Source organism: Streptomyces sp. NPDC090032 (assembly GCF_044748025.1).
Classification (GTDB): domain Bacteria; phylum Actinomycetota; class Actinomycetes; order Streptomycetales; family Streptomycetaceae; genus Streptomyces.
This window is the reverse complement of record NZ_JBIVFF010000015.1, coordinates 1-227,897: the sequence shown is the minus strand read 5'-3', so window position 1 is coordinate 227,897 and position 227,897 is coordinate 1. Positions and strand designations below refer to the sequence as shown.

Annotated in this window: 201 protein-coding genes and 6 pseudogenes (1 of these 207 running past the window's edge); 108 read left to right on the top strand and 99 right to left on the bottom strand. The window is 69.7% G+C overall.

Annotated features, from left to right (window positions below; genetic code table 11):
• The 3 genes from ACIPWY_RS33100 to ACIPWY_RS33090 all read left to right on the top strand — a co-directional run.
• Positions 1-71, top strand: the end of a protein-coding gene (locus tag ACIPWY_RS33100) for a family 16 glycoside hydrolase (protein ID WP_401536237.1). Its footprint begins 2,962 nt before the window's first position; 71 of the gene's 3,033 nt are visible here — the last part of the coding sequence; the start codon falls outside the window, past its left edge; the stop codon is at positions 69-71.
• 511 nt (positions 72-582) lie between these two features.
• Complete coding sequence (locus tag ACIPWY_RS33095) at positions 583-2,409, top strand: glycoside hydrolase family 15 protein (protein WP_362907362.1); 1,827 nt, start codon at positions 583-585, stop codon at positions 2,407-2,409.
• Between the two features lie 353 nt (positions 2,410-2,762).
• Complete coding sequence (locus tag ACIPWY_RS33090; protein ID WP_393702051.1) at positions 2,763-3,281, top strand: hypothetical protein; 519 nt, start codon at positions 2,763-2,765, stop codon at positions 3,279-3,281.
• 58 nt (positions 3,282-3,339) lie between these two features.
• Here the strand turns inward: ACIPWY_RS33090 and ACIPWY_RS33085 are convergent, their stop codons facing one another.
• Positions 3,340-4,257: an aminoglycoside phosphotransferase family protein gene (locus tag ACIPWY_RS33085; RefSeq protein WP_362907307.1), complete on the bottom strand. Its 918-nt coding sequence runs from the start codon at positions 4,255-4,257 to the stop codon at positions 3,340-3,342.
• 81 nt (positions 4,258-4,338) lie between these two features.
• Positions 4,339-4,743 (bottom strand): hypothetical protein, encoded by a 405-nt coding sequence (locus ACIPWY_RS33080; RefSeq protein ID WP_362907305.1) that lies wholly within the window; start codon positions 4,741-4,743, stop codon positions 4,339-4,341.
• 101 nt (positions 4,744-4,844) lie between these two features.
• Between ACIPWY_RS33080 and sigJ the strand changes: the two genes are divergently transcribed.
• Together sigJ and ACIPWY_RS33070 are read left to right on the top strand one after the other, a co-directional pair.
• Positions 4,845-5,762, top strand: a complete 918-nt coding sequence (gene sigJ, locus ACIPWY_RS33075; protein ID WP_393702054.1) for an RNA polymerase sigma factor SigJ — start codon at positions 4,845-4,847, stop codon at positions 5,760-5,762.
• Between the two features lie 263 nt (positions 5,763-6,025).
• Positions 6,026-6,850, top strand: coding sequence for a class I SAM-dependent methyltransferase (locus tag ACIPWY_RS33070; RefSeq protein ID WP_393702056.1), 825 nt, complete (start codon positions 6,026-6,028; stop codon positions 6,848-6,850).
• 29 nt (positions 6,851-6,879) lie between these two features.
• On the opposite strand, the gene ACIPWY_RS33065 is transcribed toward ACIPWY_RS33070, so the two are convergent.
• The 5 genes and pseudogenes from ACIPWY_RS33065 to ACIPWY_RS33045 form a co-directional block, all read right to left on the bottom strand.
• Positions 6,880-7,332, bottom strand: coding sequence for a hypothetical protein (locus ACIPWY_RS33065; RefSeq protein ID WP_362907299.1), 453 nt, complete (start codon positions 7,330-7,332; stop codon positions 6,880-6,882).
• Positions 7,333-7,541: 209 nt separating this feature from the next.
• On the bottom strand, positions 7,542-8,612 hold the full coding sequence (locus tag ACIPWY_RS33060; protein ID WP_362907298.1) for a low specificity L-threonine aldolase: 1,071 nt from the start codon (positions 8,610-8,612) through the stop codon (positions 7,542-7,544).
• 109 nt (positions 8,613-8,721) lie between these two features.
• Complete coding sequence (locus ACIPWY_RS33055; protein WP_362907296.1) at positions 8,722-9,267, bottom strand: XRE family transcriptional regulator; 546 nt, start codon at positions 9,265-9,267, stop codon at positions 8,722-8,724.
• A gap of 29 nt (positions 9,268-9,296) precedes the next feature.
• Positions 9,297-10,019 (bottom strand): metal-dependent hydrolase, encoded by a 723-nt coding sequence (locus ACIPWY_RS33050; protein ID WP_362907294.1) that lies wholly within the window; start codon positions 10,017-10,019, stop codon positions 9,297-9,299.
• A gap of 264 nt (positions 10,020-10,283) precedes the next feature.
• A pseudogene (locus tag ACIPWY_RS33045) lies at positions 10,284-10,701 on the bottom strand (hypothetical protein).
• Between the two features lie 320 nt (positions 10,702-11,021).
• Between ACIPWY_RS33045 and ACIPWY_RS33040 the strand changes: the two are divergent.
• Entirely contained in the window at positions 11,022-11,828 is an 807-nt protein-coding gene (locus tag ACIPWY_RS33040; protein WP_362907290.1) for an alpha/beta hydrolase, read from the top strand.
• A 395-nt stretch (positions 11,829-12,223) separates the two neighbouring features.
• Here the strand turns inward: ACIPWY_RS33040 and manD are convergent, their stop codons facing one another.
• From manD to ACIPWY_RS33020, 4 genes are all read right to left on the bottom strand, one after another.
• On the bottom strand, positions 12,224-13,438 hold the full coding sequence (manD, locus tag ACIPWY_RS33035; RefSeq protein ID WP_393702059.1) for a D-mannonate dehydratase ManD: 1,215 nt from the start codon (positions 13,436-13,438) through the stop codon (positions 12,224-12,226).
• A 148-nt stretch (positions 13,439-13,586) separates the two neighbouring features.
• On the bottom strand, positions 13,587-15,089 hold the full coding sequence (locus ACIPWY_RS33030) for a mannitol dehydrogenase family protein (RefSeq protein WP_393702061.1): 1,503 nt from the start codon (positions 15,087-15,089) through the stop codon (positions 13,587-13,589).
• 2 nt (positions 15,090-15,091) lie between these two features.
• Complete coding sequence (locus tag ACIPWY_RS33025; RefSeq protein ID WP_393702063.1) at positions 15,092-16,144, bottom strand: NAD(P)-dependent alcohol dehydrogenase; 1,053 nt, start codon at positions 16,142-16,144, stop codon at positions 15,092-15,094.
• Between the two features lie 40 nt (positions 16,145-16,184).
• Positions 16,185-17,537, bottom strand: a complete 1,353-nt coding sequence (locus tag ACIPWY_RS33020; protein ID WP_393702065.1) for an MFS transporter — start codon at positions 17,535-17,537, stop codon at positions 16,185-16,187.
• A gap of 229 nt (positions 17,538-17,766) precedes the next feature.
• Between ACIPWY_RS33020 and ACIPWY_RS33015 the strand changes: the two genes are divergently transcribed.
• The gene (locus tag ACIPWY_RS33015) at positions 17,767-18,540 is read left to right on the top strand and encodes a GntR family transcriptional regulator (protein ID WP_393702067.1); all 774 of its coding nucleotides are present in this window, start codon (positions 17,767-17,769) and stop codon (positions 18,538-18,540) included.
• A gap of 143 nt (positions 18,541-18,683) precedes the next feature.
• A pseudogene (locus ACIPWY_RS33010) lies at positions 18,684-19,465 on the top strand (acyl-CoA dehydrogenase family protein); the annotation flags it as partial.
• A gap of 41 nt (positions 19,466-19,506) precedes the next feature.
• On the opposite strand, the gene ACIPWY_RS33005 reads toward ACIPWY_RS33010, so the two are convergent.
• Positions 19,507-20,196 (bottom strand): FCD domain-containing protein, encoded by a 690-nt coding sequence (locus ACIPWY_RS33005; protein WP_362907278.1) that lies wholly within the window; start codon positions 20,194-20,196, stop codon positions 19,507-19,509.
• A 201-nt stretch (positions 20,197-20,397) separates the two neighbouring features.
• On the opposite strand from ACIPWY_RS33005, the gene ACIPWY_RS33000 reads away from it, so the two are divergent.
• Both ACIPWY_RS33000 and ACIPWY_RS32995 read left to right on the top strand, forming a co-directional pair.
• Complete coding sequence (locus tag ACIPWY_RS33000) at positions 20,398-21,564, top strand: aminotransferase class V-fold PLP-dependent enzyme (RefSeq protein ID WP_393702070.1); 1,167 nt, start codon at positions 20,398-20,400, stop codon at positions 21,562-21,564.
• Between the two features lie 52 nt (positions 21,565-21,616).
• Positions 21,617-23,116: an APC family permease gene (locus ACIPWY_RS32995; protein ID WP_393702072.1), complete on the top strand. Its 1,500-nt coding sequence runs from the start codon at positions 21,617-21,619 to the stop codon at positions 23,114-23,116.
• Between the two features lie 505 nt (positions 23,117-23,621).
• On the opposite strand, the gene ACIPWY_RS32990 is transcribed toward ACIPWY_RS32995, so the two are convergent.
• From ACIPWY_RS32990 to ACIPWY_RS32970, 5 genes are all read right to left on the bottom strand, one after another.
• A complete protein-coding gene (locus ACIPWY_RS32990; RefSeq protein WP_393702074.1) occupies positions 23,622-25,334 on the bottom strand; it encodes an aldehyde dehydrogenase family protein in 1,713 nt (570 codons plus the stop codon).
• Positions 25,335-25,381: 47 nt separating this feature from the next.
• The gene (locus ACIPWY_RS32985; protein ID WP_393702076.1) at positions 25,382-26,686 is read right to left on the bottom strand and encodes an MFS transporter; all 1,305 of its coding nucleotides are present in this window, start codon (positions 26,684-26,686) and stop codon (positions 25,382-25,384) included.
• Positions 26,687-26,790: 104 nt separating this feature from the next.
• Positions 26,791-27,726 (bottom strand): TauD/TfdA family dioxygenase, encoded by a 936-nt coding sequence (locus ACIPWY_RS32980; protein ID WP_362907270.1) that lies wholly within the window; start codon positions 27,724-27,726, stop codon positions 26,791-26,793.
• Positions 27,727-27,920: 194 nt separating this feature from the next.
• Entirely contained in the window at positions 27,921-28,523 is a 603-nt protein-coding gene (locus ACIPWY_RS32975) for a TetR/AcrR family transcriptional regulator (RefSeq protein ID WP_362907268.1), read from the bottom strand.
• Between the two features lie 58 nt (positions 28,524-28,581).
• Positions 28,582-30,123, bottom strand: a complete 1,542-nt coding sequence (locus tag ACIPWY_RS32970; RefSeq protein ID WP_362907266.1) for an AMP-binding protein — start codon at positions 30,121-30,123, stop codon at positions 28,582-28,584.
• A 284-nt stretch (positions 30,124-30,407) separates the two neighbouring features.
• Here ACIPWY_RS32970 and ACIPWY_RS32965 point away from each other — a divergent pair, with 284 nt between their 5' ends.
• On the top strand, positions 30,408-30,929 hold the full coding sequence (locus ACIPWY_RS32965; RefSeq protein ID WP_362907360.1) for a GNAT family N-acetyltransferase: 522 nt from the start codon (positions 30,408-30,410) through the stop codon (positions 30,927-30,929).
• Between the two features lie 112 nt (positions 30,930-31,041).
• Here the strand turns inward: ACIPWY_RS32965 and ACIPWY_RS32960 are convergent, their stop codons facing one another.
• From ACIPWY_RS32960 to ACIPWY_RS32950, 3 genes are all read right to left on the bottom strand, one after another.
• Complete coding sequence (locus ACIPWY_RS32960) at positions 31,042-32,013, bottom strand: SDR family NAD(P)-dependent oxidoreductase (protein ID WP_393702079.1); 972 nt, start codon at positions 32,011-32,013, stop codon at positions 31,042-31,044.
• Positions 32,014-32,700: 687 nt separating this feature from the next.
• Positions 32,701-33,138 carry a hypothetical protein gene (locus tag ACIPWY_RS32955; RefSeq protein WP_401536228.1) on the bottom strand — a complete coding sequence of 146 codons (438 nt, stop codon included), beginning with the start codon at positions 33,136-33,138 and terminating at the stop codon, positions 32,701-32,703.
• A gap of 680 nt (positions 33,139-33,818) precedes the next feature.
• The gene (locus ACIPWY_RS32950) at positions 33,819-34,448 is read right to left on the bottom strand and encodes an XRE family transcriptional regulator (RefSeq protein ID WP_362907260.1); all 630 of its coding nucleotides are present in this window, start codon (positions 34,446-34,448) and stop codon (positions 33,819-33,821) included.
• Between the two features lie 90 nt (positions 34,449-34,538).
• Here ACIPWY_RS32950 and ACIPWY_RS32945 point away from each other — a divergent pair, with 90 nt between their 5' ends.
• Both ACIPWY_RS32945 and ACIPWY_RS32940 read left to right on the top strand, forming a co-directional pair.
• Entirely contained in the window at positions 34,539-35,555 is a 1,017-nt protein-coding gene (locus tag ACIPWY_RS32945) for an NAD(P)/FAD-dependent oxidoreductase (protein WP_393702083.1), read from the top strand.
• A gap of 18 nt (positions 35,556-35,573) precedes the next feature.
• Positions 35,574-36,552 (top strand): annotated as a pseudogene (locus ACIPWY_RS32940) (MFS transporter); the annotation flags it as partial.
• Positions 36,553-36,723: 171 nt separating this feature from the next.
• On the opposite strand, the gene ACIPWY_RS32935 reads toward ACIPWY_RS32940, so the two are convergent.
• Entirely contained in the window at positions 36,724-37,653 is a 930-nt protein-coding gene (locus ACIPWY_RS32935; RefSeq protein ID WP_393702500.1) for an NADP-dependent oxidoreductase, read from the bottom strand.
• A 391-nt stretch (positions 37,654-38,044) separates the two neighbouring features.
• Here ACIPWY_RS32935 and ACIPWY_RS32930 point away from each other — a divergent pair, with 391 nt between their 5' ends.
• Both ACIPWY_RS32930 and ACIPWY_RS32925 read left to right on the top strand, forming a co-directional pair.
• Positions 38,045-38,452, top strand: coding sequence for a YciI family protein (locus ACIPWY_RS32930; protein ID WP_393702085.1), 408 nt, complete (start codon positions 38,045-38,047; stop codon positions 38,450-38,452).
• Positions 38,453-38,469: 17 nt separating this feature from the next.
• Positions 38,470-39,615 (top strand): DUF6596 domain-containing protein, encoded by a 1,146-nt coding sequence (locus ACIPWY_RS32925; RefSeq protein WP_362907254.1) that lies wholly within the window; start codon positions 38,470-38,472, stop codon positions 39,613-39,615.
• A gap of 212 nt (positions 39,616-39,827) precedes the next feature.
• Here ACIPWY_RS32925 and ACIPWY_RS32920 read toward each other — a convergent pair whose 3' ends face one another.
• From ACIPWY_RS32920 to ACIPWY_RS32845, 16 genes are all read right to left on the bottom strand, one after another.
• On the bottom strand, positions 39,828-41,063 hold the full coding sequence (locus ACIPWY_RS32920) for a MalY/PatB family protein (protein WP_393702087.1): 1,236 nt from the start codon (positions 41,061-41,063) through the stop codon (positions 39,828-39,830).
• Positions 41,064-41,336: 273 nt separating this feature from the next.
• Positions 41,337-42,410: a hydrogenase expression/formation protein HypE gene (gene hypE / locus ACIPWY_RS32915; protein ID WP_362907251.1), complete on the bottom strand. Its 1,074-nt coding sequence runs from the start codon at positions 42,408-42,410 to the stop codon at positions 41,337-41,339.
• Complete coding sequence (gene hypD / locus ACIPWY_RS32910; RefSeq protein ID WP_362907249.1) at positions 42,403-43,527, bottom strand: hydrogenase formation protein HypD; 1,125 nt, start codon at positions 43,525-43,527, stop codon at positions 42,403-42,405. The genes hypE and hypD overlap by 8 nt, the downstream gene beginning before the upstream one ends.
• Positions 43,524-43,844: a HypC/HybG/HupF family hydrogenase formation chaperone gene (locus ACIPWY_RS32905; RefSeq protein WP_362907248.1), complete on the bottom strand. Its 321-nt coding sequence runs from the start codon at positions 43,842-43,844 to the stop codon at positions 43,524-43,526. The genes hypD and ACIPWY_RS32905 overlap by 4 nt, the downstream gene beginning before the upstream one ends.
• A 50-nt stretch (positions 43,845-43,894) precedes the next feature.
• The gene (gene hypF / locus ACIPWY_RS32900) at positions 43,895-46,249 is read right to left on the bottom strand and encodes a carbamoyltransferase HypF (RefSeq protein WP_393702090.1); all 2,355 of its coding nucleotides are present in this window, start codon (positions 46,247-46,249) and stop codon (positions 43,895-43,897) included.
• Complete coding sequence (gene hypB / locus ACIPWY_RS32895) at positions 46,246-46,989, bottom strand: hydrogenase nickel incorporation protein HypB (RefSeq protein ID WP_393702092.1); 744 nt, start codon at positions 46,987-46,989, stop codon at positions 46,246-46,248. The genes hypF and hypB overlap by 4 nt, the downstream gene beginning before the upstream one ends.
• Positions 46,990-46,992: 3 nt before the next feature.
• Positions 46,993-47,388: a hydrogenase maturation nickel metallochaperone HypA gene (locus ACIPWY_RS32890; protein WP_393702094.1), complete on the bottom strand. Its 396-nt coding sequence runs from the start codon at positions 47,386-47,388 to the stop codon at positions 46,993-46,995.
• A 132-nt stretch (positions 47,389-47,520) separates the two neighbouring features.
• A complete protein-coding gene (locus tag ACIPWY_RS32885; protein WP_393702096.1) occupies positions 47,521-47,628 on the bottom strand; it encodes a DUF6893 family small protein in 108 nt (35 codons plus the stop codon).
• A 10-nt stretch (positions 47,629-47,638) separates the two neighbouring features.
• A complete protein-coding gene (locus ACIPWY_RS32880; RefSeq protein WP_393702098.1) occupies positions 47,639-48,184 on the bottom strand; it encodes a hydrogenase maturation protease in 546 nt (181 codons plus the stop codon).
• Entirely contained in the window at positions 48,181-49,617 is a 1,437-nt protein-coding gene (locus tag ACIPWY_RS32875) for a hypothetical protein (protein WP_393702100.1), read from the bottom strand. Before ACIPWY_RS32875 ends, ACIPWY_RS32880 begins: the two co-directional genes overlap by 4 nt.
• A complete protein-coding gene (locus ACIPWY_RS32870) occupies positions 49,614-50,279 on the bottom strand; it encodes a DUF6084 family protein (protein ID WP_362907236.1) in 666 nt (221 codons plus the stop codon). The genes ACIPWY_RS32875 and ACIPWY_RS32870 overlap by 4 nt, the downstream gene beginning before the upstream one ends.
• A complete protein-coding gene (locus tag ACIPWY_RS32865) occupies positions 50,276-50,932 on the bottom strand; it encodes a DUF5947 family protein (protein WP_362907234.1) in 657 nt (218 codons plus the stop codon). The genes ACIPWY_RS32870 and ACIPWY_RS32865 overlap by 4 nt, the downstream gene beginning before the upstream one ends.
• On the bottom strand, positions 50,929-51,525 hold the full coding sequence (locus tag ACIPWY_RS32860) for a hypothetical protein (RefSeq protein WP_362907232.1): 597 nt from the start codon (positions 51,523-51,525) through the stop codon (positions 50,929-50,931). Before ACIPWY_RS32860 ends, ACIPWY_RS32865 begins: the two co-directional genes overlap by 4 nt.
• Positions 51,522-53,300, bottom strand: a complete 1,779-nt coding sequence (locus ACIPWY_RS32855) for a nickel-dependent hydrogenase large subunit (protein ID WP_393702103.1) — start codon at positions 53,298-53,300, stop codon at positions 51,522-51,524. The genes ACIPWY_RS32860 and ACIPWY_RS32855 overlap by 4 nt, the downstream gene beginning before the upstream one ends.
• A gap of 88 nt (positions 53,301-53,388) precedes the next feature.
• Positions 53,389-54,483: a hydrogenase expression protein HypE gene (locus ACIPWY_RS32850; protein ID WP_362907229.1), complete on the bottom strand. Its 1,095-nt coding sequence runs from the start codon at positions 54,481-54,483 to the stop codon at positions 53,389-53,391.
• 75 nt (positions 54,484-54,558) lie between these two features.
• Positions 54,559-56,256, bottom strand: coding sequence for a hydrogenase maturation protein (locus ACIPWY_RS32845; RefSeq protein ID WP_393702105.1), 1,698 nt, complete (start codon positions 56,254-56,256; stop codon positions 54,559-54,561).
• Between the two features lie 278 nt (positions 56,257-56,534).
• On the opposite strand from ACIPWY_RS32845, the pseudogene ACIPWY_RS32840 reads away from it, so the two are divergent.
• The 4 genes and pseudogenes from ACIPWY_RS32840 to ACIPWY_RS32825 form a co-directional block, all read left to right on the top strand.
• A pseudogene (locus tag ACIPWY_RS32840) lies at positions 56,535-57,236 on the top strand (mandelate racemase/muconate lactonizing enzyme family protein); the annotation flags it as partial.
• 73 nt (positions 57,237-57,309) lie between these two features.
• Positions 57,310-57,531 carry a hypothetical protein gene (locus ACIPWY_RS32835; RefSeq protein WP_393702528.1) on the top strand — a complete coding sequence of 74 codons (222 nt, stop codon included), beginning with the start codon at positions 57,310-57,312 and terminating at the stop codon, positions 57,529-57,531.
• Between the two features lie 624 nt (positions 57,532-58,155).
• Positions 58,156-60,057, top strand: coding sequence for a multicopper oxidase family protein (locus ACIPWY_RS32830; protein ID WP_393702107.1), 1,902 nt, complete (start codon positions 58,156-58,158; stop codon positions 60,055-60,057).
• Positions 60,058-60,215: 158 nt separating this feature from the next.
• A complete protein-coding gene (locus tag ACIPWY_RS32825) occupies positions 60,216-61,031 on the top strand; it encodes a DUF899 domain-containing protein (RefSeq protein WP_362907219.1) in 816 nt (271 codons plus the stop codon).
• 39 nt (positions 61,032-61,070) lie between these two features.
• Here the strand turns inward: ACIPWY_RS32825 and ACIPWY_RS32820 are convergent, their stop codons facing one another.
• The 3 genes from ACIPWY_RS32820 to ACIPWY_RS32810 form a co-directional block, all read right to left on the bottom strand.
• Positions 61,071-62,411, bottom strand: coding sequence for an MFS transporter (locus ACIPWY_RS32820; RefSeq protein WP_362907218.1), 1,341 nt, complete (start codon positions 62,409-62,411; stop codon positions 61,071-61,073).
• A 42-nt stretch (positions 62,412-62,453) separates the two neighbouring features.
• Positions 62,454-63,959, bottom strand: coding sequence for an NAD-dependent succinate-semialdehyde dehydrogenase (locus ACIPWY_RS32815; RefSeq protein WP_362907216.1), 1,506 nt, complete (start codon positions 63,957-63,959; stop codon positions 62,454-62,456).
• A gap of 262 nt (positions 63,960-64,221) precedes the next feature.
• Positions 64,222-64,995: an IclR family transcriptional regulator gene (locus ACIPWY_RS32810; RefSeq protein WP_362907214.1), complete on the bottom strand. Its 774-nt coding sequence runs from the start codon at positions 64,993-64,995 to the stop codon at positions 64,222-64,224.
• A 383-nt stretch (positions 64,996-65,378) separates the two neighbouring features.
• Between ACIPWY_RS32810 and fae the strand changes: the two genes are divergently transcribed.
• Together fae and ACIPWY_RS32800 are read left to right on the top strand one after the other, a co-directional pair.
• Positions 65,379-65,927, top strand: coding sequence for a formaldehyde-activating enzyme (fae, locus tag ACIPWY_RS32805; protein ID WP_362907212.1), 549 nt, complete (start codon positions 65,379-65,381; stop codon positions 65,925-65,927).
• Positions 65,928-66,010: 83 nt separating this feature from the next.
• Positions 66,011-66,946: an NAD(P)-dependent oxidoreductase gene (locus ACIPWY_RS32800; protein WP_362907210.1), complete on the top strand. Its 936-nt coding sequence runs from the start codon at positions 66,011-66,013 to the stop codon at positions 66,944-66,946.
• A gap of 65 nt (positions 66,947-67,011) precedes the next feature.
• On the opposite strand, the gene ACIPWY_RS32795 is transcribed toward ACIPWY_RS32800, so the two are convergent.
• On the bottom strand, positions 67,012-68,520 hold the full coding sequence (locus tag ACIPWY_RS32795) for a carotenoid oxygenase family protein (protein WP_393702111.1): 1,509 nt from the start codon (positions 68,518-68,520) through the stop codon (positions 67,012-67,014).
• Between the two features lie 197 nt (positions 68,521-68,717).
• Entirely contained in the window at positions 68,718-69,887 is a 1,170-nt protein-coding gene (locus ACIPWY_RS32790; RefSeq protein ID WP_401536215.1) for a hypothetical protein, read from the bottom strand.
• A 352-nt stretch (positions 69,888-70,239) separates the two neighbouring features.
• Between ACIPWY_RS32790 and ACIPWY_RS32785 the strand changes: the two genes are divergently transcribed.
• Positions 70,240-70,767, top strand: coding sequence for a hypothetical protein (locus ACIPWY_RS32785; RefSeq protein ID WP_362907205.1), 528 nt, complete (start codon positions 70,240-70,242; stop codon positions 70,765-70,767).
• A 191-nt stretch (positions 70,768-70,958) separates the two neighbouring features.
• Here ACIPWY_RS32785 and ACIPWY_RS32780 read toward each other — a convergent pair whose 3' ends face one another.
• The 3 genes from ACIPWY_RS32780 to ACIPWY_RS32770 form a co-directional block, all read right to left on the bottom strand.
• Positions 70,959-71,342, bottom strand: coding sequence for an SgcJ/EcaC family oxidoreductase (locus tag ACIPWY_RS32780; RefSeq protein ID WP_362907203.1), 384 nt, complete (start codon positions 71,340-71,342; stop codon positions 70,959-70,961).
• Positions 71,343-71,395: 53 nt separating this feature from the next.
• Positions 71,396-72,109 carry an SDR family NAD(P)-dependent oxidoreductase gene (locus ACIPWY_RS32775; RefSeq protein WP_393702116.1) on the bottom strand — a complete coding sequence of 238 codons (714 nt, stop codon included), beginning with the start codon at positions 72,107-72,109 and terminating at the stop codon, positions 71,396-71,398.
• Positions 72,110-72,273: 164 nt separating this feature from the next.
• Complete coding sequence (locus ACIPWY_RS32770; protein WP_393702118.1) at positions 72,274-73,194, bottom strand: LysR family transcriptional regulator; 921 nt, start codon at positions 73,192-73,194, stop codon at positions 72,274-72,276.
• Positions 73,195-73,333: 139 nt separating this feature from the next.
• Between ACIPWY_RS32770 and ACIPWY_RS32765 the strand changes: the two genes are divergently transcribed.
• A complete protein-coding gene (locus ACIPWY_RS32765; RefSeq protein WP_393702120.1) occupies positions 73,334-73,621 on the top strand; it encodes a muconolactone Delta-isomerase family protein in 288 nt (95 codons plus the stop codon).
• Here ACIPWY_RS32765 and ACIPWY_RS32760 read toward each other — a convergent pair whose 3' ends face one another.
• Together ACIPWY_RS32760 and ACIPWY_RS32755 are read right to left on the bottom strand one after the other, a co-directional pair.
• Entirely contained in the window at positions 73,622-74,221 is a 600-nt protein-coding gene (locus ACIPWY_RS32760; RefSeq protein WP_362907195.1) for a TetR/AcrR family transcriptional regulator, read from the bottom strand.
• A gap of 394 nt (positions 74,222-74,615) precedes the next feature.
• On the bottom strand, positions 74,616-75,497 hold the full coding sequence (locus ACIPWY_RS32755; RefSeq protein ID WP_362907193.1) for an alpha/beta hydrolase: 882 nt from the start codon (positions 75,495-75,497) through the stop codon (positions 74,616-74,618).
• A 388-nt stretch (positions 75,498-75,885) separates the two neighbouring features.
• Here ACIPWY_RS32755 and ACIPWY_RS32750 point away from each other — a divergent pair.
• Positions 75,886-76,031 (top strand): annotated as a pseudogene (locus tag ACIPWY_RS32750) (IS5/IS1182 family transposase); the annotation flags it as partial.
• 82 nt (positions 76,032-76,113) lie between these two features.
• Here the strand turns inward: ACIPWY_RS32750 and ACIPWY_RS32745 are convergent.
• Complete coding sequence (locus tag ACIPWY_RS32745; protein WP_393702123.1) at positions 76,114-76,926, bottom strand: SDR family oxidoreductase; 813 nt, start codon at positions 76,924-76,926, stop codon at positions 76,114-76,116.
• A 138-nt stretch (positions 76,927-77,064) separates the two neighbouring features.
• The gene (locus ACIPWY_RS32740; RefSeq protein WP_393702125.1) at positions 77,065-78,573 is read right to left on the bottom strand and encodes a long-chain fatty acid--CoA ligase; all 1,509 of its coding nucleotides are present in this window, start codon (positions 78,571-78,573) and stop codon (positions 77,065-77,067) included.
• Positions 78,574-78,763: 190 nt separating this feature from the next.
• On the opposite strand from ACIPWY_RS32740, the gene ACIPWY_RS32735 reads away from it, so the two are divergent.
• Positions 78,764-79,714, top strand: a complete 951-nt coding sequence (locus tag ACIPWY_RS32735; protein WP_393702127.1) for an alpha/beta fold hydrolase — start codon at positions 78,764-78,766, stop codon at positions 79,712-79,714.
• Between the two features lie 55 nt (positions 79,715-79,769).
• Positions 79,770-80,426, top strand: coding sequence for a TetR/AcrR family transcriptional regulator (locus tag ACIPWY_RS32730; protein WP_393702129.1), 657 nt, complete (start codon positions 79,770-79,772; stop codon positions 80,424-80,426).
• Between the two features lie 34 nt (positions 80,427-80,460).
• Here ACIPWY_RS32730 and ACIPWY_RS32725 read toward each other — a convergent pair whose 3' ends face one another.
• Complete coding sequence (locus ACIPWY_RS32725; RefSeq protein ID WP_393702131.1) at positions 80,461-81,666, bottom strand: cysteine desulfurase-like protein; 1,206 nt, start codon at positions 81,664-81,666, stop codon at positions 80,461-80,463.
• A gap of 93 nt (positions 81,667-81,759) precedes the next feature.
• Here ACIPWY_RS32725 and ACIPWY_RS32720 point away from each other — a divergent pair, with 93 nt between their 5' ends.
• From ACIPWY_RS32720 to ACIPWY_RS32710, 3 genes are read left to right on the top strand one after another with little or no spacing between them, the layout of a single operon-like run.
• Positions 81,760-82,275 (top strand): MarR family winged helix-turn-helix transcriptional regulator, encoded by a 516-nt coding sequence (locus ACIPWY_RS32720; RefSeq protein WP_393702133.1) that lies wholly within the window; start codon positions 81,760-81,762, stop codon positions 82,273-82,275.
• Entirely contained in the window at positions 82,272-83,108 is an 837-nt protein-coding gene (locus ACIPWY_RS32715; protein ID WP_389543922.1) for an ABC transporter ATP-binding protein, read from the top strand. Before ACIPWY_RS32720 ends, ACIPWY_RS32715 begins: the two co-directional genes overlap by 4 nt.
• Complete coding sequence (locus ACIPWY_RS32710) at positions 83,068-83,919, top strand: ABC transporter permease (RefSeq protein ID WP_362907179.1); 852 nt, start codon at positions 83,068-83,070, stop codon at positions 83,917-83,919. The genes ACIPWY_RS32715 and ACIPWY_RS32710 overlap by 41 nt, the downstream gene beginning before the upstream one ends.
• A gap of 30 nt (positions 83,920-83,949) precedes the next feature.
• Here the strand turns inward: ACIPWY_RS32710 and ACIPWY_RS32705 are convergent, their stop codons facing one another.
• Positions 83,950-85,194 (bottom strand): erythromycin esterase family protein, encoded by a 1,245-nt coding sequence (locus ACIPWY_RS32705; protein WP_393702136.1) that lies wholly within the window; start codon positions 85,192-85,194, stop codon positions 83,950-83,952.
• A gap of 68 nt (positions 85,195-85,262) precedes the next feature.
• Between ACIPWY_RS32705 and ACIPWY_RS32700 the strand changes: the two genes are divergently transcribed.
• From ACIPWY_RS32700 to ACIPWY_RS32680, 5 genes are all read left to right on the top strand, one after another.
• Positions 85,263-86,039 (top strand): TioE family transcriptional regulator, encoded by a 777-nt coding sequence (locus ACIPWY_RS32700; protein WP_362907175.1) that lies wholly within the window; start codon positions 85,263-85,265, stop codon positions 86,037-86,039.
• 81 nt (positions 86,040-86,120) lie between these two features.
• Positions 86,121-86,342, top strand: a complete 222-nt coding sequence (locus ACIPWY_RS32695; protein ID WP_362907173.1) for a hypothetical protein — start codon at positions 86,121-86,123, stop codon at positions 86,340-86,342.
• Positions 86,343-86,469: 127 nt separating this feature from the next.
• A complete protein-coding gene (locus tag ACIPWY_RS32690) occupies positions 86,470-87,387 on the top strand; it encodes an LLM class F420-dependent oxidoreductase (protein WP_393702139.1) in 918 nt (305 codons plus the stop codon).
• The gene (locus tag ACIPWY_RS32685; protein WP_362907169.1) at positions 87,384-87,716 is read left to right on the top strand and encodes a hypothetical protein; all 333 of its coding nucleotides are present in this window, start codon (positions 87,384-87,386) and stop codon (positions 87,714-87,716) included. The genes ACIPWY_RS32690 and ACIPWY_RS32685 overlap by 4 nt, the downstream gene beginning before the upstream one ends.
• On the top strand, positions 87,713-88,309 hold the full coding sequence (locus ACIPWY_RS32680) for a Dabb family protein (protein ID WP_393702141.1): 597 nt from the start codon (positions 87,713-87,715) through the stop codon (positions 88,307-88,309). Before ACIPWY_RS32685 ends, ACIPWY_RS32680 begins: the two co-directional genes overlap by 4 nt.
• Positions 88,310-88,353: 44 nt before the next feature.
• On the opposite strand, the gene ACIPWY_RS32675 is transcribed toward ACIPWY_RS32680, so the two are convergent.
• Entirely contained in the window at positions 88,354-90,159 is a 1,806-nt protein-coding gene (locus ACIPWY_RS32675) for a pectate lyase (RefSeq protein ID WP_393702143.1), read from the bottom strand.
• Positions 90,160-90,577: 418 nt separating this feature from the next.
• On the opposite strand from ACIPWY_RS32675, the gene ACIPWY_RS32670 reads away from it, so the two are divergent.
• The 6 genes from ACIPWY_RS32670 (at position 90,578) to yicI (ending at position 98,624) form a co-directional block, all read left to right on the top strand.
• Complete coding sequence (locus tag ACIPWY_RS32670) at positions 90,578-91,624, top strand: LacI family DNA-binding transcriptional regulator (RefSeq protein ID WP_393702145.1); 1,047 nt, start codon at positions 90,578-90,580, stop codon at positions 91,622-91,624.
• A 209-nt stretch (positions 91,625-91,833) separates the two neighbouring features.
• Complete coding sequence (locus ACIPWY_RS32665; protein WP_362907162.1) at positions 91,834-93,012, top strand: sugar ABC transporter substrate-binding protein; 1,179 nt, start codon at positions 91,834-91,836, stop codon at positions 93,010-93,012.
• A 10-nt stretch (positions 93,013-93,022) separates the two neighbouring features.
• Positions 93,023-93,988: a carbohydrate ABC transporter permease gene (locus ACIPWY_RS32660; protein WP_390019159.1), complete on the top strand. Its 966-nt coding sequence runs from the start codon at positions 93,023-93,025 to the stop codon at positions 93,986-93,988.
• A gap of 6 nt (positions 93,989-93,994) precedes the next feature.
• Entirely contained in the window at positions 93,995-94,822 is an 828-nt protein-coding gene (locus ACIPWY_RS32655; RefSeq protein WP_393702148.1) for a carbohydrate ABC transporter permease, read from the top strand.
• A 32-nt stretch (positions 94,823-94,854) separates the two neighbouring features.
• Positions 94,855-96,285 (top strand): GH1 family beta-glucosidase, encoded by a 1,431-nt coding sequence (locus ACIPWY_RS32650; RefSeq protein WP_393702150.1) that lies wholly within the window; start codon positions 94,855-94,857, stop codon positions 96,283-96,285.
• Complete coding sequence (gene yicI / locus ACIPWY_RS32645) at positions 96,282-98,624, top strand: alpha-xylosidase (protein ID WP_393702152.1); 2,343 nt, start codon at positions 96,282-96,284, stop codon at positions 98,622-98,624. Before ACIPWY_RS32650 ends, yicI begins: the two co-directional genes overlap by 4 nt.
• Positions 98,625-98,692: 68 nt before the next feature.
• On the opposite strand, the gene ACIPWY_RS32640 is transcribed toward yicI, so the two are convergent.
• A complete protein-coding gene (locus ACIPWY_RS32640) occupies positions 98,693-99,889 on the bottom strand; it encodes an aromatic ring-hydroxylating dioxygenase subunit alpha (RefSeq protein ID WP_362907155.1) in 1,197 nt (398 codons plus the stop codon).
• A gap of 351 nt (positions 99,890-100,240) precedes the next feature.
• Here ACIPWY_RS32640 and ACIPWY_RS32635 point away from each other — a divergent pair, with 351 nt between their 5' ends.
• The 6 genes from ACIPWY_RS32635 to ACIPWY_RS32610 all read left to right on the top strand — a co-directional run bounded on the left by ACIPWY_RS32635 (position 100,241) and on the right by ACIPWY_RS32610 (position 104,903).
• Positions 100,241-101,047, top strand: coding sequence for a ferritin-like protein (locus tag ACIPWY_RS32635; RefSeq protein ID WP_362907154.1), 807 nt, complete (start codon positions 100,241-100,243; stop codon positions 101,045-101,047).
• Positions 101,044-101,613, top strand: coding sequence for a hypothetical protein (locus ACIPWY_RS32630; RefSeq protein ID WP_362907152.1), 570 nt, complete (start codon positions 101,044-101,046; stop codon positions 101,611-101,613). Before ACIPWY_RS32635 ends, ACIPWY_RS32630 begins: the two co-directional genes overlap by 4 nt.
• A 108-nt stretch (positions 101,614-101,721) precedes the next feature.
• Positions 101,722-102,975 carry a sensor histidine kinase gene (locus ACIPWY_RS32625; RefSeq protein ID WP_393702155.1) on the top strand — a complete coding sequence of 418 codons (1,254 nt, stop codon included), beginning with the start codon at positions 101,722-101,724 and terminating at the stop codon, positions 102,973-102,975.
• Positions 102,972-103,661, top strand: a complete 690-nt coding sequence (locus ACIPWY_RS32620; protein ID WP_362907148.1) for a response regulator transcription factor — start codon at positions 102,972-102,974, stop codon at positions 103,659-103,661. The genes ACIPWY_RS32625 and ACIPWY_RS32620 overlap by 4 nt, the downstream gene beginning before the upstream one ends.
• Positions 103,662-103,918: 257 nt before the next feature.
• Positions 103,919-104,212: a zf-HC2 domain-containing protein gene (locus tag ACIPWY_RS32615; protein ID WP_362907146.1), complete on the top strand. Its 294-nt coding sequence runs from the start codon at positions 103,919-103,921 to the stop codon at positions 104,210-104,212.
• 241 nt (positions 104,213-104,453) lie between these two features.
• The gene (locus ACIPWY_RS32610) at positions 104,454-104,903 is read left to right on the top strand and encodes a spore-associated protein (protein WP_362907145.1); all 450 of its coding nucleotides are present in this window, start codon (positions 104,454-104,456) and stop codon (positions 104,901-104,903) included.
• A gap of 133 nt (positions 104,904-105,036) precedes the next feature.
• Here the strand turns inward: ACIPWY_RS32610 and ACIPWY_RS32605 are convergent, their stop codons facing one another.
• The 4 genes from ACIPWY_RS32605 to ACIPWY_RS32590 form a co-directional block, all read right to left on the bottom strand.
• Positions 105,037-105,927: an MBL fold metallo-hydrolase gene (locus ACIPWY_RS32605; RefSeq protein ID WP_393702158.1), complete on the bottom strand. Its 891-nt coding sequence runs from the start codon at positions 105,925-105,927 to the stop codon at positions 105,037-105,039.
• Between the two features lie 81 nt (positions 105,928-106,008).
• Complete coding sequence (locus ACIPWY_RS32600; protein ID WP_393702160.1) at positions 106,009-107,487, bottom strand: FGGY-family carbohydrate kinase; 1,479 nt, start codon at positions 107,485-107,487, stop codon at positions 106,009-106,011.
• A 114-nt stretch (positions 107,488-107,601) separates the two neighbouring features.
• Complete coding sequence (locus tag ACIPWY_RS32595; RefSeq protein ID WP_362907139.1) at positions 107,602-108,255, bottom strand: cyclase family protein; 654 nt, start codon at positions 108,253-108,255, stop codon at positions 107,602-107,604.
• Entirely contained in the window at positions 108,252-109,787 is a 1,536-nt protein-coding gene (locus ACIPWY_RS32590) for a purine-cytosine permease family protein (RefSeq protein WP_393702162.1), read from the bottom strand. Before ACIPWY_RS32590 ends, ACIPWY_RS32595 begins: the two co-directional genes overlap by 4 nt.
• Before the next feature lie 159 nt (positions 109,788-109,946).
• Between ACIPWY_RS32590 and ACIPWY_RS32585 the strand changes: the two genes are divergently transcribed.
• The 7 genes from ACIPWY_RS32585 (at position 109,947) to ACIPWY_RS32555 (ending at position 118,987) form a co-directional block, all read left to right on the top strand.
• Entirely contained in the window at positions 109,947-111,431 is a 1,485-nt protein-coding gene (locus tag ACIPWY_RS32585; protein ID WP_393702164.1) for a PucR family transcriptional regulator, read from the top strand.
• A 180-nt stretch (positions 111,432-111,611) separates the two neighbouring features.
• Positions 111,612-112,778, top strand: a complete 1,167-nt coding sequence (locus ACIPWY_RS32580; protein WP_393702166.1) for a substrate-binding domain-containing protein — start codon at positions 111,612-111,614, stop codon at positions 112,776-112,778.
• Between the two features lie 103 nt (positions 112,779-112,881).
• Positions 112,882-114,225: a sugar ABC transporter substrate-binding protein gene (locus ACIPWY_RS32575; protein ID WP_362907132.1), complete on the top strand. Its 1,344-nt coding sequence runs from the start codon at positions 112,882-112,884 to the stop codon at positions 114,223-114,225.
• Positions 114,226-114,256: 31 nt separating this feature from the next.
• Positions 114,257-115,240 (top strand): carbohydrate ABC transporter permease, encoded by a 984-nt coding sequence (locus ACIPWY_RS32570; RefSeq protein WP_401536198.1) that lies wholly within the window; start codon positions 114,257-114,259, stop codon positions 115,238-115,240.
• The gene (locus ACIPWY_RS32565; RefSeq protein ID WP_362907128.1) at positions 115,237-116,109 is read left to right on the top strand and encodes a carbohydrate ABC transporter permease; all 873 of its coding nucleotides are present in this window, start codon (positions 115,237-115,239) and stop codon (positions 116,107-116,109) included. The genes ACIPWY_RS32570 and ACIPWY_RS32565 overlap by 4 nt, the downstream gene beginning before the upstream one ends.
• Before the next feature lie 23 nt (positions 116,110-116,132).
• Entirely contained in the window at positions 116,133-117,113 is a 981-nt protein-coding gene (locus tag ACIPWY_RS32560) for a hydroxyacid dehydrogenase (RefSeq protein WP_362907354.1), read from the top strand.
• The gene (locus tag ACIPWY_RS32555) at positions 117,110-118,987 is read left to right on the top strand and encodes a DUF2264 domain-containing protein (RefSeq protein WP_362907127.1); all 1,878 of its coding nucleotides are present in this window, start codon (positions 117,110-117,112) and stop codon (positions 118,985-118,987) included. The genes ACIPWY_RS32560 and ACIPWY_RS32555 overlap by 4 nt, the downstream gene beginning before the upstream one ends.
• Positions 118,988-119,114: 127 nt before the next feature.
• Here the strand turns inward: ACIPWY_RS32555 and ACIPWY_RS32550 are convergent, their stop codons facing one another.
• Positions 119,115-120,161 carry a LacI family DNA-binding transcriptional regulator gene (locus ACIPWY_RS32550; protein WP_393702169.1) on the bottom strand — a complete coding sequence of 349 codons (1,047 nt, stop codon included), beginning with the start codon at positions 120,159-120,161 and terminating at the stop codon, positions 119,115-119,117.
• A 180-nt stretch (positions 120,162-120,341) separates the two neighbouring features.
• On the opposite strand from ACIPWY_RS32550, the gene ACIPWY_RS32545 reads away from it, so the two are divergent.
• The 11 genes from ACIPWY_RS32545 (at position 120,342) to ACIPWY_RS32495 (ending at position 134,525) form a co-directional block, all read left to right on the top strand.
• A complete protein-coding gene (locus ACIPWY_RS32545; protein ID WP_362907123.1) occupies positions 120,342-121,490 on the top strand; it encodes a Gfo/Idh/MocA family oxidoreductase in 1,149 nt (382 codons plus the stop codon).
• Positions 121,487-122,410, top strand: coding sequence for a PmoA family protein (locus tag ACIPWY_RS32540; protein WP_393702171.1), 924 nt, complete (start codon positions 121,487-121,489; stop codon positions 122,408-122,410). The genes ACIPWY_RS32545 and ACIPWY_RS32540 overlap by 4 nt, the downstream gene beginning before the upstream one ends.
• Positions 122,407-123,132: a cupin domain-containing protein gene (locus ACIPWY_RS32535; protein WP_393702173.1), complete on the top strand. Its 726-nt coding sequence runs from the start codon at positions 122,407-122,409 to the stop codon at positions 123,130-123,132. The genes ACIPWY_RS32540 and ACIPWY_RS32535 overlap by 4 nt, the downstream gene beginning before the upstream one ends.
• 86 nt (positions 123,133-123,218) lie before the next feature.
• Positions 123,219-124,553: an ABC transporter substrate-binding protein gene (locus tag ACIPWY_RS32530; protein WP_362907117.1), complete on the top strand. Its 1,335-nt coding sequence runs from the start codon at positions 123,219-123,221 to the stop codon at positions 124,551-124,553.
• Positions 124,550-125,518 (top strand): sugar ABC transporter permease, encoded by a 969-nt coding sequence (locus ACIPWY_RS32525; protein WP_362907115.1) that lies wholly within the window; start codon positions 124,550-124,552, stop codon positions 125,516-125,518. Before ACIPWY_RS32530 ends, ACIPWY_RS32525 begins: the two co-directional genes overlap by 4 nt.
• Positions 125,515-126,351, top strand: coding sequence for a carbohydrate ABC transporter permease (locus tag ACIPWY_RS32520; protein WP_393702176.1), 837 nt, complete (start codon positions 125,515-125,517; stop codon positions 126,349-126,351). The genes ACIPWY_RS32525 and ACIPWY_RS32520 overlap by 4 nt, the downstream gene beginning before the upstream one ends.
• Before the next feature lie 6 nt (positions 126,352-126,357).
• Complete coding sequence (locus ACIPWY_RS32515) at positions 126,358-126,975, top strand: hypothetical protein (RefSeq protein ID WP_362907111.1); 618 nt, start codon at positions 126,358-126,360, stop codon at positions 126,973-126,975.
• Between the two features lie 56 nt (positions 126,976-127,031).
• Complete coding sequence (locus ACIPWY_RS32510) at positions 127,032-128,846, top strand: sugar-binding domain-containing protein (RefSeq protein ID WP_393702178.1); 1,815 nt, start codon at positions 127,032-127,034, stop codon at positions 128,844-128,846.
• Between the two features lie 113 nt (positions 128,847-128,959).
• On the top strand, positions 128,960-129,874 hold the full coding sequence (locus tag ACIPWY_RS32505; protein WP_393702180.1) for a LysR family transcriptional regulator: 915 nt from the start codon (positions 128,960-128,962) through the stop codon (positions 129,872-129,874).
• Between the two features lie 164 nt (positions 129,875-130,038).
• A complete protein-coding gene (locus tag ACIPWY_RS32500; protein ID WP_393702182.1) occupies positions 130,039-133,140 on the top strand; it encodes a DUF3604 domain-containing protein in 3,102 nt (1,033 codons plus the stop codon).
• 131 nt (positions 133,141-133,271) lie between these two features.
• On the top strand, positions 133,272-134,525 hold the full coding sequence (locus ACIPWY_RS32495; protein WP_393702184.1) for an amidohydrolase: 1,254 nt from the start codon (positions 133,272-133,274) through the stop codon (positions 134,523-134,525).
• 19 nt (positions 134,526-134,544) lie between these two features.
• Here the strand turns inward: ACIPWY_RS32495 and ACIPWY_RS32490 are convergent, their stop codons facing one another.
• From ACIPWY_RS32490 to ACIPWY_RS32480, 3 genes are all read right to left on the bottom strand, one after another.
• Positions 134,545-135,120: a TetR family transcriptional regulator gene (locus ACIPWY_RS32490; RefSeq protein WP_362907102.1), complete on the bottom strand. Its 576-nt coding sequence runs from the start codon at positions 135,118-135,120 to the stop codon at positions 134,545-134,547.
• Positions 135,117-136,547 (bottom strand): MFS transporter, encoded by a 1,431-nt coding sequence (locus ACIPWY_RS32485; protein ID WP_393702187.1) that lies wholly within the window; start codon positions 136,545-136,547, stop codon positions 135,117-135,119. The genes ACIPWY_RS32490 and ACIPWY_RS32485 overlap by 4 nt, the downstream gene beginning before the upstream one ends.
• 184 nt (positions 136,548-136,731) lie before the next feature.
• A complete protein-coding gene (locus ACIPWY_RS32480) occupies positions 136,732-137,718 on the bottom strand; it encodes an alpha/beta hydrolase (RefSeq protein WP_393702189.1) in 987 nt (328 codons plus the stop codon).
• A gap of 352 nt (positions 137,719-138,070) precedes the next feature.
• Between ACIPWY_RS32480 and ACIPWY_RS32475 the strand changes: the two genes are divergently transcribed.
• From ACIPWY_RS32475 to ACIPWY_RS32465, 3 genes are all read left to right on the top strand, one after another.
• The gene (locus tag ACIPWY_RS32475; protein ID WP_393702192.1) at positions 138,071-138,901 is read left to right on the top strand and encodes an ABC transporter substrate-binding protein; all 831 of its coding nucleotides are present in this window, start codon (positions 138,071-138,073) and stop codon (positions 138,899-138,901) included.
• Positions 138,902-138,987: 86 nt separating this feature from the next.
• Positions 138,988-139,752, top strand: coding sequence for an amino acid ABC transporter permease (locus ACIPWY_RS32470; protein ID WP_390016846.1), 765 nt, complete (start codon positions 138,988-138,990; stop codon positions 139,750-139,752).
• Positions 139,753-139,806: 54 nt separating this feature from the next.
• Positions 139,807-140,607, top strand: coding sequence for an amino acid ABC transporter ATP-binding protein (locus ACIPWY_RS32465; RefSeq protein ID WP_393702194.1), 801 nt, complete (start codon positions 139,807-139,809; stop codon positions 140,605-140,607).
• An 82-nt stretch (positions 140,608-140,689) separates the two neighbouring features.
• On the opposite strand, the gene ACIPWY_RS32460 is transcribed toward ACIPWY_RS32465, so the two are convergent.
• Positions 140,690-141,277 (bottom strand): TetR/AcrR family transcriptional regulator, encoded by a 588-nt coding sequence (locus ACIPWY_RS32460; protein ID WP_393702196.1) that lies wholly within the window; start codon positions 141,275-141,277, stop codon positions 140,690-140,692.
• Positions 141,278-141,419: 142 nt separating this feature from the next.
• Between ACIPWY_RS32460 and ACIPWY_RS32455 the strand changes: the two genes are divergently transcribed.
• Entirely contained in the window at positions 141,420-142,202 is a 783-nt protein-coding gene (locus ACIPWY_RS32455; protein WP_393702198.1) for an SDR family NAD(P)-dependent oxidoreductase, read from the top strand.
• A 146-nt stretch (positions 142,203-142,348) separates the two neighbouring features.
• On the top strand, positions 142,349-143,212 hold the full coding sequence (locus ACIPWY_RS32450; RefSeq protein WP_362907089.1) for an LLM class flavin-dependent oxidoreductase: 864 nt from the start codon (positions 142,349-142,351) through the stop codon (positions 143,210-143,212).
• Positions 143,213-143,232: 20 nt separating this feature from the next.
• On the opposite strand, the gene ACIPWY_RS32445 is transcribed toward ACIPWY_RS32450, so the two are convergent.
• Positions 143,233-143,700 (bottom strand): SAM-dependent methyltransferase, encoded by a 468-nt coding sequence (locus ACIPWY_RS32445; protein WP_362907087.1) that lies wholly within the window; start codon positions 143,698-143,700, stop codon positions 143,233-143,235.
• A gap of 183 nt (positions 143,701-143,883) precedes the next feature.
• Here ACIPWY_RS32445 and ACIPWY_RS32440 point away from each other — a divergent pair, with 183 nt between their 5' ends.
• The 4 genes from ACIPWY_RS32440 to ACIPWY_RS32425 all read left to right on the top strand — a co-directional run bounded on the left by ACIPWY_RS32440 (position 143,884) and on the right by ACIPWY_RS32425 (position 149,726).
• Positions 143,884-147,051 carry a discoidin domain-containing protein gene (locus ACIPWY_RS32440; protein WP_393702201.1) on the top strand — a complete coding sequence of 1,056 codons (3,168 nt, stop codon included), beginning with the start codon at positions 143,884-143,886 and terminating at the stop codon, positions 147,049-147,051.
• 439 nt (positions 147,052-147,490) lie between these two features.
• Positions 147,491-148,072 (top strand): TMEM165/GDT1 family protein, encoded by a 582-nt coding sequence (locus tag ACIPWY_RS32435; RefSeq protein WP_362907083.1) that lies wholly within the window; start codon positions 147,491-147,493, stop codon positions 148,070-148,072.
• A gap of 138 nt (positions 148,073-148,210) precedes the next feature.
• Complete coding sequence (locus ACIPWY_RS32430; protein ID WP_362907081.1) at positions 148,211-148,663, top strand: MerR family transcriptional regulator; 453 nt, start codon at positions 148,211-148,213, stop codon at positions 148,661-148,663.
• A 25-nt stretch (positions 148,664-148,688) separates the two neighbouring features.
• Positions 148,689-149,726 carry an SDR family oxidoreductase gene (locus ACIPWY_RS32425; protein WP_393702204.1) on the top strand — a complete coding sequence of 346 codons (1,038 nt, stop codon included), beginning with the start codon at positions 148,689-148,691 and terminating at the stop codon, positions 149,724-149,726.
• A gap of 446 nt (positions 149,727-150,172) precedes the next feature.
• Here ACIPWY_RS32425 and ACIPWY_RS32420 read toward each other — a convergent pair whose 3' ends face one another.
• The 4 genes from ACIPWY_RS32420 to ACIPWY_RS32405 all read right to left on the bottom strand — a co-directional run bounded on the left by ACIPWY_RS32420 (position 150,173) and on the right by ACIPWY_RS32405 (position 155,654).
• Positions 150,173-150,685 (bottom strand): DUF3592 domain-containing protein, encoded by a 513-nt coding sequence (locus ACIPWY_RS32420; RefSeq protein ID WP_393702207.1) that lies wholly within the window; start codon positions 150,683-150,685, stop codon positions 150,173-150,175.
• Positions 150,686-151,609: 924 nt separating this feature from the next.
• A complete protein-coding gene (locus ACIPWY_RS32415; RefSeq protein ID WP_362907074.1) occupies positions 151,610-152,302 on the bottom strand; it encodes a DUF899 family protein in 693 nt (230 codons plus the stop codon).
• Between the two features lie 236 nt (positions 152,303-152,538).
• On the bottom strand, positions 152,539-153,690 hold the full coding sequence (locus ACIPWY_RS32410; protein ID WP_393702209.1) for a hypothetical protein: 1,152 nt from the start codon (positions 153,688-153,690) through the stop codon (positions 152,539-152,541).
• 110 nt (positions 153,691-153,800) lie between these two features.
• Positions 153,801-155,654 (bottom strand): SpoIIE family protein phosphatase, encoded by a 1,854-nt coding sequence (locus ACIPWY_RS32405; protein WP_393702211.1) that lies wholly within the window; start codon positions 155,652-155,654, stop codon positions 153,801-153,803.
• 154 nt (positions 155,655-155,808) lie between these two features.
• On the opposite strand from ACIPWY_RS32405, the gene ACIPWY_RS32400 reads away from it, so the two are divergent.
• Both ACIPWY_RS32400 and ACIPWY_RS32395 read left to right on the top strand, forming a co-directional pair.
• Entirely contained in the window at positions 155,809-160,071 is a 4,263-nt protein-coding gene (locus ACIPWY_RS32400) for a HAMP domain-containing protein (protein ID WP_393702213.1), read from the top strand.
• Positions 160,068-160,706 (top strand): two-component system response regulator, encoded by a 639-nt coding sequence (locus tag ACIPWY_RS32395; protein ID WP_393702215.1) that lies wholly within the window; start codon positions 160,068-160,070, stop codon positions 160,704-160,706. Before ACIPWY_RS32400 ends, ACIPWY_RS32395 begins: the two co-directional genes overlap by 4 nt.
• 44 nt (positions 160,707-160,750) lie before the next feature.
• On the opposite strand, the gene ACIPWY_RS32390 is transcribed toward ACIPWY_RS32395, so the two are convergent.
• From ACIPWY_RS32390 to ACIPWY_RS32380, 3 genes are all read right to left on the bottom strand, one after another.
• Positions 160,751-162,436: a sel1 repeat family protein gene (locus tag ACIPWY_RS32390; protein WP_393702217.1), complete on the bottom strand. Its 1,686-nt coding sequence runs from the start codon at positions 162,434-162,436 to the stop codon at positions 160,751-160,753.
• Positions 162,437-162,558: 122 nt separating this feature from the next.
• Complete coding sequence (locus ACIPWY_RS32385; protein WP_362909481.1) at positions 162,559-163,005, bottom strand: PaaI family thioesterase; 447 nt, start codon at positions 163,003-163,005, stop codon at positions 162,559-162,561.
• Between the two features lie 129 nt (positions 163,006-163,134).
• Positions 163,135-163,764, bottom strand: coding sequence for a dihydrofolate reductase family protein (locus ACIPWY_RS32380; RefSeq protein ID WP_362909480.1), 630 nt, complete (start codon positions 163,762-163,764; stop codon positions 163,135-163,137).
• A gap of 150 nt (positions 163,765-163,914) precedes the next feature.
• Between ACIPWY_RS32380 and ACIPWY_RS32375 the strand changes: the two genes are divergently transcribed.
• On the top strand, positions 163,915-164,355 hold the full coding sequence (locus ACIPWY_RS32375) for a GNAT family N-acetyltransferase (protein WP_393702220.1): 441 nt from the start codon (positions 163,915-163,917) through the stop codon (positions 164,353-164,355).
• A gap of 90 nt (positions 164,356-164,445) precedes the next feature.
• On the opposite strand, the gene ACIPWY_RS32370 is transcribed toward ACIPWY_RS32375, so the two are convergent.
• The 3 genes from ACIPWY_RS32370 to ACIPWY_RS32360 all read right to left on the bottom strand — a co-directional run bounded on the left by ACIPWY_RS32370 (position 164,446) and on the right by ACIPWY_RS32360 (position 167,337).
• Positions 164,446-165,111 (bottom strand): helix-turn-helix domain-containing protein, encoded by a 666-nt coding sequence (locus tag ACIPWY_RS32370; RefSeq protein WP_362909476.1) that lies wholly within the window; start codon positions 165,109-165,111, stop codon positions 164,446-164,448.
• Complete coding sequence (locus tag ACIPWY_RS32365) at positions 165,108-165,779, bottom strand: DUF998 domain-containing protein (RefSeq protein WP_401536183.1); 672 nt, start codon at positions 165,777-165,779, stop codon at positions 165,108-165,110. The genes ACIPWY_RS32370 and ACIPWY_RS32365 overlap by 4 nt, the downstream gene beginning before the upstream one ends.
• Before the next feature lie 184 nt (positions 165,780-165,963).
• The gene (locus ACIPWY_RS32360) at positions 165,964-167,337 is read right to left on the bottom strand and encodes a cryptochrome/photolyase family protein (RefSeq protein ID WP_393702225.1); all 1,374 of its coding nucleotides are present in this window, start codon (positions 167,335-167,337) and stop codon (positions 165,964-165,966) included.
• 330 nt (positions 167,338-167,667) lie between these two features.
• Between ACIPWY_RS32360 and ACIPWY_RS32355 the strand changes: the two genes are divergently transcribed.
• A complete protein-coding gene (locus tag ACIPWY_RS32355) occupies positions 167,668-168,711 on the top strand; it encodes a PP2C family protein-serine/threonine phosphatase (RefSeq protein WP_393702227.1) in 1,044 nt (347 codons plus the stop codon).
• Between the two features lie 22 nt (positions 168,712-168,733).
• Here the strand turns inward: ACIPWY_RS32355 and ACIPWY_RS32350 are convergent, their stop codons facing one another.
• Together ACIPWY_RS32350 and ACIPWY_RS32345 are read right to left on the bottom strand one after the other, a co-directional pair.
• The gene (locus ACIPWY_RS32350; RefSeq protein WP_393702229.1) at positions 168,734-169,207 is read right to left on the bottom strand and encodes a MarR family winged helix-turn-helix transcriptional regulator; all 474 of its coding nucleotides are present in this window, start codon (positions 169,205-169,207) and stop codon (positions 168,734-168,736) included.
• Positions 169,204-171,060, bottom strand: a complete 1,857-nt coding sequence (locus tag ACIPWY_RS32345; RefSeq protein WP_393702231.1) for an MFS transporter — start codon at positions 171,058-171,060, stop codon at positions 169,204-169,206. Before ACIPWY_RS32345 ends, ACIPWY_RS32350 begins: the two co-directional genes overlap by 4 nt.
• Positions 171,061-171,301: 241 nt before the next feature.
• Between ACIPWY_RS32345 and ACIPWY_RS32340 the strand changes: the two genes are divergently transcribed.
• The gene (locus ACIPWY_RS32340) at positions 171,302-171,778 is read left to right on the top strand and encodes a nuclear transport factor 2 family protein (RefSeq protein WP_393702233.1); all 477 of its coding nucleotides are present in this window, start codon (positions 171,302-171,304) and stop codon (positions 171,776-171,778) included.
• A gap of 48 nt (positions 171,779-171,826) precedes the next feature.
• Here the strand turns inward: ACIPWY_RS32340 and ACIPWY_RS32335 are convergent, their stop codons facing one another.
• Both ACIPWY_RS32335 and ACIPWY_RS32330 read right to left on the bottom strand, forming a co-directional pair.
• Positions 171,827-173,146, bottom strand: a complete 1,320-nt coding sequence (locus ACIPWY_RS32335) for an MFS transporter (protein ID WP_401536179.1) — start codon at positions 173,144-173,146, stop codon at positions 171,827-171,829.
• Positions 173,147-173,360: 214 nt separating this feature from the next.
• A complete protein-coding gene (locus ACIPWY_RS32330) occupies positions 173,361-173,960 on the bottom strand; it encodes an isochorismatase family cysteine hydrolase (protein ID WP_362909464.1) in 600 nt (199 codons plus the stop codon).
• A 210-nt stretch (positions 173,961-174,170) separates the two neighbouring features.
• Here ACIPWY_RS32330 and ACIPWY_RS32325 point away from each other — a divergent pair, with 210 nt between their 5' ends.
• Positions 174,171-174,608, top strand: coding sequence for a MarR family winged helix-turn-helix transcriptional regulator (locus ACIPWY_RS32325; RefSeq protein WP_389543994.1), 438 nt, complete (start codon positions 174,171-174,173; stop codon positions 174,606-174,608).
• Positions 174,609-174,654: 46 nt separating this feature from the next.
• Here the strand turns inward: ACIPWY_RS32325 and ACIPWY_RS32320 are convergent, their stop codons facing one another.
• Positions 174,655-176,238 (bottom strand): APC family permease, encoded by a 1,584-nt coding sequence (locus ACIPWY_RS32320; protein WP_362909460.1) that lies wholly within the window; start codon positions 176,236-176,238, stop codon positions 174,655-174,657.
• A gap of 110 nt (positions 176,239-176,348) precedes the next feature.
• On the bottom strand, positions 176,349-176,588 hold the full coding sequence (locus tag ACIPWY_RS32315) for a DUF5302 domain-containing protein (protein ID WP_362909458.1): 240 nt from the start codon (positions 176,586-176,588) through the stop codon (positions 176,349-176,351).
• 388 nt (positions 176,589-176,976) lie between these two features.
• Between ACIPWY_RS32315 and ACIPWY_RS32310 the strand changes: the two genes are divergently transcribed.
• The 3 genes from ACIPWY_RS32310 to ACIPWY_RS32300 are packed head-to-tail and all read left to right on the top strand — an operon-like array spanning position 176,977 to position 182,039.
• Complete coding sequence (locus ACIPWY_RS32310) at positions 176,977-177,918, top strand: ABC transporter ATP-binding protein (RefSeq protein WP_393702239.1); 942 nt, start codon at positions 176,977-176,979, stop codon at positions 177,916-177,918.
• Positions 177,915-179,273: an ABC transporter permease gene (locus tag ACIPWY_RS32305; protein ID WP_393702241.1), complete on the top strand. Its 1,359-nt coding sequence runs from the start codon at positions 177,915-177,917 to the stop codon at positions 179,271-179,273. Before ACIPWY_RS32310 ends, ACIPWY_RS32305 begins: the two co-directional genes overlap by 4 nt.
• Before the next feature lie 3 nt (positions 179,274-179,276).
• A complete protein-coding gene (locus ACIPWY_RS32300) occupies positions 179,277-182,039 on the top strand; it encodes an alkaline phosphatase family protein (protein ID WP_393702243.1) in 2,763 nt (920 codons plus the stop codon).
• Between the two features lie 134 nt (positions 182,040-182,173).
• On the opposite strand, the gene ACIPWY_RS32295 is transcribed toward ACIPWY_RS32300, so the two are convergent.
• Positions 182,174-183,628 carry a cytosine permease gene (locus tag ACIPWY_RS32295; protein WP_362909450.1) on the bottom strand — a complete coding sequence of 485 codons (1,455 nt, stop codon included), beginning with the start codon at positions 183,626-183,628 and terminating at the stop codon, positions 182,174-182,176.
• Positions 183,629-183,678: 50 nt separating this feature from the next.
• On the opposite strand from ACIPWY_RS32295, the gene ACIPWY_RS32290 reads away from it, so the two are divergent.
• Together ACIPWY_RS32290 and ACIPWY_RS32285 are read left to right on the top strand one after the other, a co-directional pair.
• Positions 183,679-184,065, top strand: coding sequence for a TetR family transcriptional regulator (locus ACIPWY_RS32290; RefSeq protein WP_401536252.1), 387 nt, complete (start codon positions 183,679-183,681; stop codon positions 184,063-184,065).
• Between the two features lie 203 nt (positions 184,066-184,268).
• Positions 184,269-184,679 (top strand): VOC family protein, encoded by a 411-nt coding sequence (locus ACIPWY_RS32285; RefSeq protein ID WP_362909448.1) that lies wholly within the window; start codon positions 184,269-184,271, stop codon positions 184,677-184,679.
• A 160-nt stretch (positions 184,680-184,839) separates the two neighbouring features.
• On the opposite strand, the gene ACIPWY_RS32280 is transcribed toward ACIPWY_RS32285, so the two are convergent.
• On the bottom strand, positions 184,840-185,358 hold the full coding sequence (locus ACIPWY_RS32280) for a lamin tail domain-containing protein (protein ID WP_393702246.1): 519 nt from the start codon (positions 185,356-185,358) through the stop codon (positions 184,840-184,842).
• 418 nt (positions 185,359-185,776) lie between these two features.
• Here ACIPWY_RS32280 and ACIPWY_RS32275 point away from each other — a divergent pair, with 418 nt between their 5' ends.
• Positions 185,777-186,571 (top strand): SDR family oxidoreductase, encoded by a 795-nt coding sequence (locus tag ACIPWY_RS32275; protein ID WP_362909444.1) that lies wholly within the window; start codon positions 185,777-185,779, stop codon positions 186,569-186,571.
• A 95-nt stretch (positions 186,572-186,666) separates the two neighbouring features.
• Here ACIPWY_RS32275 and ACIPWY_RS32270 read toward each other — a convergent pair whose 3' ends face one another.
• Both ACIPWY_RS32270 and ACIPWY_RS32265 read right to left on the bottom strand, forming a co-directional pair.
• Complete coding sequence (locus tag ACIPWY_RS32270) at positions 186,667-187,644, bottom strand: cytochrome P450 (protein ID WP_401536173.1); 978 nt, start codon at positions 187,642-187,644, stop codon at positions 186,667-186,669.
• A 181-nt stretch (positions 187,645-187,825) separates the two neighbouring features.
• Positions 187,826-187,906 (bottom strand): tryptorubin family RiPP precursor, encoded by an 81-nt coding sequence (locus ACIPWY_RS32265; RefSeq protein WP_353963518.1) that lies wholly within the window; start codon positions 187,904-187,906, stop codon positions 187,826-187,828.
• Between the two features lie 472 nt (positions 187,907-188,378).
• Between ACIPWY_RS32265 and ACIPWY_RS32260 the strand changes: the two genes are divergently transcribed.
• Entirely contained in the window at positions 188,379-189,332 is a 954-nt protein-coding gene (locus tag ACIPWY_RS32260; protein WP_401536171.1) for a DUF5996 family protein, read from the top strand.
• Between the two features lie 73 nt (positions 189,333-189,405).
• Here ACIPWY_RS32260 and ACIPWY_RS32255 read toward each other — a convergent pair whose 3' ends face one another.
• Positions 189,406-189,948, bottom strand: a complete 543-nt coding sequence (locus ACIPWY_RS32255; RefSeq protein WP_401536169.1) for a DUF1707 domain-containing protein — start codon at positions 189,946-189,948, stop codon at positions 189,406-189,408.
• Positions 189,949-190,100: 152 nt separating this feature from the next.
• Here ACIPWY_RS32255 and ACIPWY_RS32250 point away from each other — a divergent pair, with 152 nt between their 5' ends.
• On the top strand, positions 190,101-190,517 hold the full coding sequence (locus ACIPWY_RS32250) for a VOC family protein (RefSeq protein WP_401536167.1): 417 nt from the start codon (positions 190,101-190,103) through the stop codon (positions 190,515-190,517).
• On the opposite strand, the gene ACIPWY_RS32245 is transcribed toward ACIPWY_RS32250, so the two are convergent.
• Entirely contained in the window at positions 190,498-191,337 is an 840-nt protein-coding gene (locus ACIPWY_RS32245; protein WP_401536164.1) for an ABC transporter permease, read from the bottom strand. The two genes, ACIPWY_RS32250 and ACIPWY_RS32245, sit on opposite strands and share 20 nt — an antisense overlap.
• 483 nt (positions 191,338-191,820) lie before the next feature.
• On the opposite strand from ACIPWY_RS32245, the gene ACIPWY_RS32240 reads away from it, so the two are divergent.
• The 3 genes from ACIPWY_RS32240 (at position 191,821) to ACIPWY_RS32230 (ending at position 195,607) form a co-directional block, all read left to right on the top strand.
• Entirely contained in the window at positions 191,821-192,735 is a 915-nt protein-coding gene (locus ACIPWY_RS32240; protein WP_362909491.1) for an alpha/beta fold hydrolase, read from the top strand.
• 154 nt (positions 192,736-192,889) lie between these two features.
• Positions 192,890-194,176 (top strand): glycosyltransferase, encoded by a 1,287-nt coding sequence (locus ACIPWY_RS32235; protein ID WP_362909433.1) that lies wholly within the window; start codon positions 192,890-192,892, stop codon positions 194,174-194,176.
• A 90-nt stretch (positions 194,177-194,266) separates the two neighbouring features.
• Positions 194,267-195,607, top strand: coding sequence for a wax ester/triacylglycerol synthase domain-containing protein (locus ACIPWY_RS32230; protein WP_393702261.1), 1,341 nt, complete (start codon positions 194,267-194,269; stop codon positions 195,605-195,607).
• A gap of 41 nt (positions 195,608-195,648) precedes the next feature.
• Here the strand turns inward: ACIPWY_RS32230 and ACIPWY_RS32225 are convergent, their stop codons facing one another.
• On the bottom strand, positions 195,649-196,572 hold the full coding sequence (locus tag ACIPWY_RS32225) for an SDR family oxidoreductase (RefSeq protein ID WP_393702263.1): 924 nt from the start codon (positions 196,570-196,572) through the stop codon (positions 195,649-195,651).
• Positions 196,573-196,677: 105 nt separating this feature from the next.
• Here ACIPWY_RS32225 and ACIPWY_RS32220 point away from each other — a divergent pair, with 105 nt between their 5' ends.
• A complete protein-coding gene (locus tag ACIPWY_RS32220; protein WP_393702265.1) occupies positions 196,678-197,250 on the top strand; it encodes a TetR family transcriptional regulator in 573 nt (190 codons plus the stop codon).
• A gap of 69 nt (positions 197,251-197,319) precedes the next feature.
• Here ACIPWY_RS32220 and ACIPWY_RS32215 read toward each other — a convergent pair whose 3' ends face one another.
• Positions 197,320-198,576: an aromatic acid exporter family protein gene (locus ACIPWY_RS32215; RefSeq protein WP_362909425.1), complete on the bottom strand. Its 1,257-nt coding sequence runs from the start codon at positions 198,574-198,576 to the stop codon at positions 197,320-197,322.
• Positions 198,577-198,807: 231 nt separating this feature from the next.
• Here ACIPWY_RS32215 and ACIPWY_RS32210 point away from each other — a divergent pair, with 231 nt between their 5' ends.
• Positions 198,808-199,080, top strand: a complete 273-nt coding sequence (locus tag ACIPWY_RS32210) for an HPr family phosphocarrier protein (protein ID WP_393702268.1) — start codon at positions 198,808-198,810, stop codon at positions 199,078-199,080.
• A 69-nt stretch (positions 199,081-199,149) separates the two neighbouring features.
• On the opposite strand, the gene ACIPWY_RS32205 is transcribed toward ACIPWY_RS32210, so the two are convergent.
• Positions 199,150-199,776, bottom strand: coding sequence for a TetR/AcrR family transcriptional regulator (locus ACIPWY_RS32205; RefSeq protein WP_393702270.1), 627 nt, complete (start codon positions 199,774-199,776; stop codon positions 199,150-199,152).
• Between ACIPWY_RS32205 and ACIPWY_RS32200 the strand changes: the two are divergent.
• A pseudogene (locus tag ACIPWY_RS32200) lies at positions 199,700-200,151 on the top strand (FAD-dependent oxidoreductase); the annotation flags it as partial. The gene ACIPWY_RS32205 and the pseudogene ACIPWY_RS32200 overlap by 77 nt on opposite strands.
• A 21-nt stretch (positions 200,152-200,172) precedes the next feature.
• Here ACIPWY_RS32200 and ACIPWY_RS32195 read toward each other — a convergent pair.
• On the bottom strand, positions 200,173-200,742 hold the full coding sequence (locus tag ACIPWY_RS32195) for a carbonic anhydrase (RefSeq protein WP_362909419.1): 570 nt from the start codon (positions 200,740-200,742) through the stop codon (positions 200,173-200,175).
• A gap of 337 nt (positions 200,743-201,079) precedes the next feature.
• Complete coding sequence (locus ACIPWY_RS32190; protein WP_401536160.1) at positions 201,080-201,829, bottom strand: TetR/AcrR family transcriptional regulator; 750 nt, start codon at positions 201,827-201,829, stop codon at positions 201,080-201,082.
• Between the two features lie 89 nt (positions 201,830-201,918).
• On the opposite strand from ACIPWY_RS32190, the gene ACIPWY_RS32185 reads away from it, so the two are divergent.
• Complete coding sequence (locus tag ACIPWY_RS32185) at positions 201,919-202,800, top strand: NAD(P)H-binding protein (RefSeq protein ID WP_362909415.1); 882 nt, start codon at positions 201,919-201,921, stop codon at positions 202,798-202,800.
• 81 nt (positions 202,801-202,881) lie between these two features.
• On the opposite strand, the gene ACIPWY_RS32180 is transcribed toward ACIPWY_RS32185, so the two are convergent.
• Positions 202,882-203,487, bottom strand: coding sequence for a TetR/AcrR family transcriptional regulator (locus tag ACIPWY_RS32180; protein ID WP_393702273.1), 606 nt, complete (start codon positions 203,485-203,487; stop codon positions 202,882-202,884).
• Between the two features lie 157 nt (positions 203,488-203,644).
• Between ACIPWY_RS32180 and ACIPWY_RS32175 the strand changes: the two genes are divergently transcribed.
• The gene (locus ACIPWY_RS32175; RefSeq protein WP_393702507.1) at positions 203,645-204,058 is read left to right on the top strand and encodes an HGxxPAAW family protein; all 414 of its coding nucleotides are present in this window, start codon (positions 203,645-203,647) and stop codon (positions 204,056-204,058) included.
• A 128-nt stretch (positions 204,059-204,186) separates the two neighbouring features.
• On the top strand, positions 204,187-204,975 hold the full coding sequence (locus ACIPWY_RS32170) for an ArsR/SmtB family transcription factor (protein WP_393702509.1): 789 nt from the start codon (positions 204,187-204,189) through the stop codon (positions 204,973-204,975).
• 93 nt (positions 204,976-205,068) lie between these two features.
• Here ACIPWY_RS32170 and ACIPWY_RS32165 read toward each other — a convergent pair whose 3' ends face one another.
• Both ACIPWY_RS32165 and ACIPWY_RS32160 read right to left on the bottom strand, forming a co-directional pair.
• Positions 205,069-205,794, bottom strand: coding sequence for an aspartate/glutamate racemase family protein (locus ACIPWY_RS32165; RefSeq protein ID WP_393702275.1), 726 nt, complete (start codon positions 205,792-205,794; stop codon positions 205,069-205,071).
• A gap of 91 nt (positions 205,795-205,885) precedes the next feature.
• On the bottom strand, positions 205,886-207,376 hold the full coding sequence (locus tag ACIPWY_RS32160) for an NCS1 family nucleobase:cation symporter-1 (RefSeq protein ID WP_362909375.1): 1,491 nt from the start codon (positions 207,374-207,376) through the stop codon (positions 205,886-205,888).
• Between the two features lie 337 nt (positions 207,377-207,713).
• Between ACIPWY_RS32160 and ACIPWY_RS32155 the strand changes: the two genes are divergently transcribed.
• Positions 207,714-209,222 carry an MFS transporter gene (locus ACIPWY_RS32155; RefSeq protein ID WP_393702277.1) on the top strand — a complete coding sequence of 503 codons (1,509 nt, stop codon included), beginning with the start codon at positions 207,714-207,716 and terminating at the stop codon, positions 209,220-209,222.
• A 44-nt stretch (positions 209,223-209,266) separates the two neighbouring features.
• On the opposite strand, the gene ACIPWY_RS32150 is transcribed toward ACIPWY_RS32155, so the two are convergent.
• Entirely contained in the window at positions 209,267-210,196 is a 930-nt protein-coding gene (locus tag ACIPWY_RS32150) for a carbamate kinase (protein ID WP_393702279.1), read from the bottom strand.
• 113 nt (positions 210,197-210,309) lie between these two features.
• Between ACIPWY_RS32150 and ACIPWY_RS32145 the strand changes: the two genes are divergently transcribed.
• From ACIPWY_RS32145 to ACIPWY_RS32130, 4 genes are read left to right on the top strand one after another with little or no spacing between them, the layout of a single operon-like run.
• On the top strand, positions 210,310-211,248 hold the full coding sequence (locus tag ACIPWY_RS32145) for a DUF2877 domain-containing protein (protein WP_393702281.1): 939 nt from the start codon (positions 210,310-210,312) through the stop codon (positions 211,246-211,248).
• Positions 211,245-212,804, top strand: coding sequence for an acyl-CoA synthetase FdrA (gene fdrA / locus ACIPWY_RS32140; protein ID WP_362909367.1), 1,560 nt, complete (start codon positions 211,245-211,247; stop codon positions 212,802-212,804). Before ACIPWY_RS32145 ends, fdrA begins: the two co-directional genes overlap by 4 nt.
• Positions 212,801-214,228 (top strand): DUF1116 domain-containing protein, encoded by a 1,428-nt coding sequence (locus tag ACIPWY_RS32135; protein WP_393702284.1) that lies wholly within the window; start codon positions 212,801-212,803, stop codon positions 214,226-214,228. The genes fdrA and ACIPWY_RS32135 overlap by 4 nt, the downstream gene beginning before the upstream one ends.
• 30 nt (positions 214,229-214,258) lie before the next feature.
• The gene (locus tag ACIPWY_RS32130; RefSeq protein ID WP_393702286.1) at positions 214,259-215,575 is read left to right on the top strand and encodes a cytosine permease; all 1,317 of its coding nucleotides are present in this window, start codon (positions 214,259-214,261) and stop codon (positions 215,573-215,575) included.
• Between the two features lie 19 nt (positions 215,576-215,594).
• Here the strand turns inward: ACIPWY_RS32130 and ACIPWY_RS32125 are convergent, their stop codons facing one another.
• The 3 genes from ACIPWY_RS32125 to ACIPWY_RS32115 form a co-directional block, all read right to left on the bottom strand.
• Positions 215,595-216,248, bottom strand: coding sequence for a GntR family transcriptional regulator (locus tag ACIPWY_RS32125; RefSeq protein WP_362909361.1), 654 nt, complete (start codon positions 216,246-216,248; stop codon positions 215,595-215,597).
• Positions 216,249-216,356: 108 nt separating this feature from the next.
• Complete coding sequence (locus ACIPWY_RS32120) at positions 216,357-218,099, bottom strand: adenine deaminase C-terminal domain-containing protein (protein ID WP_401536154.1); 1,743 nt, start codon at positions 218,097-218,099, stop codon at positions 216,357-216,359.
• On the bottom strand, positions 218,096-219,460 hold the full coding sequence (locus ACIPWY_RS32115) for an NCS2 family permease (protein WP_393702292.1): 1,365 nt from the start codon (positions 219,458-219,460) through the stop codon (positions 218,096-218,098). Before ACIPWY_RS32115 ends, ACIPWY_RS32120 begins: the two co-directional genes overlap by 4 nt.
• A 224-nt stretch (positions 219,461-219,684) precedes the next feature.
• Here ACIPWY_RS32115 and ACIPWY_RS32110 point away from each other — a divergent pair, with 224 nt between their 5' ends.
• Positions 219,685-220,671: a LacI family DNA-binding transcriptional regulator gene (locus tag ACIPWY_RS32110; RefSeq protein WP_362909355.1), complete on the top strand. Its 987-nt coding sequence runs from the start codon at positions 219,685-219,687 to the stop codon at positions 220,669-220,671.
• A gap of 13 nt (positions 220,672-220,684) precedes the next feature.
• Here ACIPWY_RS32110 and ACIPWY_RS32105 read toward each other — a convergent pair whose 3' ends face one another.
• On the bottom strand, positions 220,685-221,275 hold the full coding sequence (locus ACIPWY_RS32105) for a TetR/AcrR family transcriptional regulator (RefSeq protein WP_362909354.1): 591 nt from the start codon (positions 221,273-221,275) through the stop codon (positions 220,685-220,687).
• 48 nt (positions 221,276-221,323) lie between these two features.
• Here ACIPWY_RS32105 and ACIPWY_RS32100 point away from each other — a divergent pair, with 48 nt between their 5' ends.
• From ACIPWY_RS32100 to ACIPWY_RS32080, 5 genes are all read left to right on the top strand, one after another.
• A complete protein-coding gene (locus ACIPWY_RS32100; protein WP_393702295.1) occupies positions 221,324-221,869 on the top strand; it encodes a GNAT family N-acetyltransferase in 546 nt (181 codons plus the stop codon).
• A 285-nt stretch (positions 221,870-222,154) separates the two neighbouring features.
• On the top strand, positions 222,155-223,600 hold the full coding sequence (locus tag ACIPWY_RS32095) for a family 2B encapsulin nanocompartment shell protein (protein ID WP_401536151.1): 1,446 nt from the start codon (positions 222,155-222,157) through the stop codon (positions 223,598-223,600).
• A gap of 25 nt (positions 223,601-223,625) precedes the next feature.
• Positions 223,626-224,675, top strand: coding sequence for a family 2 encapsulin nanocompartment cargo protein terpene cyclase (locus ACIPWY_RS32090; RefSeq protein ID WP_393702297.1), 1,050 nt, complete (start codon positions 223,626-223,628; stop codon positions 224,673-224,675).
• A gap of 89 nt (positions 224,676-224,764) precedes the next feature.
• On the top strand, positions 224,765-225,640 hold the full coding sequence (locus ACIPWY_RS32085; protein ID WP_362909346.1) for a geranyl diphosphate 2-C-methyltransferase: 876 nt from the start codon (positions 224,765-224,767) through the stop codon (positions 225,638-225,640).
• A gap of 124 nt (positions 225,641-225,764) precedes the next feature.
• Positions 225,765-226,154, top strand: coding sequence for an NUDIX domain-containing protein (locus tag ACIPWY_RS32080; protein WP_393702300.1), 390 nt, complete (start codon positions 225,765-225,767; stop codon positions 226,152-226,154).
• Between the two features lie 28 nt (positions 226,155-226,182).
• On the opposite strand, the gene ACIPWY_RS32075 is transcribed toward ACIPWY_RS32080, so the two are convergent.
• The gene (locus ACIPWY_RS32075; RefSeq protein WP_362909342.1) at positions 226,183-226,362 is read right to left on the bottom strand and encodes a hypothetical protein; all 180 of its coding nucleotides are present in this window, start codon (positions 226,360-226,362) and stop codon (positions 226,183-226,185) included.
• A gap of 210 nt (positions 226,363-226,572) precedes the next feature.
• Between ACIPWY_RS32075 and ACIPWY_RS32070 the strand changes: the two genes are divergently transcribed.
• A complete protein-coding gene (locus tag ACIPWY_RS32070; RefSeq protein WP_362909341.1) occupies positions 226,573-227,754 on the top strand; it encodes a hypothetical protein in 1,182 nt (393 codons plus the stop codon).
• The last annotated feature ends 143 nt before the right edge of the window (positions 227,755-227,897 follow it).

The window sequence follows — 227,897 nt, the reverse complement described above, 5'->3', positions numbered from 1 at the left end:
GGGCGATCCGGCTCCAGGACCACGGGAACAAGGTGCGATTCCGGGACGTGTGGGTGGAGCCGCTGTCCTGACACGGTTGCTTCCGCAGGGCACCCTGGCGACGGTCCGGTGACCGGCCGTCGGCAGGGTGAAGCCCACCGGCGCACTGGACGGGCTCAGCCAGTCGGAACGTTCACACCGCAGTCCGCCGGCGCGGGACTCCCAGCCACGCTCGACGAGTCCCGCGCGGTGGACTTCTCCCACCCAGCTCACGGCACTACGGGACAACTACGGCGACCCGAACGACGGGGCTGACGGGGTGTGTCACCCACCGGCCGACGTCGGGCCGGGCCCAGGCCTGCCTGCCGACCGGCAGGTCCCGGCCCTCCGACATCCGCACGCCGTTCGCGGCGCAAGGCCGAATTCTGCAGAGGACGAGGAAGGAGGGGCGCGACTCCCCTGCGCACGGGTTCCGCGGTCCGGGTTCCTCGCCCGGTCGGCCCATCCGCGTGGCCGTGGGGTACCAGGGAGGGTTGCGTGGGACGGGACGACGGGCAGGTGCCGGACGCCCGCGCCTGCAGCGCACGAGAGACGAGGCCACGCATGGGCGGCTACCCCCCGATCGCCGACCATGGACTGATCGGCGACCTGCAGACCGCCGCGCTGGTCTCCGGCACGGGCGCGATCGACTGGTTCTGCGCTCCCCGCTTCGACTCGCCGAGCATTTTCGCCTCCCTCCTCGACGACGAGCGCGGCGGCCACTTCACCCTCGCCCCCGAAAACACCGGCGACGTGACGGTACGGCAGCTCTACCTGGCCGACACGGCCGTCCTCGTCACCAGGTTCCTGACCCCGAACGGCGTCGGCGAAGTCATCGACTTCATGCCGGTGGACCCGCGGCCGGATGTTCCCAGCGACCGGCACCGTCTGGTGCGCGGCCTGCGCGTCGTGCGGGGAACAGTCACCTTCAACCTCGAGTGCAGGCCGCGCTTCGACTACGGCCGCGCCCCGCACACCCTGACCCTGGACGGCCACAGTGCGGCCTTTCGCGGACCCGGGATCGACGTGCACCTGCGCAGCACCTTCCCTCTGGCCGCCGACGGTGACGACGTCCGCGCCTCCGTCACCCTCCGAGCGGGAGACCTCGCCGGAGTCGTCCTGGACACCCGCGCCGCCGGCAGCGCCGGCCCGGGACCCGTCGATACGGAGGGGCTCCAGGCGGACTTCGACGCCACCCGTCTCTTCTGGCACGAGTGGATCCGCCACTGCCGCTATCGAGGCCGCTGGCAGCAGATGGTCAACCGCTCGCTGATCACCCTCAAGCTGCTCATCTACGCGCCGACCGGCGCCCCGATCGCCGCCGCCACCATGGGGCTGCCCGAACAGATCGGCGGAGAGCGCAACTGGGACTACCGGTACACCTGGATCCGCGACGCCTCCCTGACCATGAGGGTCCTGCTCGACCTCGGCTACGTCGACGAGGCCGACGCGTTCCGCCAGTGGCTGGGCGCGCGCCTGCAGGCGCCCCGCCCACCCGGGGCCGAGCCCCTCCAGATCATGTACCGGATCGACGGCGACCCTCATCTGCCGGAGGAGCTCCTGGAACACCTCGCCGGCTATCGCGGTTCCTCTCCCGTACGGGCCGGAAACGCAGCCGCCGACCAACTCCAGCTCGACATCTACGGCGAGTTCGCCTACGCGATGACCCACTCCCCGGACCTGGCCGAAGTAGCCGGCTTCAACGGGTGGAAGGCGATCTCGGGGCTCCTCGACTGGCTCGCCGACACGTGGGACCGGCCCGACGAGGGCATCTGGGAGACCCGGGGCGGCCGCAAGGACTTCACCTACAGCCGGCTCATGTGCTGGGTCGCCCTCGACCGGGGCATCCGCCTCGCCACGCAGTACGCGCGGCCCGCCGACCTGCCCCGCTGGACCGCCGAACGTGACGCCATCCTCAACCAGGTGCTGGAACGCGGCTGGAACGCCGAACGCAAGGCATTCGTCCAGCACTACGGCAGCGAGGTCCTCGACGCGTCGCTGCTCCTCATGCCACTGGTCGGCTTCCTCTCACCGAAGGCATCGCACTGGCTGTCCACGCTGGACGCGATGGACCGCGAACTGGTCACCGACAGCCTCGTCTACCGCTACAACCCCGAGGCGTCACCGGACGGCCTGCGCGGTAGCGAAGGCACCTTCTCGCTCTGCAGCTTCCTCTACGTGGACGCGCTCGCGCGGGCGGGCCGCCTCGAACAGGCCCGCTACGCGATGGACAAAATGCTCACCTACGCCAACCACGTAGGGCTCTTCGCCGAGGAGATCGGCCCGACCGGCGAACAGCTGGGCAACTTCCCCCAGGCGTTCACCCACCTCGCCCTGATCACCGCCGCGATGGCGCTCGACGAGGAGCTCGACAAGGCCGATCTGCGCTGATCAACACGGTCAACACGGTCAACAGTGGTCAATGTCGAAGGGTCGACGCTGAAAGCGTCGACCCTGACGTCGTTCGGGTGGTCGCCGACCAGGCCGGCCCGCTCCGCTGAACATCGATCCTGCTGAGATGGACGAATCCCGCCGCCCCGAGTCGTAGACCTGCATGTTCGCGGTGCCCACACCGACATCAGCGCCACGATGACGCCATTCGCAACACGGGCGGCGCCATATTGAACTTCACATGGTGCCATGCGTGTGCCATTATGGCGCCAAGGGCAATGCGTCGTGCGCCCTCCGGCCCACAGGCCGAAGGGCGCACGCTTCGCGAAGTGGGCGACCAAGGGGGACGGATCATGGAGACAGCGCAGAGGGAGCAACGGGCCGGATCCGGCGCCTTCAGCGCCTTCGTCCGCTTCGTGCTCTGCGGCGGCGGGGTGGGACTCGCCTCCAGCTTCGCCGTGGCAGCCCTCGCCTCCTGGATTCCCTGGAGCCTGGCCAACGCCCTGATCACCGTGGCGTCCACGCTCCTCGCCACCGAGCTGCACGCCCGCATCACCTTCGGCGCGGGCCGGCGCGCGACCCGGCGCCAGCATGCGCAGTCGGCCGGATCGGCGGCAGCGGCGTACGCGGTGACCTGCGCGGCGATGTTGGTCCTGCAACAACTGGTGGCGGAGCCCGGTGCCGCACTCGAACAGGCCGTCTACCTGTCCGCCTCCGCACTCACCGGCGTCGCACGGTTCGCAATGCTGCGCCTCGTCGTCTTCGCACGGAACCGCTCGACGGTCGCAGCCACCACGCGCGCCGCACACCCGCCCCTGGCCCGCAGCACCACGACCCCCGCCCGCGCGGGCGCACTCTGCCGCGCGGCCTGACCGCCTCAGCCGGAAAGCGCACCAGGCGGGGCGGGCGGCCGGGCAGCGAGGTGCTTGCTCAGCGGCCTACCGATGCGGTCAGGCGTTGCAGTGCGGCGTGGGCGGGTGGGCCCCAGGTGGGCTTGCCTCCGGGGCGGCCGTGGACGCCGGCGTCTCCGATGTGGATCCCGCCGAGGGCGCGCAGCACCGCCCAGCCGCGGGCGCGGCGCAGGGTCGCGGCGTCCGGGCTTGGCCGGTAGGTCTCGTGGAAGAGGTCGGCGGCGCCGTCGGGCAGCAGGATCCAGGCGGCGGCCAGGTCGCAGGCGGGGTCGCCGGCGAACAGGTCGCCGAAGTCGATCACACCGGAGAAAGTTCCGTTCGTGGTCAGGATGTTGGCTGGATGCAGATCGCCGTGGAGCCAGAGACTCGGGCCTGCCCACTCGGGCGCGGCGGCGGCGTCTTCCCAGACTGCACGGACGGCGTCCGGGTCGCGAATGAGCCCCCGTTCGGCTGCCGAGGCGAGCCCGTGAGCGAAGGACTCGGCACGGTCGGCCAGCGGGCCACCGCGGTCTCGGCCTGTGGGCGCCTCGTCGGGGGCGGGTCGGTGAAGGGCCGTCAGGAAGCCGGCCAGGGCGACGGCCGCATCCGCCGCGCGCGTCGCGGGGGCAAGGTCGGCAGGCTCTCCCGGAACCCAGGTGGTGACGAGCCAGGTCCGCGGAAACCGCTCCGAGGGCTCACCGAGGCGCTGGGGGACGGGAATCTGCAGAGGAAGGTGCGGGGCGAGGGCTGGTAGCCAGGTGTGTTCCTTGCGCAGCAGCGCGTCCGCAGACTGCGTCGCCCAGGGCAACCGGACGGCGAGGTCGTCGCCGAGCCGCCACACTTGGTTGTCCCAGCCCAGCGCTGCGAGCTTCACGGGGCGATCCGCCAAGTCGGGGTGCTGCTCGCGCAGCAGACCCCGGATCAAGTCCTCCGTGATGTCCGTCTCGGTGGCTGTCATGCGGAGCAACCATAGTTGAGTAGCGGCCTGCCTGGGCTCCCGGCGGGTCCGAGTCCAGTTGCGGAACGTGGCCAACAGGCCTCAGCGCCGGGCCAGTGCCAGCACACTCAGACCGAACATCAAGACACCCAGGGGGACATGGACCGACGGGACGTGCGCGATGCCGAGCACGACCTGGACCGAGGCGAGTACGAGGAATCCCGACGCTTGCCAGACGGGCCGGAGCGAGCCGCCGCCCGGCTTCCACGCCAGCACCGCCGCAAGCACGTACAGCATCGACGCGCCGTACATCACGCGGGCTCCGACGCTGTGCAGTGTCTCTCCGTAGGACGCGGTCAGCAGCAGTCCGGCGGAGACCGCCTGAAGGAAGATCGTCAGGGTCTGCAAGGCGATCGCGCCCTTCAGGAACGAGGAGCTGCGCCGTGCTTTCGCCGTCGCCGCTTTCGCCGTCGCCGCTGTCGCCGTCGCCGTCACTTGAGTAGCCATGTCGCAGTCCCCTTTTCCGCCCTCGGGCAGCAGATCGATAAGGTCTCACCAGCCCGACGACGCGGGCCTGCGAAAGGTAAGGCGAGGGGGCGGCCGGAAGCATGGGGACTGTCGGTACCAGCACAGATGAGATAGCCGGCGAGCGACGCCAACTGATCAATGTCGCCTACCGGTTGCTCGGTTCGGTGACCGAGGCCGAGGACGCCGTACAGGATGCCTACGCACGCTGGTACGGGCTGACTCGAAGCCGGCAGGAGGAGATCATGTCCCCCGGCGCCTGGCTGACGACGGTGACCAGCCGCATCTGCCTGGACCTGCTCGGATCGGCGCGGGCCCGACGTGAACGCTATGTCGGCGCGTGGCTGCCCGAGCCGCTGCCCGACCACACCGAATGGAACCGCGCGGGCGGCGCCGACCCAACTGGCGCCGCAGACCCCGCCGACCAGATCGTCCTGGACGAGTCGGTGACCATGGCCTTCCTCGTCGTCCTGGAGTCGATGACGCCCGCCGAGCGGGTGGCGTTCGTCCTGCACGACGTCTTCCGGTACCCGTTCGCCGATATCGCCGACGTTCTCGGCCGGACCCCTGCGGCCTGCAAGCAGCTGGCGGCGTCCGCCCGGCGGCGGGTGAGCGTCGCGGGCCCTGCGGTGACGCCGGCCGGCCGGGCCGACGTGGTGAGGCACGTCAAAGAGGCATGGGAGACCAAGGACATCGCGGCCCTCGTCGGCCTCCTCAACCCGGCCGCCGTGATGACCGCCGACGGCGGCGGCATGGTCGGCACCGTCCTGCGCCCGCTCGAGGGCGGCGCGCGCATCGCCCAGTACATGGTCGCGATTGCCGACAGGGCTCCGGGGCTCGAGCTCCTGGAACGGTCGGTCAACGGTGCGCCTGGCCTGGTGGCCCAGCGTGGCGGCGTCGTCATGACCGTGGCCTCGTTCGACGTCTCCGACGGGCGCGTCACCCGGATCTGGGCGGTCCGCAATCCGGAGAAGCTACGGCCGTGGGTGCGGGAGGGCTGACCGGCCTGCGTTCTCAGCCTCTTCGCCTCCTGCGCCCCTTGGGCCGGTTGGCTCAGGCGGCACGGCGCGCCTCGGCCGCGTGGGCGGCCGCCGGTGGAGGATCCGTGGGGCGGCGACCCCGGGACGGGGCGCCCGGCACCGCCCCACCGACGAAGAGGTCAGGCCATGAAACCGTTCGACGACCCGCTGTTCCGCTCCTTCGCCGACCGGGCACCGGAACTCATCGAGGACGAGACCCCCGGCGCCTCCCCCACGGCCGCGACGTGAGCGCCGCTCCGCGCGGGGACGTGCCGGGCGGGGGTCGGTACGGCGAGGCCGTCTTCCGTCCCGAGCAGGCGGGCGAGGGCGAGCGCATCGACTTCGGCGCCCTCGCCTACGACGACATCACCATGACGCGGCTGCGGGCACTCGGGGCCGGCCCGGAGTGGCGCTGCCTCGACGTGGGCGCCGGCACGGGCACGGTGTCCCGCCGGCTGCTGGACGAGGCCGGGGTGGCCAGTGTGCTTGCCGTGGACCGTGACGTACGTTTCCTCAGCGCTCGGCATGTGCCCGGGCTCGACGTGCTGGAAGCCGACGTCACCGCAACGGATTTCGCCCCAGGCCAGTACCGGCTCGTCCACGCGCGCTTCGTTCTCATGCACCTGCCGGAGCGCGACCGCGTGATCACGTCCTTGGCCGAACTTGTCGCGCCCGGTGGGGTGTTGGTGCTCAGCGACGCGGTCGACCTGACGAGCGACCTGACGCCCGCCACCCCGTACGACGTGGTGATGCGGGCCATGTGGCAGGGTCTGCGGGCCACCATCGGCACCGATGTCTCCTGGGTTCCGTCGTACCCGCAGCTGCTGCACGAGGCGGGGCTCGTGCCCGTCGGCGCCGAGGTGCATGTGCCGCCGCTGCTTCCGGGGAGCCCCATCAGCCGCTTCTGGGCGGACACTTGGGAACGCAGCAGGACCGCGATGCTGGCCACCGGTCTGGTCGATGACGCGGCTGTCGATGACGCGGTCCGGTACCTGGGCTCCGACGACTGCGCCGCGCTGTCAGCCGGCATGCTCACCGCCTGGGGATGGAAACCCGAAGCCCCGCGATGAGCGTCCCGACACCGGGCGAGGTGCCGCACTCACTCTGAGACCACCACGCGGCAATGTTCCGGTCCAGCATGCCGGGAGCGGCAACGGACCGCGGACTGATGCACCGTCACCTGAAGTTTGCGGTCGTTCGCGGCCAGGCTCGTCTGGCGTCCAGCCGTATCGATCAGCCGCTCACCCTCAAGGCGGGCGATGTCGCATTCTGAACAACCAGGCCTGGCTGGAGGTGCAGGGAGGCCCCGCGGATCAGGTCCCGTACGAGATCGACGTGGCGAGCGCACGGTCCCCTTGATGAAGACGAAGGTGCCGACCTGCTCCTTGGCGGTCACATCGCCACCCTCAATGCAATCGGCGAAGCCCTGCTCCTGCAGAGGCGGATCGGCCCGTTCGAGGTCCTGGGACGGCTCGGCGCCGGCGGCATGGGGCTCCCGCCCGTTGGGCATGTCCGGGCTGCGACCACAACCGTCCCCCTGCGCCCACGACATGGTCACCTCCTCGACGAAGTGACCGACGAACGGCTGCGCCCAGCCGTGACCCTCATGCACGCCGAACCGGGCGCCACCTGGCGGCTGGAGACTCTGGAAGGCGCTGCGGCCATGTCTCGCCTGAGCTCACCAGCCCCAAGCAACCCTGCCGCGGGCCGGCACGTGCCGGCCCGCGAGCCCCCGCACGCCGTGTTTCCCCCGGACGTCGGTCAGGGGGTGTGGCGGCGGACCGCGTCGAGGAGCTGGTCGATGTCTTCGGCACTGTGGGAGAAGGCGGTGACGAACCGGACGATTCCCGGTTCCCAGCGGTCGTGGTAGAAGGCGTAGCCCTCGGCGAGGAGTCCTTCGGTGACCTGCTGAGGCAGGCGGCAGAAGAGGATGTTGGCCTGTGGCGTGGCCAGCAGGCCAGTGCCGGGGATGGCCTTGAGGCCGTCGCCGAGCCGGGTGGCCATCGCATTGGCGTGGCGGGCGTTGTGCAGCCACAGGCCGTCAGTGAGGTACGCGTCGATCTGAGCCGTGTGGAAACGCATCTTTGAGGCGAGCTGGCCGGCACGCTTCGCGCGGAAGGCCAGCTCAGTGGCCAGGGCGGGGTCGAAGGAGACGATGGCGTCGGCGGTCATCGCACCGTTCTTGGTGGCGCCGAAGGACAGGACGTCGACGCCGGCCTTCCAGGTCATCTCGGCCGGGGTGGCACCGAGATGATCCAGGGCGTTGGCGAAGCGCGCGCCGTCCATGTGGACGCGCAGTCCTGCGTCCTTGGCGATGGCGGACAGGCGGCGGATCTCCCGCAGCGTGTACACGCTGCCGCTCTCGGTGGCCTGGCTGATGCTCACCACGGACGGCTGCACGCTGTGCACGTCACCGGCCCTGCGCCGCACCGCCGCCTGTAGTGCTTCGGGATCGATCTTGCTGTCGGGACCTGGGACACCGACGAGCTTGGCGCCGCCCGTGAAGAACTCCGGAGCGCCGCACTCGTCGTGGTTGATGTGGCTGTCGGGGTGAGAGAGCACGCTGCCCCACGGCGGGGTGAGGGCGGCCAGGCTCAGGCCATTGGCGGCGGACCCGGTGGAGACCGGGAAGACATCGACGTCCCGCTCGAAGATCTCGCCGAGCCTGCGGCGAGCGCTGTCGCTGAAGGGGTCGTTGCCGTACGGCAGGACCTGCCCGGTGGCCGCGTCGGCGACGGCCTGGGCTATCTGTGGTGACGCTCCGGCCATGTTGTCGCTGATGAAGGCGCGGCTGGAGGGGGTGGCGGCGATGGCGGAGATGGTGGTGCTCATGAGGGGATCTGTCTTCCTTCTTCCTTGGTCTCGCGTGCTGAGGTCACGGGTGCGGCGGTCTCATGTGGGACGGCGGTCCCAAGCGCCGAGGCTCCCGAGCGCTCAGGTCTCAGGTGCTGATAGGGGAGGCGAAGACGACGGTGATGTCCACTTCCTCGGCGGCGGTGCGGTAGAAGTGCGGGGCGTCCCCGGCGAAGGCGAGCATGTCGCCGGGGCCCAGGTCCTGCGGGGCGTCGACGGGGCCGGCGGTGACGTGACCGGTGGCGATGAGCAGGTGCTCGATCGTGCCGGTGGCGTGCGGGACCCCGGGCAGCTCCGTGTCGGGCGGAATGCGCAGCCGCCAGATCTCCAGGCTGTTGCCGCTGCTGATGCGGCGTAGGAGTTCCCGGGAGACTTCGCCGGGCTCGATGTCCGTGCCTGGCCGGAAGACCGGCCCGGTGTCGGCGTCACGCGCCAACAGGTCGGCGATCGGGATGCGCAGGGCGATCGCGATCGCATCCAGGGTGTCGATCGTCGGATTGCCGTTGCCCGCCTCCAGTTGCGAAAGCGTGGCCTTGCTCAGCCCGGCGCGCCGGGCCATCTCCGCGGCGCTCATGCCGCGCTGCTGTCGGCGCAGGCGGATCTTCGCGCCGACCGCCGCTGCGGTACTGCTCACGGGCTGGCGACCGGACGGCGGGGGCGTCATCAACGACTCCTATGCGTTGCGGTGTACGACACGCGGATGCGGCCCTTCTTGACTCTCAACGTCGGCAGCACCACTTCGGCCAGGTCACCGAGGCTGCGCACGTGCGTGCCCCCGCACGGCGCAGCGTGCAGCGCGTCCAGGTGCACGACGCGCCGCCCGTCGGCGAGGAACCGTGCTGAGACGGGGAGATCATCGGCGACCGCGGCTGCCACCGCGGAGCGCAGCACGTCAGTCACCTCCTCCCGGCCTTCCGGATCGGCCAGCCGCGCGTCGGTTCCGGGCGCCTGGAATTCGATGCGTGCCTGACCCGGGAAGTGGTTGCTGCCGGCCATCTCCCACCCCTGCATGCGACCGACTGCTTCGACAAGGTGTCCAGCCGTATGCAACGCGGCGTGAGCCGTCCGGGTCTGAAGGTCGATCCTGGCTCGCACCTTCTGCCCCTCGACAAGGGGCGGAAGTCTGCCGCTCTCGGGCGCCGTCGCCACAACCAGTCCCGACTCGCGGTCCCGGACCGGGATGACCTCCGTGCCCTCGAGCCACGCACGGTCGGCGGGCTGGCCCCCGCCCTGCGGGTGGAACAGGCAGTGCTCGACGGCCGCCCATGGCGTCCCGTCCCTCTCGCCGACCGCGATCACCCGCGTATCGACCTGCTCCAGGTAGGTGTCATCAAGGTAGACGCTGCTCTGTGCGCCTACTCGAAGGGCCTCGATCGACTGAACCATGCGTTCACTATACCGAACGATTGCAGTTAGTGAACCCAGCGTTCGTTTTACTGAACGCACACCGGTGATCGTGATCGAGGGGGAGGCGATCACGCCCCACGTGGAAGCAGACGTCGTCGCGGATCCCCTAGGGAACGCGTAGCCGACGCGGCGGACGCCACCTGGGCAGTTTCGTCTGGATCACTCGAAGACCGCGACCATCTACCCGGCCGGACTCCACATCGCAGGCATCTTCCTCTGTGCCCACCACTGATCCGACTGAGACTAGGTCGCGGCGATCTCTCGCCGGAGCTGATTGCGTGAAACGGCGAAGGAGGTCCACCGTCTGCTGGTGTTCGGCCCTGCGGTCATCCCTGCCCTCGCTGGGTCGGGACTTCCAGACCCGACGGGCAAGAGCGTCGGCGAGTTCGACGGTGTCGTCGGCACACAGCAGGTAGAGGGCTGACCGGGCTTCTTGCACCCGGTCCGCCAGCTCGTTGCCCCCAGCACCGTCGTCACTCAGTTGTGTTTCCCGGAGGTAGTCGATCAGCAGAACCACGGCAGTGGTGAAGCCTGCCCCAGCTTTGAGTTTCTGCTCGCGAAGCCACATACGGTCTTGTCGGCGCGCAGCGAACCAAGAGCCGAACACGACCCCTATGAGGCCGATCCCGGCGCCCATGGCAACGGACAGGATGTTCTCCACGGTCAGCTCAGCTCCCCCTGGCACACGATCCAGGCCAGGCCACAGAAGCCGCCGAAGGTGCCCAACCTATGAACACACACCAAGGATTCAGTGATCCGGACGAGCCGGCCCAGGCGACCCGCGAGCGGGAACACTCCAGAGCCGCACCGCCTGGGCCGGCGAGCGCGAAGCCTGCCTCGCGACAACTCCGGACGCCGCCACTACAGCGTCGGGCAACGCAGTGCAATCGAAATGGATCTGAATGGATCTGCCAGGTCAGCAGCACCAGTAGTCGTCGATCTGTCGGTGAGATGCCGTCCGGCAGGTACAGACTTGGGCGCATGACCGAGCTGCTCGCATCATCTGGTGACGACCACCCCATCATCGCTCTCGACGACGGATCCGGGCCGAACCTGCTGGTAGCCCACCCGGGCGGAGGAGACGCTACAGCGTGGGACAGCGTCACCCGCTGCCTCACCGGCGACTTTCGCGTCGTCAGGATGCACCGACGGATCTACGCTCCCGGAGCAGACATCGCACTGCCCCACTCGATGGCCGTCGAAGCGGCCGACATCGTCGCCGTCGCGGAGCTCCTCGACTCCCCCGTGCTACTCGTGGGGCACTCCTCGGGCGCGGTCGCCGCCCTGGAGGCCGCACTGCTCGAACCCTCGGTGTTCGCCGGACTGATTCTGTACGAACCTCCCATGCCCACCAGGGAGTTGGTTGCCGGAGCAGCAGGCGTTCGCGCCCGCGCCGCGCTCGACACGGGCGACCCGGTCGAGGCGATGCGGATCCATATGCGCGACATCGTCCGGATGCCCGCGAGTACGGTCGACGCGATGTTCGCCGACCAGCATGTGCGAGCGGCGCTCGCCGCCTACGCGACGGCGCAGACAGCGGACAACGAGGCGATCGACGCACTCGGCACAGACATTGACCGCTTCGCCGAGCTCGAAACGGCGACCACTCTCATCGAGGGAGACCTCAGCCCCGCCCACCTACGCGAGCGCCTGGCTGACCTGGGTGCAACGCTGCCGAACGCACGGATCGTCACCCTCCCCGGCCAGGGGCACATCGCCCACCTCACCGCGCCTGACCTCTTGGCCAACGCCATCCGGGACGCGGCGGCCCACGTCCTTCACGCATGAAGCATCAGCTGTGCAGAGTTGGGCGCGATCTTGGCGAATGGCAGATCCAGGCTGCCGGTGATGCGGGCGCCGGTGAGGCGGAGTGCCGGGCGGCCCTCGGGGCGGGCTCCGCGCCGGCGCCCAGCAACAGCGCCTCGATGACCTGCGCCCGTACCACGCATACAGCCGAGGATGGCATGCCGTCGCGGACATTGACGGCGGTGCCCTGTGGGAAGGAGTTCCACAACTGCCGTTCAAAAGGCCCAAGTTGATCGAGAGCGCGATCGACGATCATCCCGGTGTGGGCCTGCCCAAGGCAAGACCTGGCAGCAGATCCCGGCGCTCGCCGGCGGGTACTCCCCCGGTCGTCCTCAGCTGAACGTGACGCTCAGGTCGGTGACCGGATGACCCGCTGCTCACCAGTCGTGGACAGCCCCGTCCCGCAGTCGGTTGACCGGCAGGTACTTGCGCTCGTACGGGAACTTCGCGGCGGCCTGTTCGTCGAACTCGACGCCGATACCGGGCTTGTCGCCGGGGTGCATGAGGCCGTCCTCGAACGTCCAGGACGTGTGGAACACCTCCTCGTAGCCGGGCAGATGGGCCATGTACTCCTGCATCCCGAAGTTCGGCACGGACAGGTCGACGTGGAGTGCGGCGGCGAGCGAGGCCGGGGAGAGGTCGCCCGCGCCGTGCGAGCCGGAGCGCACCCCGTACAGCTCGGCGAGGGAGAAGATCTTGCGGAGGTGGGTGATGCCGCCCGCGTGGGAGACGGAGGTGCGGACGTAGTCGATCAGCCGGTTGGTGATCAGATACTGGCAGTCCCAGATGGAGTTGAAGATCTCGCCGACCGCGAGCGGTGTCGTGGTGTGCTGGCGGATCAGGCGGAACGCCTCCTGGTCCTCGGCCGGGGTCGGGTCCTCGATCCAGAACAGTCGGTACGGTTCCAGGGACTTGCCGAGCCGGCCCGCCTCGATCGGGGTGAGCCGGTGGTGCACGTCGTGCAGGAGCTGGAAGCCGAAGCCGAACTCCTCACGGACAGCGGCCATGTACGTCGGTACGAAGTCCAAGTAGGCGCCGGTGTCCCAGACCTCCTCGGTGGGGAGATTGCCGTCGGCCGGCTCGTACGTCGCGCCGTCACCCTTGCGCATGCCGTAGACCCGCTCCAGGCCCGGCACCGCCGCCTGCGCACGTACCGCGCGGAAGCCCTTGTCGAGGAAGCGCCGTACGTCGTTGAGGAGTTCGGGGATCGTGTTGCCGCTCGCGTGCCCGTAGACGGTGACGCCGTCCCGAGCCGCACCGCCGAGCAGCTGGTACACGGGCAGGCCGGCGACCTTGCCCTTGATGTCCCACAGGGCGACGTCGACGGCGGCGATGGCGGTCATGGTGACCGGTCCGCGCCGCCAGTAGGCGCCCTTGTACAGGTACTGCCACAGGTGCTCGATACGCGCGGGGTCCTTGCCGACGAGGGTCGGGCAGACGTGGTCACGCAGGTAGGAGGCGACGGAGAGTTCACGGCCGTTGAGGGTGGCGTCGCCGATGCCGGTTACGCCGTCGGAGGTGGTGATCTTCAGGGTGACGTAGTTGCGGCCGGGGCAGGTGACAAAGACCTCGGCGGAGGTGATCGTGGCCATGGGGTGCCGTTCTCTTCGTAGGACGGGATGGAAAGTGGTCGCTTCGCGGGACAGAATTCAGCCGGGCACAAAGCGCAGGACGGAAGGTGCGGGGGCAGAAGTGCGGACGGTGTCTACCGCCGCACGGGATCGGCGGCAGGCGCCGGGTTCACGTGCGAGCCCAGCGCAGTGCGGCTTCTGCTCCGTGGGTGTGAAGCGTCCGCGCGGCCTCGGCGACGGCGCTCGCGAACGCCTCGTGCTGCGCTGCTTGTTGGGGCAGCAGTCCGCTCTCGGTGAGGATCAGTCCGGCCGCCTCGCCGGGTTCCCGTGTTCGCCGGGCCAGTTCGGTGAGGCGGGGACGTGCGGCGTCGTGGACGATGCCGAGCGCCTGCTCGTCGTAGGCGTCGGCTCCACCGGTGACGACGCGCACGTAAGCGGCGATCCCGAGGGCGAGCAGGCGCGGTACGCGCCCCGCGGCCAGGGACTCCTCGATGACGCCCGCCCAGCGGACCGGGATCTTCAGGGAGCCGTCGGAGGCGACCTGGGCGGTGCGGTGGCCGAGCGCCGGGTTGGCGAAGCGGTCAAGTAGTTCGGCGATGTACGCCTTGCCCGGCATGGCGTCCGGTGCGGTGACGGTCGGCAGGATCTCGTCGCGCATGGCCGCCTCGACGGCTGCGCCGAGCAGGTCGTCGGTGACGGCCTGGTCGATGGAGCGGTGACCGCGCAGCAGGCCCAGGTAGGCGAGGAGTGAGTGCGCGCCGTTGAGCAGGCGCAGTTTCATCAGTTCGTACGGGGCGACGTCGCGTGTGAACACCGCTCCCGCGGCCTCCCAGGCGGGCCGTCCGGCGCGGAAGTCGTCCTGAAGGACCCACAGTTTGTACGGCTCGGCTGGTACGGGCACGGCGTCGCGGACGCCGAACGCACGGGCGACCAGTGAGCGGTGTTCGTCGGTGGTGGCGGGTGCGATCCGGTCGACCATGGTGCTCGGCGTGGACACGGCTGTGTCGAGGTACGTCTGGAGGTCGTCCCGTTCGGCGGCGGGCAGCGCGGCGATGAACTCGCCGAGCAGTCGGCGCAGTTGACGCCCGTTGTCCATGAGGTTGTCGCAGCACAGGACGGTGACGGGGACGGCGCCCGTGCGCAGCCGCTGCTGCAGTCCGCGCACGGTGAGGCCGAGGGCGGTGCGGGGTGTGCCGCCTTTCAGGTCGGCGCGGACCAGCGGGTCGTCGAGGTCGAGATGTCCGTCGGCGCCGAAGGTGTAGCCCTTCTCCGTCACGGTGAGGGAGACGATGCGGGTCGTGGCGCTGCCGATCGCGGCGACGACGTCGGCGCCCTGTCCGTCGGCGGCGAGTGGGGCATGGTGCACCCCGGGGACGGTGGCCGCGACGGCGCGGTCGCGGTGCAACGTCAGCACCGTGTACAGGCAGTCCTGTTCCGCCATGCCGGTGAGCACCGGGCGGGGTCCCCGGCCGGGGCTCGTGGACACTCCGGTGATGCCCCAGGGTCCATCGGTGCGGCGCAGCGCGTTCGCGGTGTAGACGGCCTGGTGGGCGCGGTGGAAGTTGCCGAGGCCGAGGTGGACGATGCCGGGTTCGGGTGTGCTGGGGGGACGTTGGAGACCGGGGACGGGGAGGATCGCCCGGGAGAGGCGGGGCAGGGTGTGTGTGTTCATCGTCAGGCCTCCCCGCCCGGCTCGATGAGGACCTTCAGCTGTGTGCGGTCGGTGAGCGCGGTGTCGAGGGCTTCGGCGGCCCGCTCCAGCGGGAAGGCGGCGGTGACCAGTTCGGCCAGCAGGATCCGGCCGGACGCGGCGAGCCGGATCGCCGCCGGGAAGTCCCCGGCGGCGTACCGGAAGGAGGTGACCAAGGACAGCTCCTGGCGCTGCATCCAGGCCAGGGGAAGGTCGGTGAGCGGGCGGCTCGGGTTGCCCACGACGACGGCGGTGCCGCCTGGGCGCAGGGCACGGATGCCTGACACCAGGGCGGGTCCGACGCCGGAGCAGTCCAGGACGATGTCGTATCCGTCCGGGTCGGCGGGAGCGTGTGCCCGTTCCGGGTCGGGGGTGAGGTCGGCGGCATCCACGGTCGCGGCGCCGTACCGCGCGGCGATCTCCCGCCGGGCGGCGGCCACATCGGACACGGTCACGGATCCGGCTCCGGTGGCGGCCGCGACCTGCGCGACCAGTACGCCGATCGGGCCGGCCCCGGTGACGAGGACCCGCGCGCCCGGTTCGAGACCGCTGCGTCGCACGGCGTGCACGGCCACGGCGAGCGGTTCGACGAGTGCGCCGAGCCGTACGTCCATGGTCTGGGGTAGCGGGTGTACGAAGTCCCGCGGGACGCACAGGTACTCGGTGAGCGCTCCGTCGGTGGGCGGGGAGCCGAAGCAGGTGCCTTGGGGGCAGAGGTTGTAGCGCCCGGCGCGGCACAGGGTGCAACGGCCGCACGGGTGGGCGGGCTCGATGGCGACGGGTGTGCCGTGCGGCAGGTCGTCGGCGCCGTGGCCGACGACGAGTCCCGCCGGTTCGTGGCCGAGCACAGTCGGCTGCCGAAGTACGTTGGGGCCGTTCTCACCGTGGGCGTAGTAGTGCAGGTCGGAACCGCACAGTCCCACGGCGCGCACGGCGATGAGGACCTCACCCTCCACAGGCTCGGGCAGCGGCCGGTCTTCGATGCGCAGGTCCTTGGGCCCGTGCAGGACGGCGGCGCGATGCGTGATCTTGGCCACGGGGCGGCCCTTTCTGTCGTACGAGGGGTGGGCGGCCGGTCTAGCGGGCCGGCAACGGTTCGACGCGCTTGATCACGAACGCGTAGGTCAGGGCGCCCACGATGGAGAGTGCGCCGGAGACGAGCAGCGGCACGAGGTACGAGCCGCCGAACGACGCGAGCAGGAAGCCTGTGACGATCGGGCCGAGGGCGCCAGCCACGTTCGAGGCGAAGTTCTGAATGCCGGCGAGGGAGGCGACGTGTCCGGCGGTGGGCGCGACGTCGGCGGGCAGCGAGGCGACGGACGCGGTGGAGAAGGTCAGCGACGCGTAGCTGAGGGAGAGCAGCGCGAGGGCGCCCGACGCGGTCGGGACGACCACCGTGAGCGCGATGACGGACGAGCACAGGGTGCCGGAGACCAGGCAGGTCTTGCGGACCTTGGTGGTGGACCAGCCCTTGCGCAGGAGCCGGTCGGCCGTGAAGCCGCCGAGCAGCGATCCGACGATGGCGACCAGGCCCGGGACCGTACCGAAGAAGCCGAGCTTGAGCAGGTCGAAGCCGCGCTCGTCCACGAGGTAGCTGGGGAACCAGGTGATGAAGAAGTAGACGACGTAGTTGAGGCAGAAGAAGCCGAGCATCATGCCCCAGACCGTCCGGTACCGGAACAGGTCACGCCAGCGCACCTCGGGGCCTTCATCGCCCTGCGCGGGGGTCTCTTCGACACGTGCGCCGCCCGCCTCTATGTAGGCGCGCTCCTGCGCGGTCAGCTTCGGGTGGTCGGCGGGCTCGTGGTACAGCCGCCACCAGCCGATGATCCACAGGAAGCCGAGCAGACCGCAGGCGATGAAGGCGACGCGCCAGTGGAAGGCGGAGACCAGCATCGTGACGAGCGGCAGCGCGATGGCGGTGCCGACGCGGGCGCCGTTGTCCCAGACCCTGTTGGCGAGGGTCCGCTCGTGGCGCGGGAACCAGCGGGAGACCGCTTTGGCGGGTGCAGGATAGCCGGCGGCTTCGCCGGCGCCGAGGACCAGGCGCGCTCCGACGAGGCTGCCGACGCCGCGCACCAGGCCCATGCCGACGGTGGCGAGGGACCACCAGATGGCACCGATCATGAAGACCTTTTTGACGCCGAACTTGTCGAGCAGCGCTCCGGCGGGCAGTTGGCACAGGGCGTATGTGATGAAGAACGCGCTGAGGATGAAGCCCTGGGTCTCGGGGCCTATGTGCAGGTCCTTCGACATCGTGGGCAGCGCCACGCTGAGTGTGGAGCGGTCCAGGTAGTTGACTGCGAGGCCGCCGAAGCAGAGCACGGCGATGCCCCATCGGACGTTCTTGCCCCGGCCACGGGGGCGGGCGTGAGCGGCGCCTGGTGAGGCCTGCGCAGCCTCGGTTTCGGTGACGGAGTGCGTCGTCATCGGGGTCCTCCGGTCGTCTTTGGCCGGTCGGAGGCGTCGTGAACTTCGTGCACGGCGGCTCCTTCGTGCGGGGACGGGATGCGTGGGGTGCGGCTGGGCGGATGGCGGCTCGCGAGACCGGAGGGATGCGTTGGTGCTCGCTTCCCGCGACATTTTCTACCCTCTCACCGGCTTACATACAAGCCTTGTATGTAAGAATCTCCGCAGCTGAAGGTGAGAAGGTGACGTCATGGCAGCCCCGCAACGACACACGAGACCGACCCCGCGGCACGCCCCCGCGGCGCCCGCACCCAAGGAGTCGGTCCGCACCCGCGTGCACGCGCTGCTGCGGTCCCGGATCACGTCCCTGGAGCTGCCGCCCGGAGCGCCGCTGTCCGAGAACGAGCTCGCCGCCGAGCTCGACGTCAGCCGCACCCCGGTGCGCGAGGCGCTGATCCTGCTCGGCGAGGAGGCCCTGGTCGACGTCTTCCCCAAGCTCGGCACGTTCGTCTCCCGGATCAGCGTCGACGCCGTCCTTGAGGCCCAGTTCATGCGCGAGGCCCTCGAACTTGCCGCGCTGCGCAAGGCGGTCGAGCACGCGAGGGCCGAGGACATCGTGGCGCTGCGGGCGATTCTCGACGCACAGCGCTCGGCGCTGGCGGCGGCGGATGCGGACTCCTTCTTCGAGCAGGACGAGGCGTTCCACCGCCGCCTGATGGAGTCCAGCGGCCACCGCACGCTGTGGCGCACGGTCACCACTGCCAAGGCCCACCTCGACCGCGCCCGCAGACTGAGCCTGCCACTGCCCCACCGCATCGAGGACCTCATCGCGGAGCACACGGCGGTGGTCGACGCGCTGGAGCGGCGCGACGCCGCGAGCGCTGAGACGGCGCTACGCGGACACCTTCAGGGAGTCTTCGACGACATCGGGACCATCCAGGCGGACCGCCCGGAGCTCTTCACCGAGCCGTACGACGAGACGGTGCCCGCCCGCCCCCGGGTCCATCCGGGGCTGCGGGCCTGACGGCGAGGACCTTGGCGTCGGCGGCACCGGTACCGCCGACGCCAAGGTCCGGCCGACACGCCGGCCTCGCCGGCGCCCGCGTCGAGCACGCATGGCTCGCATGGCTGATCCCGGAGGTCGGACGCGCCACCTCAGGACAGTGCATCGCCATGACGGAACCCGGCACCGGGTCCGACCTCGCGGGCGTCACCACCAAGGCCGTACGCGTCGGCGACCACTGCGTACTCACAGGCGCCAAGACGTTCATCACCGGAGGCATCAATGCCGACCTCGTCATCGTCGTCGCCCGCACCTCGGCGGCCGATCCCGGGAACCGGCGGTCCGGACTCTCGCTGCTCGCCGTGGAGTCCGGCATGTACGGGTTCAGCCGTGGCCGCAAGCTCGACAAGATGGGGCTCAAGGCGCAGGACACCGCGGAGTTGATGTTCGACGATGTGCAGGTGCCCGCCGCCCACCTGCTCGGCGCGGAGGGGGACGCCTTCGCGATGCTCACCGCGAACCTTCCGCAGGAACGCCTCACCATCGCCGTCAACGCCCAGGCGACAGAGACCGCGGCGGTGTCGCCGGCCGTCGACTACGTCAAGGAGCGCAAGGTGTTCGGCCGCCCGTCGCCGACTTCCAGAACACGAAGTTCGTGCTGGCCGGGTGCGCCACCGAGATCGAAGCGGGGCAGGCCCTCGTCGACCGAGCCCTGGGTGCCCTCGACGAGGGCACCCTCACCGCCGCCGATGCGGCCGAGACCAAGCTGTTCTGCACCGAGATGCAGAACCGCCTGATCGACCGGTGCCTCCAACTCCACGGCGGATACGGCTACATGCGCGAGAACGCCATCTCTCGCCTCTACGTCGACGCACGGGTGTCCCGCATCTTCGGCGGCACCAGCGACGTCATGAAGAGCGTCGTGTCGAAGTCACTGGGCCTGTGACGGCTCCGGTCGGCAGCGACGTTTCGGTACCCCGCGACGGGTCACCCCGGGTCCGGTGACGGTCTCAGGCGTCGCAGCCACGCCTCGGTCTGTGAGAGATGGGCGGAGGCCGCGGCCGCCGCGGCCGTGGGGTCGCCGGCCGCAAGGGCGGTGATGAGCGCCTCGTGGCCGAGGTCGCTGGCCAGACGCACGGTCGCCGCTTCCCTGGTGCCGTAGACGCTGTAGTGGGCTCCGCGGGCACGCAACAGGCCGGCGAGCGCGGCGAGCGTCTCGTTGCCCGCGGCCGCGCAGACCGTGGCGTGGAACTCGTGGTCCAGCAAGTGGAGTTGCTCCTGGTCCTGCTCGCGGGACAGGCGCTCCTGCAGGTCGCGCAGGTGCGCCACGACCGTCTCGTCCGCGCGCGCCGCGGCGAGCGCGGCGGCGTGTGACTCGATGGCGCGGCGCACGTCGAAGAGTTCGAGGAGACCGTCCAGCGGGAGGACGTCGACGGTCGCACTGAAACCGGCCAGCATGTGCGCCGGGTTGAGTGCGGAGACGAACGTGCCCGCGCCGTGCCGGGACTCCAGCATGCCGAGGGCCGCGAGCGACCGGACCGCCTCGCGCAGTGAACCGCGGGAGACGCCGAGGCGGGCGCACAGGTCGGGTTCGGGCGGGAGCCTGCTGCCCGGCCCCAGCTCGCCGCTCGCGATCATTGCGCGCAGGCCCGCAGCCGCGGTCTCGGTGGCCGCCATCCTCGTACCCCCTCCGGTTGCCGCGGGACGTCCCCGCCGACGTGTCCGCAACGATGTCATGGCGCGGCCGCCCCCGAGTCATCTAATGACTGGGCTTGCGGCTGGAGGTGAAGATTCTCTTCGCACCCCTGTTCATCGGGAAGGTTACCGCCTACGGTCCTCCGGGAGAGCGATAGTCATCGGATGACTCAGAGAGCTGATATGCCTTCGCACCCCCTGGACCACTGGGCACTCGACCCGGACGTACGCCACCTCAACCACGGCTCGTTCGGTGCCGTGCCGCGCACTGTCATCGAGGAGCTGCACGCCCTGCGCGCCGAGATGGAGACCAATCCGGACCGCTGGTTCCGCGGGCTCCCCGAGCGGGTGACGCACGCCCGCACCGAGATCGCCGGCTACCTGCGCACCTCCGCGCAGACCCTCGCCCTCGTACCGAACGCGAGCGCCGGGGTCAGCACTGTCCTCGCCTCGCTCGCGCTCCCGCGCGGCAGCGAGGTGGTGATCACCGACCACGCCTACGGTGCCGTAGCCATGGGCGTGGCCCGCGCCGCCGCACGTGCGGGGGCACGCGTACGGACGGTCCACGTGCCGCTCGACGCGACGCCCGAGCAGGTCACCGCCCGATTCGCCGAGGCCCTCACCGATCCGCGGGCCCCCACCTCGCTCGTCGTCGTCGACCAGGTCACCTCGGCGACGGCCCGCCTCTTCCCCGTGGCCGACATCACCCGGCACGCCCATGCGGCCGGCGCGCTCGTCCTCGTCGACGGCGCCCACGCGCCGGGCATGCTCGCCGACCCTCTCGCACAGGCCGGCGATGCCGACTTCTGGGTCGGCAACCTGCACAAGTGGCCCTGCACACCGCGGGGTACGGCCGCCCTGGTGGCACGCGGAGACCGGGCGCAGGAGCTGTACCCACTGACCGACTCATGGGGCGCACCCGACCCGTTCCCGCTCCGTTTCGACCAGCAGGGCACGGTGGACCTCACACCGTGGCTCGCGGCGCCGCGCTCCCTGGACTTCGTGGAGAAGCAGTTCGGCTGGGAGGCCGCTCGGGGTCGCATCACCGAACTGGCGGGCGAGGCACAGCGGATGCTCGCCGACGCACTCGGCACGGACACCGACGCGGTCGGCGGCAGCGAGGCCCCGGCGATGCGCCTGGTACCGCTGCCGGACGGCACGGCCACCGACCAGGCGGCCGCACATGCCCTGCAACACCATCTCTCCGTCGCGATCGGCTGCGAGACGGCCGTGACCACCTGGCACGGGCGCGGCTACCTGAGGCTGTCCGCGCACCTTTACAACGACCGAGCCGACTACGCGCACCTGGCCGAGCACCTTCCCGCGGCCCTGGCCGAGGCGGCCGGGTAGCGGGCACGGTTCGACGGCCTGCCATCCACCGCTCCCAGAAAGGGCAGTAAGCGTGCGCACCAAATCCATCGAGGCGACCCTGCGGGACGCCGAACGCCCCACGACCCGGCTCGCCCGCTCGCTCGGGCCGCTCCAGCTCACGATGATGGGCATCGGCGTCACGATCGGTGGCGGCATCTTCGTCCTCACCGGCACGGCAGCGGCGAATTACGCGGGCCCGGCCATCGCGATCTCTTTCGCGCTCGGTGCGCTCGCCTCGGGCCTGGTGGCCCTGTGCTACATGGAGTTCGCGTCGACGGTGCCGGTCGCGGGCAGCGCGTACACCTTCGCGTACGTCTCGCTCGGCGAACTGGCGGCGTGGCTCATCGGCTGGGACCTGATCCTCGACATGACGATGGGCGCGGGGGCCGTGGCCAGCGGCTGGTCGCAGTACGTGGTCGACTTCCTCGCCACGTTCGGCCTGCACCTGCCCTCCGCCATCGCGGGACCGGACGCCGTGGTGAATGTGCCCGCCGTGCTGGTCATCCTCGTGCTGACGGCTGTCCTGGCCGCGGGCGTCCGTACGACCGCACGCATCAACACGGTCATGACGCTGGTGAAACTCGCGGCCATCGTCCTCTTCCTGTGCGTCGGCGTCTTCCACATCGACCCTGCCAACTGGACCCCGTTCATCCCGGATTCTCGTCCGCCGGGCGGCGACGGCGACGTGTGGCAGCAGCCGCTGCTGGGCTGGGCGGGCATCAGCACCAACGCCACCTTCGGCCTCGCGGGCATCCTCACGGGCGGCGCCATCGTCTTCGGCGCGTTCTCCGGCTTCGACATCATGGCCAGCAACGCCGAGGAGGCCAAGCGCCCCCAACGCACGCTCCCCATCGCCCTGATGGCGACCGTCGTCGCCTGCGCCGTTCTCTACGTCGGCGTGTCACTCGTCATCACCGGAATGCGTCCGTACACACAACTGGACACCGCGGCGCCCGTGACCGGCGCGCTGGCCGCCGTCGGCTCGGACTGGGCCGTACGGATCGTCGGCCTCGGCGCGATCTGCGGGCTCACCACCGTCGTCATGATCATGCTGCTCGGACAGAGCCGCGTCTTCCTCGCCATGAGCCGCGACCGCCTGCTGCCCGAGTGGTTCTCCCACGTCCACCCCGTCACGCGCAGTCCTCGTCGGATCACCTGGACACTGGGCCTCGCGGTGGCGTTCATGACGGCCGTCCTGCCGATCCAGGACCTCGCCGAACTCGGCAACATCGGCATGCTGACCTCATTCGTCGTCGTCTGCGTCGGCGTGATGTACCTGCGCCGCACCCGCCCCGACCTGCCCCGCGGCTTCCGTACACCGTGGGTACCGTTCGTGCCTGTGGTGGCACTGCTCCTGTGCCTGCTCCTGGTCGGCAGCCTGCCGCTGATCACCTGGGTCCGCTTCCTCGTGTGGATGGCGGTCGGTCTGGTGATCTACGCGCTGTGGGGGCGCCGCAACAGCCGCGTCGCCACGGGCGAACTGACCGCCGAGTCACCCGACGCGGAACCGGTACCGTCCGGTCGCTTGTGAGAGGCCCGACCGGGCACCTCGCCGGCCTGCGGGAACCAGGCCACCCCATGTCCTGAGACGGTCGGCATCCGGTCTGCCGGTGCTCGGCGAACCGCACAGCTCGCCGGGCCCGGGAATCGGTTGCACGATGGATGCCTTTCCCGGGTATGACGAGCCGCCGAGACGGAGACCGATGAACGTCCCGCGCCCCAGTCCCCGGCGCCACGGACAAGCCTCGCGGCGATCTCGCCGGCCGTGACGACGTCCACCTCTCGCGCCCGGACGCCGAGGCGCAACAGAGGGTCCTGCCGCGCCCGGAGCACCTGAAGCCGTGCCGCCGCAGTTCTCCTGGTGCTCCTCGGTGCCTTGCTGGGGTGAGTGGTCCCCCGGTGGGAGCGGCACCTTCCCGAGGCCGGATTGAGTTTCGACGCCTCCACCGCGCAGGCGACTCCCGCCGCCATCGCGGGCGGCATGATCACGCCGGCACGGATCCTCAGCTCCTGAGGAACCCGGCCCGGTTCGCGGATCAGCCCCGCAGTGCCGAGACGAAGATGCCGGGCAGCCGGCGCAGCTTCGGATCCGTCGTGTACTCCGTGAGGCGCTCCATCGTCATGTTGCCGGTGCGGTTGGTGACGTAGTACGGCGGCCTGGGCGACAGGGAAGGTGAACCGGTGAACAGGCCGCGCGGCGAGGGTGCGAACGGTGCCCGCAGGACGGTCTTCTCGACGTCCTCCAGCATGAACGCGTTGTGCACGAAGCCGATGCCGCTGCCGATGTCCTGGCGGGTGTGACCGGGGAACGCGCCCCAGGGCGTGTATCCCAGGAGGAACCCGAAGGCCGACCAGCAGTTCACGCCGAGCGTGCCGTAGCGCAGGGCGGCGACGGCGTCGCCGACGGCCTGGCGGTGGGATCGTTCGGTCCTGGGGTGGACGAGGAGCGTGGCGCCGAGCGTGCCGGGCAGCTTGTCGTTGGCGAACTCGGTTGCGGCGCGCAGGAATTGGGGCGCGTCGTCGCCCGGAAGGCGCACCACGCCCAGGGCGCTGGCGAAGACCTCTACGGTGAGCATCGGGTCGTCGGCGTCGGTGATGTCCGGCACGAGGAGACGGCACGCGTCGTCGCCGTGGATCTCGACGGCGGGGTGGTGCTGTGTGACGGCGTCGAGGCGTTCGCCCGCGCCGGGGTAGTAGTCGGTGCGCGGCGGCAATGCGCGCAGTACGTGGCGGATCTCGGCGAGCAGGACTTCGGTGCCGTCCCAGTGGCGGGGCACGAGCAGGATCTGGCTGGCGACGCAGTTGTGGCCGGAGTTGTTCATCTTGCTGGTGACGATGTGCTCGGCCTGGAAGCGGAAGTCCGCCGCACTCCAGGGCCCCGGCGTCACGATGCAGGGGCTGACCCCGCCCAACTCGCTGGTGAACGGCTTGTCGTTGACCGGTGTGTCCGCGCGGCGGCGCTCCTCGGCCTTCTCGCCCGTGCCCCACACGATGGCGTCATGGGTGCGGTCACTGCCCGTGACGTGGATGCTGTCGACGCCTTCGTGCGTGGTGAGATACGCGCCCTCCACGTTGCCGCCGTCGACGAAGCGGACCCAGCCTCGGTCGACGAACTCGGTGAACACCTCCTCGAAGTGCGGCCGGAGGTAGGCGTTGACCGGGTTCATCTTGGCTATGACGACCTGGCCCTCCGCGTACAGCTTGTGCAGGACGTCGAGCGGTGTGATGGCCGGGACGTTCCCGGCGCCGAGCACGAGCGCGACGGCCGGGTCACCCGGCCGGCCCCGGTACTCCCCGGCCGCCCGCTTCAGGACCTGCTCACGGGTCGTACCAGGCCGTGTCCACACCTGTGCCGTGAATCCGTTGAGCAGCAGGCGGTCGGTCGCGGTGGCGGGGAAGACGTCCACGACGGTGCGGCCGTCGCGGTGACGGACGGCCTTGGCGTCGAGCGGATCGCGTCCGGCGGCCATCCGCCGCAGCACATGCAGGTACGCGCTCACGGTCTGGGCCAGGGCCCAGGGCGCGCTGGCCCAGTCCTCGGCGGCCCAGGCCGACGTGGCGGCATAGCCCTTGGCAGCGGCGGCGTCGGCCACCATGGCGGACGCGGCGTCGGCGATGCGCGGGAGCATCCGTTCCAGCAGTGCGACGCGTTCCGCCAAGGGTGTCGCGGACCAGGAGGCTGCGTTGTCGCGCAGGTCGCCGACGGCGCTGTCGAGGGGGGCTGTGTCGAGCGCGGGGGCAACACTCATGGTTCAACTCCAGTAGGCGTAAGACAAATCGGGAAGAGACGAATCGGTCAGCGGCTCAGCCGGGCGATGTCCCGGGCAGGGTCGATGAGCAGGAAGGACGCGGCGGCGCCAACGGCCAGGAGGGCGCCGGAGAGCAGGACTGCGTTCTGGTAGCCGCTGTTGCCCTGGGCGTCGACCATGGCGCCGACGACGGCGGGGGCGGCGAGACCGGCCGCTGTCACCACCGCGTTCATCGTGCCGAGCGCGCCTCCGCTCCTGGCCGGCGGGGCGACCTCGGCAATGGTGGTGGCGGCGATCGTGGCGTACGAGCCGCCGAGGCCGAAGCCGAGAGCGATGAGGACGGTCTTGGCCGTCGAGCCGTCGACGAGCGGCAGGGTCAGACAGCAGGCGGCACCGGCCGCGAGCAGCCAGCCGCCCACCCAGCCGCGGGCGCGTCGGCTGCTGACGCCGCGTCGCATCAGGCGGCCGGTGATCCCGGCCTGGGCCAGCAGCACGACGGCCCCGATCGTCCAGGGAGCGACGACGACGGTGCCGGCCTGGTCGGCCGAGTATCCGAGACCGTTGCGCAGGTACGACGGCAGCCACACCAGCATCAGCGCCACGGACCAGTAGCTGGTGAAGTAGGCGAGGGTGGCGCCGATCCAGGTGCGGCTGGCAAAGATCCTTCGGTACGAGGGGACACTCCGCGCCTCCACCGACGCGGTGGCGGCGCCTTCGGGTGCGGCGGTGCGGTGCCGGCCGTCGGCGCCGAAAACGCCCCAGGCCGCGGCCCACACCAGCCCCGTTGCCGCGAGCACCCACAGCGCGGCCCGCCAGCCATGGTGCTGGACCACCCACGACAGTCCGGGCGCGGACACGATCACTCCCAGCGTGACTCCGAGCGTGATCAGGGCGCCGGGCAGGTTGCGCCGTTGGTTGGGGAACCAGGCCAGCGCGGCCTGCTGGGCGACGGGGAACGCCGGGCCTTCCGCCGCCCCGAGGAAGACCCGCGAGACGACCAGCACGGCGAGTCCGCCGCCGATCGCCGCGGGCACCTGCGCCACGGACCACAGGACGGCCATCATCAGCAGCAGCGCCTTCGGCGACATCCGGTCGGCGGCGAGACCGACGACGACGGCGGCCACCGAGAAGAGCAGGAAGAACGCGCTGTTGGCGAGCCCGAACCGGGTGGCGCTCAGGTGCAGATCGGCACGGATCTCGTCGGCGGCAAGGCCCAGGACGGACTTGTCCGCGAAGTTGACCATCATGAAGACCACGAGCAGCGCGGTCACAGTCCAGGCGCGGACACTGCTGCTGCCGGTGGCCACGGTGGACCCAGCGGGATGCTGAGGCACGGTCGGTGCCGCGGTCATGGGTGCTCCGTAGGTGGTGGGTGGCTCGGGAGGGTCGGAGGAGAGCTCGGAAGGCGCGGCCCGCACCGTGGGCAACGGACGGTGCGGACCGGGCCGGCCGCGGGTCAGGACAGCGGGGTCCCGGTGATGGCGATGCGCTCCATGACGCGGCGCTGCGGGAAGTAGTCGTTGACGGCGTAGTGCTGGACGGCGATGTTGTCCCAGACGGCGATCGAGTCGGGCTCCCAGCGGAAGCGGATCTGGAACTCGGGGATGCGCGCCTGCAGTACGAGGATGTCGAGCAGCTCGCGGCTCTCCGCGTCGGACAGGGCCTTGATGGAGCGGGTGAAGGGCTCGTTGACGTAGAGGGTCTTGCGGCCGCTGCGGGGGTGGCGGACGACGACCGGGTGCTCGACCTGCGGCCAGCTCTTGCGGAAGGCGGCCTTCTGCTCGTCGTTCATCAGCGCACCCCAGCTGGCCTCCCAGTCGTGGACCGCGGTGAGGTTCTCGATGCGCTCTTTGAGGTCGTCGGGCAGGTTGTCGTACGCGGCGGCCATGTCGGCCCACATGGTGTCGCCGCCCGAGGCGGGCACCTCGACGGCGCGCAGCACCGCGCCGAGCGACGGGTTGGCCATGAACGAGTGGTCGCTGTGCCAGATGTTCTTGTTGCCGGCGGCCTTGGCGTCCTTGGCGAGCCGCGAGATGCCGACGGTGTCGGTCCTGGCGAAGAACGGGTTGGGCTCCGGCGGTCCCCAGATGCCGGACAGCGCGAGCTGGTGCTCCGCGGTGAAGCCGGTCTGCCCGCGGAAGAAGATCACCTTCCATTCGAGCAGCGCCTGCCGCAGCTCCTCGGCGAGTTCTTCGCTCAACGGCCGGGTCAGGTCGACCCCGCCGAGTACGGCGCCGAGATGCGGGGTGAGCGGCTCGATGTCGAGCAGCTTGTACGTGGACTGTTCGGCACCCGGCGCGAGCCGGTCCAGCGTGCGGCGCCCGTAGTGCATGAGGGGCTTGTCCAGTACCGGCTTGGGGTTCTCGACGGGGGTCGTCGCGACGTCCTGCATGGGTGTCCTCCCAAGGGTCACTGATTACGTAACCGCGAGTATCGATATTCAGATGCGACGGTGCAAGAGGTCTGAGCAGATTGTTTTCACGGTGGCGCACGGAGCCCCGACACGGGCTGAGGGCATACCGAAGGGCACGTCAGGACCCTGATTCACCTGACGCGCGGGGAATGTGGCGCTGGATCAGCCGTGCTTCACGGCCGCGCGGCGACCGCCCGGCCGATCAGGTCGGCCACGGACTCGACGAGGTGTTCGTCCGGCATCAGCTGCTCGGCGACCAGCCGGAAGACCAGCGACGACGCCACGAGCGTGGCGGCGGCGGACAGATCCGCGTCCGGCCGTACGTCGCCGCGTGCGACCCCGCGTTCCAGCACGTGCCGCGTCTCGCTCATCACTCGCGCCGAGTACGCGCGAAACGCCTCGCGCACCGCGCCCTCCTCCGCCGTCGCGCCGATCACCCCGGCCAGCAGCCGGTCGACGCCGGGCTGCCGGTACGCCTCCATTCGCGCCACGAGGACCGCACGCAGCTCGGCCCGGAAGTCGCCCAGGTCCGGCACGGTCAGTGGCCCGATCCGCGACTCGGCGGCGGCGATGACCAGGTCCTGCTTGGTGGACCAGCGCCGGTACATGGCCGGCTTGCTCACCCCGGCACGGGCCGCGACAGCATCCATGGTCAGCGCGCCCATTCCGCGCTCCACCACCAGGTCGACGACGGCGTCAAGCACGGCCCGGGTGACTCGCTCCTCGCGCGGCCGCCCCGGGCCCCTCCGCTCATGCTGCACCTGTGCATCGGCCATGCACAGAGCGTACGTCGGCCTCGGCCGGCCTCGCCTGCAGGGTGGAGCGCTCCCCGAGTCAGCCGGCCACCACCCCGTCCGGCCCGGAGAGTTCGGTCCGCAGCACATGCTTGGTGATCTTCCCTGACGGGGTACGCGGCAGCTCCGGGCGCAGGACGAGTTCGCGGGGAATCTTGTACCGGGCCATCCGGGTCCCCAGCCACTCCCGCATCCCGGCCAGGTCCAGCTCCGCGCCCTCCCGCGGCACCACCACGGCCACCACGGTCTCGCCCCACTGCGGGTGCGGGCGGCCGACGACGGCGACATCGAGCACATCCGAGTGGCCGCGCAGCGCCCCTTCGACCTCCTGCGAGGCGACGTTCTCGCCGCCGGTGACGATCACGTCCTTCATCCGGTCCACGATGGTGACGAAGCCGTCCTCGTCGACGCGCCCGAGGTCGCCGCTGCGGTACCACTCCCCCGCGAACACCTCGGCGGTGGCGGCCTCGTCGTCGAGGTAGCCGACCATGCGGGTGTCCGAGCGCAGCCAGATCTCGCCGGTCTGTCCGGCCTCGGCGTCGGCGCCGTCCGCCCGTACGACCCTCAGGTCCACGCCGGGCATGCCACCGCGCCCGATGGACCCGGCCTTCTCGACCTGCTCGGCCGGGGAGAGCGACGCTCCCACGGGGCCGGTCTCGCTCATCCCGTACACCTGGTGGAAGGCCTCCGAGCCGTACGCCTTCATCAAACGGCGGGCGGTCTCGGCGTCCAGGGGTCCGGCACCGTAGATCCAGGCGCGTACGGACGTCAGGTCGAACGCGGTGAAGTCCTCGACGGCCTGCACCGGGGCGATGAGCGCGATCGGCGCCGCGAACAGGGCGGTCACGCGCTCCCGTTGGACGGTCTCCAGCATTTCGCGGGGCTCGTACTCGCGCTGGAGCACGATCGTGGCGCCCATCAGGAGGGTGCTCATGGCCCAGTTGTTGAGCGGGGAGGCGTGCCAGATCGGCATGCAGATGAGGAAGCGCTCGTCGCGGTGAAGGGGAATCGTGACCGCCGTGTACGTGGCGGCCAGCGCGACACCCCGATGGGTGTGCACGCAACCCTTCGGGCTCCCCGACGTCCCCGATGTGTACAGGATCTGCGCGATGTCGCTGTCCGGGCCCGCCTCACCCGTCCAGGGCTCGGCGCGCGCCGTCAGCGCCTCGAACGAGTCGGCCGGCAGCGCGTCCGCGGCCGTGTCGGGATGGCTGGTCAGCCAGCGCACATCTGCGTCCGCGGCGGTCGCGCGCTCGCCGATCCCCGCGTCGACGACCGCCAGCCGAGCACCGCAGTGCCGCAGCTGGCGCTCCACCTCGGCCGTCTGCAGTTTGTGGTTGACCGGCACCAGTACGGCACCCGTGTACCAGGCACCGAACGCGGCGAACAGGAAGGCGGGGGTGTTGTACGTCATGACCGCCAGACGGTCGCCGGGTCGCAGTCCGGCCTCCCGCAGCACTGTCGCGGCGCGGCGGGCCGCGTCCGCGAACTCGCCGTAGGTCCATCGCCGCTCGCGGTAGACGACGGCTTCCTTCGTTCCGGCCGAGCGAACAGCGTTGTCCAACAGGGCACTGAGGTGCATCACGTTCTCCTGACGAGCCGTGCCGGCGACGACCGGCCATGGCGGGAACCTCTGAACGATGGTTCACTCTTTGAGTGCCCTACCGCAAGACCCCAGCCGAATTCCGCCGACGCGAAGCCGCCGCAGGCCAACGGGCAAGACCTCGGTCAACGGTGTACGGAACCCCGTCGCCCATCGGACGGCTCAGGCACCAACTCCGGTGCCGTTCCCGTTGGTTGTGAGGCGTCGGCCGACGGCCGGTCCAGGAGGGAGAAATGCCTTGTCGTGCCGTCGCGGCAGTCGGCATGCTCCAAGGTGTGACCATCGAAGACGACTTCACAGACGCCACCGTCATCTTGCCTGTCAGCGTCCGCGATCTGCTCCCTCGGGATCTGCCGACGTGCACCTGGTCCGGCTCGAGCACCCACTTGCGCAGCGTCGAGAGAGAGCTGGCGCGCGCCGCCGTGGGCGAGGTGGACTACCTGGCCGTATGCACACCCATGGATCTGCCGGTGGCGATCGGCGGCATCGACTTCCAGATCTCCGAGGGAGCCGGAACCCTGTGGCAACTCGCCGTGTTCCCGGCGTTGCAGTCCCGCGGCCTGGGAACGCTGCTCGTCCGCACTGCCGAGCAGCGGATCCGGGACCGCGGGTTGTACAGGGCCGAGCTCTCTGTGGAGGAGAGCAACCCCCGGGCGCGAGCCCTGTACGAGCGCCTGGGATATGTCGCCTGCGGCAGCACACCGGACGCCTGGGACGAGGAAGGGCCGGACGGGTCGATCCATCGCCACGAAACGATGTGCGTTCTCATGCGAAAGGGCCTTTGAGCCCCGGTCGGTGACGATGGTGCAACGGGCGCAGCAAGGCGGTTGGTCCAGGTTGCTCGTCCTGGTGATCTCGCCGCCCTGCTGAGCCCTGAGCTGTCCGCGAGCACCTGTCTCAGGCTGCGAACGCGTCCACGCCGGTCAGTTCGGCGGACAGTGCCCACAGGCGGGCCGCCTGCTCCGGGTCCGTGGCCCACTCCTTCACGCCGACCCGGGAGCCGTCAGCCGGAGCGGGCTCCGCGATGTCGCAGTCTTCCAGGTAGACGCCGCCCATGCCGTTCAGCTGGGGGGAGGTCGCCGCCCACACCTGGGTGGCCGCTCCCTGCTGTGGTGTCTTGAACGCCTCCGGGTGGAGCAGTTTGCCGTCCGCGTCGATCCAGCCGCGCTCGACCATCTCCTGCTTCGGCAGATGCCGCTGAAGAGGAGTGAGGATGCCACCGGGGTGCAGCGAGAAGGCCCGCACGCCCCGGTCCCGGCCGAGGCGGTCGAGTTGCAGGGCGAACAACGCGTTCGCCGTCTTGGCCTGGCCGTACGCCTCCCACTTGTCGTAGCCGTGGCGCCAGTGGACGTCGTCCCAGTGGACGGGGGAGGCATGGTGGCCGGTGGAGGAGACCGATACGACGCGGGCACCGCCCGGCTCGATCGCCGGCCACAGGCGGTTGACAAGGGCGAAGTGGCCGAGGTGGTTGGTGGCGAACTGGGCCTCCCAGCCCGGCCCGACCCGGGTCTCGGGACAGGCCATGATCCCCGCGCTGTCGATGACGATGTCCAGAGGCCGCCCCGAGGCGAGAAATCGCGCGGCGAAGTCCCGAACGCTGTCCAGGTCACCGAGGTCCAGTTCATCCACCTCGACACCGTCGATCCCGGCCAGGTTCTCCTGTGCCGCGCCGACCCGGCGGGCCGGGACCACAACCCGGGCGCCGGCCTTCGTCAATGCGCGTGTGGTCTCGAGGCCGATACCCGAGTAACCGCCCGTCACGAGGGCCAGCCGGCCGGTGAGGTCGATGCCGGCGAGAACATCATCGGTGGTGCTCCGGGCACCGAAACCCGAACCGATCTTGTGCTGCGGTGTGCTGCTGTCGCTCATGCCCGCACGGTACGAATTCGAGTGCGCTCGAAGTCAAGCCCGCCCCGCGGCCATGGCCCGGACAGGCCCGAACGAGGAACCAGCCCTGGCCGGACGGGCGAACCGTGCTCTCTACACCCACAAACGATGCGGCTGCACCTAGAACTCGGCGACCGGGCTGCCGTCGGGAAACGTCAGCGTGTGCGGACTGCGGATCTGGGTGTAACAGGCTTCGGCCCACTCCCAGTTCTCCTCGTCGACAGCCCGCTGCAGCTCGGCGAAGAGGTGGCCACGCGCCGGCTTGTTGCGGCCCTACAAGACGAGCCGAGGCCACCTGCACGCCGGTGTGGCGGGCCGGACGCGAACGTCGTCAGCGGCGACGCCTTCGACGTCGCCGCTCGGCTCAAAGGAGCAGTCCGAGGTGCCGTTGCCCCCGCACGGGAGCCTGTCGACGAACCGGGCATACTCGCTGACCAGCGGTATTCCCGTTACCTCGGGCCGGCTGATGGCACCGCCGCCCCGACGTCGTACAACGATGCTTCACCAAGTGCCCGACTCAAAGCCGGGCGAGTCGGCGACCGTCGGCCTGGTGTGGCACATGACGTCTCGGCGCGCACATCTGGTCGGGACTGTTGTCGTGCGAGAAGCACGGTGTGCGGCCCCGGCTACGACCGGGCCCGCACACCGTGCTCTCAACCACTCGGAGCGTCAACGTCCCCCGCCGCCACCGCCGTGACCGCCGCCACCGCCGCCGCCGCCGTAGCCGCCACCGCCACCGCCGTAGCCGCCGCCGCCGTAGCCGCCGCCGCCATAGCCGCCGCCGTGGCCGCCGTAGCCGCCGCCGTAGCCGCCGCCGTGGCCGCCGTAGCCGCCGTAGCCGCCGTAGCCGCCGTAGCCGCGGCCGCCGTAGTCGCCGCGACCGTAGTCGCCGCGGTTGTAGTCACCGTGCCGGTAGTTGTGGTGACCGCGGTAGCCGCAGTCGTTGTTGCTCCACCAGCCGCGATTGTTGTAGCAATCGCTGTAGCCGGAGTCGTGGTGACCGGAGTTGGCCGAGGCCGTCCCCGCTGTGCCGATCGCAGCGCCACCGGCCATCAGAAGTCCAGTGGCAGTCACCGCGAAGAGGCGCTTCACGCGCAGTGCTCGCATGAGATTTTTCTCCCTTCCATCGTCTCTCGCGCACCCGAACGCGAGATGGATGGCCGCACGCACAAGTTGGACAGGGCGCGCAGTCAATCTGTCACCGCTTTGAATATGAGAAACACGCCGTGGCCATCCACCGACCGTTTCGGCCGCGTACGGCTCCACGCGCGAGCCCCGCAGCAGCAGTCACGCTGCCCGCCACGAGAACATCGCCTATGTGGGCGCTTCCCCGGGTAACGGCTCTCAGTGACTAACGCTACTCCGTATCCGCCGCACGTCATCTTGAGAGGACAACATCTCGGCGTCGAACTCGGGCGAACCTGCTCGACCTGCGCCTCACGGCCGGAAAACCGCTGGTGACAAAGCTAGCTGCACACCCACCAGATGTTCCGGCCGCCATGAGCCGCACAGCCGTACGCCAGCGGCGACGTCCAAGGAATGAGCTCCCCGAGCCGTCCATCCCCTTCCGGCGGTACCCGGCTCGCCGCACCGCTTCCCCCCGCAAACCCTGCCGACAGCGATGGCCCAGAGGTGCACGCGCTGCCGGTGAGTCACAGTCACCGGACCTCGTCTCATGCCTCGTCGCCGGCCGTCGCGACGCCGCCTCCGGCCCGGCCCGCGATGGCGGCGAGGTGTTCGGCGAGAACTTCCGCACGTAGAACGCCTGCCGGGGCGGAAGGTCAGGGTCAGGAGCCGCCACCTGGTTCGCGGTCGCCGCCGGCACCCTGGCTGCCGCTGCCGGTGTCGCTGTCCCGCTGGTGGCCGCGGCGGGCGTCACGGTCGAAGATGCCGAGGATCTCGCAGGGGCCGCCATCGGCGCCGATGGCGTGCGGCAGCATGGTCGGGAATTCCGCGGCCTGGTTGGTCTCGACGCGGAAGCGGCGGTGGCCCAGCATGAGGACCGCGGTACCTGACAGGACGACGAGCCATTCCCGGCCGGGGTGGGCTCGCATGCGTGCGGGATTGTCCGGGGGAGGTTCGGTCATGCGCTGGCGCACGACGCTCATGCCCGGGTCGCCTTTTACGGGCCAGCGCATCAGGCCGTGGGCCGCATCGATCGTCGGGCTGGAGATGACGTCGTCGGAGGCGCTCTCCACCAGCTGATCCAGAGTTGTGTCGAGGGCGCGGGCGAGGGTGACCAGCTGATCCAGTGCGAGGCGGCGCTGGCCGTTCTCGATGCGGGAGAGCGTGGACTGGCTGACCTTGGCGCGGGTGGCCAGCTCTTCGAGAGACCAGCCCTGTGCCACGCGCAGTGCGCGGATCCGTTTGCGTACGAGGCTGTCCAGCTCGCCATCATTTTGCGTCATAGGCAACATCGTATGCCTCACGTGCAAGTAGGGGCTACGTTCGCTTGCGAGAGCCCCGGAGAAAGCTGGGGTCACGCCCGAGCGAAAGGGTGCGAGGACATGACCGACACGACGTCCGCGTACGCGACCGACACACTCCCCCACACTGCTGTCGATGCCGTGGTGATCGGCGGCGGTGCCGCGGGGCTGAACGGAGCCCTCATGCTCGCCCGTTCCCGACGATCGGTCGTCGTGATCGACAGCGGCATGCCCCGCAACGCGCCCGCCGAAGCGATGCACGGCTTCATCGTGCTGGACGGCATGCCGCCCGCCGAGCTGCTCGCGCAGGGCCGCGAGCAGGTGCGCCACTACGGCGGGCGGGTTGTCCTCGGCGAGGTGGCCTCCGCCGAGCCTGCCGCCCCCGGTCGCGAGGGTGACCTGCGTTTCGCGGTCACTCTGGCCGACGGCCGCACCCTGACGGCGCGCCGCGTGCTGGTGGCCACCGGTTTGCGGGACGTCCTGCCCGATGTGCCCGGCCTCGCGGAGCACTGGGGGCGTGGTGTGGTGCACTGCCCGTACTGCCACGGCTGGGAGGTGCGTGACGAGCCCATCGGCGTGCTCGCCACCGGCCCCGCCTCCGTCCACCACGCGCTGCTGTTCCGCCAACTGACCGAGGATCTGGTCTATTTCACCCGCGGCACGGAGCTGGGCGAGGACACCCGCGCGCGCTTCGCAGCCCGCAACATCCGCGTCGTCGACACCCCGGTGCTGGACGTCATGAAGAGCGAGGGCGGCGGCATCGCCGGGGTGTGTCTGGCCGACGGCACGTTCACGGCCCGCCGCTTTCTCGCGGTCGCCACCCGGATGCAGGCCCGCGCCGAGGGTCTCGACGGCCTGAAGCTGCCGATGGAGGACCTGCCCGACAACATGGGCCGCCGCTTCGCCTCCGGCACGGCCGGCGCCACGGAGGTGCCGGGCGTGTGGGTGGCCGGCAACGCCACGGACCTGACCGCCCAGGTGGGCGCCTCCGCCGCGGCAGGTGCCCTGTCCGGCGCCCACATCAACGCCCACCTGGCCACCGCCGATACCGACGCGGCCCTCGCCGCAGCACAGGGCGACACCACGATCACCGCCTGATACGCGTCGGCGCACTGGTCCGCCGTCGCTGTGGTCGGGCTCATCCTCGTCCTGCAGGAGGGGCCGGAGCGCGGCTGGACCGCGCCTGTGACACTGATCAGCCTCGCCACCGGGCTCCTCGCATCGACCGGGTTCGTGGCCTGGGAACTGCGCCGACGGGACGCCGCGCTGCTGGACGTGCGCCTGTTCCACGAGCGCGTCCTGGTCGGCGGCGCGGTCACACTGCTGGTGGCCTTCGGTGTGCAGGCGGGTATCGCTCTGGTCCTCTACCCGTTCTTCCAGGCCGTTCTCGGCTGGTCGGGACTGCTGACCACGCCGGTGCTGATGCCCATGGCCGTGATGATGACGGCGACGTCCGGTCTGGCACCCAAACTGGCCGTGCGCACCGGGTCCGCTCGACCATGGCCGTGGGAATCGCGCCGGCCGGCACAGGCCTGGTCCTCATGGCCGTCTTCGTCTCCATCGACGGCGGCTACCTGTCCATCCTGCCCGGCATGCTCGCCATGGGCACCGGCGTGGGCCTGGCCATGACGCCCTCCACCGAAGCCATCATCAGCTCCTGCCGTCCGAGAAGCAGGGCGTGGCCTCCGCCCTCAACGACGTCACCCGCGAACTGGGCACCGCACTGGGCGTCGCCATGCTCGGCGCGCTCCTGTCCGCCGGATACCGACGCTCCATCGACGACGAGCTGGACGGCATCCCCCACAACACCGCGGCCACCGCACGGGAAGGCCTGGCCAACGCCGTCGAAGCAGCGGGAAACGCCGGCTCGCACGCACGGCAAGTGGTCCACGCCGCGCAGCAGTCCTTCATCGACAGCTGGCAGCAGTCCGTGTGGGCAGGCGTCGCCGTGATGGGCGCGCTGTTCGTGCACGTCCTCACCCGCGGCCCGAAGGCGCAAGCCAGGGCCGCCGTTGCAACGGACGAGACAGAAACCACCGGGACGTGTCCTCGCCTGACCACCGCGCCGAAGAACGCGTACGGATACGGCCTATGACAAGGCGTCAGGCACGGTCACCTGTCACCTCGCGGCGTCTGATGCCGACCGGCCGCAATCTGTCCGACACCGGTCTCGCACCCAGGAGCCGCTTCCCCGGCCGAATTCCGGCGGAGGCTGTCGCCCGGGGCCAACAGACTGGTCAGTGCCGAAACCGCCCCCGCCCCGTCCTCATGCATCGACCGCATCTGTATGCGGAGGGCCGACCACCAGCACGAGCTTCCCCCGCACGTGGCCATCCTCACCGACCCGGTGCGCCTCAGCGATCTCGGCGAGCGGGAAGGTCTGTACGGCCGGAAGCGAGTAGCGCCCGGATTCGATCAACTCGCCGATCTCGCCGAGCACATGGAGAGCACGGCCGGAGTCCCCCCGGCTGAACCTCACCCCGTGCTCCTGCGCGCCGGCGAAGTCGGCGATCGTCACGACGTGCTCCGGGCCTCCGGCCAGCTCGATGAGCTCGGGCAAGGCGCCGCTCCCGGCGACGTCGAGCGCGAGGTCGACACCGTCGGGCGCGAGTGCGCGAACCCGGTCGACGAGGCCCTCGCCGTAGGCGACGGGCTCCGCCCCCAGCGATCGAAGGTAGTCGTGGTTTGCCGGACCGGCGGTGCCGATCACGCGTGCGCCGCGCGCCACTGCGAGCTGAACCGCCGCGCTGCCGACGCTTCCTGAGGCGCCGTTGATGAGCAGCGTGCTGCCTTTCGCGACACCGAGCTGGTCGATCGCGCGCATCGCCGTCTCGATCGCGGCGGGCAGCGCGGCAGCCGCTGAGAAGTCGAGCAAGGGAGGGATCGGCGCGTAGTGGGACAACACCGTCAGCTCGGCCTGGGCCGCGCCCTCGGCGGAGAATCCGAACACGAGATCACCGACGGCCACGTCCTGGGCGCCTTCGCCGAGCTCGTCGACGACGCCCGCAGCCTCGTAGCCCAGGGTCTGCGGAAGCTCCTCGTCCATCAGACCCCGGCGCTTCTTCCAGTCGCTCGCGTTGATGCCGGCCGCGCGCACCGCAATCCTGACCTGGCCGGGACCCGGATGCGGATCGGGCAGATCCACGATCTCGAGGACTTCCGGGCCCCCGAACCGGCTGAAACGGACTGCCTTCATCATTCGCTCCGATCTTGGCGCACGGTGTCGCGGTTGCTGCGCGTACGACAGCCTGCCAGCCTCGCGCGCCGGACCCGAACTCAGGGCCGCGTGCCCGCGGCGCGCCCTTCCGCGAAGGTGGACACACACGGCGACGCGAACCTCAGCCCCGGCGTCGTCGTCCAGTACGACCCAGACCCCACCGGCCGGACGGTGCCGCATCCCTGACCGCTTCCGGGTCGCCGGGCGCGAGGACCATCGGGGCCGCGCGGACGGCCAGCAGCGCACGTTTCGAGACTCATCCACGAAAGCCCAAAAAAGATCCGGCTGCGATGTCGAGAACCCGTGGCCGGCTCCGTTCCCTTAGTGAACGCGGCCAGAATGGGTCGCACCAGTGACGAGGAGAAACACGATGGCCAAGTACCTGCTGCTCAAGCACTACCGGGGCGCCCCGGCGGCGGTCAACGACGTGCCCATGGACCAGTGGACACCGGAGGAGATCTCGGCCCACCTCCAGTACATGAACGACTTCGCGGCCCGGCTGGAGAAGACGGGCGAGTTCGTGGACAGCCAGGCGCTCGCCCCCGAGGGGGCGTGGGTCCGCTACGACGGTGAGGGGCGCCCGCCGGTCACCGACGGGCCGTTCGCCGAGACCAAGGACGTCATCGCCGGCTGGATGGTGGTCGACGTCGACAGCTATGAGCGCGCCGTCGAGCTGGCCGGGGAGCTTTCGGCCGCTCCCGGTGCGGGCGGCAAGCCGATCCACGAGTGGCTGGAGCTGCGCCCGTTCTACGGCGTGCAGCCCACCATCACGGAGTGACCTCTCAGGTGACTCGGATGGACGAGGCCCTGCTGAGGAGCCTCACGCCGAGCGTCCTCGCCGTCCTCGTCCGCCGCGGAGCTGACTTCGCGGCGGCCGAGGACGCCGTGCAGGACGCGCTCGTCGAAGCGCTCCGCGTCTGGCCGGCCGACCCTCCGCGGGACGCGAAGGGCTGGCTGGTCACCGTGGCCTGGCGCAAGTTCCTCGACGCGATGCGGGCGGACACCGCCCGCCGCCGGCGTGAGGATCGCGTCGACGAGGAGCCGGTGCCCGGGCCCGCGTCCGCGATGGACGACACGCTCCAGCTCTACTTCCTGTGCGCCCACCCGTCGCTGACGCCGTCGTCCGCGGTCGCGCTCACGCTGCGCGCCGTCGGCGGGCTGACCACACGCCAGATCGCCCAGGCCTACCTCGTACCCGAGGCGACCATGGCGCAGCGCATCAGCCGGGCCAAGCGCACCGTCTCCGACGTGCGATTCGATCAGCCCGGCGACGTGGCCACCGTGTTGCGCGTCCTCTACCTGGTCTTCAACGAGGGCTACTCCGGTGACGTCGACCTCGCCGCCGAGGCCATCCGCCTCACCCGGCAGCTCGCAGCCGCGATCGACCACCCCGAGGTGGCGGGGCTCCTCGCCCTCATGCTGCTCCACCACGCCCGGCGAGCCGCCCGGACCGCACCCGACGGCAGCCTGGTGCCGCTCGCCGAGCAGGACCGCGGCCGGTGGGACACCGAGTTGATCGCCGAGGGCGTAGTGATCCTCCAGGCGGCCCTTGCCCGCGACCGGCTCGGCGAGTTCCAGGCCCAGGCCGCCATCGCGGCACTCCACGCCGACGCGCCGGCCGCCGAGGAGACCGACTGGGTGCAGATCGTCGAGTGGTACGACGAGCTCGCGCGCCTGACCGACAGCCCGGTCGTCCGGCTCAACCGCGCGGTTGCCGTCGGCGAGGCCGACGGACCGCGCGCCGGCCTGGCGGCGCTCGCGGCGCTGGACGAGTCTTTGCCCCGCCACACCGCGGTCGCGGCGTACCTCCACGAGCGCGACGGCGACCTGGCGACGGCGGCACGGCTGTACGCCGAGGCGGCCCAAAAGGCAACCAACCTCGCCGAGCGCGACCACTTGACGCGCCAGGCCGCCCGGCTCAACGCCCGACCAGATCGCTGACGCATCGCTCGGATGCTCCCGCGGCACTTGGCGCGACCCGTGCCGGGGCAAGGCCAAGGGTCACACCTGACTCAGCGATCCGGCGACGGAAGCGAGCCGGGCGAGAGTTCGACGGAGGGGCACGCGCCACGGTGCGCCGTCTCTGACGGTCAGTACGGTCTTCCGGCCGGCGCCGTGGCCGGCCGCCATCCCCTCGCGTGTGTCTCCACTTGTCAGGCGGCTTCGAGGCCGGACACCGCCGCGGCCATCCGGTCCACCGCCTCGCGAAGGATCGTCGATGAGGTGGCGTAGTTGATCCGCACGAATCCGGCGCCCCCGCTGCCGAACGCGTGCCCAGAGCTCAACGCGACCCGCGCCTGGTCGAGGAACAGCTGAGCGGGGCCGGCGATGTCACTGACCACGGGAGCGGTAGCGGCAGCGGTCGCCGACGTCGTATGAAGACCGAGGGAGCGGCAGTCGAGCCAGGCGAGGTACGTCGCCTCCGGCCACATCAGGGCGAGCCCGGGAAGACGCTCGGCCACGCGATCGGCGAGGAGCGCCCTGTTCGTGTCGAGACCGCGCAGCAGCGCGTCCAGCCAGGGCCGTCCCTCCTCGAAGGCGGCAGTGTGGGCGAGGACGCCGACGTGGCTGGGTCCGTGGCTGACCTCCTCCGGAAGCCGGTGCAGATCGTCGACGGCGTTCGGTCCGGCCACCAACAGCGCCGCCTTCAGACCGGCGAGATTCCATGCCTTCGACGCGGAGTGCAGGGCGAACGCGTCCTCGGCTCCGGGGATGGTCAGGTAGGGGACGAACTCCGCTCCGGACAGGACCACGGGTGCGTGGATCTCGTCCGAGACGACTCGCACTCCGAAGGACCTGGCCAGAGCGGCAACCGACACAAGTTCGGCTCTTGTGTGCACCGTTCCCGTGGGGTTGTGGGGATTGGCCAGCAGCAGGACGGTCCGTGCCGAGACGTGCTCGGCCGAGGCGAACGCTGCCCTGAGCGTTTCCATGTCGAGTCGGCCGTCGGGTCCGAGCGGTGCTTCGATCACCTTCCTGTCGGCGTGCGTGACGAAGGCGTAGAACGGCGGGTAGACGGGCGGGCACACCACCACGGCATCACCCGGAGTCGTGATCAGCCGCAGCGCCTCGACAATGCCCATCATCACGTCGGGGACGATCGCGGTCTGCTCAGCCTCGAATTCGCGCCAGCCCCAGCGGTCGGCGGCGAATACCTGAAGGGCGCGGGCGTAGGCCCGGCCGCTGGGGTAGCCGGTGTCCCCGGCGGCGATGGCCTCGTGCACCCTGGCCGCGACCGGCTCGGCGAGGGGCACGTCCATCTCGGCCACCCACAGCGGCAGGACGTCAGCCGGGAAGGTCGTCCACTTCATGCTGGTCCGGGCCCGCAGCTGGTCGATCGTCAACTGCTCCAGCGGATTCTTGATCGACGGATCCATGTCGGATGGCATGCTCGTGATGCTAGCCACGCTCCGAGGCCGGGTCGATGACGGCGCGGCGGCCGCCATAGCCAACGCCACTACCAGGAGCAGCAGTTGAGCCACGATGGGCCGTCTGCGGTCGGCCACGTCGCCCAGCGGTACGTCCCGGTTCATGGGAACCAGAATCCCGGTGCGTGGGAACACACGGCCCAGACCGTTGGATGAGGCGGCGGCGGTGCTCATGCTGGGCATCGCCGCCGTCTGTGTGGTTCATCGCGCTCCGCGTCCGGACCGATCCGACCGTCAGCAGATCCGCGGGAGTTGCTCACCGATGGGGAGGTCGACCACGCGTGTGCCGCCCAGGCCAGTGCGGGCGACCACCATGCCCGGATGCTCGGCGACGGCCTCACCGATGACTCTCGCGTTCACCCCGAGGGGGTGTGCCCGCATCGCGTCGAGAACCGCGTCCGCGTGCTCGCGCGGAACGAACGCCACGAGTTTGCCCTCGTTGGCGACGTAAAGAGGGTCGAGGCCGAGGATGGCGCATGCGTTGGCCACGGCCGGCGGGACAGGGACGTCACCTTCCTTGATGACGACACCGGCGCGGGAGGCGGCCGCGATCTCGTTGAGCGAGGCGGCCAGACCGCCCCGGGTGGGATCGCGCAGCACGTGGATGTCCCGCGTCACCGCGAGCATGGCTTCCACCAGGCCACCCAGAGCCGCGGTGTCGCTCTCGATCTCCACACCGAATTCCAGGCCCTCACGCACACTCATGATCGCCACTCCATGAACGCCGATGTCACCGCTGACGATGACGACGTCGCCGGGGACGACTCGCTGGGGGCGCAGGTCCACACCGTCCGGGATGAGACCGATCCCGGCCGTATTGATGAACACTCCGTCTCCGTGACCGCTTTCGACGACCTTCGTGTCACCGGTCACCACCTCGACCCCGGCGCTTCGCGCGGCCACGCCGAGTGTCTCGGCGACCCGGGCGACGACGGACATCTCGACGCCCTCTTCCAGGATGAAGCCGCAGGACAGGTAGGCGGCCCGCGCGCCGCTCATCGCGAGGTCGTTGACCGTGCCGTTGACCGCGAGGTCGCCGATGCCGCCGCCCGGGAAGAACAGGGGCCTCACCACGTAGGAATCGGTGGAGAACGCCAGCCGGACACCGCCGAGGGAGACGGCCGCGGAGTCGCCGAGTTGCGACAGCGTCGCGCCGCCGAAGGCGGGCGCGAAGATGTGCTGCACCAGTTCGGCCGACAGGGCCCCGCCCCCGCCGTGTCCCATCACGACCCTGGGGTGGTCGCGCAGCGGGGCGGGGCAGGTCCATGCGGTCAGGTCTGGGGCTGTCAGTTCGGTGGTCTCAGGCAACGGGACTCGCCTCCAGCGGCGCGGTGGTGATGTCGAGGCGTCGGTACAGGTAGTAGGCGGCACACGCGCCCTCGCTCGAGACCATCGTGGCTCCGAGTGGGTTGCGCGGCGTGCACGTGGTCCCGAAGGCAGGACACTCGTTCGGCTTCAGCAGCCCCTGCAGAACCTCGCCGCTGCGGCACTCCGCGGGCTCACGGGTGTCGATGTCGCCCACCGAGAAGCGGTGCTCGGCGTCGTACTCCCGATAGCGGGAGGACAGCCGCCAGCCGCTGTCCGGGATGACTCCGATACCGCGCCAGGCCCGGTCGGTGCCCTCGAAGACATCGGCCAGCATGGCCTGGGCCGCGGGGTTCCCCTCGGGCCGGACCGCGCGCGGATAGGCGTTGTCCACGGTGTGCTCGCCCCGCTCCAGTTGCAGCACGGTCCGGCGCACGCCTTCCAGAATGTCCAGCGGTTCGAAGCCGGTGACGACGATCGGGACCTTGTAGCGCTCCGCGAGCTCGGGATACTCGCCGACGCCCATCACGCTGCAGACGTGTCCGGCGGCGAGGAATCCCTGGACCCGGCAGTTCGGGGACTGCATGATCGCCTCGATGGCGGGCGGGACGCGCACGTGGGACACCAGGAGACTGAAGTTCTTGATGCCCAGCTTGCGTGCCTGATGGACCGTCATGGCGTTGGGAGGCGCGGTCGTTTCGAAGCCGATGCCGAAGAACACCACTTCGCGGTCGGGGTTCTGCTGGGCGATGCGCAGGGCGTCCAGCGGCGAGTACACCACTCGGACGTCGCCGCCCTCGCTGCGCACCTGGAAGAGGTCACGGCCGGTGCCGGGCACGCGGAGCATGTCGCCGAAGGAGCAGAAGATCACTCCCGGCCGGGAGGCGATCTCCAGGGCCTTGTCGATGACCTCCAGGGGGGTGACGCACACGGGACACCCGGGCCCGTGGATCAACTCCACCTGATCGGGCAGGAGTTGGTCGATCCCGTGCCGGATGATGGTGTGCGTCTGCCCGCCGCAGACCTCCATGAGGGCCCACGGCCTGGTCACCACGGAATGGATGTCGTCGAGCAGGCGCCGCGCCAGGTCCGGATCCTGGAACTCGTCGAGGTACTTCACTGCTGCGCCTCCTGCGGAACGTCCTCGCTGTCGGCCCACCGGGGTTCGCCCGCCTCGGCCGCAAGCTCCCACGGGTCGCCGAACTCCTCCTGGAGCATGCCGAGATTCGCGAAGAGCTCCAGCGTCTGCTTGGCCGATTCCTCGTCCAGTCTCTGCAGGGCGAACCCCACGTGGACGATGGCGTATTCACCCACCTGAAGGTCCGGCAGGTACTCCAGGCACACCTCCTTGACCACCCCGCCGAAGTCGACAGTGGCCATGCGGGTGCCGTCGCGATCCTCGATTTCCGTCACTCTCCCGGGTACCGCCAGGCACATGGGGCCTCTCCTTACTGTGGTGGTCCATTCGTCTTGCCGACTACGTGTCATCAGGCGGTCGCACGCCCCGCGATCACCAACTGGCCCAGCGACAGCCCTCCGTCGTTCGGCGGGACCTCTCCGGCCCGCAGCACCGTGAATCCGTCCTCCCTCAGCCCGCCTGCGCAACCCGAGGACAGCAGGACGTTGGCGAACACACCGCCGCTCAGGACGACGGTGTCCGTTCCATGGCGGTCGCGCGCCACGGCACAGATCCGCCGCACAAGGTCTGCGACTGCGGTGTGGAAGCGGGCAGCGATGTCCTCCGGCGCCGTGCCCGCGCGAACGTCGTCGACCACGGCCCTCACGACCGGTCCAGGGTCGGCCGTCATCGGCTCCGAGGTGTCGGAACTCAGCGAGAACCGATAGCCGACGACGACCCCTGCGACGACCCCCTTCAGCGCGGCCGCCTCCAGTTCGACGGCGGCCTGTGCCTCGTATCCGGCCAGGTGGCACACGCCTGCCAGTGAGGAGACCGCGTCGAAGAGCCGGCCCATGCTCGACGTCGGCACACAGTTGAGGCCGCGCTCCAACTGCCTTGCCAGTACGCGCCGTTCGTCGGACGGGCACGCGGTCACGCTCGGCAGGTCGTCGGTCCAGGCGATGCCCGCCTCGCGCAGGTGCGAGAGCGCCATCCGGTAGGGGCGGTGCACGGAAGCGTCGCCGCCGGGCAGCGGCACGTACGCCAGATGCCCGAGCCGCCGGTACCCGTCGTAGTCCGCGAGGAGGATCTCGCCGCCCCACACCGCCCCGTCGTCGCCGTATCCCGTGCCGTCGAACGCGATGCCGATCACAGGGCGGCTGCCGTCGAGGCCGTGCTCGGCCATGACCGCGGCGACATGAGCGTGGTGGTGCTGCACGCGCACGACCCGACGGGAGTTCGCGTGGCGTTCGGCCCACTGACCGGATCGGTAGCCGGGGTGCCGGTCGGCCGCCAGCAGTCCGGGCCTCACACCCGTGATCGTTTCCAGCTGCTGTTCCGCGCGCCCGAAGGCTCGCTGGGTCTGCAGGTCGTCCATGTCCCCGACGTGCGCGGACAGCCAGGCCCTCCTGCCGTCGCCGAGGCAGAACGTGTTCTTGAGGTCTCCTCCTACGGCGAGCGAAGGGCTGACGGACACGGGCAGGGAGATCGGCAGCGGGGCATAGCCACGGGCACGGCGTACGGTCATCTGCTCCCCGTCACACACCCGCAGCACGGAGTCGTCGCAAGGTACGTGGATGGGACGGTCGTGGGTGAGCCAGGCGTCGGCGATGTGCGACAGCCTCTCCTGTGCCTCCTCGTCGCCGGTGACGATGGGCTCACCGGCCATGTTGCCGCTGGTCATCACGAGCAGTCGCGGCCCGTCCGGGTCCCCTGGCAGGCCGAGGAGCAGGTGGTGCGCGGGGGTGTACGGAAGCATGACGCCCAGGTCGGGACTGCCCGGTGCCACCGCGTCGGAGATTCGGCACTCTTGTGACGAAGGATCAATTCGGCGCCGCAGAAGGACGATGGGCCGGATGCCACCGGTGAGCAGAGCACGTTCGGCGGGACTGACGTGCACGAGGTGCTCGATGTCGGCGATGCTCTTCGCCATCAGCGCGAACGGCTTGTCGCCACGTCCCTTGCGGCTGCGAAGTGCCGCCACGGCCTGGGAGTTCTCGGCGTCACAGGCGAGGTGGTAGCCGCCGATGCCCTTGACGGCGAGGATGGCCCCGGCGCCCAGGAGCGCGCGCGCCTCGTGGACGGGGTCGACATCCGCAGCGGGTCGGGGCGAGGCGTACACCAGGCTCAGGCGCGGGCCACAGGCAGGGCAGGCGACGGGTTGGGCGTGGAAGCGGCGGTCCCCGGGATCCGTGTACTCGCGTGTGCAGTCGGGGCACATCGGGAAGCCGGCCATGGTGGTGTGTGCCCGGTCGTAAGGGAGTCCGGTGACGATGGTGAAGCGCGGCCCGCAGTGCGTGCACGTGATGAACGGGTGACGGTACCGGCGATCCCCGGGGTCGTTCATTTCGGCGAGGCATGCGGCGCAGGTGGCCGTGTCCGGGGAGACCAATGTGCGTGACGGACCCTGCGTCAGCGAGGCGACGATGGAGAATCCGCTGTCGCCGGCCGGCGGGACCTGCTCGTGTTCCACGGACTCCACCAGGGCCAGTGGCGGCGCCTGTTGAGCGATCCGGTCGCAGAAGGAGGCCACGGCCGAGTGCGCTCCCTCGACCTCGGCGACGACACCGTGTTCGGTGTTCGTCACGTGCCCTGCCAGCTCCAGCGACGTGGCCAGGGTGTACAGGAACGGGCGGAATCCGACGCCTTGGACGACCCCTCGTACGGTGACCCGACGGCGCTGGATCTCCGGGGCGACGGCCGAGCCGGGCTGAACCGTGTTCATGGGCGGGGTCGCGTCATGACGACGTCGTCCGCGTGGTGGTGATGCTCGTGCGGCTGCCCGGCCATGACCGGTACGTGGACGGTCCCGCCGTTCGCGACAGCCAGCGCACGATCGAGCAGAAGGCCCACGCCCGTACCCCGGCGGGCTGAGGTAAGTACCACCTCGACACCTGGATTGACCTGCTCGACGTTCGCACGGAACGCCTCCTGGTCGAACTCGACGGCGTCGGCGATGTCGGCCTTGGTGACCACGACGAGGTTCGCGAGGCCGAAGGCCGTGGGGTACTTCAGCGGCTTGTCCTCGCCCTCGGTGACGGAGGCGAGGACGACTCGCAGGTCCTCTCCGAGGTCGTAGGTGGCCGGGCAGACCAGGTTTCCGACGTTCTCGACGAACAGCAGACGGGTGTCCTCGGGCAGCCAGCCTTCCAGGTGGCGCCCGAGCATCGAGGCTTCGAGGTGACACAGCCCGTCGGTGAGTACCTGCTTGACCGGCACACCTGACCGGGCCAGGCGCCGGGCGTCGTTCTCCGTGGCGAGGTCGGCGGTCAGCGCTGCCACCGACAATCCGCGTTCACGCGAACGCAGGAGTTCGTTCTCCAGGAGAGCGGTCTTCCCGCTTCCGGGGCTGGACAGCAGATTGACCATCGTGGTTCCGCGGCCCGCGAGTTCGGCCCGCAGAGCGTGCGCGGTCGCGTCGTTCTTGGCGAGCACCGCCTGGTGCAGGTCCACGGTTCGGCACATGGCTCAACGCTCCTCGGAGATCGGTTCATGGGTTCGGTCGCGGGCCGGCTCTTCCTCCCACCGCACGCTGACGATCTGCAGTTCTCGGCCCGAGAGCAGTTCGGGCGTCGCCTCCCCGCACCGCGGGCAGCAGAGTTGCGGCGGCATGCCCACGGCCCATTCGTCGGCGCAGGGTGAGCAACGGGCTCGGCCGGGCACGGGAACGGTGACCAGCTCGGCCCCCTCGAGGAGGGTGTCGGCGCAGGCCAGTTCGAAGCAGAACGACAAGGCGTCAGGGACCACCCCGGCCAGCTCGCCCACCTGCAGTCGCACCGAGGTGACCGCGGTGACCCCGCCGTTCCGGTCCGCCGCTTCCTGCACCTGGCCGACGACAGCCATGGCGATGGACATCTCGTGCATCGGTCTCCGTCCCGGCAGGGGCCGATCATGAGGCGCCCGCCGCTCGGCTCCATTACAGGACGCCCATGGCCGTGCGACCGTGGGGCTCGCCGACTCCGGTGTCCACGTGCACCGTTCGGTGCAGCGGGCTCCTTACATGCGCCTCATGCGTAGATAGCGCTGGAAGTCGGGCACGAACTGCCGTGCCAGCGCGGCAACTGCCGCGACGGCGATGGCCGCACCGATGACGCACTTCCTCATGGGTCTCTCCTCACGTTCCAGCCTGATGGGCGGCACTCCCGGCCACGGGCGCCTCGCCCTCCCGCACGATCCCCCGAATCAGACGTACCGCTTCCGGAACCGCGGCGGCCACCGGCCTGCTGAGGCCGATGCCCTCCTCGACGGAAGCGGGCTCGCATCCCACCACCACGGTGCGCCGTGGAGGTGTCCCGCCGGTTCCGGAGCAGAGCGTCTCCAGCAGAGCCAGGACCGCGTCCGGGGACATGTGATGGCCGTCGAGCACGGCCCCTTGAGGCGCGACGTCACCGGGTGAGTCCACTTCGATGACGTACAGCGTTCCAGGATCACCGCCGCGGGCGGTGGCGTCGACGAGGACCAACGTGTCGTATCCGTCGAGCAGTTGGTACGCGAGATGCACGCCCCGTACTCCGAAGTCCACGGCCTCGACGTGTTCGGGCAGCTGGTGTGTGGCGAGTTCGCGCACCGTGTCGACGCCGAATCCGTCGTCGCCGAGGAAGATGTTTCCCACGCCGGCGACGAGCGTTCGAGCGAGCGTCCTGTCGTCGTGCCCCGTCACTCGTCCTCCAGTGGTGCGATCTCGTCGGGCTGGAAGTAGAGGAACCGGCCCTGCTCCCGTCGGATGTCGGCGCCGGGGTCACCTTCAACGGTCACCGCCAGATGCACGCCCCCGTCGACGTCGTGGAGCACGGCCTCGACGAGCGCGCTGCGTCCGTGCAGGAAGAGATCCTGGGCGTCGGTGCGACGCAGTCCCGGGCGCAGCAGCACGCGGCTACCGGCGCTCACGGACCGGCCGTCGACCACGATCTCGTCGCGGCCCGGGTCCAGGCCCGCATCACTCTCCGGATCCCACCAGGGGGTCTCGGGCATGATGACCCGCTGTTCACCCGGTTCGATGGGAAGGTCCGCTTCGAAGGGCGTGGCCGGGGCGGGGTCGGTCACTTCCCGAAGGGCTCGCACCGCGCCGTGCAGGCGCTCCAGCACCTCGGGGGGCATGGTGTCGGCCAGGTCGATCACGGCGGCGGCCTTCGCGTCCGTTCCGCGGGCCTCGCGTTTTTCCTGATCGGTGAGCGCCGCGGTGCGCAGGGCCAGGATCTCGTCGATCTCGGTGGAGTCGTACAGCGCGCCGGGACTTTCGGGGGAGATGGCCGGATGGTCCTCGAGGATGATCGGCGAGGACAGCATCAGGTCCATACGGCCCGGCTCGCCGGCGAGCACGGGCCACGTGTGCAGGTTGCGGCACGAGGCCGCAGCGCCTTTGGCCCACTCCGGCGGGTCGGTCATGGAGAGGAACGAGCCCTCGCTGAGACACAGCAGCAGGTGTGCGGCGACGAGCGCGTGCGGCAACGCGGCGTCCCGGTCGGATCCTGCGTCATCCGGGGTCCAGGTGCTGGTGTTCTCCACCACGGCGGTCAGCCGGAAGACCTGGTAGGGGCCTTCGATCTCGCGTGCTGAGAGACGTACGACGCCGCTGGCCTCCTCACACCGGCGGACCAGCCGTCCCACCACCTGTCCCTCCGCGTCGTGGACCAGCTCGGTCTCCTCGCGGGCGGGGCGGGTGAAGGGGAAGGCGATTCCGTCCCCGGTGAGCTCGGCCACGGAGGCGGTCACTTCGACGCGTTCCTCTGCGCCCTCGTCCCAGGGGACCAGGACACGGTCCGGGAGCGACAGTTCGCTCACGGTCTCGAACGAGCCGTCCTGGCGGGCCTTTTGCACCGTGCGGCGCTGTGGATGCAGAAAGCGCACCTCGACGGACAGCGTGGCGCCCTTCTTGGGCTCCATCAGACACTCGGTGTGCTGGAAGTCGTGCTCGTCGCAGTCGGCGCCCCAGGCGGGCGGGACCAGCACTCCGAACTGCCAGCGCAACTTGTTCTTGGCCGCCGACGCCCGATACGGATAGAGCACGTAGCCCTCGAACAGGACGGCGTCGGCCACCGCTCGGGCGGCGGCGAACCGGGACTCCGTCTCCGGGCTGAACACGGCTGTCGTCACGGCGCCGTCCTCTCGGTGGCCTGCGGCGGTGTGTCCGCGGCAGGCAGTTCAAGGAGAGTGCGCATCGTCGCCTCCCAGGAGGACAGTGCCCGCCGCGAGCGGAACGCCAGCAGGTCGTCGATGATGTCGCGGGGCAGCCGTAGCCACCCGGTTCCAGGGAAGTGCTGGTCGATCATCTCCTGCCACACCTTGACGGGCATGAGGCACGTGGCCTCGCGATCCCAGGGGACGGGCTCGACGTGGAACCCTCCGGCCCCGGTGAACGCGGTGCCGGAGAAGAGCAGGAGGAGCGGCACGTCGCCGCTCGACAAGGCGTGGAAGTAGCGGGTGGAGGCGACGTCCATGTCGTACGTGCAGGGGACCACAAGGTCGGCCTCCGTCTGCCCGGTGAAACTGGGGACCATGAGGGAGACCTGCGCGAACTGCACCGGCTGGAGGGTGTTGCCCCAGCGTGCCCGCCGGCCGAACAGGTCGTTCAGCCCTTCGGCCTCGTCGGCGTCGTAGCCGCGTCTGGCCGGTTCGATGCGCATCTGGCAACGCAGTGCGAGCGCGTGCACCCGCGTCTGCTCGGAAGCTTCGATGCGCAGCCGGAAGACGAGGGTGGGGCCGGCGGCGTACTGGTCGGCGCGCACGCCGACGCAGGTGAACGAGAACTCCGTCACGGACGGCGCGCCTCCTCCGGGGTCCTGGCCCGCTGGGCGACGTGCTCGAAGAACGCGGTCAGATCGGCGCGTGCCTCCGACCCGCCGTCGAAGCCCTGCCACAACAGGCGCATCCGGCCCACGAGTTCGTAGCAGATGTCCACCGGCACGAGATAGCACTCGGTACGGTCCTCGACCCGGCGCAGGAGCAGAGCCTCCACGTCGGGTTCGAGCAGTTCGGCCAGACGGCTGGTCCCGAGCGCGGTCTGCCAGGTGGACGGGTCCAGTTCGCTCTCGGTGGCGCCGGCCGGGCTGGGGTAGAGCGCGACGAGTCTGTCCAGGGAGGCGTTGCGGAAGAAGAACGCGACGCTGACCGGGATCTGGAGGAGCTCCCAGACACCGGGGTCGAGTCGGTGGTCCGGGTCGGCCAGATAGCGGTCCGGGACGGTACGGAACCTCCCGTGCCCCGCGCCCCGCTGCTCGAAGAGCATCGAGCAGGGCGTGCAGGCGCAGGCGAGGGAGCGGTTCTCGGTGTCGACCATGTGCCGGTGGTTGCTGTCGTCGATCGGTGCCCCGCACAGTTCGCACGTCTCGGGCTGGGACGCGCGCGGCGCCGCGAACCGCCGCAAGCCCAGTACCGGCGAACGTCGAGTCCGCTTCGGTGGCGTGCTCATGGTGCCTTCGCCGAGGTCGGGCCGGAGTCGCTCGAAAGGGACGGGGGCCGCGAGATCTGCAGCAGAGGGAGTTCCTGTGAGGAGGCCGCCTGTTGGATGTCGACCGACGTCACTTCGGGGGCGAAGCAGGCGAGGGCGTCTTCCACTGCCTGGCGGGCCTCCCCCGCGGTACTGGCACAGCCGCAGCCCGAGCCCTCCGCGGAGCGCAGGTGCAGCGTGCCGCTGGCGTCGTCGAAGCTCACCAGCTCGACAGGGTGGCGGCGACGCACGCTTGCCAGGGCCCGGTCGATACGTGCGGCGGTGTCCTCGGGATGGAGGTCGTGCAGGACCAGCAGGCTGGTGACCAGTTCGTCGTCGAGCATGGCCGCGAACGGGTCGCCCTCGGCCTCGAGGGCGCCGAGGAGCGCGACCATGCGGGCCAGGCCTGTGCCGTAGAAGTCCATCAGCACGCGCACCAGTTCCTCAGCCGCACGGGCGGCCTCGGAGTCCTCGGAGGTCAGGTGGTCGATGATTTCCTCGACCCGCCGGCCGGCCTCCTCCGCGTTCGCAGCCGTCCCGCCGGACGGCCGGGTCGTGGCGGTGGGCGCGCTCATCCGGCCAGGCCGCTCAGTCCGGTCGGCACGTGCATCTTCTGCACGGTCTTGCCGCCACCGACGTACATGTGGACACCACAGGGCAGACAGGGGTCGAAGCTGCGTACCGCCCGCATGATGTCGATGCCCTTGAAGTTCTCCGGGGTGTTCTCCTCGAAGATCGGCGTGTTCTGCACGGCGTCCTCGTACGGGCCCGGCGTTCCGTAGGTGTCCCGCACGCTGGCGTTCCACGGAGTCGGCGGATAGGGGTGGTAGTTGGCGATCTTGCCGTCGCGGATCACCATGTGGTGGGACAGGACGCCGCGCACCGCCTCGGTGAAGCCGACGCCGAGTCCCTCGTCCGGCACCTCGAACTTCTCCCAGGTCTGGGTGCGTCCGGCGCGGACCTCCGCCAGGCCCTTCTCGGCGCAGTGCAGGGCGATGGCGGCGGCGTACGCCTGGAAGTAGGTGCGGGCCCGGTTGCGCTCCAGCGCGTTGCTCCACTTCGGGATCTTCCACTCGAAGCGGGTCTCGGGCTTGGTCATCGTGCGGGGCAGGGTGATGACGACGCTGTTGCCGGTGGCCTTGACGTAGTCGGTGTCGACGAGTCCCGACAGCGCGGTCGACCAGAGTCGGGCGATGGGACCTCCGCCGGTGTCGAGCGCCAGGTAGTCCTTGCCGTCGAACCAGCGGGGGGACATCACCCAGCTGTAGTTGCCCTGGAAGTCGCGCTTCTGGGGAGCGGGGATCGTGTGCTGGTTCCAGGGGTGGCGAGGGTCGACCGGATTGCCGAGCGGGTCGTGGGTGACGAACTGCTCCTGGCCCTGCCAGTCCTCGTAGTACGAACTGCCGAGCAGGATCCGGATGCCCAGGTTGATCTCGGTGAGGTCGTTCGTGACGAGTTTGCCGTCGACGATGATGCCTGGGGTGACGAACATCTTCCGTCCCCAGTCGGTCATGTTGGCGTATGTGAAGTCGCAGTACTCGGGGTCGTTGAGCGCGCCCCAGCAGCCGAGCAGGACGCGGCGGCGTCCGACCTCCTCGTACCCGGGCAGGGCCTCGTAGAAGAAGTCGAACAGGTCGTCGTGCAGGGGGACGACGCGCTTCATGAACTCCACGTAGCGCATGAGGCGACTCATGTAGTCGGTGAAGAGCTGGACGGACGCGATGGTGCCGACGCCGCCCGGGTAGAGCGTGGAGGGGTGCACATGGCGGCCCTCCATCAGGCAGAACATCTCCCGCGTGTAGCGGCTGACCTGGAGCGCCTCGCGGTAGAACTCGCCCTCGAGCGGGTTGAGCGAGCGCATGATGTCGGCGATCGTTCGGTAGCCGTGCTCCGCGGCGTGCGGCGCCTCGGTGCGCTCGGCGAGTTCCAGTACGCCGGGGTTGGTCTCGCGGACCATCTTTTCGCAGTAGTCGACCCCGACCAGGTTCTCCTGGAAGATGTTGTGGTCGAACATGTACTCGGCGGACTCGCCGAGGTTGATGATCCACTCGGCGAGGTGCGGCGGCTTCACTCCGTACGCCATGTTCTGCGCGTACACCGAGCAGGTGGCGTGGTTGTCGCCGCAGATGCCGCAGATGCGACTGGTGATGAAGTGCGCGTCACGGGGGTCCTTGCCCCGCATGAAGACGCTGTAGCCGCGGAAGACCGACGACGTGCTGTAGCACTCCGCCACGCGCTTCTGCTTGAAGTCGATCTTGGTGTGGATGCCGAGGCTGCCCACGATCCGGGTGATCGGATCCCAGGACATCTCCACCAGGCCGTTGCCATCGGTCTTCGTCGTCGGTGCCATCTTCTGTGCAGCGCCCTTCGTCAAGTCGTCGTACGGGAGGTCGGATCACGTGGGACGGCCACCCCGAAGGCGCCGTGCGGTGACACGTTCACCACGGCGGCCGGTATCCGGTCGTCAGGTCGGCGCCGCGGTGGCGCCACTTCGGCTCCTTGTCCACGGTCTTGGCCGTGATGGAGCGGAGCTTTCGGATCACCGATCCGTACGCGCCGCTCGCCGCGCTGGACACCTTGCCGCCGGGCGGCTCGTCCATGAACGGCATGAACTTGTCGGGGAAGCCGGGCATGGTGCAGGCGATGCAGATGCCGCCGACGTTCGGACAGCCGCCGATGCCGTTCATCCAGCCGCGCTTGGGCACGTTGCACTTGACGACGGGGCCCCAGCAGCCAAGTTTGACCAGGCATTTGGGCGAGTCGTAGGTGCTGGCGAACTGGCCCTGCTCGTAGTAGCCGGCGCGGTCGCAGCCCTCGTGCACGGTGGCCCCGAACAGCCAGGTCGGACGGAGCTTGTCGTCCAGCGGGATCATCGGAGCGGACCCTGCCGCCTGGTAGAGCAGGTAGGTCAGGGTTTCGGCGAAGTTGTCCGGCTGAATGGGGCATCCCGGTACGCACACGATCGGAATGCCCGCCTGGGACTTCCAGTCCCAGCCGAGGTAGTCGGGCACCCCCATGGCACCGGTCGGGTTGCCCGCCATCGCGTGGATGCCCCCGTAGGTGGCACATGTCCCGATGGCCACGACGGCCAGCGCCTTGGGCGCGAGCCGGTCGATCCACTCGCTCGTCGTGATCGGCTGGCCCGTCTCGGGATCGTCACCGAACCCGCACCAGTAACCCTCCGGCTTGATCGACTCGTTGGGGATGGATCCCTCGACGACCAGTACGAAGGGGTCGATCTCACCCCGCTCCCCCTTGAAGAACCACTCGATGAACGTGTCCGCGCCACCTACCGGGCCGCACTCGAAGTCGATCAGCGGCCAGTGGACAGCGATCTTCGGCAGGCCGGGGAGCGCACCGAGCACGATCTCCTCGATGCTCGGCTGCATCGCGGCCGTCAGGGCCACCGAGTCGCCGTCACAGCTCAGTCCAGCGTTGATCCAGAGGATGTGAATCGTCGGGGATTCTTCCTCGGCGGGCGTACCCGTGGCGTCCGCGGAATCGACCACCACGGTCGGCGTTGCTGCATCCATGGGGATGCCTCCTAGGGAGGTATACAACGAAAGGGCACAAATGGGCCCTCGTCTTCCTTGATAGCAGGCACCTCGTCACCGCGCGACGTGACCCTGCCTCAGCGTCACGACGGAGGGCTGTTTGCGGACGAACGCGCGCCGCAAGGCGTGGTAGGGGGCGTCGGGATCCGAAAAGGTGCGGAGCATGACGGCGAGCTCCTCCGTCCGGTGGAGGGACAGTGACTTTGCGGCCTCGTCGCGCTCCCGCGCCTGCTTCTTCGCCGCGATGCGTTCCTGGATCCCTGAGGACTTGGCGAGCCGGACGGCCAGACGGGCCACTTCACTGGGAAAGTCCTGCGGGCAGCACTCGATCAGGCGATCCACCAGACCCAACCGCAGTCCCGCCGACGCGCTCACCGGCAGCGCCTCCTGCGTCAGGCGGTCGGCCACCTCGACGCCCACACGCCGCGGCAGCGTGTAGGTCCAGTACTCGGACCCGTGCAGCCCCATCAGCCGGTAGTGCGGGTTCAGTACCACGCCCGCGCGGCACCACACCTCGTCCGCGGCGAGGGCCAACATGACGCCTCCTGCGGCGGCGTTGCCGCCCAGGGCACTGACCACCAGCCGGTCGGTGGTGGTCAGGATCGCCTCGACCAGGTCGTTCATGGCATTGATGTTGGCCCAGGACTCGGCGCCCGGGTCATCGGCCGTATCGATGACGTTCAGATGGATTCCGTTGGAGAAGAAGTCCCGGGTGCCGCCGAGGACCAGCACGGAGGTGGGGCGCGAGCAGGCGGCCCAGTAGGCATCGAGCAGGCGTCGGCAGTGCGATGTGCTCATGGCGCCGCCCGGAAAGGAGAAGGACAGGAGCCCGACCGCCCCCTCCTCGCGGTAGCGGATGTCGGACCACGTACGCCGGCCGGCGTCCGCGGCCGGCACGAAAGTGCTCTCAGGAAGCGCCGGGAGCCGGTCCGAGAGGGCCTGCACGGCCGGAAGTCTGCACGGCCTGGGCTCCCCCGGTCCGCGCCGGGGCCTGAGTTCGGGAATCCATACGGCGCCGTCCACTGTCGCCCGGCAGATCGCTCCGGCTCTCGTGGCGAGCAGCTCGCCCGGATACCCTTTCAGCTCATCCTCCGGCCAGCCCCCGTGCAAGTACCACTCAGCACCCAGGAGCTCGTCCAGTACCCCGGGGGACGAGTCGGCGGCGCGCAGCTTGCGCACCACGGTCTCGGTGCTGTCCCACTCCCAGTGGATGCGCCGCAGAGCCTGGGGGTAGAGGGGGCGCGTGGCCGCCTTGGCCGTGTGCTGCCCTCCGGCCTGGGGCCGGGGCGAATAGGCGCCCGAGGCGAATCGGTCGACTGCCTGGAGCACCGCGGCCGACGCGGCGTCGGACACCTCGTTCCGGTACAGGTCGCTCTTTCCGACCGGAGGCACCGGGAACACGGCCGATGCCCACACGTCGCCGGCATCCATCTCCCCGTTGGCCTGCAGTACGGTGACGCCCCACCGGTCCACGCCCTCGCTGATCGCCCAGTCGAGTGACGAGGGCCCCCGGTCACCGACAGGGCCGGGATGAACGATCAGGCACGTGTACGCCTGCCAGACGTCCTCGGGGATGGCCCTCTTGAGCATGGGCGCGACGACCAGCTCCGGTTCACAGTCGCGGAGTGCGGCACGCAGCGCGTCATCGCTGGAGGCGAGATGCACGTCCAGGCGGTGACCTCGGTCTCGCAACTCGGCGTGGGCGCGTTGAGTGAGGCTGTTGAAAGCGCTCGCCAACAGCAGAATGTGCATGGCAACCTCCCATGGCCCTGGGGCTGCGGCCGGAGCGGGTCCGGCCACCGGCGATCCTGGGACACAGGGCAGGAGGCACGCCGAAGCCGGGCCGCGTCGTCACTCCAAATGCGCAGCGGCTGACGACCACTCGGCTCACGTGCCGGTCGTCGGCAGCGGCGTCAGGACGGCATGCCGGTCTTCGCTCATGGCTCCCGGCGCGGCACGGTGTCGGCGTCCCGGCGTTTGCCGACCTGGCGAAGGGTCTGGCCGCAGGCGAAGCTGATGCGGGCCCGGTCGTGCGCCGTGGGCAGCGGTTCCATGCCGCCAGGGCCCGTTCGCAGTGCTCGCGGGCCTCGCGGCGGACGAGGCCTTCCCCGCCGGCGACGCTTCCCGGACGTCACCGCCCCCACCCGGGCCGGTGCACAGAATCACAGGGGAACCACGTGACGATCACCGCAGTGGAGGCGATCCCCTTCGCCATCCCCTACCGCAAGCCGCTGAAGTCCGACGGCGGCGAGGTGCACATCGCCGAGCGCGTCCTGCTGCGGGCGCACACCGACGCGGGCCTCACCGGGACGGCCGAGGCGCCGCCCCGCCCCTTCACCTACGGCGAGACGCATGCGTCCATCGTCGCCGTGATCCGGCAGATCTTCGAGCCGCAGCTGCTCGGCATGGCACCCACCCGTCGCGAAGCCGCGCACGCCAAGCTGAACCGGACCGTCGCCGACCCGACGGCGAAGGCCGCGATCGGCATGGCCCTGTGCGACATCGTCGGCCAGGCCGCCGACCGTCCTGTCAGCGAACTCCTCTGCAGACACGGCGAGTTCACGACCGTGCCCCACATGCTCGGCTGCGCTCCCCCGCCGGCCATGGTCGAAGAGGCGCAGCGCGTACGCGACACCTATGGCATCACGACGTTCAAGGTGAAGGTCGGCCGCCGCCCTTACCAGCTCGACGTCGACGTGTGCCGGACGCTGCGCGAGGCGTTCGGAGACAGTGTCGAGCTGTACGTCGACGGCAACCGCGGCTGGACCGCCTCCGAGTCGGCCCGCGTGATGGGCGTCGGTCGAGGTGGCGACGGTCAATCAGATCGACAGCCAGATCGGCTCGTTGTGCTCCGTCGCCTTCGGCTCGGTCTTCGAGGCCACCACGTGCCGCGCGGGCGAGCTCTCCAATTACCTCGCCATGAGCGACGACTTGCTCGCCGAACCCATGGAGATCCGCGACGGGACGCCGCACTTGGCAGGCGCGTGCCGCCCTCGTGCGGCGCGAGGGCATCGGGCCGATCCCTGAGACCGGCCCGGGCCGGTGGTTCGCCGGTCCGGGAACCACCCAAACCCCGCTCGGGCGCGCTCTGCTGGGGGACCTCTCCGGGATCGACCCGGTCGGCTGCGACCTGTGGCCCGACCTGCCCGCATCACCGCTCCCACACTGGTCGTCGGTGGCTCCCTCGACGTCGCCACCCCTCTCGATCACGCCCGGGAACGCGCGGACGGGATCGCCGATGCCACCCTGCAGGCATGCGCCGTCGGGCATCTCGCGATCGAGCAGCCCGAGGCTGTCGGCGCGGCGCTGGGCACGCACCTCCGCGCGGCCGACTCCCGGCATGGGCACTTGGGCCCCGGAACGGCCGAGGTGTCAGGTTCTGCCGGCATTCCAAATGGCCCGCGGTATTGAATTGACGTAATGGGCACAAGTGGTGCAACTGGCTTGTCCCGTACATGCGTTCAGACTGGCGGTAATCATTCGATCCCGATTCCGATACCTTCCGAATTACTGCCGGGATCGGCTCAATGAGTGCCTTTCCCTGACCGGACCGGCGTGCTGTGACAACGGCCGAATCCAGCCCTGTATCTCTTCATCGTCACGCGAGGCGACGAAAGGCTGGAGACGATGGTCGGGCGACGAAGATTCCTCATGGCCGGTGCCATGGGCGGTGCGGCTCTGCTTCCACGGGGCACGGGAGGGCAGGCGTACGCATCGGACGGTCACGGTCACGGGTCGGCGTCCGCGGACACGTCGATTCCGCACACCCCCAAGCTGAAGAAGTTCGTCGACCCGCTGCCCATCCCGCGGACGGCCGTCTCGGATCCCTCCGTCTATCCGGGCGCCGACTTCTACGACATCACGATGCGGCCGGGCTCGTGGCAGTTCCACCGGGACCTCGGACCGGCCACGGTGTGGGGCTACTGGGCCGCTGACCCGCACAACCCTCGCAAGCCGATCGGCATGGGCTACCTGGGGCCGACCCTCAGCGTGACCAAGGACCACCCGACTGTCGTCAAGTACCGCAACCAGCTGCCGACCACCCACCTGTTCCAGTTCGTGATCGACATGATCCGCCAAGGGAACGGCCAGCTCACCCCGACGCCTCCGCCTCCCTACAAGCCCATGCAGCCGTTTCCCGCGAACGTCAACGTGTGGAACGTCGTACACCAGCACGGCGGTTTCACGGCGCCGCAGTCCGACGGCATGCCCATGCAGTCGTACAGCCCGAAGGGCATCCACGCCGAGTCCTACACCACCCTGGACCCGAGTCGGGTCAAGCCCAACGAGGCGATCTGCGCCTATACCAACCACGACCGCTCCTGCATGCTCTGGTATCACGACCACGCGATGGGCATGACCAGCGTCAATGTCTATGCGGGACTTGCCGGTCTCTACTTCGTCCGCGACCCCGCCGACGATCGGCTCGGGCTGCCGCAGGACGAATTCGAGGTCCCCCTCATCCTGCAGGACCGGACCTTCAACCCGGACGGCTCGCTCGCGTACACCATGACCCTGCAGGAAGGCGAGGACACCCCGGTCGTCAACGGGAAGGCGTACCCCTTCCTGGCGGTCGAACAGCGGCGCTACCGGCTGCGCGTCCTCAACGCTTCGAACGAACGCTTCTGGCGGCTGAGGTTCGACGTCCCCCGGGACGTACTGCCTCAGCCCGTCCTGCCGTTCTGGCTGATCGGAACCGACGGCGGCCTCCGCGCCCCGTTGCGCATGCTGAATTTCCTGATCTCGCCGGCCGAGCGCTACGACCTGATCGTCGACTTCAGCCAGATGCCCCTGGGCACGAAGGTCAAGCTGACGAACTACAACGCGCCCGTGCACTTCCCCGACGGCAGCGGACCGGAAATCTCGGAAGTCATGGAGTTCCATGTCACCGAACCGGCGTCCGGAGGCGGAGACAGGACGACGCCGCCCATGGAGCTCGAACTGCCGACAACCGCACCTATCGAGGTGAAGTCGCACACCCGCCGGCGGGAGTGGGTCCTTTACCAGCACGAGCTCTTCGGCACCATGACGTTCAACGCGGTGCCGTTCATGGAGCCGTCCGAGGACTTCATCAAGGCGGGCTCGACCGAGATCTGGGAGTACATCAACCCCAATCACGACGCCCACCCGATGCATGTCCACCTCGTCAATTTCCAGGTGTTGAACAGGCAGCCGATCGACGCGGCCGGCTACCAGGATCAATACGAGAAGTGGATTTCCGGTGGTCGCAAACCGGAGGACAGGCCGGTGTTGGCGAACTATCTCACCGGTCCGCCGAGTCCGCCGGACCCGGACGAAGCGCTGTCCCGCAAGGACACGGTCAAGTCCTATCCGGAGACGGTGACCAGAATCGTCATCAATGAATTCGATCCGCCGACGGAAAGGATCGCGGGGCTGCCGGGAAGCGGCACCGAGTTGCCGGCGACATACGTCCACCACTGCCACATCCTCGAGCACGAGGACGACGACCTGATGCGCCCGTGGACGATCGTCGACCCCGACGACCACAGCGGTGGCGACGACAACAGCGGCGATCACGGCTACGGCGGCTGACGGAACCGATCGACCGCATGTGCCGGTCCGCGCCCAAGGGGCCCGGACCGGCGCCGTCGCCGATGAGTTCCGGCCGGGTCACGAGTCTGACCTGGTGACCGTCCCAGGACGGGGACACCGTACGACGCCGCCCGGCACGAGACACCATGGAGGACCCCATGACGACCTCGCCCAGTGACCCGACCGACACGCTGCCCGGCCGGCCGCCCGTCGTCGACCTGGCCACCTGGCAAGCTGCCCGTGACGAGCTTCTGATCCGCGAGAAGGCTCACACCCGCGAGGGCGACGCCATCGCCGCGGCCCGCCGACGGCTGCCGATGGTGGAGCTCGACGGGACGGTCGAAGTCGTCGGACCCGACGGCCCGGTCCCGTTCCTGGACCTGTTCCAGGGCCGCGACGAGCTCGTGGTGTACAAGCACATGTGGCACGACGGCGCGCCGCCCCAGGGGCAGTGCGAGGGCTGCACCACCACGGCCTGGCACATGCAGGACGCCGTCTACCTCAACGCACGCGGCGTCTCGTTCGCCATCCTGACCACGGGCCCGTGGGACGAAGTGGCCTCCTTCGTCGAGTTCATGGGCTACACCCAGCCCTGGTACTCGGTGCGCGGCGTGGAGGAGCCGGTCGGCGGAGAGATGGGTTACCTCACCTGCTTCGTGCGCGACGGCGACCGCGTCTTCCTCACCTACTCCACGACCGGCCGTGGCAACGAGCGGATCAACGGGTCCCTCGGTCTGCTCGACATGACGCCCTACGGCCGGCGCGAGGGGTGGGAGGACAACCCCGAGGGCTGGCCCGAGGCCGCTGAGGCCGGCGCGCCGGTGGGCGGGCACGGCTCGCCGATCTGCTGGTACTGGCGCTCGGACGCCGACGGCAAGGCCACCTGGGGCCCGACCAGCCGCCCCGTACCGCAGTGGACCCGCCCCGGCGCGACACCGGTGGAGACCCTCGGCCGGCACGGCAGCCACCACTGATCGCGGGGTCCAGGATCCCCCACGAGCGCTCAGAGCCTGTCAGCACCCCGCGCGGGCCGTGTGGGCGAGGTCCATGTCCGTGGTCTCCGGGGCCAGGAAGTGGGAGACCAGGCCGCCGAGCGCGAGCACGGCGGCGCCGACCAGCAGGACGAACCGCGGGCCTACGTGTTCCAGCCCCATCGGCAGCAGGAACGTACCGATCGCGGCGCCCACCCGGCTGATGGCCGCGGCGAATCCGACACCCGTGGTGCGCAGTGCGGTGGGGAAGACCTCCAGCGGATACACCGCCGTCAGCGCGCTGGACGCCGCGTTGAGGAAGATGAAGAACAGGAAGCCGCCCACCACGACGGGCGTGACGTCCGGCCACATCGCCACGAGGGCGAGACAGACCGCGGTGATCCAGAACGGGGGGATCAGGAGTTTGCGGCGGCCGATGCGCTCGACCACGAGGCAGCCGAGCGTCACGCCGGCGACCGCGGTGAACGCGTAGACGAGGAGTGCCGCGACCGCGTTGTCGCCCATGTTCAGGGCCTCGAACACCTCGCTCCAGAAGGCGCCGATCGCGAAGTACGGCAGGACGAGCGCCGCCCAGAACGTGCCGGCGAAGACGGTCGCGCGCAGGTGCTTGCGGCTGAACAGGGCGCGGAATCCCGCCTGTTCACCGGTCTCGGCGAGTTCGGCGTCCGCGTCGAGCTCGATGCCGTACCGCTCGATGAGCGTCTGGGCCTCCTCGGTGCGGCCCCTGCTGAGGAGCCAGCGCGCCGACTCCGGCACGCCCCCGCGCAGTGCCAGACAGACGACGGCGATGACCGCGCCGCTGGACAGGGACCAGCGCCAGCCGCCGTCCACCTCGGCGAACAGGGCGCCGACCACGGTGGCCAGGGCGTATCCCACGTACCAGCTGATCTCCAGGCTGCCGAGCAGCCGGCCGCGGCCCTTGCTGGGGGCGTACTCGGACAGCAGGGGCGCGCCGACCGCGTACTCGCCGCCGATCGCCAGGCCCATCACCAGGCGGATCAGGAAGAGTTGGGTGCCGTCCGCCACGAAGAACTGAGCCACCGAGCTGATCAGGAAGATCAGCATGTCGACCATGAAGACGGGGCGGCGCCCGAACCGGTCGGCGAGCCAGCCGAAGACCGGTCCGCCGAAGAAGATGCCGATCAGCGGGGAGGCTCCGACCAGGCCCTGGGCGACGGCGCCCAGGTGCAGGTCGGCCGTGAGCGCGGTCATCGCCATGCCGATGCCGCCGATGACGTAGCCGTCGAGGCCCTGGCCCAACTGGGTCGCGGTCTTCAGGCGGAAGTGCAGCCGGGCCCGGTCGCGGGGGCTGCCCGCCGCGGGCGCGCCGTGGGGGCGTCGGGAGACAGGCGTCATTGCCATGGGGACTCCGTAGGTTGTGAGGGCGGGGACGGGGTGCGGGCTCTAGAGGGCGGGCCAGTCCAGGGCTACGTACTTGGTCTCCAGGAACGCCTCGATTCCCTCGCGGCCTCCCTCTCGGCCGATGCCGGACTGCTTGACGCCGCCGAAGGGGGCGGCCGGGTCGGAGATCAGGCCGCGGTTGAGGCCGACCATCCCGGCCTCCAGGCGTTCGGCGATCCGCAGGCCGCGGGCCAGGTCGCGGGTGTAGACGTACGAGGCGAGGCCGTACCCGGTGTCGTTGGCGGCGGTGAGCATCTCCTCCTCGTCGGTGAACGTGACGACGGGGGCGACCGGGCCGAAGACCTCGGTGTGCAGGATCTCGGCGTCGGCGGGGACGTCGGCGAGGACGGTGGCCGGGTGGTACCAGCCGCCGTCTGCCGGGACCTCGCCCTGCGCGGCGATCCGGGCGCCGCGGCTCACGGCGTCGGTGACGAGGCCGGTGATCCGTTCCACGGCCGTCGGGTTGATCATCGGGCCGAGGGTGACGCCCTCGGCGAGGCCGGGGCCGGCCTTGACCTCACGCATCGCGGCGCCGAACTTCTCGGTGAACTCCGCGGCGACGTCGGCGTGGACGTAGAAGCGGTTGGCGGCGATGCAGACCTCTCCGCCGCCGCGCATCTTCGCGTCCATCGCCCCGCGTACGGCGGCGTCGACGTCGGCGTCGGCCAGAACCACGAACGGGGCGTTGCCACCGAGTTCCATCGTCATGTTGACGACGTGGTCGGCGCACTGGCGGAGCAGGACGCGGCCGGTGGCGGTGGAGCCGGTGAAGGAGAACTTGCGTACGCGCTCGTCGTCCAGCCAGGCGGCGACGGTCTCGGGGGCGCGGTCGGTCGGCAGTACGTTGAGCAGTCCGTCGGGCAGTCCGGCCTCGGCGAGCAGCGCGGCGACGGCCAGCGCGGTCAGCGGCGTCTCGGGCGCCGGCTTGAGCAGTACCGGGCAGCCGGCGGCGAGGGCCGGGGCTATCTTGCGGGTGGCCATGGCGGCGGGGAAGTTCCACGGGGTGACGAACGCGGTGACGCCCGCCGGCTGCTTGATGACGACGTGCCGGAAGCCGCCGGCCGGTGCCTCGCCGAAGGCCGAGCCGACGCGCACGGCCTCCTCGGCGAACCAGCGGAAGAACTCGGCGGCGTAGCCGACCTCGGCCTTGGCGTCGCGGTACGCCTTGCCGTTCTCCAGGGTGATGAGCCGGGCGAGGGCGTCGCTGTGCTCGTGCATCAGACGGAAAGCGCCGGTGAGGATCTCGGAGCGGCGGCGGGCCGGGGTCCGCCGCCACTCGTCGGCGGCGGCCGACGCCGCGTCGAGGGCGGCAGCCGCGTCGGTGGCCGAGGCGGCGCCGACCTCGCGGACGACCTCGCCGGTGGCCGGGTCGTACACCGGGTACGTCCGGCCGTCGGACGCGGCGCGCCACTGCCCGCCGATCCACAAGTCCCCTTCTCCGTAGGGCGACTTGACGATGCTTGCGAGATCGGCGACGAGGTCGGTGTTGGTGGCGAGGTCGATGTCCATGGACTGCTCCTTGCACCGGGTCGCGGGCGCTCAGGGCGCACGGAACCGGCAGGTGGAAGAAAGTGATGCCAAGCGGACCGGCGGTAAAAGGGCGTGCCGAACGGCAGGCCCGGTGCGGGGCGGGGACGTCTCTGGGGTCTCTGTCCGTCGCGCTGGGGCCGGGATGCGAGGAATTTACGGGCCGTTAACCGCCGGGAACAAGACGTCTGCGGCGATCGAGACGCGAGTTGCGCTCAGCGCAACCGCTCCCCCGTGCTGCCGCTCACTGCCGGGGCTCCCAGCCGAGCTGGGCCGACACCTTCGCCGCGGCGGCCGAGGCGGCCCGTCCCGCGTGGTCGAGGCGCGCCGCGAATCGCTCGGTGGGCGCGGTGACGTTGAGCGCGGCCACCACCCGGCCGCGGAAGTCGCGCACCGCCGCCGAGACGCCGACCAGGCCGGCCTCGAACTCCTCGACCTCCCGGGCGTACCCCTCCGTCTCGGCCCGCCGGATGCGGGACCAGAGGTCGGGCACCGACACCTCTTCGGTGGCTCCGAACCGCACATACAGCTCGTCGGGGCTGGCGCCCTCCAGGAGCACCGGCCCGGCGGACGTGATCCAGGCGGGGCAGCCGCGGCCCTCCCATTCGCGCAGCCGGTAGGAGTGCCCGGACACCGAGAGCAGGGTGCGCACCTCCCTGTCGTGCAGCACGCACAGGTGTGTGGTCTCCTCCAGGTCCGCGGCCAGCCGGTGCATGACCGGCCCCGCCACCCGCACGACCCGGCTCTCCGAGGTCCGCGCGACCAGCGAGAACAGCCGCCAGCCGAGCCGGTACTCCAGGCTGTCGGGGTCCCGCTCGACGATGCCTTCGTCGGCGAGCGCCTTGAGCGCCCGGGACACCTGGCTCTTGTCGCGCCCCACCAGCTGGGCTATGCGTACGACGCCGAGGCCGCCGGTGCGGTGGGCCTCTGGCGAGCCGAGGGCTTCGAGGAGGTCGACGTCGCGGCGCAGGCCATGGCCCTGGCTGCGGACGGACCGGGGGACGTTCGCTTCGTTCACGCCCGCATCGTAAGGGCGTCGGCAGGACGGCGAAGTGCCTGGTCGGAGTGTGGGCACACCGGTGGTCGAGCGGACGGTTGCGCGGGGGATCGTGCGGCTGGGTGTACTGGGATCGCGCTGGGGGTTGCGCTGTGGTTGCGCGCATCGCAACCCCGGTTTCGATTTCCGGTGCGGACTTGCACGCCGGTCGCGCGGCGACCTAGTTTCGCCGAGCAGCCAACCGGAAGCGGGTATGTCCCGCCGGTGCGGCTACATCTCGTGCCGCACATCGGCACAGCCCTCAACTCGTCCGGCGTGCCCGCCTGTTGGGCCCCTCACGCCGCTTGCCTGATCCCGCCCCGACCCGCCTTGTACCGCCCTGATCCTCGTACGGGAGCACCCTCATGTCCTTTGCCTCCACCGCCCTCATCGGTGAAGCCTTCGTCGGCGACGGCGTCAACGCCGCGCACACCAACATCGTCCTCGGCCGCAAGGGTGGTCCGGTGGAGACTGCATGGGCCACCGCCCTGGCCACGCCGAGCGCGGGGCACGTGCCGTTCATGACGGTCGTGCGCCCCTCGGTGCCGGTGAAGCCGCTGACGCTGTTTGTCAACAAGGCAGCCGCCGATGGGGAGTTGCACGAGCGTGCCACCTGGGGCTCGGCCCAGGCGGGCCTCGCGCAGGGGGTCGCCGATGCCGTGCTCGACGGGACCGTCCCGGCCGGCGAGGTGGACGACGTGCTGATCATCGCCGCGATCTGGGTCAACCCGGGCGTCGACGACCTGGACGAGTCCTTCCGCAACCAGCGGGTCGCCGCGCACCAGGCGCTGCGCGCCGCCGTCGAGGGCCGGCCGACGGCCTCGGACGTGCTCGACGCGGCGAAGTCCGGCGTCACCAACCCCTTCTACACGCCGTCGGCACAGCAGCTCGCGGACTCGGCACCCAAGGCCTGACCGTCCGCACAACTCCCCGCCCCCGCACCGTAGTTACGGCACTTCGCCGACACCCTTGCACGCCGCTGCAGTTAGGAAAGATCATGAGGATCGGATTCATCGGTCTGGGCAACATGGGCGGCCACATGGCCCGTCATCTCATCCAGGCGGGGCACCAGGTGACGGTGCACGACACCCGCCCCGAGGCCGCCGCCGAGCACGTGGCGCTCGGTGCCGTCTGGGCGGAGATCGCCGCTCTGAGCGCGAGCGACGCCGAGGTGCTGGTGACGATGCTGCCCAACCCGCGCGTCGTCGAGGACGTGCTGCTACGCGGCGCGGTCGCCGAGGCGCTGCCCGCCGGATCCCTGTGGATCGACATGTCGACGTCCACGCCGGCCGCCGCGGACCGGGTCGCCGCCGAGGTCCTCGACCGCCGTGGGGTGCGCCGTCTCGACGCTCCGGTGAGTGGTATGGCGCACGGCGCGAAGGCCGGGAAGCTGCAGATCTTCGCCGGCGGCTCCGACGCGGACTTCGCGGCGGCGCTTCCCGTGCTGGAGGTGATGGGCGACCCGGAGCGCATCCTCCACGTCGGTCCGCTGGGCGCCGGTTACACGGTCAAGCTCATGATCAACCTGCTCTGGTTCACCCACCTCACCGCGTCCGCCGAGGTCCTGGCCATGGGCGTGAAGGCGGGCGTCGGCCTGGACACCCTGCGCAACGCGCTCCTGGCCAGCCCGGCGGCCTCGAACTTCCTCGAGAACGACATCATGTCCATCCTGAACCACGGGGACTACGACGACTCGTTCGCCATGGCACTCGCGTGCAAGGACCTCGGACTCGCGGTGGACCTCGGCCGCGACATCGGCGTCTCCACCGAACTGTCGGCCCTGGTCGAGCAGATCTACCGCCGCTCCAAGGCCCAGCACGGCGACCTGGCGGGCGAGATGAGCCCGGTGCGTCTGTACGAGTCCCTGGCGGGCCAGGAATTCCGGCTCCCGGCGACGCAGGCACGGGAGGCGGGCACGCCGGCGTCCGTGTGACCTGAAGGGCTGGGCAGCATGAGGGGGAGCTCGGGCCCGGTGCCAGTCATGTCACCGGGCCTGGCTTACGCGTCCGCCACCCAGCTCCCGTGGAAGCCGAGCGGCACCCGACCCGGAAGGTGGATGCGGGCCAGAGGGCGGGCGGTGAAGTCCTGGGCGGAGAGGATCACCAGGTCGCTCGCGCCGCGGTCGGGGTTGTGCACGTAGGACAGGAGGTAGCCGTCGTCCTCGTCCCGCGCCCCGCGGCGTGGTGCGAACACCGGCTCCCCTGCCGCCGCGCCGTCCGGGAATCGGTGCACCTGCCGACTGCCCCGCAGCATGTCGTGCTTGACCAGGCAGTTGGTGAACTTGTCGTCCGGCGGCACCCCGTCGACCGTCTCGTAGGCGCGCCACATCTCCGCGGCGCTCGCCGCGTACGCGAAGCGGTGCCGCCGCGATACCAGGGACTCGTTGACGCGGGGGAACTCCTGCGGCAGGTCGTCGAGCCGGGTGCTGGTCACGCGGCCCGCACGCAGGTCGATGGTCCAGCGGTCGAGGGCGGGTGTACCGGTCGTGGAGGGCCCGCCGTTGCCCCGGCCCGCGGCGTAGAACGGCGCGGGCATGGTGGTGAGTTCCATGACGACGGTGTCGCCCTGGTCGTAGGCGTTGAGCGTGTGCGAGTAGAACACCGGATCGATCTCGAACCAGCGCGTGGCGCCGCCGCCGCGCGGCATCACCCCCACCCGCATCGGGTGCTTCGGGTTCCACACGTAGGGCACGGGTGCCCCCGCTTCGGCGGCTGCCACGTCGAAGGTGATCGGTACGTCGACGATCACCACGTACTTCCCGGTCAGAGCGAAGTCGTGCATCATCGGCGCGTCCGCGACCGGGATCCTGGTGGTCCGTGCCACCCGGCCGGTCCCGTCTATCACGAGGTGCCGCACGTGGTCCCAGGTCGGGTAGTACGTCACCGCGTGCAGTTCGTCCGCCACCGCGTCGTACTTGGTGTGCGCGGTGAACGCACCCTCCAGCGTGGAGCGGAAGTCGTAGGGCCGCACCGTGTTCAGCTCGCCGTCCAGTTCGTACGGCAGCGGCCCGCTCTCCTGGAGGGCGAGGATGTGCCCCTTGTACGGGATGACGTGTGTGTTGCAGGCGAAGTCGTCCGGCGGCACCTGGCCCGGGTACGGCTCGCCCAGTTTCCGTGCCACCTGCGAGGAACGCACCCACCGGTTGCGGTACCACTCGGCGCGTCCGCCGCGCAGCCGCACGCCGTGCACCATGCCGTCCCCGAGCATCCAGTGGTGAGCCCGTGGGTCCTCAACACCCAATGCGTTGGGGCCTGTACGCAGGTAGCGGCCGTCCAGGTCACGCGGTACCCGGCCGGACACTTCGAGGCCGAACGCGGTGAGTTCCTCGGTGACCGGCGCGAACGCGCCCTCCAGGAACGGAGTCGGATCCCCTCCCCCTGCCCCCGCGGCACGGGTCGCGGCCTGCGCCTCGGTGGCGTAGTGGCCGAGGTCGTAGCCTCCGACGACGCTGCCGGCCGCCGCGATTGCCGCTCCCTGGAGGATCCTTCGGCGTGTGTGACCGCTCATCGCTCTTCCCCGTCCTTGGCCGGTGCCCGGCGCCTCTTCGCCGGTGCTGGGAAAAGCCTGCCGCGCGGCCGACCGCCAGTCAGGTGGCCTGAGACCCGGGTTGGGGGTGGTGCCGGCAACACCCCCACCAAGGTCCCTGACGACACATCACTGCAGGGGCGGGCAAGACGTCGCCGCGTGGCGTACAGCGCGTTCTCTCAGCCGGGAACCTCAGCCGTGTCGCGGCCGACGGGCACGTCACCCGTGTCGCGGCCCCCGGCCAGCCGCAGCGTCGCAACGGCTGCCAGCCCCGCCGCGATGCCGAAGGTGAGTGCGGCCGGGCCGGTGCCGAGAGCGGAGAACCGCTGCACAGGCCCGTACACGCCGGCCGTGTCGTCGATCGCCATGTGCAGCACCTGGCTCGCCAGCAGTCCCAGCACGGTTGCGCAGATCCCGCCCACCGCCATCGCCGGCACCGTGGTCCGTGTGAGCAGGCCGGGCAGCAGCCGCAGTGCCCACCACACCACGACCAGCATGAGCACGTCGACGGATCGGTAGAGCAGCCAGTCCCCGAGCCCCGTGGCACCGGGGCCCGCCCAGCCGCCGAGCAGCAGCCACTGGCGCAGCAGGTCTCCGGGCTCGGACAGCATTCCCGCGCCACTGAACGAGGTCTGGATCCAGGCCGCCACCGATTGGTACGAGAGGACCACCAGCGAAAACGCGACCACCGCCGTCCCGACGCTCGCTGCCAGGCGGGCCGCGTGCGGCGGCACGCTTCGCCGGGGCTGCGGGTCCTCACCCTTGGCGGTGACACGCGCCACGAGCACGGTGAGCGCGGCGGTCAACAGCCCTGCGAACACAGTGATCGGGCCGCTCGACGCGATCACACCCGACAGAGCCGGCAGGACCCGGTAGCTGCCGTGTCCCCTGGATGCGATCAGCCACGGCGCGGAGACCGTCACGGCCAGCGTTCCGGCCACCGGGGCCCAGGCCCACAGTGCGAGGAGGGTCGCCGGTGTACGGCCCCGCGTCGGCGGGATCCTGCGGACCAGGAGCAACGCTCCGGCGAGGAAGAACACGAAGACCGCCACGAATCTGATCTGCATCGCGGTGCTGTACAGATCGGCGTAGCTGGTGCTCGCGCTCAAGCCCGCGCTGGCGCTCAACCCGGTGTTCGTGTCCACGGGCCCGCCGGACATCAGCTCCGCCGGGGGATCGTACGACCAGGGTCCGAGCCAGCGTTGGAGTTCACTGACGGACTGGGGGTCGAACACGGTCGTGGTGCCGCGCAGTTGCAGTGCCTGCATGCTCGCCCCCGCCCACCACAGCAACAGCGTGATCACCACGCCTCCGACCAGTGCCGGTATCACCGCGCGCCGATATGTCATGTGCCGTCCCCCGCCTTGGCCCTGCAGCCGTACGTGCTGCGATCAGCGGAAGAATAAGGGGTGGCGATCTCGTCCGGCAGGCGTACCGCCGCACCCTTGCGGTCGGCGAGGTGAGTGAGCACATCGACCATGGCCCAAGCGGTCGGCTCGCCCCGCACATGGTCGAGGCCACGTCGGCATCGGCGGCCTGGTCGAGGTCCTCGGTGCCGAGAGCGGTATCGTCGATGACCGCGTGGGGAGGTGTCCCTCCGCGTCGGGAACTTGCCGTCCTCCTCCGCACGTTGCGGTGGACGACCTGATCGTTTGATGAATGACACGACGGCCGCGCCGTCGTCGGGGGAAGTGAGCAACCATGGCCATGGTGGGGCTGTTCTGGATCGCCGGGGGCGACGTGTACGTGGGCGCGAAGCCGTCCGGTCTGGCTCCGGGGGTGCGCCTGACCCCCGAGGGCGTGGTGGGCCTCGGAGACCGGCAGTCGACCCTCTGCCTGTGGGAGGACGTGACGGCCCTGACGGTGACGGACGTGCCCGTGAAGTCCCTGATGCGGCAGGTCGGCGTGGTCAGGAACCTGGCCCTGAGCGCGGTGACGGAGCTGGCCCTGCCCGTGAGCTCCGGCCGGGTCGACGAGGCCCCGCCGTTGATGACCCTGCATGTCGAATCATCCGGCGGCGACCACGAGTTGGCGGCTTACGTCGCCGCGGCCGTCGGCTACCCCCAGACCGAGGTCGACCTCTCCCGCGCCCTGCTGTCCCGCCTCACGGAGGGGGCCGCGACGATGGAGACGACGCTGGCTGCGATGTCGGAGTGGGGCCGTGCGTGGGAAGGCGAATCGCCCCGGGCCTCGCAGCGGGAGCAGTTGTTGCGGGAGTGGGCGGCCTAGGCAGTTTCGTTTGGATCACTGAGAGCGGTGGGAGCCGCAGATGGCTGCGATGTCGGTCCTGCGGTCTACGGTGCGATCATGTTTGTCCTGCCCGATGGTCTGCCTCCCGGCCGGTTCCTGTCGCGTGATCCCATACCCGTGTGAACAGCGGCCTCGTCCCCTATCGCAGACTCGCCATCTGAAACAACGACTTAGTCCAACCGGGACACCTGGTAGTGGACGATGGACCAGCCGTCCGCCACCCGGCGCACCACAATCGCAAGCTTGACGGCAACCGGGGTCCGGTCGGTGAACGAGAACTCGGCGTCCAGGTAACCGAGTACCAGGTCGTCGGCCAACCGCCGGGTTTCGAGGATTCGGTACTCGGCAGTCATGCCGAGGGGTTGGGAGTCGTAGTACTCGGCGATGCCCCGGTGCCCGACGGTGTACGGGTGCAGGCCCTGGAAGATCGCGTCCTCGGTGTAGAGGGAGGCGACCAGTTGCGGGTCGTGCGCGTCGACGGCCGCCTTCCAGGGGGCGAGGACGCCGCGCAGGATCGCCGCGTCGTCCGTCGTGGTGTTGGTCGTGGTGCTCATCGGGTTTCTCCCGTCGAATGGAGCGGAGCCGAGCCGTCGGACGGAGCCAGGGATCAGTGTCCGGCGCTCATACCGCCGTCGACGTGCAGGATCTCGCCGGTGACGAACGGAGCCGTCTCGAGGTAGACCACGGCGTTGACGATGTCGCTCACTTCGCCCATCCGGCCGACCGGGTGCAGGGCGGCGAGGCCCTGGTGGGTCTCCTCCGGGTGCATCGGGGTCCGGATGGTGCCCGGTGACACGGCGTTGACGCGGATGCCGCGGGTGGCGTACTCGATGGCGAGGGACTTCGTGGCGGACTGCAGGCCGCCCTTGGTCAGCGAGGCCAGGACGGAGGGAACGCGGGAGTCCGCGTTGTCGACCAGGCTGGTGGTGACGTTGACGATGTGGCCGCCGCCCTGGGCCAGCATGTGCGGAACGGCAAGCTGGGAGATCCGGAAGAACCCGGCCAGGTTCACTCCGGTGACGATCGCGTAGTCGTCGGCCGTGTGGTCGGTGAAAGGCTTGGAGAGGAAGACGCCCGCGTTGTTGACCAGGGTGTCGATCCGGCCGAACCGCTCCACTGCGGCGGCGATCACGCGTTCGGCGGTGGCCGGGTCGGCGATGTCGCCCTGGACGGTGAGGATGTCCGCGTCGTCGGCGGGTGCGATGGTGCGTGAGGTGGCGACGACGGCGTAGCCCAGCTTGCGGTAGGCCTCGACGAGGCCGGCTCCGATGCCCTGTGAGGCTCCGGTGACGATCGCGACCTTCTGATTCTGAGAGCTCATGACGACCTTCTCCGAATAGTGGCTGAGGTGCCCCCGGCCGGTACTAGCCGACCGGTCGCCTATTCAGAAAACTAGGCGTCCCACAAAGACGAAGTCAAAGGTCAGAGGGCCTTTCACCAGGACCGGAATCCTCATTGCTGAGAGGCCCGGTCTCCCAGCGCACGTCAGCGGTGCGGGTCCCCTTCGGGCAGCCAGGCGCCCGGGGAGCGGAGTCCGAGGTCGTCGACGCCGGCGCAGAGCGCGTCGACGACGGCGAGCACCGCGGTACTCGTCTCGCCCTCGCGCCACACCAGCGACCAGGTCCAGTGCACCGTCGGCGCGACGACCTCGCGCCGCACCAGATCGGACGGCAGTGCGGTGGTCTGCCCCTTGGGCGAGTTGACGACCGGGCGGCGGCTGCGGCGGACGTGGTCGAAGAAGGCGGGGCCGGTGATGCCGCCGTCGCAGATGCGCACCGCGTGGGCCCCGGTGTCGTGGCACAGCTGCTCGGCGTAGGCGTTCCAGGACGACCAGGAAGTGGTGTCGTCGTCGAGGAGGACGGCGGTGTCCTGGGCGCGCACGTCTGCCGTGTCGGCGCCCGTGGCCACAGCGTAGAGCCGGTCGGCGCCGAGGAGTCGGGCGCGCAGGCCATGCCGTTTCAGCTCCTCGTCGCGTACCCAGCACACGGCGAGGTCCAGGCTGCCGTCGGCGACGCGGGCGGCCTGGGTGTGGGAGGGCGCGATCCAGGCGTCGACGTGCAGCCGGGCGACCCCGGCGGTGCGCGTGGTCAGGTCCGCGGGGAGCCAGTTGACGTAGCCGAGCCGGACCGCTTCCGAGCCCGCCAGCCGGCCGGCCCTGAGCTGAAGGTCGTCGGCCCGCTCCAGCAGCGCCCGGGTGTGCGGGAGCAGGGCGGCGCCGGCCGGGGTGAGGGACACCGAGCGGCGGTCGCGGTCGAAGAGTCGTACGCCGAGGTCGCGTTCGAGGGCCTTGATCTGCTGGGAGAGGGAGGGCCCGGCGATGAGGAGGCGCTCGGCGGCGCGGCCGAAGTTCAGCTCCTCGGCGACCGCGACAAAGTACCTCAACTGGCGTAGTTCCACGCCCGTCATGCTACGCGGGCTGAGAGGCTGAACCTCTCAGCAGGAAGGCAACCTGTCGTGGCGTCCCGCGCCCGTGGCGGACAAGGCTGAGGGCAGGGAAGCCCGGCGCTCCGCCGTCCGGCGGGGCGGGCCCGAACGGAGCGAGAGCATGCAGGAGTTTCTGGTCGAGATCACCACGACCGTCCCCGACGGCACCAGCCAGGACGAGGTCGACCGGCGCCGCGCCGCCGAGGCCGTACGCGCCCGGGAACTGGCCGCCATCGGCCACCTGGCGAGACTGTGGCGCCCGGTGGGCGAGCTGCGCAGCGTCGGCGTCTGGTGCGCCGCCGACGAGGCGGAACTCCACGAGAAGGTGCTCGGCACTCTGCCGCTGAGCCCATGGATGAGCTTTACCGTGACGCCGCTGGAGCCCCACCCGAACGACCCCGGTCGCTGATCAGGCGGCGCGGGCCCCGAGCAGGGCAAGGGAGTTGACCCAAAGGGAGCTCAGCCGCCCGGTGTTGTTGTAGAGCTTCGCGAACATCACCTGGCCCTCCAGCTGGGCGACGACGGACCGCGCCGCCTCCCGGGTGTCGGCGACGGTGACGTCCCCGCGGTCGAGGGCCTCGGTGACGACCGCATCGACCATCTCGACCTGGGCGTCGAAGATCTCCTGCAGTCGCGTGCGGACGACCTCGGTCCGGTTACTCATCTCCAGACTGAGGTTGCCGAACAGACAGCCCGGCACGATGCCGCTGTCCTGCTGTCCGGTACGCAGCCCGGCCTCCGTCTCCGCGAACAACTGCCGCAGCCGCTCCAGCGGTTCGCCGTCGCCGCCCAGGACGCGCGTCCACTCCCGCCGCTGGTCCGCCCAGTGCTCGTCGACAACGGCCAGCGCGAGCGCTTCCTTCGACTCGAAGAAGTAGTAGAAGCTGCCCTTCGGCACGCCGGCCGCCTTGCAGATCTCAGCCACTCCCAGCGCGGAGTAACCACGCGCCTCGAAGAGCGACCGCCCGGCCGCGAGGACCTTCTCCCCGGCGTCACTGATCCTGCCCATACGGCAACTATACGACCGGTCGGCTATCCATTTCCCTGCTGACTGACGCGGTGATCGCCGACGTCGCCGGACGACGGCACCAGGCCCCGCGTACCGGCGTCCTGACAAAGTAGACGCCGCGCAAACACCTCAAAGCGTTCGTGCACCACATGGTCGGTCGACCCGCAGCACGACGCGGCCCCCTCTACTCGGGCAAACGCAGGTTGCGGACGCGGTCGTCGGCAACGCGAGGTTCGAGCCGTACGTGAAGGAGTCCTCGGAGAGGTCGACGGGGGCCGGCGGCGGGGTCACGAGGACATTCACTGCGCCGGTTCCCAAGGAGGCGGCGACGGTGGTGAAAGCCAACGCCGTCCCGCTCGAACTGAACGGGGACACTGCCAGGCAGGGACGGCCGTCAACGCGCCCGGCGCAGAAAATCGACGACCAGGTCTGTCGTCGCCTGCGGCTGCTCTTCTGTGATCCAGTGCCCGCAATCCGGGATGATCGCATCTTCGACGTCATCGGCGACACTTCGCAGCACCTCGCCGATACCGGGGCCGAATGTGGCTTCGCCACCGAAGGCCAAGACAGGCATCTGAAGCTTGCCCTGCGCAAGGAACATCCTGTTGTCGGCCGCATCCTGGCTGAACGCCAGGAACTGGGCAAAGCTCGCTCGCATTGCACCGGGTTGCGCATAGAGCGCCGCATAATGCTGGCGCTTCGCTTCATCAAACCGACTCGGATCCACGGAAAGCTCGTTCCAGAAGCGGTCGAGATAGATACGCTCGCGACCGGCAACCAGGCGCTCCATGTCGTGACCACCGAAGCCGAAGTGCCACATGGCCGGATCCTGGGTGATCCGATCCCAGGGTCCGACGCCGGGCAGCGGCGCATCGATCGCCACCCATCGGCGCACGCGCTCGGGTTGGGTGGCGGCAACAGCGAAGCCGACCATGATGCCGATGTCATGCGTCACCAACTCGACAGTGCGCACTCCCAGGACGTCCAGGACGCCCCACACGTCCGCCGCCTGATTCTTCTTGTCGTAGCCGCCATCAGGTCTCGACGAGAGACCCAATCCACGTAGGTCGGGCACAACAATCATGTGGTCTTCGATGAGTGCGCTCGCCACATGACCCCACATGTCGCCGGTCGTGCCGAAGCCGTGCAGCATGACGATCGCTGGACCATGCCCGCCGACGCGTACGTGGATCTTGGCGCCGTTGGTTTCAATCTCACGCGACCGCATACCGGCCGGGAAGGGGTAAATGCCGTCCTGCCGACTGTCGTTGTTCATCGCTCACTCCAGGTTTGAAGGAACATTGGCTCCGACGACGAGGGCAGCCGGAGAAATAGCTCCGCGTTTGGGAATGGAAGGCCCGACTGGACGGCAGACTCCCCGGCTATAAGTCCTCGTAGCGCATCTCCGCGTCGCCGTGAGGAGCTGGACCAGAAGCCAATCCGCACCACACCAGCGAAACTATCCGACCGGTGAATTACGTTCCACTACATGTCGAATGCCGTCCCCCACGAGGCAGACCCCTGACCTGCGATAGAAGGAAGGGGCTATCAGCAGGGAGGAAGCCGGTCGTGGGATTCTCCCGCCCGGAGCGCGATGTGACCCCATGTGCGCCTGAAGGACGTTCGAGCCGTGAGCAGGCAACGGCTGTTGACGTCCCGTCGGCCAGGCCGACACTGACGGCGACCTCGATTGGGTCGTCGCCGTCGACTCCACCGTCGTCCGCGCTCACCAGCACGCGACCAGGGCCCTCCGAAGGGGGCCCCGGCCGGCGAGCCTGACCACCATGCCCTCGGACGCTCGCGCGGTGGCCGAGAAGAAACGGCCTAGGCCGCGTCCGGGCCAGGCCTCGTGCGCGCCGAGGCGTTGCGCTGCCTCGATGTGCCGCCCCGGGTCATTTCACTGACTCCTGATAGCGCCGCATGCCGCGAAGCCACCGGTCGTAGTCACTGCCCTTGTGGCGGTAGAAGTCGAGTACCTGCGGGTGCGGAAGCACGAGGAACCGTTCGTCGCCGACCGCCTCCGTCACGCGGTCGGCGACATCGAGCGGCCTCAACAGCTCTCCCGAGTCCAACACGGCGCGGGCCGCGGCGCGTTCGGCCGGATCGTCCGACCGGATGCCGGCCATGAGCAGTTCCGTCTCGACCCCCTGAGGACACAGGCAGCTCACCCGCACCCCTCGGTCCCCGTACGTCACCGAGAGCCACTCGGCGAACGCCACCGCGCCGTGCTTGCTGACGGAGTAGGTCGCGGACCCGATCTGTGTGAGCAGGCCGGCGGCCGACGCCGTGCTGAAGAAGTAGCCGGCGCCGCGCTCCAGCCAGCGTGGCACCAGCAGCTTCGCGGCACGTACGTGGGCCATCACATTGACGTCGAGTGCGCGGCCCCATTCCTCCTCGCTCGCGTCGAGTCCCGCGCCGCCGCCGACCCCGGCGTTGGCGAAGTACAGGTCGACCGGTCCGAACCGTTCCTCGGCCGTAAGGACGATCCGCTCCAGGTCCGCCGTCGACGCCGCGTTGCCCGCCACTCCCCCGACCCGCTCGCCGTGCGAACCGGCGAGCTGCTTGACCGTGACCTCGAGGCGACCGGCGTCGAGGTCGGTCAGCAGGACGCCTCGAGCGTCGTGTTCGAGGAGGCGCTGCGCGATGGCAGCGCCGATGCCGCCCGCCGCTCCCGTGACGATCGCGACTTGCCCGTTGATCTGCACGAACTCTCCCGTTCGGTTGCTCGACCGTCTCTCTCGGACCCCGGCACGGTCATTTGATCCGGAGCCGCCTTCAACGACTTGCCGGCTTGTCGACCGGCCGGCCTTCCACCGGGACGACTCGGCCCGCGCAGGGCCCACTCATTCCGCGTCCGTCTTCAGCAGGGCCGGATCGATCGCGCGCTTGAGGATCTTCCCGGTCGCTCCCTTCGGCAGTTCGTCCACGACGGCGACCAGGTGGGGCACCTTGTAGGCGGAGAGGCGTTCCTTGGCCCATGCGCGCAGTTCAGCCACGCCGAGGCAGGCGCCGGGCCGTACCGCGATGACGGCCGCGACCTCTTCGCCGTAGAACGCGTCGGGAACCCCTATGACGGCAGCTTCGACGATGTCAGGGTGTTCGTACAGGACCTCCTCGACCTCGCGCGGGTAGACGTTGTAGCCGCCGCGGATGACGAGATCCTTCTTGCGGTCGACGATGCGCAGGTCTCCGTCGTCGTCCGTGGCGCCGAGGTCGCCGGTGCGCAGCCACCCGTCGCACAGGGCCTCGGCGGTCGCATCGGGGCGGTTCCAGTAACCCTTCATCACGACGGGGCCCTTGATGTGCACCTCGCCGACCTGCCCGGGTGGCAGCTCATGACCGTCGTCGTCCCGTACGGAGATGGCGCAGCCGGGCAGGGCCCGTCCCACCCGGCCCGGCTTCGCCGGTCGCCCCGCGAGATGGCAGGTGGCGGCGCCGGTGGTTTCGGTCAGGCCGTAGCCCTCGACGATGGTGCAGCCGAACCGCTTCTCGAAGGCGCGCATCACCTCCACCGGCAGTGAGGCTCCGCCGGAGGACGCCAGACGCAGGCCGGTGAAGTCGGCGCCGGTGTCGTCGGCCGCGCGCAGAAGGGCGTTCCACATGGTGGGTACGCCCGCGATGAACGTGGGGCGGTCGCGGCGGATCATGGCCAGCATGGTCGTCGGGTGGAAGCGTTCGAGCAGGGTGAGGCTGCCGCCCGCGCGCATCGTGGTGGCCATCACGCACGCCTGGCCGAAAACGTGGAACAGGGGCAGGCCGGTCACGGCACGGTCCTCGGCGGTGATGGCGTGCACGTCGCAGAAGACCGCCGCGCAGGCGTTGAGATTGCCGTGCGTGAGCTGGGCGCCCTTGGGCCGCCCGGTGGTGCCGGAGGTGTAGAGGAGAGCGGCGGTGTCGTCGTCATCGGCGGGGTGCACATCAAGGGTCGTGGAGGTCTCGGTCAGGCCGGTTCCGGTGAGGCCTTGCGTCAACTCCCAGTACGGGAGGGCCAGTTCATCAGCCGCCATCTTCGGTGCCGGAGTGATCGTGTGCCAGCCCAGGACGAGCGACACCGCCGCATCGTCCGCCACGTACGCCAACTCCCTGTGCGGGGCCATGGTGTTGGCCGTGACGGCGATGGCTCCGGCGGCGAGGATCCCGTAGTAGGCGAAGGCGAACTCGGGCACGGAGGGTGCGACGAGCAGGACTCTGTCACCGGGGCGTACGCCCTGCTCCGCGAGGCGGCCCGCGACGGCGGCGGCGCGCTCGCGGAGCCGGCCGTAGGTCCATTCCTCGCCGTCCTCCCCGCGCAGGGCGATGCGGTCGGGTGCGGACGAGGCGTGATTCCAGACTGGTGCGGCAGCGTTGGCCATGCGGGACGACCTTCCGGGCTCGCTTGGGGTCGAGGGGGCGGAATGCGGGCGCGCGGCCCTCCGGACAGCTGTCGCGTGCCCGCCTCATGTATATTTGAACTCAACGTCAAGTTCAACACCTCTGACACGCCCCCTTGTCGGCGTGACTTCCTTGCGCCGCCAGCATGCGAACGACAGGAGTTCCGAGCGCATGACGACCCATTCGACACCCATGCCGATGACCGACTGGGAGCGCGTCGCGGCACGGGATGTCACGACCAACGGCATCACCCTCCGCGTCTTCGAACACGGTGAAGGAGGGCCGGACAGGCCGCCCGTGGTCCTGTGTCACGGCTTTCCCGAGCTGGCCTTCTCCTGGCGGCACCAGGTCCTGCCCCTCGCCGCGGCGGGGTACCGCGTCCTGGTTCCCGACATGCGCGGATACGGCGGCAGCTCGCACCCCGACGACGTCGACTCCTACGACATCCTGACGCTCTGCGCCGACCTGGCAGGGCTCCTCGACGACGTCGGCGCGGACGACGCCGTCTTCGTGGGACACGACTGGGGCGCCTCCGTGGTGTGGAACATGGCCTTGCTCCATCCCGAGCGGGTACGCGCGGTGGCCGGGATGAGCGTGCCGGTGACGCCGCGCGCCCCTGTTCCGCCGCTGCCCATCCTGCGCCAGCGCAACGGCGACGACTTCTACATGGTGTGGTTCCAGGAGCCGGGCGTGGCCGACCGGGCGCTGAGCCAGAACGTGCGCAGGACGCTCGTCACGAGGGAGATCTACTCCGCCGAGTGGGCCGCCAGGCCCGACGAGCAGTTGCCGCCTCCGCATTGGCTGAGCGACGAGGAACTCGCCTACTACGTCAAGACGTTCGAGCAGACCGGCTTCACCGGTGGCCTCAACTACTACCGCAACCTCGATCGCAACTGGGCGCTGACCGAGCACCTGGACGGCCGCCTCATCACACAGCCGTCGCTGTTCGTCACCGGGTCGAAGGACCCCGTGGGGAAGTTCATGCCCGCGCACGGACTCGACCGGGTACTCACCGACCTCCGTGGACACGTCGTCATCGACGGTGCCGGCCACTGGATCCAGCAGGAGCGACCCGAGGAAGTGAACGCCGCTCTCCTGGAGTTCCTCTCCACCCTCGGCTGATAGCATCCGCTGCCACCGGTGATGTACATGATCGAACAAGAGTGGATGGACCGCAGTGGCTGCCCAGACCCCGGCCGCGGACGGCGGCCAGAAACAACCGATCACGCCACGCAGCGCGCGCGGTCTCAGGACCCGTAACGCGCTGATCACCGCGGCCCGCGAGGTTTTCGAACGCGACGGATATCTGGACGCCCGGATCACGGACATCTCCAAGGCGGCCCATGTCGCCTCCGGGTCCTTCTACACGTACTTCAACAGCAAGGAAGAGATCTTCCAGGCGCTCGTCGCGCAGGTGCAGGAGGAGATGCTCCACCCGCACCTGCGCGAGCGCACCGGCATCACCGACACCCGGCAGCTCATCGACGCCTCGAACCGCGAGTACCTGCGCGCGTACAAGAAGAACGCGCGCCTCATGGGGCTGTTCGAACAGGTGGCCCAGGTCGACGAGAAGTTCATGGCACTGCGTATCGAGCGCGGCAACGCCTTCGCACGCCGCAACGCCAAGCTGATCTCGGCGCTGCAGGAGAACGGCGAGGCCGACACGAGCCTAGATCCGCTGATCACGGCACACGCCCTGTCCGTCATGGTGAGCCGCATGGCCTACATGGTGTTCGTGCGGGGCCAGCGCATCCCCTTCGAGCGGCTCGTCACGACGCTCAACAAGATCTGGGAGAACGGCCTCCAGCTCACGCCCGCCGATCCGGAGCGCTGACCGCCGCGGGCAGCCCGCCCTCCGGACAGGCGTGTCAGAGGCCAAGGAAAGACGAAAGACCCTCGAGGAACCTGTCGACGTCATCGGCGGAGTTGTACGGCGCCAAGCCCGCTCTCAGAGCGGGGCTCTCCAGTTTCAGGGTGGCGAAGGTCTCGTAGGCGTAGAACGACCCGGCGGGGGCCACGACGTCGCGTGCGGCCAGATGGACCTGGGCGTCGAGGGCGTCGCGGCCTTCGATGGTCATCAGGAGGGTCGGGGTGCGGTCGGCCGCCTTCGAGTGCAGGGTGACGGCGTCGCCCAGTGCGCGCAGCCCGTCTTCGAGTCTCGTGCGCAGCGCCCGCTCGTGCTCGTGCAGGGAACCCAGCGCATGTGCGAGCCGCTCCCTGCGTGTGGCCCCTGTGCCCGGGTCGATCGCCGCGAGGAAGTCCACGGCGGCCGTGGCGCCCGCCAGGATCTCGTAGGGCAGCGTGCCGAACTCGAAGCGCTCCGGCACGGTGTCGGGGGACGGCTCGAGCTTGTCGGGGTGGATGGTCTCGAGGAGTTCGGGCGCTGCCGCGAGCACGCCGCAGTGCGGTCCGAGGAACTTGTACGGGGAGCAGACGAAGAGGTCCGCGCCCAGCGCGGGCACGTCGACCAGGTGGTGGGCGCTGTAGTGCACCCCGTCCACGTACACGAGGGCGCCGGCCTCGTGCGCCCGGTCGGCGATCCGGCGCAGCGGCGGCTTGGTGCCGAGTACGTTCGAGGCCGCCGTGACCGCGACAAGGCGCGTCCGGGGCGACAGTGCCCGCTCGAACGAATCGAGGTCGAGCTCCGTGCTGTCGCCGTCGATCTCGATCCAGCGGACCGTCACTCCGGCCCGCACGGCAGCCTGGATCCAGGGGCGGACGTTGGAGTCGTGATCGAGGCGGCTGAGGACGATCTCGTCGCCCGCCCTCCAGTCTTTGGCCAGGTGCCGGGAGAAGTCGTACGTCAGCTGGGTGGCGCTGCGCCCGTGGACGACACCTTCGGCGGGTACCTGGAGCAGGTCGGCGTAGGCGGCGCGGAAGTCGGTGACGGCGCGCTCGGCGTTGAGCTCGGAGCGGCTGACAACCCCACGGTTGGACAGCGGGCCGGTCAGCGTCGCGGCTATGGCGTCGGCGACAGGGCGGGGGGTCTGCGTCCCGCCCGGCCCGTCGAAGAAGGCAAGGCCGTCGTCCAGGGCGGGGAAGTGGGCCCGGAGTGCATTCAGGTCGATGGCCATGGCCTCAGCTTTCTGGGGAAACGGATGGCTCCATGCGCCCACCGTAGGCCGTCGGGTCTGTGAATAGCTCGTACACAGAGCTAAACTTGTTTCATGGCCACGGACGAGCTGGCAGATTCCTTCGCCGACGTACTCGCCGCCGTGCAGCGCCTGTCCCGGCGCAGGCTTCGGCACGGTCTGAGCGCGCCGCCCTTGCGCGGCGCCCAGGTAGAGCTCCTCCGCCTGGTGGTCGAGCGGCCCGGCATCGGAGTGTCGGCCTCCGCGCGGGAACTGCGGCTCGCCGGGAACTCCGTGTCCACGCTCGTCAACCAGCTGGTCAAAGCCGGCTTTCTGCGCCGCGAGACCGATCCGTCGGACCGCAGGTCGGCGCTGCTGTACGCGACCCCCGCCGCAGCGGCCCGGTTGCGCGACTGGCAGGTCCGCCGGGGCACGTTGATGCGGGAGCAACTGGTTGCGCTCGGCCCGGCGGACCGGGCCGCGCTCGCCGCCGCGCTGCCGGCTCTGCGCAAGCTCGCGGACAACCTGCACGAGGACCGCACGCCCGCCATCCGCACAGATGACGCAACGCCCCACGCAGTACGGGCAGAGCCGGGAGGCGCACAGGCATGAGCGAGGACCCCGCGGTCTGCTGCCGCGAGCTGGAGTACGCGTTCGGTGAGACCCGGGCCGTGGACGGCCTCGATCTCATGGTCGGGCAGGGCGAGGTCTTCGGACTGCTCGGACCCAACGGCGCCGGCAAGACCACCGCGATCCGCTGCATCACCACTCTTCTGCCGGTGCCGCGCGGCCGCGTATCCGTGTTCGGGCACGACGCGGCGACCGAGCAGATGGCCGTCCGCAGGCTCCTCGGGTACGTGCCGCAACAACTGTCCGCCGACTCCGGCCTGACGGGGCGGGAGAACGTGACACTGTTCGCCCGCGTCTTCGACGTCTCCCGGCGCGAACGGGGCCGCCGGGTGTCCCAGGCGCTCGCCGCCGTCGACCTCACGGACGCCGCGGACCGGCTCGCCAAGACCTACTCGGGCGGCATGGTGCGCCGGCTGGAACTCGCCCAGGCGCTGGTGAGCGCTCCCCGTCTGCTGATCCTCGACGAACCCACCATCGGGCTCGACCCGATCGCGCGGACCAGCGTGTGGGACCACATCAACGCGGTCCGCCGCGCGACCGGCATGACCGTCCTGGTCACGACCCACTACATGGACGAGGCCGACCAGTACTGCGACCGGGTCGCGCTCATGCACCGCGGACGCGTGCACGCTCTCGGCACCCCCGACGGGCTCCGCCGCGACCTGCACGAGCAGCGCGGGAACGCCGGATCCGATGAGCCGTGGCCGACCCTGGAGGACGTCTTCCGGGACGTCGCCGGCCGCGGACTCGACAGCGAAGGTGGTGACTTCCGCGATGTCCGCAGCACCCGCCGCACCGCGTCCAGGCTCGGCTGACCCGGCCGAGTTCGACCTGCTCCTCACCCCGCCCACGGCCCGTACCGGATGGCGCGTGGCACCCGCCCGCGTGATCGCCCTGTGCGCCGTCGAACTCCAAAAGCTCCGGCACGACCGTTCGGAGCTGTACACCCGAGCCGTCCAACCGGCCCTGTGGCTGCTGGTGTTCGGCGAGACATTCACCCGGATCAAGGCGATCCCGACCCACGGCATCCCCTACATCGACTACCTCGCGCCCGGCATCATCGCCCAGTCCGCGATGTTCATCGCCATCTTCTACGGCATCATGATCATCTGGGAGCGGGACGCAGGCATCCTGACGAAGCTCCTGGTCACCCCCACCCCACGCGCGGCACTCATCACGGGCAAGGCCTTCGCCGCCGGAGTCAAAGCGCTGATCCAGGCCGTCGTCGTGATCGTCATCGCGGCGCTCCTCGGCGTCGCCCTGACCTGGAACCCGCTGCGGCTGCTCGGTGTGGCCGTCGCGGTGGTGCTCGGCTCGGCGTTCTTCGCCTGCCTGTCGATGACCATCGCCGGCATCGTCCTCACCCGGGACCGTCTGATGGGCATCGGCCAGGCCATCACCATGCCGCTCTTCTTCGCGTCCAACGCCCTCTACCCGATCGCGCTGATGCCGGGCTGGCTCCAGGCGATCAGCCGTATCAACCCGCTCAGCTACCAGGTCGACGCACTGCGCGGCCTGTTGCTGGGTACACCCGCGCATCTCCCCCTGGACTACGCGGTACTTGCGCTGGCCGCCGCTCTCGGGATCGTCGCCGCGTCCTCGCTGCTGCCCCGACTGGCGAGGTAGGCAGCGCCCCGTGCGGGGCGCGGGTGCCTCCTAGGACCCCTTCGATTTCACGAGTTCCGGGAACACATGGGAAGGGACGTCCTTGACGAACACGATCCCGTCGCTTGCGGCCAGGTGGGCCGGGTCGAAGGGGGCGTAGCCGTAGTAGGGCGACACGCGGGCGGCCGGCTGTGTATCGCCGAGGGCGGCGGCCAGGCGGGGGGCGTCGACGACGCAGCGGTCCTCCGGGAGCGCGTACAGGAGTCCTTCGACGGTGTCCGGCAGTGGCGTCATCACTCCGCGGTGCCGGAGCGTGCCGAGGGCCGTGGCCACGAAGGCGTACCCCTCGCCGAGCCGGGCGCTCACGAGGGCACCGGCGCTCCACCACTGCACCGGCCCCTGCCACATCTGCATCGTGCTCTGCTCCCGCTGGAGATGGGAGTTGTGGGCGTGGATGAGCGCCGGGCCACGATCGGCGACGGCGAGGAGGTTGTGGGCCATCATCAGATCCCGCAGCGCGCACAGCCGCGTCATGCGAGCCGGTGAGGTGTCGGCCATCCCGTGGTGGTAGCGCAGCAGGCCGGTCGCGGTGCGTCCGTACAGGCGTGCCCGGTCGCAGTCGTCGCGCGAGGTCGCCTCCAGCAGGTGCGGTGTCTGCGCATCGAGCAGCGCCACGAGATCGTCGGCAAGCAGCCGCAGTCGGCCGGCCTCGGCCGACTGCCCGACGGACCGGGACGGGTCCGTCATCGCGGCGGGATCGGTCCACCGGTCGTCGGCACCGAGCAGGCGGTCGAGCGTTTCCGCGGTGCAGGGGAGCAGGTCCGCGTCGACCTGGGCCGACAGGTAGCCGTGGAGTGCGATGAGGGCCTGCCTGGGGCTTTCGGCGCCGGTGATCTCCAACGGGCCGTCGAAACCGGCGAAGCGGAGCCGCTCGCACGGAGGCCGGTCTTCGTTGAACGCGCGCATCCAGCGCACGAGTTCGCGGTTGGCCGCGGACGCGCCGAGCCCGAGGTCGGGGTGGCTGAATCCGAGCTCCATGACGTCGTCGAGGGTGCCCGTGCCCGTAGTCACGTAGTCGTCCACGACCAGGCCCATCATGCAGTCGCTCTCGATCGCGATCGTGCGGTAGCCCTCCTGCTCGACAAGCTGCCGGAACAGCTCGTTGCGCAGTTCGAGCAGGGTCTCCTCGCCGTGGGTGGGCTCCCCCAGCGCGAGCAGCCGCGGCCGGTCCGGAAGGAGCCTCATGACGGCAGCCGCCTCGACGGCATGGGTGGTTTCCTTGATGTCAGTAGCCATGCCTTAAACGCTATCGTTGAACCTTCGATTGAAACTTTTCCGCGATATCGGCAGGACTCAGCAGGCTCATGGGATCAAACCTTCAAAGCCGTGTGCGGCTCAGGCCGGTTGATCTGGCACGCGAGCACGGTCTGTCCACCCAGGCGATCAGGAACTACGAGAAGGCCGGCATCCTTCCGACGGCCCGTCGAACACCCCACGGCTACCGCACCTACACCTCGCTGCACGCGGGGGCCCTGCGCGCGTTCCTCGCCCTGTCGCCCGGTCACGGCCACCGGACGGCGACATCGATCATGCGGGCGGTGAACGAGGGCGCGGCCGAGGAGGCGTTCCGCCTCATCGACGAGAGCCACGTCCAGCTCCTCGACGACCGCCGGACCCTCCGGGCCGTGGAGAACGCCCTTGGCGATCTGGAGCCCTCCACGGCGCCGGAGCCCCATGCGGGGTCCGAGCCGGCCGCCATGAACAGGCCCGGCGGCACGTTCATCGGGCCGCTGGCGGACAGGCTCGGCATCCGGCCCGCGACGCTGCGCAAATGGGAGCACGCCGGGTTGGTGACCCCGCGCCGCGACCCGCTGACCGGGTACCGCGTCTACGACGAGGCCGACGTGCGGGACGCACGTCTGGCCCATCAACTCAGGCGGGGCGGCTACCTGTTGGAACAGATCGCCCCGCTGATCGCCCAGGTGCGGGCGGCCGGCGGGCTTGAGCCGCTGGGGGCCGCGCTGTCCGACTGGCGCGGCCGCTTGTCCGCACGCGGGCGGGCGATGCTGGCCGGCGCCGCAGAGCTGGAGGCGTACCTCCGCGAGCGCACTGAGACCGCGGTCGCCCGTCGTGGAGGGTAAGGGTCGCGCCGTGGGGCTCAGGGGAGTCCGTGACCTTGCAGCCGGCGGGCGAGATCGGTGCTATCGCCGTACCGTCGAACCATGTCCGTGAATCTCGTAGTGCTTGGCAAAGAGGGTCAGACCTCGGAGCACCAGGGCGAGGTGCTGCACTTCGTCGACGGCAAGGATGGCCAGTTCTCGTACTCGATCGACGCCGGTGCGCTGCTCGTATGGAAGGCAGATCCCCGTGCCACGACGAGGGTTGAGGTGGCCTACGCCCCCCACGCGTGGATCAAGGCCAGCGGGGCCCGCAAGGACAGTTGACCGGCGGACCGCACCGGTCCGCTGCCAGCCGTAGCGCCGTCAGCTCCCCTTCCCCACTCCTGCTATTCCTGATAGGAACACTTCTAACAGGCATAGCGGTGATGGTGTCGAAGCGAGGGGACCCGGCATGCTCCGACTTGGAATGATGGCGCCGTTCACCGACGGCCTCATCACCTCGGGCGGATTCCTCCGCGACCTCGCGGGCACGCTCGAAGAGTGCGGCGTCGAGTCACTGTGGACGGTCGAGCACGTGGCCGTCGCCGAACGGTACGAACCGCTCTATCCGTACTCCAACGACGGCCGGATACCCGGCAGTTCGGGCGGCGTCCCCATGCCCGACCCGCTGGAGACCATCGCCTTCCTGGCCGGGGCCTCGCGCTCACTGCGGTTCGGTACGGCGATGATCGTCGCCCCTCTGCACAGCCCGGTGGTCCTGGCCAAGCGCGCCGCGACGATCGACCGGCACTCCGACGGGCGGCTGATGCTGGGCCTCGGTATCGGCTGGCAGAAGGAGGAGTACGCCGCCGTCGGCGTGCCCTACCAGGACCGGGGCCGACGGCTCGAGGAGTGTGTCGGCGCGATGCGCGCCCTGTGGGGCAACGGGCCCGCCTCGTACCAGGGGCGGCACGTCTCCTTCGAGGGCCTGCACTCGCTGCCGCGGCCTGTCAGCGGTGCCGTGCCCGTCGTTCTGGGCGGCAACAGCGATCCCGCCGTCCGCCGCGCGGGCCGGATCGGCGACGGCTGGTTCCCCTACACGATCACTCCGGAGGACTTCACCCGCCAGGCCGACCTGCTGCGCGACGCCGCGCGTGCGGCGGGCAGGGCGGAGGACGCCGTGGAGATCACGGTGTGGCCGGGCTCCTGCGACCGTGAGCGCGCCGGGGATCCCGCATGGGTTCGGGGCTTCGTCGACGCGGGCGCGACGCGCCTTGTCGTCGCACCGCACATCCGGGGCGCGGACGGCCTTTCGGGCCCTCGGGGCCTGGACGCGTTGCGTGAACAGCTCGACCGGTACCGGGCCGAGGTACTGGAGAAGCTGTCGTGAGCGGGGTGCAGGTGCTGGACGTCGTCGTGCTCGCGGGCGATGACGCCGAGGAGTGGCTGCGACGCTGGCGCGCCGAGTACCTGCCGGGTGCCGTCGGCCGGGGCATGGCCGAGGAGCGCGTCTGGCGCGCGTGGACCGGCCCGGACACCGTGGCGGTCCGGATTCTGTGGTCGCTGCCGGACAGTGGTGCGTTCTTCGCCGCGCGGGCCGCGGCCGGCGCCGATCCTCGGGTCGCCGCGTTCTGGGCATATACGGATGAGATCGCGCTCGACCGCGATCGTCACGTGCTGGAGCAGGTCGTCGGTGCTCACGAGGAGGTGGCGTCATGACCCGCTGGGTGGCTCTGCTGCCGGCCGACAACACCGAGGCGTACAGCAAGGCGGCCACCGGGCCCGGCGTTGTGAGCGGCTCCGCGGCGGCCGACCTGCCGGGCAGTTTCGGTGGCACCGGCGCCACTTGGGACGTGTCGGCGGAACGGACCCCCGCCGGCATCGCTGCGGCGGCCGGGCTGCCGGAGCCCCTCGACACGGTCGCTCTCGCGCCGGTGCGCGGGCAGTGCGTTCCGCTGCTCGGTCCGCGGGTGAAGCGGACCCTGCTCCTCGCGGTACGCCCCGGCACACCCAGCGCTCTCGTCGGGCGACTGGAAGCGGATCTCGTCGCGATGCCCGACCACATCTCCACCATCCGCTCCTGGTCCCTCAGCAGGGTGGACCAGACACACACGACGTCCCGGTGGACCCACGTCTGGGAGCAGGAGTACGCGGACGTCCAGGGGTTGACCGGCGAGTATCTCGGCCACCCCTTCCACTGGACCTGTGTGGACCGGTGGTTCGACGGCGAGATCCCGACCGCCGGGATCGTGGAGCCGCGCCTGGTCCACGTCTTTCGCTGGAGCCGGAGACCGATCCTGGTCCCCCTCTGAGGACGGCGCGGGCCCCACAGGCGGGACGCTGAGGGGTGGGTGCCTCAGTCGGCGACGTAGGCGATGAGCTTGGCCATGTTGCCGGTGTAGGCGGATGTCGTGATGCCCTCGGCACTGTCGTGCGGCTGGTACGGCGGCTCCGCGGGCGCAGCCGCGGGGTCGTACGGCGAGGTGTCGTACAAGTCGCCCACGTGCTTGCTCATGTAGGCCGTGCCCCCGTACGGCGTGGCCGGCGCCGGGCCGAGGTACGGGTTGGTGGTGGTGCCGATGGGGGTGATCCAGTGGTCCTTGGCGCCGAGGTCGTCCACGAGGGCACCTGCCTGGTCCTCGGTCACCTCGGGCAGGGCCGGGTCGGCGCCTCGGAACAGGTCGGTGAGGTCGAGATCGCGCACACTGAAGTAGCGCGGAAGCTCTTGCAGTCCGCTGGGGGCGAGCGGGGACCGGTCACGCAGATCGGCGACTTCGGAGCGGCTCAGCGCCATCAGCTCGTCGTACGTGGACCTGAGGCCGGTGAGGTCGATGGAGCGGCCGCCGGAGTAGTGGCTGAGTGTATTGCGGTGGTCGTGGTCGTAGTAGTAGGCGCCGTTGCGGATGTTGGAGCCGAAGCGGTGCACGAAGCGGGGCCGGTTGGTGTCCAACTCCACGAAGGTCGGGTGCGTGGAGTTCTTCAGGAGCGGGTTCTCCTCCTTCTGCTCACTGGTGAGCGGGCAGGACTCCAGCCAGGCGATGGCGTCGGGCACGCGGCGCAGGTAGTCGTGGTCGCCGGTGAGTCTGAAGTAATGGAACAGCTGCCGGATGTTGGTCTGCGTGGTGTGTGTGGTCAGGGACCGCGGCTCGTACGAGCGGGCGCTGGCGGGCGCGCCGGCGGGCCGGCCACCCACCGTGTGCGAAAGGTGCTGCAGGCCCCAACCCGCCTGGGGCCCGGGCTGCTGCAACCGGTGCAGGCAGGCCATGGCGCGCAGCACGGGCCGGGTCAGGTCACGCCGCCCCAGCGCCGATATGCACATGAGGAGGAACTTGATGTTCTCGCCGAGGACATCGTCGTTGAAGGTGACGTGGCCGGTGTAGTCGCCGTCCTGCATGCCGTGCTGGACGTCCGACGGCAGCCAGGAGGGCCGCTCTTCGGGCCAGGGCATCTCGCTCACGGCGCCGGAGAACGCGGGGAACCGCTGCGGCCAGCCGCCGTCGGCCGGGCCTCCGCGCAACTGTGCCTTGAGCATGAAGTCGATGACGCGGTTCAGGGACGCCTTGAACTTCGGGTGCCTGCGCTCCACGTAGAGGCGAAGGATCAGTTGCGCGGCAGTGGAGGTGCCGGCGTCGTCGAAGGTGGCGTTGCCGTAGTAGTGCTGGAACTCCTCCAGGCGCCAGCCGTTCGCACCGATGGTCGCGTACCAGTCACGCAGGGAGCGCTCGCCCGCGAAATCGTGGATGTAGTTCCATCCTCCGACGGGGAGTTGGGCTTCGACGAGGGCGAGGCCTGTGCGTTCGGCGGCGCGGTAGAAGGTCTCGTCGCCGGTGGCGTGGTACGCGTCGAGGAGGCTGTGGCCGACGCTGGGCGTGCCGGGCGGCTGGACCCAGCACATGGTCCGCTTCGCCTCCATCTCCCCCCAAGTGGTGGACAGATCGGGGAGATAGCTCCAGACGTACGCGCCGCGGTAGGACACGTGCTCGTCCATGAAGGCCGCCGCTCGGCGCATCGCTCGCGCGGCGTGAGTGCGACCGCTGTCGGTGCGTGAGCCTGCCGGGTGAGCGGCGGGCCGGGACGCAGCCGACGCGATGCCGGGACGCAGCCCGGCCAGCGCTCCGGCGGCGGGCACTGCGGCGAGCAGGGCGAAGGTTCGTCTGGACATGGGAGTACTCAACGGTGTCGCCTCCAGGCATGACGGATGCACGTCGCGGGGTGCGCCGACAGGTACGGCGGCGACCCACAACTCGGGTGTCAGGGAAGGGAAATGTCGTCGGGCACAGACCTATCACCCGTCGTTCAGAACCCTCAAGAGTTCGTACCAGTGAAAATTGTTCATGTACGCGATCGACTTGCCTTGCAGCACAGGCGATCGACATGTTTCGCGCCCAAAATGCCTACCGGGATTCACATATACAAACCACGAACTGCCGCATGGGTATTGCCCTCGCGGTCGGGGCTCTCCTACAGTCACGCACGCCCCGTCAGTCGAATCGATTCGACGATCAGTGCAGAGAGAGCCGCCGGAGCGGCCAGAACCAGAACGACGGAACAACCCAGGACCGGACCGCAAAGGAGCGGGAATGGCCACGATCAAAGACGTCGCCGAACGGGCGGGTGTCGCGCCCAGCACCGTCAGCTATGTCCTCAGCGGCTCCCGCAAGATCTCCGAGGACACCCGGCGCGCGGTGCAGGCCGCCATCGCCGAGCTCGGCTACCACCCGCGGGCCAGCGCCCGCACGCTGCGCAGCGCCCGTAGCGACGTTCTGGCCCTGGCTGTCCCCCGTGTGCCCGGCGAATACCGTGCGGTGGACGGCCGATTCGCCATCGACGTCAGCGACGCCGCCCGCAGTCACGGATACGACCTGCTGCTGATGACCGACGTGGACGGGGTCGGCGGGCTGCGCCGGGTGGCCGGCAGCGGACTGGCGGACGCGGCCGTCCTCATGGCGGTGGAGGAGCAGGACCCCCGCATCGGTGCCATGCGCGAACTGGGCTTCCCCACCGCGCTGCTCGGCCGCGGCGACGACGACTCGGCGCTCCCCTGGGTCGACCTCGACTGGGAGGCCGCCGTCGCCCTCGCGTTGCGCGAGACCGCCGCGGCCGGCCACCGGCACATCGCCTTCCTCGCCTCGGCCGACCACGAGATCGCGGCCCGCCGCGGCTACGCCGCGCGCGGCCTCGACGGCGCCCGGCACACGGCGAAGGAGTCGGGCGCGGACATCCGCGTTCACCACTCGAGCGGCGACCCCGACGTGCTGCGACGCCGGGTGCGCGAGGTGCTGGGCGCGCGGCCCGCCCCGACCGCACTGGTCGTCCAGCACCTGCACCGCCTCCCCCATCTGCTTGCCGAGGTGGCCACTGCCGGGCTACGAGTCCCCGAGGACCTGGCCGTCGTGCCGGTCGGCACCCTCCCCGACGACCTGGGCGGACGGCTCCTGCCGCGTATCGAACTGCCCGTCGCGGAGATGTCTTTGGCAGTCGTCGAACTCGCGGTCAAGGCGATGGCCGGCGCGCCCCCCAGCCACAGGAGCCAGAACCATCCGTCCCCCGGCCTCCCCCCTCACCGTCTGATCACGCCCCAGATGGCGCCCGGGGCCACCATCACGCCGCCGCAAAGGCATCTCTGAACGTCGCCTCCGCGTGCGGCTCCTGGACCGCGCACCCAGAGCACCATTCGCGCGCGACACCCCACAGCCGAGCACCGCTCCGGAATCCCCCGAGCCACCCGTCCGGACCCTCAACTCCCCGAGCCGCAGCCCCGATTGGAGAACCGCTCGTGCACTCCCGCGCAGAGCGCAGACTGCCACCCGCCACAGCCGCAGGTCTGGCGGTAGCCATGACCGCGACGCTGGGTCTCACCGGGTGCGCCGCCACTCCGGCCCCCGACACCGTCACCGTGCTCAACTCGGCGACGGACACCGCCGAGCACACCGCCAACCAGAAGTTCTTCGACCGCTGCGCGGGGCCCCTAGGGCTGAAGGTCGAGCAGATCAGCGTGCCCGCGGACCAGGTCGCCTCCAAAGCGCTCCGGATGGCCTCGTCCAAGTCGCTCACCGACATCCTGGAGCTCGACGGGTCCGAGCTGCCGCAGTTCGCCGGGACCGAGGGCCTGCGCCCGCTGAAGGAAGTCGGCGTCGACACCTCAGGGTTCTCCGGCAGCGCCACCTCCCTCGGCTCGTACGACGGCACCCAGTACGGCATCGCGCGCTCCGTCAACTCCCTGGCCCTGATCTACAACACCGAGCTCCTCAAGGAGGCCGGGGTCGAGCCGCCCACCACCTGGGACGAGCTGAAGACTGCCGCGACGAAGCTCACCCACGGCAGCACCTACGGGATGGCGTTCAGCGCGAGCCCCAACGCCGACGGGGTGTACCAGTTCCTGCCGTTCTTCTGGTCCGGCGGCGGTGACGAGGCGGAGCTCGACAACGGCAAGGGCGAGGCCGCACTCCAGCTGTGGAAGGACCTGGTCTCGGACGGGTCCGCCTCGAAGTCCGTCGTCAACTGGAACCAGCAGGACGTCAACGACCAGTTCGTGGCCGGCCGCGCCGCCATGATGATCAACGGGCCGTGGCAGGTGCCGGTGCTCGACGCCCAGAAGAAGGTGGACTGGGCGGTCGCCCGCATCCCGGTTCCCGAGGCGGGACAGGACGCGATCCCACCGATCGGCGGCACCGTGATGGCCGTGCCGAAGAACGAGGACAGAACCCGCGAGAAGAACGCGGGGAAGATCCTCAACTGCCTCAACTCCCAGAAGAATCAGCTCCAGTGGGGCGAGTCGGTCAACAACGTACCCACCCGGGCCGCCGCCGCGCGGGCCTACGCCGAGCAGAACCCCAAGCTCGCCGCCTTCGCCGACCTGGTCACCACCGCCCGCTCCCGGACCGCCGAGGTCGGCACCCGCTGGCCGGTGGTCGGCGACGCGCTCGCGGGCGCGTTCCAGTCGGTGCTGACCGGCAGGACCAGTCCCGAACAGGCCCTGCACCGCGCCCAGCAACAGGCCTCCACGGGGAAGTGAGGAACCGGACATGAGCACCTTTGCCTCCACCGCCCCGGCCACCAAGGCCTCCGGCTCCTCGGCCGCCCCCGCGAAAGCCGGCTCCGGCACCCGCCGCCACGGGCTGCTCCGGTGGCTCTTCGTCGCCCCCGCGCTCGCCTACATGGCCCTCTTCTTCGGTTACCCGCTCGTCCGCAACATCGTGATGAGCTTCCAGCACTACACGCCCAAGACGTACTTCACGGGCGAGGCACCGTTCAACGGCCTGGAGAACTGGCGGGCCGTCTTCGCCGACGAACTGTTCGCCGGCTCCCTGTGGCACACGGCGCTCTTCACGGCCGGCTCCCTGCTCGGCCAGTTCACCATCGGACTGGCCCTCGCCGTGTTCTTCTCCCGCCGCTTCCGGCTCGCCGGCTTCGTCCGCGCGATCCTGCTGCTGCCCTGGCTGGTGCCCATGGTCGTGTCCGCCGTCGTATGGCGGCGCATCCTCGACCAGGACCACGGGATGCTCAACAGCGCCCTGCACGCCGTCGGCCTGACCGAGGGCGGTGTGCCGTGGCTGAGCAGCCCGGGCGTGGCACTGCTGTCGGCGATCCTGGTCAACATCTGGATCGGCATCCCGTTCAACATGGTGATCCTCTACGGCGGCCTCCAGGAGATTCCGCGCGAGCTGTACGAGGCGGCGTCGCTCGACGGGGCGAGCCCGTGGCGGACCTTCCGCAGCATCACCCTGCCGATGCTGCGCCCGGTGGTCACCGTCGTCCTCGTCCTGGGCTTCATGTCCACGGTGAAGATCCTCGACCTGATCCTGGCACTGACCTCGGGCGGGCCCGCGGACTCCACACAGACCCTGGGCACCGTCACGTACCAACTGTCGTTCCTCCAGCTCGACTTCGGCCAGGGCGCCGTCGTGGGCAACGTCCTCATCCTCATCAGCGCGGTCTTCGCCGTGCTGTACCTGCGGGCCAATCGCGCCGACTTCGGCAAGGGGAAGTGACCGACCGTGAACCCGACCTCGAACCGTCCTCGCCTGCGGGCCGCCTGGAACACGACCGCCGCGCTGCTGATCCTCGCCGTCCTGCTCTTCCCGGTCTACTGGATGCTCAACACCGCGCTCCAGCCTGATTCGAGCGTGGCCGCGACCGAGTGGTTCCCGGCCTCGCCCGGTCTGGAGAACTTCGGCACGGCGTTCTCCAGCCAAGGCGGCTCACTGCTGACCAGTTTCGTCGTCGCCCTCGGCGCCGTCGCCGTGTGCCTCGCGCTGGCCGCGCCCGCCGCATACGGGCTCGCCCAGTTCGGGCTGCGCGGCGGCCAGGGCATCGTCTTCACCACGCTGATCACGCAGATGGTCCCGGGCATCGTCATCGCCAACGCCCTCTACAGCGCGTACGCGGAGCTGGGCCTGGTCAACTCCTATCTGGGGCTGATCCTCGCGGACGCCTCGCTCGGCCTGCCGTTCGCGATCGTGCTACTGCGGGCCTTCATGGTGTCCATTCCGCACGAGGTCATCGAGGCGGCGATGGTCGACGGCGCCAACCGCTTCACCGCGTTCGTCCGCATCGTGCTGCCGATGAGCCGCAACGCCCTCATCACGGCGGGGCTCTTCACCTTTCTGTTCGCCTGGTCGGACTTCATGTTCGCGCTGACCCTCAACACGACCGACGACGTCAAGCCGATCACTCTGGGCATCTACCAGTTCGTCGGCGCGCATGTCAGCGACTGGGGCGCGGTCATGGCCACCGCGGTGCTGTCCGCGGTACCCGCCGCGATCCTGCTGGTCGTCGCCCAGAAGTACATCTCCGCCGGGATCACCGGCGGGTCCATCAAGTAATGGCACCGCGTAGCGATAAGGGCTTCTGCCGCATGAGCACCCCCGAATTCCCGGAATTCCCCGACGGCTTCTTCTTCGGCGCCGCCACCGCGAGCTACCAGATCGAGGGGGCGTACGAGGAGGGCGGCAGAGGACCGTCCATCTGGGACACCTACTGCCGCGAGCCCGGACGCGTGGCCGGCGGCGCCACCGGAGACGTCGCCTGCGACCACTATCACCGCTACCGCGAGGACGTGGCTCTGCTGCACGGCCTTGGCGTCGACAGCTACCGTTTCTCCGTCGCCTGGCCACGGATCCAGCCCGACGGCACAGGACCGGCCAACGCTGCCGGTCTGGACTTCTACGACCGGCTGGTCGACGAGCTGCTGGCGTCCGGGATCTCCCCCGCCTCCACCCTCTACCACTGGGACCTCCCCCAGGCCCTGGAAGACCGGGGCGGCTGGCGGGTACGGGAAACGGCCGAGCGCTTCGCGGACTACGCCGGCCTGGTCGTGGAGCGACTCGGCGACCGGGTGGACCGCTGGATCACCCTCAACGAACCGTTCTGCAGCGCCTTCGTCGGCTACGCGGCGGGCGCCCACGCCCCCGGCGCACGGGAAGGCCGCGGCGCGCTGGCCGCCGCCCACCACCTCCTCGTCGGCCAAGGCCTCGCCGTCCGCGCCCTGCGCGAGGCCGGCGCCCGGGAGGTCGGGATCACGCTCAACCCGGACCGGCTGCTCCCCGCCGCCCCCGGTTCGCCCGCCGACCTGGCCGCCGTGCGCCGGGCCGAGACCCTGCACAACGAGGTGTGGCTGGACCCCCTGTTCGCCGGGCGCTATCCGCAGCACGAGGCCGAGACGTGGGGCGAGCCGTCCGACGGCTCGTACCGGCTCGACACTTCGTACCGTCGCGACGCCGACCTCGAACTCATCGCCGCCCCACTGGACTTCGTGGGCATCAACTACTACCGGCCGATCACCATCGCCGACGCACCGCACCGCGACCCGGACCCGGGGACCCGCACGGCCGTCGACATCCGGGTCACCGAGACCTGGCGCGACGACGTACGGCACACCACCATGGGCTGGCCCGTCGTCCCGCACACCTTCACGGACCTGCTGGTCGACCTGACCGAGCGCTACCCCGAGCTGCCCCCGCTGGTCATCACCGAGAACGGCTCGGCCGAGGCCGACACCGTCACGGACGACCGCCGGGTCCACGACACCGACCGGGTCGAGTACCTCCGTAGCCACCTGGAAGCCCTATCCGCCGCCATCCGCGCCGGCGTCGACGTGCGCGGCTACTACGTGTGGTCGCTGCTCGACAACTTCGAATGGGCCCGCGGCTACGGCCAGCGGTTCGGCATCGTCCGGGTCGACTACGACACCCAGGAGCGCATCCCCAAGGACAGCTACCGCTGGTTCCGGGACCTGATCGCCACCCACCGCGCCCGTACCACCACCGCTGACAAGGACCACCGATGAAGTTCACCGACGGCTACTGGCTGATGCGCGAGGGCATCCAGGCGTCGTACGCCTCCGAGATCGCAGAGGCGCGCGTCGAAGACGGCAGGCTCACCCTGTACGCCCCGGTCCGGCGGGTGGAGGAACGGGGCCACACCCTCAACAGCCCGCTCCTGACCGTCGAATGCTGGTCGCCCGCCGAGGGCGTGATCGGCATCCGCTCCACCCACCACGCGGGCGGCGCCGCACACGGCCCCGACTTCGCCCTGCGCACCGACCCCGACCACACCGCGAAGATCACCCGGGACGGGTCCCTGCTGGAGCTGACCAGCGGAGAGCTGTCACTGCGGGTGGACACCGCCGCACCCTGGTGCCTGGACTTCACCTCCGAGGGCCGCGTCCTCACCTCCGCCGGGTCCCGGGGCACCGGCTTCGCCCTCACGGGCGACGGCCACCACCACTCGCTGGCCCAACTGTCCCTGGGTGTCGGCGAATTGGTCTACGGGCTCGGCGAGCGCTTCACCCCGTTCACCAGGAACGGCCAGACCGTGGACATCTGGCAGGCCGACGGCGGCACCGCCAGCGAGCAGGCGTACAAGAACATCCCCTTCCACCTCACCAACCGGGGCTACGGCGTCTTCGTCAACCACCCCGGCCACGTCTCGTACGAGATCGGGTCCGAGGCAGTGGGGCAGGTGCAGTTCAGCGTCGAGGACCAGGCGCTGGAGTACTACGTCATCCACGGTCCGACGCCCAAGGACATCCTGGACCGCTACACCGCCCTGACCGGCCGCCCGGCACTGCCGCCCGCCTGGTCGTTCGGGCTGTGGCTGTCCACCTCCTTCACCACCTCCTACGACGAGGAGACGGTCCACCGGTTCGTCCGTGGCATGGCGCAGCGCGGCATCCCGCTCGGCGTCTTCCACTTCGACTGCTTCTGGATGCGCGAGTACCAGTGGTGCGACTTCACGTGGGACCCGGACGTCTTCCCGGACCCGGAGGGCATGCTGCGGCGCCTCAAGGACGAGCAGGGCCTGCGCGTCTCGGTGTGGATCAACCCGTACATCGGCCAGAAGTCCCCGCTCTTCACGGAGGCCATGCGCCACGGCTACCTGGTGCGCCGGGCCAACGGCGATGTGTGGCAATGGGACCTGTGGCAGGCGGGCATGGCACTGGTCGACTTCACCGACCCCGAGGCGCGGGAGTGGTACGCGGGCAAGTTGCGCGCCCTGGTCGCGCAGGGCGTGGACTGCTTCAAGACCGACTTCGGCGAGCGCATTCCGACCGACGTGGTGTGGCACGACGGTTCCGACCCGGAGCGCATGCACAACTACTACACCCAGCTCTACAACGAAACCGTCTTCGAGGTGCTGAGCGAGACACGGGGCGCCGGCGAGGCCGTGCTCTTCGCGCGGTCGGCGACCGCGGGCGGGCAGCAGTTCCCGGTGCACTGGGGCGGCGACTGCGAGTCCCACTTCGGGGCGATGGCCGAGTCGCTGCGCGGCGGCCTCTCGCTCGGCCTGTCCGGCTTCGGCTTCTGGAGCCACGACATCGGCGGCTTCGAGGGCACGCCGACGCCCGAAGTCTTCAAGCGGTGGGTGCAGTTCGGCCTGCTGTCCTCGCACAGCAGGCTGCACGGCAGCAGGTCGTACCGCGTGCCGTGGGACTTCGACGAGGAGGCCGTGGCGGTCACCCGCGACTTCACCCGGCTCAAGCACCGACTCATGCCGTATCTCTTCCGGGCGGCCCAGCAGGCGCAGGAGCGGGGCACGCCGGTGATGCGCGCCATGCTGCTCGAGTTCCCCGACGACCCGGCTTGCCACAGTCTCGACCGGCAGTACATGCTCGGCGACGACCTTCTCGTCGCGCCGGTCTTCTCGGCCGACGGGGCCGTCGACTACTACGTGCCCGAGGGGACCTGGACCCATCTGCTGTCGGGCGAGCGGGTCGACGGGCCGGGCTGGCGGCGCGAGCGGTACGGCTTCGACAGTCTGCCGCTGCTGGCCCGCCCCGGCTCGGTGATCCCGTTCGGGGAGAGCGACGACAGCGCCGTGTACGACTGGGCGCACGGGGTGACGCTGCGCGTCCATGCCCCGGCGGACGGCACTGTGACGGTCACTCGCATCCCTGCTGTCGACGGCTCGGCGGGTGCCACGTTCCGCACGCGGCGGGATGGCGACGTCATCGCCGTCGAGTGCGAGCACGTGGGCGGGGGCAGGAGAGCCCAAGCGCCGTGGCAGGTCCTGCTCGTGGGCATCGAAGCCATCGGCGAGCGCTCCGAGCAGACCGCCCTCGGCACACTCCTCACGGCCGCGCCCGGCGTCACGGCCGTCTCGGCGGTTCTCATGGAGCAGGCGTAGGCGTGGGCGTAGCGGCCTGATGGGGGCGCCAGAGGGCTTGATGACCGCCAACTCCTGGCCGTCGTTGCTCAGTTCGCGTGCCCAGGGCCCTTCTCGTCGTGGTCGGCGGCGTCCAGTGAAGAACCCTGCTGGACTCCGTCGTCCACGGGCTCGGAGTCGAGCGGCACGCCGTTGGTCCGGAGCATGTGCCTCACGTCCAGGATCAGCGGGAACACTTCGTGGTTGCGGTCCTCGCCCTGTTCGTCCCAGGCCCGCTGCTCGGCCTCGACCGCCATCCGGTCCTGGGCGAACACCCGTTCAGTGAAACGCCGGATGAGCGGCCACGCCAGGTGCAGCACCCCGGGGACCGGCGGCTTCGCGATCATCAGCAGGCCGTAGGCGTGGTTGACGCGCTGCTCGGCGTCCTCTGGCACGTAGGCCGCCCAGAGGGAGAACGACGGGAGTTCGGCACCGTCCGGGACGGCCTGGAGGGTCTGGTACGGGTACTGGGTGCGGATCGTGATCTCGTCGGGCGTCTGCTGTCCCCCGATCCCCTCGGCCGACAGCAGTCCGGCGCCGCGGTCCTTCTTGCCCCCGGCGGGGACGAAGAGGTAGCGGGCCTCGACGAACTGCGGGCCGGTCTCGTACCCCAGCAGCTCGGGCTGAATTCTGCCCAGCACACTGCGGTGCAGGAACTGGTGGTTCATGTCGAGCAGGTTCTCGTGCATGAACGAGTAGTGGCAGCGCACGGTGCGGGAGAAGGTCATGGTGCGGTGCGTGGCCGCGCCGAACTCCGGCAGCACGGGGAACGGTGCCGACTCGGCCTTCTCGGGGTCGCCGGGGAAGACGAACACCAGGCCGAACGCTTCGCGGACCGGATACGACCGCACACCGCGCGGCGGCCTTTCGCACCCCTTGGGCAGGTACGGGATCTGCGAGATGCGGCCGTTTCCGCGGTAGGCCCAGGCGTGGTAGCAACAGCGCAGGGTGTCCCCCTCCACGACTCCCATGCTCAGCGGCACCTGGCGGTGCGCGCACCGGTCCTCCAGTGCGTACACACTTCCGCTCCGGCCTCGGTACAGGGCGATCCGCCGGCCCGCGAAGACGGCGGCGAAGGTGCGTCCCCTGCGCACAGCCCGTGACCGGGCCACGGGGTACCAGTAGTCCGGCGCGATCCCGATGCGCCGCAGGTCGGCGACGGCCGCTCCACGCTCGTCCAGGGGCCGGCGGGATCCCGCCGGCCCGTCGGCGCTGTACCCGTCCGTTCTGGGCAGGGCCTCGGTCATGTACTGCTCCCTTGCGCTGGAGCCGGGAGGACGCGGCTGGGAGCACCAGGCGCTCCGCCTGCCGCAGCAGGAATCCACTTCCACGGTGGTAGCAGGCGGTCCGAACGGCAACTGCGGCGCCGTGCCATCCCGCGGTCCGCCTGTCCATTCGGGCGCGGACGGTGGGCCCGGGCACGCCGGGATGCGTCCACTGCCGGGGCGGTCGCGCCCAAAAGCCCCGGGACGGCTTCCCGCGCTACTCCATTTGCCTGTTCGGCTCCCCTGGGCGCGGTACTGGGCTTCGCCGTTCCCCGTCGGCGCGTTGACGCCGTGCGATCGTGCAGCGTCAGCGCGACGCGATCAAAGGGACATATGAACGAGACGGTTTCCATTCCCACCAGAGCGGCCGAGGCCGGGAATCACACCTTCGCCGAGGCGACAACGCCGGTGAACAACCGGGCAGAGCTGCACTGGCTCCTCCGTTCAGCTCTCGCCCTCGAACACGCCACCATTCCCCCCTACCTCTGCGCGATGTTCTCCCTCAAGAGCGGAAAGAACCGGGAGGCCGAAGCCATCATCCGCAGCGTCGTCATGCAGGAGATGCTGCACCTGGCGCTGGTCGGAAACATCATGAACGCGGTCGGTGCCACCCCTCGGTTCGACGACCCGGACCTGGTCCCCGTCTACCCGGGGCAGCTGCCCGGCGGGGTGATGCCCGACCTGGAGGTCTCGCTCGGCGCCTGCTCGATCGAACGGGTACGCCAGGTCTTCATGGGCATCGAGCTGCCCGAAGCCCCCCTCGCCCCGGCCGGGCAGAGAGCGCTCAAGGCCATCTCCGGCTACGACCCTCAGCTGGACGAGCACGGGAACATCCAGAACCTCACCGAAGAGGCCCTCGACGCCCCTCGCAAGTTCTTCGCCCTGGCCGACTACGACGACACCACCGTCGGCGGGTTCTACCAGCACATCGCGCAGGTGCTCACCGACCTCGACGAGCGTGAGGAGGATCTGTTCAGCGGCGATCCACGCAGACAGGTCACCTGGCCGCACGCTCCCGGACGGCTGTACCGGGTGACCAATCTGCGGACAGCGCTCTGGGCCATCCTCGAGATCATCGAACAGGGCGAGGGCCACGCCCAGGATCCGACCGTGGGCCCGCTACCGGGAAGGGCGTCATGACCGGCACCGAACAGGACGGGGCCACCGGCGGGCCCGACCGACGTACCGCTCTGCAACTGGCGGCCACTGCCGCCGTCTCGGGGGTGCTCGCCACCGGCGCGGGGATGGCGGCCCCGGCTCCGGCCGTTGCCGAGCCATCGGCCACCGCCGGGCCTCCACCGGCCGTCCAGGCCGGCGGAAGCTCGGACGAGCTGGCGCACTACTACCGGTTCTGGGAGATCGTGCAGGGGCGCCGGCTGGTCAAGACACACGGCTACTGGTCGTTCGACGGGCCGCGGGTCCCCTTCGATCCGCATGGAGTGCACCGCCTGATCGAGAATCCCGACACCCAGAAGCTGGCGGAGGGCTCGGCAGCGCGCAAGGCGTCCGAACAGTGCGACCTCGCGTACACCGAGATGCTCAGGACGCTCAACCGTGTGTTCGACGGCCACCCCGAAGAACTCCGCCGGGCCGAGGAGCAGATGAACGCCCTCGGCAAGCAGGCCCGTGCGCTGATGCGGATCCCGAGCGCCCCCGGGGCGAAGACGGTCCTGGCCCCTGCCTTCCAGCTGGTCGAGGACCGCTGAGGAGGACGTGTCCGCGGTGGTGACCGCGGATCCGTCCGCGGATGTGTCCGCGGTGACGACACCCGCGCTCGCAGTGCCCGGTCCGGTCACCAGCCCTACGTTGGTGACATGGCAGTGATGACCGCTAGACGTCCGGCAACGCAGGCTCGGCCGCGCCTCACGGACGTCTTGTTGGCGGCCCTGGTCTTCGTGCTGGCGATGGTGTCGGTGTCGATCGTTCACGAGCAGCACCGGATCTCCATCCGATGGCAGGCCGTGGTGCTGGTCGGCGCCAGCTGTATCGCGCTGGTGTGGCGGCGCCGCCACCCCTTCGGCGTACTCGTCGTGGCCGTCGGCTGCGCAGTGGTACTTCAAAGGCTCGGGTTCCGGGAGGGCCCGCTGGGGAACAGCCCGGTCATCCTGTCCGTGTACACCGTCGCCGCGTGCACCGACCGGCGTACCACCTGGACAACAGCTTGCGCGTCGGCGACCGTGCTCGTGGGCGCGGCCATGGTGACCGACCCACGGACGTGGCTGTCGCCGGACAACGCGGCGATGCTGGCATGGACGGCTCTGCCGGCGGCGGTCGGAGACGGGGTGCGATCCCGCAGAGCCTATGTGGCGGCCGTGGAAGAACGCGCGGAGCACGCGGAACGTACCCGCGAGCAGGAGGCCCGCCAGCGGGTGGCGGCCGAACGGATGCGGATCGCACGTGAGTTGCACGACGTCGTGGCCCACCACATCGCCCTGATCAATGCCCAGGCGGGCGTCGCCGTCCATCTTGTGGAGCAGCGGCCCGAACACGTACTCACGGCGCTGGAGGGCATCCGCGACGTGAGTCAGTCCGCGCTCGACGAACTGCGGGTGACCGTGAGCCTGCTGCGGCAGCCGGACGAGACAGCCGCGCCGCGCGATCCGACGCCGGGCATGACTCAGGTACCTGATCTTCTGACGTCCTTCGAACGTGCTGGGCTTTCTGTCAAACGGACGTTGACCGGCGACGCCAAGCCGCTGGCGCCGGCGGCCGACCTGGCGGCGTACCGCATCATTCAGGAAGCTCTGACCAACGTGCGCAAGCACTCGGGCGTGGACCAGGCACGACTGGACCTGTCTTACCTCCCGAACTTGCTGACGATCACCGTGGAGGACGACGGCCCGTCGCAGCTCACCCGCTCCGACCCGGGAAACGGGCACGGACTGATCGGGATGCGCGAACGGGCCGGCACCGTGGGAGGCAGGGTGCAAGCGGGACCGCGCGCGGAAGGCGGCTTCACCGTGATTGCCGAGCTGCCGCTGCTTTCCGGCCCGGCCGAAGGCGACTCGGTTTCGATGGAGACCGATGAATGTGTTGCGAGGGGCACCGGCGAGGAGGGACGCGCGTGACGATCCGGGTACTTCTCGCCGATGACCAGGCCCTGCTGCGGGGCACCTTCAAGATGCTCTTCGATTCCGCGGACGACATGGAGACCGTGGGTGAGGCCGCCAACGGCAAGGAGGCCGTGGACCTCGCCGAATCGCTGCATCCCGACGTCGTCCTGATGGACATCCGGATGCCCGAGATGGACGGCCTCGACGCCACGCGCCAGATCAGTGAGTCCGAGGACCTCGCCGGGGTGAAAGTCCTGATCCTCACCACCTTCGAGGACGACGAGCACGTCGCCGAGGCGTTGCGCGCGGGGGCGAGCGGCTTCCTCGGCAAGGGCGTACGGCCGGACGTCCTGCTCGACGCCGTCCGCACGGTGGCCGCGGGTGAGGCCCTGCTCTCCCCCGTGGCGACCCGTGCGCTGATCTCCCGTTTCCTGGCCCAGCCCGAGCTGTATCCGGCGGTCGTGCAGGAGCGCCTGCAGTACCTGACGCCGCGGGAGCGCGATGTGATGTGCCTGGTGGCACTGGGCCTCTCGAACGAAGAGATTGCCGAACGTTTGTTCGTAAGCCCGCTGACGGCCAAGACGCACGTCAACCGGGCCATGACCAAGCTGGCGGCGCGTGACCGGGCCCAGCTCGTGGTCATGGCCTACCAGTGCGGCCTGGTCAGCCCGGTGGCGGAACCAGCGGGCCCACAGGGCTGAGCCCCCCCCCCCGGAGCAGGCGGGACGCCGCCGGACGTAGGCCCGGGCATCGGATACCACGGATGCAGTAGGCGCGAATCGCTTCAGGGGGAGGACGCGCGAACACCCCCGCGTCCGGCACATTGAACGTATGAACGGCAGCAGGTCCTTGAGCCCCAGTGCCCAGCGGCACGACCGGCCCTCGGCGCCTGCCCGCCTCATGGTGCCGTAGCTGCGCGATTCCGCGCCTGTAACGGACGGCCAGGAGAGGACACGAAATGTTCAGCACCCTGCAGGAATGCCACACCATCCGTGAGCGGCTGGCCGACTACACGCTCGATGCGCTCGCCGAGGACGAGGCCCGTGCCGTCACCGCCCACCTGGCGACCTGCACCGCCTGCCGCGACGAGCACTACTGCCTGGCGGCGGTGGCGGCTCACCTGATTCCTCTGCGGAAGGCGCTGGCCGACGAGCCGCGCCGGCGCGTGCTCGACCGGCGCCGCCCGGCCCGGACACGGCAGCTCACGCTCGCCCACTGGGCCAACTGCGGGGTGCTGGCGACAACGCGCTGAGAGCGGTTCACGGACAGCGTCACTCCTCCCCCGGTGGACGCACTCCTCTCGAACCGTCGCCGCGTCCCCTTCAGGGGACGCGGCGAGGCCAACAGGTCGGCGGCGCACAGATGTTGGGCAGCTCTCATCAGGCGCGGCCATCCGGATCCGACTTCTCTTGCGGAGAGGCACAACCATCCGGATGTGTCGCGAGTCACATGATGTAAGAGCAACAAGCTCACAAAGATCACAAGGGGGAAATATGCGATTCAGCCGACCTGTCCTGACTGGTGCCGCCCTGGCAGCCCTGGCGATCGGGGGCACGACCGCGCTGGCGGGACCCGCCTCCGCCGCACCCAACACCACCCCGCAGAAGGTCTGCGGAAGCAGCTACAAGACCGTCAACTCGGCGCCGGTCGGCTCACTGGGCACGGTCTACCTCACGTACAACGCGACGAACGGCAAGAACTGCGTCGCGACCATCCGCAACAACCCCGGCACCCGGCTCGACATGTCCGCCTGGATCTACGTCTCCGACACCGACCAGGGTGACCAGGACTACGGGCAGTACACGTCGTACGCGGGGCCGACCTACGTCTACGGCAAGGCCCACTGTGTCGACTGGGGCGGCAACATCAGCAACGTGTACGTCCAGGTGACCGGGTCCAACTGTGCCGCGCTCAGGGAGCACCGGGTCACCACGACCCGCTGATCCGCTCGCGACGCACAGCTGAGCGACGAAGCAGGGACCGGCCAACGGGGAGCGTTGCACCCTCCGTTGGCCGGTCTCTGTGCGAAGTTCCCGCACACCAGGCTCTGTTGAAGCCGGGCCGTCCGTCCCGGGTCTACATCGCGCGGAATCGCCCCTGTTCCACCTCGGCGACCAGCCCTCCGCTCATCAGCACGTCCAGGTGCTGCACCGCCGTCCTCCTCTCCACCGGCCTGACATGCGGCCCTTCCACGTGGGGTCGATAGACGAGCCTGTGCTCGACGATCTCCTCGACGGACCGCGGCTCGCCTAGGAACGCGAGCAGTGCCGCCTCCCGCTTGGCGACCACGCCGGCGAAGCCGTCGAGCCGGCGCCGGAATTCCTCGGCGCCCTCGATCACGCCTTTCTGGTGGGACGTGCCGTACCAACGCGCGTCGATCTCCCGGCACCGGCGTATCGACGCCTCGAAGTCCACGAGACTGCTGCCGATGTCCCCGTAGTACGGGCCGAACGACGTCAGGTCGATGTCCCCCACGAACAGGAAGCCGTCCGGCTCGATCAGGAAGCCGCTGTGGCCCGCGGTGTGGCCGGGCAGGTGAACGACGGTCACGGTGCGCCCGCCCAGGTCGAACACGGCGCCGTCCTCGAACCCCGTCGCGTCCGGCCGCCCCCGCACGTGGAACTCGTCCCGCATCATCTTGTCGACGGCGTCGACGTCTTCGGCCGGCAGGCCGATCCCGGCGACCAGGGCATCGCGGGAGCGCAGCGCGTCGAGGTCACCTTCGTGGGTGTGGACCGGCACCTCGTAGCTTCCGAGCCCGGCGATGTGGTCCTCGTGCGCATGGCTCACGAGGACCAGGTCCGCGGGTGGCGCGCCCGCGACGAGCGACAGCGAAGGGTCGACGACCAGAGATTCCGCCGCGCCACGCACGAGCAGGGTGTTGCCGTACGGATAGGCACCGCGTCGGGCACCTACGAGCACGCGGACGTCGCCGTATTCTGCCGCTGTGCAACCCGTAGTACGCATGTCAGGACTCTCTCACCACCCAAGCCGGTCACCGGTCGAACGGGCATAGGGAATGCGGAACTCCGGGGTACTTTCTGTCGCTCAGCGTGCCTGGAAGTCGGCCAGTGCGTGGACGACGTGGGACGAGGCCGGGTAGAGCTCGCGGTACAGGGCGTACAGCTCGTCGTAGCGGGACGTCATCTCCGGGCGGGGAGTCACGACTTCCTGGACCGGGTTCCATGTGTCGATGCGGGCCTCGGTGACGAGTTGGGCGGCGAGGAGTGCCCCTCCGTACGAGGCGCCGATGGAGGTCGTGCGTACCTCTTGGGCGCGGCCGGTGACATCGGAGACGATCTGGGTCCAGAGGTGGCCCTGGGTGCCCCCGCCGACGGCGACGACGCGGCGGATGTCACCGCCGGCCGCTTCGATGGCCTCGATGTTGTGCCGTGCTCCGTACGCCGTGCCTTCCAGGGCTGCTCGGTACAGGTCTCCGCGTGTGTGGGAGAGCGTGAGGCCCGCGATGACGCCGCGCGCCCGTGGGTCGTCGATGGGGGTGCGTTCCCCGGCGAAGTAGGGAAGCATCAGCAGGCCGCCCGCCCCGGGGCCCGACTCCTGGGCCAGGCGCAGCAGTTGCTGGTAGTCGCCGCTGCCGAACAGGTCGCGCAGCCAGCCGGTGACGGCGCCCGACGTGGCCATTCCGCCTGCGAGGTTACGGGTGTCGGGGAGGGCGCCGACGGTGCTCCACAGCGAGGGGTCGCGGAGCAGTCCCGGCACGGTGTGGACGAGGAACATCGTCGTGCCGTACATGAGCATGAGGTCGCCGATCCCGTGCGCGCCGACGCTCAGCGCCTCGGCCCAGGCGTCGATGGTCCCCGTGGTGACCGGCACACCTGTCGGCAGGCCGGTGAGGCGGGCGGCCTCGGCCGTCACCGTGCTCGCCGCCTCGCCGGACCAGCGCAGCTCGGGAAGTTCGATGCCGGGGGCGATCCGGTTGACCCACGGGCTGTACCAGTCGCGGGCCAGGGTGTCGTAGAGCGGGGTGCTCTGGCTGGCCGAGTGGTGGTCGAGGACATAGGCGCCGGTCAGTTTGCGTACGAGCCAGGAGCTGGGCATGTAGAGCCTGCGGGCGCGGCGGAAGAGCTCCGGTTCCTGTTCGGCGATCCAGGCCACCTTGGCGCCTGCGGCCTGCGTCGTCAGCCGGGAGCCGCAGCGGTGGGCGATCTCGTCGGCGCCGAGCTCACTTTCGAGCCGCTCGATCTGGGGGACGGAGCGGGTGTCCACGCCGTACAGGATCGCGGGGCGCACCGGTGTGTCGTTCTCGTCGGTGAGCAGCACGCAGGGGCCCATGCCGCTGACACCGACCGCGATGACCTCCCCGTCGTGCGCGGAGGTCAACTCGCGTGCGAGGGAGACGAATTCGTCCCACCAGATGTCCGCGCGCATCTCGACGTGTCCGGGAGCCGGCCGGTCGACGGCGTGTTCACGGACGGCCGTGTGCAGCACGGTGCCGTCGAGGCCGACGAGGACGCCCTTGCTGCTGGACGTTCCGATGTCCACACCGATGACTGCTGACTGAGGCATGCGAGCACCGTTTTCTCGGTTCGTTCCGGTCAGTCCGCACCGTACTGCGTGCTGAAGGACCCGGTGCCCACCTGATCGGCCGTCAGGTCCGCGCCATTGGAGGCGGCAAGTGGTTCAGCCGATGCGGGCGACCGCCCGTACGGGTGCGCCGTCGGCGCCGGGCAGTTTCAGCGGCAGCAGCGAGACCTCGATGGGCTCGCCTGCCGTCTGCGCGTCGAGCAGGGGGCCGAGTCCGGTCAGGTTCTCGGCGATGACGGCGTGTGCCCCGCACAGGACCTGGTGGGCGGGGAAGTCGTCGGCCGGGGTGGGATCCACGCTCAGGGCGTCGATGCCGACGGTACGCACTCCCGCGGCGACCAGGAGTTCGGCCGCGTCCCGGGTCAGGTACGGGTGGGTGAGGTAGTCGTCGGTGCCCCAGTGCGCCGACCAGCCGGTGGCCACGAGGACGATCGCCCCGGCCCGGACCCGGCCCTCGAAGAGGTCCGGCCCGAGCGGTGAACGCGGCTGCGCGCCGCGGGCGTCGACGACGACGGCCTCCCCGACGAAACGGTCCAGTGGGAGCTGGTCGAGGGTGGGCAGCGAGTCGTCGATGTGGAACGGCGCGTCGACGTGCGTACCGGACTGGGACCCCATGTCCAGGTGCAGGACGTTCACGCCGTCCGCCACGACGTTCAGGGCCGGGGTGAGGGTGACGCGCGGGTCGCCGGGGTAGACCGGCATGCCGGTCGCGAGCTCGACGGAGAGGTCCACGAGGCGCACGGCCGTCACGCCCTTTCCGGGGCGACGGGCACGGCGACGTCGTCGATGATGGGTGGGCACGGCATGTCCGAGGCGCGGACCAGGCGCGGTCCCTGGGGCCCGTAGACGTCGCGCGGCTCGGGGAAGAGCCACAGCAGGGCCAGGTAGAGGAGCGCGGCGACGCCGAGGCCCACCAGGAGCGAGAGGTCCACGCCGCCGGCCAGGTCGCCGAGCGGGCCGACGAACTGACCGGGCAGGTTCACGAACGTCAGGGCGAGGGCCGCTGAGGTCATCCATGCGCCCATGCCGCGCCAGTTCCAGCCGTGGGTGAACCAGTAACGGCCGCCCTTCTGGCGCCGGTTGAAGACCTGGAGCGAGTCGGGGTCGTACCAGCCGCGGCGGGTCAGCCAGCCGAGCATCATGATCACCATCCAGGGGGCGGTGCACGTGATGATCAGCGTCGCGAACGTCGAGATGGACTGCGAGAGGTTGGCCGCGAAGCGCCCGACGAAGATGAACCCGATCGACAGCACACCGACGAACAGCGTCGCCTGCACACGGCTGAACCGGGTGAACACACTGGAGAAGTCCAGGCCCGTGCCGTAGAGCGAGGTGGTGCCGGTGGACATGCCGCCGATCAGCGCGAGCAGGCACACCGGCAGGAAGTACCAGCCGGGGGCGATCGCGAGGAGCCCTCCGACGTAGTTCGACGCGCTCGGGTCCATGTACGTGGCCGCCTTCTCCGCGATGATCGAGGCGGTGGCGAGTCCGAAGAAGAAGGGCAGGATCGTGGCGATCTGCGACGCGAACGCGGCCGTGACGACCCGGCGGTTCGAGGCCTGTGCCGGGATGTAGCGGGCCCAGTCGCCGAGGAAGGCACCGAACGACACCGGGTTGGACAGCACGATCAGGGCGGATCCGATGAAGGCGGGCCAGAACCCGGCCGACGAGGCCGACGGGAACGACCCCTGGTAGCCCGGGTCGAAGTCCCCGGCGAAGGCGAAGAAGCCGAGGACGAACAGCGTCGACGCCGCCACCACCGCGATCTTGTTCACGAACAGCATGAACCGGAAGCCGTACACGCACACCGTCAGCACCAGCAGCGCGAACACCCCGTACGCCAGCGCGAACACGCCGTCGTTCTGCGGCACGCCCATCAGCCGGTGCGCGCCACCGACCAGGGCGTCGCCGGAGGACCACACGGAGATCGAGAAGAACGCGACGGCGGTGAGCAGCGAGAGGAAGGAGCCGACGATCCGGCCGTGCACACCCAGGTGGGCCGAGGACGACACGGCGTTGTTGGTGCCGTTGCGCGGGCCGAACACCGCGAGCGGCGCCAGGATCAGCGCACCGGCCACGAGGCCGAGGGCGGTCGCCGCGAGACCCTGCCAGAACGACAGGCCGAACAGGATGGGGAAGGCGCCCAGGACGCAGGTGGCGAAGGTGTTGGCCCCACCGAACGCGACCCGGAACAGGTCCAGCGGCTTGGCCGAGCGGTCCGAGTCAGGGATGCGTTCGACGCCGTACTGCTCCACCTCCGTCAGAGCCGGGGAATCACTCATTCGTCCTCCTTGGGAGCGCGCAGGTTGATCAGGTCGTCGGCGAACGCGGCGGGCAGTTTTCTTGCGCGACAGCGAAACATATGCAGGTGGTCGGGTGAGTGTGCACGGCAAGGGATTGCCACGGCAATCGGTGCAGGCACGAAGAGATAGCCTCACTTTGTGGCTGAGCACAAAGATCACGGCACCGACCGGGCGCACCGGCAGCGGGTGACCGTCGCGGATCTGCTGTCCTACCCCGCGTTGCAGTTGCGCCTGGTCGCGGGCGCGGCAGGCCTGACCCGCCCGGTGTCGTGGGCCCATGTCAGCGAGCTGGACGACCCCACACCATGGCTCCTGGGTGCCGAGATCATCATGACGACGGGTCTCGCGGTGCCCCGCTCTGCCGGCGGGCAGCGGGCCTACGTGGAACGGCTCGACGACGCCGGGGTGGCCGCCCTGGCCGTCTCCGCCCAGCTGCACATGCCTCCGCTGCGCCAGGCGTTCCACGCCGCGGCCGAGGAGCGCGGCATGCCGGTCCTGGAAGTGCCGCTCGCCGTCCCCTTCATCGCGGTCGCGCAGGAAGTCGCGGCCGCTGTCCAGGACGACGCCCGCCACCGGCTCGGCGCCCAGCTCCAGGTCTTCGGCGCGCTGCGCTGGCTCACGTCCGAGAACCTGGACACGGCCGAACTCTTCAGCCGCCTGGAGAACCTCTCCGGATACGCCATCTACCTGTGCACCCGCCAGGGCCGGCCCCTGTTGCCCGGCGTACCCGCACCGGACCCGTCCCTGCTGCCCCGCTCGGCGGACGCCCCGCCGACCATCCCCGGCGGATTCGCACTCCCCGTCCCCTCCCCCGGCGGACCCGCGGGCTTCCTCATCGCCATCGCCCAGGACGGTGCACGCCCCGCAGGCCTCGCCGTCGTGCAGCACATCGCCACCGTGGCCGCGCTCCAACTCGCCATGGTCCGTACCGAACGCGAGACGTTGCGCCGCGAAGGGACCGAGATCCTGGCAGAGCTGTTGCAGGACGCGCTCGATCCAGGTGTCGCGAAACGCCATCTGCTGCGCCACTCCATCAAGGGCGAGGCCTCCTTGGCGGTGGTCCGGGGCGTGACGCAGCAGGCCGTACTGGAAGCCCTCCACGACGAGCCGTGCCTGCTCCTCAACCGGGGCGACGACCGCTACCTCTTCGGCTCGCCCCGCCTCGGTGACACGATCGCGGCCCTCCCGGGGGTCACGGCCGGCATGAGCCGGCCCGTGCGGCCCGGGGCTTCGCTGCGGGTCGCCCAGCGCGAAGCCCTGTGGGCCGCCTCCCACGCGGCGGCATCCGGGCGCCCCCTCGTCCGCTATGGCGACGACGCCACCGGTCGTTGGCTGCCCGACGACCCCGCCGCGCTGACCGCGCTCGTCGACCATGTGCTGGGCGACGCGCTGCGCTACGACGCCGGCCACGGATCCCGGCTGCTCCCGTCGGTGCGTACGTGGATGGAACGCGACCGGCGCACCGACGAGGCGGCGACCGCGCTCCACATCCACCCCAACACCCTCTCGTACCGCCTGCGTCGCTTCAGCGAACTGACGGGCCGCGATCTGTCCGCCACGGTGTCCTTCGCCGAGGTGTGGCTCGCGATCCGGGCCGCCGGACAGCTGGGACTCCTCGACTGACCCACGCGCCATGACCACCGCGGGGGCTGCCACCTATGGCGCCGCGGAGCGCCACCGCATCCCTCGGCCACGTCTCAGCCGTCAAAAGGCTGACCTCTCCCGTCACCCGCTGGTTATGCTGCCGCCGAAGCGTTCACTGAAGCGCTCAAACGAACAGCGGGTGTCGAGGGGGCCATCAACATGCGTGAGCCGGTCGATCTCAGGCGGCAGCGGATTCTCGCCGTGGTGCAGTCGCGCGGGGCGACGCGGGTGAGCGATCTCGCCGCGGAGCTCGCCGTGTCGGTGGTGACGCTGCGCCGCGATGTCGAGGAACTCGCGAGGGAGGGCAAGCTGCGCCGCGGTCATGGCGTCGCCCGTCCGGTGCTGCCCGAGACGGAACGGGCCGCCGCTCCCGCCGAGCCGACGGCCGACGGCGGCCCTGTCGCGGTGGTCGTCCCCGAGCGCCACTCGTATCTGTACGAGGCGCTGCACGGCGCCCGGACCGCCTTCGAGGAGGCGGGCATCCGCATCGCGCTGCACATCGCACCGGCCGTCGCGGGGGCCGAACAGCCCATCGTGGAGCAGGCGTTGGCGGCCGGTGCGCGCGGCCTGCTCATCGCACCGCGCTGGCGCAGCAGAGCGACGGAGGAGGCCGACTACGCATGGCTCGCGCGTCTGCCGGTGCCGGCGGTCGTGATGGAGCGCAGGCCACGGCGCGGCAGCGCGCTGCATGCCGTGGACACGGTCTGTACCGATCACTGGTACGGGATCCATCTCGCCGTCGAGCACCTCACCGGCCTCGGCCACCGGCGCATCGTGCTCGCCGCCCGGGACGACAGCCCTACCGCCCGTGCCCTGCGTGCGGCGTTCGCCGAGATCGCCGCGGACCATCCGGACGTCGACACGTGGGCGGTGGCGCTCAGCTCGCCCGGGGCGGCTCCCGACCCGGCGGCGGAGGCGGCGGAGAAGCCCATTGAACTCCCCGCCCTGCTGGCCGAGTCGGGGGCGACGGCAGCCGTGCTGCACGGTGACGTGGACGCGCTCATGCTGGTGCAGTCGCTGCGCGACAGCGGGGTGCGGGTCCCGCAGGACTGCTCCGTGATCGCGTACGACGACGTGGTCGCGGGCCTCGGCAGTACGCCGCTCTCGGCCGTTTCTCCGCCGAAGGCCGAGGTGGGCCGGGCGGCGGCGGAGTTGCTCCTGCGCCGGCTCGGTGGACAGTCGTCGGCCTCGGGGGCGGGACCGGCGCGACGCCTGGAGCTGCTCCCCACTCTGCAGGTGCGCGGTTCGACTCAGGCCCCGCACACCGTGGAATCGCACGCATCCGACGCCACAGGAACCGGCGGCACAACGGCCGCCTCGCGATGAGCGTTTGACCGTTTCATTTTCTTCTGATCGCTCTATTGACCAGGTCCGGTCAGCCGATCAGGATTCCCGTGACTCGAACACGCAGGAACCGCGGGAGGCGCCCATGCCTGGTCGACAGAGCCGTCGATCGGTGCTCGCCGCGATCACCGCGCTGCCCCTGACGGGTGCCCTGAGCGCCTGCAGCGGGAACGACAGCGCGTCATCCGGGAGCAGCAGCAAGTCCGGTACCAAAGGCAAGACCACCATCACGTTCTGGTCCGCGCTCCGCGGCAGCCAGGAGGTGGTGGATGCGTTCAACAAGACTCACGACACCATCCAGGTCGCTTTCGAGCAGATACCGTCGGGCACCTCCGGCGGATATCTCAAGCTCAGCAACGCGGCTCGCGCGGGCAACGCGCCCGACGTCGCCACCATCGAGTACCCGCAGGTCCCGGGCTACGCGATCGACGGTGTGGCCCGGGACATCACGGACGTGATCAGCGACAAGCTCAAAGCCAAGCTGCTGCCGCAGGCGCTCGGACTGACGACGTTCGAGGGACGCACGTACAGCGTGCCCCTGGACGTCGAGCCGATGGTGCTGCACTACCGCAAGGACCTCTTCGACAAGTACGGCTTCGAGGTCCCCACCACCTGGGACGAGTACACCGACCTGGCCCGCGCCGTGCGCCGTACCGGTGGCAAGCGCAAGGTGACCTTCTTCTCCACGGACATGGGCCAGTTCTCGGGCTGGTGCTGGGGAGCCGGTGCGCACTGGTTCGACACCTCGAAGGGCGCCTGGAACGTGTCGCTCGCCGACGCGCCCACGCGCCGCGTGTCCCAGTACTGGCAGCGGCTCATCGACGAGGACCTTGTCTATGTCAATCCCCCCAACAGCCGCGAGGCCGACGCCCAGGTCGGCAACAGTCTCGTCCTGACCCGGCACAGCGGAGCCTGGGACGCGGGTGCGCAGATGAATGCGCGCCCCCAGCAGAAGGGACTGTGGCGGATCGCCCCGCAGCCCCAGTGGGACCCGGCGAAGCCGGCGCTCGGCACCCAGGGCGGCTCGACGTTCGCGATCACCAAGGACAGCAGGCACCCCGAGGCCGCCATGGAGTTCATCGAGTGGCAGGTCTCCAGCCCCGACGCGATCAAGGCCCGTCTGTCCAGCGGCGCGAGCAGCCAGTACCCGGCCGTGACCGAGCTGATCAAGGAGGGCCGTGCCGCCTTCGACCGCTCGTACTACGGCGGGCAGGACATCTACACGCTGTTCGAGAACGAGGCCCAGAAGATCAGCGACGGCTGGGTCTGGGGGCCCCGGATGACCGCGACCGGGCAGGTCATGTCGGACGCCTTCGCCCGGGCGGCGGCAGGCTCCGGAACGATCGAGTCCTCGATGCGCGCCGCGCAGGACGGAACGATGCCCGACCTCAAGGCGCTCGGCCTCAAGACCACCCAGCACTCCACGTGAGCCCTCGCATCCCGAAAGGCAGGTGAGTCCCATGACCGCGACAACCCATGTCGCCGCTTCGGCGGCGGCTCCCCCACGGGAGGCGGACGGCGCCCGGCGCAAGGCGCAGCGTGCGGCGGGGCGCCGCCGGGGCGGCGCCGCGGGCGTCCTGATGGCCCCGTTCTTCCTCCTCCTCACGCTCGTCTTCCTGATCCCCGTCGCGACCGCGGTGTGGCTGAGCTTCTTCAGCGACGACCAGCCGGGCCTCGGCTTCGGCCCGGAGCGCACGGTCTTCGTCGGCCTGCGCTCGTACGCCGCCGTGCTCACGGACCCGTCGTTCCTGTCCGGCCTCGGCACGGTCGCGCTGTACTGCGTGATCTACATCCCGGTGATGACCATCGGCTCGCTGGCGCTGGCGCTGCTGCTCGACTCAGGTCTCGTACGGCTGCGTTCCTGGGCCCAGTTGGGCCTGTTCCTGCCGCATGCGGTGCCCGGCATCATCGCCGCGCTGATCTGGCTGTACCTCTACACACCCGGCATCAGCCCGATCATCCAGCTGCTCGACAAGGCGGACATCACCGTCAACTTCCTGGGCCTGCACACCGCGATTCCGTCGATCGTGAACATCGCGGTGTGGAGCAACCTCGGCTACAACATGGTCGTCTTCTACGCGGCCCTGCAAGCGGTCCCCAGGGAGGTCCTGGAGGCGTCCGTGGTCGACGGGGCGGGTCCGGTGCGCACCGCCCTCCAGGTGAAGGCACCGCTGGTGCGCTCCTCGATCGTCATGGTCGCGATGTTCACACTGATCTGGGCACTGCAGCTGTTCACGGAACCGATGCTGCTGCGCGCGGGGTCGCAGGTCGTCGATGCCCGGTTCTCCCCGAGCATGTACATCTACGACGCGGCCTTCAGCCGCAACAACTACTCGCTCGCGGCCGCCGCGTCGGTGATCCTCCTCGTCATCACGATCGCCGTCTCCTACGGCGTCACCCGCTGGACCAACCGCGTCAACTCGGCCGAGGGGAACGCCCGATGACCACTGCCGAGCTGAGCAGGTCCACCCTGCTGCGCCCCCGTCTGCTGGGCCGTACGACCGTCAACGTCGTCGTCGCGATCTCCGTCCTGTACACCATCCTGCCGGCGCTGTGGCTGGTGCTCGCCGCCGCCAAGTCCCGGGACGCGCTGTTCAGCAGCAACATCCTCTCGTTCAAGGACTTCTCGTTCGTCCAGAACGTCAAGGACCTGTTCGCGATGGACGGCGGCCTCTACAGCCGCTGGTACGGCAACAGCCTGCTGTACGCGGTGCTCGGCGCCGCGATCGGCGCGATGATCAGCGTCGCCTGTGGCTACGCCTTCGACAAGTACCACTTCCGGCACAAGGAGAAGCTGTTCGGCCTGGTGCTCGCGGCGGTCATGGTGCCGCAGACGGTGCTCGCGCTGCCGCTGTACCTGCTCGCGTCCGCGACCGGCGTCGTGAACACCTTCTGGTCGGTCTTCGTCCCGGTCCTGTTCAACCCCTTCGGCGTGTACCTGGGCCGCATCTTCGCCCAGGGCTACGTGCCGAACGAAGTCCTGGAGGCGGCCCGCGTCGACGGCGCCGGCGAACTGACGACGTACGTCCGTGTCTCCCTGCGGATGCTCGGCCCCGGCCTGATCACGGTCTTCCTCTTCCAGCTCACCGCGATCTGGAACAACTTCTTCCTGCCGATGGTGATGCTGTCCAACCAGAAGCTCTATCCCGTCAGCCTGGGCCTGTTCCAGTGGAACAGCCAGGCGACCGTCTCTCCCGAGTACTACCCGGTGGTGATCATGGGCTCGCTCCTCGCGGTGCTCCCTCTCGTCCTCGCGTTCATCTTCCTCCAGCGGTTCTGGCGGTCCGGCCTGACGGCGGGGGCGGTCAAGTGAGCAAGTCCCGCGTGGCGCTGGCCATGTCCCCCCAGGCCGCGGCGGCCGTCTTCACGCCGCGGTCCGTGGCCGCGCTCGCGGAGGTGTGCGACCTGGCGCCGCTGCCCGTCCTGGACGACCTGACGACCGTACGGGCCAAGGATGTCCTCGCCGATGTCGAGGTGCTGGTCACCGGCTGGGGCTGCCTGCCGCTGGACGCGGACGTACTCGCATCGGCGCCGCACCTGAAGGCCGTGGTGCACGCGGCCGGTTCGGTGCGCGGGCACGTCACCGACGCCTGCTGGGAACGGGGTGTCGAGGTGTCCTCGGCCGCCGCGGCCAACGCGCTGCCGGTCGCGGAGTACACCCTCGCGATGATCCTGCTGGAGGGGAAGGGCGTCCTGGAGCGGGCCCGCGAGTTCCGTCGGGTCCGTGAGCGGGACAACTGGCTGCTGACCACGCAAAAGGTGGGCAACTACCGCCGAACGGTGGGTCTCCTGTCCGCGTCCTTGATCGGCCGCCGGGTGATCGAGCTGCTGCGGCCCTTCGACTTCGAGGTGCTGCTGCACGACCCGTACGTCACCGAGGCCGAGGCGGCCGAACTGGGCGTGGAGTGGGTGGCACTGTCCGAACTCTTCGCCCGCAGCGATCTGTTGAGCGTGCATACCCCACTGCTGCCGGCCACACGTGGGCTCGTCAGCCGGGAGCTGATCGGTTCGATGCGGCCCGGGGCCACCCTGATCAACACCTCGCGCGGCGCAGTCGTCGACCAGGACGCGCTCACCGACGTGGTGCGCGCAGGCCACATCCGGGCGGTGCTCGACGTAACGGACCCGGAAGTCCTCCCGGCCGCCCACCCGTTGTGGACATGCCCGAACGTACTGATCACCCCTCACCTCGCGGGTTCCCAGGGCAACGAGTGGGAACGCCTCGCCGACACGGCCGTCGGCGAGGTGGCCCGGTGGGCCGCGGGCGACGGTTTCGCCCATCCCGTACGACGCGAAAGGCTGGCGTTCCTCGCATGACCATCCCGTTCGAACTGCCCGAAGAAGACCGTGAGTTGAGCCCCTTCACCGGGTACACGCGAGAGCACTGGGAGGCCGTCGCCGACGGGCTGCTCGGCGCCGCGTGGCGTTGGGCGACGCCCGAGGGCGCCCTGCTCGACCTGCCGGGCCGCCCCTCCGCGTCCGGGGTCCGCTCGGACGGCCTCGAAGGCTTCGCCCGTACGTTCCTGGCGGCCGGTTTCCGGGTCGCGGGCGCCGGCGGGAAGGACCCGCACGGCTGGCTGGACCGGTACGCGCAGGGCCTGACGGCGGGCACGCGGACGCCCGGCCGGGACGACGCCGAGTCGTGGCCGCTGATCCTCGACCACCATGTGCAGGGCCAGCCGATGGTCGAGTCCGCGTCCGTGGCACTCGGCCTCTCGCTGACCCGGCCCTGGCTGTGGGACCGTCTCGACGGCGACGTGCAGGACCGGGCGGAGAAGTGGCTGCGTGGCGCGATCGATCACACGCCCGCACCCAACAACTGGTACCTGTTCCCGTTCACGGTGGCGTCGTTCCTGGAGTCGGTCGGCCGTGGCGACGAGGCCACGACGCGCGCCATGGTGCGGGCACTCGAGCTCATGGAGACGTGGTACCGGGGCGACGGCTGGTATGCGGACGGTGACGGGCAGGCCTTCGACCACTACAACGGGTGGGCGCTGCATCTGTACCCGATGCTGCACGCGCACCGGTCCGGCGACACCGCGCTGACCGGCCGGTTCGGGCCGCGGCTGCGCGAGCACCTCGAAGGGTTCTCGCTGCTCTTCGGCGCGGACGGGGCGCCGATCCACTTCGGGCGTTCGCTGACCTACCGGTTCGCGGCATCGGCGGCCGTCGGCATCGGCGCCGTCACCGGCCACACCCCGCTGACGCCGGGCACCTCGCGCCGCCTCATCAGCGGGAACCTGCGTCACTTCCTGGACCGGGGCGGAGTGACGGACGACGGGCTGCTGAGCCTCGGCTGGCACGGCCCGCACGAGGCGACGCTGCAGACCTATTCGGGGCCGGCGTCCCCGTACTGGGCGTCGAAGGGGTTCGTGGCGCTGCTCGCGCCGGAGGACGACCCGCTGTGGACGGCGACCGAGGAGCCCGCGCCGAGCGAGGGCACGGACCGGGTGCTCGCGCTGCCCGCGCCGGGACTGCTCGTCCAGTCGACGCAGGCCGACGGGATCGTACGGCTCCACAACCACGGCAGCGACCATGTCCGCCCGCACGAAGGGGAGTCGGCCGCTCAGGAGGACCCGCTCTACGGCCGCCAGGCGTACTCGACGCACACCGGGCCGACGTCCCGGTCGAATGTCGCGGACAATCATCTGTCGGTCGTGGTCGGCGGAGTCGCGAGCGGGCGGCGCCGGATCCGTCCGCTGGGTGCGGGGCAGGGCGACGGGTGGGGTTGGGCCGCGTCCTGGCATCTGCCGGTGTTCGCTTCGGGGCCACCGACGGTGCCGGGACTGCGCGTGGAGAGCGTGACCGTGGCCCATGGGCGCTACGAGCTGCGGGTTCACCGGGTCGTGGGGGCGCCGCGCGGAGCGGGGGTCACGCTCACCGGATGGGCCTCGGACGCGTTGAGTTCCGAGCTGCACGGCCTGCACGGATGGGGCGAACGGGACGAGGTGCGGGCGCCGCAGGGCACGGCGTACGAGCCGTGGGTTCGGGTGCCGCGGCTCTCGGGCGAGGCCGAGGGAACGGCGGTGTTCGCGGCGCTGGCGTCGTTGAGCGCCGGCGGATCGAGCGCGCCGCTCGCCGAGGCCGTGTCCGAAGTGTCTTTCATCGACGGGGAGTTGCGCGTGCGATGGGCCGGTGACGGCCTGCAGACCGTCGTGGCCTTCGAGCCGTTGCGCGTCAGCCATGGGTGAGGCTCAGGGCTGTTCCTGAGCGACACCCATGACCGAGGCTCAGGGCTGTTCGTGAAGTTCGGCTCTGTTCGGGGCCACTACGCCTCGCCTGCGGTCCGCACGTGCGGGCCGCGGGCGAGGGCCGCCTTCAGGCGGTAAGCAGCTGCTGCCGCTCTCCGCTCGTGGACTCCCGCACCTCCAGCCAGTAGGGGGCCATGTGGACCTCGAACGGTGGGGCCTCGTCCGCGCGGATGCGGGTGACCAGACACTTCACGGCCAGGGAGGCGATCGCGGCCTTGTCGGGAATCACCGAGGTGAGAGAGGGCGTGCTGTACAGCGCTTCCTCAGAGCCGTCGATGCTCGCCATGGCGATGTCCCCGGGGACGTGCAGGCCGGCTTCGAACACGGCTCGTTGGGCTCCGACGGCCAGCAGGTCGCTGAAGCAGAACACCGCGTCGGGCCGTACATCCGCCGGCAGCGCGAGCAGGGTGCTCATCGCCAGCAGTCCGTTGCGACGGTCGAACTCCGTCACCTGTGGCGAAAGCCTCGGGTCGTACGTCAACCCGGCTTCGTGCAGGGCGAGTTGGAATCCTTCGAGGCGCTGTCGGCTGGTCGCGGACGCCGGTCGGTCGACCCCGACGGCGGCGATCCGGGTGCGTCCGAGACCGGCGAGGTGCGCGGTGACCTCGCGAGCCGCGGCGACGTTGTCCACCAGGACGTGGTCGGCGACGACACGGTCAGCCGCGTAGCTGCGCTCGCCGAGCAGCACCAGAGGGAACTCGTCGGCCACAGGCGCGAGTTCACCGGGCGAGACATGCAGCGGCGAAAGGATCACGCCGTCCAGCAGCGACGCCCCGACACCGGTCGCCAGACGCAGCTCTTCCCTGGCGTCCCCCAGCGTCTCCTCGATCAGGACGGTGAAGCCCAGCGCCGCGGCCTCTGTCCTCACATGGTGCGCGAGTTCCGCGAAGTAGGGCGTCGCGAGGTCCGGGACGGCCAGCGCGATCAGACCGCTGCGCCCGGTTCTCAGTCTTCGCGCCGACGGATTGGGCCGGTAGCCGAGTTCCGCCACGGCGCCCATCACCCGCGTCCTGGTGGCCTCTGACACCTTGGGTGCGCCACGTACAACGTTGGACACGGTCTTGATCGACACTCCGGCCCGCTCCGCCACGTCTTTGAGTGTCACTGCTGCCATAGGTCGGCCCCCCGTACTCGAAGTTCCCCCAGATTATGCACCTGTGAGCACGTATCACCGGTGTTCCGGCCGCCTGCAACTCTTTCCGACGAGGGGGTTGACCCTGCGGATACGCGACGGTTACAACGTTGGAACTACCTCACGGCAAGCGCTTGCCGTCCGTCTTTCGAGAGGTTCCCCATGTCTCCAGAGCGTCCCCACCGTCCGCTGCGCGCGGCCGTCGTCGGAGCCGGCGGTATCGCACGGTCCAGCCATCTGCCGGCCCTGCGGACGCTGGCCGAGGAAGGGGAGACGGAGGTCGTGGCCGTGGTCGACGTGGACGACACCGCGGTGCGCGCGTTCGCCGACGCGTTCCAGATCCCGTACGCGTCCACGGATCTCGACGCGATGCTCGCCGAAGTACGCCCGGATCTCGTGGTGTTGTGCACCCCGCCGGCCGTGCACCGCGAGCAGTCCGTCGCGGCGCTGCGAGCCGGTGCCTGGGTCTGGTGCGAGAAGCCGCCGTGCCCTTCGCTGGCCGACTACGACGCCGTCGAGGCGTCGGAGAAGGGGGGTGACGGGGACCCGTACGCGTCGATCGTCTTCCAGCACCGCTTCGGCTCCGGCGCCCGGCACGTGCGCCGCCTGCTGCGCGAGGGCGCGTTCGGCCGGCCACTGGTGGCGCACTGCCAGACCACCTGGTACCGGGACACCGCCTACTACGCCGTGCCGTGGCGCGGCCGTTGGGCGACCGAGGGCGGCGGCCCGGCCATGGGGCACGGCATCCATCAGACGGACCTGCTGTTGGATCTGATGGGTCCGTGGGCGGAGGTGCGCGGCATGGCGGCCCGCCTCGTGCACGACGTGGAGACCGAGGACGTGTCGACCGCCCAGATCCGGTTCGCCGACGGCGCCGTCGGCACGGTCGTCAACAGCGTCCTCAGCCCCGACGAGGTCAGTCGCATACGCATCGACTGCGAGCTCGCGACGATCGAGCTGACGCACCTGTACGGCTACCGCAACGCCGACTGGCGCGTCACGCCGGCCCCCGGTGTCCCCGAGGAGACCGTGGCCGCCTGGCACGACTTCGGCGCGGACGAGCCCAGTTCGCACCTCGCCCAACTGCGGTCGCTCGTCGCCGACATCAAGGCCGGACGACGCCACGCGACCAGCGGCGCCGGCGGCCGCCGGACGCTGGAGTTCATCACCGCTCTGTACAAGTCCGCGTTCACCGACGCTCCCGTCCGCGCCGGTGACATCGGCCCCGGCGACCCCTTCTACACCGCCCTGCACGGCGACGCCCCGGGCTGGGCGCCTGCCGGCCCCCACCAGGAAAGGGAATCCGCATGACACTCGCGCTGACCCACACCCACGGAGACCGCATCACCGTCGCCCACGCCGCCACCGGCACCGAGCTGATCGCCTACGTCTACCGGCCCGAAGCCGCGTGGGAGGCCCCCAAGCCGTACCTGCACCCCGTCCGCACGCTGTCCGGCGCGGTCGTCACCGACTACCGCCCCAACGACCACCGGTGGCACAAGGGACTCCAGCTGACGGCCTCGCACCTGTCGGGCCAGAACCTGTGGGGCGGCAACACCTACGTGCACGGAGACGGATACCTCGCCCTGCCGGAGAAGGTCGGTTCGATGGCGCACGTGGCCTTCGAGGAGGTCTCCGCAGCGGACGGCCGCGCCGTCATCGCCGAGCGCCTGACCTGGCACCCGCACGACAAGGAGCTGTGGGCGGACGAGGAACGCCGCATCGAGGTGCGCGACGTGGACGCGGACTCCGGCAGCTGGTCGCTGACGTGGACCTCGGCCGTCACCAACCGGCGCGACGAGCCACTGCGCTTCGGCAGCCCCACCACCCACGGCCGGCCCGCGGCCGGATACACCGGGCTGTTCTGGCGCGGCCCCCGGGCCTTCCGCGACGGACAGGTCTTCACCGCCGAAGCGGACGGCGGCGACCTGATGGGCAGCCAGGCCACCTGGCTGGCGTACATCGGCGAGCACGACGCCCGCGACGGTCACGCGACACTCGTCTTCGAGCACGCCGCCGCCAACGACCACGCGGGAGACAAGGGAACGCACCCCGCGCACTGGTTCGTACGCAGTGACCCGTTCGCCGCGGTCGCGCCGTCCTGGGCCTTCCACGAGGAACTCGTCCTCGCCCCCGGCGACACACTCACCCGTAGCTACCGCGTGACGATCGCCGACGGCGTCTGGGACCGCGAGCAGGTCGCCGCACACCTGCGGGACCACGCGTGGTGAGCGCCACGTACGACGGCTTCCCGGCGGCGGTGGGAGTCTCCCGGCTGACCGTCTACGACTGGCCCACCGTCGACGGCCGGCCCGGCGGCGGCACCCCGCATCTTCACCTCACGTGCAGCGAGGGATACGTGGTGACGGCCGGCCGGGGCACGGTCCAGACGCTGACCACATCCGGCTACCAGGAGACGCCCCTGGAGGCGGGCACCGTGGCCTGGTTCACGCCCGGCACGATCCATCGCCTCACCAATGACGGCGGACTGCAGATCACCGTCGTGATGCAGAACAGCGGCCTGCCGGAGGCGGGCGACGCGGTGCTCACCCTCCCCCAGCGCCTCCTCGGCGACGCCGAGACGTACGCCACCGCGATCCGGATTCCCACCGACGTCCCCGAGGCCGAGCAGGTGGAGGTCGCCCGCGCCCGCCGCGATCTGGCGACCCGCCGGTTCCTGGAACTGCGCGAAGCCACCGAGGGTGGCGATCCGGAACCGCTGGCGGCGTTCCAGCGGGCCGCCGCCGAGTTGGTCCTCCCGCGCCTCGACGCCTGGGAGCGGCGCTGGCAGGACGGCGCCCACGCCGCCGCGGCGGCGACCGGATCCCAACTCGCCTCGCTGCGCGCGAACGACGCCGGACACCTGGCCCGGGCCGGGGTGAGCGCGACCGGGCCGACCGCCCGGGGACGCTTCGGCATGTGCGGCCGCCTGGACATCTACCCCGGCATCTGACATCCGTCCGCGGGACCGCTCACCCACCCGGGCCCCTGCCCCTGCTTCTCCCCCTCCACCCTCGTACCTTTCCCTGGAAGGCCCCCATGCCCGAGCCCCGAAGCGGCCGGCGCCCACTCCCCCGCCGGGCCGTCCTCACCGCGGCCGCCGCCGGCCTCGGTACCGCGCTGACCTCCACGCTCTCCGCCTGCTCCACCGCGAGTGGCAGTACGTCCGGCGGCGTCACCCTCATGTTCTCCTGGTGGGGCAACGACGATCGTGCCGCGCGCACCGAACAGGCGGTGCGGCTCTTCGAGAAGGAACACCCCGGTGTCACCGTCCGCACGTCGAACGGGGACTTCGGCGCGTACCTGCAGAAGCTGGCCACGCAGGCCGCCGGCGGTGGCATGCCGGACGTGGTCCAGCTCGACTACCGGCAGGTGACCCAGTACGCGGGCGGGGACGCGCTGATGTCACTGGACGACGTGGTCAAGGACGGCACGATCCGCACGTCCGAGATGAGCAAGGACTTCCTGCGCACCGGGACGTACAAGGGCGGGCAGTACGCCCTTCCCATGGGCCGCGGCATCACCGGCTACGCCTATGACTCCGCCGTCTACCGGAAGGCCGACATCCCTACGCCTAGGCCCAGTTGGACCTGGCAGGACTGGGAAAGGGCCAACAGGAAGATCGTCGCTCTGGGGCTGAAGTCTCCGGATGGCCGTCCCTTCGCGGGCGCCAACGACGGCGGGACCAACGAGGACGTGTTCGAGACCTGGCTGCGCAGCCGCGGCGGAAGTCTCTACGCGAGCCAGACCGAACTCGGGTTCACCGAGGACGACCTCACCGCGTTCTGGACGTTCTGCGACCGGCTGCGCAAGGACGGCATCATCGCTCAGGCCAGGGACACGGCACAGGCCAACAGCACCGAGACGAGCCCGATGGGCCGTCACCTGGCCGCCGCCGACTTCACCTGGGACGCGCCGTTTCCCAGCTACCCGGCCCTGCTCGGCGATTCCGTCCACTTCGCACCGGTCCCCACGACCGACGGACACCAGGGCTCGTACTTCAAGCCGAGCATGCTCATCGGCATCAGCGCGGACAGCGAACACCCCAAGGAGGCAGCCCAGTTGGTCGACTTCCTCCTCAATGACGAACGGGTCGGCGACATCCTCGCCTTCTCCCGGTCCACACCGCCCAACCGCAGGATCGCCGCCCGCGTCGCCAAGACGCTCGAGGGCGCCGAGCGCGAGATCTACGAGTACGCGCAGACCATGGAGAAGTACGGCCTGGACGCTCCGCCGACCGCCCCGCCACGGGGCGATGTCGCGATCCAGACCGCGTTCACCCGCGAATACCAGCGCGTGATGTACGGCCTGGCCACACCGCGCCAGGCGGCACGCGAACTCATCGGCGAGGCCAACCGGGAGCTGAGGTCATGAGCACTGTGTCGACCAGGGCGCCCTCGCGCCCCGCCCTGGGCAAGGACCGGGTACCACCACCCCGGCGGCGCCGCCAGGTACGTGAACGGCAGTGGCCTGCCTACGTGTTCCTGTCTCCGTGGCTGATCGGCGCGGTCGTCCTGACCCTCGTGCCGATGGCTGTGTCCCTGTACCTGTCCTTCACGGACTACAACCTGTTCGACCCGCCGCACTGGGTGGGCCTGCGCAACTACACCGAGATGCTCACCGAAGACCCCCGCTACTGGCGGTCGGTCGGCACCACGATGCTGTACGTCGTCGTGGCCGTCCCGCTGAAACTGGCTCTCGCCCTCGGTGTGGCGATGCTGCTGAGGAATCTCAACCGCGGCCGGGCCTTCTACCGCTCCGCCTTCTACGCGCCGTCCCTGCTCGGGGCGAGCATGTCCATCGCCTTGGTGTGGAAGGCGCTGTTCAACGACGGCGGCACGGTCTCCGGGCTCCTCGACGCGGTCGGCATCCACGTGGGCGGCTGGGTGGGCAATCCCCACCTCGCGGTGTACGTGGTCGTCCTGCTGACGGTGTGGCAGTTCGGGGCACCCATGGTGATCTTCCTGGCCGGCCTGCAGCAGATCCCGCCCGATCTCTACGAGGCCGCGGCGCTCGACGGCGCGGGCCGCCGGCGTCAGTTCCTCTCCATCACCGTGCCGATGCTGTCCCCGGTCATCTTCTTCAACCTGGTGCTGGAGATCATCAACTCCTTCCAGGTCTTCACACCGGCCTTCGTCATCAGCGGCGGCAAGGGCGCCCCCGCCGACTCCACCATGTTCTACACGCTCTATCTGTACGAACGCGGCTTCACCGCCTCGCACATGGGCTACGCGGCGGCGATGGCCTGGATGCTGCTGATCGCCATCGCCGCGGTCACCCTGGTCCTGTTCCGGACGTCCCGGTCCTGGGTCTTCTACGCGGACGAGGAGGGACGATGAACACCGCCATGAAGCGGTGGCTGCCGCACACGGTCGCTGCCGTCTTCCTGCTCGTACTGCTGTATCCGCTGGCCTGGCTCCTCGCCACGTCGCTCAAGCCGGCCGACGAGGTGGTGACCAGCCTCGATCTGTGGCCCAGCCACCTGGAGTGGTCGAACTACACGACCGCGCTGGACGGCGTCTCGGGCATCACCGTGACTCGGCTGCTCGGCAACACCCTGCTGATCGCGGTGGGCGCCGTCGTCGGCAACGTCCTGTCCTGCTCGCTGGCCGCCTACGCCTTCGCCCGGCTGCGCTTCCGTATGAGCAAGGTGATGTTCGCCTTCATGGTGGCGACGCTGATGCTGCCGCACCACGTCGTCCTGATCCCGCAGTACATCATCTTCAACCGGCTCGGCATGGTGGACACCTACTGGCCGCTCGTCCTGCCCAAGTTCCTCGCCACCGAGGCCTTCTTCGTCTTCCTCATCGTCCAGTTCATGCGCGGCCTGCCGCGTGAGCTGGAGGAGTCCGCCCGCATCGACGGCTGCGGCGCCTTCCGCACGTACTGGTCGATCACGCTCCCAATGACCCGTCCCGCGCTGATCACCACCGCCATCTTCACGTTCATCTGGACGTGGAACGACTTCTTCACGCAGATGATCTACCTGTTCGCGCCGGAGAAGTTCACCATCACGCTCGCCCTGCGCAGCTTCGTCGACCAGTCCAGCACCTCCGCGTACGGGCCGATGTTCGCCATGTCGGTGATCTCGGTCCTGCCGATCGTGCTGTTCTTCTTCGTCTTCCAGCGCTATCTCGTGCAGGGCATGGCCACCTCCGGGCTGAAGGGCTGAGACGCCATGACCCACACGTCCACCGCGTCCCGCCGGGACAGCCGCGATCGGCGGGAGCCCGGCGAGGTCTTCGGGCCGGGCTTCTCCCTCTTCGCCGACGTGCTCCTGGTCGGCCTTCTCACCACCGCGGCCTGTCTTCCGGTCGTCACCGCACCGGCCGCGTTCGCCGCCGCGTCGGCCACCCTCCGGCAGAGCGCGGACCACGGCCTCCAGGTCAGGACCGGTGCGTACGTCGGTCACCTGCGGGCGCTCATGACGGCGCAGGGGCTGGCCGCCGGGTGCGTTCCGCCGCTGCTCGCGCTGGTCGTCCTGATCGACGCCGCCCTGCTGCGAAGTGCGCTGCCCGGCGCGGCCGTCATGTCGCCGGCGCTGGCGCTGCTCACCCTGGGGGCCACGGTCGTGGGGCTGCGCGCCACAGCGCTGGAGGCTCCGCATCGGCTCTCCGCACGCGAGGGGCTCCTCCGCTCGGCAGTCGACCCGCGCGGCTCCCTCCTGCTCGCCGGCGCCGCGCTCCTGAGCGTGGTCCTCGCCTGGTCGATTCCCCTGCTGGCGCCGCTGCTGCCCGGTCCGTTGGCGTTCGCCGCCACGGTCGTGGAGCTCCGGTCCGGCCCGGATCAGGACTGAACACGGCAGCACCCGCCTTCCCTTGTACTCCCGCACGACACCACCGGAGTTCTCGTATGCCGTATCCCCATCTTGAGGCTGCCGGTCACCCGAGGCCGCAGCTCGTCCGCCACCCCGAATGGGCGGACCTGAGCGGTCCGTGGCAGTTTTCCTACGACGACGCGGACCACGGCCGCTCCGGCCGCTGGATGGACCCGGACACCACCGAACCCTTCACCTCCACCATCACCGTGCCCTACCCACCCGAGTCCGAGGCGTCGGGCATCGGCGACACCTCCTTCCATCCGGTGCTCTGGTACCGGCGCACGATCGAGGTCACCCGTCCGGCGAAGGGCCGGCGCCTGCTGCTGCACTTCGGCGCCGTCGACCACCGGGCCGAGGTCTGGGTGAACGGTCACCTGGTAGGGCATCACGAAGGCGGCCACACCGGCTTCTCCTGCGACCTCACCGACGCGATCCACCGGGACGGGGAGCAGACCGTCGTCGTCCGGGCCGAGGACCAGCCGCTCGACGCCATGCAGCCTCGCGGCAAGCAGGACTGGCGACGGGATCCGCACGTCATCTGGTACCACCGCACCTCGGGGATCTGGCAGCCGGTGTGGCTGGAGGACGTGCCGGACGAACACATCACCGTCCTGCACTGGACTCCGGACGTCGCCCACGCCCGCGTCCGCTGCCGGATCCGGCTCAACCGGTGGCCGCAACGTCCGCTGACCGTCGCGGTCCGCCTCACGCGGGGCGATCGCGTGCTCGCCGATCAGCGCCTGCTGACCGACGGCCAGGAGACGGAGTTCGACGTCGCGGTGCCGGCCCTGCGACACGCCCAGGACCTGGACGACCTGCTCTGGAGTCCCGAGCGGCCGCATCTCGTCGATGCGGCCGTGACGCTGGGCGACGCTGCCGACGAGACCCCCGTCGACCGCGTCACGTCCTACCTCGGTCTGCGCGACATCGGCTGGGACGACGGCGTCTTCCTGCTCAACCACAAGCCGTACTTCCTGCGATTCGCGCTCCAGCAGGCCTACTGGCCCGCATCCCACCTGGCGGCGCCTTCCGACGCGTTGCGCCGCGACGCCGAACTGGCCAAGTCCATCGGCCTCAACGGGCTGCGCATCCACCAGAAGATCGAGGACCCCCGCTTCCTCTACTGGGCCGACCGGCTGGGGCTGATGCTCTGGGAGGAGATGCCGTCGGCGTACACGTTCGGCACGCGGACCGTCGAGCGGGTGGTCGGCGAATGGACCGAGGCGATCTCGCGCGACCTCAGCCACCCGTCGATCGTCGCATGGGTTCCGGTCAACGAGTCCTGGTCCGTGCCGAACCCGGCGCTCGTCCCCGCACAGCGACACTTCATGGACAGCCTCTACCACCTGACCAAGGCCCTCGACCCGTCACGCCCGGCCGTCTCCAACGACGGCTGGGAGATCTCCGCCGCCGACATCTGGGGTGTGCACGACTACACCCAGGACGCGCAGGTACTGCGTGAACGGTACGGGCACCACGCGTTGCGGCAGGGCGAGTTCGCCGAGCAGTGGCCCGGTGCCAAGCGGCTCGTCCTGGACGGCGTACGCCACCAGGGGCAGCCCGTCGTACTGAGTGAGTTCGGCGGGGCCACCTTCGAACCGGCCGAGGGTGCGGCATGGTTCGGCTACGACACGGTGAGCACGAAGGAGGACTTCGCAGAGCGCCTGGCCGGGTTGGTGGAGGCCGCGGTGGACTCGGGGCTCGCCGGGTTCTGCTTCACCCAGTTCACCGACACCGAGCAGGAGATCAACGGCCTGCTCACGGCGGACCGCCAACTGAAGCTCCCGGAGGGGGAGTTGCGGACCATCCTGACCCGAATCCGAGGCCGGTCAGGCAACGGCACATAGGTCCGCAGGCACTGCGGACCTTGACAGTCGTCCTTCGGCGATTCCATATTGTCCCGCAAGACGAAACAACTTGCGCCATCAGCAACTGCCGGACCTAGGCACCCAAGGGACATATGGAACGGCGCCAGTTGGAGTACTTCATGGCCGTCGTCGAACACGGCGGTTTCACCACAGCCGCGCGCGCCATGCATGTGGCCCAGCCGTCGCTCTCCCACGCAATTCGGGCCCTCGAACGGGAACTGGGCGGGAGCCTGTTTCATCGGCTGCCGCAGGGCGCCGCCCTCACCTCGGCCGGTGAGGCGCTTCTCGGTCCCGCGCGCCAGGTCCTGCGTGATCTGTCCACCGCGAGGTCGCTGGTCCGCGAGGTTCTCGGGCTCAGTGGCGGCAGGCTCGACATCGTCTCGCAGACGACGCTGGCCGTCGACCCGTTGGCCCTCATGCTGGGGCGCTTCCACCGGGCGCACCCGAAGGTGGGTGTGCACGTGGTGGACCCGGAACACAGTCGCGACGTCGTGCGCATGGTCGAAAGCGGCCAGTGCGAACTGGGGCTGGTGGACGAGGCGGTGGCCCTGTCGGACCTGTCCCGGCAGGAACTGCCGGAGCAGGAGATGTACGTCATCCTGCCCCCGGACCATCCGCGTCCACATCCAGATCCGCAGGCGGACACGGACACGGTGACGCTGGGCGAGCTGGCCGGGATGGATCTCGTCGTCACACCTCGGGGTACCGCCACCCGCGACATCCTGGAGGACGTGTGCGCGGACGCCGGAAGCACGCCACGGATCGTGGTGGAGACGGCGCACCGCGCGATGATCGCGCCGCTGGTGCTGGCGGGCGTCGGGGCTTCGCTGCTGCCCGCGTCGATGGCCTCGGACGCCGCGCTGCGCGGAGCCCGGATGCTGTCCACCCGGCCGCGGTTGCTACGTCGTGGGCACGTGGTGTGGCGGTCGGGCCCACTGTCCCCGGCCGCCCAGGCCTTCGTCGACATAGCCCTCGGGCAGCTTCCGCGAATCGAAACCGCTCAGTGAACAAATAGTTTCTACCAACCCCATTCATAACGCGTCTCGGCTGCCTCCGGTCCCTCGATTGACCGGGTCGGAAGGCGACTGCGAGGGTGGCTCATACCAATTCGGCAGCACCTACGTCCGAGTTGCTCCGCCGCATTGCCTGCTCTATTGGCGAGGAGAAAAGTATGGGACATTCGCACGGGCACGGCCGTTCTCACGGGAACGACCATTCTCACGGTCACGCTCTTTCCTGTGGCATCGACCACCACAGTGGCGAATACACCGATCAGCAGCGGGCCGACCTGGAACTCGTACTCGCCTTCAACCGCCGATTCGCCAAGGCAATTGACGACGGCCTGGACATCACCGAGGTCGAGAAACTCCTCGACCCGGACCCGCTGCGCTACATGTGGGTGGACGAGGGCGGCGGGCGGCTGCGGGAGTTCCTCGACACCGCGGACCAGGCACTGGCCGGCGCGGGGAAACTGCCCGGGCACCAGCGCCGGCGTGGCAGCCTCGTGCCCGGCTCCACGTCGGCGGCCCGCCCGTCGGTCGCCGCCTCCGCCGACGGAGACCTGGTCCACACCTGGATCGAGTGGCGCAAGGACGTCGGCGAGTGTGTCGTCGCCGCTCTGCAGCCGGCCGGGCGGGAGGTGGGCGAGTCCGTCACACTGTCGGGCAACCCTGGTGACTGCTTCCGCCCCACCGCGGTGTTCGACGCATCCGGCCGGGCCTGGGTGTGCTACGCCCGCGCGGAGGGCGGGAAGGTGGGTGTGTGGGCGTCCCGTCATGAAGACGGTGCGTGGAGCACACCCGAGTTGGTGAGCACCACCAGCCATCCGTCGTTCAACCAGGAGATCGTCGCGCATCCGGACGGCTCGGTCGAGGTGTGCTGGCAGGGCCGCGACGAGGGCCGGTTCGGTGTCTACACGCGGCGGTGGGCGGAAAGCCGTTGGCAGCCCGCTCAGTTGGTGAGCGACACGTCGGCGGCGAATGTGTGGGACCCGTCCGTGGCTGCCACCGGCGGGCGCACGGTGTATGCCTGGAGCGAGTACCACCAGGGCGCCTACCGCGTGGTCCTGCGCACCAGGTCGGCCGACGGGGCCCTCTCGCCGCTGCGGGCTGTCAGCTCCGGGAGTGACTACGCGCTGCACCCGAGCGTGGCGGTGACCCGCGACGGGGGCGTCTGGTGTGCGTTCGACGTCATCACCGTGCACGGGCACGGGAGTTCGGGCCCGACGAGGCTGCGCGCCGCGGAGACGCTGGGCGGCATCGCCGGCCCCTCGGGGATGCGGGAGCCCGGCGATTACGTGCCGCCGGAGCTGCTGCCCGACATCGAGGCGTCGTTCCGCGTCGTCCGCGTGGACGACGACGCGGTCCGGGACGCCACCGGCGAGCTGGCCCCCTGCCTGGACACCACACCGAGCGCGCTGCCGCGCCTCACGACGACGGCCTCCGGGGCGCTCGTGGTCGCCTACCGGTTCCACCGGCGGCTCCCCCTGATGACGTACTACTGGGAGGTCGCCACCCAGACCCTCGGCCCGGAGGGGTGGTCCGCGCCGACCACGTACGCCGGGAGCGACGGCACGCTCGAAGAGCCGGCGCTGGCCGCGGTGGGCGACACGGTCACCATCACCTGGCAGACCGACGGCCGACTGGCGCGCGGGCTCGAGTGGACCGAGGGCTTCGGAGGCCGCGAGTGCCCCTTCCTGCTGGAGCACCAGGGCGAGGTGATCTGGCACAGCGTGCACGGCGTCGGCAAGGTGGGCCAGGCGCAGATCCAGGTGCCGGCGGGTACGGCGGCGGCCGGCATCGCGCACGAGGTGGTGCACAGCGATCGGCGGTACGAGGCCAGGACGTGGGTGAGCGCCGAGCGCGACCGGTACCGCACCACGGTCGGGGACCGCGAGTACCAGCTGTACTGGGGCGACCTGCACCGGCACTCCCTGGTCAGCCGTTGCACCTCCGGGGACGAGCCGTCCCTTGAGGACTTCTACCGCTACTCGTGGGACGTGTGCGAGTACGACTTCTGGGCGGTCACCGACCACTCGGAGAACAGCAGCGACTACCAGTGGTGGAGCATCCAGAAGCTCGCCGACCTGTTCCGCATCGACGGCCGGTTCGTCCCGCTGTACGGCTTCGAGTGGACCGGGATGAGCGGCCACCAGAACGTCGTCTTCGGCGACGTGGAGCGCGGCGCACCCATCTACTCCTCCTACGCCCAGCCCACCTCCACCCCGGCCAAACTGTGGGAACTGCTCGACCAGCACCCCGACTTCCCGGCGATCACCATCCCCCACCACCCCGGGTCGGCCATGGTGCCGTTCGACTGGGACTACTACGACCCCAAGTACCTGCGGCTGTCCGAGGTGTTCCAGGCCTGCCGCGGCAACTACGAGGGCGACGGCTGCTTCCGCCAGTACTCCGACGGAACGCTGCCGGGCACCTTCGTCACCGACGGGCTGAACCGTGGGTACCGGTTCGGCCTGATCGCCTCCTCCGACCACGGGCATGGCGCCAGTTATGTGGGCGCGTACGCGGAGAACCTGGACCGTGCGTCCGTCTACGGCGCGCTCGACCAGCGCAGGGTCTTCGGCGCCTCGACCCGGGACCTCGTGGTCGACTTCCGTATCGGGGACGCCTTCATGGGATCGGAGCTCACCGCGAGCGGACCCGTGGAGATCGAGGCGTACGTCCGCGGCTACACCGACATCGCCCGCATCGACATCCTCAAGGAGGGGCAGGCCGTACACACCGTCGTGCCCGAGCAGCAGGTGCCCGAGGGATGGCTGACGGTTCCGCTGCGACTGGAGTGGGGCCTCGGCCACGCCACCGTGGCCTGGGACGGCGCTCTGCACATCGAGGACGGCGAGGTGGTCCGGACTCCGTACTGGAGCCCGGAGATCACCCGTGCCACGTCCGCGGACGTCGGATGGAGCGCGAGCACGCGGACGTTCGGGGAGCCCTACGGAGCCCAGCGCGGCGGAATCGAACTCACCCTGGTCGGACCGGCGCAGGCCCGCGTCACCGTGACCACCGCCCATGGCGACCTCACCGTCCCACTCGGCGAACTGGTCGGCCAGGTGGTCGACATGCCCGTGAGCTGCCCGGGCCGCTTCCGGATCCAGCCCGGCGTCGGGGGCCTCACCAGTATCGGCGGCACTGAGCGGCGGCTGCGGTGGACCGACACCGTCACGGCTCCCACGTGGTACTACCTGCGGGCGATCCAGGTCGACGGGGAGATGGCGTGGTCGTCCCCGATCTGGGTGGACCCGGCAGGTCGGTAGTGGTGCTGTGATCGTGCCGCGCTTCGTGATCGGTGTCCTGGCAGCACGGGCGCGTTCCTCCGGTGCCCATGCGACTCGTCTGTGTGCGGACGTACGGTACGCACACAGGTACTCGGAAAGGTCAGGTAGCCATGCCGCAGACGGTGACCGCGCAACTGCCGGAGATCCGCGATGAACTCGCCACCTTCTACCAGGATCTGCATCGGAATCCGGAGCTTTCGCTCCAGGAGACGCGCACCGCCGGTCTGCTGGCGGGGCGCTTGCGCGAGGCCGGCTTCGACGAGGTCGCCGAGGGCATCGGTGGCACCGGCGTGGTCGGCGTACTGCGCAACGGCGACGGGCCGGTGGTGATGCTCCGCGCGGACTTCGACGCGCTGCCGGTGGAGGAGAAGACCGGGCTGCCCTACGCCAGTCAGGCGCGTGGCGTGGACCACGAGGGCCGTGACGTACCGGTGATGCACGCCTGCGGTCACGACATGCACGCCGCCTGCCTGACCGGTGCCGCCATGCTGCTCGCGCAGTCGCGTGACCGGTGGCGCGGCACACTGCTCGTGGTGTTCCAGCCGGCTGAGGAACTCGCGGTCGGCGCCCGCGGGATGATCGATGACGGACTGTTCGAGCGGTTCCCCAAACCCGAGATCGTGCTGGGCCAGCACGTCGGGCCCTTGCCCGCGGGGGTCATCGGCTACGGCACGGGGCCGGTGATGGCTGCTGCCGACTCCCTCGACATCACCCTGCACGGCCGCGGCGGCCACGGCTCCCGGCCCGAGGCGTCGATCGACCCGGTCCTCATGGCGGCGAACGTGGTCACGCGGCTGCAGGGCATCGTCGCCCGGGAGGTGCCTCCGGCGGAGACCGCCGTGGTGACGGTGGGCCGCCTGCAAGCCGGCACAAAGGACAACATCATCCCCGACAAGGCCGAGTTGGGGGTCAACGTCCGTACGTTCACCCCGGCGATCCGCGACAAGGTCCGCAACGCCATCGAGCGCATCGCCACCGCGGAGTCACAGGCGAGCGGCGCGGAGCAGCCGCCGGAGTTCGCCTGGACCGGCGCCGCACCGGCCCTGGTGAGCGACCCGGCGGCGACGCAGGCGACGGTCGCCGCGTTCGCGGAGCACTTCGGGCAGCAGCGGATCATGCCGATGCCGCAGGTGAACGCGAGCGAGGACGTGGGAGTCTTCGGTGAGGTGCTCGACGTGCCGACCGTGTTCTGGTTCTGGGGCGGCCTGGACACCGAAACCGTCCTCACCGCACTCAAGGAAGACCGGCTGGACGAGCTGCCGGCCAACCACTCCCCTCACTTCGCCCCACTCGTCGAGCCCACCTTGAGCACGGGCGTCGAAGCACTTGTCGTAGCCGCCCTGGAGTGGCTCGCGGACGCGTGAGCAGTGGTCCTGCCGGCGTTCACCGATCGCCGGCGGGACCCTCGCCACCGAGTGTCTCCAACAGCACGTCGACGACCTCGTCCACCTCCGCGTCGGCGAGGTCCTCGAACGCCCCGGAGTGGCGGGCGAGCAGTACCCCGGCGACCGCCGCCACCATGACGTCGGCCCGCAGCCCCGGCCGGTCCCGGCCCTCCCGGGCGAAGCGTGCGCGCAGCGGATCGACGAGCCGGGCGTGCAGGGCCGCGCGGGTGGCGTCCTGGGCGGCCCCGTCGCTCAGCGGCTGGACGGCGACCCTCAGCAGCGGGACCGGGCCGCGCCGCTCCGCCCGCTCGGCGACGTCGCGCAGGCGGGGTTCGGTGAGCAGGTCGTCCGGGGCGCTGTCGCCGTGTTCGGCGCGCAGCACCTCCACGTACAGCAGGGGCTTGCTGCCGAAGTAGCGTGCGATCAGGGCAGGGTCGACCCCGGCCCGCTCGCCGATCTCACGGATGGTGGTGCGGTCGTAGCCGCGCTCGGAGAAGAGTTCGGTCGCCGCCTGCAGCAGCGCCTCGCGGGTACGGGCGGAGTTCCGGCGCGGGCCGGCGGTCTCCCCGTTCACGGGCGGCTGGGCTCGGGGCGCGTCCGGTCAGCCGTGGCGACCGGTGCAATGTGCCCCGCGGCGACCACGGACGGCCGCAGCCGCGTGCCCGTCCGGGTGAGTACCACGGCGAGAACGCCGGTGATCACGAAGGCGGCGCAGCCGGCGAGGCCCGCGTTGCGGTATCCGTCGTTGGCCGGCAGTGCGGCGCCGGGGTCGGTGGCGGCCTGCAGGATGACCGCGCTCAGCGCGCTGCCGGTCGAGTACCCGATGTACTTCATGACCTGATTGAAACTCATCGCGCTGCCCGTCTCCTGTGCGGGCACCCCGCCGACGATCAGGCCGGGCGTGACCGCGAAGGTGACGCCCACTCCGAGTCCGGCGAGCGCCATCATCGTGCCGATGCCCCAGAGGCTGGAGCGGGCGAGCAGGAAGCAGACCAGGCCCGCGAGGGAGAGCAGGCAGCCCAGCGGCAGCATGCGGGCAGGCGTCGCCGCCGTGCCCAGCATCCGCACGAGGCGGCCGGTGACGAGGCTGGCCGCGGAGAACGGCACGAGCAGCAGGCCGGTGACGACGATCGACGAGCCGAAGCCGTACCCCGCGGACTCGGGCGTCTGGACGTAGCGGGTGACCAGGGCGATCAGCAGGTAGGTGCCGACACCGCCGACCATGGTGGTCAGGTTCGCGACGAGGACGCCACGGTCCTTGATGAGCCGTACGCGCACCAGCGGATGCGTGGAATGCATCGAGTGCAGCACCCACCCGGCGAGCAGGACGACGGCCGCGACGGCGAGCGCGAGGAGCCGCGCGGATCCCCAGCCCCAGCGCTCCCCCTCGGCCAGCGTCACCAGCAGGGCCGCCATTCCGCCGGCGAGCAGCAGCGCCCCGGGAAAGTCCATCGGAGTGCTGGGGCGGCTCGGCGCCGCGGGCACGACGATCACGGCGGCGGCGAACGCGGCGGCGGCCGTGGCGGCCGCGAACCAGAATCCGGCGTACATGCCGAGGTACTGGGCGAACAGGCCGGTGATCGGATAGCCGAGGCCGATGCCCGCGGCGGTGGTCAGGGAGAGGGTCGCCACCGCCGACCGTGCCCGCTCGGGAGGGAGTGCGTCACGGGCGGTGGCGATGGCGAGCGGGACGAGGCCCATGCCGACGCCCTGCAGCGCCCGCCCCGCGAGGAGGCAGGTGAGGCCGAGGGGCAGGGCCGCCAGGAGACTACCCACCAGGACCACGGCCAGGCCGGTGAGGATCACGTTCTTGCGGTGCGGGCCGTCGCCGAGGCGTCCCATGACCGGTGTGGCGATGGCTCCGACCAGCATCGTCAGCGTCAGCGCCCACTGGGCGGTGGAGACGGCGACGTGGTCCTCGGCCGCGATCGTAGGGATGAGCGGAGCGCCGAGGCTGCTGACCACGGCGACGAGCATCCCGAGCGAGACGAGGACGGGCACGAGGGCCCGTGGGTGACGAAGTGCCGGTGTCGGTACCGATGCGACGGAGGTACGCGCGGACGCCGGTATGGAGGGCTGCAAGGGAGAGTCACCGTTCTTGTCATCAGTCGATGTCATTGAATGATGACACGGTTCGGAACCCGCTCACGTCCGCCTCCGCCCAGGGACCGGCTCGCGCATCGCTTCAGCGCGGGACCCGCAACGCCCCCAGCAGCATCGGCAGCGAGGCGTGCAGCTCTCGCTCCCAGTACGGCCAGCTGTGGGTCCCCGGCCCGTAGAAGTTGGTGGTCACGTGCCGGGCGCCCACCTTGTCGAGCGCGGCTGCCAGGGCGTGGTTCTGCCGGTCGAAGTCGGCTTCGAGGGCGTTCGTGGCGCCCGGCGGGTCGAGGGGACCGGCGGTGCCGTCACCGCACGACAGGTACACGGGGATCGCCTTGAGGCGCTCGGCCAGGTAGTACGGGTCATGGGCCGCCCAGATGTCCCGCTGCGCCACGGGGTCGCCCCACACCCGGCGCGGGTCGCCGCCCTGGCCCGCGAAGAATCCCATGATGCGGTCCACCGACTCGTCGTTCAGCAACGGGTGCACGGATCCGGAGTACGCCGCCGTCGCCTTGAACATGCCCGGGTGGCGGGCCGCGTACATCAGCGCGCCCTGCCCTCCCATGGACAGTCCGGCGACCACGCGACGCGGGCCTGCCCCCCAGTCGTGTTCGAGGAGCCGGCGCAACTCCTGGGTGTGGAACGTCTCCCAGGCGGGGTCGCCGCCCTGCCCGTCGTTCCACCAGTCGCTGTACCAGCCGTTCCAGCCGGCCTCCGGCATGACCACGAGTACATCGCGAAGGCTGTCGACGCGTGCGACGTCGGTCCGGCTCGTCCACGACGTGTAGTCGCCGCAGCATCCGTGCAGCAGCCAGAGGGTCGGCCAGTGCCGGCGGCGGTCGTCCGGGTTCCAGCCGTCGGGCGTGAGCAGCCGGACATTGATGGTCCGGCCGCCGAGAGCCGGGGAGCGTACGGACAGATCCACCTGCCGGTCGGCGACCTGCGTGACCGCGACGACCTCGGCTCCCCTCGCGGGGGCGGCGGCCACGGACGGTGCGTTCGGTGTCAGGGTCAGGAGCAGCACGGCGAGGACGGACAACACCGCGCCCACGCGGAACAGTCTGCTGTTCACGTACTCCCCCCAGGACGAAGAACGGCCTTCCCGTAACGGTGCTTGTGGTCGAGACCACCCGTCAAGACATGTGCACGTCATCCCTGCGGCCCCCGGCCGACGAGAGAGTCGCACCCGGTCCGCGTCACCCAAGATCGAAAATGTGAAGGCTTCCAGAGTGGCTGGTGACAGGCCTGGACTTTCGTGTTCGCGCTGATGCAGGGTGTGCCCACCGCAGTCGGCGCTCCGTTCGGGCCTGTCCCCCGTGGCCCGTGGTCATGGCTGCGCGGGCACCCGCAGGTGCCCGTCCCACACCAGTTCAACTTCTCCCCGTACAACGGAAGTTGTGTTCCCGATACCCAAGAGGAGTCCAGTGAGCCTCAGCGGAAGACTCGTCCGCCGTTCTTCCCCGCTCGTGCTCGCCGCCGCGCTCGCTCTGTCTGCCACTGCCTGCAGCAGCGAACAGGCCACCACGACGGCCGGCGGCGTAAAGCTGGTGAAATCAGGCCAGTTGACGACCTGCACGCATCTCCCGTATGCGCCGTTCCAGTCGGAGAAGGGCAAGAAGATCGTCGGCTTCGACGTCGCCCTCATCGACCTGGTCGCCGACGACCTCGGCCTGAAGCAGCAGATCGTGGACAAGTCGTTCGAGACGATCAAGACGGGCGCGGACCTCAACGCGGGGGTCTGCGATCTGGCCGCCGCGGGCATGACGATCACCCCGGAGCGCAAGCAGCACCTCGACTTCTCGGTCCCCTACTTCGACGCCAACCAGGCCTTGTTGGCCCGTAAGGGCGTGAAGGCGAAGTCACTCGAAGCGATCAAGAGCGGCAAGATCAAGCTGGGATCGCAGTCGGCCACCACCGGCGAGGACACCGCGCATGCCGGCGGCATCGACTCCAAGTCGTTCGAAAGCTCGGACGCCGAGCTGAACGGCCTGCGCACCGGCCAGGTGGACGTCGTGATCCAGGACTACCCGGTGGTCCAGAACTGGCTCAAGGACCCCGCCAACGCAGCGAAGTTCACCGTCACGGGCACCGTTCAGACGGGTGAGAAGTACGGCTTCGCCGTGCGCAAGGGGGGCAACCCCAAACTCCTCGCCGCCATCGACAAGGCCATCAAGAAGGCCAAGCAGGACGGCACGTACAAGAAGCTGTACGAGAAGTGGATCGGCCCGATGCCCGCGGAGGCCGCGTCCAAGTGACCTCCTCGCACACACCTGTTGCCGGGAAGGCCCCGGCGGCCCCGGCCGCCGCGCGCACCCGCCTCTCCCCGCGGCGGCGACGCAGCCTGCTCCGCGGTGCGCAGTATGTCGTCCTGGCCGGTGCGGTGGTCGCTGTAGCGGTCCTGGCCGACTGGCACCAGTTGCAGCAGCAGTTCCTCCAACTGTCCGTGGCCAAGCGGATGTTCCCGGACCTGCTGACCGTGGCGCTGGCCAACACGGTGGCGTACACCCTGTCGGGGTTCGGCGTGGGACTCGTGCTCGGGGTGATCATCGCCCTCATGCGGCTCTCCTCGGTGGCCCCCTACCGGTGGCTCGCCTCGCTGTACATCGAGGTGTTCCGCGGGCTGCCCGCTCTGCTGATCTTCATCTTCATCGGGGTCGGTGTCCCCCTGGCGTTCCCCGGCCTCGCGATCCCCGGCGGCGCGTACGGGCAGGTCGCCGTGGCCCTCGGCCTCGTCGCCGCCGCGTACATGGCGGAGACCATCAGGGCCGGCATCCAGGCCGTGCCCCGCGGCCAGATGGAGGCAGCGCGAACGCTCGGCATGTCCCACGTGAGGGCCATGTGGTCGATCGTCATCCCCCAGGCCTTCCGCATCATCGTGCCGCCACTCACCAACGAACTCGTCCTTCTCTTCAAGGACTCGTCACTGGTGCTGTTCCTGGGCGTCTCCCTGCAGACCCGCGAACTGACCAAGTTCGGACGGGACTTGGCCGGCGAGACCGCCAACACCACGCCGATCTTCGTGGCCGGTCTCTGCTACCTCCTGATCACCGTCCCCCTCGGTTACGTGGTGCGCCGCCTGGAGGCGGGCCATGCGAAGGCGCGGTGAACGATGAGCGCCAGCGAGCCCTCCGGCACCATGAGAGAACACAAGGGGACGGGCATGACGAACGCCACCACCGCCGCGGACACGCCCACTCCCGCGCCCACACGGGCGATCGAGATCCGCGCGCTCCACAAGTCCTTCGGTGACCTTCACGTCCTGCGCGGCATCGACTTCGCTGTCGACACCGGCGAAGTGGTGTGCGTCATCGGCCCGTCCGGGTCGGGCAAGTCGACGTTGCTGCGCTGCACCAACCTCCTCGAACAGCCCACCCAGGGCCACGTCCTCATCGCCGGAACCGACCTCACCGACCCCGATGTGGACATCGACCGGCTACGTCGCCGTATCGGCATGGTCTTCCAGCAGTTCAACCTCTTCGCGCACTTGAGTGTGCTGGCCAACCTGACGATCGCCCAGCGTCGCGTGCTGGGCCGAGGCAAGGGCGAAGCGGTCCAGGTGGCCCGGCAGAATCTGGCCCGCGTCGGACTCGCGGACAAGGAGGACAGCTACCCCGCGCAGCTGTCGGGCGGCCAGCAGCAGCGGGTGGCCATCGCGCGCGCCCTGTCGATGGGCCCCGAGCTGATGCTGTTCGACGAGCCCACCAGCGCCCTCGACCCCGAACTGGTCGGGGACGTCCTCGCCGTCATGCGCGGTCTCGCGGACGACGGGATGACGATGATGGTCGTGACCCACGAGATGGCTTTCGCCCGCGAAGTCGCCGACCGCGTCGTCTTCATGGACGACGGCGTGATCGTCGAACAGGGACGCCCCGACGACGTCCTCGGCAACCCCGAACACCCTCGCACCCGGGAGTTCCTCGCCCGAGTCCTGCGACCTGCGGACACCGCCACAAAGCCCTGACGGAGTACGGAACTTCCAGACGGCCCGACGACCCGACGGCCTCACTGCCTGGCGGGCCGTGCCGGGCACACGGGGACCGGGGTCAGCCAGAGGCCCGCTTGCCGACGCCGTACAGCAGAGTGTCGACGACGCGCGTGGCAAGGGCGTCCACGGCGGCGTCGGTGTCCGGCGCCTCGGCCGCGGCCTCGTGGATGAGGGCGTAGTAGACGCGCCGCACCCAGTCCAGATCCGTGTCGGAGGCGAGGAGGCCCGCGTCGCGGGCGCGCGCGAACAGCCCCTCGCACCGGGCCAGGACCTCTCCGTACACGCGCGCGGCCTCGGGGGCGTCGGCGGGGACGGCACCCATGGCGAAGCCCCAACCGATCTTCACGCGGAGCACGTTCGCAGTGACCTGGTAGAGGGCGATCGAGGGTGGGGCCGTATCCGGCCGGGCGGCTTCAACAGCTTCGTAGAACCGCTGCGACGCCCATGTGGCCAGGGCTGTGATCAGCGCGTCCCGCGAGGCGAACCGCCGGTGAACGGTGGTCCGCGCGACGCCGGCGGCCTCGGCGATCTGCTCCATCGTCGCCGCCGGATTCACCGACAGCACCCGCTCGGCCGCCTCAAGGATCGCGCGTACGGTCCGCTCGGCGTCGGCACGCAGCGGCTTGGCAGAGGCGGGCAGCGCCATGGAGTGCCGATCCTTCCGGGTCTGTGGGATGACCTCACGAGAATACGACGGTGTGTCGACTCGCGGACAACTTGCAACATCGGTGATGCATGTTTAAAGTTATCTGCGCCATCAAAGACGCAGCTATCTACGGAGGTACACCATGGACCTGCAGTTGAACGGCAAGGCTGCACTGGTCACGGGCGCGAGCCGGGGTATCGGGCTGGCCGTCGTTCGAGCCTTGGTCGCCGAAGGTGTCCGCGTCGTCGCAACCGCGCGCAATCCCACACAGGAACTGGAGTCGACCGGCGCCACACCCGTCGCGGTGGACCTGTCCGAGCCCTCGTCAGCCGAGCGCCTGGTCACCGAGGCTGTGACCGAACTGGGCGGGCTCGACATCCTGGTCAACAACGTCGGCGGTGGTGACGGGGGCATGAGCGGCGGCTTCCTCGACACGACCGACGCGCAGTGGACAGAGGTGGTGGACCTGAACTTCTTCGCCACCGTCCGCGTCACCCGCGCCGCCCTGCCCGCTCTGCTGGCCGCCCACGGCGCCATCGTCAACGTGTCCTCGCTCGGCGCCCGTGTCCCGAGCAGCGGACCGATCGCCTACACCACCGCCAAGGCCGCGCTCACCGCCTTCGGCAAGGCCCTCGCCGAAGAATTCGGCCCAGGCGGTGTCCGGGTGAACACCGTCTCCCCAGGGCCGGTCCGAACCGCCATCTGGGAAAGCCCCACCGGCTACGGAGCGGAGCTCGCGGCATCCATGGGCATCCCACAGACCGAACTCCTGGCCGCACTGCCCTCAGCGACGGGCATGCTCATCGACCGGCTCATCGAACCGGACGAGGTCGCAACGCTCGTCACCTACCTCACCTCACCACTCGCCGCCGCAACCACGGGCACCGACCACCTGATCGACGGTGGAGCCGTCAAGACCGCCTGACAAGGCATGACTCACCGTAATGCCCAAGCACCGGTTCCTCGACCCCGGACGACGGCGCCGTAACCTTCCCCATCGGCAGTGCGCATCGGCGGGAACTGCCGTGAAACCGTCTGGATCCGGACCCGATCGCACCGCATCCTGCTGGGATGCGCTTCTCCGTCAACATCCCCAATTTCGGCGACTTCGCCGACCCACGTAACGTCGCGACCGTAGCGGCCGCGGCCGAACAGGCAGGCTGGGACGGGCTCTTCGTCTGGGATCACGTACTGCACCGAAAGCACCAGGGACGCCCCTTCGGGGACCCCTGGATGCTGCTCACCGCCGCCGCGCTGGCGACCTCGCGGATCCGACTGGGGCCCCTGCTGACTCCGGTCCCCCGCTACCGCCCTCAGCAACTCGCCCGCCAGGTGGCCACCTTGGACCAGCTCAGCGGCGGCAGGGTGATCTTCGCTGCGGGTCTGGGCGGTCCGGTCGAGGACGAGTACCGCAGTTTCGGCGACACTGCCGAGCCGCGTGTCCTCGCCGAGCGGCTGGACGAGGGGCTGGAGCTGTTGGGTCGCTTGTGGTCCGGCGAGCCGACGGACCACCACGGCCGACACTACGAGGTCCGGGACGTGACGATGCTTCCCGCCACCGTGCAGCGGCCCGGGCCCCCGGTGTGGATCGGCGGATTCTGGCCACGCCGTGCACCCATGCGGCGGGCAGCCCGGTGGGACGGCGCCGTGCCGCTCTTCGAGACGGCCCGCCACGGGTACGTGCCGGACGCGGCGGAGGTACGGGAACTGATCGGCTACGTGCGCAAGCAGCGTACGGGCGAGAACGAGCGCCCCTTCGAGTTCGTGCTCGGCGGTGCCACACCCCCGGACATGGCGAAAGCCAAGGACGTGATCGGGCCCCTGCGCGACGCCGGCGCCACCTGGTGGGACGAACGACAGATCGAGACCGGCCCCGACCTCGATCGCCTGCCTCCGGTTCTACGCCGCATCGAGGCGGGGCCGCCGGCGCTCTGAAGCATCGTCACCTCTGCCGTCTACGGCTGGAAGTAATCCGACATCAGGCGGCTGACCCATTCCGGCTGCCTGATGTCCACCGCGCGGAACTCCTCCATCGTCGGCTTCAGGTCGATGACCGGGGTGCCCGAGACCGCGTCGAGGCCCACCACCGTCAGTTCGCGGCCGCGGACGGACTCGATGGCGCAGCTCGTCACCCCGATGCGGTTCGGTCTGCGGGGGCCGCGGCCCGCGAAGACGCCGACGGGCGGGAGGTCGGAGCGGCCGCGGTTGGGGCGGGGTTCGCGGTAGTCGTCGTGTTCCGGGAACTGGTCGAAGATGAAGAGGACCTCCACATGGGAGAAGCCCTCCAGACCCTGCAGACACGCCTCACCGAAGCGCTCGTCGATGGTGATGGTGCTGCGGACGGCACCCCAGTTGTCCGTGTGCTGGACGTCCGTCCGGTTGTTCCGGACCGTGCCTATCGGTGTGACCTCGAAGCTTGGCATGGCAATGTTCTATCTCTTTGGCCGGCGTCGCGACCAGGTACTCCGGACCACCGCGGCCGGGCCGATACCGCGGGCCTCCACGATCACCAGCGGCTTCGCACCCATTGACGGTCCGCCCGACAGATCGAAGAATGGGCGCCACCGCACGCTTGACAACGTTGTCTTGTGAGAGAGGTCCCGCATATGTCGCACCAACCCCCGCAGGTCGACCGCCGGAGATTCCTGCAACTCCTCGGCTTGTCGGGCGCCCTGGCCACCCTGCCCACCGTCGTCGGCGCGAACTCCGCTCAGGCACTGGGCAGTTCCGCCGGTCCTGCCGATTCCGCCGGTTCCGCCTCTTCCTCTTCCCCGGACGAGACAGCAGCCACGTACCACCGCGTTCTGCTCCAGCACACTCACTGGTCCGAGACCCAGTGGGACGAGGCGCGCGGGTACTACACGGACAAGGACTTCGGTTTCGCCGTCGTTCTCGGTCACGCGGTGCTGCTCACGCACGGCACGTACGACAGTGAGTCGGCCGGTGTCGACCGGGACACTCTCAAGGCACGCACACTCGCCACGATCAAGCACTTCGCGGCGTCGAACCGGCTCACGGGCGGGACCCAGTGGGGCCGCAAGCTGTTCTTCGACACCACCTTCCAGTCGTACTTCATCCTTGCCGCGCGCCTGCTCTGGGACGACCTCGACAGCGCGACGCGCGCGAACGTCGACACCATCATTCGTGAACAGGCCGCCTACACAACGAAGTTGGGCACCGGCGACGACCCGGACTCGGGCGACTGGACGCCGAACGGCCTGCGGGGCGGCTACGTCGGCGACACGAAGCTGGAGGAGATGGGCCTGTACGCGCAGACCCTCGCACCCGCTCTCGCGTGGGCGCCTGACGATGCGCGCCGACCCGACTGGGAGTCCGCCTACGGCACCTGGTCGCGCAACGAAGCGGGGCTTCCCCCGGCCGACCTGGCCAATCCGGCACTCGTCGACGGCGTCGCCGTCTCGGGCAACACCGCCCGGAACCTGTACGACACGTTCATCGTCGAGAACCACGGCTCCTTCGGCCCGCACTACCAGGAGGAGCTGTGGCGCACCTCGGGCCGCAACGCGGCGCACTTCCTGGCCGCCGGGCAGCCCTTGCCGCAGGTCCTGACCGCGCAGCCCAACGCTCAGCCGCTGTGGCGCACGTTGCTGGGGGTGATGAGTGACGCCGGTGAGCCGCTGATGCCGATGGTGAACGACCGTGAGCATCTGTACGGCAGGGACGTGATCCCGCTCGCGTTCCTGGCGCAGGTGACGGGAGACCGGGCGGCGGCACGGGCCGAACAGGCACTGGCCGAGCGGCTGGAGGCGTACCAGAAGTATCCGCCTCAGTACCGCCTGGCGAAGTTCTCCGGTGAGCCGAAATATGAGCCGGAGGCCCGGGCCGAGGTGGCCATCAGCTATCTGCTGCACGTGTGGGCCGCTACGAACGGCCACCGGGTCCACCCGCTGTCCGAGGACGAACTCTTCGCCCAGGCGTCGGGAGTCGCGGACTTCGGCACGGGACCGGGGCTGGTCTCGCACCAGACGCGGGCCGCGTGGGCGGGAGCCGTCAGCAAGGCGGGTTTTGTGAAGTTCGCCTGGCAACCGGGCCACGACGACTGGCTGTTCAAGCTCAGCGGCGGTACGCCGATGTTCCTGCCCGCGACGACGGGCGAGGTCGGGCAGCGCACGGTCCGGCTGTACACGTCCCTGCGCGACGGCTTCGACGGCAGCGCCACCGTGCTGCGTCTGGACACCGGCTACGCGGGCTTCACGACACTTCCGACGGGTGCCGTCGCCTACGCGACGACCGGAACAGCCGCCGGGGAAGGGCACCTTGAGGTGCACAACCTCACCATGCCGGGGGTGGCCGGCCTCGACGGCTCGCGCGCCTACCGCTTCGAGGAGGGTGAGGTCTCCGTCCGCGCGCAGGATGCGGATACGTCGACCGTGGCAGCGGCGCGCGTCGACGAAGTGGGCTTCTCTCGCACCACCGCACGGCACATTCGGATGCTCGGCGTGCGGCCCGACCCGACGTACGGGTACTCGCTGTACGCGTTCGAGGTGCGCGACGGGGCGGACGGTTCCGACCTCGCGCGCGGCGGGACGGCCACCACGTCCTCGTACGATCCGGGCAAGGGCCCGGAGCTGGCCCTCGACGGCGACCCGGCGACTCGGTGGGCGGTCGCGAAGGCCGAACGCCCGCGCACCGACAGCTGGTTGGCGTTGGATCTGGGTGCCGCGCACGAGGTCGACCGCGTCACGCTGCGCTGGGAGGCGGCGGCCGGGCGTGCCTACCGTATCCAGGGCTCGGCCGATGGCCAACACTGGGAGGACCTGGCGGTCTGGCCGGTTCCCGAGGTGAGCAGCCGCGGCGGCTGGCTCGACATCGACGGGCGGGCCGGGCTTGTCGTGCGCGGTTCGGACCGTCCGATCGCGGTGTACGGCGACACGATCCTGGCGGCCGACGGCCCGGCGGCGCCCGTCGTGGTCGAGGGGTATCCAGGCGCGACAGCCGGCACGCTGCGCGCGCTCGCGCGGAAGGCCTCGCCCGTGGCTGGGAACGAGGTGATCCAGGTCGCGTTCACGGACGAGTATCTGAGCGTGTTCAACCTGTCGGGTGACACGGTCACCACGACGGTGGAGGTTCCGCAGTCAGGTGCCCGTCGTGTGGTGTTCCAGGGAGACCAGACCCTGACCGACGACGGAACCACTCATCAGGTCGAACTCCGGGCGGCCGAAGCCCTATTGCTGGCGCCCCGGTTCGCACTGTCGCCTCCGGCGGGCGCGGGCCGGCTGCCCACTGGACTGCGGGTGCGGGTCATGGACGGTGCCACCGTGCGGCTGTCCGGCGCCGCCTGCCGCGTCCGGGTGGAGGGACAGCATCGCAGCGAGGTCGCCGTCGTGTCGCATGGCCGTGAAACGACCGTCCGTCTCCATGGCGCGACCGCCTTCCCCCTCGACGACATCGCGCTCGGTCGCACCGTGTTCCCCACCAGCCCGCTCCCCGCGGGCATGTCGGACCCGGCTGCCGCGGTGGACGGCGATCCGGCGACGTCGTGGCGGCCCGGCCCCGACGGGCGCATGGTCGTCGATCTGGGCGCGCGACTGCCGGTGCGCACGGTCGAGGTGGCCTGGACGGTCGCCGGTGCGCCCGCTCTCGCAGCGGAGGTCAGCGACGACGGTGTCGATTACCGAAGTACGGGCCGGGTCGACGGGCGCGGCCGCAACCGGAAGCTCGCCCTCGACACGTCGGCGCGGTACGTCGCCGTGCAGGTCGACGGACAACTGCCCGCCGACGCCCGGATCGCACGGCTCTCCGTGCGAAGCTGAGCCCGCAGGGCTCACTTCGTGAGGGACCCGCGCAGGTGGCCGGAGCCTTCATCGGCAGCCATCAGCCCCTCTCCCACGCGAGTGCCGATGACCACAACGCCCCAAATGCCGCCCGCAGTCGCCGTGGCAAGTGCGCACGGACCGCTCACCTCACCTCGGTCCGCCGCCTGCCCAACACGTGGTCAGAAAACCCCCTGCTAGCCTGGATCACAGCGAAGGGGAGTAGTCCCGAGAACCGCTGGTCGACACACTGGGTGCTCCAGGGCACCCCGGCCACCGGGCTCCCGCACACTGTGCGAGGGCGGACGAGACCTTCGGCCAAGGCATGATCCGGCCCCACTGGCGTGTGGGCCGTTCCATCGTGCCGGGCCGAGTGGTTCTCCCGTCGCCCCGTGGGTGCCGATGAGCTGACGGCCCGGCCCCGGCAGAAAGCAAGGCAATGACCTTCGACCCCCTGGCGTTCCTCACCGCCTTCGGGCTGATCTTCCTCGCGGAACTCCCCGACAAGACCATGTTCGCCTCGCTGGCCATGGGCACTCGGATGCGGCCGCTGTACGTGTGGTTCGGCACCTCCACCGCCTTCATCGTGCATGTCGCGATCGCTGTCGGCGCGGGCAGCCTGCTCAGCCTGCTTCCGGCCATGGCCGTCAAGCTGGTCTCCGCCGCTCTGTTCGCGTTCGGCGCCGTCGTCCTGCTGCGTGGCGGGGACGATGACGACGAGGAAGGCGCCGCCAAGACCGTCACCGGTTTCTGGCCCGTCTACACCACCGCCTTCATGGCCGTGTTCATCAGCGAATGGGGCGACCTCACCCAGATCACCACCGCCAACCTGGCCGCCACCAACCCCTGGCTGCCCACCGCCCTCGGCTCGGCCCTCGCGCTGATGTCGGTCTCCGCCCTCGCCCTGCTGGTCGGCCGCTTCATCGCCAAGCGCGTCCCCCTCAAGACCGTGCAGCGCATCGGTGCCGCGTGCATGGCCGGACTCGCCATCTGGACCCTGATCGAGGCCTTCACCTCCTGACGCCGCGTCGCGAGCGCCCGGTCGAACCCAAGGCCGGGCGCTCAGCCCGTCCCTACACCCGAACGACCCACCCGGCGACGGTCCACCGTCGCGCCTTGACTTCAAGCGCTTGAGGTATCGGAGGGTTGGGGCATGGCGATGACGTACAGATCCGGCGCGGTCGACGACGCCGTACCGCTCACGATCCAGCAGGTGTCGAGGCGCACCGGGCTGTCCGAGCCGACTCTGCGCTACTACGAGAAGATCGGCCTGATCGGCACCGTGGGGCGCGACGAGAGCAGCGGTCACCGGCGCTACGACCCGGCTGCCGTGGAGACCATCGAGGCGCTGAGCTGCCTGCGGTCGACGGGGATGAGCGTGCGGGACATGCGCGCCTACCTCGCGCACCTCGACACCGGTGACGCGCGGCGCCTGCGCGAGCTGTTCCAGGACAACGCCGAGCGCGTTGCCGAGGAGATCGAGCGCATGCGGATCCGGCTGCGCTACCTGCAGCTCAAGACCGATCTGTGGGCCGCGCGCGAGCGTGGGGACACCGCGGCGGAGCAGCGCGCCGTCGACGAGGTCACCCCCGTCATCGCCGACCTACGTTGATGTGAAGGAAAGGCAGGAGTACGCCATGAACAACGATCTCGTTCTGGTGACGGGCGGCAGCGGCTATGTGGGATCGCATGTCGTCAAGCGGCTGCTCGACGAGGGGTTCCCGGTCCGCACGACGGTCCGCTCGATGAACCGTGCGGACGACGTGCGGGCGATGGTGGGCCCGCGTTCCGAGCGGCTGGAGTTCGCACAGGCGAACCTGACCGATGACGCGGGCTGGGCGGACGCCGTCGACGGATGCACCTACGTCGTGCATGTCGCGTCACCGTTCCCGCCCGCGCAGCCGGACGATCCCGACGAGCTCATCGTCCCCGCTCGTGACGGTGCCCTTCGTGTCCTGCGGGCGGCGCGGGACGCGGGCGTCAAGCGCACCGTCCTGACCTCGTCGTTCGCCGCTGTGGGTTACAGCCGCAAGCCCGGAGACGAGTACGACGAGGCGGACTGGACCGACCCGGCGGACGAGAACAGTCCCTATGTCCGGTCGAAGGCGATCGCGGAACGGGCGGCATGGGACTACATCGAGGCGGAAGGCGGTGGGCTCGAACTCTCGGTGATCAACCCGAGCGGAATCTTCGGCCCGCTCCTCGGCCCCCACCTGTCCGCGTCCACCGGCCTCGTCAAGGCGATGCTGGACGGCGCGATGCCCGTCGTGCCGCCGGTGTACTTCGGCGTGGTCGACGTGCGTGACGTGGCGGACATCCACGTCCGGGCGCTGACCCACCCGGCGGCCGCCGGCGAACGGTTCCTCGCCTCCGACGGCCCCGCCATCAGCTTCCTCCAGCTGGCCCGGATCCTCCGCGAGCACCTCGGCGATGCAGCCGCGCGCGTCCCGACCCGCGAACTGACCCGCGACGAAGTGCGCGAGGCCGCCGTCAGCAACCCCACGCTGCGGGACGCCGTCCGGCAGTCGGGCGGCATCCCCGTACTCCACACCGAAAAGGCCCGCACCACGCTCGGCTGGGAACCACGCGACACGGCGACCACAATCGTCGACACCGCCGAGAGCCTCATCCAACTCGGGCTCTGCGCAGGCGGAACGCCCCGCCCCGGCCAGTAGGCAGTCGGTCCGGTCGGGAGCGGCTCGGTATCCGCGACGCTCAGTCGGCAGACCCGTAACAGCTGCGCGACACGGAGCCGGCGTCCGTGGCTGTAGACGATCCACCGGACCGGCTTGTCGGTGTGCTTCCGCAGCCGGTCCGGTGCGGACAAGCTGGGGTTGCGCCGCAGCGCCGAGCGCAACAGGTCCTGGCGGGAGCCGAAGTAGTGGCACACCAACCCGCGGTCGACCTCGGCGTGATCGGCCATCTCCCGGAGGTTCAACCCGCCGAGCACGCCGTCCCGTTCGAGCAGTTCACGTTCTACGCGTTCGAGTTTCTGGACGGTGATTTCGCTGTCCGTCGACGGGCCGGAGGCCTTCTCGTTCCTGCCCAGGACCTCACCTACGACGCGGCGTCAGAACGGCCTCCTCATCGAAGGGTGCCCTTCAACCGCCGCACCGAGCTGTCAGCCGACCGAAGGGATCCCGGGTCCGCGGCGCGCGAGGCGGGAGCGCCGCCGCGTCGCGATCGCAATGGCCGTACCGATACCCGCGATCAGCAGTCCGATCCCACAGAAGATCAGCGGAATCAGCCACAACGAGACAAACCCGTCGATCTTCGCGTCTCCCGGGTCATCGGCGCGGTACAGGACGTCAACCCGTTCACCCTCGTCGTACGCCGGTGGGTTGGAGCCCATTGAACTGCGGAACGTCGTCGGCGCACCGCCGGCCGGCGTGAACTCGACGACCGGGTACGCCGTGGGCCCGCTGCTCTGCCGTGACTTGCTGTACGAGCTGACGTGGCCGCCCTGCCACTCCAGGTACACCACGGTTCCCTTGGCGCGCTCCGCATCCGTCACGAACGAGATCGACACCCCTCCCACGATCGCCCCGATGGCGAAGAACAGCGTCCCGAACGCGATGACCCCGAACGTGACCCACCAGCCGGCACTCCGCCGCCCACGTACCTGAACCTGCACTACGTCCCTCTCAGTCGTCCGGAGTCAGAGGACGCTATCCCAAGTGCAGAGACCCCTGCGCGCCCGCCCCCCACGTCATTCACGACGCGGCGGAACTCCGGGTCCCCGGTCCGCGGCGGGATTCGGCGTACTGGACTGTCGGCCCCCACCAGCGGCGACGCGACGTACACAGAGGAACCATCGATGAACCGAGCTGCTTGGCCGTCATAGCAACGGCCGCCCCGTTGACCGTCTCCGGCTGCCGGTCGGACACGGGGCAGCACTCCGCCCTCCCCTCGACACCAACGCCCTGTGCCTCCGGCAGCGCGGTCGCCGGCGCGAGTCCGAGAGCCGCCGGCGAGCCGCTCCGGACGAAGAGTGCCTGGCGGGCCGGGGAACTGCCCGGCGGATCCCTGCGCATGACGATCCGTGATGTCGACGCCGCCCCCAAGGACCCCAAGTCCGTCCGGGGCAACAGCTATCACGCACCCGCCGGCCAGACCGAGTGCGACAACGTCAGCATCATCAAGATGCACGGCTGGTGCTACACCACCACCGTCTCCTCCGTCGCACAGGACGGCGAGATCACGCTCGGCGGCGCCACGCCCCGCGCGACGATCCACTCCCCAGGCTTCCGCACACATTGCTCGGGCCACCCTGCGCGGATCCGGCAGCACCACGAGATCCAGCGGGACAGCTGGTCCGGCTGGCGCGCCTACAGCAAGCGCGGCCGCACCCCCTGGACAGCCGCCCAGCACCAGGCCCACGGAACCGTCTCAACACCCTGCCCACGCGGACGCGGCGGCACTGCAACTACCGCCTGGCGGTCACGGTCGAGGTCGCCGGCATCCAGGCGGACGACTCCCCGGCCGCGAGCGCCGGTATCCGCGCGGACTGCGGTACGGGCATCAGCTGAGCGCGCACGCGGACCCCGGACGGGTGAGGTCAGCCGTTCTCACCGTATGCCGCCGCGATCTCCTCCGACTGTGCCCACCGGCTGTACGTCGGCTGCTGCGGCCAGCCCTCCGGCGAGTCCTGCCACACCTCCTGGCGGCCGTACGGCAGCAGGTCGACCAGGCCGAACAGATGGCTCAACTGCTCGGTGCCGCGTCCGTCCGTGTGCCAGGTCCGGTACACCTTGTCGCCGTCGCGCAGGAACACGTTGACCGCGAATCCGGCGTTCGGCGCGGCGCCGACATCGCTGCCGAACGAGCTGTTCGCCGTCGAGTACCACGTCATCTCGTTCCCGACCCTGCGCTTGTAGGCGAGCGCCTCGTCGATCGGACCCTGGGTGACGATCACGAACCGGGCGTCGAACTTCTCCAGACCCATGAGCCGGGTGAACTGGGTCGTGAAGCCCGTGCAGCCGCTGCACTGCCACTCCGCGTCGTCGAACCACATGTGGTTGTAGACGATCAGCTGCGGGTGGTCTCCGAAGATCTCGGCGAGGCGGACCGGACCGTCCTCGCCCTCCAGTACGTAGTCGGGCATCTCCACCATCGGCAGCCGGCGACGCTGGGCGGCGATCGCGTCGAGCTCCCGGGTGGCCGCCTTCTCCCGGACGCGCAGCGCGGCCAGCTCCTTCTGCCAGGTGGCCGCGTCGACGATGGGCGGCAGGGCGTTCTCGGTGGTGGACATGGTGCCTCCGGACGGATCTGGTGCCTGTCTGGAAGTGCTGACTCCCCGGGCGGCCGGAAGTCATCGGTCGTCCCTCAGCAAGATCGCATCGGCGACCGCGACCGGCACCTTCAACGCCCGCATGATCAGCCAACTGGCCTGACCACCGCTCGGCCGTACCCGAAGGACGTCACCTCACCCGCAGGACGTCGCCGTGCCGGAAGGGCTTCGCCGTGCCGGAAGGGTGTCGCCGCCGCCTACTTGCCCGGCCCCCGGAAGCGGCCGAACGCCTTCGTCAAGGCGGTCAGCGGTGAGCCGTCCGGTTTGACCCCCCCGAGGTCGGCCGGCCGGGGCACGCCGGAGCCGCCGGTCGCTTCCGCCAGGGCGGCCTGCGCCGCCTCGGCCGCCTCTCGGTACAGGTCACAGGACTTCGTCATGGCCTCCAGTGCCTCGGCGTACCGGACGACCATGCCCTGCGCGTGGACCAGCTCCTCGTCCGGGGTGAGCAGGTGCCAGCCCTGACGCAGGCGTGTCAGGGCCTGCTCGGCGTCGACCGGCAGCGGGCGGGGCAGCGCGGCGAACTCCTTGACCTTGTCGAGGAGTTCGGTCGGCTCCGAGCCGTCGAGGAAGACACTGCGCACCGTGAAACGTTCCGCTGCGTAATCCGGGACGGGCGGCACCGACGGCAGGACGACGGCGCCGCCGCGCGGCATCCGCACGCTCAGCTCCCGCTTCATCGCGACGTCGGCGATCTGGGCCTGGGCCGGGGTGCCCCGGTGCTCGATCACCCGGTGCCGCAGGCTCGGCGGCAGGAACGCCGAGACGGGCTTCTGCCCCATCGCGTCCGGCGTCATCGCCTCGTGCACCACGACATGGATGAACCAGCTGTCACGGGTGCAGTCCCGGAGCCGGTGGCGCAGCTCGTCGTCGTCCTTGGGCAGGTAGTTCGCCGCCCTCAGGCGCACGCCGCGCACCGTGTCGTGGTCCCAGTCGACCTGGTCGCTGTCGGGCCAGAACATGGTGGCGGGCGAGGGCCAGTGCGCGTCCCACGCGCGCTCCGCCTCGGCGGCGAGGATCCAGATGACGCCCTCGCCTTCCTTGCGGCGGGCCTCGGGGTCGTACGTCGTCAGCTGTGCGCGCACCGTGACGTCGTCGGCGACGCGCCAGCGGGCCTCGAAGAGGCGGCGGGCCGAGGGGCCGGGGTCGGCGGCCCCGTCCCTCGGGTGCAGGACGGTGGAGCGGGCCGCCTCGACGGGGTCGAGGTCCAGGAAGTCGTCGAGTACCCCGGCCGCCTTGAGGGCGATCAGGTTGCGCCGGACGTCCTGCTCGGGCTCGGGCCCGAGATGGCGCCCGCGCCCCAGCCACGCGGTGTCGGGGGCGGTGGTCGAGGAGTTGCTGTTCTTGGCCATGGATTCGTTCTGTGGGTGACTGGGGGCCTGACCAGTATGGTCCCTGCACCTGCCGATGGAAGGGGAACCCCCGACTTCACCGACCGTGGCGGACGGCCTGAACCACGACGTCAGGAGTCAGGCCGTGGCTCCGGGGCGCGGCGCATGCGTGCGTCGACCGCCGGCGCCTGGAGCACCAGCACCGACAGGTCGTCTTCGACAGGGCCCGTACCGAAGTCGTGTGCCGCTCGGCGCACATGCTCCGCGAGGGCCTTCGCGCCGAGTCCCATGCCCTGGCGCAGGACGTCCGCCAGACCGTCTTCGTCGTCCAGCTGCCAGTTGCCGCGGCGTCGTTCGGTGACGCCGTCGGTCACGCACAGCAGCGTTTCACCGGGCGCGAGATAGAAGGTGCTGGCCCGGAATTCGGCGCCCTCGTCGATGCCGAGCAGCATCCGGGGTTCGCAGGCCGGTTCCACTCTGCCGTCGGCGAACATGTGGAGGGGCGGGGGGTGGCCGGCACTGGCGACCCGGCAGCGGGCCCCTGCCAGCGCGGGGTCGACGGCCAGCTCCCCGTACAACAGGCTCAGGAAGCGCGTGGCGGCCTGCTCGCCGTCGGCCGTGAGGGCCTCGGCGCTCTCCTCCGCCATGGCGATGTTCAGCCGGTCGAGCACCGATTCGACGCCGTGGCCTTCGCGCGCCAGGAGCCGCACCAGGTGCCGGGCGAGACCGGTGACGGACATCGCCTCCGGGTCCTTGCCCTGCACGTCCCCGAGGAGGAAGCACCAGCGGCCTTCGCCCTTCGGGAAGATGTCGTAGAAGTCGCCGCCGACGGTCTGGCCCTCGCCGTGCGGCTCGTAGACGATCGCGGTGTCGATTCCCGCGATGCTGGCCAGGGTCGCCGGCAGCTGTCTGCGCTGGAGGGCGACGCTGATGGTGGTCTGTCTCGTGTACTGGCGGGCGGTGTACACGGCCTGCGCGACGCGGCGGGCGACGTCGTCCACCATGCGCACCACTGCGTCGGTCATGTGCAGCTGGCCGGTCCGGCCGAGCAGCAGTACCCCCACGTCCGTGTCACGGACGGTGAGCGGGAAGGCGAACGCCGACCCACCCGCGCGGTCGGACCCGGCGCTCTCCGGCCAGGGCCAGGGCGTTCCGCCGGCCCGGATTCCGGCGGACAGCGCGATCCGCTCCAGCTCCTCACGCAGCGGCACGATGCGCCGCTCGTCGACGTGCCAGACCCGGGACAGTTTCAGACCCCTCCCCTGGGTCTTCAGCCAGATGCCGCACCAGTCCGCGAGCCGGGGTACGAGCAGCTGGGCCGCGAGCGCGGCGACCATGCCCTGGTCCAGCTGCCCGGCGAGAAGCTCGCTGGTCTCGGCGAGGAACGACGGGCCGCTGCGGTCGACCCATTCGGCCGCGTACCCATGGCTGAGCGCCAGGTGGTCCGGCGGCCTCGCACCACCGGGTTCGGCGCGCACGGCCTTGGGTCCACCGCTCTCGCCGGTATCGGCCGGAGCCGCGTCGGGGGTCACGGATCCCGGCTGCGCGGACGAGGACTCCAGCCGGAACCACACCCGCTTCTCCGACCTGCGGTACGTCACTCCCCAGGCCTGCGAGAGCGCGCTCACCAGCTGGAGGCCGTAGCCGGGCTCGCCGTGCCGTGCGTCAGCCGCGGCGCGTACGCCTCTGGAGGGGTGGCGGTCCACGACCTCCACGACGACGGCCACGCCGGTGTCCGGGTCCCGCTCCAGGCGGCAGACCACGTCGATGTCGGTGCCGGCGTACACGACGGCGTTGGTGACCAGCTCGCTGACCAGCAGGACCGCGTTGTCGACGAGTCCCTGGGGGACGGCCCCGGGAGCGGGAACCGCGTCCTGGTCAGGAGTCGTCGAGGTGGTCGGCATCCTGCCTGTGAGCAGCTCGCGCAGGAATCTCCGCGCCTGTGCGGACGCGAGCTGGTTCGCCGGCAACTCCTTGCTGCACACGAATTCAGCCGAGTGTGCGGGCAACGGGATCACGACGCCCCCTGGGGTCCGCCAACAGCGCCTGGGAGAACTATTTTCGCGCCCCTTATAATATGACAAACATGCTCATACATGCCGCTGGTGTGCGCGACGAACTCCGGGCGGAGGGTGGTTCATGACCATGGACACGACTCGGCCCGACGCGGCCCAGGCGGGCCAGGCTGCCCAGGCCGCCCAGGCAGGCACGACGGACTCCGGACAATGGGTCCGTACGAGTGAGCTGCGCCCGCTCCTCGCCGCGATGAAGGCCCTGCGCGACGGTGAATTCACGGAGCGTGCGGAAGCTTCGGGGGAAGATGCCGCCCCGCTGGACCCCGTGGTCGCCGAGATGGGCGCGGTCCTCAACCAGATCATCGCGCGCAACGGCCATCTCGCCACGGAACTCCAGCGCGTCCGGCACGAGATCATCCGGCGGGGCCGGCTGGACGAGCGCATCTCGGCGAGTCCGGGCTCGGGCACCTGGACGACGAATGTCGAGGCCGCCAACACGGCGATCGAAGCGCTGGTGGGGCCGGTCGCCAAGGCCACACGGGTTCTCGACGCCGTCGCGGACGGCGATCTGACCCAGCACGTCGATCTGCACGACGGAAGCCGCCAGCTCCGTGGTGACCTGCGACGCCTGGGGATCGGCGTGAACCGCATGGTGGACCAGCTGTCGCTGTTCACCGGCGAGGTGACCCGGGTCGCCCGCGAGGTCGGCACAGAGGGGCGGCTGGGCGGCCGCGCGAAGGCGCAGGGCCTGTCCGGCGACTGGCTCCACGTGACCGAGGCGGTCAACACGATGGCGTCGCGCCTGACGGCACAGGTCCGGGACATCGCCGTGGTGACGACGGCCGTGGCACGCGGAGACCTGACGCAGCAGGTGACCGTCGAGGCCACCGGCGAGCTGCTGGAGCTGAAGCTCACCGTCAACACGATGGTGGACCAGCTGCGGGCGTTCGCCGACGAGGTCACCAGGGTCGCCCGCGAGGTCGGCACCGAGGGCCAGCTCGGCGGCCGTGCCCATATCAGGGGCGCATCGGGGGTCTGGAAGGACCTCACCGACAACGTGAACTTCATGGCGTCGAACCTGACCTCCCAGGTCCGCAACATCGCCCAGGTCACCACCGCCGTCGCCAACGGCGACCTGAGCCAGAAGATCACCGTGGACGCGCGCGGTGAGATCCTTCAGCTGAAGTCGACGATCAACACGATGGTCGACCAGCTCTCCGCCTTCGCCGACGAGGTCACCAGGGTCGCCCGCGAGGTCGGCACCGAGGGCCAGCTCGGCGGCCGTGCCCAGGTCAGGGGCGTGTCCGGGGTCTGGAAGGACCTGACGGAGAGCGTCAACTTCATGGCCGACAACCTGACCTCCCAGGTGCGCAACATCGCCCAGGTCGCCACCGCCGTCGCCGAGGGCGACCTCGGGAAGACGATCACCGTGGAGGCCAAGGGAGAGATCCTTGAACTGAAGTCGACGATCAACACGATGGTCGACCAGCTCTCCGCCTTCGCGGACGAAGTCACGCGTGTGGCCCGTGAGGTCGGCACGGAGGGCAACCTGGGCGGTCAGGCCCAGGTCAGAGGTGCATCCGGGGTGTGGAAAGACCTCACCGACAACGTGAACTTCATGGCGCTCAACCTGACCTCCCAGGTCCGCAACATCGCCCAGGTCACCACCGCCGTCGCCAACGGTGACCTGTCCAAGAAGATCGATGTCGACGCACGCGGCGAGATCCTGGAGCTGAAGGACACCGTCAACACGATGGTCCAGCAGCTGAGGGCGTTCGCCGACGAGGTGACCCGCGTGGCCCGCGAGGTCGGTACCGAGGGGCGGCTCGGTGGCCGGGCCCAGGTCCACGGCGCGTCCGGGGTCTGGGAGAACCTCACGGACAACGTGAACTTCATGGCCGACAACCTGACCTCCCAGGTCCGCAACATCGCCCAGGTCGCCACCGCCGTCGCGCGCGGTGACCTGTCCAAGAAGATCGACGTCGACGCACGCGGCGAGATCCTGGAGCTCAAGACCACGATCAACACGATGGTCGACACGCTTTCCGCGTTCGCCTCCGAGGTCACGCGTGTGGCCCGCGAGGTGGGCTCCGAGGGGCAGCTGGGCGGCCAGGCCCGTGTGGAGGGCGTCTACGGGACATGGAAGCGCCTGACCACCAGCGTCAACGAACTGGCCCTGAACCTGACCACACAGGTGCGAGCGATCGCCGAGGTCGCCAGCGCCGTCACACAGGGCGACATGTCCGGCTCCATCTCGGTGGAGGCCCAGGGCGAGGTCGCCACCCTGAAGGACAACATCAACCTCATGGTGGCGAACCTCCGTGAGACGACCCGCGCCAAGGACTGGCTGGAGTCCAACCTGGCCCGTATCGCCGGACTCATGCAGGGCCACCGCGACCTGGTCGAGGTCGCCGACCTGATCCTGCGCGAGCTGACCCCTCTGGTGAACGCCCAGTACGGTGCGTTCTTCCTGGCCGAGGCGGGTGCGGAACCGGGCGAGGACCTCGAACTCCTGGCCGGATACGGAACCGGCCAGGAAGAAGGCCGCAGGCCGCGCCCCCGGCTCAGCCTCGGCGCGCCCGGCTGGGGCCTCATCACCCAGGCTGCCGCGGAGAAGCGGCGGATCCTCGTCGACGCGGTCCCCACCGACTACATCACCATCAGCTCCGGCCTCGGCGCCGCGCCTCCGGCCAGCGTCGTCATCCTGCCGATCCTCTTCGAGGACCGGGTGCTCGGTGTCATCGAACTCGCCTCGTTCAGCCGCTTCAGCGAGGTGCACCTCGCCTTCGTCGACCAGTTCGTCAACACCATCGGTGTCTCCATCAACACCATCATCGCCAACTCCCGTACCGAGTCGCTTCTGTCGGAGTCGCAACGCCTCACCGCCGAACTGCGCCAGCGCTCCGACGAGTTGCAGATCACCAACGCCAAGCTGGAGGAGAAGGCGGCGCTCCTCGCCACGTCGTCCCAGTACAAGTCCGAGTTCCTGGCGAACATGTCGCACGAGCTGCGCACGCCCCTCAACTCGCTCCTCGTGCTGTCCCGTCTCCTCGCGGACAATCCCTCCGGACGGCTCGCCCCCGAGGAGGTGGAGTTCGCCGTCACCATCCACCAGGCCGGCTCCGATCTGCTGCAGCTGATCAACGACATCCTCGACCTGTCGAAGATCGAAGCGGGCCGCATGGATGTGCACCCCAAGACGCTGCCGCTGAACAAACTGCTCGACTACGTACGGGCGACGTTCCAGCCGCTCTCCGGGGACCGGGGCCTGGCGTTCGACATCAAGGTCGGCGAGAACGTCCCGCGCGAACTCTTCTCCGACGAGCAGCGCCTCCAGCAGATCCTGCGCAACCTCCTGTCGAACGCGGTGAAGTTCACCTCGTCCGGCGGGGTGGAACTGCTCGTCGAGCGCGCGACGCCCGCGGACTTCGAGGAGGAGACGCTGCGCGACGCGGACGAGGTCATCGCCCTCTCCGTCAAGGACACCGGAATCGGCATCCAGCCGGAGATGCTCGACGGGATCTTCGAGGCGTTCCAGCAGTCCGACGGCGCCACCAACCGCAAATACGGCGGCACCGGTCTCGGCCTCTCCATCAGCCGGGACATGGCGGCCCTGCTCGGCGGACGGATCACGGCCGAGAGCGAGCCGGGCGTCGGCTCCACCTTCACCCTCTTCGTCCCTGTGCACTACACGTCCCCCGCGGTGGAACCACTCTCCACGGGCGGCACGGTGCAGGCCATCACCGGACCCGACTCGCCGGTCGGCGGGCGTACGGCCCCGGCGGAACTCCCCGCGGGGGTAGACGTGTTCACGGACGCGGTCTCCGTGCCCCGCGCGGCAACCCGCACCGCCGACGATCTCGCCGACCTCGCAGCCGCCGACATCATGGAAGAACACGCCAGCTGGCCGGAGACGACCCGGCTCAAGGAGTGGCTGACCGGCTCCGCCGGGGTGCTGGCCAACCGCCACATCCTGATCGTCGACGACGACATCCGGAACGTCTTCGCACTGACCCATGTCCTGGGCCGCGTCGGAATCACCGTCAAGTACGCCGAGAACGGCCGCGAGGGGCTCGAAGTCCTCGACCGGACACCCGATGTATCCCTGGTCCTGATGGACATCATGATGCCTGAAATGGATGGTTACGAGATGATCGCGGCGATGCGGCGCACCCCTCGCTTCGCGAACCTGCCGGTCATCGCGCTCACCGCCAAGGCCATGCCCGGTGACCGCGAGAAGGCGATCGAGAGCGGCGCGAACGACTACATCCCGAAGCCGGTGGACGTCGACCGGCTGCTGTCGGTGATCTGCCGGCTGCTCGACCCGCACACCTCCTCGGAACCGCCTCCGGACACGTCCGGCGACGTCGATCGGCGGACGCCGTGACAGCGCCGCAGGGAGCGGCGGCGGACGCCTCCAGCATCCTCATCGTCGACGACATGGAGGAGAACCTGGTCGCCCTCGAAGCCGTCCTCGGCTCGCTGGCCCGAGTGGTCCGCGCGAACTCGGGCGAGGCGGCGCTCAAGGCGATGCTGCGGCAGGAGTTCGCGGTCGCGCTCATCGACGTGCTGATGCCGGGCATGAACGGCTTCGAGACCGCCGCCAACATCAAGGGCCTCGACCAGACCAAGGACATCCCGATCATTCTCCTGACCGGGGCTGCGGTCGACCCGAACTACGCGTACCGCGGTTACACGGTCGGCGCGGCCGACTTCCTGATCAAGCCGTTCGACCCCTGGCTGCTGCGGACCAAGGTCAGTGTCTTTCTGGAGCTGCATCGCAAGAACCGCCAACTCGCCGATCAGGCGGACCAGTTGACACGCCTCCTGGCGGTCGACGTGCCCACGAAGCCCGCCGTGGAACTGCACCGTCTTGCCGACGTGGAACGTCAACTCGCCCAGGTGGAAAGCCTGCTGCGGGACAGGGAGACGACGGACGGTCCCGAAGCCGCCGAACTCGCGGACCGGATCACCGTACTGGAACAGGCTGTTGGGCAGCTGCTGGAGGACCGGGAACAGTAGGAGCCGGGGGCCGGCGGTGGAACCGCCCGACGGGGCCCCGCCCCTCAGCCCGCCGCCAGCGCCTGTTCGGCGGCCGCCAGCTCCTCCTCCGGGTCCAGCATCCGGGCCAGGACGTCCAGATCATCCGCGTCGTAACGGGACCTGACGTCCTCCTGCCAGTGCTCGGCGGCCAGGCGCAGCAGGTCCACGGCCTCCGCATGGCGTCCGGTCCGGTTCAGGACGAGGCCGTAGTAGCCCGCCGTCTCGGTGCCGAACGACTCGCCCCGGCCCTCTTCCCAGGCCTTGCGCAGGTACGGCTCGGCCTCCTCGTACCCGCCGCGCTGGGCGATGGCCTTGCCCGCCGGCATCGCGTTCAGTGCACTGTTGTCGGCTGCGGCGCGGACGTACCACCGCTCGGCCTCCTGGTAGTCCTTGTGGTAGTCGGAGAGCCAGGCCATGGCGCCACAGGCGTCGTGGTCCCCGGCCTCCGCGGCGATCCGCTTCCAGTGGTCGCGCCGCACGGAGTCATCCAGGTCGCCGTAGAGCCACCTGAGGTCGGCCGCAGCCGCCTTGTCACCCGCCAGCGCCGCGGGTTCGTGCCAAGGAAGCATCCAGCGCGCCGCCGCCCCGCCCCACTCGTAGAGCATCTTCCCGTACGCGTACGAAGCCTGGACATCCCCCGCTTCGGCCCGCTCGAGCAGCTCCGGCAGGCGCCGCAGATCCTGCTCGGGCGGCACCTCGTCCTCCTCCCGAAGCCCGGCGATCTTGGCGAGCCGGTCGGGGACGACCTCGTCGTCCGGGCCGACTTCCCTCAGCCGGGCCTCGGCCTCATCGAGCCGTCGCTGCCGGCGGAACAGGTCGGAGAGCCGCACCAGCGCGGCACGGTGTCCGGTGTCGGCCGCGATGGCGTACCAGTGCTCGGCCTCGGCGAGTTCGCCGCGCTCCTCGTTGAACAGGCCCAGGATGAAGGCCGCGCCGTCGTATCCCTCGGCGTGCGAGCGCAGGAGGAGTTCGCTGACCTCGGGCCAGCGGTCCTCGGCGTGGTGCCGCTCGAGGAGGATCGCGTGCTCGACGAGAGCCACCGGACTGAGGTATCCGGCCCTGCGGAAGTAGTTCCCGGCCTCGTTGATCAGCCCGGGATACTTCTTGAACTCGCTGTCCATGTCCTCCAGCGGCTCCACCGCCTCACCCGCGGCCTCGCCGTCCTCGGCGTCCTCCGCCGCCTCGAGGTCGTCGGCGACCCGGTCGAAGGTCTCGCGGATGTGCCCGAAGGCCTGCACCCACCGGAAGACGGCGATGTCCCCGATGTCCACGCCCTTCATCAGGAACTCGGCCGCCTCGTCCGGCTTTCCCTCGGCCGCGAGGAGCTTGCCCAGCTCGATCTTGCAGTCGAGGCGCCCCATGTCCCAGCCTTCCCGGAACCACGTGGCAGCCTCCGGGTCGCCGTTCTCCTTGAGCAGTACGGCCAGACCGTACGCGCATCCGGAGTGCCGGTCCGCGGCGAGACGGTAGAGCCGCTCGGCCTCCCCGCGGTCACCACGGATCTTCCGGTAGCGGGCGAGGGTGTACGCGGAGAAGGCGTCTCCCGCCTCAACCGCCCGCTCCCAGTAGGGAATTCCTTCGTCGACCCGACGGCCGAGTACGAAGAAGTCGGTGTGGCGACGGGCGGTGTCCTCGTCACCCGCGAGCGCGGCGGCGACGAGAGCCTCGCCGCGTTCCTCGATGGTCTGGGCTTCGTTCAGTAGTGCCATGCGAGAGATCGTTTCATCCTGCCGGGTCTCGGCCAACGGCGGGACAAGAGTGGTGAGTTCACGGACCACCGGCTTCTCGCCGGGGGCTCGCGTCTCATGCCTCGTCACAGCTCGTGTGCGGGTCAGGCCGACGTCGGCGCCTGGCCGAGGGGGATGACGCGGGCCGTGGCACCGGCGGTGGCGATCGTCGCCCCGCCGGAGTCGGTGAGGGTGGCTTCCAGGAAGGCGATGTCCCCTGCCCTGTGCACCACGCGCCCCTTCCCGATGATCCGGCCCGGGCGGACGGGCCGCAGGAAACGGGTGTTGAGTTCCAGCGTGGACTGGAACTGATCCGGCTCGAGCGTGGCCAGAAGGGCGGGACCGACCGTGTCGTAGAGCATCGCGGCGAGAAAGGCACCCAGCACGTTCCCCGCCGGGTTGGTGAAGTCCTCGGTCGCGGTGAAGGCCAGCTCGACCGTGCCGTTGTCGCCGTCCGCGTCGAGGACCTCCAACCCCAGGGTCACGGCCGCCCGAGGCAGCGGCGCGCGCCCCTCCACGGCATCCCAGAACGGCCCGGATCGTCCTGTCACCACATCGCTCCCAGGTCGAGATGTCTACTGCCGCTTCCATCCTCCTGGCACTTCTGTCCTCCTGGCGCTTCTGTCCTCCGCCCCGATCAGTCGTTCCTCAACGAACCGAGTCGACTCTCCAATCGGGCCTCACTCCTGATCGTCCAGCTGGAGGGATCCGTATTCGGGCTTGCCCGCGCGCTTGTAGACGCAGACCTGCACGCCCGCGCCGGTGGTGCCGGATTCGGTGAGCGTCCAGGCGACAGGGGCGGCGCCTTCGGCGAAGAGCCGCTTGCCGGTTCCGAGGATGACGGGGTTGATGAGCAGCCGGTACTCGTCGACGAGGTCGTGCTCCTGCAGGGTGCGGATGAGGTCGCCGCTGCCCTGTGTCATGATCACGCCGTCCAGCTGGTCCTTGAGCTGGGCGACGGACTCGGCGGCCTCGCCCTTGAGGAGATGCGAGTTGTTCCACTCCAGACTGTCCAGGGTGCGTGAGGCGACGTACTTGGGCATCGTGTTCAGCTTCACGGCGATCCGGTCGTTCTCATCGGTCACGCGGGGCCAGTGGGCGGCGAAGATGTCGTACGTGTGCCGGCCGAGCAGGAGATGGTCGGCGGTCTGCTCGAAGATCTCCGTCATCAGGACCCTGAATTCCTCGTCGACGTAAGGGACTTGCCAGCCGCCGTGCTCGAATCCGGCGTCGACGTCCTCGCCCGGGCCGCCCGGAGCCTGCATGACGCCGTCCATGGTGATGAACGCGGTGACGATCAGCTTGCTCATGATCGCGCCTTTCCGTGGGGAGTGTGCCTGCACCTGGGTGGACTCCCGGACCGGCGGGAACTCATCGCCCGGTGCGAGACCGGCCTGCCCCCAGGCTCCAGCCCAGGCCGCCGGCCTGGCGACAGCGGTGCATGTGTCACACTCCGCGCCATGACACATGAGCACACAGGTGAGACGTTGAGCTTCGGTCAGCGCGACCCGGAGCTCAACGAGCGCTTGTCGCAGGGCCTTGACGAGGTCAACTTCCCTGCCACTGGAACCACTGCCGCAGATCAGAGTTCACTGTCGGTGAAGGTTGTCGACGACTCCGGCGAGCTGGTCGGAGGCCTTTCCGGGTGGACGTGGGGTGGACTGCTCGGCATCGAGATGCTCTGGATCCACGAGCAGCGCCGTAAGGACGGGTGGGGATCGAAGATCCTCCTGGCGGCGGAGGCGGAAGCGCGCCGGCGAGGCTGTGACCGCGCCTGTGTATCGTCCTTCACCTTTCAGGCCCCGGGGTTCTACCAGCGCCACGGATATGTCGAGACCGGCCGGACCCTGGGAATCCCGGGCGGCGCCGAGGATGTCCACATGTTCAAGAAGCTGGAATAGGCCTCAAGCACTGACATGGGTCCCGTTGGGTGTCCACGCACCGTCGATGCCGAGCGTGACGACGGCTGCGCCGGCTGCGGGGCCGAAGAATCAACTGGCCCCGCCCAGTTGGTGTTTGGGCGGACTGGGCCATGTTCGGCGAATCTGGCCGTCGGTCATCGCCGTGGTGTGCACGGCGGGGCCCCGTGCCAGGCCGAAGCCCAGCAGCACGACCTCCGCGTACCGGCGCCAGGCGTCGGGGGCGACATCGTAGGTACGGTCGACAACAGCGCCGATCATGTACAGGAAGGCGTAGACGTCAGCGCTCGCGAAGTCCTCGCGGACGGCGCCCGCGGCAACCGCCCGTGCCACCAGGCCGTCGACATGGCGGCCAAGGTCGTCTCGCATCTCGGCGATCGCCTTCGTGTCGATGCTCGCGCCCGCGAGAACGACGTCGAGCGCCCGGTCCTGGGCTCGCCATCGGGCCGCCTCGAGCAGGTAGTGGCGGAGCGCCTGCCCGGGGTCCGATCGCTGCTCGGCCGCTGTCGCGAGATCCAGGAACGTGGTGAACCGCTCGGTGAACAGGGCGTCGATCAGCGACTGAAGGTCCGGGAAGCGCCGGTACACCGTGCCGACTCCGATGCCTGCCTCGCGCGCGATCTCATTGAGGGTGACGGCGGACCCGCGCTGCGCGAACATGCGGTCGGCTGTCTGCATGATCAGCCGTCGGTTTCGTTCCGCGTCCGCGCGCAGCGGGCGTTGCGTTTCCCGGGTCACACCGCGACATTCTCCACCATCGCGGGGCTGCGCCGGCGCTCGACCAGGACCAGGAAGCCCGTAACGGCACCCCACAGCAGCCACGAGTAGACGCCACCACGCTCGAACACCCCCGCCGTGCTCGCGGACACCCCCACCAACACCTCGCTCAGCAGGCCGAGGACACCGACCGTGACGCTGAAGATGCGGTACGCAGGCGACAGCCCGAGGCTCGGCAGTGAACCCGCCAAGATGGCCACCGTGTTCGCGCACAGGATGCCGATCGCCGCCGCCCCGACGTGGATGGCCAGGGCGAGGTTCGAGTTTTCCCCGGAACCATGGAAGAGCCCCACCAGCACGAACGCCGCTCCGTGGGCGAGCGCGAGGGCGGTGATCACACGACGGGCGCGCCCCTTGACGAGTCGGGCCAGCAGCACCACACCCAGCGCGAACAGAATCCCCTGGACCATGAACGACGCGTTCATCAAGTCATGTGCCGGAGAACAGATGTCGCGCCCCTGGAACCGCGTACCGCAGTCCGGCACACCCAGGTCGCTGATGTAGTTCGTCGCATAGCTGTAGGGCGGATCGGTCCAGGCCGCCGCGGTGATCGCTTCGGCAGCCACCCACAGCACCGCGTTCACCACCAGGACGGCCGCCCCCAACGGAAGCCACACTCTGCGCGCCATCGGAACCCCTCTCATCTTGTCCCGTCGTGAGAACGACGCCGACGGGCGTCACCGGTAACCGTACCAGCAAACGGATAGATCTATCCGCTTATGATGCGGAGGGCGAGGAGGAGGGGGCACAGGAGTGCAGAGCAAGAGGACGGGAGGAGCGGATCGTGACCCCCGGGCCGCGCGGCGAACAGGCTCAGTCCAGTCCTCGCGCCCGCTTGAATCGCTCAAGCCCTTCGGCGAGTTCGACGATCGGGTCGGGGTACGCGTACTTCGCGCGATCGAGCCGGGGCAGCTTCCACGGCTCGTGCACGGCGGGCCCGGCGAGACCCGCGAGTTCCGGCACCCAGCGGCGCACGTACACGCCGTCCGGGTCATGACGCTTCGCCTGCGTCACGGGGTTGAGGACCCGGTTGGGGCGCGAGTCTGTGCCCGTCCCCGCCATCCACTGCCAGTTGAGCTGGTTGTTCGCGATGTCGCCGTCCACCAGGAGGTCCAGGAAGTGCCGGGCGCCGACCCGCCAGTCGACGTACAGGGTCTTGGTGAGGAAGCTCGCCGTCAGGAGGCGGCCGCGGTTGTGCATCCAGCCCTCGTGACGCAGCTGCCGCATGGCCGCGTCGATCACCGGATAGCCCGTACGACCCTCGCGCCATGCAGCGATGTCCTGGGCTGCGGCCCGCCCGGAGCGCCAGTGGTCGTGGCGCGTGCGGTAGTCGTGCGCCGCGGCGGCCGGGCGTGCGGCGAGGACCTGGTGGTGGAAGTCGCGCCAGGCGAGCTGGCGGACGTACGCGTCGGCGCCCGGACCGCCCGCTCCGCGCGCCCGATGGACGAGTTCGACGGCGGAAAGCGTGCCGAAGTGCAGGTGGGGCGACAGCCGTGACGTCGCGTCGCCGGGCAGGTCGTCGTGCCCGTCCTCGTAGCCTCCGACACCGCGCCGCAGCCACGCGGTCAGCTGTTCGCGGCCCGCTCTCTCCCCGCCCGCCGCGAGGCCCGGCGAGGTCCCGCAGACCCGCGCGCGTGACGGCGTCCCCTCCGAGGTCACGCGGTCCGGGACGCGGATCGCGCGCGGTGCCGCGAGGACGTCGCGCAGACGCTGCTGCGACCAGCGCCGGAAGTACGGCGTGAACACGGCGAAGTGGTCCGACGACGCCGGAGTGATGGCGCCCGGCGCCACCGCGGTCACGACCGTGTCGTGAACGGTCAGCCTCCGCCCCTGCGACTCCAGGACGTTCCGCAGGCGCTCCTCGCGCCGCTGCGCGTACGCGCTGACGCCACCCGCCATGTGCACCGCGTCCGCCCCGGTCTCGGCCGCGACCCCGGCCACGGCACCGGCGACGTCCCCCGACCTCACCACGAGGCGCCCGCCGCACGCGCGCAAGGCCGCGTCGAGATCGCCCAGGCAGTCCGCGAGGAACGCTTCCCGATTGGGCGCCGCATACCCGGCGGCCTCGATCCCCGTGTCCCGCACGAACAGCGGCACCACCTCATCCGACGCACGGAGCGCTGCCCGCAGCGGCGGATGGTCGTGGACGCGGAGGTCGGAGGTGAACAGCACGATCGAGACGCTCACGAAGACCCTCCGGGACGGACCGGGCCGGGAGACCCGGCGGCCGTGTCGTTCGCTGCGGCCTGGGCGATGTTGCGGGCCATGCCCCGGACTCTACGGCGAGGATCGGCGAGACTGCTCGACGCGGACCGTACGCGGACAGTGTCGTCGTGGCGGCCCTCCGTAACCGGAAGGTCTCACCCTGCGCAATCACCACAGGTGAAGGCCGTCCAAACGTCACGGCACCCGCCAAGGGTGCACAGTGGATGGGTGGGTCTACGGCGGCGCTTGGGAGGTCTGTGGCAGCCGTGGCAGCCAAGTCACGCGCTGCTGGCGATTCCACTCGCGCTCATCGTGGTGATCACGGTCGTCGACCTCCTGGTGCCGGCCGACGTGCATCTGGGGCCGCTGCTGGTCGTGGCGCCCGCTCTCACAGCCTCCTTCGCGGGGGCCCGCCTCACGGCATTCATCGGGGTCCTGGCGGTGGGGGCCCAGGTGTTCATCGGCGTCCGTTTCGGTGTCCTGCCCACGCGCAATGTGATGGTGCAGGTCTTCTCCCTCGCCGTACTCTCCGCCATGATCGTGTTCTTCTGCCGCGTGCGCGAGCACCGCAGACTGGAACTCGCCAAAGTCCGGTCGGTGGCCGAGACCGCGCAAAAGGCCCTGCTGCGGCCACTCCCCCACCGCATCGGCCCGTTGCGGATCACCTCGCTGTACCTGGCGGCGGAGGACGAGGCCGAGATCGGCGGCGACCTCTACACGGCGACAGGCACCGACGACGGCGTACGGATGATCATCGGTGATGTACGGGGACACGGGCTGTCCGCGGTCGGCGAGTCGGCGCAGCTGCTCGGTGCGTTCCGCGTGGTCGCCGACCAGCACGCCACGCTGCCCGCGCTCGCCTGCGCCCTGGACCGGAGTGTGTCCCGTTACCTCACCGATTTCGTCGATGCGGAGGACGGGATCGGTGAGCACTTCATCACCGCCCTGCTCCTGGAAATCCCCAATGACGGGCGCATGACCCGCATGACCTGCTGCGGGCATCCCCCGCCGTTACTGCTGCACGAGCGCCACGTCCGTACTCTCACCAGCGCCCACCCGGCCCCGCCCCTCGGCGTGGCCGCGCTGCCTGCCGCGCAGTTTCCGGTCGAGGAGTTCGCCTTCGACGCCGGTGACACCCTGATCCTTCACACCGACGGGGTCACCGAAGCCCGCGATGAGAACGGGGTCTTCTACCCGTTGGCGCAGCGAGTCGAGCAGTGGGCCAAGAATCGCCCGGAAGCACTCCTGGATCACCTCCGCCGGGACCTCCTGGCCCACTGCCAAGGGCATCTCTGCGATGATGCCGCCGTCATCGCCATCCAGCGCACACCGGCCCCTCGGGTGGACCGGCACTGACGGGTCCGTCTGCGAAAGGCCCCTAGCGGCGGCTGGTCCTCGACAGTTCGCCGGGCTGCTGTTCGGTGAGAGCTTCCAGCGCCGGCAGGGCCTCGTGCAGGGAGTGCTGCTGGTCGGGGGTGAGCTGGTCGATCCGCTCGGCGAGACGCGTGGCTGCCTGACGGCGCGTGGCGTCAAGGAGCGCCTGGCCTGCGTCGTTGAGGGCGATCAGGGTGGCCCGCTGGTCCTTCGGGTCCGCCTGGCGTTCGATCCATCCGAAGCCGTCGAGCAGGTCCGCCATCCGGGAGATGGTGGACAGGGCGATGCCCATGCGCGTGGCGAGGTCGCTGATGCGCAGCGGCCCGTGCGCGGAGAGCGCCGCGAGTGCGGCCAGCCGGCTGGGCGTGAGCTGGCTCCGCGTGCTTCGGCCGCGCAGTTCGGGGAGGAGCTGCTGGATCGCGGCACGGAGCCGTTCGGCGGTCTCCGCCGCCTGCCCGGGGTCGAAGGGTGAGGTCATCGCGGCCCCTCGGATCGGGGCGTCGGCGGCGGCGCCGAGGGCGGGGACGACGGTGCAGGTTCAGGTGCAGAAGCGGGTGCTGCTGCGGGTGCGGGTGGGGCCGGTGCCGGAAGCGGGGCAGCGGCCTGGGGCAGCGACCGGTCGTCGTGGATGTAACGGCCGCCGCGCAACAGAGAGGCGACGGCGGCGACGACGCACGCGGCGATGGCGAAATCAAAGGCCACGGACAGGCCGTCGGCGAACGGCTGGGAGATCAGCTCCGGGAAGAATCCGCGCCCGGTGAGGTAGTGGGCGTGGCCCGGGGGCAGTTGCGCGAGTACGTGAGGGCCGAGCAGGGTCTGGATCGGGTTGTAGCCGAGGAGCGAGGCGAACAGCACGCCGACCGGCGGCAGGGCGGCGACCTTGGCGGCGTCGGCGGCGGGTACCCCCTGGGCGGTCAGGCCGTGTGTGAGGGCGGCGGGCAGGGCGGTGGACAGACCCGCGATCATCAGGGAGAAGAAGATGCCGATGGAGAGCACCGTGGCCGAGTTCTGGAACGTGGTGCTGATCCCGGCGCCCACGCCACGCTGATCGGGCGGGAGGCTGTTCATGATGGCCGCGCGGTTGGGTGCCGCGAACAGGCCCATGCCGAGCCCGTTCAGCAGCAGGACGAGGGCGAACGTCGGATAGTTGAAGTCGACCGGCAGCGCCTGCAGAGCCAGGAAGGTGGCGGCGGCCAGCAGCATGCCCCCGGTGGCGAAGGCCCGGGCACCGAACCGGTCCGATGCCCAGCCGGAGAAGGGCCCCGCGACCAGGAACCCGACCGTCAGCGGAAGCATGTAGATGCCGGCCCACAGCGGGGTCTGTTCGAAGCCGTAGCCGTGACGGGGCAGCCAGATGCCCTGCAGCCAGATGATCAGGATGAACATCAGGCCGCCACGCCCTAGCGCCGCCAGCAGGCTGGCCACGTTCCCGGCGGTGAACGCGCGGATCCTGAACAGCGAGAGGTGGAACATCGGCTCGGGGACCTTGGTCTCCACCACACAGAAGACGGCCAGCATCGCCACGCCGCCGGCTATCGCGGCGACCACCCATGGATTGGCCCAGCCCATGATGTCGCCGCCGTAGGGCTGGATGCCGTAGGTGATGCCGGCCAGTACGGCGATCAGGCCCACGGCGAAGGTGAGGTTGCCCCACCAGTCCAGCCGGGCCCCCGCCCGTACGCCCGTGTCGTGCAGCTTCAAGTAGGCCCACACCGTGCCGAACAGGCCGAACGGCACGGAGACCAGGAACACCAGATGCCAGTTGACCGGGCCGAGCAGGCCGCCGAGGACCAGGCCGATGAACGATCCGGTGATGCCCGCCACCTGGTTCAGTCCCAGGGCGAGGCCGCGCTGACGGGCGGGGAAGGCGTCGGTGAGGATGGCGTTCGAGTTCGCCATCAGCATCGCCCCGCCGACACCTTGCAGGACCCGCATGCCGATCAGCCACAGGGCGCCCGCCGTGCCGTGCATCCAGGTCACCGACAGCAGCACCGAGAACACGGTGAACACCGCGAACCCCATGTTGTACATGTGGACCCTGCCGTACATGTCACCTAGGCGGCCGAAGCTGACCACGAGCACGGCGGTGACCACCATGTAGCTCATGATCAGCCACAGCAGCAGGCTCGTGTTGCCGGGTTGCAGCGGGTCGACACCGATCCCCCGGAAGATGTCCGGCAGCGCGATGAGCATGATCGACATGTTGATCGTCGCGATCAGCACGCCGAGCGTGGTGTTGGAGAGCGCGATCCACTTGTAACGCGGCCCTGGCTCACGGAAACGACCCCGCCGCGCGGCGGCCGGCTCCGACTCAGCGGTGGTCCTTGCCACAGGGCATCACTCCCGCCGGAGTCAGTTGCTTGACATCAACCAATCTACTCCGGGCACCGCGATGCGGCCATGACGCCTGACCTGGGCAAACGCCACACCCGATGGACCCGGTGGGTCTGGCTCGGCGCGATGGCCGCTCATTACCCCCGGGGTAATCGACTGCCCGCCGCTCCCCTGGAAGGGTCGAGCACACCGGCGGGAGTCCCCGCCAGGATCCGGCCGCAGCCGCAGGGAGAGCGTCATGTCTGTCACATCCACTCTCACGACCGCGAGTTCAGCGAGCACCGCGCGCTCATCGAGCACCGCACGCTCCGTCACCGAGGACACGCGGGCCGTTGTCCAGGACTTCCTTGCCGCGCGGATCGCCGGGGACACCGCGCGGCTCGTCACGCTCTTCGCCGACGAGGTCGACTGGCTGCTCGCCGAGAACCCCGCCGTCCCCTGGATCCGTCCGCGGTCCACCGCTGTCGAATGCGCCGCCCAGTTCACGGAGTTGATGGAACACACCGTGCCCGAGGACGCGCGCGCCTCGGTCGACACCTTCCTCGTGGACGGCACCGGCGCCGTCCTGATGGGACACCTCTCGGGGACCGTACGCGCGACGGGAAAGTCTTTCGAGGGCCCGTTCGCACTGCACCTCATCGTCGAGGACGGCCGGATCACCCGGCACCACCTCTACGAGAACAGCCTGTCGATCGCCGAAGCCTGCACCCCCTGAGACGAGTTCGAGCTGGGATGCGGATTGGTTCCTGGACTGCGGGTTGATTCAGGCGTTGCGGGTCTTCAAGGCGCGGTCGAGCATGGTCAGTGCCAGCACGATGATGCTTACGCCGGCCAGAATCGCGGCGACCACGTGCAGCCCGGAGTCGGTGACGTCGTCGCGGAAGACGATGCCGGTCACGGTCGCCGAGGCGATGGAGCCGAAGTAGCTGAAGGTCCTGAAAAGCCCTGCGGCGGTGCCGAGTTGTTCGGCCGGGGCCTGGGTGTAGAGGGCGGTCTGATTGGCCACGGTGGTCGTGCCGAGCGTGATCGCGAACAGCAGCGTGACGCCGACGATGACGACGACGGGGGTCGCCGAGGTGAACAGCAGGACAGCGCCCGAGGCCAGTACGAGGCTGCCGGCGCCGACGATCAGCGGTCCGCGCACGAGGTTGCGGGCCGAGATCGGCCGCGACACGAGCGCGGCGACGACACCCATGGGCAGCAGCACGAGCCCGGCCGCCTGACTGGACAGGCCATGGGCCGCCTCCAGCCACTGGGTGACCCCGTAGAGCACGGTGTAGAACGCCAGCAGGGTGAGCGCACCGCGCAGATAGGTGCGGGTCAGCGCCAGGTTCGACCCGAGCAGCCGCATGTCGATGAACGGCGCGCCCGCCCTCAGTTCCCACGACACGAGCACGATGCCCAGCACGACGGCGAGGGCGAGAGGGATCCACTGCGCATGGGGCAGCGAGAGCAGGAACACCAGCAAGGCGCTCATGGTCCCGGCGAACAGCACGATGCCGGTGACGTCGATGCGGCCGGCCAGCTCGCGCAGTGGACGGCGTTCGAGCGGCTCGTCCCTGGGCACCCACGCCATCGTCGCGAGGAGCGCGATCACGGTGACGGGAAGGTTGGCCAGGAATGCCGAGCGCCAGCCGAACACGGCGATGAGCAGTCCGCCGATGGGCGGGCCGATCGCGACCGTGACCGTACCGGCGATGGACAGTCCGCCGAGTACGTTGCCGGGCGGCTCGCTCATCCCGGCCCAGGCGGCACGGCGGCGGATGAGCACCATCGCGGCCGGGTACCCGGCCGAGGTGCCTATCCCGATCAGTACACGCGCCACGGTCAGCGTCGTCATGTCCTGGCCGAGGCCGCCGACGACGCCGCCCACGAGCACCAGCGTGATGCCGACGAGGAACACCCGGCGCGGCCCGAGCTCTTCGGCGAGCTTGCCGGCGGTGGGCTGAGCGATCGAGCTGGCGAGGTAGAGGGCCGACACCAGGACGGCGGTCTGGCCGACCGGCACGCCCATGGCGTGGGCGATGGGCACGAGACCGGTCGCGATCAGCGAGCTGTTGATCGAGTTGAGCGCCGAGCTCATGTACAGCGGCGTGACGAATCGCCACGTGAACGCTCCGCGGCGGCGGTCGGGACCGGACCCGCCGGACCCGCCGGCGAGGACGGGGCCACCCCGCGCACCGGGGTCGGCTGCTGGTGACGATGGCGATGGCGATGGCATGGGCTCTCCGTCCACGGTTCTCCGTTCGCGTTCACGGCTGACCGTGGGTCAGCCGTGATTGACGTGCGAGGGGCGATCAGGCGTCGCGGAACAGACCCTTCAGGTCGGCCGTCGTGATCACGTCCGCCTGACTCGGCAGGACCTTCTCGATGAGGACCCGGTGGACCTCCTCGTCGTGGTCGTCCGTGGCGTCGGCGAGCACGAAGATCCGGTAGTCCCGGTCGGAGGCGTCGCGGACCGACGAAAGGACCACGCCGGACGTCGAGATGCCACCCATCACCAGCGTGTCGATCGACCGCTCGCCGAGGAGGGCATGCAGGTCGGTGGTGCTGAAGGAGCCGTAGCGGGTCTTACGGACGACGATGTCGCCGTCGCGCACCTCCAGGGCGGGATCGATCGCCATTGACGGATCCGCTTCGGCGAACAGCCGGCCCTGCTTCGCGGCCCCGAACGACTTGTGGTGGTCCGGGATCGAGTCGTAGTCCTCCGGCGCGAACCCCACGCGTACGAACACCACTTGGACGCCGTGCTCGCGCGCCCAGGCCAGCGCCTCCTGGGCCTTCTCCATCAGGCGCTCGGGGTCGGGGATGTGGCCGAGGACCGCGGGCTGGAGGTCCATCAGCATCAGTGCGGTCTTCCGCGGGACGAGAGTCGGGTCGCTGGTCGGTGTACTCACGGTTGATTTCCTTCGCGTCACGGATTGGGGCGGCCTGCGCGCCGACGGCTGACCGCGTCGGCTTCAGCCGGTCTCGGTCGACATCGACCGACATCGATCTGCATCAGCTGACATCAGCTGCCCAAGCTATCCAGGCTGCCTGTACAGGCTACCTGGCTAACTATACAGGCTTCCTGGCTATCTCCGTCCATCGCGATAGGATTTCCAGTCATGACGGCACCGCTTTCCCGGGATGTGGCACACCAGCTTCCGTACGCGATGGTTCGGCTCCGGGCGCGCCTGCGCACCGAGTCCGCGCCGGGTGACATGCGCTGGACGTGGTCGCAGATGACCACGCTCAGCCGGATCGCCGAGCAGGGCCCCACCACGGTCAGCGCGCTGGCGGCTTCCGAGCACGTCCGTCCCCAGTCGATGGCCGAGACCGTCGCCGCCCTGCGCCGGGAAGGGTTCATCACCAAAGAGCCGGACCCCAAGGACGCACGTAAGACGCTCATCTCGATCTCGGACGAGGGACGCGAGACCCTCTCGCGCATCCCCGCGGACCGCGAGGCGTGGCTGGAAGCGGCCATCGAGGAACACGTCTCCCCCGCCGACCGCCGGATCCTGGCCCAGGCCGCGGAAATCATGGAACGACTCGCCGACTCCTGATAACGGACGGTCACCGGCGATCAGCGATCAGCGATCAGCGATCAGGCTAGAACGCCGCCTGCTCCGATGAATCCGTGCGCAGGTGCGCGGCACCCGAGCGCACCGCCCATCCGAAGACCGCGAGGGATACGACGCCTACCACGACGGTGTCGTACGGGGCCGGCAGACGTCCGGAGCCGCCGAAGGTGCCGAGCCATGACAGCAGGGTCAGCGCCGCCAGATGGAAGACGATCCAGGCCCCTTGACGCAGTTCCTCGCGCACGAGGCGTCGCGCGGTCCGGCGTCGTTGCAGCAGGTACAGCGGGACACCGGCCAGGACCAAGGGCAGGGCCAGCCGCAGATGTTCCCAGCCGGACCAGTAGACGAACTCGGTGGCCACGGCGAAGCTGACCGGCGCGATCCAGCGCACGCCCGGCACCTGACCGTCCGCGAGGGGCACTCCGCGCTCCCGGTCGTGAGCTCGGAAGGAAGCGACGGCCACCGCCGAGGCGGCGTAGATCAGGAGGTACATGTCCCCCATCACGCTCACGATGTCCTGCCAGCCGCCGAACGGCAGCATGAACACGATGATGACGACGAGGTTGAGGACCAGTGCGCGGCGCGCGACGCCGGACCGGGGGTCGATGCGCATGAAGAACCGCGGCACCAGGCCGTTCTTCGCCAGGGCGTACGTGTGGCGGGCGTCGATGGCGACGCCCACGTAGGCCGAACCGCCCGGGGAGACCACGGCGTCGGCGTAGAGCAGCGTGGCCAGCCAGTGCAGATTGAGCACCAGGGCGAGCTGGCCGAACGGCGAGTCGAAGTTGACGCCCTGCCAGCCGTGCGCGAGGAGCGAGTCGGGCACCGTGTACAGGAACGCGAGTTGGAGTCCGAGGTAGACCAGCACCGCGAGGGCGATGCCGGTGAGCACGGCCGCGGGGACGTTGCGGCGCGGATTGCGGGCTTCGCCGGAGAAGTCCAGGGGGGCCTGGAAGCCGTTCACTGAGTACACGATGCCGCCGCCGGCGAGTGCCGTCAGGCAGGCCGCGTAGCCGTACGGGGCGAAGCCGCCGTGGTCGGTGAGGCGGCCCGAGTGGGTGCCGGACAGGAAGAGCGCGACGATGGTGACCACGGGGACGACGACCTTGAACACCGACACGAGGTTGTTCAGGCGGGCGAACATCCGTACCGCGAACCAGTTCAGCGCGGTGAGCAGCACGCTGAGCGCGGAGGCGACGCCCAGGCCCGGCGCGGTGAGATCGCCGCCTTCGTAGAGTCCTGGCACGTAGTGGGCGGCGTACTGCATGATCGCGCTGATCTCGGCGGCGGTGCCGCCCACGGAGAGCAGGACGGACCAGCCGACGACCGTGCCGACCAGGCGCCCGCTCGCGTACAGCGGCCACCGGACCGTGCCGCCGCCCTCCGGCCTGGTGGCGCCGAGTTCGACCATGACCAGCGCCACCAGGCCGCAGAGAGCGCCGGCCGCGATCCAGGACAGCAGTGCGGCGGGGCCTGCGGTCTGGGCGGCGTACAGGGCGGCGAACAACCAGCCGGAGCCGAGGATGTTGGAGAAGCCGATCGCCGTCAGGCCCCAGAAACCGAGGTCCTTGCGGAGCCGGTTCTCCTCGGCGCGGGCGTCCGCATCCCCCATAGTCCCCGCCGGCTGATTCCGCGCCACGTGGCCAACCTCCCAGACGATCACAGACCCAGGGGGCTCAGCGTGCCATGCGGCGCGTCACCTTCGCAGAAGCGATGCCGTGCTCAGCCGCCGCTCTTGCGTCGGAACGACTTCTGGCTCGAGGCCGGACCGTGCGCACCGCGGATCTTCGAACCGGTCTTCGCGGCGCCGCCGGCGGCGTCCGCCTGCATGCCGCGCTTACGGTCCAGCGCCTCACGGAACTTGCGCTTCAGGTCGTACTGGCCGTCGTCGTCAGGCGCCAGGCCTTCCTTCTCGGCCTCGACCGGCTCCGAACCTTCCTGCGATGCAGACTCTGCCGCCATGGTGACCTCCTGGGTTCGGGCAATGAGAAGGACAGCTTGTCATGCCCGTCAGCACTTGTGTGCCCGCGCCGGGTGGGGCCGGTGTCCGTCACGGAGCGGTCAGGCCGGTGCGACGACGGCATCGAGGGCTGCGCTGAAGGTGGTCCGGTCGGGGTCGGAGCGGCTGAGCGAGGCGGCCTCCGTGCCGGGTGGCCAAGTGGCGCAGGATCGGGATGATGCCGCGTCAACTCAGCCTGCACAACGGGGCGTTCGAGATACCGAAAGTTGCCGGCCGGGCATCGGTATGACGGGTTCCGGTCGTCTTCCGTTCTCTGAACGTCAAGCAACCGTCCCCGCTTGCGTCGTGTGCCGTCCCTAAGGTCCTCGGAGGTTTCCAAGGAAGGCACTCATGGACGAACGCCTCGCAATACGGGCTCGCGGGATCACCAAGTGTTTCGGCGACGTCATCGCGCTGGACGGCATCGACCTGGATGTGGCGCAGGGGCAGATCCACGGCCTGGCCGGTCCGAACGGCGCCGGCAAGACGACGCTGCTCGGCCTGCTGCTGGGCCTGGCTCTGGCCGACGACGGCCAACTGGACATCCTGGGTACGCCCGTCGGGCGGGCGCTCGCCGCGCCCGAGGGTGTCGCCGGCTTCGTGGACGGTCCCGGTCTCTACCCCTCGCTCACCGCCCGGCAGAACCTCGCCGCGCTGGCCGCCCTGCACGGCCACGACGCAGGGGCGTCGGGGATCGACGACGTGCTCGGACAGGTCGGGCTCACCGATGTGGCCGACGACCGCGTCCGCGGCTTCTCCCTCGGCATGCGTCAGCGGCTCGGGCTCGCAGCGGCCCTGCTCACCAAGCCCCGGCTCCTCGTGCTCGACGAACCGTCCAACGGCCTCGACCCGGCGGGAAAGAAGCACGTACACGGTGTCCTGGCCCGGCTCGCGGCGGAGGGCACCGGTGTCGTGCTGTCGAGCCACCGCATGGACGACCTCGAGGCGCTGTGCTCGGAGGTCACCATCCTCGCCACCGGACGGGTCGTCTTCTCCGGACCGCTGAGCAAGCTGGCCGCGGAGAACAGTGAACTCGACTACCGGCTGCTGACGTCCGACCCGCCGGCCGCGCGCCGCCTCGCGGCCGGCACCTCCGGGATCCGCGTCGTCGACGACGCCGTGGGGCGGCACGACACCGAGGCGCTCGTCGTGCGCGCGCTGGTGCCCGCCCTCGACGAACTGGTGGTGCGGCTCGTGCACGCGGAGATCGCGTTGCGCGAGCTCGCGCCCGTGGTGTCGCCGCTCGAAGCGGCGTTCCTCGCCCTCACCGACCAGCAGGAGAACAGCCGATGACCGCAACCGTCGCCGCCGGCCGCACTCCCGCTGCCGCCCCTCGCGTCTCGGTGGCGCGCGGCTACCGCTTCGAGCTGGTCAAGCTGGTCTCGCAGTGGCGGATCCGGCTGCTGGTCCTCGCCTGCTGGATCGCTCCGGCGCTCTTCGTCGCCGCGGTGAGCCAGCAGAGCTCGCTCCCCGTCGACACGCTCTTCGGCCGCTGGATGCACGCCACGGGGTGGGCCGGATCGCTGGTGGTGCTCGGTTTCTCGGGCACCTGGGCGCTCCCGCTGCTGACTTCGGTGGTCGCCGGTGACGTGTTCGCCTCCGAGGACCGGCTCGGCACCTGGCGCCATCTGCTCGTCGCGGTCCGCTCGCCCCGGCGGATCTTCGTGGCCAAGGCGCTGGCCAGCCTCACCGTCATCCTGCTGCTCGTCGCAGGGCTGGCCTGTTCCAGTGCGGCCGGTGGAGTCGTGGCGGTCGGCGATCAGCCGCTGGTCGGCCTCGACGGCCATCTGCTGACGCCGGGGGACGCCGCTGTTCAGGTCCTCCTCGCCTGGGTCTGCGTACTCGCTCCGACCCTGGCGTTCGCCGCGATCGGGCTGCTGGGGTCCGTGGTGCTCGGACGGTCCCCGATGGGGCTGCTGCTGCCCATGCTCGTCGCGCTCACGATGCAGCTCGCCCAGATGCTGCCGGTCCCCGTCGCCGTACGCCTGGCTCTGCCCAGCTACGCCTTCATCGCCTGGAACGGTCTGTTCACCGGCCCGGCACAGCTCGGTCCGCTCCTCATCGGCATCGTTGTCAGCCTGCTGTGGACGGTGACCGCGGCGGCGCTGGCCTATCTCCTTTTCCTGCGGCGGGACTTCACCGACCTGACCCACGACGGCTCGGGGCGCCGCGCGATCACCGTCGGAGCGCTGCCGCTCGTGGGGCTCCTCGTCCTGACGGCTGTCGTCGTCGGCCCCGCGACCTCGGCCACGGGCTCAGGCATCGAGCAGGAGAAGGTGCAGCGTTCGGTCGCCACGGCGTTCGCCCATCTCTACCGCCTGCAGACCGAGCAGCTCCACCGGCCCGACGTCACCGAAGCGCGGCTCAAGGCGAGCGCGGCGTGCACCAAGGGCAGCACGCGGGTCGCGGCCGAGGGGCCGGGCAACGACTGGCGCTGTGTCGTCTCCTGGCACCTCCCCGACGTCGAGGCCACCGGGTCGGCCATCTATCAGCTCGACGTCACCGCTGACGGGCGGTTCATGGCCGACGGCGACGGGCCGAAGGAAGTGAACGGCTACTTCGTGGTGCGCACCCCGACCGGTGACGGACCGAACCCGCTCTGGCAGTTCGACGGAAACGTCGAACTGCTCCCCACCCCGAAGGGATAACCCATGCAGGTGACAAGACGTCGCAGACCTGTCGCGAAGGGCCGTTCCGGCCTTCCCGGCAGACGCATCGGAGGCCGAATACCCCTGGCCACGGCCGGCATCACGGCTCTCGCCCTCACCGCCGCCGGCACCGCTTTCGCCCAGACGCACCAGTTCGGCACCGACCAGGTCGGCCAGAACACGCGCCAGGGCCAGGTCATCTCCAGTGACCAGTACATCGCCCCGTACGGCGACCGTCTCGTCGTCGACAACGGCAAGATCATGTCGTCCTCGGTCAGCCCGGACGGCACCCACCTCGCGGCCTCGGTCACCGACGGCGGCATGGCGCTGTCCATCGTGGATCTCAAGAGCTGGAAGGTACAGCAGCTCGTCGGCAACTCCGCCTCGGCGGACCTGCGTATCAGCGGCAACGACGTGGGCCAGGAAGGCCCCACGTACTCGCCCGACGGTTCGCAGCTGTGGCTGGGCCAGATCGACGGCTACACCAGGTTCACCGTGAACGCGGACGGCAGCGTCGCCAACCCGACAACCGTCAAGATCCCGGCGGACGGGCCGAAGCACGCGCTGGTGGGCGAGCCCGTGTTCTCGCCCGACGGCTCCACCGTGTACTCGGCGGTCAACGGCCAGAACCGCGTCGTCGCCATCGACGCGGCGACCGGCGCCATCGAGCAGAGCTGGTCCGTGGGCAACGCCCCACGGGACATGGCCGAGGTCGGCACCAAGCTCTACGTCAGCAACGAGGGCGGGCGTCCGGCGAAGCCCGGCGACACCACGATCAACTCCTACAACACCCAGGTGCCCGCCGACCCGGTGACCGCCTCCACCACCACCGGCACGGTCAGCGTCATCGACCTGGCGAACCCGGATGCCGCCGTATCGAGCATCAACGTCGGTCTGCACCCGACCGCGCTGTACGCCAAGAAGAACGCGCTGTTCGTCACCAACACCGCCACCAACGACGTGTCGGTCATCGACACCACCAAGAACAAGGTCGTGCAGACCGTCGCCACGCAGCCGTGGCCGGAGTCGTCGGTCGGCTACGAGCCCGACGCGGTGACGCTCACCGACGACGGTCATCTGCTGGTGACGCTCGGCCGCGCGAACGCGGTCGCCGTCTACCGGTACACGACCCCGCAGGAGCCGGTCAGCTATGTCGGCCTGCTCCCGACGGACTACTTCCCGGCGGAGATCGCCACCGTCGGCAAGCAGGTGGTCGTCTCCAACACCCGTGGCATCGACGCCCGCCGCCCCACCAACAGCGCCGGGCACGCCACCCACGACACGACGTCGAGCCTGCAGCGGTTCACCCTGCCGAACGACCGCGCCATCAAGTCGCAGACGGCCAAGGTCTTCCAGCAGAACGGCTGGACCCGCGGCTCGGTGACACTGGCCCACGGCAAGGGCAAGAAGAAGCCGAAGCCTGTGCCGGTCCCGGAGCGGCTCGGTGACCCCTCGACGATCAAGCACGTCTTCCTGATCGTCAAGGAGAACCGGACCTACGACCAGGTTCTCGGCGACGTCCCCGAGGGCAACGGCGACCCGTCGCTGGCACAGTTCGGCGAGAACGTGACGCCGAACCAGCACGCCCTGGCCAAGCAGTTCGGCCTGTACGACAACACGTACGACATCGGTACGAACTCCGCCGAGGGCCACAACTGGCTGATGCAGGCGGACGACCCGGAGTACACCGAGTCCTCGGCCGGTGAGTACGCGCGCAGTTACGACACCGAGGACGACGCGCTCGGTCATCAGCGGACCGGCTTCATCTGGACCGGTGCCCAGGCTGCCGGGAAGTCCGTGCGGGACTTCGGCGAGTTCCAGCAGTTCCTCACGAAGCCGGCGGACGCGAGCTGGCAGAACCTGTACTGCGACTCCAAGAACATGGGCGCGACCGGTCAGGACACCGCCTACCCCCTGGTGTCCTCCTCGCCCATCCCGTCCCTCAACTCCGTGTCGGTGCACGGATTCCCGAAGTTCGACACGAGCGTCCCGGACATCTACCGGTCCGAGATCTGGAAGCGTGACTTCGCGAAGAACGGGCCGGCCAACCTGAACATGTTCTGGCTGTCCAGCGACCACACCGGCGGTCCGGCGAACGCCGCCGCCCAGGTCGCGGACAATGACCTCGCGGTCGGCAGGATGGTCGACGAGATCTCGCACAGCAAGTACTGGAAGGACTCGGCGATCTTCGTGGTCGAGGACGACTCCCAGGCCGGCCTCGACCACGTAGACGGCCATCGCGCCCCGATCCAGATCATCAGCCCCTGGGCCAGGCACGGTGTCGTCGACAGCCACTACTACTCGCAGATCACGATGATCCGCACCATCGAGCAGATCCTCGGGGTCCACCCGATGAACCAGAAGGACAGCGCGGCCAGCCCGATGCGTGGGGCGTTCAGCCAGAAGGCGGACTTCACGCCGTTCAAGGCGCTGCCCAACCGGACTTCGCTCACCGGGGGTCTCAAGACGCCGCCCTCCTGCGGCCTGGACACCCCGGCGCCGCAGAACCCCGAAGCCGCGGCGGCGCCGTCGGCGAAGGTGCCGGCGGACAAGCAGAAGCTCGCGGCGCAGTGGGACGCCTGGAAGGCGCAGCAGCGACTGACGGGGCGCGACGCCAAGCCCGACTTCGCGAACCCCGCGCAGATGAACCACTTCACGTGGTACCAGACGCACGAGTGGTCGAAGCCGTACCCCGGCGAGAACAAGATCTACGCCCCGAAGGACGTGCCGGGCGCCTACATCCCGTCGCCGGAGTCCGACGGCTGACGTAGGCAGATCACAGCTCCGGGGTCACCGATCGCGGATCCGAACCGCGGAGCGCACCAAGCACAGCGCGTCAAGGGCCCCTGCCCGGCATCACTGCCGGGCAGGGGCCCTGCGGCACTCATCGACGCGGTCGATCAGATGACCGTGCGGTCGCCCGTCGCACGCCTCCGGTGGAGCGTGAGTCCCGCGTAGACGAGGGCGCCCAGGGACATCCCGACGACTCCGGACAGGTCGGCGCCGCCGAGCGCGCCCGCCACCGGGCCGGTGTAGATGCTCGTGTTGACGGACAGCAGTGCCGCGCCGACGCCGATGACCACCGCGGCGGCTCCGGCGGGATGCACACCGTGCCAGTACCAGAAGCGGCTGTCGGGGGTCTCGTCCTGCAGGGCGACTCCGTCGTAGCGGTTGCGGCGCAGGAAGATGTCCACGGCGTAGATCGTGAACCCCGGGCCGAGGAACGCGACCGAGAGTTCCAGGCCACTGTTCATGGTGCTGAGGAAGTCGGAGATGAACAGGGAGTAGAAGGTGAGGCCGAGCGCGATGGTCGCATCGAAGATGACGGTGAACGGCCGGCTCCAGGGGATCCCGCCGGATTGCAGGGCCAGGCCGCCGCTGTACGCGGTGAGTACGTTGTTCGCGATCGAACCGATCACGATGACCAGCAGGAAGACCGGATAGAACCAGCCGGGCAGGATCCCCTTCAGCGAGGTCTGCGCGTCGTGCATGTCCACCGCCGTAGCGGCCAGGACTCCCAGTCCGCTGAGCAGGACGGCCGGCACGAAACCGCCGACGGCCGTCCACCAGCACACCGCCTTGCGCGAGGTGTCGGCGGGCAGGTAGCGGGCGTAGTCCGCTGCGCTGGTCCAGGACAGCGGGCCACCCGCCATGATCGTGAATCCTGAGGCGACGATCACCCACAGCGCGTGGCCGTGGACGGCGGTGTCGGCCGGTGTCCGGTAGCCCCAGTCCGCGTGGCGCAGCACGTAGTAACCCAGGACCAGGACGCAAGCGGTCAGGGCCCAGGTGAACCAGGTGCTGCACCGCATGATGGTGGCGTGCCCGTACACGCTGATCGAGAACGTCACGACGGCGGTGGCCAGCACGATCGCCACCTTGACCCCGGTGTTCGCAGGGATGCCCAACTGCTCGGCGAGTGCGAATCCGGCGAGGGACCCAAGGGCCAGGCTGATCGCTTCGTAGGCGACCGCGACACTCCACCCGAGCGTGACGTTCAGGAACCGGTTGCCGCGGATGCCGTACATCGCCCGCGTCACCACCCAGCTCGGCGTTCCGGAGCTCGGGCCGCTGGTCGAGAGGTAACCCACGCCCGCCCAGGGGAGGTTGCCGGCCACGATCACGGCGATGGACTGCCAGATGTCGAGGCCGAGCAGCACCATCGAGCCACCCAGAACGATGTACAGGTAGCTCATGTTGGCGGCCGCCCACACAGGGAACAGCGATCGGGGCAGACCGTGGCGCTCGGAGTCCGGGACGTAGTCGACGCCGTGGGTCTCCACGTGACCGACGCGGTCCGTGACCGGCTCCCCCGGGTCGCCGCCCCTGGCGCCGGCCCCTGCCCTCAACGTCACCCTGACCTCCGGAAACCCGTTATTGGGATGCACACCAGTTGCTCGTCGGGGTGGCAGTCCATTGCCTCCCTGGTCATGAAGCCAACCCCTCAGAGCTGCTGCATGCCGCGAGCACGATCGCCGTGAGCGAGGGCCTGGACAAACCGACCGTGAAACGGGTGGCCCAAGCCGTGGGCGTCATACCGGGCCTGGTGGACCACCACTTCAAGTCTGCCGACGAACTCGCCGCTGCGGTCTTCAGCCACGCCGCGACCTTCAGCCCCGCCGCGACCGCCGGCAACGAAGCGGTCTTCGAGCGCGCGATACACCGGGAGCGCGGGATACGGGCCTCTCGGCGTGAGTGGGCTACGCCGCGATGCACATCCTGGTCCTCATCGACGGTCTCAGCCCGCAAGCCGCCCGTACAGGGATCGACTGCGCCGCGGTCGGCGAGCTGATCACCGCCACGACGGAACGCATCCTCGGGCTCGACGAAGACGTCCTCGGCAGAGGGGCGCGCGGCAAGCGGCTCGTCATACGCAGGGCTGCTCCGCCGGGAGACCTAGGACCTGCGCCGGATGGGCGCATGATCGTCCGCTCGTTAGGCTCCGCGTACGACCTGTCAGCTGGCAGGAACCCCACACGATCAGGAGGTCACGCCATGCCGGCCAATGCCACGGCTCACGTACGCATCGCCCGTCCGTCGCGGGACCTCCGAGCGGCGGAGCTCTTCTGGATCTCGGGACTCGGGCTCGACGTCCTCTACCGGCATGCGTCGGACGGCACACCTGACGACCACTCACTCCTCATGGCCGGCTGGCCGGATGCGGCCTGGCACCTGGAACTCGTACACGATCCCGTCGCACCCGTGGACCCGCGGCCGACACCCGAGGACCTCCTGGTCGTCTACCTGGGCGAACCGGTGCCGGACTCCCTCGTGGAGCGTCTGGAACAGCACGGCGGCAAGCGGGTGCCCGCGCACAATCCGTACTGGGACACGTGGGGCGTGACGATCCAGGATCCGGACGGCTACCTGCTGGTGCTGTCCACCCGGGACTGGTCCAACTCCTAGCCCTGCGGTTGCCGGAGCGGTCGACGATGGCGTGGACGACGGTGGCCAGGCTGTCGGCGGCAGCCAAGAGGGGGCGCCCCGCAGACTGAGCCGCGGAACGCCCCCTACTGAGTCGGGCCATCGCTACCCGCGGGCTGGGAGTCCCGCGGGCAGGTTCAGATCAGCGGCGGCCGTCGTGCCCGCGTCCGTGCCCGCGGACGTCGCCGTGGCGGTCGCGGTCGCCACCCCAGGCGAGGGTGTCGACCCTCCGGTTGTGGTCGTCGCGCAGGGTGACGGTGTCGGAGCGGTTGTCCCACACGTACCTGCGACGGTCCTGATAGACGTCACGGCCGCTGTCTCGCCCGACACCGGTGTGGACGCGGACCGTTGAGCGGCCCGCCAGACGGTAGTGATGGAAGGTGTAGGTGCGGCCGTCCCTGGCGGAGAGCGTCCACCCGTCGAGGTTCACCGTGTGGCGGGACGTGTTGGTGACTTCGATCCACTCCTTGTTGAGCGAGCGGTTACTGCCGTTGTCCCAGCCCGGGGAGTCGTACTGCGCGCGGGCGATCTCCACGCGGTCGCGGTGCGAGCGGCCGCCGGGGTCGGCCGAAGCCGACGCGGCGAACGTACCGACGAGAGCGCCGGCTGCAAGCACGGCGGCAGCCGTACGGCGGGCAGTGATGGACATGAAAGCGGACATGAATGCCCCTTCATTTCGTACTGCAGACCCGTCTGCCGGCCGTGGTGCGCCGTGGGTCTGCTATGTGCGGGTCCCGGCCCGGTGGCCGAGAACGCACAATTTGCCGCCAGATCGCCCCGAATGTGCGCATGACGTGAAGGCAGTTACAAGTCATCCATATTTCTGTTGCTCTCGCATGTAACGTCCATTTATGCACTGAAGGCAGGAAGTTGACGTCTCAGCCGTGCTCCCGCACGACACAGGGCCCGACTCCGCTCGCGCCACACAGCGTCTCGTCACCCGGAAGCGCGTAACAGCGATGCCGCTCCCCACCCCTTCGGCCCAATTCGGGATGCCGGACAACAACGGGGGCCGACGGGCGGGAAGAGTCAGGTGACGACCTGCCGATCTCCCACCCAATCCAGCAAGGGAACAAGACGTGCACCTGGACCTTTCGGGACGGACCGCTCTCGTGACGGGCTCCACCCAAGGCATCGGAGCCGCGATCGCGGCCGGACTCGCGCGCGCCGGCGCGCGAGTCGGAGTCAACGGACGCGACAGGGCCAGGGTGGAGGCGTCCGTCGAACAGCTCAGAGCCGGCGTGCCGGACGGCGACTTCGTACCGGTCGCCGCTGATGTCGCTACCGAGGAGGGCGCTCAACGCGCCTGGGAAACGCTGCCTGACGTGGACATCCTCATCAACAATCTCGGGATCTTCGAGGCGAAGAACCCCTTGGACGTCATGGACGAAGAATGGCGCCGCTACTTCGAGGTGAACGTGCTGTCCGCCGTCCGCCTCACGCGGCTGTACCTGCCACGGATGACCGAACGCGGCCAGGGGCGCGTCCAGTACATCGCGAGCGACTCCGCGGTGGTGATTCCCGCCGAGATGATCCATTACGGCATGTCGAAGACCGCTCTGCTCGCGGTCAGCCGCGGCTTCGCCAAGCATGCGGCCGGGACCGGCGTCACTGTGAACTGCGTCATCGCCGGCCCCACTCACACGGGCGGCGTCGAAGACTTCGTGTACCAACTGGTCGACCGTGACCTGCCATGGGACGAGGCGCAGCGAGTCTTCATGCGCGAATACCGCCCGCAGTCGCTGTTGCAGCGCCTGATCGAACCCGAGGAGATCGCCAACATGGTGGTGTACCTGAGCTCCGACCTCGCGTCGGCGACCACGGGCGGCGCGCTGCGGGTGGACGGCGGATACATCGACGCCATCCTCCCGTAAGGCACATCGACGCCATCCCTCCGTAAGGCAGCACCATCAAGTGGTCATCCCTTAACGGCAGTTCCCGACGCGCCTTCGTTAACTCCCACCACTCGTCAGTGCGTTCGCGCATGCTTCAGACGTACTTCCTCGACCCCCAGCAGGCCGAGCAGCGGGACCCTGCCGGTCAGCTGCTCCGGATCAACCACGAGCCCTGAGCTGCGAATACGGTCCAGCAGCAGTTCGGCGAGCGGCATCACCATGTGCCGTCCCCAGCAGCGCTCGGAGGCATGCCCGAAGGGCAGGTAGCCACGCGCGGCGTCAGGATCGAGTTCGCCCCAGCGCTCGGGCCGGAACGCATGCGCGTCTTCCCACAGGGCCGGGTCGCGGTGGGACAGCAGCGGAAGCAGCAGAACGTCGTCGTCGTCCCGGATCCGGCTGTCGATCGCGGGGTACTCCGGGGAGGCGTTGCGCAGGATGTTCCACGAGGGCGGCAACAGTCGCAGGGCTTCGTAAATGATATTGCGGTTGGACGTGCCGTCATCGAAGGGAGAGCCGAGCCACAGCGCATTCGCAACGAGCGTCGAGACCGTGAAGCACACCGGTGCGGCCGCACGGCGGTAGACACCCATCGCGTACCTCCGGTCCTGATAGCCGACGGCCTCGGCCGCCCGCCCCGCAAGACCGGTGAGGTGCGCGCCTGGGCGCGGCCACCCGGGCAGCGCGGCGCCGGCGGCGATCACGGACCAGGTCAGCTTGGGTGTCAGTTCGAGGTTACGGCTCATCAATATCCGCAAGCGGAAGGGGTCTTGGCCGAGGATGAGGTCCCTCAGGAAGAGGTGTCCGGTGAGAGGCCAGGGACCCGACAGGTCGACGTCCGGCGGCAAGGGCCGCCTCAGCGCGTCGCGGACGTCGTTGCCTACCGTCCGAGTGACCGAGGAGGCTTCGCTGCGCGAGATCGAGCGGCCGTGCAGCGGCTTGAACGTCGGCCGCTCCGTCTCCGTCGCCCGGCGCGCGGCGAGGATCCGGTCGGTGACGTCGTGGCCGGCCACTCCGACGGTGTCGCTCTCGAGCCGGAAGACGTCCTGGCCCATGTGGTGGTCGAGGAGGGCTGCCAGTCGCGGGGCGAACACGGTGCGGCGCGGCGCGGTAGTGAGCGGCACGGATTCTCCGGTGGGGGTGGGGGTGGGGGCGGGACCCCCGCTGTACGGCAGGTGGCGACAGGCGCGATGCTCCCTTTCACCGCACAGCGGGGGCGGGCAACGGCGTGCCGGATCAGTACCAGAGGTACCAGGCATTCGCCTTCAGGGACTTACGGGCCGCGGCCTTGTTGCGGATAGCGAAGAGAAGCTTCATCACTGCACCCCCTCTCAGGGCGGGCGGATGGCACGCGACGGGTCCCGGGATCAGCCGGTGAAGATCGCGTGCCGGTGGCGCGGTGAACCTTCCCTGCCGTGATCAATGGCCAATCCGTCAATTCACCGAAGAGGGGCTTCGCATATCCACTTTCAGACCCTTCATTTCCGGGCGCACACGGCGCTCTGCGTGAAGCGTGTGCGGCATCGAGGGGTCGCTGGGTTCACCGCATGCCCTGGTCGCGGCGCTGCGGGCGAGCGTCAGAAGGGGGACGGTGAAACGCACCGGACTTCGGACGGCGGCGTTCCCATTGCGGACAGATTGGCCGGATGGGCAACCCTCGCCGCCGAGCAGGCAGCGCTCCGACCCGCGTGCGAAAATGGGTTCCGGGTCACACGAAGCCGCGTCGCATGATGGCAAGGCGCCGCCGCTCCCCTCTTTCCGATCCAGTCGTCGGGCCGGGAGGCTCTCCATGAGCGAACGACGCACTGCGTGGCCGGCGCTGGTCTACGAGGATCTGGCGCCGATGATCGACTACGTGAACCGGTTGATCCAGGTCGGAGGCAAGTACACCCTGGACGAGCCCTTCGAGACCGGCTGGGGAAACATCGTTCTCGATGTCACTCCCCGCGGCCTCCGGACGCCTGCCTTTCGGCAGCAGGACGTGACCTTCGAAGTGCACTACCGGCTGCTCGACGGTGACGTGGTCATCGAATCCGACAGGGGCTCGGTGACCGTTCCAGTCTCCAACGGATCACTCGCAGCCTTCTACGCGACGTTCTGCGACGCTGCGGCCGAGCTCGGTGTACATCCACCGAGCTCCTCGTTGATCTGTGAGATCCCCGGTGCTCCGCGAAAGTTCGAGGACGATCTGGTCGAACGCGTCTGGGACGGCGACGCGGCTCGGCTGATGTGGACGGCGTTCAACCTTGCGGCCGACGGGCTCGAAACGTGGCAGGCGCCGTTCGAGGGGCATCGCCCCCGGGTCGGTGTGATGTGGGGCGGTTTCGATCTGTCCGCCACCCGGTACCGGGCGCATCACACCACTCCGGACACCGACCGCCCCGTGTTCATGCAGAACGCCGCACGCGAAGAGTACGTGTCGGTCGGATTCTCCTTCGGGGACGCCAAGTCGCCGAACGCCGGTATGTACGCGTACATCTGGCCTCAGCCCGACGGTCTCGAAGGCCGGTCCTGGGGCGTCGACGGCGCGGCCTGGAATCCCGACGCGGGACTGGCCCTGCTGCCGTGGGCCACGCTCAGGGAGACACTCGACCCGCAGCAGGCCATCGTGGCCTTCGGCGACGCCGTCTACGAGGCGGCCGTGGAAACGGCGGGCTGGCCAACCGACCTGATCGGACCCCGCTGCAACGGCTGGCGCATGAGCACGACACCACCGTCAGCTGTCCACAGCCAGGATCACTGAACGCACGGTCGCCGGACGGCCTTGGTGACGGACGCCGAACGGTCCTCGCCACGGTCCTGGTGACAGGCGATTCTCAACGCCGCGCGTGCCGGATCTTCAGCCGTCCGTACCCCATGGTCCCCGAGATCCGGATCCTCGGCCCGCCGGGGCCGGAGCTCCGCGGGGCCTTGTAGCGCAGGTCCTTCCACCCGGTGTGCAGACCGTCCACGTCGACGACGGCGTCGCGAGGAACCGTGATCTTGGCCCTGCCGGTGCCGACTTGAAGGTCGATGTCGACCGCCGGGTGCTCGAAGACCGCCCGGGACAGGTCGAGGCGGACACTGCCGAAGGCGGACTCGACCTTGAGGGTCCGAGGGACCCGCCATGCGCCGCGCCGCTTGATCCGTCCGCCCAGGGCGCCGATCGTGGACGTGGTGCCCGCGGCCTCCTCCGGGAGCGAGGCGAGGACCGGCTCGAGGTCGCCGTACGTCTTGGCGATGAGCACCCGCTGGAGACGGTCGTCCATCTCGTCGTGTGAGAGGTGCCCCTCGGCGTACGCCTCCTGCACGCGTCGCACCGCCGTGTTGCGGTCGTCTTCGCTGACCGGGCGCGCCGGGTTTTCCTGCGGGAGAGTCACCGTTTCACTCTAGTGTCGAGAATTCCGCTGCCGCCGACGAATCCAGGTGTCCAAGGCCCGCCTACGGGAAATCCGTCTGCGCCTATCCCTGCCGAGTGGGCGGAACGCGACTAGCGTGCACCCCTGACAAAACGTCACGAAAGGAATCACTCATGACCTCTCGACTCAACCCGTACCTCAGCTTCGCCGGTGACGCCAAGCAAGCCATGGAGTTCTACAAGAGCGTCTTCGGCGGCGATCTGTCGGTGAACACGTACAGCTCCATCGGCTCCGAGACGCCCCCCGGGTACGCCGACAAGGTCATGCACGGCATGCTGGAGGCCCCGAACGGCTTCACGCTCATGGGCGCCGACAACCCTCCGGGCATGGAACTCAAGCAGGGCAACAACTTCTCCGTGAGCCTGAGCGGCGACGACGCCGACGAGCTCCGCGGCTACTGGGAGAAGCTGTCCGCCGGCGGCAACGTGGCGGTCCCGTTGGAGAAGCAGATGTGGGGCGACGTGTTCGGCATGTGTACCGACAAGTTCGGCATCGTCTGGATGGTGAACATCAGCGCGACCGGGGCCTGAGCTTCCCGTCACTGACCACCGCCGGCTCGCGGCCCACGATTCTCCGTCCGGCCGCCCGGACCCGCTCGCCGCTGTGCAGCACTCCTCGTGCGACCAGTTCCACCGTTACGGCGACGGCCACCGTCTGCACGGCCATCAACGCGATGAGGACGAAGAGTTGGACTGCCCCCGCCTGGACGGGCGAGGAGCCACCGAGGAGCATGCCGACGTAGGCGCCGGGCAAGGTGACCAGGCCCACCGTGCGGGTCTGGTCGAGGCCGGGGATGAGAGCGTCCGCCGCGGCGGGACGCGCGATCTCCAGGCGGGCGTCACGGTCGAGGAACCCGAGGGCCATGGCCGCCTCGACCTCGCCGCGTCGGGCTTCGAGCTCCTCCAGGGACCGCCGGCCGGCGATCACGGTTGCGGTGAGCGCGCCGCCGATGAGGATTCCGGCCACCGGTATCAACGCGATGCCCTTGAGGGGCAGAAGACCGGTCAGCAGCAGAGGCACCAGCGTGGGCAGAACGCCCGCCGCAATGGCGACGGCGCACCACCATCCGGTGCCGTTCCGGGTGACGCGGCGGCCGGCCGTGAACGTGGCCACGGTGAACATGACCATCACGAACGCGAGCAGCAACGGCACTTGGTGCATCACGGCACCGACCACCAGTGAGACGACGGCGAGCTGCGCGGTGGCGCGCAGCCCGGCCATGACGATGTCCTTCCAGTAGCGGCGCCTGTCACGGGCGTCGGTGAACCGGGCCAGAGCCGCACCACCTGTCGCGACGGCGAGCAATGCCGCCATGACGATGCCCAGGGTGGCATTGACCGGGAGCAGCATGGCCTCTCCTTTGCGTGGGGCGAACAGATTGATGTCACGGCGGGTCGTCGGACGGTCCACCCTCCCCACAGCTACCCCATGGATGCGTCAACTGCCTTACGCGGCTGCTCAAGGGGCCTTGGTCAAATCCGACGTCCGCGCCTGGAGTCACGAGCAGCGATTCACTCGTAGGGATGAACATAGGCGCCAACTCGGCTCCAACGCCCGCTCCATGACCGCCGAAACCATGTGCAAGTTCCCCGCTTTTGCACACGAACGGGATCATTGTGGGAACAAGTCTGCGAGATTGCAGAGTTGGTATGCCTCGGCTCGACCACTATCCAGCGAATGGAACGGTGCATTCCATTCGGAACGATATCTTGACGCCATGTCAATGTGCGGTTTTATCGGGACCTGGGCTGGATCGACCACTTTGCGGCTGTACCCAGGCCGCACGCCGTGGGACCTGGTGCACGGAACGGGGGTTGATGCCCCGTGTCTCTGATGTCGCCGGCGCTCGCCGTCCCCAGCACCCGCACGCGATCCGCTCTCGTATCGCGCCACGAGTGGGAGGGATATCGCTGTGAGTCGCGGATGGTGCGGGCGGCCGCCCCGCGTATCGCGCCCTTGGTGCTCGTCGGCGGCGCGTTCCAGACCAAGGAGAGTTGGGGGCGTCTGGAGCGTGAACTGCTCGCGCACGTAGACGTGTTCACCGTTGACCTGCCGGGATGGGGTGCGGGGAACGTCCTGCCCGACCAGCATGGTGCGGACTTCCTCGCGGACGCCCTGGGCCACATGCTCGACGAGTCGGGGCTGACCTGCGTCAATCTCGTGGGCGGCTCGTACGGCACCGCGATCGTCTACCGCCTCGCGCAGCGGCGGCCCGAACTGGTGGAGAGAATGGTCATGGTGGGCACCATGACGTCCATTCCCGGGCACGCACGCGTCGCCATGCGCCGGACCCTGGACCTGCTGGTGGACCGGCGCATGGAGGAGTTCGCCGAGGAGACGGTCGCGTTCATGGTCAACGCCGACCGGATCGACTCCGTCACCGCGGGGTCGCGGGTTCGCCGCTTCCTGATCCGCCGGATGCTCAACCTGAGCGAGGAGGATGTCGCGAAGCACCTCGCCAACACGATGCGTCTGCTCAGGCACGAGATGCTCGACACGAGCCGGCCGCCCGCGATGCCGGTGCTGGTCGCCACCGGGGAGCACGACACGTTCACCACTCCGGAGCTGTGCCGGGACCTCGCCGCCACGTGTTCCGACAGCTGGTTCACGCAGGTGGCGGACGCCGACCACATGCTTCCGCTGGAGCGGCCGGTCGAACTGGCCGATCTGATCACACACTTCCTGGCAGGTGAACCGTTGGAACAGCTCACGTACTGCCGCGGAGTCGAGCGGACCTCCCACGCCTGACCAGCGCGCGCCGAGAGCCGGGCAGTGCTTGATCATGTGACTCCCGGTCTGCGTGCTCGTTGGTGGCGTATGGAAAGGCGTGAGTCGCGGCAGTCCAACGGCTTGTCAGGAACCGCTGGCCACTCGACTCCGGTTGAAAGGGGACCCGCACTCGATGCGCATCCAAGTCATCACGGTGGGTTCGACCGGCTCAGTCGCCCCGTACACCGGGCTCGCACACCGGCTGCTGTCCGAGGGGCACGCCGTCGAGATCGTCACTCACGCCAAGTTCGCCCCGATGGTGGCTTGTTGTGGACTTGGCATGGCGCCGCTCGAAGCCGACCCCTTTGAGGCGCTGATCGGTGCCCACAGCCGTGCCACCGGTGCGGCGCGTCCATCAAGCGCCTCTCCCAGTTCCCCTCGTTCGCTCCAGCTCCAGACACTCAAGTCCCTGCGGTCACTGGTCCGGACGACCGAACAGGCCATGCTCTCGCTGGTGGACGCCCTCCTCACCGCAGTGGATCCGAAGGCCGACCTCATCCTGCTGTCGACCATCGCGGCCCCGATCGGCGCGGCCATCGCGCGCTATCACCGCATTCCCGCCATGGGTGTCTTCCTTCAACCCGACGTGCCCACAGCCGAGTTCTCCCCGTGCACGATGGCCTGGCGCGGCCCGGGCCGCACGAACCGCGTGCGGGGCCACGCCGGGAACACTCTCTTCGACACTCTGTACCGCACGGCCATGCGCGCCGTCCACACCCGCCTCGGTGTCGACCACCGCAGCGCCCATCGCCTGCGCGGCATCCGCGAGCGCAACCAGTGGCCGATCTGGCACGGCTACAGCCCTTGGGTCGTTCCCCGTCCGGCGGACTGGCGGCCAGGGCTGCACGTGTCCGGCTACTGGTGGCCGCACGAGTGCCCGAACTGGCAACCACCCACCCTCGTAAGGGACTTCCTGGCCGCCGGACCACCCCCGGTACTCATCGGATTCGGAAGCATGATGCCCGGCGACCCCGAGGAACTCGGCGGGATCGCAGCGCGGGCTCTGCGGCGCGCGGGACTGCGTGGGGTAGTCCAGTCGGGCTGGGCCGGTCTGTCGGTGGTCGACGACGACGTCATCACCGTCGGCGAGGTCCCGCACAGCTGGCTGATGCCGCAGACGGCGGCGGTGGTCCACCACGCAGGCGCCGGCACCACCGCGGCCGGCCTGCGGGCGGGCGTTCCGGCGGTGCCCGTCCCCGTCATGACCGACCAGCCCTGGTGGGCCGCCCGCCTGGTCCAGCTCGGGGTGAGCGCGGAGGCGGTGCCTTGCACCGAACTGACCGCCGCGCGGCTGACCGACGCGCTCACCCGGACGACCCAGGACCGCGCGCTGTCGCGGAACGCCGCGGCAGCGGCCGTACGGCTGGCGCAGGAGGACGGGGCGGGGGCCGTGGCACGCGCGGTCGCCGCGCTCGGCTGATCCCCGCCGTCCGGCGCATGCTCCGCCCATCGCTCGCGGAAGGCGCCGAGCGGAGCAGGACACTCACCATCATCGGCTTGAGGACCCCCCATGACCCGACCAACCCCGCCATCACATCTCGCCACCTCGTCAGCCGCACCAGAACACAACAACGCCGGCCCCGCCACCGCCATGCCACCGCTGGACGCCTGGCTGCACCGACAGCAGAGCAGCGGCGGCTCCAACATGACCGCCGCGCTGCTCGCCTGGTTCGAGGGTCGCCCACCCACGCTGACAGCCCTTCGCCGCCTGGCCGGTGACCGCCTCGCGCACCACCAGCGGCTACGACAGATGCCGAGCCCGGTGCATCCCACCGCCGACTGCTGGCCGGCGTGGTCGACCGGCCCGCAGTTCGAGGCCGATCACCACATCGTCGAAAGCCCCGACGTCGCCCCGGCCGGACTCGAAGTACACATCGCAGCACTGTTCACCAGGCCACTCGACCCGCGCCGTCCGCCGTGGCAGCTGCACCTCGTCCCCACCCCAGGGGGCTTCGTTCTCCTGTTCCGCACCCACCACGCGCTGCTTGACGGCAGGTCGATCGCCACGGTGCTCCGCGCCCTGTTCGACGAGGCCGCCGCACCGCATCCTCCGCGAGCCGGTGGCCCTACGGCAGTTGACGCCCCTTCCCGGGTCCGTCAACTCGCCTGGGCTCTGGGCGACTTGCTCCCCAAGGCCCGCCCAATGCCCTTTCACGGCTCCGTGGACCCTGACCGTGTCTTGTCCTTCCGCCGGGTACCGCGCAAGGAGATCGACGCCGCCCGCGCCGCATTGCGCCCCACCGCGTCCGCCGAACGGGCCTCCACCAACGCGGTCTTCCTGGCCGCCACCTCCGGAGCCCTCCGATCGACGGGCCTCACCGGCCGCCCGGCGCCGGCCTTCCCCGGCATCTGCGCCCTGGTCCCCGTCGACGTACGCACCCACGAGGAATCACCACTCCTCGGCAACCATTACGCCACCGTCCGGGTTCCGCTCCCCCAGCAGCGGGACGCGCAACGGAGGCTCGCCGCCGTCGACTCCTTCATCCGGCGCGGCGCGATCGGGGCCAGGGCGCGCGCCCAAGCCGCGGTGGTCTCATCGCGACCTCGCAAAATCACCCCGTTGAGCAGCGCAGCGAGCCGCTACGTCGACTCACCTCGCTACTTCTCCCTCCTCTGCAGCAGCGTGTCCACACACGCCGGCGAACTGACCCTCGGGTCGGCGAGACTCACCGCGATGGCAGCCCTCCCGCCGCTCGGCCCCGGCCACCCACTCGCAGTCACCGTCACCCATCACGGCAGCACGTCGGTCGTCACCACCATCACCGACGGCAACCACAGCCGACTGGCACAACCGCTCGCCGAACGAATCCACGACGAAATCCGCTTGCTGGCCAACTGCCCCACTCCGTAAGGAAGATGAGGGGCGTAGAGGTCTCGGGGCGCGTGACGAGGTCAGGCGGTCGTCGTCGGCGCCTGGAAGTAGTGCCCCTTGTCGAGGTCCTCGAGAAGTCCGGGCCGGGTCGGCTCCCAGGCCAGCACTTCGCGGGTCAGTGTGTTCGACGCCGGGGCGTCGAACCCGATGAAGGCGCTGAGCCAGGTGAAGTGCTCGGCGGCGTCCTCGGGAGCCACGGAGGTCACCGGCACGTCGAGGTGACGGCCGATCACTTCGGCGACGTCACGGATCGCGACCCCCTCCTCCGCGACGCCGTGCAGCACCGATCCGGCGGGGGCCTTTTCGACCGCGAGGCGGAACAGGTGGGCGGCGTCCAGGCGGTGGACGGCCGGCCAGCGGTTGGCGCCGTCGCCGAGGTAGCCGGAGAGGCCCTTGGCGCGGGCAGTGGCGACCAGCGTCGCCATGAAGCCGTTGTCCCCGTCGCCATGGCAGGTGGGAGAGAGCCGCACCACACACGAGCGCACGCCCCGCGAGGCAAGTGCGAGCACCGCATCAGCCGTGGTCACGCGGATGGAGATCGGCGAACCGTCGGCCGTGGCCATGTCGTGCTCGGTCGCCACCCGCCCGGGTGCGAGGCCGGCCAGGCCGGAGGCGATGACGAAGGGCCGGTCGGTACCGGCGAGCGCGGCGCCGATGGTGTCGACGGCGCGGCGATCTGCCTCGGCGGCTCCCTGGAAATCGCCGGTGAACGCGATGTCGTGCTTGAAGGCGAGGTGAATCACCCCGTCCGACACGGCGGCCGCGTCCCGCAGGACGTCCAGGTCGTCGACCGTGCCGCGGACGATCTCCGCCCCCGCGGCGGTGAGGGCGGCCGCGGAGGCGTCGGAGCGCGCCAGCCCGACGACCTCGTGCCCCGCGTCGATGAGTTCGGGAACGACGGCGGAGCCGATCCAGCCGGAAGCCCCGGTCATGAAGATGCGCATGAGAAACCCCAAAGAGTCGATGGCAGGCAACTGCCCTAGTGATGTCAGTGCCTGTCATCGACGCTACACCTGATGTCAGGCACTGTCATCACGTAGGATCTGCGCATGGGTAGATGGGAGCCGAACGCGCGTGGGCGTCTGGCGAACGCGGCGTTGGCGCTCTACAGCGAGCGCGGGTTCGAGCAGACGACCGTGGCGGAGATCGCCAAGCGTGCCGGGCTCACGGAGCGCACCTTCTTCCGGCACTACGCGGACAAGCGCGAGGTCCTGTTCGCCGGCTCCAGCCAGCTGGAGGAGGCTCTCGTGCAAGCGGTCGCCGCCGTCCCGAAGTCCGCGGCGCCGATCGACGCGGTGGCCGTGGGCCTCGACACCGTCGCCGGGTTCTTCACCGACCGCCGCGACTTCGCGCGGCAGCGACAGGCCGTGATCATGGCGAACGCGGAACTTCAGGAGCGTGAGCTCATCAAGCTCGCCTCGATGTCGGCGGCGCTCGCCGACACCCTGCGCCGACGCGGTGTGGCGGAGCCGGCCGCGAGCCTGACCGCCGAGGCGGGGGTCTCCGTCTTCAAGGTGGGCTTCGAGCGCTGGATCGGCACGGCCGAGGAACGTGAGATGTCGCAGTTCCTCAGGGAATCGCTGGACGAGCTCAAGGCCGCGCTCACGGGCCACCAGCCCTAGCCCACGTCTGGTCTTCGTGACGCGTGTCCGTCGCGCACCTGCGTCACGCACATCTCCCACGCGCGTCCGTCAAGCGCGCTTTCTGCGTACCTGAGGCCGGTGCCTGCGCGCCCATCTCAGCACGTCGGCGAGTGCAGGGAAGCGTTCGTGCAGTTGCTGAGCGTTGCGGTCCAATTCCTCCATCAGCCGCTGCGTGCGGTGGTCCGTGTCGAGTTCGGCGAGGATGCGGTCGATCTCGGTGAGCAGGGCACCCTGCAGCTGCCACTCTCTCGGGTCGTCCTGGACGGTATCCAGGAGCAGCCGTGCGACGTGGTCGCGCTGGGCTCCGGCGGCGGCGAGATGGCTGACCAGGCGGCCCTCGGCCGTCTCCGATTCCGAACTGGTTCCGGTGGAGACGAGCACGGCGAAGCTGACCACCGCGTCCGCGACGTGGCCGAGCAGATCCCGCATCGCGTTCGACACCGCGGGGTCGAGCAGCGACTCCGCCTCACGCTGTTTGGCCAGGTCGGTGAGGGTCCGGGCGATGACGCGCAGGACGACGGTGCAGATTTCGAGCGTGTCTAGGCCGGTTCGCAGGACCACGCGATGCAGCCGTCCTTCCCGTACGCGCGGATTGAGCCGGAGGCTGTCCTCGGCCTGCCGCAGGGAGGCATCCACGTCGGCGATGTCCTGATCCAGGCGGCGTGCCTGGTGGAGTCGTTCCGCAGCCAGCGGCCAGGGCGTCTCTTCGTCGAGCTGGTCGCTCAGGTCGAGGAGCAGTAGGCGCATGCGCCGGGCGAGGTCCTCCAGGGCGTCGCCCGCTGTGTCCACCCACAGAGGCGGGGCGAAGAAGAGGTTGAAGGCGAGGCCGGTCAGGGCTCCGATCAGGGTTTCCAGTACGCGGTCCCAGGCGCTCGATGCCACTTGGGTGACGCCGAGTACGAGCATGGCGCTGATCGCCACCTCGGGTACGAACTCGTTCGCCCGTACGAAGGGTCCGATGGTGAGGGAGAACAGGATGATCAGCGCCAGGCTCCACCAGGTGAGCCCCACCAAGGCGCTGAACCCGATGGCGATGAACACCCCGACCACCACGGCGTTGATGCGGCGGATGCTCATCTTCACGGTCGCGTAGAGGGTCACCTGCACGACCAGGAGAGCGGTCAGGGGCGCGGTCAGCGGGACCGGTTCGCGGCTGAGGTGCAAGGCGATGACGTAGGCGATCGTCGATGCGGCGGTGGCCCGCAGCGTCTGGACAGCGACCGGGTGCCGCAGCCGTTTCACGAGCCGACGGCCATTCGGGACGCGGCTCAGCAGCTTCAGAAGCCGCTCGGGTAACAGACGCATCTTCCGTTCCTTCCCCGATCCGTCCAGCACCTCCCGGTGGCGTAGACCGCCCGGGTCATGCGGGACGGGATCGAGGGCAGCCGGGGCCCACTCTTCATGCCCGTATCTGTTTACTTCACTGCGTCATCCCCGTAGCATCCCGGAAAACACAGAGTTCCAGACATCAAACGGATCCAAATCCACATTCATGGAGGGCCTCCCGCCCTTCGCCTCCAGAGAGAGAGTCAACTCATGCCGCAGCGCACAGTCGTCATCGGTTCGCGTACCGGTCTGCACGCCCGCCCGGCCTCGGTCTTCGTCCAGGCCGCAGCCAAGCAGCCGGTCAAGGTGACGGTGGGCCGTGAGGGGCAGAGCCCGGTCGACGCACGGAGCCTGCTGTCCGTGCTCGCGCTCGCGGTCAAGCACGGTGATTCCGTGGTGCTCGCCGCCGAAGGCGACGGCGCGGACGCCGCGATCGACGAACTGGCCGCGCTCGTGGCGACCGACCTCGACGCCAGGGAATAGCGGGGCCACTCGGACCACCTGCCGCGTGCAGGCACCCTCGCCCGCGACGGCCTGCGGCCGGCCGGTCGGCTATCGACCGGCGGTGATTCCGGTGAGGATGAGGTCGATGCCGGAGAGGAACTCGGTTCGGTCGTCGTGATCGCGCAGCCGGCCCGCGACGCCACGGGTGAACGCGTACTCGTCGGGATCGAGGTCTGCCCATACGGCTGAGACGGCGTTCAGGAACTCGGTGCGGTCCGTCTCCGGCCGGACCGGGCGGGCGTTGGCCGCGTTCTGTCCGGCCACCCCGAGGATGTAGTTCCACAGCGCGGACGCGACGTTGAACTGGGCGGCGGCCGGCACTCCGAGCGCTTGGACCTGGCGCCCGATGTTTTCGAAGACCCGCGGCATCGGCGACTGCCCTGGGGCGCGGGCGAGTTGAGTGCCGATCCACGGGTGGTCGTCGAACACGCCGAGCGCGAGGGAGCGGATCGCGTCCTGCGGCGTTGCATCGGAGGCGCCGACGGTCACGGCGCCGGCCAGGACGGCGTCAGTGGCGGCGCCGAGGAGTTCACCCTTGCCCGCGACATGCCAGTAGATCGCCCCGGGCCCGGTGGCGAGGCGCTCGGACAGCGCACGGTACGTCCAGCTGAATCGCCCCGCCGAGTGGATCACCGGCATCGACTTCACCGACACCACCACCGCGACCGCCCGCATCGCGGCCGAGTTCGAGGGGTGGGCTCCAAGGCCACCGCGCTCATCACCGACGGCGAGATGTCACCCGTCCCACGCGCGATCCACACGCTCCCGGACCGACACCGGTGGGACCGCGTGCCCGGGGTGACGCTCCTCGGTGACGCCGCGCACCTGATGCCACCGTCCGGCGAGGGCGCGAACCTGGCCATGTTCGACGGCGCCGAGCTCGGGAAGGACATCGCCGCGCACCCCGACGACCTCGAAGCGGTACTCCCCGCCTACGAAGAAGCGATGTTCCCGCGCAGCGAGTCGGAAGCCGCGGATGCGCACGTGCTCATAGCGCTCTGCCTCGAGGACCGGGCACCGTACAGCATGATCGACTTCTTCACCGGCTGACGAGCGGGCCCGATGAGTGGTTCAGGAAGGGGCGCCGGTCAGGACCTCCACCTTGCCGGTGTCGAGTGAGTAGTAGGCGCCGACCACGGCGAGCTCTCCCTTTTTCACGAGGGGGGCGAGGTCGTTGTTGGTGCGCAGATCGGTGGCGGTGAGGGTGACCTGGGCGCGGGCCATGGTCTCGACGGGGTCGGCACCGCCCTGGCGGACTGCCTGTCGGTAGGCCGGCTCGAGAGCCTTGACGATCGCCTGCAAGTTGCCCGGCAGCGGTTTGTCGTCACGCAGGGACTCGTACGCCGCCTTGACGGCTCCGCAGCGCTGATGGCCGAGCACCACGACGAGTGGGGTGCCGCTCGTCATGGGCCCGTATTCGACGGAGCCGATGACCACCGGCCCGACCGCTTCCCCGCCCGTGCGCATCACGTAAAGGTCGCCGAGCCCGGTGTCGAAGAGGAGTTCCGGCGGTACGCGGGAGTCGATGCACGAAAGGACCGATCCGTACGGCTCCTGCTGTTGAGCCACGAACTCACGCCGGTCCGGATCCCGGTCGGGGTGCTGGAGGTCTCCACTCACCCAGCGCTTGTTGCCTTCCATCAGTCTCGCGAAAGCCGCCGCGGGCGTGGACGGCGGCGGCATCGGCGTTGTGCTTGACGACGCTGTACCTGACGGCGCTGTGCTTGACGGCGCCGTGACGGCGTTGGTCGGTGTACACCCAGCGAGCGCGACCGTGGCGCTCGCAAGTACGCCGGCCAGGAGAACTCTGCGCTGCGGAGATTCTGCTGCGTCCATCGGTCGTTCCTCTCGGTGCCGCGTGCCGCTCGCACACGCCCATGCGTCCTGACAGGGGCGATTGTGCGGTCCGGTGCGGGTGACCTGGCGACAGGCACCAGCGGGGGCGGTGAACTTTGCCACCCACGGCCTATCGAGGGGCTCAGCCGTCGGCGGCCAGACGCCCCAGCCACTCGGCCAGCAGGTGCTGTTCCGCCCCGCTGAGGATCGTCTGTTCGGGCAGGGCGGCACGCAGGGCGCGTGCGGCGCCGGCGGGGCCCGCGGACTGCACAGCCGGTTCCTGGTTGGTCACGGCGGCGACCATGGACTCCCGAAGCGTCGTCAACAGGGCCGGATTGCGCCGGTCTTCGGGCAGCGAAAGCCAGGTGAGGACCGCGCCGCGCGCCGTGGCGTGGATGATCATGGCGGCGAGCTCCTCGTCGACCCGGAGCCATCCGGCAGCGGCCAGCCGCCGGATCCGCCCCATGAGGATCTTCATGCCCGCCTCGAACGCGGCCGACGAGCGGGCCGGGGCGGGCTCGCTGTACATCAGCGTGTACAACGCCGGGTTGTCCAGTCCGAACTCGACGGCCAGATCCCAGCCGGCCCGCAGGTCCTCGACGGGGTCCTGCGGAGGGGGAACCACGGTCTTGCTCGCGAGGAACTTGGCGAAGCCGTGCTCGGCCACCGCTTCGAGCAGCCCGTCCTTGTCGCCGAACAGCCGGTAGATGGCGGGTGGTTGCAGACCTGCCGCGACGGCGACGGCGCGCGTCGTGACCGCGTCGCGACCCTCGCGCGCCAGCAGGTCGGCGGCAGCCTCGATCACCAGCTGCCGAGGCTCCTCGCGCTCCGTGGGTGCCGTCCCGGATTCGACGGTGGCCGCGTCACGGCCACCTCGTGAACGTGGTGACATATATCAACGATACAGCACGAGCGATACCATCGTTAGTATCAGTGATACGCTAAATGCGATTCCACTGGAACCACACATGGGAGTGAACCATGATCATCGTGACCGGAGCCACCGGCCGGCTCGGGCGCCGGATCGTCGAGAGCCTGCTGACACGCGTACCCGCGGACCGGATCGGCGTCAGCGTCCGCACCCCGCAGAAGGCCCAGGACCTCGCGGACCGCGGGGTGCGCGTACGGCAAGGCAGTTTCAGCGACGCCGCCGGCCTCGCGCACGCCTTCGAGGGCGCCTCGCAAGTGCTCATCGTGTCCGTCGACAAGATGGGCGAGGAAGCGGTGCGGCAGCACCGCGCGGCCGTCGAGGGGGCCGTCGCGTCGGGCGCCCGACGCATCCTCTACACCAGCCACATGGGCGCAAGCCCCACGTCTCAGTTCGAGCCGTGCCGTGACCACGCCGCCACCGAGGAAACCCTGCGGACCTGCGGCGTGCCGTACACCTCGCTGCGCAATGGCTTCTACGCCACGAGCGCGCTGCAGTTCCTGGGGCACGGGCTGGAGTCGGGAGAAGTCGAACTCCCGGCGGACGGGCCGGTGAGCTGGACCTCGCACGCCGACCTCGCCGACGCGGCCGCCGCCGTCCTGGCCGACGAGGGCCGCTTCGACGGCCCGACGCCGCCGCTCACCGCCGCGCAGGCGCTCACCTTCGACGACATCGCCGGCATCGCGGCCGAAGTCGGCGGCCGTAGCGTCAAGAGGATCACGACCCCTGATGACACGTTCCGCGAGCAGCTCGTGGGCCATGGCGTCCCCGCCGGGACGGCCGATCAGCTGCTCGGCGTCTTCACCGCCAGCCGAGCCGGCGAATTCGCGACGGTCGACCCGACACTCGCCGACCTGATCGGACGCGAAACCACCACCCTCAGCACGGTGTTGCGCGAGCAGCTGGGCGGCAACCGACCTGTACCTCCGCGTTGACCTTGATGGCCTTGAGTGCGGGGCACTCGGCACAGAAAGCGTCCCGTTGCCTCAGCGGTACGACCGTCAGCGGTACGACCGTCAATCCCCGCTCGGCCACGCGGCCATCGCCAGCTCAGCCACCTGGGACAGCTCGTCCGTGTCGGCCCCGTCCCGTGCGCGCTGCGAAAGTCCCTGCACGATCGTGGCGAAGTAGGACGCCAGAGCCGACGCATCGGTCCGAGTCGGCAGCTCCCCTTCCTCCTTGCCCCGGCACAGCCGTTCTTCGATGGCGGCCAGGCCCGCGTTGCGCACGTCGCGCAGGAACTTCGCGATCTCCTCGTCCTGCACGGTGACGTTGGTGGCCGCGCTGATGGCCAGGCAACCCGCCGGGTGCGACGGATCCGCGTAGACCGCCGCCGCCTCACGCAGGATCCGGGCCACGGCCCCGCGAGCCGTCGGTTCCTCGGCCAGCGCACGCGCCGGGAAGGAGCCCACCGGCGACCGCCCGTACACCTCGACGGCCTCCCTGAAGAGCGTCTTCTTGTCGCCGAACGCCGCATAGAGGCTGCCCGGGCGGATGCCCATCGCCGCCGTCAGCTCACCCAGAGAAGTCGCCTCGAAACCGCGCTCCCAGAACAGCCGGACGGCCGCCTCCAGCGCCGCGTCCCGGTCGAACGTGCGCGGACGCCCTCGTGCCTTGCTCATGCCCGCCATTCTAGAGCGCCCGCTCAAGAACTCATGCTACGTTCCCTTCTTGAGCACTTGCTCAACAAATAGAGGAAGCCAAGGAGGCCCTCAACCCATGAGCGGACAGCAGAGCGGGCAACAGGCCGGGCAGCTCGACGGACGTCTGAACGGGCACATGGGCGGACGTCTGGACGGGCGACCGGAGAGGCGGCATCCGAACGGGCCTCTCCACGCACACCGGCACGACGAGGGACACACCATCGCGGGGTGGGCGGGCTTCGCCGTCGCCACGGCCGGGGCCGCCATCACCGGCCTCGGCATCTGCGGATGGCGCCCGGGGATCTGGCTCGGGATCTGCGTCCTGGCCTCGGCGGCGCTGGTCGCATGGGGCCTGCACCTGGCGGGCTGGGGCAAGCCGCCGGGACCACGGTCTTCCGACCTCAGGGGCCGGGACCGTGCGGCTCGCGATGGACATGCGGACTGCCTCGGGTGCCGGATGGCGGGTCGGCGCGGCGTTCACGCACGCCCGCGCGCCACCACCGAGCCCGCCGCCACACCCACGCAAGCGCACTCTCCCGCCGACCTCTGACCCGGCCGACGACCAGTGCACCGGTCGCACCAGGCACACCAGCCGCACATGAACCCTCTCCTCACGACCGCTGGCATTATGCAGGTGATTGCCTGCATAATCGAAGGGTGAGCCTCGAAGCGACAGCGATGGACCCGGTCTTCAAAGCACTGGCCGACCCCACCCGGCGGCGGCTGCTCGACCGTCTGCGCGAGCACAACGGCCAGACCTTGCGCGAGCTGTGCGAGCGCCTGGACATGGCACGCCAGTCGGCCACCCAGCATCTCGACATCCTGGAGCGGGCCAATCTCGTGACCGTCGTCCGGCGCGGACGCGAACGGCTTCACTACCTGAACCCGGCTCCGATCCACGAGATCGAGGAACGCTGGATCTCCGAGTTCGACAAGCCCCGCCTGCAAGCGATCAGTGCCATCAAGAACCAGGCAGAGGAGTACGCCATGACCAACGGATCAGCATCCGTACCGTCCTACGTCTACGTCACTTACATCCGGGCCGGTGCGGAGCAGGTGTGGCAGGCCCTGACGGACGCAGACCTCACAGCGCGCTACTGGGGACACGCCAATGTCTCCGACTGGCAGCCGGGCTCGGCCTGGGAGCACCGCCGCGTCGACGGATCGGGGGCCGTGGATGTCGTCGGTCAGGTACTCGAGGCCGAGCCGCCGACGCGTCTGGTCATCACGTTCGAGGACACCCCGGACGCCCAGCCGCCTCGCGAGCCCTCCGTCGTCACCTTCCTTGTCGAGCCGCACGAGGACATCGTCCGGCTCACCGTGACACACGAGAAACTCGCCAACTCGGAGATGCTGAACGGCATTTCGCAGGGATGGCCGGCCGTCCTGGCGAACCTCAAGTCGCTGCTCGAGACCGGCGAGGTGCTCCCGCAGGCACCATGGAGCATGGCCGGTACGCCCGCCTGAAGCACCCGCCAGGAGATGCGTCGGCAGCGGTGGTTCAGCATCCGGGTGCCGGTCGCCACCGCGCGAAGCGACCGGCCCGGGGCTGCCCAGGGGTCATGCGGCCTGCGGCGGCCAGTTCTTGATGGCCTTGGGGCGCGGCGCCGCGTAGGTGCGTACCTTCGAGGTGGACAGGCCGAGGCGGACGAGGGACTCGGCGATGGTCACGGCCGCCGCGACGCCGTCCACCACGGGGACGCCTGTGCGCTGGACCACTTGTTCCGTGAGGCCGGCCATGCCGCCGCAGCCGAGGCAGATCACCTCGGCCTTGTCGCGTTCGACGGCCTGGGCCGCCTGTTCCACGATGGCCTCGACGGCGGCTTCCTCGTCGCTCTCCAGGTCCAGTACGGCCATTCCGCTGGCCCGCACCGAAGCGCAGCGGTCCGCGAGGCCCGCGAGCTTGAGCCGGTCCTCGATGAGCGGCACGGTCCGGTCCAGCGTGGTGACCACGGAGTAGCGGTGCCCGAGGAACTGCGCCGTGCTCGCGGCGGCTTCCGTGATGTCGACGACCGGGACGTCGAGGAGTTCCTGGAGCCCCTCCCGTCCGTGCTCGCCGTACCCGGCCTGGATGACCGCGTCGAAGGGGTGCGGGTAGGAGCGGACCGCCTCCATCACGGCGACGGCCGCGAGGTAGCTCTCGTAGTTGCCCTCCACGGACTCCGCACCGAACGGCGGTGTGAGCGGCACGATCTCCGTTCCCGGTGAGGCGACGGCGGCGGCCTGTGCGCCGATGCTCTCGGTCATCGAGGCGGTGGTGTTGACGTTGACGACGAGGATGCGCATTTCTGGGCTTTCTTGCTGGGGTCGGCCTGGGCCGAAGGTGGTACGCGGGTGGTGCGCAGGTGGTGCGGGGCCCGTGGAGGGCGCGGGGTCGTCAGCCGGCGTCGACCGCGATGGCCTCACCATCGACGTCGCTGGTCGGCTTCTTCCGGTCGGCGAGGACCAGGTAGACGACGGTGGAGAGGGCCGCACCGATGAACCAGGAGAACCCGGACACGGACTTGAAGGTGGGGACCAGTGCGATGACGACGGCGACGGCCGCGGCGGGGACGAAGGCGGCGATGGCCTTCATGTGGAACCCGCGCTGGTAGAAGTAGTCGCCCTGCCGGTCGTCGGTGTAGAGGTCGGGGACGTTCACGCGGGTCTTGCGGACCAGCCAGTAGTCCGCCATGACGACACCGAAGATGGGGCCGAGCAGTGCTCCGAGGCCGCCGAGGAAGTAGTTCACGACGGTCGGGTTGTCGTAGAGGTTCCACGGCAGGATGACCAGGCCGATGACGGCGCTCACCACGCCGCTGCGACGGAAGTTGAGCGTGCGCGGGAAGAGGTTGACGAGGGCGTAGATGGGCGCCACGAAGTTCGCCATGAGGTTCACCGCGATGGTGAGGGTGATGAACGCGAGTGAGGCCGCCGCCATCAGGAACGTGTTGGGGATCGAGCGCACGATGTCCTCGGGCCCGGTGATGACCTCACCGTTCAGCTTGAACTGGGCCCCGCTGAGCACGACCACGATGCCGGCGAAGAAGAGCATGTTCACGGGGATGCCGACGAGGTTGCCTCGCACGATCGCCCGGCGGCTCTTGGCGGAGCGCGTGAAGTCGCAGAAGTTGAGCACGAACGTGCCGTAGATGACGACCCAGAGGGCGGCGCTCTCGAAGATCTGACGCCACATGTCCACGCCGCTCGGCGCGTGACCGGTCGACAGGGCGATGGAGCCGTCGGCGCGGATGAACATCCAGATCGCCAGCGCGGACATCGTGATCAGGATCGTGGGTGCCGCGAACGCCATGTACTTGCGGATGAGTTCCATGCCGTAGCTGACGATGACGACCTGAACGACCCACAGGGTCAGGAACGTCGCCCAGCCCAGGGTCGACAGCCCGAGGATCGAGTTCTCGTCGAGTGAACTCAGCCCGGGGAAGAGCACCTTGACGAGCGCTCCCAGGACGGACGCCGCCAGGTACGTCTGGATGCCGAACCACGCGATGGCCACGACACCACGGACGATGGCCGGGATCTGCGCTCCCTTGACGCCGAACGCGATGCGGCTCATGACGGGGAACGGGACGCCCGTCTTGTTCCCCATGTACCCCGACAGGGTCAGGAGCAGGAAGAGCAGCGCCGACGCGATCACGAAGGCGACGAGGATGTTCCAGACGCTCATCCCCAGGGCGAACAGGCCTATCGCGAAAGCGTAGTTGCCGAGGCTGTGCACGTCGTTGCCCCAGAGGGTGAAGACGTTGTACGCGCCCCAGCGGCGTCCTTCCTTCTTGGTGGGGGCGAGGTCGGGGCTGTACAACCCGGGGCTCGTCCGGGGTTCCCCGTCGACCGCAGCGGTGGGGGGCTTTTCGTGTACGGCGGCCATGACATACTCCCGGCATTTCCGTATCGCGGAATAATTTTTCCTTGTTTCGGAACGGGAGATTACGGCCGGTGGTAGTGGCGGTCAATAGGTGGCTGCCCAGAATTTATTCGACACCGCACAGCACTCCACCGTGACATCTCTCACGCGGTGAAGATTGCGTGAGCAAATTGTTTCCGCGCGATGCCGCCCCTTCGGCGAGCTCCTTGCCGCCCCTTCGGCCCACGCCTTGCTACGCACAGCGCCCACAGAGGGTCATCCTGCATACCAGTGCAGCAGTCATGACCGATCCAGGGCTGTGACCTTTACGTTCGACCATGTTTTGGTATACAAAATCTCCATGCCCGCCCCTCCACCGTCACCGCGCACCCCTCAGGAACAGCTTCCGGATCCCCGGCGCTGGTGGGCGCTGTGCGTCCTCGGCCTGGCCCAGCTGATGATCCTGCTGGACAGCACCATCGTGAACGTGGCCTTGCCGTCCATGCAGAGCGAGTTGGGCATGGCGGACGGCGACCGGCCTTGGGTCGTCACCTCTTACACGGTCGCGTTCGGCGGGCTGCTCCTGCTCGCCGGCCGCATCGCCGACCACGCGGGGCGGGGGCGCGTCTTCGCCTCGGGCCTGCTCGGTTTCGCGGTCGCCTCGGCCGCGGCGGGGGCCGCCCCCACGGCACAGGCCCTGTTCGCCGCCCGTGCCGTGCAGGGCGCCTTCGCCGCGCTTCTGGCGGCCTCGGCCCTCGCCCTGGTGACCACGGCTTTCACCGATCTGCGCGAACGCCGCAAGGCCATCGCCGTCTTCGGTGCACTCGGCGGGGCCGGCGCCTCCCTCGGCGTCGTCCTGGGCGGGTTGCTCACGCAGTGGCTCGGCTGGCGCTGGTGCCTGCTGGTCAACGTACCCATCGCCCTCCTCGCACTGCTCGGCACGCTGTGGACTCCGCGTGATCACGCCCAGCGCCTCACCGGCCGTATCGACATCGCGGGCGCGGTGCTCGGGTGCGGCGGTCTGACGGCGGTGGTGTACGCGTGCAGCCAGGCGGAGGCTCAGGGGTGGACGTCTCCTGGTGTACTCGGCGTGCTGCTCACCGGAGCCGTCCTGCTGACGGCGTTCGCCTGGTGGCAGACCCGGGCCGCCGCCCCGCTGCTGCCTCCGCGGCTGATGCGCGACCGGCGCCGGGTCGCCTCACTGCTGGCCGGTGGCGCTCTGATGGCGGGCCAGCTGTCCGTCTCGCTCTATCTCACGTACTACCTGCAGACCGTCCTGGACTGGTCCGCGCTGGCCAGCGGCCTGGGCTTCCTGCCCATCAGCCTCGTCACCACCGCGACGGCGACCCAGCTCGGCACCCGCCTGCTGCCCAGGTTCGGGCCGCGCGTGATGATGACGGCCGGCCTGTGCATCTCCGCTTGCGGACTGTTCCAGCTCACGCTCCTGGAACCGGATTCCACGTACGCCGCGAACGTCCTCCCTGCGCTGATCACCTTCAGCGTCGGCATGGGCGGCAGCTTCCTGGCCATCATGACCGGCGCCACCTCCGACGTGCCCGCGCACGACTCCGGCATCGCCTCGGCGACGGTCAACTCCGCACAGCAGATGGGCGGTTCCATCGGATCGGCCATCTTCAACACGGTGGCGGCGAGCGCGGCAGCCGCCTTCCACGGGAGCCGGCGAGCCGCCACTCTGCACGGCTTCACCTCGGCCATCTGGATCCCCCTCGCCCTGCTCCTGCTGGCAGCGGTCCCGACGGCCACGCTGGCAGGCCACCGATCTACCCGCGTATATGCGTGCGCAAATACTTCTCTCCGCAATTCCCAAGGGGTGGGAAATGGGCAGGGAAGCAGAAGTCGCAGCGATTGACGAAGAGAAGAAGGGAAGAAATAGAAGAGAAATGCCTCGTCGGCTCAGGCGAAGACGATCCCCTCGGCGACATCGGTTCGGATCTCCGTGCCCACACGACGCTCCAGCAGGTCGTCGATCCGTTCGAGCGGGCCGATGAGCACGCGCCCGCCGGCCTGCGCGACCCGCACCGCGGCATCGACCTTCGGCTTCATCGACCCCTCGGCGAAGGCCAGCCGGGAGATCGCCTCCGGCGATGCGGTCAGGATGTCCCGCTGCTCGGGTGTCCCCCAGTTCTCGCTGACGTAGCCGCCGTCCGTGAGCATGACCAGCATGTCCGCCTTGAGTTCGGCTGCGAGAGCCGCGCTGGCGAGGTCCTTGTCCACCACGGCCTGCATGCCCGTCTGACGGCCCTTGCCGTCGATCTTCACGGGCACACCTCCCCCGCCGACGCAGACGACGAGCCGGCCGTTCTCCAGGAGCATGCGCACGAGCGGTGCCTGGACGATGCGCCGAGGGGCGGGCGACGGCACCACACGCCGGAACGCGGCACCGTCGCGCGCGATCGTCCACCGGTACTCGGCCGCAGCCTCCGCGGCGTCCTGCGCGGTGTACTGGGGACCGATCAGCTTCGTCGGGTGCCCGAACGCCGGGTCCGCCTCGTCGACCTCGGTGGTCGTGACGACCGCCGCCACCTCGCGCTCTCCCGCGAGAGCGTTGGAGAGCTCCTGCTGGATGACGTAACCGATCATGCCCTGTGTCTCCGCGCCGAGGATGTCCAGCGGGTACGCGGCCACGTCCTGGTAGGCGAGGTTCTGCAGAGCCAGGAGCCCCACCTGGGGTCCGTTCCCGTGCGTGATGACGAGCTCGTGCTGACGGGCGAGGCCGGCGAGCGCCTCGCACGTGGACCTCACGTTCGCGCGCAGATGGTCGGCCGTCATCGGTTCCCCCCGACGGGCCAGCGCGTTGCCTCCGAGAGCCACGACGATGCGCATGGATTCCCTCCACAGACGTGTTCGCTTCCCCATTGCCAAATGGTATACCAGTGAGTGAACGTTGAAGGGAACCCATCACGCCCCATGGGCACGGTGAGGGCGAGGAGGGTGCAGTGACTTCTCTGCGCACGGCCACTGATGTGCGCGCCGTTTCCGGTGACGCGGCGGTGATCGAGCACCTGCGCGCGCTCCGCGGGCAGGGCGTCGTCGAAGGCGTCTACCACCGGACTGTCAATGTGCTGACGCCTGATGACAGGCTCATCGCCCTCACGGCACGAAGCGGCGGCGACGCTCCCCGGACGCTCGTCACCGATGCGGACAGCTGGTCGGACAGGGGTATCTCGGCGGGTCGAACCGTGGAGTTCGCTCCTGGGGTCATCACTGTCCGCACCGCGGGCGGACGCCTGCGCGTGCACACGGAAGGCGCAGATGAATGGCATCCCATTCTTCCGTCGCTCGCGGAGCTCGTCCCGGTCGACCTCTCTGCCGCCGCCTCGGCGCTCGACCGGCTGGTACGGGCCCATGGCTCACGCGGCGGCATGCTCGGCCCGACCACCACCGCGTCTTCGATGGAGGTGGCCGTCACCCGGGCACTCGCCGACGGGCAGGACCTCCTCGTGTGCGCGATCAAGTCCAGGGACGGCGCCGGCCTGCGCCGCGGCATCCTGTCACTCCTCGGACTCGGCCCCGGACTGACACCCGCGGGCGACGACTTCCTGACCGCGCCCGCCCTGTTGTCCGCGCTCCCCGATAGCGTGCTCGGCCCGTTCGCGCGCGCCCTTGAAGACGTCCTGCGTGAACATCCGGGACGCACCACGCGGTTGAGCGTCGCCACGCTCGACGAGGCCCTGGCCGGACGCGCCCGCGCCTCACTGCTCGACGTCCTGCACGCGCTGGCCCGCCCTTCCGGCGGAAGCGAGGCACACGTGACACAGACCATCCGTACGCCGGTCCGGCACGTACTGGCCATCGGCCACACGTCCGGCACCGACATCTTGTCCGGTCTCGTGACCGGGCTTCGCCTGGAGAAAGAACTGCGAGGTTCGCTGTGAGCAGCACAGCAGTCGTCAAGAAGAACACCTACTTCGACTCGGTGTCCCTGATGTCCGTCTCGACCCGGGCGAATCAACTGCCCGGCGTGGAACAGGCGTTCGTCGCCATGGGCACCGAGATGAACAAGGGCGTGCTGAGCAGCCTCGGACTCCTCACGACGGATCTCAGTGCCGCGGGCACCGGGGATCTCATGATCGTCGTGGAGGCGGGCGAGGGAGCCGATCGGACAGCGCTGCTCGCGGAGGTCGAGGCGCTCCTCGTACAGAAGGCGCCCCGTGCGAGCGGTGCGGACATCGGTGCGGACACGGTCACCCACCGGACGGTCGACAGCGCCGCGCGCGGCATCCCCGAGGCGAACCTCGCTATCGTCGCGGTCAACGGCGCGTACGCGGGCCGTGAGGCACGCAAGGCGCTGGAGAACGGCCTGCACGTGATGGTCTTCAGCGACAACGTCCCCATCGAGGAAGAGGTCCGCCTCAAGCAACTCGCCCACAGCAAGGGCCTGTTCATGATGGGACCCGACTGCGGCACCGCGATCATCAACAATGTCGCGCTGTGCTTCGGGAACGCCGTGCGGCCCGGCACCGTCGGTCTCGTCGCGGCATCCGGCACGGGCGCACAGGAGGTCAGTGTCCGTATCCATGCGCTGGGCGCGGGCATCTCGCAGCTCATCGGCACGGGCGGCCGCGATCTGAGTGAGCAGGTCGGCGGCATCATGATGATCGACGGGATCCGCGCTCTGGCCGCCGATCCCGGGACCAGTGTGATCGTCCTCGTGTCCAAGCCGCCTGCCCCGGCGGTACGGGACAAGGTGCTGGCCGAGATCGCGGAAGCGGGCAAGCCCGTGGTTGTCTATTTCGTCGGCGGGTCAGAGGAGGCAGTGACCGCGGCCGGCGGGCACTTCGCCGCGAGCACCCAGGACGCTGCGCTCCAGGCGGTCCGTCTCGGGGTCGACGCCGACGCGGCCGTCGAGGTGCCGGCCACCGAGCAGGTGGACGAGGTATGTGCCCGGCTCGCTCCTGAACAGCGTTATGTGCGCGGCCTGTTCTGCGGCGGGACCCTGTGCGACGAGTCGATGTACGCGCTGCTCGAAGTCAGCGACAACGTGTGGAGCAACATCCAGAAGGACCCCGCGCGCCGTCTTACGGCAGACAGTCCCAGCGTCGGACACACCTTCCTCGACTTCGGCGACGACGAGTTCACCAACGGCCGCCCGCACCCGATGATCGACCCGTCGCTGCGTCTCGCACGCCTGCTCCAGGAGGCCGAGGACCCCCAAGTCGCCGTCGTCGTCATGGACTTCGTTCTCGGATTCGGCGCTCACGAGGACCCGGTCGGGGTGACGCTCCCCGCCATCGTGCAGGCCCGGAAGATCGCCTCCGACGCGGGCCGTCATCTGGAGATCGTGGGCTACGTCCTGGGCACCGACCTCGACACCCCGGGCCTCGCCGGGCAGGTCGCGGCCCTGGAGGCCGCCGGAGTCACCGTCACCCGCAGCAGCACCGAGACGGGCCGCTTCGCCCGTGAGACCGCCCGGAAGGCACACCGCGCATGAGCACTCAGGCCACCAGCCTCTTCAACAGCGACCTCAGCGTCATCAACGTCGGACTGGCCATGTTCGACCGGGACATCACCGCCCAGGGCGCGCAGGTGTCGACCCTCGACTGGACTCCGCCGGGCAGCGGCAGCCCCGAGGTCCTCGCGGCTCTCGACGCGCTGGAGGACCCGCGCGTCGCCGAGCGGACCGAGGCGGCCAATGCCGAAGCCGTCGACCGCATCATCGGCGCCCGTCCGATGCTGGTCGGCTTCGGCCGTGCCATCGACGTGGTGCCCGGGATGACGCCGACGACGATCCTGCACGCCGGGCCGCCGATCACCTGGGACCGGATGGCGGGCGCCATGAAGGGAGCCGTCACCGGAGCCCTCGTGTTCGAGGGCCTGGCGCGCGACCTCGACGAGGCCGAACGGCTCGCGGCCTCCGGCGAGATCACCTTCTCGCCGTGCCACGAACACGACTGCGTCGGTTCGATGGCCGGTGTCACGTCCGCGTCGATGTACATGCACATCGTCCGCAACGAGACCCATGGCAACACCGCCTTCACCAACCTCTCCGAGCAGATGGCGAAGATCCTTCGCATGGGGGCGAACGACGAGAGCGTCGTCGAGCGCCTGGTCTGGATGCGGGACGTCCTCGGCCCCATGCTCAAGGAGGCCATGGAGATCGGCGGCCCCGTCGACCTGCGTCTCCTGCTCTCCCAGGCACTGCACATGGGCGACGAGTGCCACAACCGCAACATCGCGGGCACCCTGCTCCTCACGCAGGCCCTGACTCCCGCCCTGCTCCAGACGGGTTTCACCACCCGGCAGAAGAAGGAAGTCTTCGACTTCATCGCCAGTTCGGACTACTTCTCCGGACCGACGTGGCTCGCGATGGCCAAGGCCGCCATGGACGCCGCTCACGGCATCGAGGGTTCGACGATCGTGACCACGATGGCCCGCAACGGCGTCGAGTTCGGTCTCCGCGTCAGCGGCCTGCCCGGGAACCAGTGGCTCACGGGCCCGGCCCAGCCGGTGGTCGGGCCGATGTTCGCCGGGTTCAAGCCCGAGGACGCCGGTCTGGACATCGGTGACAGCGCGATCAGTGAGACGTACGGCTTCGGCGGTTTCGCGATGGCGACCGCGCCCGCCATCGTCGCGCTCGTCGGCGGAACGGTGCAGGAGGCCGTCGCCTTCACCCGGGACATGGGTGAGATCACGACGGCTCAGAACCCGAACGTCACCATCCCCGCCCTGGGTTTCCAGGGCATCCCCACCGGTATCGACGTCCGCAAGGTCCTCTCCACGGGGATCCTGCCGGTCATCAACACGGCCATCGCTCACAAGGCGGCGGGCATCGGGATGATCGGCGCCGGGATCACCCACCCGCCCGCCGCGGTCTTCGAGCAGGCCGCCACAGCCCTGGCCCGCACGGTCGCCTGACGGCGCGCCGGCCCACCCACGGAGGCCACGATGAACAGACGCGATCCCGCCACGGCGGACACCGCCCACGCGGGGCTCGAGCTGGACCCGGAGTACGAGCACACTCCCGTTCCGACGGAGAGTCGCAAGTCCCTTCTCACCGTGTCGGCCGTGTGGTTCGGATTCCCCATGATCCTCACCAACGCCGTCCCCGGCGGGATCGTCGTCGCGCTGATGGGCTTCTGGCGCGGTCTTGCCGCCATCGTCGCCGCGAACCTGGTGATGCTGGTCTACGTCGGTCTGCTCAGTCACCGGGCCGGCAGCACGGGCGAGAGCTTCTCCCTCCAGGCGACCAAGACCTTCGGGAGGGTCGGCTACGTCGTCGCCTCAGGGTTCCTCGCGACGGTCGTCGTCGGGTGGTTCGCCTTCAACACCGGTGCCACGGGCGCCACCCTGCACCAGGCCTTCGGCTGGCACGAACAACTCGTCGCCGCCGTCGCCGGGGTCGCCTTCGTCGCGATCACGTTCCTCGGCATCCGCGCCCTGTCCTGGCTGGGCGCGGTCGCCGCCCCGCTGTTCATCCTCGTCGGCCTGATAGCCCTGGTGATCGTCTCCAGGGACCACGACCTCGCGACCGTCCTCGACTACCAGGGCGTGGGCGGGAACAGCGCCCTCACCTTCGGCGCCGCCGTCTCCCTCATCATGGCGACCTTCGCGGACTCCGGAACGATGACGGCCGACTTCACCCGCTGGTCCCTGAACGGCAGACAGGCCGTCATCGCGACGGCCACCGCGTTCCCCGTGGCGAGTCTCGTCGCCCAGATCACCGGAGGCATCGTCGTCGCGGCCGGCGCCGTCGCCTCGGCCGGCACGGTGGGCGGCAACTTCCTCCCGATCCTCACCGGCGGTCACGGCATCGCCCTCGACGTACTGGCCGCGGTGTTCGTCTTCGTCAACCTCGGCTCCGTGTGCAGCCACTGCCTCTACAACGGGGCCCTCAGCTGGTCGCATCTGACCCGTACGAGGATGCGGGTCATGACGCTCGTCCTGGGGGCCGTCGGCACGGTCGCCGCCCTCGCCGGCGTGTGGGACCACTTCCTCGACTGGCTGGTCGTCCTCAGCGTCTTCGTCCCACCGCTCGGCGGCGTACTGATCGCCGACCAGGTGCTCCTGCGCCGCCGCCTCGACGGGCGCGCCGAGGCGGCGGTACGTCCCACGGCGTTCGCCGCGTGGGCTGCCGGAGCGGCCGCCGGAGGGCTCGTGCACTGGTACGCGCCGCAGTTCTCCGACGCGGTCACCGGCCTGCTCATCGCTCTGATCGCGTATGGCGCACTGGAGGGGATGACGGTACGAAGCCGGGGTGTGTGAGGTGGACGCGGGCGCGTGCCTACTGTTCCGGGGTGCGCCTGCGGTGCGCGGCGGCCTCGCTGCGGCCGGTCGCCAGGTGCTTGAGGGCGAGCTCCTCGACGCGCGGTACATCCCGGGCCTCGATCGCCTCGTACAACTGCTCGTGTTCCTTGGCGACGCCGGTGATGTCGTCGTGCTGGCCGAGCAACCAGCGCATCCGGCTGCTCAGGGTGCGGCCGAGCTCGTTGAGCAGCTCGTTGTCGGCCAGCGCGGTCACGGTCTCGTGGAAGTCGGCCGCGGCCCGCCGCGCCGGTACGGCATCCCCCTTGGCCGCCGCCCGCAGTTCGGCGTCCAGGTCCGCCCTCAGCCGCGCGAGCCCCGCGCGGGTGCGCCGCTGGGCTGCGAGACGGAACGCCAGCATCTCCAGGGCCGCCTTGACCTCGTCGAGGTCCTCGACGTCGGAGGAGGTGAACTCACGGACCACCGCCCAGCTCCGCGGGCGCGGAGTGACAAGACCCTCGTTGACCAGGTCCTTGAGGGCGTCACGGACGGGCAGGCGGCTCACCCCCAGTTCCGCCGCCAGTTCCCGCTCCACGAGCTTGCTGCCCGGCGCCCGCACACCGTCGAGAATCTGATCGCGCAGCGTGCGCGTGACCCGCTCCGACTCGGGTTCAAAAGTGTCATCCCCTGTCATGAGCACTATTCTCGCACCGCGTCGCAGGTCATTCGGCCTTACCCCACCTTCTCGACGGGAGCGGCGGCGCGGTGGAGTGGCGACAGCGCCGCCACTCCCCGGCCGCGGTCAGGAACCGACCGTCGCCCCCACCGGCGCACGCCGCACGACGTCCACCAGCGACCGGTCAGTGATCTTCAGCGCGGGGGACACGGCGAGCGTAAGGGTGGACACGCTCATGAACGGGTTGAGGTGCTCCCATCCCCACGCCTCCAGCGCCGCTCGCACGGCGCCCGCCTCCTCGGCGACCCGCGCGGCCGGCCGGGCGGACAGCACGCCGCCCACGGGCAGCGGCATCCGCGCCACCACGCTCTCTCCGGCGCTGCCGCGGACGACGGCCACGCCACCGCCGTCGGCGACCACCGTCGCCGACGCGGCGGCCATCGCCGCGCGGGAGGTACCGATCGTCAGCAGATTGTGGCTGTCGTGGGCGTACGTGGTGGCCACCGCACCCTCTTCCAGGTCCCGTCCGAGCAGCGGCGCGAAGACGACTCCGTCGCGCCCGTGGCGATTGCGGACGCGGACCAGTACGGTCCTGCCCTCCCACGCCACTTCGCCACCGGACACGGGGAGTTCGACCTCGGCGGCCTCGGTGTACGTGTCGCGCGGGTTCACGCGCATGGCCCGGAACCGGTGCGTCCCGTCGGGCAGGTCCACGCGCCAGCGGAACCCGTCCGCGTCCTGCGCCTCCACGTCGACCCGGCTCTCCAGAGCGCCGGCCTCCCCGGACCGCGCCTCGTAGACCGCGGCGCCGTCCCTGCCCACGACCTGACCGCCGGCCAGCACCACAGCGGGGTCGAAGGCGGCGAGTTCGCCGCGCAGGAGGACCAGGTCGGCTCGCTTGCCCGGCGAGACGACGCCGCGGTCGTACAGCCGCAGCCGCTGCGCCGGTGTCCAGGTCAGCGCGCGCAGGACGACGTGCGGCGGGAACCCCGCGGCCACCGCCACCCGGGCGATGTGGTCCAGGTGTCCCTTGGTGACGATGTGGTCGGCCGCGAGGTCGTCGGTCACGAGGCACAGCGGCGGCAGCTGGGGCAGCGAGAGAAGTGCCTTCGCGACGTCCTCGTCGAGGCACTTCTCCTGGAGCATCATCGTCATGCCCAGGCGGGCCTTCTCCAGGACCACTTCGGTGCGGTTCTTGGTGTGGTCGGAGTCCACACCGGTGGCCAGGTAGGCACTGAGTTCCGCGCCGCTGAGGTTCGGGCAGTGTCCGTCCAGGATCGTTCCCTGTGCCCGGGCGGCGGCGGTGACCGCGGCCATCCGCGGGTCGCCGGCCACCACCGCGCGGTAGTCCATGACCTCGCCCAGCGCCACGACGCCCGGCCAGCGCAGCATCTCCGCGATGTCGTCGGCGGACAGCGCCGCACCGGCGTGCTCGAGACCCTCCAGCGCGGGCACGCACGACGGCACGCCCCACAGCTGGGTCTGCGGCGTCCGGTCACCGGCGTCGATCATCCAGCGCATGGCGTCCCGGCCCGCCACGTTGACGATCTCGTGCGGGTCGGCGAGGACGGTGGTGGTGCCGCGGGCCAGCGTCACAGCGGCGAACTGCTGCGGCGTCAGGAAGGCACTCTCGATGTGCATGTGGGCGTCCACGAAACCGGGGACGATCCGCATGCCGGTGGCGTCGATCTCCTCGCGCGCCTCCGCGGGCGTGCCCGGTGGCAGTACGGCGCTGATCTCGCTCCCCCGGACCAGTACGTCCGCGGGGAACTCCTCGCCGGTGAAGGTGGACACCACGCTGCCGCCGAAGATCCGGAGGTCGTGCTGTTCACTCATGTCGTCGTGCTCCTTCGTGGACGGTGTCGTCACGGGACGAGGGTGTAGAAGTAGTAGCCGAGCGGGACCATCACGATCCACAGCGGCCAGGCCACCTCGCGGATCCGCCCGCTGACGGTCTTGACCAGGACGTGTGCGGCCAGGCCCGTCGCGATGCCGGTGCCGAAGTTGCCGAAGAACAAGGTGGTCGCGACGGTCAGTGCCGCGGGGACGGCGTGTGTCGAGTCCTTGAAGTCGACGTTCCTCAGGGCGCCGAGCATGTTCAGCCCGATGTACATGAGGACGGGTGCGGTGGCCGCGGACGGGATCAGTGTCGCGAACGGAGTGACCAGCAGCAGGAGGCCGAAGCCGCAGGCCGCCCACACGCTCGCGAGGCCGGTCCTGCCTCCCGAGTCGGGGCCGGCCGACGACTCCAGGTAGGCCGTCATCGACGGCGCGCCGACGGCGGCCCCTCCCATCACGGAGACGGAGTCGACGAGGAACGGGCGGCGGGAGCCGGGGATGTTGCCGTCCTTGTCGAGCAGCCCCGCCCGCCCGGCGACGGCCAGCAGCGTCCCCGTCATGGAGAAGAACTCCGAGACGAAGAACGCGAAGATGTACGGGAAGTACTCGGGCTTGAGGGCGCCGAGTATGTCGATGTGGAAGAACAGCGGGCCGGGCGAGTCCGGGGCGGAGAAGAGGCTGTCGGGGATCTCGGTCACGCCCAGCGGGATGCCGGCGATCGTCACCGCCGCGATGGTGATGAGGAAGGCGCCGGGCACCTTGCGCGACGCCAGCGCGGTGAGCATCAGCAACCCGGCCAGGGCCAGCAGTCCGGCGGGCTTGGACAGATCGCCGACGGCCAGCGCCGCCTTGTCTGCGTTGCCGACGACGAGGTCCGCGTCCCGGAATCCGATCAGGGCGATGTAGAGGCCGAGGCCGCCGCTGATGGCGTACTTGAGGTGCATCGGCATCAGGCGCGTGACGAGGTCGCGGATGCCGAGGAGCGTCAGTACCAGGAAGGCCACGCCGGACCAGAACACCATGCCGAGCGCCGTGTCCCACGGGACGTGGTCCTGGCCGACGATGGTGAACGCGACAAGTGCCACTCCGCCGAGGCCGGGGGCGACGACGAACGGCAGGTTGGCTATCAGGCCCATCGCCAGGGTCGCGAGGGCTATCGCGATGATGACGGCCGTGGTGGCGGCGCCGTGCGGCACACCGGCGGCGGCCAGTTGTCCGGGCACGACCACCACGGCGTAGGCGGCGGCCATGAACATCGAGGCACCTGCCACGAGTTCGGTGCGGTGGGTGCTGCCGCGGCCGCGAACGCTGAAGAGCCGTTCGACGGGCGAGGCGGGTGGCTCGGTCGTGACGGCGGTCTGCTCGCCGGTGGTCGGAGCGGTGGGTGGCATACGAAACCTCGGCGGGGATGAGGGGTCGGGCAGGACTGCCTGGGGCGGCGTCGGCGCGGGAGAGCTTCGCGGGAGTTGGGGGCACCCGGCTTGGGTCCGGTCTCTGCAACCGGTCTCTGAAACCGGTTGCAGAGACCGGTTGCAGGTATGATGGCACGCCGTGGAGCGAAAGTGAACACAGGGGCCCGAGCACGCTCGGCAGGCAGGTCAGGCAGGGGGCGGCAATGGCGACGCTGATGGATGTGGCGCGCGCGGCGGGGGTGTCCAAAGCCACGGCCTCAAGGGCTCTGCAGCGCCCCGAGCTGGTCGCGGAGCCCACCCGCCTGCGCGTGCTGGACGCCGCACAGCGCCTCGGCTTCCATCCCAACGCCGCCGCGCGCGCACTCACCACCGGGCGGACGGGGCTGGTCGGCCTGGTCGTGCCGACGCTCTCCAACCCGTTCTTCGCACCGCTGGTGATGGGCGCGCAGCAGACCGCCGAGAAGACCGGCCATCACCTTCTGATCGCCGTCTCGGAGTACGACCCCGCGCGTGAGGCGGAGCTCGCCGACCGCCTCGCGGAACAGGCCGACGGACTGATCATGGTCACGCCGGTGGGCGCCGACGCAGCCCTGCGGGAGCACGCGCGGCGCCTGCCCCTCATCCTGGTCGACCGCCAGGTGGGCCGGCTGCCCGCAGTCGTGGCCGACACGGCGACGGGCCTGGCCCAGCTCATGGACCACCTCCTCGACCAGGGGCATCGGGACATCGCCTACGTCTCCGGTCCCGCGGGTTCCTGGGCCGACGGGCAGCGGTCCGCCGTCCTGAAAGAGCGTGCGGAACACGCGAAGGCCCGACTGCACGTCCTCGGACCCCTGCCCCCCACGTTCGACGCGGGGATCGAGGCCGCTCGGACACTCCCCCGCGACGCGACAGCCGTTCTCGCCTACAACAGCTATCTGACCCTCGGCCTGCTGCACGGACTGGGCGCGGCGCATCGCCGGGTACCCGAGGACGTCAGCCTGGCCGCGGCCGACGATCTGAGCAGCCTCAGGTACACGACACCTCCCGTGACCGCGCTCGACGTCCCGGTGGAGGAGGTGGGCGCACTCGCCGTCACGCGCCTCATCGACCTGCTCGCCGGCCACCACGTCACGGTCACCTCCCGCCTGCCGTCCCGGCCGGTCCTGCGTGCGTCGACGGCTCCACCCGCGGCGTCCGCGCACCGGTAGTCGCGACGACCCTTCACCCGGTGCGGGTCAGCGCGTCCAGGTAGTCGTCAAGGAGCTCGGCCTGTCGACGGGGCGCGAATGTCTCGGGGTCGAACAGGGCCTGCACCACCAGGCCGAGCACGAAGGCCTGGGCGCCGGCCGCGATGCGCGCCGGATCCCCTGCGGGCAGTTCGCCCGCCTCCTGCGCGGCCTCGACGAGGTCGCGCAGCTTGTCTCGGCCGCGCGCGTACTTGCCGGCGTAGTCGTCGCTCAGCCCGGGATCGGCGAGCGCGGTGTCCCAGGAGGACACCCAGATCCTGTTGCTGTCGGTTGCCTCGGCCGTCAGCGGCAGGATGCTCAGCAGGGCGGCCTTGAACGCGGCCTGCCCCTCCCCCGCGGCAGGCCGGGGGCGTGAGACCGTCCGCTGCTCGAGCAGGTCGAGGGCGTAGGCGACCAGGTCGCGCTTGGCCGGGAAGTAGTGGGTGAGCAGGCCGGTGGACGCGTCGAGCTCGGCGGCGACGGCGCGCATCGTCAGGCCGCCGAATCCGTGCGCGACCAGCACCCGCCAGACCGCCTCGGAGACGTCACGGCGACGGGCCTCATGGTCCCCCTTGGTACGTGGCATGCTGCTACGGTACATAGCCAAAACGCTTGTTGTGTGAATGAGGTCCTGATGTTCTCTCTCCCGCTGCGGGACGACGCCCGTCTCGCGCCTCTCGAGATATGGCACGCCGAGGAGTTCGCCGCCCACATGGACCGGGCTCGCGAGCACATCCGGCCGTGGGTCGGGGCGGGGTTCGTCACCGCCGATGTCGACGGGGCGCGGGCCACTCTGGGCCGGTACGCGGAGCGTCAGGCCGCGGACGGCGGCCGCCTCTACGGCATCTGGCTCGACGGCACCCTGGTCGGCGGCGTGATGTTCGTGGCCTTCGACGCCGCTTCCGGTTCCTGTGAGGTCGGCTGCTGGCTGGAGCCCGGTGCCGAAGGCCACGGCCTGATCACACCGGCGTGCGGCGCTCTGCTGGACTGGGCGTTCACCGCACGGGGCCTGCACCGCGCCGAGTGGCACTGCCGGGCCGACAACGAACGCAGCGCCGCGGTGGCCAAGCGGCTCGGCATGACGATGGAGGGCGTACAGCGCGAGTCCTGGCCCTACGACGGCACCCGCCACGGCACGCAGCTCTGGGCGATCCTCGCTCCGGAATGGCGAACCCGGTAGCCATCTCGCTGCGCGCCGCGGAAGAGCGAACCCGGTGGCCACCGCAGTGCGCGCCCCACCGTTCGTACGCGTCCCGCGCACACGTTCCCGTAGCGCGGGACGGCGCGCGATCATGTTCCGCTTTCCCTTCTGCCTCATTCGGCAGGTTTGCACTTCCAGGACGCGAAATCGCCCCCTTCGCGCCGTACTGGCCACGTCTCCCGGCTGCTTGCCTTGTGGGTGCAACGAGGAGCTTTCGCACCACCGATCGCTTCGCTCACCCTCGTTCACGTCCTGGGAGGGAATGTGTCCGTAGCGGACAGCGCCACCGGTCCCGCGAGCGACGAAGAATCCGCACCTGAAGTCCCCACCGACCAGCAGCTGACCAGCCTCGGTACCCATGCGGCCCGCCGGCTGGCCACGACCACCAAGTCCGCGCCGCAGATGCAGGCCATCACCTCACGATGGCTGCTCAAATCCCTGCCATGGGTGGACGTCAAGGGCGGTACGTACCGGGTCAACCGGCGTCTCCAGCTCAGCGTCGGCCGCGGCAGGGTGCAGTTCGACCAGAACGGCAGGGACGACGTCAAAGTCATTCCCGAGACGCTGACCGAACTCCCCGTCCTGCGCGGGTACGACGACATCGACGCGCTCAGGGAGATCGCCACCCGGTTCCGGACCCGGCAGGTACGGGCCGGACAGGTCCTCTTCGAGGCCGGGCAGCCGGTGACCGAGGCGTACCTGGTGGCCCACGGGCGGTTCACCCGCTTCACCGAAGGCAAGTACGGCGAGGAAGAGGTCATCGGCGTCGTCACGGACGGCGACCAGATGGGCGACGAGGCCATCGGCCAGCCGGACCCGCTGTGGCTCAGCTCGGTCCGGGCCGAGACCACGGGCACGGTTCTCGTACTGCCCTGGGACGTCGTCGAGGAGCTCACCGAGCGGACCCCGTCCCTCGCCGCGCACCTGCGGGAGTACGCCGAACGGCAGCGGCTGCCGAGGAACCGCAAGGGCGAGGCGGACGTCCCAGTGCAGTCCGGGCACACGGGTGAGCCGACGCTGTCCGGCGGCTTCGTCGACTACGAACTCGCGCCGCGCGAATACGAGTTGTCCCTCACCCAGACCGTCCTGCGCGTCCACACCCGCATCGCCGACCTCTACAACGACCCGATGGACCAGACCGAGGAGCAACTCCGCCTCACCATCGAGGAGATCCGCGAGCGCCAGGAGTGGGAACTCGTCAACAACCGTGAGTTCGGGCTGCTGCACAACGTCGACTACGGCCAGCGCATCAGCACCTTCTCCGGCCCGCCCACCCCCGACGACCTCGACGAACTGCTCTCCATGCGCCGCAAGACGAAGCTCTTCCTCGCCCACCCGAAGGCGATCGCCGCGTTCTTCCGGCAGTGCAACCGGCGCGGTCTGGTGCCCGGCACCGCCACCGTCGACGGTCACGAGGTGCCCGCCTGGCGAGGCGTTCCGCTGTTCCCCTGCGGCAAGATCCCGGTCACGCCGCAGCACACGACCAGCATCCTCGCGCTGCGCACCGGGGAGGCCGACCAGGGAGTCGTCGGCCTCTACCAGACCGGCATCCCCGAGGAGTACCAGCCCGGCCTGAACGTCAGGTTCATGGGCATCAACACCACCGCGATCATCAACTACCTCGTCACCGCCTACTACTCGCTGGCGATTCTCGTCCCCGACGCGGCAGGGATCCTCGAGAACGTCCAGATCGGACGGAGCGCCGAATGACACACGACGACGGACGGGATACGCGTTGAGCGCCCCGCCGGACACCACCGCCCCCTTCTCGCCACCGGGGCCGCCCAACCTGGCCCACACCCTGCAGACCCGGCGCGGCGGGGCGGTCCCCGGGCTGCGCCATCAGCCGGCGGTGCCCGCCGATCCCACGAAGGTCGAGGAGGTCGACCGCAGGCTGGAGCTCTGGGCGCGCGGGCTCGAGCTGTTCCCCGAGGCGTGGTTCGAGGACTTCGCGAGTTTCCAGGTCGGGCGGGCCGTGGTACTGCAGCATCCGGGGGCGGCCGACCTGGACCGCCTCACCGCCGCGGGCAAGTTGCTGCTCGCCGAGAACATGGTCGACGACTGCTACTGCGAGGACAAGGGCGGTTCGCCGCGCGGGCTCGGCGGCCGGCTGATCATGGCCCAGTCGGCGATCGACCCGTACCACGGGACCCCCGAGGCGGAGGTGCAGTGGCGCCACGGCATGCGGGCCGACGGCCCGCTGCGCTCGTACCACGCGGCCTTCGAGGACTACGCCGCCTTCGCCACGCCCAGCCAGACCGACCGGTTCGTCCATGACATCGCCCGGCTGCACCTCGGGTACCTCGCCGAGGCCGCATGGGCGGAGACGCGGAACATGCCGCGCGTGTGGGAGTACCTGGTCATGCGGCAGTTCAACAACTTCCGCCCCTGTCTGTCCCTGGTGGACGCGGTGGACGGCTACGAACTGCCCGAGGCCGTGTACGCCAGGCCCGAGATCCAGCGGGTCACGGCACTGGCCTGCAACGCGACGACACTCGTCAACGACCTGTACTCCTTCACCAAGGAGCTGGCCAACGACCCCACCCATCTCAACCTGCCGCAGGTCGTCGCGGCCAACGAACGGTGTGGCCTCAAGGCCGCCTACCTCAAGTCCGTCGACATCCACAACGAGATCCAGACGGCCTTCGAGGAGGAGGCCGCGCTCCTGTCCGCCATGTCACCCCTCGTCGAGCGGTACGTCCAGGGGATCAGCACCTGGGTGGCCGGCAACCACGAGTGGCACGCCACGAACAGCCGCCGCTACCACCTGCCCAACTACTGGTAGCCGAACCACTGGTGGCCGAGCTGCCGGCGCACCACTCCGATCCACCAGCCCAACTGATGAACCGTCAGATGCACTGCGAGGAGTACCTGTTGACCACCGCTCCCCACTTCACCTCGGCCGTACCGGTGCCGACCCAGTCCACGTACCAGTCCCGTGTCGCCGAATACTGGAACGCCGAGGAAAACCCGGTCAACCTCGAACTCGGCAAGATCGACGATCTGTACCACCACCACTACGGGATCGGGCCCGCGGACAACTCGGTGCTCGACGAGCCCGACCCCGCGCGGCGCAACGACCGGATCACGGCCGAACTGCACCGGCTCGAACACGCCCAGGCCAACTTCCTCGCCGACCACCTCGGACCGCTCACCCCCGCCGACCGGGTCTTCGACGCGGGCTGCGGACGCGGCGGGGGCAGCGTCGTGGCGCATCTGCGGTACGGCTGCCGGACCGACGGCGTCACCATCTCGGCCAAGCAGGCGGACTTCGCCAACGCCCAGGCCGCCAAGCGCGGCATCGACGAGCAGGTCCGCTACCACCACCGCAACATGCTCGACACCGGCCTGCCGACCGGCGAGTTCGCCGCGTCGTGGAACAACGAGTCGACCATGTACGTCGAGCTGGACCTGCTCTTCGCCGAACACGCCCGACTGCTGCGCCGCGGCGGCCGCTACGTGGTCATCACCGGCTGCTACAACGACAGTTACGGCCAGGCGTCGCGCGAGGTCTCGCTGATCAACGCCCACTACATCTGCGACATCCACCCGCGGTCGGAGTACTTCCGTGCCATGGCCCGTAACCGCCTGGTCCCCGTGCACGTCGAGGACCTCACCGAGGCCGCGCTGCCGTACTGGGAACTGCGCAAGCAGGCCGACCATCTGGTCACCGGCATCGAGGACACGTTCCTCACCGCGTACAAGAACGGCAGCTTCCAGTACCTGATGATCGTCGCCGACCGCGTCTGAGTCCGGTCCGCCCCAGACCCCTGATCCGGTGCCGTCAGCGTGAATTGACCTTCGTGGGGTAGGAAGGCCTGGCCCGCACACCGTGCGGTCGGATCACGCGGAACAGGGAGAGGGCGGTCGGATCATGACGCTGGAGCAGACGGCCCAAGGCGTGGTGAAGGCGGTCGTCATACACAACGGACGCCTGCTCCTGGTGGAACAGCCGGACGGCAGTGACCTGCCGTCCGGCTTTCCCGAGCCCGCCGAGTCGGCGGAGGCCACCGCCGCGCGCCTTGTGTACGAGCTCACCGGCTATCTCGTCGACGGTTCGTCGACGCTCGAAGCGAAGGCTGCTCAGGAATATCCGGGATCGGAGTCAGGAGCGGCCGTCGTGTGCCGGTTGCTGACCGAGGACCCGTCGGACGGAGCGCGGCTCACGCCGGAGCAGATCCACTGGGTTCCGGTCGCGGCGGCCGTGGACACCACGCCGCCCGGAGCCGTGCGCGACTACTTGAAGGGCCACACGCCCGTGTGAGGCCCTCCAGGTCGTTCTCCGGATCCCGTCACGGGGCCCAGCGGCCGTTGGCCTTGCGGTGATCGTGGGGCTGCTGAGACTTGTTGGGCAGCTGGTCCTTCGCCTGCTTGACGGCCGCCTGCGGGATCTGCGAGTGGAAGTACAGCAGCTTGCCCTGCCCTCGTGCACCTATACCGTGGTGCCCTTTCGCCGGTGAGTTCTTGCTCATGTCTCGGCACCTCGCCATCTCGCATCGGCTCCGCGCGCCCGGAAAACCCCGCTCGCGCTTTCCGTAGATTTCACGGTACGCCGCCCCTGAGGATTACGGCGGGTCGAACGGATCCCCCACTGTTCTCCCCGTACAGGGGGCCGGGCGACGTCACTCTCCGGTCGGCGGCCTCCACCTGCGTGTCCGGGAGATCGATGCGACGCTGAAACGGTGCATACCTCCGAACTCACTCCCGAAATCCGTGCCGCTCTGAGCAAGCCGCGGCCGTATCCCGCGATCACGCTGGTCATGCCGACCGATCCGGATTTCCCCTTCAGCGACAAGGACCGGATCCTGCTCCGCGACCTCGTCACCGAAGCCAAGCGGAGGCTGGCGGACGACCCGGACGTGGAGCGGGAGACGAGGCTGGAGCTGCGGGACAATGTGCTCGATACGGCGGCGATCGAGCGCGAGGCCGATCCCTTCCACCCCGACGACGCCATGGTCGTCTATCTGGCCGTGAACGAGCCGGTTCAGGTATGGCGGATGACGTCGCTCGCACCGGTGGATCCGCGCGTCGAATTCGCCACGGCATTCCTGACGCGGTACCTGGTGGCCGCCGAGCAGCGGTCGCGCCCCTACCTGGTTCTGGTCCTCGACCAGGAGATCTGCAGGCTGTACCACGGATCTGTACGACGCCTGCGGGAAGTGGAGGAGAACGGGTGGCCGGACAAGCCGCGGATCCCGTCGCCGGAGGACGCCATTCCCGGGTCCATCCCGCACTCCGCGCCGTACGAAGGACATGAGGAGCGGGTCGAGCAGTATCTGCGGACCGTGGACAAGCGGCTGGGGCAGTCATTCGAGGAGCACAACGGACTGCCGCTGTTCGTCATCGGCGGCGACAAGATTCTCTCGACGTTCAAGAGCATCACCCGCTACGGGAATCTGATCGCCGGAACGCTGCAGCTGACGGGCATGGACAAGGATTCGGCCCAGGATCTGGAGAAGCGGCTTCAGCCGGCACTCGCCGACTTCTACGCGAAGCAGGTCGCCGAAGCCGTGTCCGAACTGAGCGAAGCGCGTGGGCAGGGCAAGTACGTGGGCGGCGCACCGGACGTGTGGACCGCGGTCGCCGACAAGCGGGTGCGCCGGCTGGTGGTGGAAGAGGGGCTGACGCTGGCGGGCCGCATCACCGAGGACGACCGCGCCCTGGAACTCGTGGACGTGCCGAAGCCGGTGACGCTGCCGGAGCCGAAGAAGGACATGGAGCCGTCGGCGCACGCACGGGGTGTGGCCACCGACATCGTCGAACAATTCGTGGACAACGCGATCGCGGCCGACGCCCGAGTTCTGTTCGTGCCCGACGGGACGCTCCCGGAGGCCGGCGGCGTGGCGGCGCTTCTGCGGTACTGATCGCTTCTGCGGGACTGATCCCGGAGCGACGAGAGACAGACGCGAGAGTCGGGGGGCCCGTGAGATTTGAAGGGGCCCCCCCCAGCCACGTGGTGGGATCGAAGGTGTAAAGGGCAGAGGAGACTATGCTGGGGAGGGATAAT

Coding starts and splice junctions, on each gene's coding strand:
- ACIPWY_RS32410 (WP_393702209.1), bottom strand. CDS start 153,690: ATGGCCAAGAACAGCAACTCCTCGACCACCGCCCCCGACACCGCGTGG.
- ACIPWY_RS32605 (WP_393702158.1), bottom strand. CDS start 105,927: ATGCGTACTACGGGTTGCACAGCGGCAGAATACGGCGACGTCCGCGTG.
- ACIPWY_RS32980 (WP_362907270.1), bottom strand. CDS start 27,726: ATGCAGGACGTCGCGACGACCCCCGTCGAGAACCCCAAGCCGGTACTG.
- ACIPWY_RS32615 (WP_362907146.1), top strand. CDS start 103,919: ATGTTCAGCACCCTGCAGGAATGCCACACCATCCGTGAGCGGCTGGCC.
- sigJ (WP_393702054.1), top strand. CDS start 4,845: ATGGGGACTGTCGGTACCAGCACAGATGAGATAGCCGGCGAGCGACGC.
- ACIPWY_RS32525 (WP_362907115.1), top strand. CDS start 124,550: ATGAGCACTGTGTCGACCAGGGCGCCCTCGCGCCCCGCCCTGGGCAAG.
- ACIPWY_RS32990 (WP_393702074.1), bottom strand. CDS start 25,334: ATGAGTGTTGCCCCCGCGCTCGACACAGCCCCCCTCGACAGCGCCGTC.
- ACIPWY_RS32720 (WP_393702133.1), top strand. CDS start 81,760: ATGGCCACGGACGAGCTGGCAGATTCCTTCGCCGACGTACTCGCCGCC.
- ACIPWY_RS32115 (WP_393702292.1), bottom strand. CDS start 219,460: ATGCCACCCACCGCTCCGACCACCGGCGAGCAGACCGCCGTCACGACC.
- ACIPWY_RS32165 (WP_393702275.1), bottom strand. CDS start 205,794: ATGCGCATCCTCGTCGTCAACGTCAACACCACCGCCTCGATGACCGAG.
- ACIPWY_RS32380 (WP_362909480.1), bottom strand. CDS start 163,764: ATGAGCAAGCTGATCGTCACCGCGTTCATCACCATGGACGGCGTCATG.
- ACIPWY_RS32580 (WP_393702166.1), top strand. CDS start 111,612: ATGCGTGAGCCGGTCGATCTCAGGCGGCAGCGGATTCTCGCCGTGGTG.
- ACIPWY_RS32425 (WP_393702204.1), top strand. CDS start 148,689: ATGAACAACGATCTCGTTCTGGTGACGGGCGGCAGCGGCTATGTGGGA.
- ACIPWY_RS32135 (WP_393702284.1), top strand. CDS start 212,801: ATGAGCACTCAGGCCACCAGCCTCTTCAACAGCGACCTCAGCGTCATC.
- ACIPWY_RS32180 (WP_393702273.1), bottom strand. CDS start 203,487: ATGAGCAAGGCACGAGGGCGTCCGCGCACGTTCGACCGGGACGCGGCG.
- ACIPWY_RS32435 (WP_362907083.1), top strand. CDS start 147,491: ATGACCTTCGACCCCCTGGCGTTCCTCACCGCCTTCGGGCTGATCTTC.
- ACIPWY_RS32710 (WP_362907179.1), top strand. CDS start 83,068: ATGTCCGCAGCACCCGCCGCACCGCGTCCAGGCTCGGCTGACCCGGCC.
- ACIPWY_RS32455 (WP_393702198.1), top strand. CDS start 141,420: ATGGACCTGCAGTTGAACGGCAAGGCTGCACTGGTCACGGGCGCGAGC.
- ACIPWY_RS32175 (WP_393702507.1), top strand. CDS start 203,645: ATGGGCGGACGTCTGGACGGGCGACCGGAGAGGCGGCATCCGAACGGG.
- ACIPWY_RS32325 (WP_389543994.1), top strand. CDS start 174,171: ATGACGGCACCGCTTTCCCGGGATGTGGCACACCAGCTTCCGTACGCG.
- ACIPWY_RS32795 (WP_393702111.1), bottom strand. CDS start 68,520: ATGAGCGGTCACACACGCCGAAGGATCCTCCAGGGAGCGGCAATCGCG.
- ACIPWY_RS32550 (WP_393702169.1), bottom strand. CDS start 120,161: ATGGCAGCAGTGACACTCAAAGACGTGGCGGAGCGGGCCGGAGTGTCG.
- ACIPWY_RS32635 (WP_362907154.1), top strand. CDS start 100,241: ATGAACGAGACGGTTTCCATTCCCACCAGAGCGGCCGAGGCCGGGAAT.
- ACIPWY_RS32100 (WP_393702295.1), top strand. CDS start 221,324: ATGTTCTCTCTCCCGCTGCGGGACGACGCCCGTCTCGCGCCTCTCGAG.
- ACIPWY_RS33015 (WP_393702067.1), top strand. CDS start 17,767: ATGGCAGCCCCGCAACGACACACGAGACCGACCCCGCGGCACGCCCCC.
- ACIPWY_RS32185 (WP_362909415.1), top strand. CDS start 201,919: ATGATCATCGTGACCGGAGCCACCGGCCGGCTCGGGCGCCGGATCGTC.
- ACIPWY_RS32155 (WP_393702277.1), top strand. CDS start 207,714: ATGCCCGCCCCTCCACCGTCACCGCGCACCCCTCAGGAACAGCTTCCG.
- ACIPWY_RS32170 (WP_393702509.1), top strand. CDS start 204,187: ATGGACCCGGTCTTCAAAGCACTGGCCGACCCCACCCGGCGGCGGCTG.
- ACIPWY_RS32975 (WP_362907268.1), bottom strand. CDS start 28,523: ATGGCCGATGCACAGGTGCAGCATGAGCGGAGGGGCCCGGGGCGGCCG.
- ACIPWY_RS32650 (WP_393702150.1), top strand. CDS start 94,855: ATGAGCACCCCCGAATTCCCGGAATTCCCCGACGGCTTCTTCTTCGGC.
- ACIPWY_RS32920 (WP_393702087.1), bottom strand. CDS start 41,063: ATGCCATCCGACATGGATCCGTCGATCAAGAATCCGCTGGAGCAGTTG.
- ACIPWY_RS32350 (WP_393702229.1), bottom strand. CDS start 169,207: ATGACCTCACCCTTCGACCCCGGGCAGGCGGCGGAGACCGCCGAACGG.
- ACIPWY_RS32665 (WP_362907162.1), top strand. CDS start 91,834: ATGACCGCGACGCTGGGTCTCACCGGGTGCGCCGCCACTCCGGCCCCC.
- ACIPWY_RS32855 (WP_393702103.1), bottom strand. CDS start 53,300: ATGGCACCGACGACGAAGACCGATGGCAACGGCCTGGTGGAGATGTCC.
- ACIPWY_RS32790 (WP_401536215.1), bottom strand. CDS start 69,887: ATGACATATCGGCGCGCGGTGATACCGGCACTGGTCGGAGGCGTGGTG.
- ACIPWY_RS32660 (WP_390019159.1), top strand. CDS start 93,023: ATGAGCACCTTTGCCTCCACCGCCCCGGCCACCAAGGCCTCCGGCTCC.
- ACIPWY_RS32630 (WP_362907152.1), top strand. CDS start 101,044: ATGACCGGCACCGAACAGGACGGGGCCACCGGCGGGCCCGACCGACGT.
- ACIPWY_RS32190 (WP_401536160.1), bottom strand. CDS start 201,829: ATGTCACCACGTTCACGAGGTGGCCGTGACGCGGCCACCGTCGAATCC.
- ACIPWY_RS32970 (WP_362907266.1), bottom strand. CDS start 30,123: ATGCACCTCAGTGCCCTGTTGGACAACGCTGTTCGCTCGGCCGGAACG.
- ACIPWY_RS32495 (WP_393702184.1), top strand. CDS start 133,272: ATGCCGCAGACGGTGACCGCGCAACTGCCGGAGATCCGCGATGAACTC.
- yicI (WP_393702152.1), top strand. CDS start 96,282: ATGAAGTTCACCGACGGCTACTGGCTGATGCGCGAGGGCATCCAGGCG.
- ACIPWY_RS32930 (WP_393702085.1), top strand. CDS start 38,045: ATGGCCAAGTACCTGCTGCTCAAGCACTACCGGGGCGCCCCGGCGGCG.
- ACIPWY_RS33080 (WP_362907305.1), bottom strand. CDS start 4,743: ATGGCTACTCAAGTGACGGCGACGGCGACAGCGGCGACGGCGAAAGCG.
- ACIPWY_RS32390 (WP_393702217.1), bottom strand. CDS start 162,436: ATGGCACTACTGAACGAAGCCCAGACCATCGAGGAACGCGGCGAGGCT.
- ACIPWY_RS32110 (WP_362909355.1), top strand. CDS start 219,685: ATGGCGACGCTGATGGATGTGGCGCGCGCGGCGGGGGTGTCCAAAGCC.
- ACIPWY_RS32680 (WP_393702141.1), top strand. CDS start 87,713: ATGACCCGCTGGGTGGCTCTGCTGCCGGCCGACAACACCGAGGCGTAC.
- ACIPWY_RS32735 (WP_393702127.1), top strand. CDS start 78,764: ATGACGACCCATTCGACACCCATGCCGATGACCGACTGGGAGCGCGTC.
- ACIPWY_RS32905 (WP_362907248.1), bottom strand. CDS start 43,844: ATGTGCCTGGCGGTACCCGGGAGAGTGACGGAAATCGAGGATCGCGAC.
- ACIPWY_RS32815 (WP_362907216.1), bottom strand. CDS start 63,959: ATGGACATCGACCTCGCCACCAACACCGACCTCGTCGCCGATCTCGCA.
- ACIPWY_RS33030 (WP_393702061.1), bottom strand. CDS start 15,089: ATGAACACACACACCCTGCCCCGCCTCTCCCGGGCGATCCTCCCCGTC.
- ACIPWY_RS32125 (WP_362909361.1), bottom strand. CDS start 216,248: ATGACAGGGGATGACACTTTTGAACCCGAGTCGGAGCGGGTCACGCGC.
- ACIPWY_RS33020 (WP_393702065.1), bottom strand. CDS start 17,537: ATGACGACGCACTCCGTCACCGAAACCGAGGCTGCGCAGGCCTCACCA.
- hypB (WP_393702092.1), bottom strand. CDS start 46,989: ATGTGCCGAACCGTGGACCTGCACCAGGCGGTGCTCGCCAAGAACGAC.
- ACIPWY_RS32935 (WP_393702500.1), bottom strand. CDS start 37,653: ATGAAGGCAGTCCGTTTCAGCCGGTTCGGGGGCCCGGAAGTCCTCGAG.
- ACIPWY_RS32715 (WP_389543922.1), top strand. CDS start 82,272: ATGAGCGAGGACCCCGCGGTCTGCTGCCGCGAGCTGGAGTACGCGTTC.
- ACIPWY_RS32785 (WP_362907205.1), top strand. CDS start 70,240: ATGGCCATGGTGGGGCTGTTCTGGATCGCCGGGGGCGACGTGTACGTG.
- ACIPWY_RS32590 (WP_393702162.1), bottom strand. CDS start 109,787: ATGAGTGATTCCCCGGCTCTGACGGAGGTGGAGCAGTACGGCGTCGAA.
- ACIPWY_RS32705 (WP_393702136.1), bottom strand. CDS start 85,194: ATGGCTACTGACATCAAGGAAACCACCCATGCCGTCGAGGCGGCTGCC.
- ACIPWY_RS32780 (WP_362907203.1), bottom strand. CDS start 71,342: ATGAGCACCACGACCAACACCACGACGGACGACGCGGCGATCCTGCGC.
- manD (WP_393702059.1), bottom strand. CDS start 13,438: ATGGCCACGATCACCTCCGCCGAGGTCTTTGTCACCTGCCCCGGCCGC.
- ACIPWY_RS32205 (WP_393702270.1), bottom strand. CDS start 199,776: ATGCGGGCGGTCGCGGTGGTGGTGTCGGTGAAGTCGATGCCGGTGATC.
- ACIPWY_RS32600 (WP_393702160.1), bottom strand. CDS start 107,487: ATGCCTCAGTCAGCAGTCATCGGTGTGGACATCGGAACGTCCAGCAGC.
- ACIPWY_RS32960 (WP_393702079.1), bottom strand. CDS start 32,013: ATGAGCGACAGCAGCACACCGCAGCACAAGATCGGTTCGGGTTTCGGT.
- ACIPWY_RS32540 (WP_393702171.1), top strand. CDS start 121,487: ATGACACTCGCGCTGACCCACACCCACGGAGACCGCATCACCGTCGCC.
- ACIPWY_RS32760 (WP_362907195.1), bottom strand. CDS start 74,221: ATGGGCAGGATCAGTGACGCCGGGGAGAAGGTCCTCGCGGCCGGGCGG.
- ACIPWY_RS32460 (WP_393702196.1), bottom strand. CDS start 141,277: ATGGCGCTGCCCGCCTCTGCCAAGCCGCTGCGTGCCGACGCCGAGCGG.
- ACIPWY_RS32270 (WP_401536173.1), bottom strand. CDS start 187,644: ATGGGCCAGGACGTCTTCCGGCTCGAGAGCGACACCGTCGGAGTGGCC.
- ACIPWY_RS32515 (WP_362907111.1), top strand. CDS start 126,358: ATGACCCACACGTCCACCGCGTCCCGCCGGGACAGCCGCGATCGGCGG.
- ACIPWY_RS32560 (WP_362907354.1), top strand. CDS start 116,133: ATGTCCCCCCAGGCCGCGGCGGCCGTCTTCACGCCGCGGTCCGTGGCC.
- ACIPWY_RS32230 (WP_393702261.1), top strand. CDS start 194,267: ATGACCCGACCAACCCCGCCATCACATCTCGCCACCTCGTCAGCCGCA.
- ACIPWY_RS32725 (WP_393702131.1), bottom strand. CDS start 81,666: ATGGCCATCGACCTGAATGCACTCCGGGCCCACTTCCCCGCCCTGGAC.
- ACIPWY_RS32465 (WP_393702194.1), top strand. CDS start 139,807: ATGACGAACGCCACCACCGCCGCGGACACGCCCACTCCCGCGCCCACA.
- ACIPWY_RS32950 (WP_362907260.1), bottom strand. CDS start 34,448: ATGTTGCCTATGACGCAAAATGATGGCGAGCTGGACAGCCTCGTACGC.
- ACIPWY_RS32640 (WP_362907155.1), bottom strand. CDS start 99,889: ATGACCGAGGCCCTGCCCAGAACGGACGGGTACAGCGCCGACGGGCCG.
- ACIPWY_RS32430 (WP_362907081.1), top strand. CDS start 148,211: ATGACGTACAGATCCGGCGCGGTCGACGACGCCGTACCGCTCACGATC.
- ACIPWY_RS33000 (WP_393702070.1), top strand. CDS start 20,398: ATGCCTTCGCACCCCCTGGACCACTGGGCACTCGACCCGGACGTACGC.
- ACIPWY_RS32225 (WP_393702263.1), bottom strand. CDS start 196,572: ATGCGCATCTTCATGACCGGGGCTTCCGGCTGGATCGGCTCCGCCGTC.
- ACIPWY_RS32375 (WP_393702220.1), top strand. CDS start 163,915: ATGACACATGAGCACACAGGTGAGACGTTGAGCTTCGGTCAGCGCGAC.
- ACIPWY_RS32850 (WP_362907229.1), bottom strand. CDS start 54,483: ATGGATGCAGCAACGCCGACCGTGGTGGTCGATTCCGCGGACGCCACG.
- ACIPWY_RS32555 (WP_362907127.1), top strand. CDS start 117,110: ATGACCATCCCGTTCGAACTGCCCGAAGAAGACCGTGAGTTGAGCCCC.
- ACIPWY_RS32150 (WP_393702279.1), bottom strand. CDS start 210,196: ATGCGCATCGTCGTGGCTCTCGGAGGCAACGCGCTGGCCCGTCGGGGG.
- ACIPWY_RS32565 (WP_362907128.1), top strand. CDS start 115,237: ATGACCACTGCCGAGCTGAGCAGGTCCACCCTGCTGCGCCCCCGTCTG.
- ACIPWY_RS32160 (WP_362909375.1), bottom strand. CDS start 207,376: ATGGCCGCCGTACACGAAAAGCCCCCCACCGCTGCGGTCGACGGGGAA.
- ACIPWY_RS32700 (WP_362907175.1), top strand. CDS start 85,263: ATGGGATCAAACCTTCAAAGCCGTGTGCGGCTCAGGCCGGTTGATCTG.
- ACIPWY_RS32965 (WP_362907360.1), top strand. CDS start 30,408: ATGCTCCAAGGTGTGACCATCGAAGACGACTTCACAGACGCCACCGTC.
- ACIPWY_RS32570 (WP_401536198.1), top strand. CDS start 114,257: ATGACCGCGACAACCCATGTCGCCGCTTCGGCGGCGGCTCCCCCACGG.
- ACIPWY_RS32440 (WP_393702201.1), top strand. CDS start 143,884: ATGTCGCACCAACCCCCGCAGGTCGACCGCCGGAGATTCCTGCAACTC.
- ACIPWY_RS32220 (WP_393702265.1), top strand. CDS start 196,678: ATGGGTAGATGGGAGCCGAACGCGCGTGGGCGTCTGGCGAACGCGGCG.
- ACIPWY_RS32400 (WP_393702213.1), top strand. CDS start 155,809: ATGACCATGGACACGACTCGGCCCGACGCGGCCCAGGCGGGCCAGGCT.
- ACIPWY_RS32505 (WP_393702180.1), top strand. CDS start 128,960: ATGGAACGGCGCCAGTTGGAGTACTTCATGGCCGTCGTCGAACACGGC.
- ACIPWY_RS32310 (WP_393702239.1), top strand. CDS start 176,977: ATGGACGAACGCCTCGCAATACGGGCTCGCGGGATCACCAAGTGTTTC.
- ACIPWY_RS32510 (WP_393702178.1), top strand. CDS start 127,032: ATGCCGTATCCCCATCTTGAGGCTGCCGGTCACCCGAGGCCGCAGCTC.
- ACIPWY_RS32845 (WP_393702105.1), bottom strand. CDS start 56,256: ATGCACATTCTGCTGTTGGCGAGCGCTTTCAACAGCCTCACTCAACGC.
- ACIPWY_RS32575 (WP_362907132.1), top strand. CDS start 112,882: ATGCCTGGTCGACAGAGCCGTCGATCGGTGCTCGCCGCGATCACCGCG.
- ACIPWY_RS33090 (WP_393702051.1), top strand. CDS start 2,763: ATGGAGACAGCGCAGAGGGAGCAACGGGCCGGATCCGGCGCCTTCAGC.
- ACIPWY_RS32955 (WP_401536228.1), bottom strand. CDS start 33,138: ATGCGAGCACTGCGCGTGAAGCGCCTCTTCGCGGTGACTGCCACTGGA.
- ACIPWY_RS32695 (WP_362907173.1), top strand. CDS start 86,121: ATGTCCGTGAATCTCGTAGTGCTTGGCAAAGAGGGTCAGACCTCGGAG.
- ACIPWY_RS32105 (WP_362909354.1), bottom strand. CDS start 221,275: ATGCCACGTACCAAGGGGGACCATGAGGCCCGTCGCCGTGACGTCTCC.
- ACIPWY_RS32865 (WP_362907234.1), bottom strand. CDS start 50,932: ATGAGCACGCCACCGAAGCGGACTCGACGTTCGCCGGTACTGGGCTTG.
- ACIPWY_RS32740 (WP_393702125.1), bottom strand. CDS start 78,573: ATGGCCAACGCTGCCGCACCAGTCTGGAATCACGCCTCGTCCGCACCC.
- ACIPWY_RS32885 (WP_393702096.1), bottom strand. CDS start 47,628: ATGAGGAAGTGCGTCATCGGTGCGGCCATCGCCGTCGCGGCAGTTGCC.
- ACIPWY_RS32415 (WP_362907074.1), bottom strand. CDS start 152,302: ATGTCCACCACCGAGAACGCCCTGCCGCCCATCGTCGACGCGGCCACC.
- ACIPWY_RS32365 (WP_401536183.1), bottom strand. CDS start 165,779: ATGGCGCGCAGAGTGTGGCTTCCGTTGGGGGCGGCCGTCCTGGTGGTG.
- ACIPWY_RS33005 (WP_362907278.1), bottom strand. CDS start 20,196: ATGGCGGCCACCGAGACCGCGGCTGCGGGCCTGCGCGCAATGATCGCG.
- ACIPWY_RS32860 (WP_362907232.1), bottom strand. CDS start 51,525: ATGAGCGCGCCCACCGCCACGACCCGGCCGTCCGGCGGGACGGCTGCG.
- ACIPWY_RS32765 (WP_393702120.1), top strand. CDS start 73,334: ATGCAGGAGTTTCTGGTCGAGATCACCACGACCGTCCCCGACGGCACC.
- ACIPWY_RS32195 (WP_362909419.1), bottom strand. CDS start 200,742: ATGGAAGGCAACAAGCGCTGGGTGAGTGGAGACCTCCAGCACCCCGAC.
- ACIPWY_RS32625 (WP_393702155.1), top strand. CDS start 101,722: ATGGCAGTGATGACCGCTAGACGTCCGGCAACGCAGGCTCGGCCGCGC.
- ACIPWY_RS32890 (WP_393702094.1), bottom strand. CDS start 47,388: ATGCACGAGATGTCCATCGCCATGGCTGTCGTCGGCCAGGTGCAGGAA.
- ACIPWY_RS32830 (WP_393702107.1), top strand. CDS start 58,156: ATGGCCGGTGCCATGGGCGGTGCGGCTCTGCTTCCACGGGGCACGGGA.
- ACIPWY_RS33060 (WP_362907298.1), bottom strand. CDS start 8,612: ATGAGCACCACCATCTCCGCCATCGCCGCCACCCCCTCCAGCCGCGCC.
- ACIPWY_RS33050 (WP_362907294.1), bottom strand. CDS start 10,019: ATGGTTCAGTCGATCGAGGCCCTTCGAGTAGGCGCACAGAGCAGCGTC.
- ACIPWY_RS32770 (WP_393702118.1), bottom strand. CDS start 73,194: ATGACGGGCGTGGAACTACGCCAGTTGAGGTACTTTGTCGCGGTCGCC.
- ACIPWY_RS32080 (WP_393702300.1), top strand. CDS start 225,765: ATGACGCTGGAGCAGACGGCCCAAGGCGTGGTGAAGGCGGTCGTCATA.
- ACIPWY_RS32280 (WP_393702246.1), bottom strand. CDS start 185,358: ATGTCCGCTTTCATGTCCATCACTGCCCGCCGTACGGCTGCCGCCGTG.
- ACIPWY_RS32250 (WP_401536167.1), top strand. CDS start 190,101: ATGACCTCTCGACTCAACCCGTACCTCAGCTTCGCCGGTGACGCCAAG.
- ACIPWY_RS32235 (WP_362909433.1), top strand. CDS start 192,890: ATGCGCATCCAAGTCATCACGGTGGGTTCGACCGGCTCAGTCGCCCCG.
- ACIPWY_RS32215 (WP_362909425.1), bottom strand. CDS start 198,576: ATGCGTCTGTTACCCGAGCGGCTTCTGAAGCTGCTGAGCCGCGTCCCG.
- ACIPWY_RS33040 (WP_362907290.1), top strand. CDS start 11,022: ATGACCGAGCTGCTCGCATCATCTGGTGACGACCACCCCATCATCGCT.
- ACIPWY_RS32500 (WP_393702182.1), top strand. CDS start 130,039: ATGGGACATTCGCACGGGCACGGCCGTTCTCACGGGAACGACCATTCT.
- ACIPWY_RS32245 (WP_401536164.1), bottom strand. CDS start 191,337: ATGCTGCTCCCGGTCAATGCCACCCTGGGCATCGTCATGGCGGCATTG.
- ACIPWY_RS32820 (WP_362907218.1), bottom strand. CDS start 62,411: ATGGCAATGACGCCTGTCTCCCGACGCCCCCACGGCGCGCCCGCGGCG.
- ACIPWY_RS32675 (WP_393702143.1), bottom strand. CDS start 90,159: ATGTCCAGACGAACCTTCGCCCTGCTCGCCGCAGTGCCCGCCGCCGGA.
- ACIPWY_RS33095 (WP_362907362.1), top strand. CDS start 583: ATGGGCGGCTACCCCCCGATCGCCGACCATGGACTGATCGGCGACCTG.
- ACIPWY_RS32945 (WP_393702083.1), top strand. CDS start 34,539: ATGACCGACACGACGTCCGCGTACGCGACCGACACACTCCCCCACACT.
- ACIPWY_RS32075 (WP_362909342.1), bottom strand. CDS start 226,362: ATGAGCAAGAACTCACCGGCGAAAGGGCACCACGGTATAGGTGCACGA.
- ACIPWY_RS32305 (WP_393702241.1), top strand. CDS start 177,915: ATGACCGCAACCGTCGCCGCCGGCCGCACTCCCGCTGCCGCCCCTCGC.
- ACIPWY_RS32130 (WP_393702286.1), top strand. CDS start 214,259: ATGAACAGACGCGATCCCGCCACGGCGGACACCGCCCACGCGGGGCTC.
- ACIPWY_RS32450 (WP_362907089.1), top strand. CDS start 142,349: ATGCGCTTCTCCGTCAACATCCCCAATTTCGGCGACTTCGCCGACCCA.
- ACIPWY_RS32285 (WP_362909448.1), top strand. CDS start 184,269: ATGCCGGCCAATGCCACGGCTCACGTACGCATCGCCCGTCCGTCGCGG.
- ACIPWY_RS32240 (WP_362909491.1), top strand. CDS start 191,821: ATGTCGCCGGCGCTCGCCGTCCCCAGCACCCGCACGCGATCCGCTCTC.
- ACIPWY_RS32610 (WP_362907145.1), top strand. CDS start 104,454: ATGCGATTCAGCCGACCTGTCCTGACTGGTGCCGCCCTGGCAGCCCTG.
- ACIPWY_RS32520 (WP_393702176.1), top strand. CDS start 125,515: ATGAACACCGCCATGAAGCGGTGGCTGCCGCACACGGTCGCTGCCGTC.
- ACIPWY_RS32315 (WP_362909458.1), bottom strand. CDS start 176,588: ATGGCGGCAGAGTCTGCATCGCAGGAAGGTTCGGAGCCGGTCGAGGCC.
- ACIPWY_RS33085 (WP_362907307.1), bottom strand. CDS start 4,257: ATGACAGCCACCGAGACGGACATCACGGAGGACTTGATCCGGGGTCTG.
- ACIPWY_RS32670 (WP_393702145.1), top strand. CDS start 90,578: ATGGCCACGATCAAAGACGTCGCCGAACGGGCGGGTGTCGCGCCCAGC.
- ACIPWY_RS32545 (WP_362907123.1), top strand. CDS start 120,342: ATGTCTCCAGAGCGTCCCCACCGTCCGCTGCGCGCGGCCGTCGTCGGA.
- ACIPWY_RS32340 (WP_393702233.1), top strand. CDS start 171,302: ATGTCTGTCACATCCACTCTCACGACCGCGAGTTCAGCGAGCACCGCG.
- ACIPWY_RS32265 (WP_353963518.1), bottom strand. CDS start 187,906: ATGAAGCTTCTCTTCGCTATCCGCAACAAGGCCGCGGCCCGTAAGTCC.
- ACIPWY_RS32985 (WP_393702076.1), bottom strand. CDS start 26,686: ATGACCGCGGCACCGACCGTGCCTCAGCATCCCGCTGGGTCCACCGTG.
- ACIPWY_RS32300 (WP_393702243.1), top strand. CDS start 179,277: ATGCAGGTGACAAGACGTCGCAGACCTGTCGCGAAGGGCCGTTCCGGC.
- ACIPWY_RS32445 (WP_362907087.1), bottom strand. CDS start 143,700: ATGCCAAGCTTCGAGGTCACACCGATAGGCACGGTCCGGAACAACCGG.
- ACIPWY_RS32260 (WP_401536171.1), top strand. CDS start 188,379: ATGAGCGAACGACGCACTGCGTGGCCGGCGCTGGTCTACGAGGATCTG.
- ACIPWY_RS32825 (WP_362907219.1), top strand. CDS start 60,216: ATGACGACCTCGCCCAGTGACCCGACCGACACGCTGCCCGGCCGGCCG.
- ACIPWY_RS32335 (WP_401536179.1), bottom strand. CDS start 173,146: ATGAGCTCGGCGCTCAACTCGATCAACAGCTCGCTGATCGCGACCGGT.
- hypF (WP_393702090.1), bottom strand. CDS start 46,249: ATGAACACGGTTCAGCCCGGCTCGGCCGTCGCCCCGGAGATCCAGCGC.
- ACIPWY_RS33065 (WP_362907299.1), bottom strand. CDS start 7,332: ATGTCGTGGGCGCAGGGGGACGGTTGTGGTCGCAGCCCGGACATGCCC.
- ACIPWY_RS32755 (WP_362907193.1), bottom strand. CDS start 75,497: ATGAACAACGACAGTCGGCAGGACGGCATTTACCCCTTCCCGGCCGGT.
- ACIPWY_RS32925 (WP_362907254.1), top strand. CDS start 38,470: ATGGACGAGGCCCTGCTGAGGAGCCTCACGCCGAGCGTCCTCGCCGTC.
- ACIPWY_RS32800 (WP_362907210.1), top strand. CDS start 66,011: ATGAGGATCGGATTCATCGGTCTGGGCAACATGGGCGGCCACATGGCC.
- ACIPWY_RS32320 (WP_362909460.1), bottom strand. CDS start 176,238: ATGGGGGATGCGGACGCCCGCGCCGAGGAGAACCGGCTCCGCAAGGAC.
- ACIPWY_RS32690 (WP_393702139.1), top strand. CDS start 86,470: ATGCTCCGACTTGGAATGATGGCGCCGTTCACCGACGGCCTCATCACC.
- fae (WP_362907212.1), top strand. CDS start 65,379: ATGTCCTTTGCCTCCACCGCCCTCATCGGTGAAGCCTTCGTCGGCGAC.
- ACIPWY_RS32210 (WP_393702268.1), top strand. CDS start 198,808: ATGCCGCAGCGCACAGTCGTCATCGGTTCGCGTACCGGTCTGCACGCC.
- ACIPWY_RS32530 (WP_362907117.1), top strand. CDS start 123,219: ATGCCCGAGCCCCGAAGCGGCCGGCGCCCACTCCCCCGCCGGGCCGTC.
- ACIPWY_RS32775 (WP_393702116.1), bottom strand. CDS start 72,109: ATGAGCTCTCAGAATCAGAAGGTCGCGATCGTCACCGGAGCCTCACAG.